The 230,686-nt window shown below is 47.6% G+C and carries 214 protein-coding genes and 3 pseudogenes (2 of these 217 cut by a window edge); 185 read left to right on the top strand and 32 right to left on the bottom strand.

Annotated features, from left to right (window positions below; translation table 11 throughout):
• A protein-coding gene (locus MCG98_RS02485; RefSeq protein WP_240300294.1) for a sulfite exporter TauE/SafE family protein crosses the window boundary here: on the top strand, positions 1-21 show its 3' end. Its footprint begins 744 nt before the window's first position; 21 of the gene's 765 nt are visible here — the last part of the coding sequence; its start codon lies off the left edge, out of view; it ends in the stop codon at positions 19-21.
• 80 nt (positions 22-101) lie between these two features.
• Here the strand turns inward: MCG98_RS02485 and MCG98_RS02480 are convergent, their stop codons facing one another.
• Both MCG98_RS02480 and MCG98_RS02475 read right to left on the bottom strand, forming a co-directional pair.
• Entirely contained in the window at positions 102-1,241 is a 1,140-nt protein-coding gene (locus tag MCG98_RS02480) for a sugar ABC transporter substrate-binding protein (protein WP_240286286.1), read from the bottom strand.
• Positions 1,242-1,264: 23 nt separating this feature from the next.
• The gene (locus MCG98_RS02475; RefSeq protein WP_240286288.1) at positions 1,265-2,605 is read right to left on the bottom strand and encodes a trimethylamine methyltransferase family protein; all 1,341 of its coding nucleotides are present in this window, start codon (positions 2,603-2,605) and stop codon (positions 1,265-1,267) included.
• Between the two features lie 496 nt (positions 2,606-3,101).
• Here MCG98_RS02475 and MCG98_RS02470 point away from each other — a divergent pair, with 496 nt between their 5' ends.
• The 22 genes from MCG98_RS02470 to MCG98_RS02365 all read left to right on the top strand — a co-directional run bounded on the left by MCG98_RS02470 (position 3,102) and on the right by MCG98_RS02365 (position 31,061).
• Positions 3,102-4,217: a sugar ABC transporter substrate-binding protein gene (locus MCG98_RS02470; protein ID WP_240286290.1), complete on the top strand. Its 1,116-nt coding sequence runs from the start codon at positions 3,102-3,104 to the stop codon at positions 4,215-4,217.
• A gap of 52 nt (positions 4,218-4,269) precedes the next feature.
• Positions 4,270-5,388, top strand: coding sequence for a sugar ABC transporter substrate-binding protein (locus tag MCG98_RS02465; RefSeq protein ID WP_240286293.1), 1,119 nt, complete (start codon positions 4,270-4,272; stop codon positions 5,386-5,388).
• A gap of 19 nt (positions 5,389-5,407) precedes the next feature.
• Entirely contained in the window at positions 5,408-6,268 is an 861-nt protein-coding gene (locus MCG98_RS02460; RefSeq protein ID WP_240300292.1) for a sugar phosphate isomerase/epimerase, read from the top strand.
• A gap of 23 nt (positions 6,269-6,291) precedes the next feature.
• Positions 6,292-7,779, top strand: coding sequence for a sugar ABC transporter ATP-binding protein (locus MCG98_RS02455; RefSeq protein WP_240300290.1), 1,488 nt, complete (start codon positions 6,292-6,294; stop codon positions 7,777-7,779).
• Positions 7,776-8,729 carry an ABC transporter permease gene (locus MCG98_RS02450; RefSeq protein WP_240286296.1) on the top strand — a complete coding sequence of 318 codons (954 nt, stop codon included), beginning with the start codon at positions 7,776-7,778 and terminating at the stop codon, positions 8,727-8,729. The genes MCG98_RS02455 and MCG98_RS02450 overlap by 4 nt, the downstream gene beginning before the upstream one ends.
• A 13-nt stretch (positions 8,730-8,742) precedes the next feature.
• Positions 8,743-9,705: an ABC transporter permease gene (locus tag MCG98_RS02445; RefSeq protein ID WP_240286298.1), complete on the top strand. Its 963-nt coding sequence runs from the start codon at positions 8,743-8,745 to the stop codon at positions 9,703-9,705.
• 90 nt (positions 9,706-9,795) lie between these two features.
• The gene (locus MCG98_RS02440; RefSeq protein WP_240300289.1) at positions 9,796-10,434 is read left to right on the top strand and encodes an SGNH/GDSL hydrolase family protein; all 639 of its coding nucleotides are present in this window, start codon (positions 9,796-9,798) and stop codon (positions 10,432-10,434) included.
• 122 nt (positions 10,435-10,556) lie between these two features.
• Positions 10,557-11,648 carry an ROK family protein gene (locus tag MCG98_RS02435; protein WP_240300288.1) on the top strand — a complete coding sequence of 364 codons (1,092 nt, stop codon included), beginning with the start codon at positions 10,557-10,559 and terminating at the stop codon, positions 11,646-11,648.
• A 28-nt stretch (positions 11,649-11,676) separates the two neighbouring features.
• Positions 11,677-14,310, top strand: a complete 2,634-nt coding sequence (ppdK, locus tag MCG98_RS02430; RefSeq protein ID WP_240300286.1) for a pyruvate, phosphate dikinase — start codon at positions 11,677-11,679, stop codon at positions 14,308-14,310.
• A 90-nt stretch (positions 14,311-14,400) separates the two neighbouring features.
• On the top strand, positions 14,401-15,207 hold the full coding sequence (locus tag MCG98_RS02425; RefSeq protein ID WP_240300285.1) for an AraC family transcriptional regulator: 807 nt from the start codon (positions 14,401-14,403) through the stop codon (positions 15,205-15,207).
• Positions 15,208-15,297: 90 nt separating this feature from the next.
• Positions 15,298-16,389 (top strand): ROK family protein, encoded by a 1,092-nt coding sequence (locus tag MCG98_RS02420; protein WP_240300280.1) that lies wholly within the window; start codon positions 15,298-15,300, stop codon positions 16,387-16,389.
• Between the two features lie 333 nt (positions 16,390-16,722).
• On the top strand, positions 16,723-17,982 hold the full coding sequence (locus MCG98_RS02415) for a Glu/Leu/Phe/Val dehydrogenase (protein ID WP_240300278.1): 1,260 nt from the start codon (positions 16,723-16,725) through the stop codon (positions 17,980-17,982).
• Between the two features lie 132 nt (positions 17,983-18,114).
• On the top strand, positions 18,115-19,560 hold the full coding sequence (locus MCG98_RS02410) for an aldehyde dehydrogenase family protein (protein WP_240300277.1): 1,446 nt from the start codon (positions 18,115-18,117) through the stop codon (positions 19,558-19,560).
• Between the two features lie 17 nt (positions 19,561-19,577).
• A complete protein-coding gene (locus tag MCG98_RS02405) occupies positions 19,578-20,456 on the top strand; it encodes a sugar phosphate isomerase/epimerase family protein (RefSeq protein WP_240300276.1) in 879 nt (292 codons plus the stop codon).
• Between the two features lie 27 nt (positions 20,457-20,483).
• Positions 20,484-22,235 (top strand): cobalamin-dependent protein, encoded by a 1,752-nt coding sequence (locus MCG98_RS18925; protein WP_240300275.1) that lies wholly within the window; start codon positions 20,484-20,486, stop codon positions 22,233-22,235.
• 18 nt (positions 22,236-22,253) lie between these two features.
• The gene (locus MCG98_RS02395; protein ID WP_240300273.1) at positions 22,254-23,129 is read left to right on the top strand and encodes a class II fructose-bisphosphate aldolase; all 876 of its coding nucleotides are present in this window, start codon (positions 22,254-22,256) and stop codon (positions 23,127-23,129) included.
• On the top strand, positions 23,126-24,157 hold the full coding sequence (locus tag MCG98_RS02390) for an alcohol dehydrogenase catalytic domain-containing protein (RefSeq protein ID WP_240300272.1): 1,032 nt from the start codon (positions 23,126-23,128) through the stop codon (positions 24,155-24,157). Before MCG98_RS02395 ends, MCG98_RS02390 begins: the two co-directional genes overlap by 4 nt.
• Positions 24,158-24,180: 23 nt before the next feature.
• Positions 24,181-25,671: an FGGY family carbohydrate kinase gene (locus MCG98_RS02385; protein ID WP_240300271.1), complete on the top strand. Its 1,491-nt coding sequence runs from the start codon at positions 24,181-24,183 to the stop codon at positions 25,669-25,671.
• Between the two features lie 12 nt (positions 25,672-25,683).
• Positions 25,684-27,126, top strand: a complete 1,443-nt coding sequence (locus MCG98_RS02380; RefSeq protein ID WP_240300270.1) for an aminotransferase class III-fold pyridoxal phosphate-dependent enzyme — start codon at positions 25,684-25,686, stop codon at positions 27,124-27,126.
• A 142-nt stretch (positions 27,127-27,268) separates the two neighbouring features.
• Positions 27,269-28,057, top strand: a complete 789-nt coding sequence (locus MCG98_RS02375; RefSeq protein WP_240300269.1) for an SDR family NAD(P)-dependent oxidoreductase — start codon at positions 27,269-27,271, stop codon at positions 28,055-28,057.
• Between the two features lie 33 nt (positions 28,058-28,090).
• Positions 28,091-29,704: a hydantoinase/oxoprolinase family protein gene (locus MCG98_RS02370; RefSeq protein ID WP_240300268.1), complete on the top strand. Its 1,614-nt coding sequence runs from the start codon at positions 28,091-28,093 to the stop codon at positions 29,702-29,704.
• Between the two features lie 325 nt (positions 29,705-30,029).
• Entirely contained in the window at positions 30,030-31,061 is a 1,032-nt protein-coding gene (locus MCG98_RS02365) for an alcohol dehydrogenase catalytic domain-containing protein (RefSeq protein ID WP_240300267.1), read from the top strand.
• 760 nt (positions 31,062-31,821) lie between these two features.
• On the opposite strand, the gene MCG98_RS02360 is transcribed toward MCG98_RS02365, so the two are convergent.
• Positions 31,822-32,688, bottom strand: a complete 867-nt coding sequence (locus MCG98_RS02360; protein WP_240300266.1) for an AraC family transcriptional regulator — start codon at positions 32,686-32,688, stop codon at positions 31,822-31,824.
• A 288-nt stretch (positions 32,689-32,976) separates the two neighbouring features.
• Here MCG98_RS02360 and MCG98_RS02355 point away from each other — a divergent pair, with 288 nt between their 5' ends.
• Complete coding sequence (locus MCG98_RS02355; RefSeq protein WP_240300265.1) at positions 32,977-33,780, top strand: epoxyqueuosine reductase; 804 nt, start codon at positions 32,977-32,979, stop codon at positions 33,778-33,780.
• 8 nt (positions 33,781-33,788) lie between these two features.
• On the opposite strand, the gene MCG98_RS02350 is transcribed toward MCG98_RS02355, so the two are convergent.
• Both MCG98_RS02350 and MCG98_RS02345 read right to left on the bottom strand, forming a co-directional pair.
• A complete protein-coding gene (locus MCG98_RS02350) occupies positions 33,789-34,478 on the bottom strand; it encodes a P-II family nitrogen regulator (protein WP_240300264.1) in 690 nt (229 codons plus the stop codon).
• 31 nt (positions 34,479-34,509) lie between these two features.
• Positions 34,510-36,042, bottom strand: coding sequence for a DUF1538 domain-containing protein (locus MCG98_RS02345; protein WP_240300263.1), 1,533 nt, complete (start codon positions 36,040-36,042; stop codon positions 34,510-34,512).
• A 513-nt stretch (positions 36,043-36,555) separates the two neighbouring features.
• On the opposite strand from MCG98_RS02345, the gene MCG98_RS02340 reads away from it, so the two are divergent.
• From MCG98_RS02340 to MCG98_RS02290, 12 genes are all read left to right on the top strand, one after another.
• A complete protein-coding gene (locus MCG98_RS02340) occupies positions 36,556-37,038 on the top strand; it encodes a sigma-70 family RNA polymerase sigma factor (protein WP_240300262.1) in 483 nt (160 codons plus the stop codon).
• On the top strand, positions 37,032-38,141 hold the full coding sequence (locus tag MCG98_RS02335; RefSeq protein WP_240300261.1) for a DUF4179 domain-containing protein: 1,110 nt from the start codon (positions 37,032-37,034) through the stop codon (positions 38,139-38,141). Before MCG98_RS02340 ends, MCG98_RS02335 begins: the two co-directional genes overlap by 7 nt.
• Positions 38,142-38,260: 119 nt before the next feature.
• Positions 38,261-38,458, top strand: coding sequence for a nucleic acid-binding protein (locus tag MCG98_RS02330; protein WP_240300260.1), 198 nt, complete (start codon positions 38,261-38,263; stop codon positions 38,456-38,458).
• 28 nt (positions 38,459-38,486) lie between these two features.
• Positions 38,487-38,597 (top strand): DUF6434 domain-containing protein, encoded by a 111-nt coding sequence (locus MCG98_RS18920; RefSeq protein ID WP_345891611.1) that lies wholly within the window; start codon positions 38,487-38,489, stop codon positions 38,595-38,597.
• 13 nt (positions 38,598-38,610) lie between these two features.
• Entirely contained in the window at positions 38,611-39,165 is a 555-nt protein-coding gene (locus MCG98_RS02325) for a GNAT family N-acetyltransferase (protein WP_240303368.1), read from the top strand.
• A complete protein-coding gene (locus MCG98_RS02320) occupies positions 39,159-39,506 on the top strand; it encodes a transporter (protein ID WP_240300259.1) in 348 nt (115 codons plus the stop codon). Before MCG98_RS02325 ends, MCG98_RS02320 begins: the two co-directional genes overlap by 7 nt.
• Positions 39,507-39,809: 303 nt before the next feature.
• A complete protein-coding gene (locus tag MCG98_RS02315) occupies positions 39,810-40,190 on the top strand; it encodes a DNA alkylation repair protein (RefSeq protein WP_345891705.1) in 381 nt (126 codons plus the stop codon).
• Between the two features lie 143 nt (positions 40,191-40,333).
• Entirely contained in the window at positions 40,334-41,665 is a 1,332-nt protein-coding gene (locus tag MCG98_RS02310; RefSeq protein ID WP_240303366.1) for an MATE family efflux transporter, read from the top strand.
• Positions 41,666-41,733: 68 nt separating this feature from the next.
• Positions 41,734-42,039, top strand: a complete 306-nt coding sequence (locus tag MCG98_RS02305; RefSeq protein WP_240300258.1) for a DUF2089 family protein — start codon at positions 41,734-41,736, stop codon at positions 42,037-42,039.
• Complete coding sequence (locus MCG98_RS02300; RefSeq protein WP_240300257.1) at positions 42,036-42,371, top strand: hypothetical protein; 336 nt, start codon at positions 42,036-42,038, stop codon at positions 42,369-42,371. Before MCG98_RS02305 ends, MCG98_RS02300 begins: the two co-directional genes overlap by 4 nt.
• A 19-nt stretch (positions 42,372-42,390) precedes the next feature.
• Positions 42,391-42,774: a VOC family protein gene (locus MCG98_RS02295; protein ID WP_240300256.1), complete on the top strand. Its 384-nt coding sequence runs from the start codon at positions 42,391-42,393 to the stop codon at positions 42,772-42,774.
• Positions 42,775-42,883: 109 nt separating this feature from the next.
• Positions 42,884-43,651: an MBL fold metallo-hydrolase gene (locus MCG98_RS02290; protein WP_240300255.1), complete on the top strand. Its 768-nt coding sequence runs from the start codon at positions 42,884-42,886 to the stop codon at positions 43,649-43,651.
• Between the two features lie 40 nt (positions 43,652-43,691).
• Here the strand turns inward: MCG98_RS02290 and MCG98_RS02285 are convergent, their stop codons facing one another.
• Positions 43,692-44,411 carry a DUF554 domain-containing protein gene (locus MCG98_RS02285; protein ID WP_240300254.1) on the bottom strand — a complete coding sequence of 240 codons (720 nt, stop codon included), beginning with the start codon at positions 44,409-44,411 and terminating at the stop codon, positions 43,692-43,694.
• Between the two features lie 122 nt (positions 44,412-44,533).
• Positions 44,534-44,746, bottom strand: a complete 213-nt coding sequence (locus MCG98_RS02280; RefSeq protein WP_240300253.1) for a TOBE domain-containing protein — start codon at positions 44,744-44,746, stop codon at positions 44,534-44,536.
• Positions 44,747-44,851: 105 nt separating this feature from the next.
• Here MCG98_RS02280 and MCG98_RS02275 point away from each other — a divergent pair, with 105 nt between their 5' ends.
• Complete coding sequence (locus MCG98_RS02275; protein WP_240300252.1) at positions 44,852-45,562, top strand: response regulator transcription factor; 711 nt, start codon at positions 44,852-44,854, stop codon at positions 45,560-45,562.
• The gene (locus MCG98_RS02270; RefSeq protein WP_240300251.1) at positions 45,549-46,484 is read left to right on the top strand and encodes a HAMP domain-containing sensor histidine kinase; all 936 of its coding nucleotides are present in this window, start codon (positions 45,549-45,551) and stop codon (positions 46,482-46,484) included. The genes MCG98_RS02275 and MCG98_RS02270 overlap by 14 nt, the downstream gene beginning before the upstream one ends.
• Positions 46,485-46,523: 39 nt before the next feature.
• On the opposite strand, the gene ptsP is transcribed toward MCG98_RS02270, so the two are convergent.
• From ptsP to MCG98_RS02250, 4 genes are read right to left on the bottom strand one after another with little or no spacing between them, the layout of a single operon-like run.
• Positions 46,524-48,131 carry a phosphoenolpyruvate--protein phosphotransferase gene (gene ptsP, locus MCG98_RS02265; protein WP_240300250.1) on the bottom strand — a complete coding sequence of 536 codons (1,608 nt, stop codon included), beginning with the start codon at positions 48,129-48,131 and terminating at the stop codon, positions 46,524-46,526.
• A gap of 34 nt (positions 48,132-48,165) precedes the next feature.
• Positions 48,166-48,423 carry an HPr family phosphocarrier protein gene (locus tag MCG98_RS02260; protein WP_240300249.1) on the bottom strand — a complete coding sequence of 86 codons (258 nt, stop codon included), beginning with the start codon at positions 48,421-48,423 and terminating at the stop codon, positions 48,166-48,168.
• 29 nt (positions 48,424-48,452) lie between these two features.
• On the bottom strand, positions 48,453-49,931 hold the full coding sequence (locus tag MCG98_RS02255; protein WP_240300248.1) for a glycoside hydrolase family 32 protein: 1,479 nt from the start codon (positions 49,929-49,931) through the stop codon (positions 48,453-48,455).
• Between the two features lie 31 nt (positions 49,932-49,962).
• A complete protein-coding gene (locus tag MCG98_RS02250) occupies positions 49,963-51,861 on the bottom strand; it encodes a sucrose-specific PTS transporter subunit IIBC (RefSeq protein WP_240300247.1) in 1,899 nt (632 codons plus the stop codon).
• Positions 51,862-52,230: 369 nt separating this feature from the next.
• Here MCG98_RS02250 and MCG98_RS02245 point away from each other — a divergent pair, with 369 nt between their 5' ends.
• The 25 genes from MCG98_RS02245 (at position 52,231) to MCG98_RS02125 (ending at position 86,374) form a co-directional block, all read left to right on the top strand.
• Positions 52,231-53,229, top strand: a complete 999-nt coding sequence (locus MCG98_RS02245) for a LacI family DNA-binding transcriptional regulator (protein ID WP_240300246.1) — start codon at positions 52,231-52,233, stop codon at positions 53,227-53,229.
• Positions 53,230-53,442: 213 nt separating this feature from the next.
• A complete protein-coding gene (locus tag MCG98_RS02240; RefSeq protein WP_240300245.1) occupies positions 53,443-54,276 on the top strand; it encodes an iron dependent repressor, metal binding and dimerization domain protein in 834 nt (277 codons plus the stop codon).
• An 18-nt stretch (positions 54,277-54,294) separates the two neighbouring features.
• Complete coding sequence (locus MCG98_RS02235) at positions 54,295-55,131, top strand: helix-turn-helix domain-containing protein (RefSeq protein ID WP_240300244.1); 837 nt, start codon at positions 54,295-54,297, stop codon at positions 55,129-55,131.
• 350 nt (positions 55,132-55,481) lie between these two features.
• Positions 55,482-55,973 (top strand): hypothetical protein, encoded by a 492-nt coding sequence (locus MCG98_RS02230; RefSeq protein WP_240300243.1) that lies wholly within the window; start codon positions 55,482-55,484, stop codon positions 55,971-55,973.
• A 164-nt stretch (positions 55,974-56,137) separates the two neighbouring features.
• The gene (locus tag MCG98_RS02225) at positions 56,138-61,738 is read left to right on the top strand and encodes an NEAT domain-containing protein (protein WP_240300242.1); all 5,601 of its coding nucleotides are present in this window, start codon (positions 56,138-56,140) and stop codon (positions 61,736-61,738) included.
• 10 nt (positions 61,739-61,748) lie between these two features.
• Positions 61,749-62,771 carry a heme-binding Shp domain-containing protein gene (locus MCG98_RS02220; protein WP_240300241.1) on the top strand — a complete coding sequence of 341 codons (1,023 nt, stop codon included), beginning with the start codon at positions 61,749-61,751 and terminating at the stop codon, positions 62,769-62,771.
• The gene (gene isdE, locus MCG98_RS02215; protein ID WP_240300240.1) at positions 62,764-63,888 is read left to right on the top strand and encodes a heme ABC transporter substrate-binding protein IsdE; all 1,125 of its coding nucleotides are present in this window, start codon (positions 62,764-62,766) and stop codon (positions 63,886-63,888) included. The genes MCG98_RS02220 and isdE overlap by 8 nt, the downstream gene beginning before the upstream one ends.
• Before the next feature lie 12 nt (positions 63,889-63,900).
• Positions 63,901-64,923 carry an iron ABC transporter permease gene (locus tag MCG98_RS02210; protein WP_240300239.1) on the top strand — a complete coding sequence of 341 codons (1,023 nt, stop codon included), beginning with the start codon at positions 63,901-63,903 and terminating at the stop codon, positions 64,921-64,923.
• Positions 64,913-65,716: an ABC transporter ATP-binding protein gene (locus MCG98_RS02205; protein WP_240300238.1), complete on the top strand. Its 804-nt coding sequence runs from the start codon at positions 64,913-64,915 to the stop codon at positions 65,714-65,716. Before MCG98_RS02210 ends, MCG98_RS02205 begins: the two co-directional genes overlap by 11 nt.
• Positions 65,713-66,120, top strand: a complete 408-nt coding sequence (locus MCG98_RS02200; protein WP_240300237.1) for a YbaN family protein — start codon at positions 65,713-65,715, stop codon at positions 66,118-66,120. Before MCG98_RS02205 ends, MCG98_RS02200 begins: the two co-directional genes overlap by 4 nt.
• On the top strand, positions 66,113-67,849 hold the full coding sequence (locus MCG98_RS02195; protein WP_240300236.1) for an ABC transporter ATP-binding protein/permease: 1,737 nt from the start codon (positions 66,113-66,115) through the stop codon (positions 67,847-67,849). Before MCG98_RS02200 ends, MCG98_RS02195 begins: the two co-directional genes overlap by 8 nt.
• Positions 67,846-69,567: an ABC transporter ATP-binding protein gene (locus tag MCG98_RS02190; protein ID WP_240300235.1), complete on the top strand. Its 1,722-nt coding sequence runs from the start codon at positions 67,846-67,848 to the stop codon at positions 69,565-69,567. Before MCG98_RS02195 ends, MCG98_RS02190 begins: the two co-directional genes overlap by 4 nt.
• Positions 69,568-69,706: 139 nt before the next feature.
• The gene (locus MCG98_RS02185) at positions 69,707-70,393 is read left to right on the top strand and encodes an ABC transporter ATP-binding protein (RefSeq protein ID WP_240300234.1); all 687 of its coding nucleotides are present in this window, start codon (positions 69,707-69,709) and stop codon (positions 70,391-70,393) included.
• Positions 70,380-72,971 carry an ABC transporter permease gene (locus MCG98_RS02180; protein ID WP_240300233.1) on the top strand — a complete coding sequence of 864 codons (2,592 nt, stop codon included), beginning with the start codon at positions 70,380-70,382 and terminating at the stop codon, positions 72,969-72,971. The genes MCG98_RS02185 and MCG98_RS02180 overlap by 14 nt, the downstream gene beginning before the upstream one ends.
• An 89-nt stretch (positions 72,972-73,060) precedes the next feature.
• Complete coding sequence (locus MCG98_RS02175) at positions 73,061-74,443, top strand: iron-containing alcohol dehydrogenase (RefSeq protein ID WP_240300232.1); 1,383 nt, start codon at positions 73,061-73,063, stop codon at positions 74,441-74,443.
• Positions 74,444-74,446: 3 nt separating this feature from the next.
• Entirely contained in the window at positions 74,447-75,928 is a 1,482-nt protein-coding gene (locus MCG98_RS02170) for a sulfatase-like hydrolase/transferase (RefSeq protein WP_240300231.1), read from the top strand.
• A complete protein-coding gene (locus MCG98_RS02165) occupies positions 75,925-77,292 on the top strand; it encodes a sulfatase-like hydrolase/transferase (protein ID WP_240300230.1) in 1,368 nt (455 codons plus the stop codon). Before MCG98_RS02170 ends, MCG98_RS02165 begins: the two co-directional genes overlap by 4 nt.
• Positions 77,267-78,793 (top strand): sulfatase, encoded by a 1,527-nt coding sequence (locus tag MCG98_RS02160; protein ID WP_240300229.1) that lies wholly within the window; start codon positions 77,267-77,269, stop codon positions 78,791-78,793. Before MCG98_RS02165 ends, MCG98_RS02160 begins: the two co-directional genes overlap by 26 nt.
• 15 nt (positions 78,794-78,808) lie before the next feature.
• Positions 78,809-79,597: a sulfite exporter TauE/SafE family protein gene (locus MCG98_RS02155; protein ID WP_240300228.1), complete on the top strand. Its 789-nt coding sequence runs from the start codon at positions 78,809-78,811 to the stop codon at positions 79,595-79,597.
• Positions 79,598-79,673: 76 nt separating this feature from the next.
• Complete coding sequence (locus tag MCG98_RS02150) at positions 79,674-80,816, top strand: anaerobic sulfatase maturase (protein ID WP_240300227.1); 1,143 nt, start codon at positions 79,674-79,676, stop codon at positions 80,814-80,816.
• The gene (locus tag MCG98_RS18915; RefSeq protein ID WP_240300226.1) at positions 80,813-82,621 is read left to right on the top strand and encodes a sensor histidine kinase; all 1,809 of its coding nucleotides are present in this window, start codon (positions 80,813-80,815) and stop codon (positions 82,619-82,621) included. Before MCG98_RS02150 ends, MCG98_RS18915 begins: the two co-directional genes overlap by 4 nt.
• Positions 82,618-84,069: a response regulator gene (locus MCG98_RS02140; protein ID WP_240300225.1), complete on the top strand. Its 1,452-nt coding sequence runs from the start codon at positions 82,618-82,620 to the stop codon at positions 84,067-84,069. Before MCG98_RS18915 ends, MCG98_RS02140 begins: the two co-directional genes overlap by 4 nt.
• Positions 84,070-84,325: 256 nt before the next feature.
• Positions 84,326-84,778 (top strand): DUF2975 domain-containing protein, encoded by a 453-nt coding sequence (locus MCG98_RS02135; protein WP_240300224.1) that lies wholly within the window; start codon positions 84,326-84,328, stop codon positions 84,776-84,778.
• A gap of 15 nt (positions 84,779-84,793) precedes the next feature.
• Positions 84,794-85,000, top strand: coding sequence for a helix-turn-helix transcriptional regulator (locus tag MCG98_RS02130; RefSeq protein ID WP_240300223.1), 207 nt, complete (start codon positions 84,794-84,796; stop codon positions 84,998-85,000).
• 81 nt (positions 85,001-85,081) lie between these two features.
• Entirely contained in the window at positions 85,082-86,374 is a 1,293-nt protein-coding gene (locus tag MCG98_RS02125; protein ID WP_240300222.1) for a DUF4173 domain-containing protein, read from the top strand.
• A 104-nt stretch (positions 86,375-86,478) separates the two neighbouring features.
• Here MCG98_RS02125 and MCG98_RS02120 read toward each other — a convergent pair whose 3' ends face one another.
• Entirely contained in the window at positions 86,479-86,940 is a 462-nt protein-coding gene (locus MCG98_RS02120) for a helix-turn-helix transcriptional regulator (protein ID WP_240300221.1), read from the bottom strand.
• Between the two features lie 111 nt (positions 86,941-87,051).
• Entirely contained in the window at positions 87,052-88,614 is a 1,563-nt protein-coding gene (locus MCG98_RS02115) for an amidohydrolase family protein (RefSeq protein ID WP_240300220.1), read from the bottom strand.
• Positions 88,615-88,866: 252 nt separating this feature from the next.
• Here MCG98_RS02115 and MCG98_RS02110 point away from each other — a divergent pair, with 252 nt between their 5' ends.
• The 14 genes from MCG98_RS02110 to MCG98_RS02050 all read left to right on the top strand — a co-directional run bounded on the left by MCG98_RS02110 (position 88,867) and on the right by MCG98_RS02050 (position 103,464).
• The gene (locus tag MCG98_RS02110) at positions 88,867-89,406 is read left to right on the top strand and encodes an NUDIX domain-containing protein (RefSeq protein WP_240300219.1); all 540 of its coding nucleotides are present in this window, start codon (positions 88,867-88,869) and stop codon (positions 89,404-89,406) included.
• A gap of 80 nt (positions 89,407-89,486) precedes the next feature.
• Positions 89,487-90,263: a glucose-1-phosphate cytidylyltransferase gene (rfbF, locus tag MCG98_RS02105; protein WP_240300218.1), complete on the top strand. Its 777-nt coding sequence runs from the start codon at positions 89,487-89,489 to the stop codon at positions 90,261-90,263.
• A complete protein-coding gene (gene rfbG / locus MCG98_RS02100; protein ID WP_240300217.1) occupies positions 90,245-91,321 on the top strand; it encodes a CDP-glucose 4,6-dehydratase in 1,077 nt (358 codons plus the stop codon). The genes rfbF and rfbG overlap by 19 nt, the downstream gene beginning before the upstream one ends.
• 5 nt (positions 91,322-91,326) lie before the next feature.
• Positions 91,327-92,658, top strand: coding sequence for a lipopolysaccharide biosynthesis protein RfbH (gene rfbH, locus MCG98_RS02095; RefSeq protein WP_240300216.1), 1,332 nt, complete (start codon positions 91,327-91,329; stop codon positions 92,656-92,658).
• Between the two features lie 16 nt (positions 92,659-92,674).
• Positions 92,675-94,000: a phenylacetate--CoA ligase family protein gene (locus tag MCG98_RS02090; RefSeq protein ID WP_240300215.1), complete on the top strand. Its 1,326-nt coding sequence runs from the start codon at positions 92,675-92,677 to the stop codon at positions 93,998-94,000.
• A 6-nt stretch (positions 94,001-94,006) separates the two neighbouring features.
• Positions 94,007-95,224 (top strand): hypothetical protein, encoded by a 1,218-nt coding sequence (locus MCG98_RS02085; RefSeq protein ID WP_240300214.1) that lies wholly within the window; start codon positions 94,007-94,009, stop codon positions 95,222-95,224.
• Positions 95,225-95,227: 3 nt separating this feature from the next.
• Positions 95,228-96,550 carry a phenylacetate--CoA ligase family protein gene (locus MCG98_RS02080; protein ID WP_240300213.1) on the top strand — a complete coding sequence of 441 codons (1,323 nt, stop codon included), beginning with the start codon at positions 95,228-95,230 and terminating at the stop codon, positions 96,548-96,550.
• 15 nt (positions 96,551-96,565) lie between these two features.
• Positions 96,566-98,413 (top strand): thiamine pyrophosphate-binding protein, encoded by a 1,848-nt coding sequence (locus MCG98_RS02075; protein WP_240300212.1) that lies wholly within the window; start codon positions 96,566-96,568, stop codon positions 98,411-98,413.
• Positions 98,410-99,351 (top strand): NAD(P)-dependent oxidoreductase, encoded by a 942-nt coding sequence (locus MCG98_RS02070; protein WP_240300211.1) that lies wholly within the window; start codon positions 98,410-98,412, stop codon positions 99,349-99,351. Before MCG98_RS02075 ends, MCG98_RS02070 begins: the two co-directional genes overlap by 4 nt.
• Positions 99,330-100,301: a glycosyltransferase family 2 protein gene (locus MCG98_RS02065; protein WP_240300210.1), complete on the top strand. Its 972-nt coding sequence runs from the start codon at positions 99,330-99,332 to the stop codon at positions 100,299-100,301. Before MCG98_RS02070 ends, MCG98_RS02065 begins: the two co-directional genes overlap by 22 nt.
• Positions 100,285-102,120, top strand: a complete 1,836-nt coding sequence (locus MCG98_RS02060; RefSeq protein ID WP_240300209.1) for a hypothetical protein — start codon at positions 100,285-100,287, stop codon at positions 102,118-102,120. The genes MCG98_RS02065 and MCG98_RS02060 overlap by 17 nt, the downstream gene beginning before the upstream one ends.
• 47 nt (positions 102,121-102,167) lie before the next feature.
• The gene (locus MCG98_RS02055) at positions 102,168-102,671 is read left to right on the top strand and encodes a flavin reductase (RefSeq protein WP_240300208.1); all 504 of its coding nucleotides are present in this window, start codon (positions 102,168-102,170) and stop codon (positions 102,669-102,671) included.
• A 50-nt stretch (positions 102,672-102,721) separates the two neighbouring features.
• A complete protein-coding gene (locus MCG98_RS18800; RefSeq protein WP_275891200.1) occupies positions 102,722-102,847 on the top strand; it encodes a hypothetical protein in 126 nt (41 codons plus the stop codon).
• Between the two features lie 143 nt (positions 102,848-102,990).
• Complete coding sequence (locus MCG98_RS02050; protein ID WP_240300207.1) at positions 102,991-103,464, top strand: hypothetical protein; 474 nt, start codon at positions 102,991-102,993, stop codon at positions 103,462-103,464.
• Positions 103,465-103,577: 113 nt separating this feature from the next.
• Here the strand turns inward: MCG98_RS02050 and MCG98_RS02045 are convergent, their stop codons facing one another.
• Positions 103,578-104,435, bottom strand: a complete 858-nt coding sequence (locus MCG98_RS02045) for a class I SAM-dependent methyltransferase (protein WP_240300206.1) — start codon at positions 104,433-104,435, stop codon at positions 103,578-103,580.
• A gap of 235 nt (positions 104,436-104,670) precedes the next feature.
• Here MCG98_RS02045 and MCG98_RS02040 point away from each other — a divergent pair, with 235 nt between their 5' ends.
• The 3 genes from MCG98_RS02040 to MCG98_RS02030 are packed head-to-tail and all read left to right on the top strand — an operon-like array spanning position 104,671 to position 108,284.
• Entirely contained in the window at positions 104,671-105,618 is a 948-nt protein-coding gene (locus MCG98_RS02040; RefSeq protein WP_240300205.1) for a substrate-binding domain-containing protein, read from the top strand.
• Between the two features lie 25 nt (positions 105,619-105,643).
• Positions 105,644-107,098, top strand: coding sequence for a sensor histidine kinase (locus MCG98_RS02035; protein WP_240300204.1), 1,455 nt, complete (start codon positions 105,644-105,646; stop codon positions 107,096-107,098).
• Positions 107,076-108,284, top strand: coding sequence for a response regulator (locus MCG98_RS02030; RefSeq protein ID WP_240300203.1), 1,209 nt, complete (start codon positions 107,076-107,078; stop codon positions 108,282-108,284). Before MCG98_RS02035 ends, MCG98_RS02030 begins: the two co-directional genes overlap by 23 nt.
• Positions 108,285-108,324: 40 nt before the next feature.
• Here MCG98_RS02030 and MCG98_RS02025 read toward each other — a convergent pair whose 3' ends face one another.
• Positions 108,325-109,041: an MgtC/SapB family protein gene (locus MCG98_RS02025; RefSeq protein ID WP_240300202.1), complete on the bottom strand. Its 717-nt coding sequence runs from the start codon at positions 109,039-109,041 to the stop codon at positions 108,325-108,327.
• 359 nt (positions 109,042-109,400) lie between these two features.
• On the opposite strand from MCG98_RS02025, the gene MCG98_RS02020 reads away from it, so the two are divergent.
• The 9 genes from MCG98_RS02020 (at position 109,401) to murF (ending at position 120,803) form a co-directional block, all read left to right on the top strand.
• Positions 109,401-110,528: an ABC transporter substrate-binding protein gene (locus tag MCG98_RS02020; RefSeq protein WP_240300201.1), complete on the top strand. Its 1,128-nt coding sequence runs from the start codon at positions 109,401-109,403 to the stop codon at positions 110,526-110,528.
• Positions 110,529-110,604: 76 nt separating this feature from the next.
• Positions 110,605-112,305 (top strand): iron ABC transporter permease, encoded by a 1,701-nt coding sequence (locus MCG98_RS02015; RefSeq protein ID WP_240300200.1) that lies wholly within the window; start codon positions 110,605-110,607, stop codon positions 112,303-112,305.
• A 21-nt stretch (positions 112,306-112,326) separates the two neighbouring features.
• The gene (locus MCG98_RS02010; protein WP_240300199.1) at positions 112,327-113,451 is read left to right on the top strand and encodes an ABC transporter ATP-binding protein; all 1,125 of its coding nucleotides are present in this window, start codon (positions 112,327-112,329) and stop codon (positions 113,449-113,451) included.
• A gap of 10 nt (positions 113,452-113,461) precedes the next feature.
• Positions 113,462-114,334 (top strand): sugar phosphate isomerase/epimerase family protein, encoded by an 873-nt coding sequence (locus tag MCG98_RS02005; protein WP_240300198.1) that lies wholly within the window; start codon positions 113,462-113,464, stop codon positions 114,332-114,334.
• A 21-nt stretch (positions 114,335-114,355) separates the two neighbouring features.
• Positions 114,356-115,240, top strand: coding sequence for a PfkB family carbohydrate kinase (locus tag MCG98_RS02000; RefSeq protein ID WP_240300197.1), 885 nt, complete (start codon positions 114,356-114,358; stop codon positions 115,238-115,240).
• Between the two features lie 250 nt (positions 115,241-115,490).
• Positions 115,491-116,783, top strand: a complete 1,293-nt coding sequence (locus MCG98_RS01995; RefSeq protein ID WP_240300196.1) for an aminotransferase — start codon at positions 115,491-115,493, stop codon at positions 116,781-116,783.
• Between the two features lie 153 nt (positions 116,784-116,936).
• Positions 116,937-118,328: a L,D-transpeptidase family protein gene (locus MCG98_RS01990; protein ID WP_240300195.1), complete on the top strand. Its 1,392-nt coding sequence runs from the start codon at positions 116,937-116,939 to the stop codon at positions 118,326-118,328.
• 44 nt (positions 118,329-118,372) lie between these two features.
• Positions 118,373-119,422 (top strand): D-alanine--D-alanine ligase, encoded by a 1,050-nt coding sequence (locus tag MCG98_RS01985; RefSeq protein WP_345891704.1) that lies wholly within the window; start codon positions 118,373-118,375, stop codon positions 119,420-119,422.
• Position 119,423: 1 nt separating this feature from the next.
• Positions 119,424-120,803: a UDP-N-acetylmuramoyl-tripeptide--D-alanyl-D-alanine ligase gene (gene murF / locus MCG98_RS01980; protein WP_240300194.1), complete on the top strand. Its 1,380-nt coding sequence runs from the start codon at positions 119,424-119,426 to the stop codon at positions 120,801-120,803.
• On the opposite strand, the gene MCG98_RS01975 is transcribed toward murF, so the two are convergent.
• Positions 120,792-121,532: a lysophospholipid acyltransferase family protein gene (locus MCG98_RS01975; protein ID WP_240300193.1), complete on the bottom strand. Its 741-nt coding sequence runs from the start codon at positions 121,530-121,532 to the stop codon at positions 120,792-120,794. The genes murF and MCG98_RS01975 overlap by 12 nt on opposite strands.
• Positions 121,533-121,714: 182 nt before the next feature.
• Between MCG98_RS01975 and MCG98_RS01970 the strand changes: the two genes are divergently transcribed.
• From MCG98_RS01970 to MCG98_RS01925, 10 genes are all read left to right on the top strand, one after another.
• Positions 121,715-122,122, top strand: coding sequence for a protease complex subunit PrcB family protein (locus tag MCG98_RS01970; RefSeq protein ID WP_240300192.1), 408 nt, complete (start codon positions 121,715-121,717; stop codon positions 122,120-122,122).
• Between the two features lie 67 nt (positions 122,123-122,189).
• On the top strand, positions 122,190-123,752 hold the full coding sequence (locus MCG98_RS01965) for an SPOCS domain-containing protein (RefSeq protein WP_240300191.1): 1,563 nt from the start codon (positions 122,190-122,192) through the stop codon (positions 123,750-123,752).
• An 82-nt stretch (positions 123,753-123,834) separates the two neighbouring features.
• Positions 123,835-124,707, top strand: a complete 873-nt coding sequence (ispE, locus tag MCG98_RS01960; protein WP_240300190.1) for a 4-(cytidine 5'-diphospho)-2-C-methyl-D-erythritol kinase — start codon at positions 123,835-123,837, stop codon at positions 124,705-124,707.
• Positions 124,704-125,378: a GntR family transcriptional regulator gene (locus tag MCG98_RS01955; RefSeq protein ID WP_240300189.1), complete on the top strand. Its 675-nt coding sequence runs from the start codon at positions 124,704-124,706 to the stop codon at positions 125,376-125,378. The genes ispE and MCG98_RS01955 overlap by 4 nt, the downstream gene beginning before the upstream one ends.
• Before the next feature lie 72 nt (positions 125,379-125,450).
• Positions 125,451-126,959 (top strand): spore germination protein, encoded by a 1,509-nt coding sequence (locus tag MCG98_RS01950; protein ID WP_240300188.1) that lies wholly within the window; start codon positions 125,451-125,453, stop codon positions 126,957-126,959.
• Positions 126,960-128,006: a GerAB/ArcD/ProY family transporter gene (locus MCG98_RS01945; RefSeq protein WP_240300187.1), complete on the top strand. Its 1,047-nt coding sequence runs from the start codon at positions 126,960-126,962 to the stop codon at positions 128,004-128,006.
• Positions 128,003-128,620: a hypothetical protein gene (locus MCG98_RS01940; protein WP_240300186.1), complete on the top strand. Its 618-nt coding sequence runs from the start codon at positions 128,003-128,005 to the stop codon at positions 128,618-128,620. Before MCG98_RS01945 ends, MCG98_RS01940 begins: the two co-directional genes overlap by 4 nt.
• A gap of 59 nt (positions 128,621-128,679) precedes the next feature.
• On the top strand, positions 128,680-129,300 hold the full coding sequence (gene spoIIR / locus MCG98_RS01935; protein ID WP_240300185.1) for a stage II sporulation protein R: 621 nt from the start codon (positions 128,680-128,682) through the stop codon (positions 129,298-129,300).
• A 96-nt stretch (positions 129,301-129,396) separates the two neighbouring features.
• The gene (gene murI, locus MCG98_RS01930) at positions 129,397-130,218 is read left to right on the top strand and encodes a glutamate racemase (protein WP_240300184.1); all 822 of its coding nucleotides are present in this window, start codon (positions 129,397-129,399) and stop codon (positions 130,216-130,218) included.
• A gap of 11 nt (positions 130,219-130,229) precedes the next feature.
• A complete protein-coding gene (locus tag MCG98_RS01925) occupies positions 130,230-130,688 on the top strand; it encodes a DUF1934 domain-containing protein (protein WP_240300183.1) in 459 nt (152 codons plus the stop codon).
• A 30-nt stretch (positions 130,689-130,718) separates the two neighbouring features.
• Here the strand turns inward: MCG98_RS01925 and MCG98_RS01920 are convergent, their stop codons facing one another.
• Complete coding sequence (locus MCG98_RS01920) at positions 130,719-131,168, bottom strand: hypothetical protein (RefSeq protein ID WP_240300182.1); 450 nt, start codon at positions 131,166-131,168, stop codon at positions 130,719-130,721.
• Between the two features lie 157 nt (positions 131,169-131,325).
• Here MCG98_RS01920 and MCG98_RS01915 point away from each other — a divergent pair, with 157 nt between their 5' ends.
• The 4 genes from MCG98_RS01915 (at position 131,326) to MCG98_RS01900 (ending at position 137,246) form a co-directional block, all read left to right on the top strand.
• On the top strand, positions 131,326-132,801 hold the full coding sequence (locus MCG98_RS01915) for a polysaccharide deacetylase (RefSeq protein WP_240300181.1): 1,476 nt from the start codon (positions 131,326-131,328) through the stop codon (positions 132,799-132,801).
• Between the two features lie 23 nt (positions 132,802-132,824).
• On the top strand, positions 132,825-134,537 hold the full coding sequence (locus MCG98_RS01910; RefSeq protein WP_240300180.1) for a polysaccharide deacetylase: 1,713 nt from the start codon (positions 132,825-132,827) through the stop codon (positions 134,535-134,537).
• Positions 134,538-134,576: 39 nt separating this feature from the next.
• Positions 134,577-135,788: a trigger factor gene (tig, locus tag MCG98_RS01905; protein ID WP_240300179.1), complete on the top strand. Its 1,212-nt coding sequence runs from the start codon at positions 134,577-134,579 to the stop codon at positions 135,786-135,788.
• Positions 135,789-136,007: 219 nt separating this feature from the next.
• Positions 136,008-137,246, top strand: coding sequence for a uroporphyrinogen decarboxylase family protein (locus MCG98_RS01900; RefSeq protein ID WP_240300178.1), 1,239 nt, complete (start codon positions 136,008-136,010; stop codon positions 137,244-137,246).
• Between the two features lie 141 nt (positions 137,247-137,387).
• Here MCG98_RS01900 and MCG98_RS01895 read toward each other — a convergent pair whose 3' ends face one another.
• On the bottom strand, positions 137,388-138,089 hold the full coding sequence (locus tag MCG98_RS01895; protein ID WP_240300177.1) for a zinc metallopeptidase: 702 nt from the start codon (positions 138,087-138,089) through the stop codon (positions 137,388-137,390).
• Between the two features lie 94 nt (positions 138,090-138,183).
• Positions 138,184-139,695 carry a helix-turn-helix domain-containing protein gene (locus MCG98_RS01890; RefSeq protein WP_240300176.1) on the bottom strand — a complete coding sequence of 504 codons (1,512 nt, stop codon included), beginning with the start codon at positions 139,693-139,695 and terminating at the stop codon, positions 138,184-138,186.
• 214 nt (positions 139,696-139,909) lie between these two features.
• On the opposite strand from MCG98_RS01890, the gene MCG98_RS01885 reads away from it, so the two are divergent.
• The 17 genes from MCG98_RS01885 (at position 139,910) to MCG98_RS01805 (ending at position 160,346) form a co-directional block, all read left to right on the top strand.
• Positions 139,910-141,265, top strand: coding sequence for an MFS transporter (locus MCG98_RS01885; RefSeq protein ID WP_240300175.1), 1,356 nt, complete (start codon positions 139,910-139,912; stop codon positions 141,263-141,265).
• A gap of 18 nt (positions 141,266-141,283) precedes the next feature.
• Positions 141,284-142,276 carry a uroporphyrinogen decarboxylase family protein gene (locus MCG98_RS01880; RefSeq protein WP_240300174.1) on the top strand — a complete coding sequence of 331 codons (993 nt, stop codon included), beginning with the start codon at positions 141,284-141,286 and terminating at the stop codon, positions 142,274-142,276.
• Positions 142,277-142,553: 277 nt separating this feature from the next.
• Entirely contained in the window at positions 142,554-143,222 is a 669-nt protein-coding gene (locus tag MCG98_RS01875) for a hypothetical protein (protein WP_240300173.1), read from the top strand.
• Positions 143,223-143,234: 12 nt separating this feature from the next.
• The gene (locus MCG98_RS01870) at positions 143,235-143,975 is read left to right on the top strand and encodes a hypothetical protein (RefSeq protein ID WP_240300172.1); all 741 of its coding nucleotides are present in this window, start codon (positions 143,235-143,237) and stop codon (positions 143,973-143,975) included.
• Positions 143,972-145,012, top strand: coding sequence for a hypothetical protein (locus MCG98_RS01865; RefSeq protein WP_240300171.1), 1,041 nt, complete (start codon positions 143,972-143,974; stop codon positions 145,010-145,012). Before MCG98_RS01870 ends, MCG98_RS01865 begins: the two co-directional genes overlap by 4 nt.
• 124 nt (positions 145,013-145,136) lie before the next feature.
• Complete coding sequence (locus tag MCG98_RS01860; protein ID WP_240300170.1) at positions 145,137-146,342, top strand: BTAD domain-containing putative transcriptional regulator; 1,206 nt, start codon at positions 145,137-145,139, stop codon at positions 146,340-146,342.
• Positions 146,343-146,357: 15 nt separating this feature from the next.
• On the top strand, positions 146,358-146,786 hold the full coding sequence (locus MCG98_RS01855; RefSeq protein WP_240300169.1) for a hypothetical protein: 429 nt from the start codon (positions 146,358-146,360) through the stop codon (positions 146,784-146,786).
• Positions 146,787-146,952: 166 nt separating this feature from the next.
• Positions 146,953-153,312: a SpaA isopeptide-forming pilin-related protein gene (locus tag MCG98_RS01850; protein WP_240300168.1), complete on the top strand. Its 6,360-nt coding sequence runs from the start codon at positions 146,953-146,955 to the stop codon at positions 153,310-153,312.
• A 133-nt stretch (positions 153,313-153,445) separates the two neighbouring features.
• The gene (locus MCG98_RS01845; RefSeq protein ID WP_240300167.1) at positions 153,446-153,949 is read left to right on the top strand and encodes a signal peptidase I; all 504 of its coding nucleotides are present in this window, start codon (positions 153,446-153,448) and stop codon (positions 153,947-153,949) included.
• Positions 153,946-154,569, top strand: coding sequence for a hypothetical protein (locus MCG98_RS01840; protein WP_240300166.1), 624 nt, complete (start codon positions 153,946-153,948; stop codon positions 154,567-154,569). Before MCG98_RS01845 ends, MCG98_RS01840 begins: the two co-directional genes overlap by 4 nt.
• 121 nt (positions 154,570-154,690) lie before the next feature.
• Entirely contained in the window at positions 154,691-155,404 is a 714-nt protein-coding gene (locus tag MCG98_RS01835; protein WP_240300165.1) for a SipW-dependent-type signal peptide-containing protein, read from the top strand.
• Positions 155,405-155,507: 103 nt separating this feature from the next.
• Positions 155,508-156,257, top strand: coding sequence for a SipW-dependent-type signal peptide-containing protein (locus MCG98_RS01830; RefSeq protein WP_240300164.1), 750 nt, complete (start codon positions 155,508-155,510; stop codon positions 156,255-156,257).
• Positions 156,258-156,285: 28 nt separating this feature from the next.
• Positions 156,286-157,020 carry a SipW-dependent-type signal peptide-containing protein gene (locus MCG98_RS01825; RefSeq protein ID WP_240300163.1) on the top strand — a complete coding sequence of 245 codons (735 nt, stop codon included), beginning with the start codon at positions 156,286-156,288 and terminating at the stop codon, positions 157,018-157,020.
• A 61-nt stretch (positions 157,021-157,081) separates the two neighbouring features.
• Entirely contained in the window at positions 157,082-157,669 is a 588-nt protein-coding gene (locus MCG98_RS01820; protein ID WP_240300162.1) for a TasA family protein, read from the top strand.
• Between the two features lie 31 nt (positions 157,670-157,700).
• The gene (locus tag MCG98_RS01815; protein ID WP_240300161.1) at positions 157,701-157,892 is read left to right on the top strand and encodes a hypothetical protein; all 192 of its coding nucleotides are present in this window, start codon (positions 157,701-157,703) and stop codon (positions 157,890-157,892) included.
• A 278-nt stretch (positions 157,893-158,170) separates the two neighbouring features.
• Positions 158,171-159,892, top strand: coding sequence for a plasmid pRiA4b ORF-3 family protein (locus MCG98_RS01810; RefSeq protein ID WP_240300160.1), 1,722 nt, complete (start codon positions 158,171-158,173; stop codon positions 159,890-159,892).
• Entirely contained in the window at positions 159,882-160,346 is a 465-nt protein-coding gene (locus tag MCG98_RS01805) for an NUDIX hydrolase (RefSeq protein ID WP_240300159.1), read from the top strand. The genes MCG98_RS01810 and MCG98_RS01805 overlap by 11 nt, the downstream gene beginning before the upstream one ends.
• Before the next feature lie 57 nt (positions 160,347-160,403).
• Here the strand turns inward: MCG98_RS01805 and MCG98_RS01800 are convergent, their stop codons facing one another.
• Genes MCG98_RS01800 through MCG98_RS01785 form a run of 4 tightly spaced genes read right to left on the bottom strand, consistent with a single transcriptional unit; the run spans position 160,404 to position 165,018 of the window.
• Positions 160,404-161,561: a hypothetical protein gene (locus tag MCG98_RS01800; protein WP_240300158.1), complete on the bottom strand. Its 1,158-nt coding sequence runs from the start codon at positions 161,559-161,561 to the stop codon at positions 160,404-160,406.
• A gap of 47 nt (positions 161,562-161,608) precedes the next feature.
• Complete coding sequence (locus MCG98_RS01795) at positions 161,609-163,021, bottom strand: FAD-binding oxidoreductase (protein ID WP_240300157.1); 1,413 nt, start codon at positions 163,019-163,021, stop codon at positions 161,609-161,611.
• Positions 163,022-163,023: 2 nt separating this feature from the next.
• Positions 163,024-164,214 (bottom strand): electron transfer flavoprotein subunit alpha, encoded by a 1,191-nt coding sequence (locus MCG98_RS01790; protein WP_240300156.1) that lies wholly within the window; start codon positions 164,212-164,214, stop codon positions 163,024-163,026.
• A 12-nt stretch (positions 164,215-164,226) separates the two neighbouring features.
• Positions 164,227-165,018, bottom strand: a complete 792-nt coding sequence (locus MCG98_RS01785) for an electron transfer flavoprotein subunit beta/FixA family protein (protein ID WP_240300155.1) — start codon at positions 165,016-165,018, stop codon at positions 164,227-164,229.
• 155 nt (positions 165,019-165,173) lie between these two features.
• On the opposite strand from MCG98_RS01785, the gene MCG98_RS01780 reads away from it, so the two are divergent.
• From MCG98_RS01780 to MCG98_RS01760, 5 genes are all read left to right on the top strand, one after another.
• A complete protein-coding gene (locus MCG98_RS01780) occupies positions 165,174-166,133 on the top strand; it encodes a sugar-binding domain-containing protein (RefSeq protein WP_240300154.1) in 960 nt (319 codons plus the stop codon).
• Between the two features lie 199 nt (positions 166,134-166,332).
• The gene (locus MCG98_RS01775) at positions 166,333-166,953 is read left to right on the top strand and encodes a DAK2 domain-containing protein (RefSeq protein WP_240303364.1); all 621 of its coding nucleotides are present in this window, start codon (positions 166,333-166,335) and stop codon (positions 166,951-166,953) included.
• Positions 166,954-166,989: 36 nt separating this feature from the next.
• Positions 166,990-167,994 carry a dihydroxyacetone kinase subunit DhaK gene (locus MCG98_RS01770; protein ID WP_240300153.1) on the top strand — a complete coding sequence of 335 codons (1,005 nt, stop codon included), beginning with the start codon at positions 166,990-166,992 and terminating at the stop codon, positions 167,992-167,994.
• A 22-nt stretch (positions 167,995-168,016) separates the two neighbouring features.
• Positions 168,017-168,901, top strand: coding sequence for a 3-hydroxy-5-phosphonooxypentane-2,4-dione thiolase (gene lsrF / locus MCG98_RS01765; protein WP_240300152.1), 885 nt, complete (start codon positions 168,017-168,019; stop codon positions 168,899-168,901).
• A 12-nt stretch (positions 168,902-168,913) separates the two neighbouring features.
• On the top strand, positions 168,914-169,234 hold the full coding sequence (locus MCG98_RS01760) for a hypothetical protein (RefSeq protein WP_240300151.1): 321 nt from the start codon (positions 168,914-168,916) through the stop codon (positions 169,232-169,234).
• 72 nt (positions 169,235-169,306) lie between these two features.
• Here MCG98_RS01760 and MCG98_RS01755 read toward each other — a convergent pair whose 3' ends face one another.
• Entirely contained in the window at positions 169,307-170,737 is a 1,431-nt protein-coding gene (locus tag MCG98_RS01755) for a trimethylamine methyltransferase family protein (RefSeq protein WP_240300150.1), read from the bottom strand.
• Between the two features lie 262 nt (positions 170,738-170,999).
• On the opposite strand from MCG98_RS01755, the gene MCG98_RS18910 reads away from it, so the two are divergent.
• From MCG98_RS18910 to MCG98_RS01705, 10 genes and pseudogenes are all read left to right on the top strand, one after another.
• Positions 171,000-171,566: a helix-turn-helix domain-containing protein gene (locus MCG98_RS18910; protein WP_240300149.1), complete on the top strand. Its 567-nt coding sequence runs from the start codon at positions 171,000-171,002 to the stop codon at positions 171,564-171,566.
• Positions 171,567-171,791: 225 nt separating this feature from the next.
• Complete coding sequence (locus MCG98_RS01745) at positions 171,792-172,889, top strand: aminopeptidase P family protein (RefSeq protein WP_240300148.1); 1,098 nt, start codon at positions 171,792-171,794, stop codon at positions 172,887-172,889.
• A 53-nt stretch (positions 172,890-172,942) separates the two neighbouring features.
• Positions 172,943-174,235 carry an MFS transporter gene (locus MCG98_RS01740; protein ID WP_240300147.1) on the top strand — a complete coding sequence of 431 codons (1,293 nt, stop codon included), beginning with the start codon at positions 172,943-172,945 and terminating at the stop codon, positions 174,233-174,235.
• A gap of 6 nt (positions 174,236-174,241) precedes the next feature.
• Positions 174,242-175,027 (top strand): threonine/serine exporter family protein, encoded by a 786-nt coding sequence (locus tag MCG98_RS01735; protein WP_240300146.1) that lies wholly within the window; start codon positions 174,242-174,244, stop codon positions 175,025-175,027.
• Complete coding sequence (locus tag MCG98_RS01730; protein ID WP_240300145.1) at positions 175,024-175,488, top strand: threonine/serine exporter family protein; 465 nt, start codon at positions 175,024-175,026, stop codon at positions 175,486-175,488. Before MCG98_RS01735 ends, MCG98_RS01730 begins: the two co-directional genes overlap by 4 nt.
• A gap of 150 nt (positions 175,489-175,638) precedes the next feature.
• Positions 175,639-176,133: pseudogene (locus MCG98_RS01725) on the top strand (O-acetyl-ADP-ribose deacetylase); the annotation flags it as partial.
• 33 nt (positions 176,134-176,166) lie between these two features.
• Positions 176,167-176,949, top strand: coding sequence for a tyrosine-protein phosphatase (locus tag MCG98_RS01720; RefSeq protein ID WP_240303363.1), 783 nt, complete (start codon positions 176,167-176,169; stop codon positions 176,947-176,949).
• Entirely contained in the window at positions 176,946-177,692 is a 747-nt protein-coding gene (locus MCG98_RS01715) for a metallophosphoesterase family protein (RefSeq protein ID WP_240300144.1), read from the top strand. The genes MCG98_RS01720 and MCG98_RS01715 overlap by 4 nt, the downstream gene beginning before the upstream one ends.
• 104 nt (positions 177,693-177,796) lie before the next feature.
• On the top strand, positions 177,797-178,156 hold the full coding sequence (locus MCG98_RS01710; protein WP_240300143.1) for a BlaI/MecI/CopY family transcriptional regulator: 360 nt from the start codon (positions 177,797-177,799) through the stop codon (positions 178,154-178,156).
• A gap of 1 nt (position 178,157) precedes the next feature.
• Complete coding sequence (locus tag MCG98_RS01705; RefSeq protein WP_240300142.1) at positions 178,158-179,723, top strand: M56 family metallopeptidase; 1,566 nt, start codon at positions 178,158-178,160, stop codon at positions 179,721-179,723.
• A gap of 52 nt (positions 179,724-179,775) precedes the next feature.
• Here the strand turns inward: MCG98_RS01705 and MCG98_RS01700 are convergent, their stop codons facing one another.
• The 3 genes from MCG98_RS01700 to MCG98_RS01690 all read right to left on the bottom strand — a co-directional run bounded on the left by MCG98_RS01700 (position 179,776) and on the right by MCG98_RS01690 (position 181,444).
• Entirely contained in the window at positions 179,776-180,252 is a 477-nt protein-coding gene (locus MCG98_RS01700; protein ID WP_240300141.1) for an SAM-dependent methyltransferase, read from the bottom strand.
• An 81-nt stretch (positions 180,253-180,333) separates the two neighbouring features.
• A complete protein-coding gene (locus tag MCG98_RS01695; protein ID WP_240300140.1) occupies positions 180,334-181,149 on the bottom strand; it encodes an effector binding domain-containing protein in 816 nt (271 codons plus the stop codon).
• Between the two features lie 16 nt (positions 181,150-181,165).
• Positions 181,166-181,444, bottom strand: coding sequence for a type II toxin-antitoxin system HicB family antitoxin (locus MCG98_RS01690; protein WP_240300139.1), 279 nt, complete (start codon positions 181,442-181,444; stop codon positions 181,166-181,168).
• Positions 181,445-181,616: 172 nt separating this feature from the next.
• On the opposite strand from MCG98_RS01690, the gene MCG98_RS01685 reads away from it, so the two are divergent.
• The 25 genes and pseudogenes from MCG98_RS01685 to MCG98_RS01565 all read left to right on the top strand — a co-directional run bounded on the left by MCG98_RS01685 (position 181,617) and on the right by MCG98_RS01565 (position 200,874).
• Positions 181,617-182,465, top strand: coding sequence for a MerR family transcriptional regulator (locus tag MCG98_RS01685; RefSeq protein WP_240300138.1), 849 nt, complete (start codon positions 181,617-181,619; stop codon positions 182,463-182,465).
• A 128-nt stretch (positions 182,466-182,593) separates the two neighbouring features.
• Complete coding sequence (gene spoIIID / locus MCG98_RS01680; RefSeq protein ID WP_240300137.1) at positions 182,594-182,857, top strand: sporulation transcriptional regulator SpoIIID; 264 nt, start codon at positions 182,594-182,596, stop codon at positions 182,855-182,857.
• A gap of 498 nt (positions 182,858-183,355) precedes the next feature.
• Positions 183,356-184,513, top strand: a complete 1,158-nt coding sequence (locus MCG98_RS01675; RefSeq protein ID WP_240300136.1) for a 1-propanol dehydrogenase PduQ — start codon at positions 183,356-183,358, stop codon at positions 184,511-184,513.
• Positions 184,514-184,515: 2 nt separating this feature from the next.
• Entirely contained in the window at positions 184,516-184,863 is a 348-nt protein-coding gene (locus tag MCG98_RS01670) for a BMC domain-containing protein (protein WP_240300135.1), read from the top strand.
• Between the two features lie 11 nt (positions 184,864-184,874).
• Positions 184,875-185,327 (top strand): EutP/PduV family microcompartment system protein, encoded by a 453-nt coding sequence (eutP, locus tag MCG98_RS01665; protein WP_240300134.1) that lies wholly within the window; start codon positions 184,875-184,877, stop codon positions 185,325-185,327.
• Between the two features lie 25 nt (positions 185,328-185,352).
• Complete coding sequence (gene eutA, locus MCG98_RS01660; RefSeq protein WP_240300133.1) at positions 185,353-186,783, top strand: ethanolamine ammonia-lyase reactivating factor EutA; 1,431 nt, start codon at positions 185,353-185,355, stop codon at positions 186,781-186,783.
• An 18-nt stretch (positions 186,784-186,801) separates the two neighbouring features.
• A complete protein-coding gene (locus MCG98_RS01655; RefSeq protein ID WP_240300132.1) occupies positions 186,802-188,172 on the top strand; it encodes an ethanolamine ammonia-lyase subunit EutB in 1,371 nt (456 codons plus the stop codon).
• A gap of 63 nt (positions 188,173-188,235) precedes the next feature.
• A complete protein-coding gene (gene eutC, locus MCG98_RS01650) occupies positions 188,236-189,075 on the top strand; it encodes an ethanolamine ammonia-lyase subunit EutC (protein WP_240303362.1) in 840 nt (279 codons plus the stop codon).
• 21 nt (positions 189,076-189,096) lie between these two features.
• The gene (gene eutL, locus MCG98_RS01645) at positions 189,097-189,747 is read left to right on the top strand and encodes an ethanolamine utilization microcompartment protein EutL (protein WP_240300131.1); all 651 of its coding nucleotides are present in this window, start codon (positions 189,097-189,099) and stop codon (positions 189,745-189,747) included.
• Between the two features lie 35 nt (positions 189,748-189,782).
• Positions 189,783-190,046, top strand: a pseudogene (locus tag MCG98_RS18905) (BMC domain-containing protein); the annotation flags it as partial.
• Positions 190,047-190,373: 327 nt separating this feature from the next.
• Positions 190,374-191,849: an acetaldehyde dehydrogenase (acetylating) gene (locus MCG98_RS01635; protein WP_240300130.1), complete on the top strand. Its 1,476-nt coding sequence runs from the start codon at positions 190,374-190,376 to the stop codon at positions 191,847-191,849.
• Between the two features lie 18 nt (positions 191,850-191,867).
• Positions 191,868-192,149: an ethanolamine utilization microcompartment protein EutM gene (eutM, locus tag MCG98_RS01630; RefSeq protein ID WP_028527580.1), complete on the top strand. Its 282-nt coding sequence runs from the start codon at positions 191,868-191,870 to the stop codon at positions 192,147-192,149.
• Between the two features lie 25 nt (positions 192,150-192,174).
• Positions 192,175-192,459, top strand: a complete 285-nt coding sequence (gene eutM / locus MCG98_RS01625) for an ethanolamine utilization microcompartment protein EutM (protein ID WP_028527579.1) — start codon at positions 192,175-192,177, stop codon at positions 192,457-192,459.
• 74 nt (positions 192,460-192,533) lie between these two features.
• Positions 192,534-193,322: an ATP-binding protein gene (locus MCG98_RS01620; protein WP_240300129.1), complete on the top strand. Its 789-nt coding sequence runs from the start codon at positions 192,534-192,536 to the stop codon at positions 193,320-193,322.
• 11 nt (positions 193,323-193,333) lie between these two features.
• Complete coding sequence (pduL, locus tag MCG98_RS01615; protein ID WP_240300128.1) at positions 193,334-193,960, top strand: phosphate propanoyltransferase; 627 nt, start codon at positions 193,334-193,336, stop codon at positions 193,958-193,960.
• A 12-nt stretch (positions 193,961-193,972) separates the two neighbouring features.
• Positions 193,973-194,788: an ethanolamine utilization protein EutJ gene (gene eutJ / locus MCG98_RS01610; protein ID WP_240300127.1), complete on the top strand. Its 816-nt coding sequence runs from the start codon at positions 193,973-193,975 to the stop codon at positions 194,786-194,788.
• 56 nt (positions 194,789-194,844) lie between these two features.
• Positions 194,845-195,600, top strand: coding sequence for a hypothetical protein (locus tag MCG98_RS01605; protein ID WP_240300126.1), 756 nt, complete (start codon positions 194,845-194,847; stop codon positions 195,598-195,600).
• On the top strand, positions 195,597-195,890 hold the full coding sequence (locus tag MCG98_RS01600; RefSeq protein ID WP_240300125.1) for a EutN/CcmL family microcompartment protein: 294 nt from the start codon (positions 195,597-195,599) through the stop codon (positions 195,888-195,890). Before MCG98_RS01605 ends, MCG98_RS01600 begins: the two co-directional genes overlap by 4 nt.
• A gap of 4 nt (positions 195,891-195,894) precedes the next feature.
• Positions 195,895-197,244 (top strand): 4Fe-4S dicluster domain-containing protein, encoded by a 1,350-nt coding sequence (locus MCG98_RS01595; protein WP_240300124.1) that lies wholly within the window; start codon positions 195,895-195,897, stop codon positions 197,242-197,244.
• 3 nt (positions 197,245-197,247) lie between these two features.
• Positions 197,248-197,787, top strand: coding sequence for a BMC domain-containing protein (locus MCG98_RS01590; protein ID WP_240300123.1), 540 nt, complete (start codon positions 197,248-197,250; stop codon positions 197,785-197,787).
• A gap of 122 nt (positions 197,788-197,909) precedes the next feature.
• Positions 197,910-199,073: an ethanolamine utilization protein EutH gene (locus MCG98_RS01585; protein ID WP_345891703.1), complete on the top strand. Its 1,164-nt coding sequence runs from the start codon at positions 197,910-197,912 to the stop codon at positions 199,071-199,073.
• A gap of 18 nt (positions 199,074-199,091) precedes the next feature.
• Positions 199,092-199,523 carry an ethanolamine utilization protein EutQ gene (locus MCG98_RS01580; protein ID WP_240300121.1) on the top strand — a complete coding sequence of 144 codons (432 nt, stop codon included), beginning with the start codon at positions 199,092-199,094 and terminating at the stop codon, positions 199,521-199,523.
• A gap of 54 nt (positions 199,524-199,577) precedes the next feature.
• On the top strand, positions 199,578-200,141 hold the full coding sequence (locus MCG98_RS01575; RefSeq protein WP_240300120.1) for a DUF2284 domain-containing protein: 564 nt from the start codon (positions 199,578-199,580) through the stop codon (positions 200,139-200,141).
• 123 nt (positions 200,142-200,264) lie between these two features.
• Complete coding sequence (locus MCG98_RS01570) at positions 200,265-200,501, top strand: hypothetical protein (protein WP_240300119.1); 237 nt, start codon at positions 200,265-200,267, stop codon at positions 200,499-200,501.
• Positions 200,491-200,874, top strand: a complete 384-nt coding sequence (locus MCG98_RS01565) for an FIST N-terminal domain-containing protein (protein WP_240303361.1) — start codon at positions 200,491-200,493, stop codon at positions 200,872-200,874. Before MCG98_RS01570 ends, MCG98_RS01565 begins: the two co-directional genes overlap by 11 nt.
• A gap of 379 nt (positions 200,875-201,253) precedes the next feature.
• On the opposite strand, the gene MCG98_RS01560 is transcribed toward MCG98_RS01565, so the two are convergent.
• Entirely contained in the window at positions 201,254-201,724 is a 471-nt protein-coding gene (locus tag MCG98_RS01560; protein ID WP_345891610.1) for a helix-turn-helix domain-containing protein, read from the bottom strand.
• A gap of 309 nt (positions 201,725-202,033) precedes the next feature.
• Here MCG98_RS01560 and guaA (MCG98_RS01555) point away from each other — a divergent pair, with 309 nt between their 5' ends.
• Entirely contained in the window at positions 202,034-203,575 is a 1,542-nt protein-coding gene (gene guaA / locus MCG98_RS01555; protein ID WP_345891609.1) for a glutamine-hydrolyzing GMP synthase, read from the top strand.
• Between the two features lie 165 nt (positions 203,576-203,740).
• Here the strand turns inward: guaA (MCG98_RS01555) and MCG98_RS01550 are convergent, their stop codons facing one another.
• Entirely contained in the window at positions 203,741-204,679 is a 939-nt protein-coding gene (locus MCG98_RS01550) for a hypothetical protein (RefSeq protein ID WP_240300118.1), read from the bottom strand.
• A gap of 15 nt (positions 204,680-204,694) precedes the next feature.
• Positions 204,695-205,144 (bottom strand): helix-turn-helix transcriptional regulator, encoded by a 450-nt coding sequence (locus MCG98_RS01545; protein ID WP_240300117.1) that lies wholly within the window; start codon positions 205,142-205,144, stop codon positions 204,695-204,697.
• A gap of 167 nt (positions 205,145-205,311) precedes the next feature.
• On the opposite strand from MCG98_RS01545, the gene MCG98_RS01540 reads away from it, so the two are divergent.
• The 6 genes from MCG98_RS01540 to MCG98_RS01515 all read left to right on the top strand — a co-directional run bounded on the left by MCG98_RS01540 (position 205,312) and on the right by MCG98_RS01515 (position 210,169).
• Complete coding sequence (locus tag MCG98_RS01540; protein ID WP_028527563.1) at positions 205,312-205,494, top strand: hypothetical protein; 183 nt, start codon at positions 205,312-205,314, stop codon at positions 205,492-205,494.
• 11 nt (positions 205,495-205,505) lie between these two features.
• Positions 205,506-206,609, top strand: coding sequence for a site-specific integrase (locus tag MCG98_RS01535; protein ID WP_240300116.1), 1,104 nt, complete (start codon positions 205,506-205,508; stop codon positions 206,607-206,609).
• The gene (locus MCG98_RS01530; protein ID WP_240300115.1) at positions 206,584-206,934 is read left to right on the top strand and encodes a hypothetical protein; all 351 of its coding nucleotides are present in this window, start codon (positions 206,584-206,586) and stop codon (positions 206,932-206,934) included. Before MCG98_RS01535 ends, MCG98_RS01530 begins: the two co-directional genes overlap by 26 nt.
• A gap of 125 nt (positions 206,935-207,059) precedes the next feature.
• On the top strand, positions 207,060-208,004 hold the full coding sequence (locus tag MCG98_RS01525) for a DUF6017 domain-containing protein (protein WP_240300114.1): 945 nt from the start codon (positions 207,060-207,062) through the stop codon (positions 208,002-208,004).
• Positions 208,005-208,254: 250 nt separating this feature from the next.
• A complete protein-coding gene (locus tag MCG98_RS01520) occupies positions 208,255-209,781 on the top strand; it encodes a MobA/MobL family protein (protein WP_345891702.1) in 1,527 nt (508 codons plus the stop codon).
• Positions 209,782-209,791: 10 nt separating this feature from the next.
• Positions 209,792-210,169, top strand: a complete 378-nt coding sequence (locus tag MCG98_RS01515; protein WP_240300112.1) for a TnpV protein — start codon at positions 209,792-209,794, stop codon at positions 210,167-210,169.
• Positions 210,170-210,250: 81 nt separating this feature from the next.
• On the opposite strand, the gene MCG98_RS01510 is transcribed toward MCG98_RS01515, so the two are convergent.
• The gene (locus tag MCG98_RS01510; RefSeq protein ID WP_240300111.1) at positions 210,251-210,505 is read right to left on the bottom strand and encodes a helix-turn-helix transcriptional regulator; all 255 of its coding nucleotides are present in this window, start codon (positions 210,503-210,505) and stop codon (positions 210,251-210,253) included.
• A 111-nt stretch (positions 210,506-210,616) separates the two neighbouring features.
• Between MCG98_RS01510 and MCG98_RS01505 the strand changes: the two genes are divergently transcribed.
• From MCG98_RS01505 to MCG98_RS01480, 6 genes are all read left to right on the top strand, one after another.
• A complete protein-coding gene (locus MCG98_RS01505; RefSeq protein ID WP_240300110.1) occupies positions 210,617-210,841 on the top strand; it encodes a sporulation initiation factor Spo0A C-terminal domain-containing protein in 225 nt (74 codons plus the stop codon).
• Between the two features lie 144 nt (positions 210,842-210,985).
• The gene (locus tag MCG98_RS01500; RefSeq protein WP_240300109.1) at positions 210,986-211,309 is read left to right on the top strand and encodes a helix-turn-helix transcriptional regulator; all 324 of its coding nucleotides are present in this window, start codon (positions 210,986-210,988) and stop codon (positions 211,307-211,309) included.
• A gap of 133 nt (positions 211,310-211,442) precedes the next feature.
• Entirely contained in the window at positions 211,443-211,730 is a 288-nt protein-coding gene (locus MCG98_RS01495; protein WP_240300108.1) for a hypothetical protein, read from the top strand.
• 159 nt (positions 211,731-211,889) lie between these two features.
• A complete protein-coding gene (locus MCG98_RS01490) occupies positions 211,890-212,771 on the top strand; it encodes an HNH endonuclease signature motif containing protein (RefSeq protein ID WP_240300107.1) in 882 nt (293 codons plus the stop codon).
• A 205-nt stretch (positions 212,772-212,976) separates the two neighbouring features.
• Positions 212,977-214,215 (top strand): AAA family ATPase, encoded by a 1,239-nt coding sequence (locus MCG98_RS01485; protein WP_240300106.1) that lies wholly within the window; start codon positions 212,977-212,979, stop codon positions 214,213-214,215.
• A gap of 224 nt (positions 214,216-214,439) precedes the next feature.
• A complete protein-coding gene (locus MCG98_RS01480; protein WP_240300105.1) occupies positions 214,440-215,021 on the top strand; it encodes a hypothetical protein in 582 nt (193 codons plus the stop codon).
• Positions 215,022-215,440: 419 nt separating this feature from the next.
• Here MCG98_RS01480 and MCG98_RS01475 read toward each other — a convergent pair.
• Positions 215,441-215,740: pseudogene (locus MCG98_RS01475) on the bottom strand (IS3 family transposase); the annotation flags it as partial.
• A gap of 194 nt (positions 215,741-215,934) precedes the next feature.
• Between MCG98_RS01475 and MCG98_RS01470 the strand changes: the two are divergent.
• The 12 genes from MCG98_RS01470 to cas4 all read left to right on the top strand — a co-directional run.
• Positions 215,935-216,603: a TetR/AcrR family transcriptional regulator gene (locus tag MCG98_RS01470; RefSeq protein ID WP_240300103.1), complete on the top strand. Its 669-nt coding sequence runs from the start codon at positions 215,935-215,937 to the stop codon at positions 216,601-216,603.
• Positions 216,604-216,826: 223 nt separating this feature from the next.
• Positions 216,827-217,765: a TIM barrel protein gene (locus tag MCG98_RS01465; RefSeq protein WP_240300102.1), complete on the top strand. Its 939-nt coding sequence runs from the start codon at positions 216,827-216,829 to the stop codon at positions 217,763-217,765.
• Between the two features lie 147 nt (positions 217,766-217,912).
• On the top strand, positions 217,913-219,322 hold the full coding sequence (locus tag MCG98_RS01460) for a trimethylamine methyltransferase family protein (protein WP_240300101.1): 1,410 nt from the start codon (positions 217,913-217,915) through the stop codon (positions 219,320-219,322).
• Positions 219,323-219,691: 369 nt separating this feature from the next.
• Positions 219,692-220,735, top strand: coding sequence for a reverse transcriptase family protein (locus MCG98_RS01455; protein WP_240300100.1), 1,044 nt, complete (start codon positions 219,692-219,694; stop codon positions 220,733-220,735).
• 9 nt (positions 220,736-220,744) lie between these two features.
• On the top strand, positions 220,745-221,752 hold the full coding sequence (locus MCG98_RS01450; RefSeq protein ID WP_240300099.1) for a hypothetical protein: 1,008 nt from the start codon (positions 220,745-220,747) through the stop codon (positions 221,750-221,752).
• A 289-nt stretch (positions 221,753-222,041) separates the two neighbouring features.
• Complete coding sequence (guaA, locus tag MCG98_RS01445) at positions 222,042-223,322, top strand: glutamine-hydrolyzing GMP synthase (protein WP_275891355.1); 1,281 nt, start codon at positions 222,042-222,044, stop codon at positions 223,320-223,322.
• 353 nt (positions 223,323-223,675) lie between these two features.
• On the top strand, positions 223,676-224,380 hold the full coding sequence (gene cas6 / locus MCG98_RS01440; protein ID WP_240300097.1) for a CRISPR-associated endoribonuclease Cas6: 705 nt from the start codon (positions 223,676-223,678) through the stop codon (positions 224,378-224,380).
• Positions 224,381-224,395: 15 nt separating this feature from the next.
• Positions 224,396-226,141 (top strand): type I-B CRISPR-associated protein Cas8b/Csh1, encoded by a 1,746-nt coding sequence (locus tag MCG98_RS01435; RefSeq protein WP_240300096.1) that lies wholly within the window; start codon positions 224,396-224,398, stop codon positions 226,139-226,141.
• 1 nt (position 226,142) lies between these two features.
• Positions 226,143-227,078 (top strand): type I CRISPR-associated protein Cas7, encoded by a 936-nt coding sequence (locus MCG98_RS01430; protein ID WP_240300095.1) that lies wholly within the window; start codon positions 226,143-226,145, stop codon positions 227,076-227,078.
• 4 nt (positions 227,079-227,082) lie between these two features.
• Complete coding sequence (gene cas5b, locus MCG98_RS01425) at positions 227,083-227,835, top strand: type I-B CRISPR-associated protein Cas5b (protein ID WP_240300094.1); 753 nt, start codon at positions 227,083-227,085, stop codon at positions 227,833-227,835.
• 52 nt (positions 227,836-227,887) lie between these two features.
• Positions 227,888-230,440 carry a CRISPR-associated helicase Cas3' gene (gene cas3, locus MCG98_RS01420; protein ID WP_240300093.1) on the top strand — a complete coding sequence of 851 codons (2,553 nt, stop codon included), beginning with the start codon at positions 227,888-227,890 and terminating at the stop codon, positions 230,438-230,440.
• Positions 230,441-230,454: 14 nt separating this feature from the next.
• Positions 230,455-230,686: the start of a CRISPR-associated protein Cas4 gene (gene cas4, locus MCG98_RS01415; protein WP_240300092.1), read on the top strand. The gene runs 263 nt beyond the window's last position; the window shows 232 of its 495 coding nt (coding positions 1-232); its start codon is at positions 230,455-230,457; its stop codon lies beyond the right edge, outside the window.

The raw sequence follows: 230,686 nt of genomic DNA, 5'->3' as shown, positions 1-230,686 counted from the left end.
CTGGCAGTAAATTATCTGTAGGGGGACCCTGATACTTCAGGCATTTTCGGATTCATAATTTATCCGAAAATGCCTTTTATTGTATCGAGGACTTCGTCAATTTACGGAATCGCTGACTTAAAGTTATCTGCGTTTTCCTGTGTAATACAAATATTAGGGGTTGCCATATTTTTATCAAGTTTATCAGAGTCGCCATTCAGATATGCAAGTGTTGCCAGAGTCTGGATGACAGTATTAGTCTCAAAGTCCTGCATGGAAGTTCCTTTGAACGGTCCTCCGGCCGCAATGGCATCCAGAGCGGCCTGCACTCCGTCGACAGATACAAATACAATATCTTCCGCCCGCCCGGCTGTTTCAGCGGCCTGGATGCATGTTGCTGTTCCGATATCCCACTGGCAGAATACGCCGTCTATGTCAGGATATTTTGACAGGTAAGATTCCATCACACTCATAGCTTCCGCGGTGGACCAGCTCAGACAGCCCTGTTCTTCGAGAATTTCAAACTCTGGATATTGAGATAAAACTGCTTTAAATCCGCGGGAACGGTCAATCTGACAAGTCTCACCCGGATTGCCGTTTACCATTACGATTTTACCCCCTTCCGGCATCTGATTGATCAGGATTGAAGCTGCCTGCTGTGCAGCAGTGACATCATTTGGTCCTACAAAGAGATCGTAGCACTCGGCATCCGAAACAGGATTCTGAATATTGACGACAACCAGCCCGGCATCCTTGGCGGCCTTCAGGGCACCGAGCTGTGAAGTTGCGTCAATGGGAGTTACGATCAGTGCGTCACACTTCTGAGTCACGGCGTTGTTAATATCACTGGTCTGTTTCTGCGGGTCGCCCTGCGCGTCGTAAGTGACCAGCTCAAATCCGTATTCTTCGGAAAGTTCCTCCATCTTAGTAGTCATATACGCGAGTGACAGAGTAGAGTTGTTAAGGCTGGACCAGCCGATTTTCCACGGAGTGCCGTCTTCTTTGGTTCCACGCGTATTGGCATTCGCTGGCACGAAATCGGTAACTACCGTAGAACTGTTGAATTCACTGATATCAACAGCATCAAGAACAAGTTCGGACGTGCCGTCATCAGAGTCCGAAGGTGTACCGGCTGCCGGTTCCGCTGTCTGTTTTTCGGGTGTTGATGGTTTTCCAGTACTTTCATTATTTTTGACACAACCCGTGAGAAGTGTGGCAGATAAAGTAAGTGATAATAAAATACTCATTAGTTTATGTTTCATGCGTTTCCCCTCCGCAATCATTATTATTTTACTGTATTGTTTAAAACGTTTCCGATCATTTCCTGAACTTCCTGGCGCATGGTTTTTGCCCCTTTGGCTTCCCAGGCAGCATATGCATCGCGGTCCATGAAGCGAGGTGTCCACAGTTCGTCGTGGAAGTTCTCGAAAGTGTGGTCTTTATCCAGGAAGTTACCGCTGATCCCAACATGGTTAAGAAGGTCGATGGCAAGTGATTCATCATTGACGCGGATACCCTGGCGCATTCGGCGTACATATCCAATAAATTCATCGGCCATTGCACACATTTCTATGGAACTCAATTTACCGGATTCCAGATAACCTGCATCATATACAATGTCAGCGTGTACAAAGTTGGGCATAAAGGTTGACATCATCAGTTCTGCGATAGAGTATTCATCGATTGTTTTTCCCTGCGTACAGCATCCGTTTGTCCATGCCGGGATATGTAATGCTCGTGTGATTTGGACAAAAGCAGCGTTTCCGAGAATATATTCCGGTGTACCCACGGCAAATGTACCTCGCTTCATATCCAGAATTCCGATGCAGGCACCCAGGGCAACCGGACAGCCCGGATTGTTCAGCTGGGCGATCACAAGGGCTGTCAACTCTTCTGCAAGACAGAGAGTCAGTGCACCTGCTGTTGTGACAGGGGCGGTTGCACCAAGTGAGACTGCAGAGTTAAAGCAGAATGGCATATTGTTTTCAGACTCCCACAGAATTTTTTCCAGGGTTTCTTTTGGAAAGACATAAGGGCTGCATGGCTCAAGCAGTGTAAATATAAATGGCTTTTCGCGCAGGTTATCCATACCGCCGATTTCGTCTGCTGCAATTTTATAAACTTCTTTCATATTCTCAAGATTGTGGGCAACAAATGCGATCGGCTTTGTGGTGATCTCCATCAGCGCGCGGAATGACTCGGGAGTAGCCCGGTCATAGTCAAGTTCTGTCGGAGTACCAAACGGGCATACAAAGTCAATATTATCAAGATTGTTGATGACTTTGGCGGCATCGCGTGTGTCCTGAAGAGTAAACGCACGTTTTTTGTTTGTCTTATAATCGAGACAGCTGGTTGCCACATCAGCTGTTCCGTAGTATGTATTGCCCTTGCCGATCTGCATTCGTTCTAACCCGTCTTTGTCAAAGATACTCCATTTGGCCGGTGTCGTTTCGATTGCGCGTTTCGTAACCTGAGCCGGTATCCTGACAACATCACCGTCAACACAACATCCGGCTTTCTCCAGCAAAGTTCTTGCCTCCGGCAGACAGATTTGGATACCAGCGGTTTCCATCAGATGAATACCTTTTTCAATGATACAATTGATTTCATGATTGTTCAGTAACATAAAAAGTCCTCCTTTTGTTCTGATAATAACTTGTAAAACTGATGATAATCAGTAAAAATAAAAAAGTCAATTATTTAAAAAGACTATGCGGAGAATTTACACAAAGGTGCAGAAAAATTATACACTGCAGTATATAATACAAAACGCACAAATTATGCGCCTGGTTTTTGGGAAATATCATGGTTTTGCACAAAGCAAGTGTAAAAATTGTTGACAGGGAAAAACTTTTGTCCTATATTTTAATTATAATTATTAAAGATAAAATAAAAAGTAAAAATAAAATAACGCAAAGAAGTATGCTTTTGCAGACTGACTCAGAGAGACCAGGATGCATTGTATAAAATATGGAGGATCAGGAGGGGCAGAAGACGAAATACGCATCTGTAAAATGTGATCATAGCCGGCTAGCTGTTTTACAGATGATGTTAAGTCCGAAGTGATGTCTGATACTGCCAGGTAACCAAAAAGGGTGAGAAAAGAAAAAGGAGTAATGTATATGAAACAGAGAAAAGTGATCAGTATTCTGTTAACGGCGGCGATGGTTGTAACGATGGCTACCGGCTGTGTAAAACAAGAGACGGTCGAAGGAGAAACGGCAGCTGTTTCGGAGAAAGAAAATGCGGATGCTGATACTGCCACAGATTTCGTACTGGAACCCGTAGACATTAAAGAGTATGGTGCAGCTCCGAATATCACAGATTTCGTGCCGGAAGATGCTGACACAAGTGGAACGAAAGAAGACGGAACGCCATGGAAGATTGCATGGTCCAGTCTTTCAAATGCTGAAGAATCACTGGCGCACATGACAGAGCTGATGGAAGGCATGTCAGAAGAAATGGGCTTTGAACTGGTGACTTTTGATGCCCAGGCTGATCCACAGAAGCAGACCAGTGACATTAACAATGCGATTTCTCAGGGGTGTGATGCACTGATTGTTGCTCCCATAGATTCCAGTTCTCAAAACAGTGTTATGAAGAAGGCAAAAGATGCAGGTATGGTGGTATTGAATGTTCAGAATACGGTTACAGACGAAGAAAGCTATGATCATTATATAGGGCCGGATGATACAGCAGCGGCACAGCAGGCAGCCTCTCTTCTGATGAATGCATTACCGGACGGCGGAAAAATCGTAATGGTTGAGGGAAATCCGGGGGAAACCTGTCAGATCAATAGAACAAAGGGATTTAAAGCCGTGATATCACAATATCCTGAATATGAACTTCTGGAAGAACAGGGATGCCTGAACTGGTCCACGGCGGAGTGTATGAGTGTGATGGAGTCCTATCTGTCAAAATATCCTGAGATTGACGGTGTGTTCTGTCAGTGGGATATCGGCTGTGGTACCTGTATCCAGGCGGCAGAGGGAGCAGGCCGGGCAGATGATATCGTCTTCGTATCAGTGGATGGAACGCAGGCCGGGCTGGATGCGGTTGCAGAAGGTGGATGCTGGAAGGGACTTTCCATGCAGGACTTTAATACGAACTCTCAGATCCAGGTGCTTGCAGCTCTGGCATCGCTGAACGGGGACGGAGATAAAGTTGAGAAAATGCTGTATACGCCAAATATCTGTATCACAGAGGAAAATGCAAAAAACTTTAATGCAGGTTGGTAATCCGATTTACAGGCAGTATGCCGATAAGTATAGACTCGGAGGATATAAGAAGATGATAAGAAAAGTCCTGAATATGTTTATATTGGGAACTATGGTTCTGGGATTGTTTACAGGATGTGCAAAATCTAATGACGCCACAGACAGTGAAATAAAAGGCGTGGATGCCGAGGCGGAAGGGGATTCTGAAATTACGGGAAAATACGAAAACCTAGATCCGCTCGACCTCTCAACTTACATGGAGGAGCCGGTGGTGGCAGATTATGTGCCGGAAGAATGCAATCTAAGCGGTACGAAAGAGGATGGAACACCATGGAAAATTGCATGGTGCTCGGCGGGGCTTGAGGAGGAATCCAACACTTACATGACTACGATTATGGAGGGACTGGCCGAAAAGTATGGTTTTGAGATGCGAACGTTTGATGCCCAATTCGATCCTCAAAAACAAACCGGAGATGTGAACAGTGCCATCACGCAGGGTTTTGATGCGGTGATTGTTCATCCTATCGATACTAACTCTCAAAATGCCGTCATGAAAAAGGCGAGGGACAGCGGACTGTTTGTGATCGTTGCACAGTGCGAAGTGGACGATCCTGAGTGCTACGACATGTATGTGGGTCCCAACGATACGGAAGCTGGCCAGATGGCCGCGTCCCTGCTTCTGGATATGATGCCGGACGGCGGAAAACTCGTATGTGTGGAAGGAAATCCGGGCTCAACACCTCAGATTAACAGGGCCAAAGGATTTATGGGGGTAATGCAGCAGTATTCGGAATTTGAAATTCTGGAAGCACAGGGAGCTCTGAACTGGTCCGCTGGAGAAGCCATGAATATCATGGAATCTTATATGTCCAAGTATCCGGATATTGATGGTGTGTTCTGTCAGTGGGATATCGGAACTGCCGCCTGCATTCAGGCAGCGGATGGCGTAAACCAGACGGAGGATATGATCTTCGTATCCGTCGACGGCGTACAGGCAGCGCTTGATTCCATCGAGACGGGCGGGGCTTTTAAGGGAACCGCCATGCAGGATTTTGCAGTGGTTACTGAAGCACATACGCTGGCAGCTCTTGCGGCGTTGAACGGGGATGCGGATAAAATGGAAAAAGAGTGTTATATACCGTTTGTCTGTGTGACGGAAGAAAACGCATCCAATTTTGAAGTTGGCTGGTAAACAGGTTGGGGAGGGAAACATGAAAATCTGTTTTAATGAAGGCTGCAGTGCTCTCTGCAACTACCACAGCGTCATGAAAGATCTGGAATACTGCGAAAAATACGGATTCGATTATATTGATCTTCAGGAGAGCTGTCTGAACCCCGATCTGGAAGCAGGTGCATGTACGCTGGAGGAACTGGGGGCATGGTTTGCAGAGCACAATCTGAAAATGTACTCTTACAACGCACTGGAAGATTTTAATATGAGACGGACAATTGCCGAACAGGACCGGGTTCTGGCACATCTGAAGGAAATCATCCGCAGGTGCAATATTCTGGGGTGTGATCTGGTTGTTCTCTGTCCGTCCGGGAATCTGAATGTGGATGCCACGATTCCCGAGATACATAAAGATACTGTCGATATGCTTCAAAGAATGCTGGCCATAGCGGAACCTCATAAAATCAGGCTGGCATTGGAATTCTGCGGTTTTCCGGGAATGTCAATTAATCGTTTTCGGGAGGCGTACGCCATCGTGCAGGAGATAGACTCTCCTCTTCTGGGAATTACCATGGACCAGGCTCATTTTCACTCCATGGCGTCTGACTGGGAGTCGCTTAAAGAGGCGGATGGAAGAAAGATATTCACCTGGCATTTGAATGATCTGGAGAATGTACCGTGTGGTGCCGCCTACAATGATGTCACGAAGCGGTTGTTTCCGGGCGATCCGAGAGGATGTATGGACCATGCGCGTTATGCCGGGGTATTGAAAAGAATCGGATATCAGGGAGCCTGCTCCATAGAAGTTTTTCGTCCGGAATATTACAGGCTGGAGCAGGAGGAAAACGTCCGCCTGGCAGCAAAAGCGATAAAAGAGCATATCAGGAAATATGTGAACTGACGAAGTTATCTGGAGGTGAGAATATGGAACAAAAAGTTATGCTTTCCGTACAGCATATAACAAAAAGATTTGGAAATGTTACGGCACTCGATGATGTGTCGTTCGATATCTATGAGGGCCAGGTACATGGCCTTGTGGGTGAAAACGGTGCCGGCAAGTCAACACTGATGAAAATCTTGTCAGGTGTTCATAAGAAAGATGAAGGGACCGTATTTTTTGATGGAAAAGAAATGCAGATCAAGAGACCGCTGGATTCCCTGGAGATGGGACTCTCCATTATCTACCAGGAGTTCAATCTGATTGAGTCCATGTCCGTGGGCGAGAATATTTTTCTCAACCGTTTCCGTGAGGTGGGAGGCATGAAGAAAACCCACAGAGAAGCACGTGCACTGCTGGACAGTATCGGAAGTACGATCGACACCCATACGCCGGTGGAGGATTTGTCCGTATCTGAAAAACAGATGGTCGAGATCTGCAAGGCACTGTCTTTTCATTCAAAACTGATCATTATGGACGAGCCCAGTACCACGCTGACAAATGAAGAGATGAAGCGCCTGATCTCGATCATCAATGATCTTCGATCCAAGGGAATCACGATTATCTATATCAGCCATAAACTGGATGAAATTTTTGAGCTGTGTGACCGTGTGACAATCATGCGTGATGGTCATGTCATTGATACAAAGAGTACAACTGAGATGGGCCGCGCGGAGATGATTGCCAAGATGGTTGGCCGGACAATTGAAAATGAATACCCTCCGCGGGCGCAGAAAGTGGGCGAGACTATTCTTGAAGTCAGAAATCTGAATACCAGGAAGCTTCATGACATCAGCTTTACAGCCAGAAAAGGAGAAATCCTCGGTCTGGTGGGACTGGTGGGAGCAGGAAGAACCGAGACGGTTCGTGCGATATTCGGTGCGGACAGATTACATAGCGGTGAGGTGTGGCTGGAAGGAAAAAAGCTGGATATCAAAAGCCCGCTGGATGCGAAAAATTATGGCCTTGGTTTTGTCCCGGAAGAGAGAAAGGGTCAGGGGCTTCTCCTGAACTTTGACATTGCCACCAATATTTCCATGGCGGCATTCGACCATTTTACGGACAAAGGCGTGCTCAATAAACAGAAGGAAAAGGAGATTGTTGAGAAGCAGATCAAAGCGCTGGGTGTGAAAACACCGGGAGCGGGAGAAAAGATAGGAAACCTGTCCGGAGGAAATCAGCAGAAGTGCCTGATTGCAAGATGGCTGGAACTCAACCCCAAAGTTCTGATCATGGATGAACCAACCCGGGGAATCGATGTGGGGGCCAAATATGAGATATATGTGTTAATGAAACAGATTGCGGAGGCAGGGGGGACGATCATTATGATCTCTTCAGAGCTTCCGGAGGTATTGAATATGAGCAACCGGGTCTATGTACTGTGTGACGGCCGGGTAGCCGGTGAGTTTGATCCGGCTGAGGTAACTGATACACATGTTATGGCAGTGGCACTGGGAGAGGAGGGAACAAAGTGAAGGGAGACAAGAAGCAATTCATAGGAAAACTCATCAACGAGTATCTGTTGTTGGTAGCCATCATTATTTTAACTGTGTACACCATCATCGTACAGCCGGCATTCCTGAATTCAGGAAATCTGTTAAGCCTGGTCCGTTCTTTTGTGCCTCTGGCGTTTGTGTCTATCGGTATGACGCTGATCGTCATCGGCGGGTATATCGATTTGTCGGTTGCCGGTCTTTTTTCCATGATGTCCATCCTGGCAAGCATGCTTTCCAACCGTTTCGGACCGGTTTCTCTGCTGCTGATCCTGTTGGCAGGACTTCTCTGCGGCGCAGTCAGTGCGCTGATTCTGATCATATGCGGAGCAAGAAACAGTTCGGACGCATTATTTATTACGTTCGGTATGCAGACCGTATTTAATGCACTGGCGCTGCTGCTGAACGGCGGACTGGCGGTGACACTTGAGCAGACGCCGTTCACCCGATTTCTCGGAGCAGGCAATTTCCTGGGGATTCCCATGGTTCTGCTCCTGTTTATCATAGCGGTGGTGATTCTGCAGTTTTTAATGAAGAAGATGCCGGTCGGAAGATCCGTTCATCTGGTGGGTGGGAACCCTACAGCAGCAGAACTGTGCGGCATCAAGCCGAGCAAGGTGATCCTGCTGTCTTTCAGCGTGACGGGTGCCATGACGGCTTTGGGAGCATATCTGCTTCTCTGCCGTGTGGGAACAGCCATTCCTACGGTCGGCAAGAACTATGAGACAAATGCAATCCTGGCTGTCTGTATCGGAGGAACCAGTCTCTCAGGCGGTAAGGGAAGTGTTCTGAATACGGTACTTGGTGTTATGCTGGTGACGATCATGTCCAATGCTCTGAATATACTGGGAATTGACGCCAACATGCAGAGTGTGTGGAAGGGTGTTATCCTGATTCTGGCGATCTGGATCGACAGCCGCAGAAAGGTCTGAAGGAGGTGTGATTATGAATTATTCCGTACAATTAAAGAAAACGCTGAAGACGCTTACAAAACAAAAAGCATTTCTCGCAGTCGTCGTTATCTGTGTGCTGATGTCTGCGTTTAACCGGTACTTCCTGACAGCACAAAACCTGTCTTCACTGCTGCTGCAGGTCACCATACTGTGGATCATGGCGTTTGGCGTTACGTTCTGTATTATATCCGGTGAATGTGATTTGTCGCTGGGAGCCAATATGTGCATCAGTGGTATTATCGTCATTAAACTTCTGCCGTATCTTCAGATCTGGGCGATTTTGATCGTGGTACTGCTGGCAGGTGCGGCGGTCGGTGCAGTCAATGCATTTATCAGTGTCAATCAGGGGGCAAACTCATTTATCGTGACTCTCGGTATGATGATGTTGCTGAAAGGCATCTGTCTGGTAATGACCGACGGGGCCCCGATATCCGGAACCAGTAAAGCGTTTGCGGCTTTTGGAACAGGGAGTGTTCTGGGCGTATATAATATCACCTGGGTTGCGGCTTTACTGTTTGTGATTTCCCTTTGGGTTATGAAGCGTACCGAGTTTGGCCGCAACTGTTATGCGGTGGGATACAGCAAGGATGTGGCAGCATATTCCGGAGTCGCTGTAAAACGTCATCTTTGGATTACGTTCATCATCTCGGCCTGCAGTGCGGCGCTGGCGGGATTCTGTCTGTCTGCGGAGCTGAACTCCGGTTCGGCTGCCTATGGTGACAACACTGCGCTTCTGATTAACTGCGGTGTCGTTGTGGGCGGTACGCCGTTTAACGGGGGTTACGGAGGCATGGTGCAGTCACTGATCGGTGTGTTCCTGTTTGGTCTGCTGGAAAATGTTATGAATCTGCTGGCAGTTACGCCGTATATGCAGATGCTGATCCGCGGTATTTTAATTGTTCTGGTTATTGGCATGGACTGCTATGCACGAAAGAAAAAACGTGAAGACGTGTAAAATATACGGATTCTGCTTTGAATGATGTATCTTCAGGGTGGACACCGGGGGCACGGGGGTCCGCCTTTTGAGGTATGAAGAGGTGTTATTATGAAACATATATTGTGTTACGGCGATTCCAATACCTGGGGTTACATCCCGGGCAAAGGGGGCCGGTATTCCAGAGACATCCGCTGGCCCGGCCGTTTGGAAAAATATCTGGGGGCCGGATATCATGTGGTGGAAGAGGGGCTTTGCGGAAGGACAACATCTTATCAGATTCCGCTGGAACCTTTCAGAAATGGATTCGAGGCGTTTCCTATGATTATGGAAAGTGCGGCAGATGCAGATCTTGTTGTTCTTATGCTTGGGACAAATGACCGAAGAACACAGATTTGTGCATCACCGCAGGAGAGCGCCCTGGCGATCGGGCGTTATCTGCAGTTTATCAATGTACCCACGCTCTGGTCCGGTGAAAGTGCGCCGGAGGTCCTGCTGATCTCTCCTCCGGTGATTGATGAGTCCGTTATGGAAAAAGAAGCCGGATTTTACTATGGAAAGAAATCAGTGCTGGATTCCCGGTGTTTGGCTGAGGAATATCAGATCCTGTCCAGGCGGTATCACTGTGCTTTTTTAGATGCTGCAAAAGTATGCAGTGCAAGCCCGGAAGATGGTGTACACCTGGACGAGCAGGGACATCAGAGACTTGCACAGGCGGTGTCCTGGAAAATTCAGAAAATCATTCCATAAGACCTGTTCCGGAATTTTAAGCATATTATTATATAATATATGATATATATAATGATTAATATTGACTTTGCTGAGGGGGAAATGCTACGATACCTGGGAAGATAAAGATAGGGTGATAAATTATGGTAACGATGAGAAATGATATTACAAAAGTAAAAGAGATCAATATAGAGCTGATCAAATCGGCACTTAAAAACCTGGGTACGGCCACAAAAGCACAGATTGCTGAGGCTACAGATATCAGCGTGGCAACATGCGGCAAGATTTTGAATGAATTGTGCCACACAGGTGAAGCACTGGAAGCTGCGGTGGCATCCGGAGGATACGGGCGCCCTGCGAAAAGATATGTGTACAACGGCAATTATGCATTCATTGCATGCATTTATGCGGAAATGGTAAAGGGCAGAACAAAGATCAGTACGGTTGTGAGTAATCTGCTGGGTGAGCTTCAGGGAGAAAGCACGCAGGAGGCAGATGATGTGACATACGAAACTCTGGAAGAACAGATCGCAGTTCTGCTCAGAAAGTATCCAAAACTGCGGGCTGTGGCGATAGGAATTCCAGGATATATCACGAATGATGTCGTTGACCTGTGCAATTTTGTCAGTCTGATGGGGGTACCCCTGCAAAGCAGGCTGCAGGAGAAATTCTCCGAGGTTCGGATACTGGTGGAAAATGATATGAATGCAGCTGCATTTGGATTTTACCGAAGCAAAGACATGGATAAAAATGCGACAATTGCATTTATTTATTCCCCTGTCGAGCCGGTAAAAAAACTGGAAGTCAAAATGAAAGAACGCGAAGATGAAAAGCGAAATAAGCTGCTCAGTTTTGGCATTAATTTTGGATCAGGTTTCGTGTCGGGGGGAAAGATCCTCCGCGGTGCAACAGGATTTGCGGGAGAAGTTGCTTTTCTCCCGATGCCCTGCATAGCGGAGAAAAAGGAGATCGAGGTGACCGTGGAGACAATGGCTTATATCATTGGTTCCATCGTACCCATCTTAAATCCTGAGATTATTGCCCTGACAGGAGTATTTTTTAACGAGGAAAATATAGAAAAGATCCGGGTCAGCTGTCTGAGGCTGATCAGTCCGCAGCATATGCCGCAGATTATGATGCGTGATGACATCCATGATGATTACGTAAATGGTCTGCTGAATCTTGCGCTGGAAGAGCTGGCGTGCAGCGTGGCACTGGTTGAAAGGCATATTTAAACAATTAACAACTAATGGAGGAAATACGATGGCGAAATGGGTTTATATGTTCACGGAAGGAAATGCAGACATGAGGGACCTGCTGGGCGGCAAGGGCGCCAACCTGGCAGAGATGACAAACCTCGGCCTTCCCATCCCGCAGGGGTTCACGGTGACGACGGAAGCGTGCACCAACTACTATGAGAACGGGAAACAGATCTCGGATGAGATCCGGCAGCAGATCTTTGGGGCGCTCGGAAAGCTGGAGAAGCTCCAGGGGAAGACGTTTGGTGATGTCGGCGACCCGCTGCTGGTATCCGTGCGCTCCGGTGCGCGCGCATCCATGCCGGGCATGATGGACACGATCCTGAACCTGGGACTGAACGATGAGGCGGTGGAAGGGTTCGCGAAGAAGACGGGGAACCCCCGTTTTGCCTACGACTCCTACCGCCGGTTCATCCAGATGTATTCGGACGTGGTGATGGAGGTGCCGAAATCCTTCTTCGAGAAGATCATCGATGAGGTCAAAGAGGAAAAAGGCGTCCATTACGATACGGAACTGACGGTTGAGGACCTGAAAGTACTGGTGGGCAGATTCAAAGCCGTGTACAAAGAGGCGATGGGTGGGGAGGAATTCCCCCAGGAGCCGCGTGCGCAGCTGATGGGCGCGGTCCAGGCGGTGTTCCGCTCCTGGGACAACCCGCGTGCGATCGTGTACCGCCGGATGAACGACATCCCGGGGGACTGGGGGACCGCGGTGAACGTGCAGGCGATGGTGTTCGGGAACATGGGGGACACCTCCGGAACGGGAGTTGCCTTTACGAGGAACCCGTCGACGGGGGAAAAGGGGATCTACGGGGAATACCTGATCAACGCACAGGGGGAAGACGTGGTTGCCGGCGTGCGCACGCCGCAGCCGATTACGAAACTGGAACAAGACATGCCGGAGTGCTATGCGGGGTTTATGAAGCTTGCGATGAAGCTGGAGGAGCACTACCGGGACATGCAGGATATGGAATTTACGATCCAGGAAGGGAAGCTGTACTTCCTGCAGACGAGGAACGGGAAGCGGACAGCCCCGGCGGCACTTCGGATCGCCTGTGAACTGGTGGACGAAGGGAAGATCACGGAGGAGGAAGCGGTGCTGCGTATCGAGGCGAAGTCCCTGGACCAGCTGCTGCACCCGACGTTTGACGCGGAGGCGTTAAAAGCCGGGAAGGTGATCGGCAGCGCGCTGCCGGCATCCCCGGGTGCGGCAGCGGGAAAAGTGTATTTCACGGCGGATGAGGCGAAGCTGGCACATGAGCGTGGCGAGCGCGTGGTCCTGGTGCGCCTGGAGACATCCCCGGAGGATATCGAGGGGATGCACGCGGCGGAGGGCATCCTGACGGCGCGTGGGGGCATGACTTCCCATGCGGCGGTGGTCGCAAGGGGCATGGGAACCTGCTGCGTCTCCGGCTGCGGCGAGATCCGGATGAATGAGGAGGAGCGATACTTCGAGCTGGGGGGCGAGATGGTCAAAGAGGGCGATTACATTTCCCTGGACGGGACGACCGGCAGGATCTACCTGGGCGATATCCGGACGAAGGAGGCCGAGATCGGTGGGAACTTCCAGCGGATCATGGACTGGGCGGACAAGTACCGCCAGATGAAGGTGCGCACGAACGCGGACACCCCGTCGGATACCAGGAAAGCCGTGGAACTGGGTGCGGAGGGCATCGGCCTGTGCCGGACGGAGCACATGTTCTTCGAGCCGGAGCGGATCCCGAAGATCCGCAAGATGATCCTGTCCGGCACGGCGGAGGCGAGGGAAGCGGCGCTCTCGGAGCTGATCCCGTTCCAGAAAGGGGACTTCAAGGCGATGTACGAGGCGCTTGCGGGGCGCCCGATGACGGTGCGCTACCTGGACCCGCCGCTGCATGAGTTTGTGCCGACGTCGGAGGAAGATATCCGGGCGCTGGCAGAGGAGATGGGTCTGACGGAGGAAGAGGTGCGTGGGAAATGCGAGGACCTGCATGAGTTCAACCCGATGATGGGGCACCGGGGCTGCCGGCTGCCGGTGACATACCCGGAGATCGCCCGGATGCAGACCCGCGCGGTGATGGAGGCTGCCATCGAGGTGAAGGAGGAACAGGGCTATGACATCGTGCCGGAGATCATGATCCCGCTGGTGGGGGAGAAGAAGGAGCTGAAGTTCGTCAGGGACATCGTGGTGGAGACGGCGGAGAAAGTAAAGGCGGAGAAAGGCTCGGACATCGGGTACCATATCGGGACGATGATCGAGATTCCGCGAGCAGCGCTGCTGGCGGATGAGATCGCGGAGGAAGCGGAGTTCTTCTCGTTCGGTACGAACGACCTGACACAGATGACGTTCGGCTTCTCGAGGGATGACGCCGGGAAGTTCCTGGACGCCTACTATAAGGCAAAAATCTACGAATCCGACCCGTTCGCCCGCCTGGACTTAAACGGGGTAGGGCAGCTGGTGGAGATGGCGGCAGAGAAGGGGCGGAAGAGCCGCCCGGGCATCAAGCTGGGCATCTGCGGGGAGCACGGGGGCGACCCGAGCTCGGTAGAGTTCTGCCAGAAAGTAGGGCTTGACTATGTATCCTGCAGCCCGTACCGTGTGCCGATCGCACGGCTTGCAGCAGGGCAGGCAGCTATCAGGGAACAGGAAAAAAATTAATTATGATAAGCGTATCATTAGAACAATAATGGTACGCTTATTTTTCCTCTTTTCGTGTCAGAGAGAGATTTTCTCTATGAGGTATTCTATATGATTGAAGAGAAATTTTACTATTATACAGGCAACATTGATGAGAATGAACCGTTTATGCTGATATCATCGGGCACGGTGCAGTGTGATAAAACATACGGTTATGAGAGAAACAGCTATCCGAATCATATCTTCGAATACATCGCAGATGGAAAAGGAACTGTGGAGATCGACAGTGTTTTATACAGGCCTCAGAAAAGTGATATTTATTTTATCAGAAAAGGCTGCCGGCATAAGTACTATGCAGATCCTGATGACCCATGGAAGAAGATATGGTTTACTGTATCGGGCAAACTGGCAGATTATCTGCTGCAGGCATATCACATCGAGCATATGTGTTGTCTGCACAGCCCGGGACTTCAAAGTTATTTTCAGGATATGCAGCAGCTGTTAAAAAAGGATACGGCAGATCTTCAGAAACAGGCGGTGCTGATCTTTCATGAACTGATCCTGGAGATGTCCCGCATTAATCTTTTGTCCTCCAGGACTCATTCACAGCTTGCATTGCATATAAAAAATTATCTGGATACCAATCTGGAAAACAGGGTGGCCATGCAGGATCTGTGTCAGGTTGTATATAAATCTTTATCTCAGATAAACAGAGTGTTCAAACACGAGTTTGGCATGACACCGAAGGAATATCTCTCCTGTAAGCGAATCAATGCGGCTAAGCTCTACCTGCTGAATACGGAAATCCCGGTTCAGGAGATTGCAAAGCGGCTGCAGTACAGTGATGAGCACCATCTCGCATCCAGCTTTAAAAAACGTACGGGTGTTACGCCAACCGCATACAGGAGAAGCAGCTGAAAATCTCCATCGGGAATCCGATTGACAGGCAATCATCTCAAATGCTATGATAAATGATATAAAATGCCTTGATGAAACGGGGAAACTACAATGCTGACAATGCGAAACGATATAACAAAAGTAAAAGAAATTAATACAGAATTTATTAAATCGGCGCTAAAAAGTCTGGGAATGGCCACAAAGGCACAGATTGCCGACACTACAGGAATCAGTGTGGCAACCTGTGGTAAGATTTTAAATGAGCTCTGTGCCACAGGGGAAGTGCAGGAAGCCGAAATAACATCGGGCGGATACGGACGTCCCGCAAAATCTTATGTCTACAATGGAGACTATGCGATGGTTGCCTGTCTCTACGTGGAGACGGATTGCGGCAAAATAAAACTTTCTGTGATGGTCAGTAACCTGCTGGGGGAAGTACAGGAAGAAGATGTAAAAGAGATTGAGGAAGTGACCAGCGAGACCATCGAAAATGCACTCGCAGAACTGACTGAAAAATACGACAGACTGAGAGCAGCAGCGGTTGGAATACCGGGTTACATTACCGGGGGCAAGATCGGCCTGTGTAATTTTGCAAATCTGATCGGAGTGCCGCTGCAGGAAATATTGCAGGAAAAATTTCCGGATGTCCGAACTTTGGTGGAAAACGATATGAATGCTGCTGCGTTTGGCTTTTATCAGAACAACAGCCGGGATGAAAATGATGCGATTGCTTTCGTATATTCCCCGTTGGAACCACTGACAGGTGCGGATGGACAGGAAGTGGAATTGCTGAGTAAAGAACAGAAAAGGCTGCTGAATATAGGGGTTGATTTTGGAGCGGGTTTTGTATCGGGTGGGCGGATTCTGCGCGGAGCGACTGGATTTGCAGGTGAAGTGGCATTTCTTCCCGCACCGCATCTGGAGAACCTTAACACGACTGAAAACAGGGTGAAGATGGCAGCGCATATTATCGAATCTGTTGTACCGATTTTGAATCCGGGGACCGTGGCTCTGGCCGGGGGATTCTTTGACGCAGAAAATATTGAGGAAATCCAAAGACAGTGTCTGGAACTGATTCAACCACAGCATATGCCGCGTATCATCCTGCGGAACGATATTCATGACGATTATGTAAATGGCCTGCTGAATCTTGCGTTGGGGGAACTGTCATGCAGCGTGGCGCTGGTTGAGCGCCAGTTTTAGACGGGATTGAGTTGATTGAATAAAATTTCAGAACAATTGCAAACCAGAGGATTCTGGTTTTGCAATTGTTTTTTTGTCACTTTTATACAAAAAATCAAGATGGCTTTGGACTTATTACACAGAAATATCTGGATTGCAGAAAAACAATTGACAAATCAGGTATTCAGAATTATTATGTAGTTAATATATAAAAGATATTTTAAAAAGTAAAATCATAAGTAAATTAAAAATAAGCTTATGGTTGGCAGGATGATATCGGAGGGAGGAAAATCATAGATCCTGTGATCAGATTGATGTGTTAAGTCGAAAGGTGAAAAAGTGAGGTAGAGCAAGATGGAAAAGTATAATCCGTTTGATAATGTGATTGCGGTTGTGGAGAATGCGGCACAGAAACTGGGATATGAGCCGGCAGACTATGAGGCGCTGAAATATCCGGAACGTGAACTCCAGGTTTCAATTCCGGTCAGGATGGATGATGGGTCAATCCATGTATTTGAAGGATACCGTGTTCAGCATTCAACGACACGCGGACCGGCAAAGGGCGGTATCCGTTTCCATCCGGCAGTCAACAAAGATGAGGTGAAAGCGCTGGCAGCCTGGATGACGTTCAAGTGTGCGGTGGTTAATATTCCGTACGGTGGAGCAAAGGGCGGTGTTGTAGTTGACCCCAGGAAGCTGTCAAAATCAGAACTCCGCCATATGACACGGCGTTTTACGGCGATGATCGCACCGATCATCGGTCCGGACCAGGATATTCCGGCGCCGGATGTGAATACGAATCCGGAGATCATGGGCTGGATCATGGATACCTACTCCATGCTGAAGGGTCACAGCATGCCGGGAGTGGTTACCGGAAAGCCTCTGGCGATCAACGGCATTCCGGGACGTATGTCGGCGACGGGACGCGGCGTGATGTTTACGACAAAAAACATCCTGACGAAGATGGGGATTCCATTCCAGGATGCCGAAATCGCAATCCAGGGGTTCGGTAATGTGGGCGGAACCGCGGCACGGCTGCTCTACAAAGAAGGGTTCAAAGTTGTCGCAGTCAGTGATGTGTCAGGAGGCCTGTACTGCAAAGACGGGCTGAATATTTACGAACTTCTGGAATTTACTAAAAATAATCCGGATAAGCTGTTCGAGGATTATGAGGCGGAAGGGGTTGTACATATCACAAATGCAGAGGTCCTGGCGACAAAATGTACTGTATTGATACCGGCGGCTATGGAGAACCAGATTAACGGGGAGACGGCAGATTCACTCAGATGCCAGATTGTGATCGAGGCGGCGAATGGACCCACAAGCCTGGAAGGCGATGAGATTCTTGCCGGGAGAGGGATCACCGTTGTGCCTGACATCCTTTGCAACGCCGGAGGTGTTGTCGTTTCGTATCTGGAATGGGTACAGAACCAGCAGGCGATCTACTGGGAGGAGACGGAGACAAATTCCAAGCTGAAACACGTTATGGACCGTTCTTTTGAAGAAGTATGTGAGATGGCAGAAGATAAAAATGTAAATTACCGTGAAGCGGCTTATATGATCGCTATTCAGCGGGTAGTCGAGGCAAAGAAGATCCGCGGGGTATGGCCGTAACATTTTACCCATTTTTGATTGAATAAATAAAAAGTATAATTATAAATAAAACTTTATGGAGGGTTAAGGTTGTAAGAAAACTTTCACCCATCCCTGATCTAAGCCGCAGCGGATGCGGCAGAGGAGGAAAAAATGTACGTTCAGATTGGTGGAGAACACCTGGGAAGGGGATACGATATGTTACCAGTTTTTAATCCGATGACGGGAATCGTCATTGACCATGTTCCGGCACTGACAGATCAGGACATCGCACGTGCGGTGGATGCGGCAGTGGAAGGGCAGAGGGAGTGGGCAGCAAAGCCTCAGAATGAGAGGAACCGGATACTCAGAAAATTCGCAGAAATCGTGTTGTCACGCAGAGAGGAGATCGGGTCTTTACTCTGTTCGGAAAACGGAAAACGAATCGCGGAGGCTGAGGAGGAGGTTGATACCGTAGCCGCATTGATCGAGAGTTACTGCGACAAGGCAAGCCATATCTACGGAAAATCATTGCCGAACGGGACTGATGCCACGTCCTGCCACAATGACATTATCTTTACCAGATATGAGCCGCTTGGTGTGATCGCGTGTCTGCTGCCGTTTAACTTTCCGGTAGAGCTGTGCGGACACAAGATCGCACCGGCTCTTGCAGCGGGGAATTCCGTAATCATCAAACCGCCCTCGGACTGTCCGCTGGCAATCATTAAGATGGTCGAGTGTCTGCACGAAGCGGGTGTTCCTAAAAAGGCTGCCCAGGTGGTGACCGGCCGGGGTTCTGTTGTCGGGGATGCGCTGATCACGAATCCTAAAATTGCGGCGATCACTATGACAGGCGGCACCGAGACGGGGATACATATTGCCGGGATGGCTGCCCGCAACCTGACCCGATGCTATCTGGAGCTCGGCGGAAACGATGCCTTTGTGATTCTGGAGGATGCAGATATTGATCTGACGATTCATCAGGCGCTGGAGAGCCGTGTCAACAATGCCGGCCAGGTGTGCTGTGCATCCAAACGGTATATCGTACACGAGTCGGTGGCAGAAGAATTTACCGAAAAGCTGGTTGCAGCTCTGAAAAAACTGAAGATCGGAGATCCAACGGACCGGTCAAACGATGTGGGCGGCATGATCTCAGAAAATGCGAGAAATGAAGTAGTCGAACAGATCCGTCACACGGTGAAGCAGGGCGCAGAACTTGTATACGGCGGCGAGGCATGGGGGAAAAACTTTATGTCACCGGCAGTACTGACGGGCGTCACCGGGGATATGGATGTGGCAAAAGATATGGAAATCTTCGGCTCCGTATTTCCGATTATCACATTCAAGACGATTGAAGAGGCAGACGCACTTGTAAATAACTGCCCTTATGGACTGAACAGTGCTGTGTTTTCGAGAGATATGACAAAAGCAATCTCCTTTGCCAAACGTATTCAGGCGGGGAGCGCTGTCATCAACGGCGGCGGCAATTACCGCACGGCAGCAATGCCGTTCGGCGGTTATAAGAAGAGCGGTATTGGAAGAGAGGGATCTTCTGAGACGCTGAAAGAATTTCTTCAGGAGAAATCCTATGTGTTAAAAGACGCACTGGGTCAATTTTAGAACGGGAGGTAACAGTTATGATGAAGATTGGTTTGAATACAAACACATTTCCCGGTGAGACGCTGGATGTGCTGATACCACTGGCAAAAGACTTCGGGATCCGCCATTTGGAACTTTGGGGTTCGAATCTGGAGCCGAACGGGAAAGAACGTGTGAACTTCTATGCCTTCTCAGATAAAAACATGAGAAAGGCAAAAGAACAGATCGAAGCTGCGGGGCTGACCGTGGGTGCTCTCTCCTCTGGTCTCGGGCTGGATACGCAGATGACGAGTGATCCGGAATTATTTTCACGGGAACTGGTAACGACAGTGGAGGCCGCGGCATTTTTTGGGGCTAAAGTGGTGAATCATTATTCTGATAAGATTCAGCCGGGGCTCACACCGGAGATGGAACGGCTCCACCAGTACTTCGATGCGGCGGTGAAACGTGCAGAAGAACTCGGCGTCATCCTGGCGCTGGAAAATGAAGCCGGAGATGCCAGCCGGACACCGGAAAATATGCTGAAGATTGTAGAGGCATTTGATTCTCCGAACTTTAAGACGAATTTCGATGCGACAAACTACTACCATGCATCCTGCGAGGCGTTTCCATATGCATACGAACTGCTGCAGAAGCATATCGCATACGTACATATCAAGAACGGAAGACTTTACCGGCCGGGCGGTTTCTGCCCGGATACGAAATGGTTCGGAGGGGCGATGACGTGTGAACCGGGAACGATCTATTACTGTGAAGCAAGGGACGGCGTTGTGAATATTGACGGTCTGGTACACAGGCTCGCACAGGACGGATATCAGGGAATGTGTACCCTGGAGCCACACACGACGCGGGAAAACGCCATCCGTGCGATCCACGGTGAGGTTCGTTATCTCAGGGCGACTGATTTATTCGAATGATACGAAAAGGGGTGTGAAGGAATGGACGTGGCAACGTTAGAATATATCCGCGGGTTAAAGCCGGCTCCTCACGCGGACGGACGTGAGCTGGTGAAAAAAGGAATCGAGATTGGAAACAGTTTTGAGGCACCGCTCACCTGGTATGAGGGCTATGCGAATCATATGGAGTATAAAAAGGCGTGTCAGCGGGAAGGCAGGATCTACTGGTGTCTGCTGATGGGGCTTGCGACGCTTGCGGACGAGGTGGAAGCGGTTAAGCAGATCTACGAATTCCAGGAGCGGACCGGATTTAAGCTTGGATCCATGCTGCACATCCCAAGCGGAAATGTGGCACTGCCGAAAGAATACAGAGAAAATGCACCCAAGACCACAAGTTTTATGCTGGAGAGCCTGGACGACTGGATGGCACTCAGGAATGCGGCTCCGATCGACATCAGCCTGAATGACCACCATCTGGTCTGCCCGAATTCTATCGAGACGACGGTGAATGCACTGAAAGCAGGTGCGGTCCGGGTCGGTTCCTTCGGACAGTTCCTGTGGGACTATCCGGGATTCACCGATGATGTAAAACGCTACTCAGATATGGTCACTTCCCTGGGGATCATGGCGAGCAAACGGGATGATATGTTTGCGGTGGAGACATATCTGGACGACAGCTTTCCCGGGTATTTCATGGATTGCGCGTCGTATGTGGGATATGCGCTGCTTGAGCACTATATCTGTACGAAACTGTGCGGTGCGAGATACGTGATCTCTTTCGGCGGACTGCTGAGCGAGGGAAACACAAGAATCGCCGTGGCCCTGGCGCTGCACGAGTTGATGGGCACTGAGGAACAGCCGGTGCTCACCTATATCAACGGATCCACCAATATGCAGTGGGATCATGACATTGACGGAAACTATGGATTTGCGGCGCAGGAGATGCTGCTGGAGATCTGTGCCGAGAAAAAATTCCACATGGCGCTTGCTATTAACCCGGTGTCGATCACGGAAAAGATTGCCGTGCCGACGCTGCAGGAGCTGCTGAATATCTACAGCTGCGGCAAGCGCGTGGAGGAGAAGGCGGATGAATGGATGCCGCTGATTGACTGGACACCGATCATCGAAATGAAAGACGTGATGGTAAAAGAAGCAAAGACGTATTTTCACAATGCCATGTCCGCGTTCAAAGAGGCGGGCATTGACACGGAGGACCCGCTGGAAATGCTGCTGATGCTGAAGAAATTTGCACCGCAGAAGCTGGAAAAAGCATTCCATTCCTCAACGGCAGACGGACAGAATGAAGAAGTCATTCCTTTTTACCCCACGGTTCTCGGACGCCAGACAAATGAGATGCGTGATGAGATCATACAGGAGCTGAAAGCGGAAGGACTCGGCAAAAGCCTGGAGGGAAAAAAGATTGTGATTGCATCCGGAGATGCACACGCGTATGGTCTGCAGCTGGTGGACGGTGTGCTGCGCGAGATGGGAGCGGTTACGATCAATATCGGAGTGGATATGGACCCCATCGACCTGCTGGATGCTGCGGATGAAGACGGGACTCCATACGTGGGCGTCAGCTGTCACAACGGCCAGGCGCTGGATTACGGAAAACAGCTGCTGGAGCTCGCCCGTGAACGGGGAAGAGAATACATCTTCTTCATGGGAGGAAAATTGAATACCATTTTGCCGGGAGACGCCGAGCCCACAGAGGTTGGACCGATGCTCTGTGACATGGGAATACAGGCAGACAATGACATAAAAACGACGGTTGTGCTGATCAAAGACCACAGCCGGTAGAGAAGGAGTGTGTTGAAAATGTTGGCTTCACCTAAAGTAATGATGACGGACGCACGGAATAAAGGTTACGCGGTACCGGCATTTAACTATTACAATCTGGATGTACTGTTCGCAGTACTGGAAGCAGCTGAGGAGGAGGACGCGCCTGTGATCGTACAGCCGTACAGTGCATACGTTCCATTCCTGCACAATGAGGTTCTGGCAAAGGCGAGTCTGGAGGCGATCGCACAGAGCAGGACGTGTGCGTACCTGCATCTGGACCATGCGACGGACTATGAGCTGATCATGCGCTGCATTGGCAGTGATTATACTTCCGTGATGGTGGACGGTTCCGCGCTGCCGCTGGATGAGAATATCGCACTGACAAAATCGGTGGTAAAGGTGGCGAAATCAGCCGGAATCTATACAGAGGCGGAACTTGGAAGAATCTTCCGGGTCGGCGTGGATGATGACCAGATGGATGACGGTGATGAAACCGCAAGAGTGGAAGACTGTGTGCGCATGGTGGAGGAGACGAAAGTAAGTTCCCTTGCGCCGGCGGTAGGAACCGCTCACGGTGTCTATACGAAACCGCCAAAGATCAATTTTGAGCGGATCAGGGAGATCAGGGCGGCTGTGGATGTGCCGCTGGTACTGCACGGCGGTTCCGGAACCCCGGATGAGATGATCCGCGAGGCGATTTCCTGCGGCATCAGCAAGATCAATGTGGGAACAGAACTGAAATATGCGTGGTCCGGTGCCATGAAGGAAATGTTTAACAAAGGTGAGAAAGAACCAAGAGTCTGCTCGGCGTATGCCCGCCAACAGGTGAAGGAGGTAGCGAAGAAGAAGCTGCGCCTGTTCGGAACAAGCGGACATCACCGTGATATTGTGGAACAGGGAGGGCTGTTATGATGGAAATGATGCGTGGAACGAAATTTAATAAAAATGGCGTCGGACAGGAGAGATGTCCCATCGTTCAGGTGCCGAAGCCTCAGATCACAAGACCGGATGAGGTGCTGATCCGCATTGAGGCGGTAAGCATCTGCGGTACGGATGTGCGGGCACTGGCAAACCCTCCGGCGTTTGACTTCGTGGACGGAATCGTCGTAGGCCACGAGGGCTGCGGTATTGTCGAGGAAGTGGGCGAGGATGTGACAAATTGCAAGGTCGGGGACAAGGTTGTGGTTCATCCGAATATCTGGTGCGGAAAATGTGAACCGTGCCGTACCGGACATATCAATCTGTGTGAAAACTTCCGTCATATCGGCGACCGTATAGACGGCGCGATGGCTGAGTACCTCTGTATCGAGGAGCGGATGGTCTACGTGATCGACAGCGAGGTGCCTTCTTATATCGGAGCGCTGACAGAGCCGCTGGCGTGTGTGCTGAACGGAACCACGACGGTAAAAGCCAAGCCCGGCGATGAGGTTGTCGTGCTGGGCGGAGGTCCAATCGGTTTGATCTTTGCGATGCTTTACAAAGCGGCAGGTGCGCACGTGACGGTATCCGAGCCGATGGAATACCGCAGGGATCTGGCCCTGAAGCTGGGCTGCGATGTGACCGTTAACCCTAAAGAGGCGGACCTTGAGACCGAACTTCGAACATACGCACCCGAAGGCGCAGACATTGTGGTGGATGCAGTCGGCGTAATGCTCCCGGTCGCACTGCAGATTGCCCGAAAGGGAGGACAGATTGTGGTGTTCGGCGTCAATCAGACAGCGCAGGTGACGATCCCGCAGTATCCGATCACGGAAAAGGAACTCACGATCCGCGGGACCTATATCACGAAGGGAACCTTCCCGCTGGCGATCAGGATTATAGAAAACAAGTTGATTCCAATCGATAAACTGATTACTCACAGACTGCCGCTTGAGCAGCTGCTGGATGGCATCGATCTGATGGTAAAAGGTACGGCGGGAAAAGTTGTGATTGAAATCTAACGTACAGAAAGGCGGATGACATTATGACATACCATCTGACTTATGATTTTGGGTCGGGCAGCGTCAAGGCGGCATTGTCCAGTCAGGAGTTCGAGTTATGCGGCATTGAAAATACTCCTTACCCTACCTGTTTCCCAAAGTTCGGATGGGCGGAGCAAAAGCCGGAAGAACACTGGAATGCAATGTGTCAGGCGACGAAGAAGCTTTTGGAAAAAACAAAGGTGGATCCCTCCGATATTGCGGGCATTGCGATCGCACAGACGGCAACCACCATTATTTTCACAGATGTGGATGGAAGTCCCCTTACAGACTGTGTGATGTGGATGGATGGAAGAGCCGAAGCACAGGCGCAGAAGATTAATGAACGCCTGAAAGAAAAGCGATTCAGCGGAAAAAACGTGATCTCAAAGCTTCTGTGGTTTCTGGAAAACAGGCCGGAAATGGTTACGCGCGCGCATGCGATGCTGGATGTCTCAGCGTTTCTTTTTCACAGGATGACGGGTGAATGGGCGTATGAATTCACCGGTTCCCGTGCCACCTGCCTGGTGGATATCGCAAATCGATGCTGGGATGAGGACATGTTTGAGCTGATTGGATTTCCGCGCAGGCTGGTGCCGGAGAGGATCGCAGGTTCAACGGAACTGATCGGACTGCTGACCCCAAATGCGGCAGAGGCACTGGGACTTGTCCCGGGGATTCCGTTGTTCGGGGGCTGTTCGGACCATGCGACGGCGATGCTGGGGACTGGATGCATCCGGCCGGGTGATGCGCACATTTATATGGGAACGAGCGCATGGCTGGCAACGGCGACATCGGATGCCGATTCCCTGCCGGGGCGGATGCCGTCACCGGTTCCGGGGCTCAGATACCATTTCTATGATACCGATTCCGGGGGAAGCTGCATCGACTATCTGCTGAATACATTTTACACCGGAGAAGTGAAACAGGGAGCGGACGTGTATACGCTGATGAATCAGGATATCCAGGAAGCCATTGAGGAGGAAGAGGAACGTGTGTTATTTCTTCCGTTTCTGGCAGGAGCGTCAGCGCCGATCTCCAATACGACAGTGAGAGCCTCGCTGCTGAACCTGACCAGAAGTACGAAACGCCGCCATATCGCGCTGGCCGTGATGCAGGGGGTATGCTTTAATCTCCGTTGGATGCGTGATATACACCGGGAAAGAAATGGCTGGAACCCAAATTTCCTGCGGGGAATCGGAGGAGGCATGGCGAGTGAAGTCTTTGACCAGATGCTTGCTGATGTACTGGATACACCGTTTACCCCGCTTGAGAATCCGCGGTTCGCCGGAAATCTGGGACTGCAGTCCTGTATCGAGGTGGGGCTGGGCAAAGCAAAGGATTTTACTGTACTGGATGACGTCGTGACATGTGGAAAAACGTACATGCCGCGTCCCGGGTATCAGAAGCGATATGACCGGATGTATGAATGTTACCGGGAAAGTTACCAAAGTCTGGAAGATATGTACCGAAAACTGAACGAAACCAATGGGTAAAGGAGAACGATTATGAAGATGGAATATTTAGATGCGTTTAATTACGATGCTGTACATGAGAGAGCAAAATACGTACTGGAACATACAAAGAGGTTGAAACCGGAGGCGGAAAAAGAGTGTCTGGAGTGGTTCGACACCCACTGTGCAACGTCCAAAAGAACGATCGAGGAAGCAAAAAGCGCGATTCCGGGAGGCGTACAGCACAATCTTGCCAACAACTATCCGTTTGCACTGAACTGCGTGAAAGGTGAAGGGGCTTACCTCTATGACATCGACGGTAACAAATATATCGACTTTATCGGTGCCGGAGGTCCTTCCATTCTTGGGAATAATGATCCGGATGTTCACGATGCCGTGATCGAGACACTCAACACAACGGGTTATCTGACAGGCCTGTACCATGAATATGAATATAAACTGGCACAGAAAGTAAAAGAATTTTTCCCATCCGTCGATAAATTCCGTATGATGGGCTCCGGATCTGAGGCATGTATGGCGGCAATCCGCGCGGCGCGTGCATTTTCCGGAAAGAAGAATATCGTAAAGCTGAAAGGTTGTTACCATGGTATTTCCGATCAGCTGATCTATGATATCCGCTACTGTGATTCCAAGACGTCATTTGCTGCAGGGATACCGGATGAATGTTTCGGCAATATATCAGCTGTTATGGTGAATGACCTGAACGCGCTGGAAGATTGCTTCAAAGAAAATGAGAAGAACGGCGGAACGGCATGCTTTATCATGGAAGCCATGGGTCAGGATTCCGGCGTTCTCCCGACAACCCGCGAATACCACAAAGGCGTCAGAGAATTGTGTGACAAATACGATGTGATCCTGATCTACGATGAGGTCGTAACGGCATTCCGCCTGGCACTGGGCGGTGCTCAGGAGTATTTTGATACCCGTGCGGATATCACAGTGTTTGGTAAAGTCATCGCCGGAGGGTTTGCATCTGCCGGAGGATTCGGCGGGCGTGAGGACATTATGAGCGTGCTGACAGCGGGCGTGGCACATATTGCGGGGAATAAGATTGTTGTCGGTGGTACACTGACAGCCAACCCGATCTCCTGCTGTGCAGGTTACGTGACACTTTGCAAGCTGCAGAAAGAAGACATTCCGAACAGACTGAATCAGGCAGGTCTTGAATTTACAAGAAGACTGACAGATCTGGCAAATAAATACGATATTCCGGCGATTATCTCCAGTACAGGATCTGTGCTTCAGATCGACCTGACTGGCATGAAACACGTTGCCACCTTCCCGGAATATTCCAAAGAAGAACAGGCAGCAAAACGGCAGTTTGCGTCCGCGAGAATGACAGATTTTGCGATGGCGCTGGCAGCAAACGGTATCCTGACGGCAGGAGGAAACAAAACATTCCTGAACTACTGTTCTCTGGATATTCTGGATGACGCATTTGAGATCTACGAAAAAGTTTTCTCAATGTATGCGTGAATAAAGCCCTCTTAAAAACTTCTATATTCCCTTAGCTCAAAAGAAGTCCCGGCTGGCCGCCAACCGGCCGGGGGGAGGGAAACGAAGTGATGATTAAATATAAATGATACAACATCCTATAATAAGACAGGAGAAATAGTATATGAAAAATCAGATAGAATTAGCGGGGCAGGCTGCCGTTGTAACCGGCGGAGGTTCCGGTATCGGACGCGCAATCTGTATTCAGCTGGCAGGCCACGGTGCATCAGTCCTTGTAGCGGACATGGCAGTGGATAAGGCACAGGAAACAGCAGAGATCATCCGCAAAAATGGAGGAACAGCCAGTGCCATGCAGGTAAATGTCACTGATACGAAAGATGCACAGGCGATGATTGATAAAGCAGTGGAACTGTACGGGAAAGTAGATTTGCTGTACAACAATGCAGGTATCTGTACAGTCAGCGAAATTGAAAAGATGCCGGAAGCATGGTGGGACGCCATCTTTGCGGTCAACTGTAAAGGTGTGTTCCTGTGTTCACAGGCCGTGATCCCGCAGATGAAAAAACAGGGTTTTGGACGTATTATCAATACTGCTTCCCAGGCGGGAAAAGGTGCGATCCCGAAACAGGTACACTACTGTGCAACCAAGGCAGCTGTGATTGGGTTTACCCGTGCCCTGGCGATGGAATTAAAAGATACGGGGATCCGGGTCAACTGCTTCTGTCCCGGCTCCGTCATGAGTGAGATGACATTGCGGGAAGCACAGGCGGTCTATGAGCTGGACGGCGTAGAACCGGAAGAGTCCCTGAAGGAATGGCAGGCGGCGATACCGCTGGGCCGCTGGGTGACACCGGAGGATGTGGCAGACATTGCGGTCTTCCTCGCTTCTGACTATGCAGAGTATATGACGGGTCAGGCGATCAATATCTCCGGCGGTCAGACGATGCATTAACCACCATAACATAACAGTCAGACAGGAGCGGCTATGCTGATTTTAGGAATGGATACCGGAGGTACGTATACGGACGGCGTGATCATGGACCGGGATACCGGGACAGTGCTGCATACGGCGAAGGCGCTGACTACGCAGTACGACCTGACGGTTGGGATCAGGAACTGCATGGATGCACTTGGTTTTGAATCCTGGCAGCAGATTAATATGGTAAGCCTTTCCACCACTCTGGCGACCAATGCCATTGTAGAAGGAAAAGGCAGCCGGGTGGGGCTTCTGCTACTCGGCGGAAGACCGGACGGGGAGCTACCTGCAGATATATCCGTGGAGCTTCCCGCCAGAGTGGACATCCGCGGCGGGATCAGCAGGCCGCTGGATGAGGGTGAGCTTAATGCTAAGCTTGCCGGATTCCTTCATACATGTGATGCGGTGGCTATATCGGGGTATGCAAGTGTCCGGAATCCGGAACATGAAAGACAGGCGGCACGGCGTGTTGCGGAGGTATTAGATCTTCCGGTGGTCTGTGCACATGAGCTTTCCGGTTCGCTGGGATTTTATGAGCGGACGGTTACGGCGGTGCTGAATGCCAGGCTGATTCCAATTATCAGAAATCTGATCACAACCGTTTACGATGTGATGAGGGAGCGGGGAATCCGGGCCCCTGTAATGATCGTGCGCGGCAACGGAAGTCTGATGCGGGCAGATTATGCCGTGGAACGTCCGGTGGAGACAGTCCTCTCGGGGCCCGCGGCAAGTGTCATCGGAGCCAGGTTCATAAGCGGTTACCAGGATTGTCTGGTTGTTGATATGGGCGGCACCACGACGGACATTGCCTGTCTGCAGAATGGACAGTGCAAAGTTTCAGAGGAGGGGACCTGCCTTGCGGGATGGAGAACCAGGGTAAAGGCTCTGGAGATCTGTACGTTCGGGCTTGGCGGCGACAGTGAGATCAGGAGAAGACCAAACGGCACGATACAAATCGGACCGCGCCGTTTGGTACCGATGTGCAGGTCCGGGGTGTGCAGTGGAAAATCCGGACTCACACCGACAGATGTATTGCATGTGACCGGTGAATATGTACATTGGGAGTTACCTGAAGCTATTCGTGGCATCATGGAATTTGCACAGAAAGCGGCAGCCAAAGCAGACGTTCCTGTATTGCGGGAAGCACAAAGGCTGCGTGAAAAAATCGTGGAAAAACTAGCCCAATATTGCCGCCAAAGTATGGATGTGTTCGGAAATTCAAATATCCGGATACTGGTCGGTACGGGTGCACCGGCACCCATATGGCTGCGGGCTGCGGCTGCCAGACTGGGCATGCGCTGCAATATACCTGAGCACGCCTGTGTTGCAAATGCAGTTGGCGCTGCGGTCGGACAGATTATCGAGACATCCGGCGTACTGCTTAGAAGAAACAAATGGAATGAATCTTACTTTATATATACAGAAAAAGAACGTCTGCGTGCACTGACTTATGATCAGGCGAAAACGCTCGCCAGTCAGCTGGCCTGCCGGTACGCGGAGGAAAAAGCAAAGTTTGCAGGTGCTGCCGATTATTGTATCGACAGAGAAGAATGGGAAGTCCGGGACCAGGACGGAACATTTGTAGAGTGGCATGTGCAGGCGACAGCGGTCGGATACCCGTGAGGTATTGGACTGTACTGAAATTATGGCATCCTATTTTACTTCCTAATATTTTACTCTTGCTGGTCTGTCGGAGAATTTCCTGGCAGACCAGCTCTTTTTTATTTTCCGGATAAATTGTCATGTGTTACGGGGAGGATAAAGGTCTAAACCGGAATAATGTAGCATTTCCTCTGTAAAAAATCTTTCGTTTTATGCGGATAAGCAATTTCGGAATGGATTTTTGACAATAATTCAAATTGATCTTTCTGATATAACCTCTATAATAGTAAGAAAACAAGGGGTTTTACAAATACGAATGGTGTTTCATACAGAAAGGGGTTTGGAAATGCAGGAAAAAATGAATGCTGTCGTCCTGAAAGATGAGGGTAAATTTGCGATTGAGGAAAAACCGGTTCCGAAGATTAAGAAAGACAATGAGATATTAATCAGGATAGACATTTGCAGTATCTGTGGTTCTGATATGATGATCCTGAGGAACCCTCCGGGATATCCGGCAAAAACAGGCATCACGATCGGACATGAGATGGTGGGGACTGTCCTTGAGGTGGGAGCGGGGGTCACCAGCTTCAGGCCGGGAGACCGCGTAGTATGCGACAATAATATGCCATGCGGGCAATGTTATTTCTGCAGGACAGGTCATGCGAGTATGTGTGAGCACCTGAAATGCCTGGGATTTGACGATGACGGATTCTTTGCACAGTATGCGGTTGTTCCGGATGTACTGGCTGTTCAGATTGATAAGGATATTCCACTGGAGACAGCAATCTTCACGGAACCGCTGAACTGTGTGATGAGCGGAGCCAATAAAGTGCGGCTTATGCCGGGGGAAACGGTGGTTGTCATCGGTGCGGGAGCCATTGGCTTATACTTTATCCAGCTGATGAAATTAAATGGGGCCGGCAAGGTAATCTCTGTAGAACCGACGGAATTCCGCAGAGAGTACGCAGGAAATATGGGAGCCGATGTTGTGGTTTCGCCGCAGGAGGCGGATGAGGCTGTCAAGGAGGCGACGAAAGGGCTTGGTGCAGATGTTGTGATTGATGCCGTTGGGTTCTGTATCAAAGATGCAATCCGCTTTGCGAGAAGTTCGGGAAGGATCCTGCTGTTTGGACTCAATATGGCAGCCACTCAGGAAATCTGCCAGAGCCAGATCACCAGAAAGGATCTGACTGTCTACGGCAGCTATATTGGAACGTATACCTGGCATCATACGATTCAGATGCTTGCAAATATTCCGATGAAACTTGAGGATATGATCACTCATCGGCTGGCGCTTGAGGAGTTCGGCGTTGGATTTGAGGCGATGAAGGACGGAAGCGCTTTGGAAGTGGTAATGTATCCGAATGGAAGACCATGAGATGCGTGTAATGTCTTGTAAACGCACCTAACTTGTGATGTAAACTATAAAAAAGATGAAGACTCTCTGTACTTTCCTAATGTGTGTGATTTTATAAATGGTGATTATCGGGAAACTGAATCTACACTCTGTAAAAAAATCTTGAATAAATTTCTGCAATCTGTTATGATATAAACATAGAAGGAAACAACTGCCCAGAAGTGGTTTGACCTGTGAAAGAAGTAGAAAATACCACCCTGACACCTGCCAAAGTTTCAAGGGTGGTTTTTCTATGCGCTACTAAAGACTAATCAAGTAAATGAATGTCAGTAGTGCAACCAAAAATAATCCGAACTGCATCAAGTCGTTAAAGCTGAATTTGTTCTTCATAAGCACCACCCCCATTCTATGTAGAATGAGGTCAACGCCACCCTAAACACAATTGTTTCCTAAAATGAATATACCATAATTTACCAGGTAGGTCAACAAAAAATATATCTTCCATAACCTTATTGAAGTTTATAATTTCATATGATATAATAAACCTGTCAGGGTAAAACCTGTGGATTGAAATAATAATGTTATGAATAGAGAAGAGATTGCTATATAATAAATATGAGCAAGCTCTTCTTTATTTTTGTTAGCAGTTTGTTTTGGGCTTTGCGACGTCTCATGCAAACTGATCTAACTTCTTCAAATTTTTTCATGGAACGAAGATACATCACACCTGAGTTTACACTGGAAAAGAACGGAAAGCGCATTTATTGTTCGTGTTCATGAGTCATGGAAGAAAATTGTCTGAGGGATTATAATCCCTGAATTCTGTCGGCGAATATCCAAATTCTTTTTTAAAAGCCCGCGCGAAATTGGAGCCGCTGGAGAAGCCGACGATTTCACCGATCTTCTCAACACTCAGATTGCTTGTGAGCAGCAGGCGTTTTGCGCTGTCAAAACGGACACTTGCAAGATACTGGTGTGGGGTGCAGCCGTGGACCTGCTGGAAGGCACGGATAAAATAATAGACGGACAGATTGCAGCCCTTGGCAAGATTCTGTACAGTCAGGTTCTCGCTGTGGAATTTGTCTATGTAGCGGGCGACCTCGATCATGCTCAGATTGGTGTCCTCCTGGGAGAGCGGGTTGAGCAGAGTCAGAGCCGTGAGGATATCATGAAGGTAAAGGGAGCCCAGGAACTCGTTGATCTGGTTGGCTGCGAACATATTCATGATAAAACTGAATTTTTTTGACATGGACAGGATGTCGTCGGTGTAAAATACAGGGCCGTTGTGTTCATTATTTTCATACAGCATATCAAAGAAATTCTGTACCATAATACCGCTGAACTGGATCCACTGCATGGAAAGACGGTCCCTGACGTAATAATGGCAGTCAATTTTACTGTCCAGCACGAAGACTGTTCCCTGCGGCGCGAGATACGTACTGCCGTTCATTTCAATGTACAGTCTTCCTTTCTGAATCAGCATCACATAAAAGCTCTCAGGCATGCCGCCTTTGATGACGGTATAAGCGTCATCACACTGATAATCCCCGCCCGATATCAGATAAAACAGTGTTTTTTTAGCAAACACACTTGCGACATGAAAATATTCCTGGGAAGTCGCGAGCACCCCAACGTCATAATTCCTCATAAACACCTGCCTTGGATTTTAAATCAAACTTACCGCCATCGTTCTTTTTATTCTAATATCCACTCCCGGAAATGTCAAACAGCTTGTTTTGATTATGATTTCAGATCGCGGCAAAAATTTTTCTGGCAGGAAATATCAATAATCTGGCAATGTAGAGATTTGACTTTCTTAATTACTGTTTTTCATTTATCATAGAGACAGACAGCTATACCATGAAGGAATAAGGAGGAAAGAATACTTTCACCAGCCCTTATCAGAGCTGCAGTATGTGTGGCATAGGAGGTAACCATGGATTTACGAACAGATATTGAACAAGAATTGTATGAGTTTGTCCGGACGTATGATGCGTCGGGGCCATTGCAAGATAAATGGGGGAAGCCCCTCGTGGGATTTGCCGATGTGGAACATCCCTATATCAGACAACTTCCAGGCATCGTACATAAGCTCCATCAGATGCCCCGGGAAGTCATGCCGGATGCAACGGTGATCATGGTGTACTTTGTACCGTTTCAGCCTTGGGTGGCAAAAGGAAACAGGCAGGGGGAAATGGCGTCCGCAGACTGGGCACAGATTTACGAAGCAACGAATGCCATGTTTCTCCGATTAAATGAACACATGATTCGTTTTCTGGAATCCAGGGGGTACCGCGGGGCCGTGTCGCCCCAGAGCACGGTCTTTTATCGCGATGAGCTGGTCAGTCACTGGTCGTTTCGTCACTTTGCATATGCAGCAGGTCTTGGGACGTTTGGCCTGAACAATATGCTTATCACGGAATCCGGATGCGCGGGACGGCTGAATGCGCTGGTGACGAATCTGGATGTAACTGCGGGAGAGCCCAGGACGGAGGAAGCATGCCTGTACAGAAGAAATAAAAGCTGCGGCGTCTGTGTCAGCCGCTGTCCGGCAGGCGCTCTGACCACAGAAGGCTATGACAGGCACCGATGCTTTGCACAGTGTCTGAAAAATGCAGCAGTCTACACACAGTTTGGAAACTCCTACGCGTCCACAGAGGGCGAAGAAGCAGCAGATTCAGGCTCTGAAGTCTGCGGAAAATGCCTGTCTGGTCTTCCCTGTACGCAGAGGAGACCATAACGGCGAAATTATTCTGAGGTGTCTTCCTCCATAAGCCTCAGTCCTGCTGTGCTGACTACAGGAAGAGAAAATACGATGGCCCCGGCTTTGCTCTTTGAACCGGCCTGCTCCATGATCGCTTTCATGATCCCGTTTTTCTGGGCAGTCCTCACAACAATAAAAATGATTTCCTTTTCATCGGTGAGCGTGATGCCCAGATATTTTTTAGCCTCCTCCATGCCTGTGCCCTTGGCATGGATAATGGTCCCGCCGGGTGCGTACGCACTTCTGGCAGCTTCCATAATGGTGTCGGAATAGCCGGTATTTGCGATTGTTACCAGCAGTTCATACGTGGTTTCCTTCAATGTGCTCTCCTCCTCTATAATGACATTTTGATTCAGGGTCAGGTATTCCAGGATTTTTTTGCCGCCAATACTGCTCAACGGGATAATAAAGGCGATCCCTCTCCCGGGGATATCAATATTGATCTTATTTTGAAGCTCTTTTTTCAGGGTCTTCCAGGTTTCTCTGGTGACAAAAGAGAAATAAACGGCTTTCTCCGTTGCTTCCATTCCGAGATAATCCAGGACAGAACTGTGTGCAGTACCAGATCCCAGTGTGGCGAATGTGACTGTTATGTTATTCTGTTTGTAAAATGAGATGATTTTTTCACGTATACCGCGGTTGGCGATAACCACCATCAGATAGATTTCGTTCATATTATAGTTCCTTTCCTATTCACAGCAGGTATCACAGGTCAATAATATCATTATCTTCCCATGTGTCAAGATAAGATGCCGGTTCATCCGGAACAGAGGAAAGCCGTCTGGTTTGTATCTGATACACAGCACCGAGGCATTGAATCGTGATAAGCGGTGTCATGGCAACCATGGCTACGATGCCGAATGCATCTGTGACGATATTTCCGCCGACTGCCTGCGATGCTCCCATTGCGAAGGGCAGCAGAAACGTTGCTGTCATAGGACCTGATGCCACACCGCCGGAGTCAAACGCTATCGCCGTAAAAATCTTGGGAACAAAGAAGGACAGTAAAATAGCAATGGCATAACCCGGTACGATAAACCAGAAAATGGATATGCCGGTCAAAACCCGGATCATGGCAAGCCCCAGGGAGATCGAGACACCGATCGAGAGGCTTGTTCCCATTGCCTTTCCCGAAATGGCACCGGAAGTGATCTCTTCCACCTGTTCCATCAGCACGTACACTGCGGGCTCTGCCTTTACGATGAAAAATCCGATAACCATACCGATGGGCAGGATGATTAAGCGGTAGGGCAGTCCTGCGATAATCTGTCCAAGATAGTTGCCCGCGGGCATAAACCCAACGTTCACACCGGTCAAAAATAAAACCAGACCGATATAAGTATAGATGATACCAATTACGATTTTCAGCAGAGACCTCTTTTTCAGCCGGAGTGATACCATCTGAAAAACGCCAAAGAACACAACAATTGGAAGAAGTGAAACTGCTATCTCCTTGATATACACGGGGAACCCGTGTGCAAAATGCCCCCAGAGTTCTATGGAATTCTGGATATCAGGGATTGCATCCGGCACATATTCCGTGTTCTGTGGGTTGTAAAGCAGGCCGAGAGTTAATACAGCCAGGATAGGGCCGATAGAGCACAGAGCGACCAGACCGAAACTGTCATTCTCCGCATGTTTATCACTCCGGACTGCTGAAAAACCAATACCGAGAGCCATGATGAACGGCACAGTCATGGGTCCCGTTGTGACTCCTCCGGAATCAAAGGCGACCGCAAGAAAATCTTTTGGAACGAAGAATGCCAGGATAAATACGACGGTGTAAAATACGATCAACAGATGAGACAGCGGAATAGAAAATAGCATTCGCAGTACAGCGATGACAAGAAATACACCAACGCCAAAGGCTACAGCCAGTATCAGTGTATAATTTGGAATCGATGGAACCTGCTCTGCAAGTACCTGCAGGTCGGGCTCTGATATTGTGATCATGAAACCAAGCAGAAAGCAGAGAGCCGTGATAGCCGTAAGATTTTGTGTTCTGGCCATTTTTGTTCCCATTTTCTCCCCCATGGGGGTCATGGCGATTTCGGCGCCCAGGGTAAAAAACATCATTCCGATGATCAGCAGCACAGCGCCCAGGATAAATGAAAGCAGAATACCCGACGGTATGGGTGCGATGGTAAAGCTCAACAGCAGCACAATACCGATGATCGGCAGGACTGCGTTCAGGCTTTCTTTCAGTTTTTCTAAGAATCTGGTCTGAGACAGCAGCATCCGCAAAACTCCTTTCTTATAGCAATAGATGGGTTCCTGAATAAAAATAAGGCAGTATCGGTGATACGGCCTGCATTGGCTTACATTATTAATAGGAAGTAATTTATTTATATATTATCATAGAAATGTCAAAATTAAAATGCATAATGATAATTTTTTAAGTTCTGTATAGATTTTATGCGAAGACAGATGAAATTTTATTAAAACTGCAACCTTTTTTAGCAAAAATGTATCTTAGTAATATGACGGCGCCGGAAAACGGATGTCATCTCCGTGCTTGTCTGTGATGTGGCAGAATATCTGGATGAACTGAAAGGCTATTACTGGTCTGATGACGATCCTGTTAAAAAAGAGGAAAAGCATTTGCCCGGCATCTGAGTGAACATGTCCTCTATGGAACGGAAATCAGCTTTCAGGAATAATAAATAAAATTCCTGAGAACCAAAAGCAGATCTGCTGTCTCTAATAGTTGTAAGGAAATAACAACCGGCCGGTTGGTGAGGAGGACTTACGATGAAAAAACAGGAATTTATGGATGCGGTGCGTGGTGCAGAGGCGACGATGTATCATGTGGCGATGTCCGTACTGAAAAATGATGCGGATTGTGCAGATGCTGTTCAGGAAGCACTCACGATAGCGTTTGAGAAGCTTCACACTCTGAAGGTGGATGCGTATTTCAAGACGTGGATTATCCGTATTCTGCTTCGTGAATGTTACCGGATACAGAAAAAACGCAGAAATCTGGTTCCCTATGAGGAATACATGCAGGATAGAAAGCTCTGGGAGGAGGACAGGTATACGGACCTGTACCTGGCGATCATGGAGCTGCCGCAGGAGCTGAGAGTGCTTGTCACACTTTATTACCTGGACGGATTTTCTGTGAAGGAAGTGGCTGACATCCTGCAGATGAAGGAGGGGACGGTAAAAAGCCGTCTGTCCAGAGCCAGAGAACAGCTCAGAGTGCAGCTTGGAGACAGGGAGGGCGTATTATGTTAGAGAGAGAAAGATGGGAACATGTGGCACCCGAGGTGCCCGAAGAATTTCATGCGAGGTTTGAGCAGACTTTGGGAGAACTAAGCAGAAGAAAAACCAGAAAAGTGCGGGGCATCGGGTTCAGGGTGATGGTTGCGGCGGCGGCCGTGTGCGTACTGGCCTCGGGAACGGTTCTGGCAGCGGAATGGTTTGGATGGAACCCAACGATCCTTGAGAAGTTCCAGCCAAGTGAGGAACAGCAGGAAACACTCCCGGAGGAAGGCGTCATACAGGATGTCAGCCAGACGGTCACACATGATGGGGTTGGCGTTACTCTGACACAGGTGCTGCATGATGATTACAATCTGTACATGCTCTGCGAAGTGCAGCTGCCGGATGGGGTGCAGGCGACAGACGATCTGGGATTTGCAAATGGTCTGGACGTCCTGATTGACGGAAAACCTGCCGGGGATATCTGCGAAGGAAGCAGCAGCGGCGGGAGCGGTGGATTTATCATACCTGAGAATGCCGGGAGCTCTGACACAGTGACATATGAAATCAGTTACCTGTTCGGCAGCCCGGTTGACTGGAGCGGAAGGACGATCACGCTGACACTTGATGCCCTGATGGATTATCAGGGAGTGAAAGCGCCGATGCCTGATGAGGGAACGCTGCTTGCAGAAGGACCATGGTCTTTCGAATATACGATTGATGGAAGCAGTGATATGGTCCGGACATATGAGATTAACCGGACGTATGATTTCGGAGGATATGATATTCTGATCAACCGCATTGAAATTTCACCGCTGAGCTACAAGATATACGCTGACTATGAGAGCGCCATGAAAGTTGAAGAGGACGAGAGAAATACATTTACGTATGAGGGCGACGACCCGGGCCTTGAAATAGATGCAAGGCTGGCGATCCGTAAAATTGTCTATGATGACGGGACACAGCTGGACTACCAGGCGGAAGATTACTTTACCGGAGGAGGAATTTACGGACCGGATGAGGAAAAGTCAGAGTATCTGGTGATTGAGAACTTTACAAGGATTATTGATGTTGATCATATTGAAAGCATTTATCTGATGCAGGGTGACGTGGAAATACCGCTGCAGAATTCGTAGATCAGAAATGATGAAGACCGCTTTGCAGGGGAAACTCTGCAGAGCGGTCTTTTATATAGGTGTAGGCGATGCAAATATGTGCTATACTGGAACAAACAGACCAATTTCAGGAGAATAATATGAGAGAGTGTATCAGATGCGGAGCAGAGATGAAGGAAGACTGTACCATAAAAGTGGCAGGTACGGGATATGGAATAGTGATGTCCACAGATGAAAATAAGCTGTTCGGTGGGAGGATAGGGAGCCCGAAAGTAGCCATCTGTCCTAAGTGCGGCGAAGTTTCTATTTATGTTGAAGATACCCGGAAAATTGAATAGATATGGGGAAAAGCAGACATTGTGATCAGTGAAGATACAAAAAAGTTTTTCTTTTAATGTGGGTTTTCAGAAATGGCGAAAGGAAAATACCGGGAAAACGTATTGGGAGGCAATTGGAGAAAAAATCGTGCCGCATTGATGAGGTGAAGGATATGAAGATACTGGAAACAGAAAGGTTATATCTGCGTGAAATGGAGCAGTCGGACTATATGGCTTTATGCGGGATACTCCAGGACAAACAGGTGATGTATGCATATGAACATGCGTTTGACGACAGAGAAACACAGGAATGGCTGGACAACCAGATCAGGCGTTATGAAGAGCAGGGATTTGGATTGTGGGCAGTTGTTTTAAAAGAAACTGACGAGATGATCGGACAGTGCGGGATTACAGTGCAGGACTGGAATGAGAAGCAGGTGCTGGAGATCGGATATCTGTTTCAAAAACAGCATTGGCACAAAGGCTATGCTGTGGAAGCTGCGGTCGCATGTAAGAAATATGCGTTTGATGTTTTGGGTGCAGGCGAAGTGTATTCCATCATACGGGACAACAATACTGCATCGCAGAATGTTGCAAAACGAAATGGTATGAGAGTAACAGGGAAACTTGTCAAACATTACTATAATATCGATATGCTCCATTTTGTTTTCTCGGTGAAAAAATGTGATGAAATGTTTATGACTGTGAGGGACAGACAGAGATGGTAACGTTTTATAATATTTGTATTGGGCTTACGATCGGAGTGCTCTTAGGCTTTACGGCAGGGGGTCTGAAATGGGCGTTCGGCAGAAAATCATATTCCGATGAACGCGTGAAAGCCACCAAAAAACTGACAGGGATAGCTGCGAACATCCTGAAATATGTGACGTTTTTGCTGCTCGTCCTGGGTTTGATCTGGTGTGCGTATTTCCTTGTGTTAGGAATCGTTACGCCGGAACGGTCAGATTATGCGAATAATATGGCGGAACTGGTGGTAGCAGTTTTGAGTGTAATATCCATTATATTTGCGTTTGTTGAATTTCTGAGACGGCAGGATGACAAACAGTAATCTGAGTTTATGGGGGTGAAAGCATGACAACGTTTATATGTTTTGTGATTGCCATGGCGATCGTGTATTTGATGCAGTTGCTAGACGGAGGATTTGGTTATCTCATTTCACCCTGTTTCTAGGATAACAGATCCTTCCGGGAGTGAACTGGCGTTTTTGAGTCTTGGATATTTAATTGCTTTTATGGGCTGCATTTTTATCTGGTACAGGGTCCGGAAAGAGATTCATAATTGATAACTGTTTAAGTCGGGCAGGAGGTTTTATGGAAATAATGAAAGATAATGAGAGAAATGCTGTGCGGATATAATCATTAGACTTCAAGGATGTGCTTCGGAAAAATATAAGGCTAACGTCGTGAAAATGGGGATACCGGATGAAAACAGTATCGGGGTACCGACCGCAGATATTCGCAGACTCGCCAAAGAAATTGGAAACTCAAATGAACTTGCCTTTGAATTATGGGAAACGGGATATCATGAAGCCAGGCTTCTGGCGGTACTTCTTTTTGAAAAGAAACAGGTATCTGCTGCAGATGTTGAGAAACTCATGACGGCGGCAACTGGGGGCATAGTGCAGGAAACTTCGCACTCCTGGGAAGTCCCTGCGCAGCGATACGCCTATGATGTTATTATCCTGGATGAATATGGAAAAAGCTGTCGTGGTAAAGGAGATTCGCGGGTGTGAACTTATCACTGCCCAAAGTTTTAAGGATGGCATTTTTCTGCGGTACTAATGACTGATCATGCAAATGAACAATACAGATGTAACGTGTTATGATTAAGGGAATCAATAAGCTTAAGCTAACGGGACACAGAGAGGAACGTCCAATGTACAGGGACCTGACAAAAGGTAATATAACAAAAACTATCATAATATTTGTGCTGCCGATGATGGCGGGAAATCTACTGCAGCAGTTTTATAACATTGCAGATACACTGATTGTAGGCAGATTTCTGGGTCGTGATGCACTTGCGGCGGTAGGATCTGCCTATACACTGATGACATTTTTGACCTCGGTACTTCTCGGTCTTTCGATGGGCGCCGGGGCCTCATTTTCCATCTACTGCGGGAAGGGTGATTTGAAGCGTCTGAGGGTGGCGGTACTGCATGCATTCGGACTGATTTTTGCCATAACCATAGTGCTTAACGTCACCGTGTATCTGTGTATTGATCCGATTATGGGGTTTTTAAATGTACCTGTGGAAGTATATGCTCTGATGCGGGAATACCTGTGGATTATATTTGTCGGTACCGGTGCGATATTCCTCTGCAATTTTTTTTCCTGTCTGCTTCGGGGGATGGGCAATTCAGCCGTACCGCTGATCTTCCTGGGCGTATCCGCGGTTCTGAATATTGTGCTTGATCTGCTGTTTGTGCTGGCATTTCATTGGGGTGTGGGCGGAGCAGCGGCCGCGACGGTCATCGCACAGTATGTCTCAGGTATCGGAATCGCAGTATACACCTTCTGGCGGTGCAGGGAAGTATGTCCCGGGCGTTTTGATCTTGAATGGAATAAAGGTATTCTGGGTGAAATCTGCAGTCTTTCCATACTGACATGTGTTCAACAGTCTGTGATGAATTTTGGTATTCTGATGGTCCAGGGACTGGTCAACAGTTTCGGGCCGGTCATTATGGCGGCTTTTGCTGCGGCAGTAAAGATCGATTCGTTTGCCTACATGCCGGTACAGGATTTTGGAAATGCATTTTCAACATTTGTCGCACAGAATTACGGCGCCGGAAAGGAAGAACGCATTCGCACGGGAATTAAAAAATCAGTGCGGATTACCATTCTGTTCTGTGTTCTGGTTTCAACGGTTGTAGTGGTTTTTGCGAGACCGCTGATGCTTATTTTTGTGCAGCCGCATGAAACGGAGATTCTTGCCGCGGGGGTGCGGTATTTACGGGTGGTCGGTATTTTTTACTCTGGCATAGGCTGTCTGTTTTTGCTGTATGGTCTGTACCGTGCGGTGAAACGCCCGGGAATGTCCGTGGTTCTGACGGTTATCTCACTGGGAACCCGGGTGGCACTAGCTTATCTGCTCTCAAACTATATCGGTGTAATTGGAATCTGGGTATCCATACCTGTCGGATGGATACTGGCAGATCTGACGGGTCTGCTTTACTACTGGAGACGAAAATCTACATTGATAAAAATATAGATGTCATTCAATATTGACTTTAATAAAATTAAAGAGTATAATTAATTTTATTAAAGGAGGGGGATGCTATGGCTATTGAAATTGTTCCTGAGTGGATGGTAAATCTGGATGATGAAGACGTATCTTTTATCAAAAAATTCCTGCTGGCATCCGGCTCACTCAAAGAAATCGCAAAGCAATATGAAGTAACCTATCCCACAGTGAGGCTGAGACTCGATAAACTGATACAGAAAATCAAAATCAGCGATGATGTGGAACGTGACCCGTATGTTGCGTTGGTCAAACGCCTCGCTGTCAATGAGAAACTGGACTTTGAGACTGCAAAAGTTTTGATCCGTGAGTATAAGAAGATCAGTAAGGAGGAAAGCAGATGATAACCGGAACTATTACCATATTGATTGTATTACTATTGATGAGTGCTGTCTGCACTGGCGGGATTATCCTGCAGTTTTTTCTCTCGAAAAAAGAGAACAGGGTCCTGGGACTTATTCTGCCATGTATTACTTTTATGTATTCACTGCTGTGTGTGCTGAATGTGGTGATAATGGATGCGATGTCTTCCTGGGAGGTATTTGGTGTAATCGTCGGGAGGCTTGTTTTGACTAACATCTCTACTGTCATACTGCTGGCGATCTATCTTGTATGCAGAGAAAAACTTAAGAGAAAAAAGCAGCTGGATAAAATGAATATTCAGGATCTGGATTGATTTTTACAGGAGGTATCTTTTGAAAATTGAACACATTGCAATGTACGTAGATGATCTGGAAGGCGTGAGGGCATTTTTTACTGAGTACTTTCATGCGAAATCAAATAATGGGTATCATAATAGGAAGACGGATTTCAAGTCATTTTTCCTGACTTTTGATGACGGTACGAGGCTGGAGCTGATGAACCGGCCCCAAATGTCGGATGATGAAAAACCGCTGGCGCGGACAGGGTTTATCCATATGGCGTTCAGCGTAGGAAGCGAAGAGAAAGTGAATGAACTGACGCGGCGTCTGAAGGATGGGGGCTACCAGGTACTCAGTGGACCACGGACGACAGGAGACGGCTATTATGAGAGCTGTGTGCTGGGGCCTGAGGGGAACCAGATTGAGATCACGGTCTGACATGGGGCCATGCATTTTGACTGGTATCCGGAAATGAGCTGAAACGCAGGGATGGCAGCAAAAAGATCTGTCTGTACGCGGGACAATGCCTGCTGTACAGCAGGGAAATATGATAAATGATTGGAGCGATATGATGGCATTGATAACGTATATCGGACACAGCGGGTTCCTTGCAGAATGGGAACACAGTGTCTGGCTTTTTGATTATTACCGTGGAGACATTCCTGAGTTTTCGCGGGAAAAGAAATTGTTTGTGTTTTGCAGTCATAAGCATGAGGACCATTTTAACCCTGACATTTTCAGCAGGTTTGAGGAGTATCCGGATGTGAGTTATCTGTTATCCAGGGACCTTTCCTACCAGGTTAAAAGACTTTCCCTCAGTGACAGACAGAACGAGCGCATTACGTATCTTAAGGCGTATCAGTCACACCGGGAGACGGACGGAGCCGGCGGTGATATCTGCGTCCGCACCCTCCATTCGACGGACTGTGGTGTGGCGTTTCTGGTGTCTTATGAGACAGAGACATTCAGGAAACAGGTTTACCATGCGGGAGATCTCAACTGGTGGATATGGAAAGGTGAGACAAAGCAGGAGATTGGAAATATGACGGCGCGGTATCAGGCGGAGATAGAGCGGCTCCGGGATTGGACGGATGGTCTGTATGCGGCCTTCGTGCCGCTGGATCCCAGGCAGGAGGAATGGTACCGGCTGGGGATGGACTGGTTTATGGAGCGAGTCGGGGCTGAGCATGTATTTCCCATGCATTTCTGGAATAACTTTGATCTGATCCGGAAATACAGAGAGTCAGAAGAATCAGAGGAATTTGCCGGAAAGATCATGGAGATCGTCCGGGACGGACAGGATTTTTTGATATAATGAGGGGGCCAAAGCACCTTAAAAGTGCGGGGCCTCCTTTTCAGAATGGAAGAAATGCCCAAGCTACAGATAATACGATGGTTGGCAGCATATTGGCAACTTTTATTTTTTTGTCCCATATCAGATTGATACCAACACAGAATATCAGCATCGAGCCCGTAAGCGACAGGTTGGACAGTGCCTGCCCGGTCATGAACGGTTCGATAAAAGTAGAGAGAAGTGTGATGCTTCCCTGAAAAAGGGCAACCGGTATCACGGAAAATATACAGCCCTTTCCCAGCGATGCAGTCATCACCAGGACAATAATCAGGTCCAGGACGGCTTTGGCGGCCAGTATGGAATAGTCACCTGATATGCCATCCTGAATGGAACCCACGACCGCCATGGCACCGATGCAGATTGTGAGGGAAGTTGTTACAAAACCGTCCACAAAAGAAGTATCGCGCTCACTTCTTGTCTTTTGTTTCAGCCATCTTCCAAATTGTTTGATGCGTGATTCGATATTCAGCCATTCTCCGATCAGGGAACCAAAGGCGAAGCTTCCGATAATCATCATTGTTCCACCACCTGTAAGCTTTCCCTGGCTGACTGTCATCATCTTTTCCAGGGCACCGCTGATGCCGATAAACAGCACGCAGACGCCGGTTGCCGTCATCAGCGTATCCTGATATCTTTCCTGCATTGCTTTTCCGATTAAGAGCCCGATAAAACCTCCGGCTAATATACCGGCAATGTTGATAAGTGTTCCGAGTCCTGCCACGTTATGCCCTCTTTCTGTAATAAATATTAAAATGCCGCTTAACTATTGTAAAAATTAATCAGTCTCCTGTCAAACAGAAATTTGACAGGAGACTGCGGATTGCCTACAATGGAAAACAAAGATCAGTGATCAACGCCAACCATGACGGAGGTTGCTTTGATGATCGCATAGGCTTCTTTACCAACTTCCAGTCCCAGTTCTTTGATGGCATTCATGGAAATGGTTGAGGAAATAACATTGCCGCCGCCGATATCGATCTGTACGATTCCGTTAACGGCTCCCTCTGTAATCTGGGTAATGGTTCCTTTTAATTGATTTCGGGCACTGATTTTCATATAAAACGCCTCCTTTTTGAGATGGTCAGATGTTACATACTTATTGTACCATATTTTGATATGGAGCGAGGCTTTTACTGAAAATAATCTGACAGGAGAAATAAAATGACGAGAAATATATTGGTTGTTGAAGATGATGTCTCACTTGGAAAAGGCATCATAATGGCGCTCAAATCAGATGAGCTGGAACTGAGGCAGGCCGTCACAGCAAAAGAAGCGAGACAATATCTTAAAAACGGGACGTATGATCTGGTGATACTGGATCTTAATCTCCCGGATGGAAACGGCATGGAATTGCTGGAAGAGATCAGGGCTTACAGTCGTATGCCGGTGCTCATACTGACGGCGAATGACATGGAGACCGATATTGTAGCGGGCCTGGAATCTGGCGCAGACGATTATATCACGAAACCGTTCAGCCTTATGGTGCTCAGAGCACGTGTACATGCACAGCTTCGGAAGTTGTCCTCCAGCCCGGAGGCGAACGCAGGTATGGGCGGCAGGAGAATAGAAACGTATCATCTGATGCTGGATTTTGAACGAATGGAGTTTAAAAGAGACGGACAGCCGGTGGAGCTTGGCAAAACGGAACAGAAGCTTTTGTATCTGCTGGTATCCAATCCGGGAGTTACTCTGACCCGGGAGCGTCTGGTGGATTATGTATGGACGGACGGCGCACAGTATGTGGACGAAAATGCATTGTCAGTAGCGGTCAAACGACTCCGGGATAAGCTGGAAGATAAAAAGACAGGGAGGTCCTATATCCGGACAGTGTACGGTATCGGATATGTGTGGGCGGTGAATGAGATTGAATAGCGAAGTGATGATATGGCTGTTCTGTGCAGCCGCGGTTGTGACAGCGGCTGCGTTTGTCTGGGCTGCGGTCAGCCACCGAAGGATACAAAAGCTGTATGACCGTCTGGATTCCATGCTGAATAAAGCCATCTCAGGCACTTTTCAGGAAGCGTGTTTTGACGAGACCAGACAGTCCGAGCTGGAAAATAAATTATACCGGTATGTGAAGCTGACCCGAATGTCAGCGAGGCAGCAAAAGGAGGATCAGGAACGGGTGCGGACACTGATCAGTGATATTTCTCACCAGACAAAGACACCGATCGCCAACAGTCTTTTATACTCTGAGCTTTTGCTGGAACAGCCGCTGCCCGAGGAGGGGCGGGATTGCGCGGATGCCCTGCATGTGCAGGTAAAAAAACTGGACTTTTTGATTCAGGCTCTGATCAAAAGCTCGCGGCTGGAGAGCGGAGTCATAGCAGTGTATCCGAGAGAAGAAGAGGTTTCGCCGATGGTCAGGCAGGCTGTGGCTCAGGCGGCATTAAAGGCAGAGCTGAAGGGGGTCGTCATCCACTGTGAGCAAATGGCAGGGCGTGCGTTTTTTGACAGGAAGTGGACGGCGGAAGCACTGTACAACCTGTTGGATAATGCGGTAAAATACAGCCCGCCAAATTGTAGTATCCGAATTTCAGCTACGGAATATCCGATGTTTTACAGAATTGATATTGCAGACGAGGGAAAGGGCATACCGGAGGAAGAACAGACACTTATATTTGCAAGGTTTTACCGCTCTCAGGATGCAGCGCAGGAAGAGGGGATAGGAATCGGTCTGTATCTGACAAGGGAGATCCTGAAGAAGCAGGGCGGATATGTAAAGGTTCGCTCAGAGTATGGAAAAGGGTCTGTGTTTTCTGTATTTCTACTAAGAGAAAAGCCGGGAAAATGATTACTTTGAGGCGGATGAATTTCATCCGCCTCAAAATATTTATGCTTTTAAGATTTCATTGCGCACAGGCAGCACCATGTTTGGCGTCACGGACAGTTCATCAATATCCATTTCAACAAACTTCTTTGTCAGAGTGAGGTCTGCACCGAGTTCGCCGCAGATGCCGACCCAGGCGCCGTGGTCGTGACCATTTTTTACAACCTGCTCGATCAGGCGCAGAAGTGCGGGGTGGTGAGCATCGTAAATTGTGTCGAGCTTCGGGTTCTGACGGTCGATCGCCAGTGTGTACTGTGTCAGGTCATTGGTGCCGATGCTGAAGAAGTCTACCTCCTTGGCAAGCTCGTCGCTCATGATGGCTGCGGCGGGGGTCTCGATCATGATACCGATTTCGACGTCCTGATACGGAATCCCTTCGTTTGAAAGCTCCTGTTTTACTTCGGCAAGGATTCTCTTTGCCTCCATGACTTCACGGCGGGAAATGATCATCGGAAACATGATCGCGAGTGTCCCGTACACGGAGGCTCTCAGGATCGCCCGCAGCTGTGTTTTAAAGATGTCCTGCCGGTCCAGGCAGATTCGGATGGCGCGGTACCCCATGGCGGGATTCTCTTCTTTTTCGAGTTCAAAATAATCCACCTGCTTGTCAGCCCCGATGTCGAGAGTGCGTATGATAACTTTTTTGCCCGCCATAGTTTCAGCTACTGTCTGATAGGCCTGGAACTGTTCCTGCTCGGTGGGATAGTGGTCTGATTCAAGGTACAGGAATTCCGTGCGGAACAGACCGATGCCTTCGGCGTCATTCGCGAGCACATTTGCAAGATCACCGGCGTTTCCTATGTTGGCGTACAGATGAATCTTCTTTCCATTCTTCGCAATGCTTTCTTTGCCTTTGACCTCCTGCAGAAGGGCACGTGCCTGCTCTGCTTCTTCCTGTTTTTTTCGAAGCTGTGCAAGTGTCTCTTCGTCCGGGTCGATATACAGCATGCCGGTGTGGCCGTCAACGGCAGCGGGTCTGCCGTCCCATTCCTCCGGGACAGATATGCCGATCAGTGCCGGTATGTTCATGGAGCGTGCCAGGATTGCTGTGTGGGAGTTGGCGGAGCCAAACTCCGTGACGAACGCCAGCAGCAGATTTTTGTCAAGCTGAATTGTCTCACTGGGTGCCAGGTCCTTCGCTGCCAGAATCACGGGTTCACTGAGGACAGCCTGTGTCACCGCTCCGGTCAATATCGCGATTACACGCTCTGAGATATCCTTCACATCTGCACTTCTCGCCTGAAAGTATTCATCGTCCATCGCCGCAAACATTTCTGAAAAATTATCCCCGGTCTTTGCAACTGCGTACTCTGCATTGATGTACTGTGTCTCAATCATATTGAGTACAGAATCTGTGTAATCATCATCCTCAAGCATCATGGCATGCACTTCAAAAATCTGTGCATGCAATTCACCGACTTCCTGTACAGCTTTTTCATAGATCTGGTGCAGTTCTTCAACCGCACGGTCCCTTGCCTCAAAATAACGTTTCTTTTCAGCCTCCGGTGATTCGATTTTCTCACGCTTGACTGACTGCTTTTCCTTTCCATAGATGGAAAGTTTTCCTATCGCGATTCCGTGAAAGATCGCCTTGCCCTGCCTGCAATCCATATGACCCTCCCCTGGCGTCTGCGCCGTTTGTCTGTCAGAAGTTTTCTTTGAAAAATGTTTCCATCTCCGCCAATACGGTATCTTCCTCTTCGCCCTCAACCGTTACCGTCACTTCGCTGCCTTTTTTTGCCCCGAGTCCCATGATCGCCATGAGCTTTGTGGCATCTGCTTTTTTTGCGCCGCAGCCGATGGTGATGGCAGCCGAAATTGATTTTGCTTTCTTCACGAGCAGACCTGCCGGTCTTGCGTGGATACCTACCTCATCTGTGATCACATACTGAAAACTTTTCATAAAATTCATCCTCCATTTCTATCGTTGTTTTATAGTTTCTGCATATCATATTCTGTTAAAAGATTTCCCATATGGACGTTCATTTTTTGAATCTTCCAGAGATGTAGCCTGCATACGGTACCGGTCAGCGCAAACGGTGTCTGCGTAACGTCCTTCGGATAGTATCTTGTGGTAAATACAAGCTCTCCGTGATTGATATAAAATTCCAGCATGGAAGTGTCTTTTAAAATGCGCAGTTCTTTTATGCCGCGCTGGCCTTTTGGCAGTCTTGCCGTTCGACACGTCCGGCCCGCGCCTGTATCATTTAAAAATGTCAGGGTGACCAGCCCGTCCGTGCAGTCCAGGACCAGGTCATCATCCAGGCGGACGGACTGCCGGTTTCCTGCCAGTGTAAGCTGCATGTCAAATGCGGCGGCCCGAATTACATTTTCCTCCAGAGAGAGTCCCTCACCGTGGAGACTGTCAAGTTCCTGTACCGGATACTGCCGCAGCATGTTACCGTCAAAGGTCAGTTCCCTTGGCACAGTCAGGGCATGCTGCCAGCCCTCATTGATGGTGGGAGCATTCCCGTAACGTTCTTCCTCAGGGATGCCTGCCCATCCGATCAGGATGCGCCGTCCTCCGCTGTCCGTAAAAGTCTGAGGGGCATAGAAATCAAAACCATGGTCAAGCTCCCAAAAAGCCCCGGGATGACATTTGTAATCGGTATCTTCCAGGGTAAAGCCCTCACACTGGAAATATCCGGATTGGTAAAGATTCTGATACCGCTCAGCTTCCGAGGGAAGACCCTGCGGACAGCACAGCAGGAACCATCTGCTGTTCATCTCAAACAGATCCGGGCATTCCCACATATAGCCAAAGGGTTCTACGGAGGTCATTTCTTTCAGCAGTGACCAGTCCTTTTTGTCGGGAGAGGTATAGACCATCACCGCACCGTGTTCATCTTTTTTGCGTCCGCCCAGTACCATGTAATACTGTCCGCCCTGCTTCCAGACCTTCGGATCACGTACATGGCAGGTGTAGGACGACGGATAATCACGGTTGGTGAGCAGCGGCAGCTTCTCATCAAAGACTGTCCCGTCTTTACTTACAGTATATATGATATTAGCCTGTCTGCCATTAAAAATATAGTCAAAATCACCGGTTTCTTTTACATTTCCCGTATAAAACACTTCCAGGTTCCCATCATCCGTAAATGCACAGCCTGAATAGGCGCCGTCACGGTCCCAGACGGTATCCGTCACCAGAGGCGTGCCCTGATATCTCCAGTTTACCAGATCAGCCGATGTGTAATGTCCCCAGACTTTCCGGCCGCTGCCGTCGGGAGCTTCCGGCGAGTACTGGAAAAATACGTGGAACGTATCACGGTAAACACATAATCCATTCGGATCGTTCAGCCAGCCCACAGGCGGCATCAGATGAAAGAAGAGGCGGTATTTTTCATCGGATATATGCAAAGATGCCGTTTCAGCCTCAGTTATCTGTGTTAAAATCTCAGTTTTCTTCATAAATCCCTCCATGTTACCGAACATTTAACCGTTACGATCTGACTTCCAGGATCTGATCCAGAACATCCACTTTCCCGGAGGCCGTCATAAGAACTTCTGCGTAATCATCGGAATTGGTGACGATGACGGGTGTTGTCAGGTTATATCCTGCGGCCTGGATACCTTCGAGATCGACTGTGAGCAGAGGCTGTCCGGCCTTCACCGGGTCGCCTTCTTCTACGTGAGCCGTAAAGTACTGCCCCTTCAGTTCAACAGTGTTGATACCCACGTGGATCAGAATCTCCATTCCATCGTCTGCTGTGATGCCGACGGCATGTCTGGTGTCAAAGATGGTGCTGATGGTGCCGTTTACCGGTGCGACAACTTCTCCCGATTCCGGTACAATAGCCATTCCTTTTCCGAGGATCTCAGCTGCGAAGGTGTCATCCGGGACTTCAGCCAGTAAAATTGCAGTTCCCTGTATCGGGCTGTACACGGTATGTTTGTTGATTTCGATGCTTTTCGGCACTTCTGTTTCCGATGCTTCTGTTCTCTGTGCTTTTGCAGTTTCCACATTCTCTTTCGGCTCTTTATAAAGCAGCCAGGAGATGATAAATGCGACTGCGGATGCCACGAGAATGACCAGTGCATACTGCAGGGTGTAGTTCGTAGTGATTAAAAATCCAAAGATACCGGTGATCCCGTATGCAGTAGCTCCGACACCGAAGAGTCCTGCTGTCAGTCCTCCGCAGGCACCTCCGATACAGCCTGCGATAAATGGCCTCATGTAACGGATGTTGACACCGAAGATCGCAGGCTCTGTGATCCCGAGGAATGCGGAGAGGGAAGCGGGGAGTGCGATGGCTTTTGTCTTTTTATTGCGTGTCTTTAATGCAAGTGCCAGAGCCGCGGCGCCCTGCGCCACATTTGCGGCGGTTGCGATCGGCATCCAGGTATTCAGTCCGATACTGCTCAGAAGACCTGCTTCCAGTGCATTATACATATGATGGACACCGGCGACTACGGTAGGTGCATAGGCGGCTCCGATCAGAGCACCTCCGATCCCGAAAGGTACTGCGATCAGTGCCTGGGCTCCTGCAAGTACATAGTTTTCCAGTGCTGAGAAGACAGGCCCGATCACTGTCAGAGTCAGATAACCCGTTACGAGTACTGTGACAAGAGGTGTGACGAACAGGTCGATCATCTCAGGGACGATCTTATGCAGCTTCTTCTCAATCACGCACATCAGCCAGACGGCGATCACGACCGGGATCACGTGTCCCTGGTAGCCCACAAGATTGATATCATAGAGACCGAACCACGCCGATGCCGATGGAATATCCGCCGCTTCCATGCCTGCAACGCTCCAGGCGTTCAGCAGATCCGGATGAATCATGATCATCCCGATGACCGCTCCGAGAAACAGGTTGCCGCCGAATGTCTTCGCGGCACTGACAGCGATCAGCACCGGCAGGAACACGAATGCCGCGTTGCTGAACAGATGGATGATCGTATAAGTTCCAGAGCCGGTCATCGCCGGCCATACATTGGCAAGCCCCTCTAAGAGGCCCATCAGCAGACCGCTCGCCACGATCGCAGGGATAATTGGTACGAAGATGTCACCGAGCGTCCTGATCGCACGTTTGAAAACATTCTGTTTTTTGGCCGCCGCCTTTTTTACATCCTCTTTACTGGCCTCGGTGATGCCGGCAATTTTTATAAACTCATCGTAAACCTTATTTACGACACCTGTTCCAAAAATGATCTGAAGCTGACCGGCTGCCTCGAATACCCCTTTTACGCCGTCGATGTTTTCCAGTGCCTCTTTGCTGCATTTTTTGTTGTCTCCGATCACGAGACGCAGCCTGGTTGCGCAGTGTGCGGCTGAGACGATATTTTCCCTGCCTCCAATATACTCATATACCGCTTTTGCTACCTTGCCATAATCCATGACTATCCCTCCCATTGTTTAAAGATCACCCTGTTATGTGAAAACGTTCCCATGTTATACATTGCGCTTAGCTGCTATAAAATTGAGTGAGTTAAGAAGCTGGTGTTGGCTGATGTGGAATCGATTCCATAATGTGCTTTTATTGTAATCGATACAGGTCAAATTGTAAATTGACAGAACACACAAATATCACACAGTATTTTTGTGCACTTTCTTGGTTTGCCGGAAAATACTTGAAAAAGCAGTGCATTTTGTTTGACATTACATTTTGGGAATGCTAGAATTTTTAATATGAAATCGTTCTCTCATTTGGTATCACATTGAGTGCAGAACCAGTAACATTTATTTATCAGGAAAGCAGGAAAATTTATGAATATCAATGAAATTGCAAAGCTGGCAGGAGTCTCCCGGGCTACCGTCTCCCGTTATCTGAACAGCGGTTATGTCAGCGTGGAAAAAAAGGAGCGTATCCGGCAGATCATCGAAGAGACGGGTTACCAGCCCTCCAGTTCCGCACAGACGCTGCGCAGCAAGAAAACAAATGTTATCGGTGTGATCATTCCGAAGATCAATTCGGATTCTATCAGCCGCATGGTATCCGGGATCAGCAGCACACTTGCCGGTGCAGGATATCAGATGCTGCTGGCATGTACACATAATCATGAAAAGGAAGAACTCAGGTTTCTGAATCTTTTTAAGGAGAACCACGTGGACGGCGTGATCCTGCTGGGAACTATTTTTACAGCGGAGCACAGGAAGGTGTTGAAAAGCCTGTCTGTCCCCATTGTTATTTTGAGCCAATATCTGAGTGGTTATTCCTGTGTGTATTCGGATGATTACCGGGCGGCGTATGACCTGGCATCCTATCTGACAAGGACAGGTGCCTGCTTCGGCTATCTCGGCGTGACGGAGAAGGATGAGGCGGTTGGGAAGGAGCGTCTGCGCGGTGTGAGAGATGCGCTTAAGAGCAATCATCAGATACTGGAGGATCCGTATATTCGGGAGTGCATGTTCGAGATGGAGTCGGGATCTGCGCAGGCGAAGGTGTTACTGGAGACTGCCCCGGATATCGATACCGTGATCTGCGCCACGGATACGATTGCGGTGGGAGCCCTGCAGTATCTGAAATCTGCCGGGAAAAAAGTACCGGAGGATATACAGATTGCGGGGATTGGCGACAGCTCTCTTTCACGGGTGACGGAGCCGTCTTTAACTACCGTGCATCTGTATTATGAGGAGGCGGGGACGGAGTCCGCGAGACTTTTGTTTGATCTGATCCAGGGCGGTGAGGCTGCGGTTCAGAAAGAAGTGAAACTGGACTGCAGACTGATCGTGCAGGGGTCGACGCGGAAAGGGGATAAGCAGTGAGCCATGCTTTTGTCACCACAGAGGATTCGGAAAAACAGGTGTTTTGCCTGGTACCCGGACTCCTTAATGATGATTATTATCCTTGACATACCGCCGTCTGCATTTTTATAATAAGAGTAATATGACCGCTGATGGAAAGGCGGTCTTTTTTAACACGCGAGTTAGATAAAGCTAACCAAAAGAGCGGTAAAAGGGTATGAAAGGAAAATGCAGATGGAAAAAGAGGAACATTATTTCAATGGGGAGATCGGCCAGAACATCCCTTCCAGCAATGCCAAGAGGGAGGAGGACCTGCTGGAAACGATGTATTTGTGGTGGAAAGGCGGAAGGACGCTGACCGTACCGAAGCTTTGCGTCAGCCTGGATCTGTCCAGACGGGAACTGAATCATCTCGTGAAAAAAATGGTCAGCCATGGGTATCTGCAGGCGACGGAGAAGGATGAGGAACTGAAGCTCACCGCCTTTGGGAAAGCGCAGGGGGCGGAATGCCAGGCGCGGCACCAGTATCTGACCCAGTTCCTTCAGATGGCCTGCGGCCTTGAGGAGGAGGAAGCACAGGAGAATGCCTGCCGGATGGAGCACGTGGTCAGCAAAGAAGTCATACAGGGAATCTGCGAATTCCTGAAATACGGGGACACGCATGACCGTGTGATACACAACCTGGATCTGTGCACCATATATGAGGAGGGCAGCTACGAATTCTGCATGAGCATTTACCGGACGGAACAGCGCTACCCCAGAATTCTGGCTGATGAGTTTTATGCTTTTGATGATTGCATCCTCCTGGAGGTGGGTGCCCGGGATAGCTGGGTATACCTGAAGGAAAAAGCAGATGGTTTCTCACAGATCCTCTGGTACAGGACAAAAGGGGGATGGGCGAGGGCAAAAAAAGCGGCGGAGGGATTCCGGATTCCCACGGATCTCTTTGCGTTTACTGTCAGTTCTGCGGTCCTGATCACGGAGGGCGACGGCATGGTCGCCTTTACAGATGCGGACACGATGCCGGGGGAAGAAGACTGCAGGGAATTAAATATACATATCTGGTGAGAGAAAGAGAGCGGATGAATGGAAAAAGGAGAAAATTTCAAAAGAAAGAATCTGCCCACCATGCAGCAGATCCAGTACCTGCTGGAACTGGAGCGGATGGGGAGGAGAAGGGGCACGGTGGCTATGATCGCGGAAATCTGCGGGGTCAGCCATGGCGCCGTCAGCCGGTACTTCAAGTCGTGTTGTGAGAGCGGTTATCTGACGGGGGCTTATGAGCTCACAGACCGGGGAAAAGCCTGGCTGGACGGATACAAAACGCTGATGGACGGGCTTGACGCCTACCTTCGCAAGATCGGGATACCGAAGAAAGAGATTCCTGAAAATGTAAGGGATATGATCGAACATGTCGACTATTATACCCTGTCCTCCATGCTGCGCAGCCATCAGAAGATGAGAACCCGTTATTCTGCGGAGAAAAAAGAGGTCCTCTCCAGGAACTTTCTGGATGAGGTCCTGGAATACGGCAATTACCAGGTCTATTTCACGGTATACCGGATGGAGGCGCAGAGAAAGTGCAATGTCTCCATGGCAAACAGAGGTTTCGCAAAGCCCGCATACCTGCGCCATAACAGGCGGGTCAGCCGGCTGGAGCTTTTGATCTGTGAGATGACAGCCAGTTCCCGGGTGCACGGGGAACAGATGGCGGGGCATCTGGAGGCTCTCAAGTATGAACAGAACGGCGTGCTGCACCTGGCGGAGGTGAAGGAAGGGAAGATACGGATTCCCCTGGAGGCGTGCCGGTTTCACCGCCGGCGGGGAGGGGAGGTGCAGGGGATCATCCCGGTGACTGCCACCTGCAGTGTGGGAAGGACCCACATGCCGGAGAGTACCGCACTTCTGATTTTCTGGCTGTAGAACTTTGACTGTTTGCCACTGTATTCTTGATAACTGAGATCCATATAAAAATTTGAAATTAATTTTACAGACAGAGAAAACAGAAGAAAAGCAGGTATTCCGACAAGAAACAGAAATTTATGTACGTGACTGCGTTTCACCGAATGGAAAAATATGGTTGACAGTGGTTTTTGGCTGTGTTATATATGGAATCACAAGGTAGTCGCGACTAACCAAGGAGTAGAATGTCGGTGTACAGGACACCGACATTTTAAAAATTCATTGGTTAGAATAAACTAACTTAGAAGCAAATTGCGGGCCTGCAATTAGGAAACCATGTAACGATACAATCAAGAAAGAGGAGAAAAGATATGATTAAAAAATTCATGAAAAAAGTTATGGCGGTGGCACTGGCAGGAGCGTTGACAGTGGGAATGGGCGTTACAGCGATGGCGAGTGCAACTGACCCGGGCTATGATGTTGGGCTGACGCAGTCCAGCGGGGCAGCAATCCCTCATGACAATCCAATGACAGGTGCGGATGTGGAATATGAATACGATGAGGACGGAAACGTAATGTCGACATCGATCACGGTGTACACCGATGAAATCTCTTATATGGGGGCAACCGGATATATTTCTGCATTAAATATCGTGCTGGATGACGGCAGTGAAGTGGAAGGGGTAGCAGTAGACGGAACAGGTGTTACGTATCCGGTGGCATTTGAGTTTGAACTGGATGGCGCTTATGAAACCCTCAGCTTTGACGTTGGCTACACGGTTGCCATTGTGATGGGCTCTACAATCCACAGATCTACGACAGGCATCATGACCCTTACGGCTGCAGCTTCAGCTGCAGCGTAACACAGAGAACGTTTTGACACAGGGAAGGCTGTGCAATGTTCTGCACAGCTTTCCATACACCATAACAGGAATAAGAGTTTCTAACCGGAGAATCCATATCTGTCACACTCGTGCGATGGATATGGATTCTCCGGTTAGAGCGGGAAAAGAGGAGGGAATGAAAATTGAGAAGAGTTATGGCGTTGATGATAGCCATGGTGCTGACGCTTTCCGGGCTGTTAAGCTCCGTGTCTGTCACATCGGCGGATACGGGAAGCACAGGGAAAGAGAGGCTTGCGGACGGAAATTACGCGGTGCCGCTTGTCATCACCAAGGGAGATCCGGCGGTTGCGACGGGGAATATTACGGGAGGGACCACAGACAAGTACCGGACAGCGCTGCTCAGTGTGGCGGACGGGCGGTATACCGTGACGATCCGTGTCGCATCCGTGCTGGATGGCAGCGGCGTGCAGAACAAGGGGATCAAAATACTGAAAGAGGAATACGAGGCATCGGATATCGGTGACCCGGCAACAGGGGGATTAAAAGGCTCGTTTGACAAAGAGGAATACTGGCGCGGGGATGTTGCGATTGAGATAGATGAGCAGTACGGCTGCGCGGATCTGACATTTACGGTGGAGAATACGGAGCAGCCTGTGATCATGGCACTGTCTAATCCGTATTATGGACAAAATTATAATCAAATCACACTGGCCTATGAGTCGGCGGAGCGCCTGCCGGATGAGATCGCCGACGGCTCCTACGAGTGGAGCTACCGGGTTGACAATACCTTTCGCTTTACCAGCAATACACAGCAGTCCCCCGATACCGCCATCGCCGAAAAAATGATGGATCTCATCGATACGGAGGTGACGGTGGACGTGCAGGATGGAGCGGCGACAGCCACCTTCGTGCTGACGGATGCGGGCAGGGAGCTGGGACAGCTCTGGTATGTAAATGGATATAAATACTCCAACAAAAGAGAATATTATTTAATTGCAAGAGATGCTGCCAACTACACACAGGCGGCAGTGGGAGACGACGGCACGTTTCAGATGACGTATGACTTATCCAATTACAAGGATATGGTCTTTGGGAAAGTCATCAAGATGCTCGGAGAGACCGGGAGTAAGACATATTATTACTTCGGCACGCTGCGGCTGTCCACCTCGGAGCCGGTGCGCTCGGTGACGCTCACCGATGAGGGAACGGGCATCGAGTACGTGACCAATACGGTCAACATCTCTGATCCTGACAGCGTGACGCTCAAAGCCACGAAGATCGAGCCGGACAACCAGGAATTCTCCATATTTATCTCCATGTTCGAAGGCGTGGAGCGGAAATACACCATCTGGGATATTGAGGTGGTCAATAAGGACACGGGAACCCCGGTAACACTCACGCAGACCGGGCAGCTGCGCATACCCGTCCCGGAGGGCTATGAGACGGCGCGGCTTCAGGGGTATGTATATCACAGGGGCCAGGGGGCGGTCGAGAAAGGCACCATCGAGGACGGTTACGTAGTGATCGACGGCGCCACAATGAATGCCTATGCCGTAGCGGAGCACTATAACTTCGAGTCTACGGCCGAAGATATGAAGGACGGCAGCTATACGGTGGAGTATGTGATCCAGAAATCCTCATCGGACGTGTCCTCGATGGCGGATAACGCCATGATCAAGCCGGCGAAGCTGGTTGTGAAAGACGGCAGGGTGTATCTCCATCTGGAGCTGCAGTCAATCCTTGTGGGCGGGCTGGAAGGGCGCCTGACCGGGCTGTGGCTGGAAGGGGAGGATAAAGCGCTTTCCCCCGCCATGGTGTATCAGTATCTGCAGGACGGAGACGGCCTGAGAGCCGATAAATGGCAGGCGGGCAGGACTAATTACTGGGTGAATTCCCCCGAAAAATTATACCTGCAGCTTCCCCCCGACCAGTCGGAATTCCTGTTGAAGGTCCGCATCCCTGCGATGGACGGGCTGAACGGTATCAACGGCTACATAGGAAAGGCGGACGCCAACTGCTGGCTGCGTATCGATTACAGCACTGCGGTACCGCTTGCGGATGAGGAGCAGATACCCGGGGCCACTGTCAGGGATGCACTGGCTGCCGCAATTGAAGCAGCGAATTCCATGAAGGAGGAAGAGGCCGCGGGCGGCTGGGATGACGTTCAGACAGCCATTGCCGCTGCGGTAACGGTGTTGGAGAGCGGCACGGAGGACGAGATGCAGGGCGCATATAACGCGCTGCAGACGGCTGTGGGCAATGTCGAATATGTGTCTGCCATCAACATGGATAAAGGCATTCACACGGCAGAGGGCTCCGTGGAGGGTGCCTCGGATGTCAGAGTGACAGATGCCAGAGTGCTGGTGAATTCAGACGCCTCGGCAAATCTCTTCCTGACATTTTCAGGTGCGGATAATCTGCAGTATTATGACATTCACAACCGTGCATATGTGGATATGACGGCTGAGGAGACGGCGGATGGACAGAAGCGGTACCGTGTCGATTTTGATGCCATCACAGCCTATGGCGGGGAGGATGTGGCTGTCTACGATTCTCTCACGATAAGGTACACAGATGGTTCAGGCGCCGAACAGACGCATCGTCTGAACCTGACAGACTTCACCCTGCAGGACGCCGTCAGTAAAGAAGAGCTGACGGCAAGGCTGGCGGAGGCGAACCAGAAGATCGAGGAGGAGACACAGACTCCCGGAACCTATGACGGCGATGCCATGGAGGTACTCAAGTCGGCGGTTGCCGCTGCCATGCTGGTGCAGGCGGACATAGCCGCTCTTCAGACGGAAGTGGATGCCCGGGTGACAGCCCTCAGCGAGGCGATAGACGGCCTGGCGGGGGAAGGCAGCCGGGAGGAGCTTCAGAAGCTGCTGATACAGGCGCAGACAGAATATGCCAAAGAGGATGTCTATACCCTGTCGAGCAGAGAGGAGCTGAAGGGCATCATGGACGAGGCACAGGCGCTGCTGGAGGGAAAGCCCACTGCGGCACAGCTGGGGGCAATGGTCCTGAAGCTTGATACCTTCCTGAGGGAAGGACTGGCGGCACAGGCGGATAAGACAAAGCTGCAGGATCTCTGCGCCAGGGCCGAGGCGATCGAAAATGATAACTATTCGGGCTGGGATAACCTGCAGGAGATCATACAGGAAGCAAAAGAACTGCTGGAAAACAAAGATGCAACCCAGACGCAGGTGGATGATATGGCCGCTTTCCTGACGGCAGCCATCAGCAGCCTGGAGGATTCTGTGGACAAAGATGCCCTGAGCAATCTGGTGTCACAGGCGGAAGAGCTGCTGGCCACAGGGCAGTATCAGAACTGTACCCAGGAGAGCCTGGATTTCCTGAATGCGGCAATCACCGCTGCGAAGGCAGTGCTTAATGATCCCGCCGCATCCCAGAACGATGTAAACAAACACCGCCAGATGCTGCTGGATGCCGACAGTGTCATGGTGAAGAAGCCGGAAGAGGGCAGGCTCTATGACGGAGTGTACCAGGTGCCCCTGACGATATTAAAGGAGACGGCTGAGAGCGACGAGGATACCAGTATGGCAAATGCGGCGGTAAAATCCGCAGAAGTCATTGTGGAGAACGGCGTGCCCGCCAGGATCCGCCTGGGCTTCAAGTCACTGAAAATCAATTCACTGAACGGCTATCTGGGCTGGCTTAAATATTTTCCCGGCTATTTCGGAACGGGGTCTCCCACAGGGCAGACGGCTTCAGATGCTGCGGTGGAGAGCTGGCAGACGAACGAGGATGGCAGTTATGTGACCGATGAGTACACGGATACCTATATGAACGGTGATCCATATCCTGAATATCTGAGCATACCGGTACAGCAAAACGAAAACGGCGGATACTACACGGAATACTGGCTGCAGGTCTATGTGCCGGTAATGGCATACATCAACAAGCCGAGCGGTACCCAATATGCGAGACTGAAGCTGAATATCGAAGACTGGGCTGCTGACATGACGCAGACCAGCGGCACGGAAAATGCTGAAAAAACGGCACTCCAGGAGCAGATCAGGACGCTGACGGACTTAAAATCTTCCCTCAGCACGGAGGATTACCTGCCGGAGGATCTCAGTCTTTTGGATGTGGCAATCGCTGCCGGAAATGCATTTGACAGCAACCTGAACATTGGGCAGGAGCTGGTGGACAAAATGGTGACTGCGCTGCAGACGACAGCAAAGATCTTTGAACAGCAGACGGTGGAGTCCAACAAGACTGAGCTGGAAGCGGCTATCGCAAAGGCTCATGAGGAGCTTGCAAGGGAAGATGTCGTCTACACAGAGATCTCCAGAGAACACCTGCAATGGGTGATCAGCGCAGCGGAGGTGGTCTATGACAATCAGGAGGCGACGCAGGAGCAGGTGAGCCGCTGGACCGCTCTGGTAAATGAGGCGATCGGGTCTCTGACTGTGGATGAAAGCACAGCGGTAAAGGAAGAGCTCGGGAAGGTGCTGGAAAATGCCCGCGAACGGCTTGGGGATACGGGGAATTACACCGGGGCAGCCCTGGATGTTCTAAAGAGTCTGTACGACCGTGCCAGTGAAGTATATGAGAAGAGCGGGGTTTCCCAGGAAGAGGTGGACCGACAGACCGGACTCCTTACCTATTATCTTGCAAATATGGAGAAAGTGACAGCGGTTGCCGTGGAAAAGCAGGGCTTATATGCAATGCTGCTGACCGCCTCCAGCCTGGCGGGGAGGGAGCACCAGTACACGGCAGAGTCCATAGAGGCGCTGAGGACCGCCGTCAGAAATGCGGAGAGTGTCTACAGTGATGAGGATGCCACACAGCAGAAAGTCAATGAACAGGTATCGAAACTTTACAATGCGATGCTGGCGCTGGAGGCAAAGCCTGCCGATACCAATTCGGGCAACAACAATAACAACAATAATAATAACGGCGATAACGATAGTAACAATGACAACAACCAGAACCTGGATATCAACAATCTGAAAGACGGAGTCTATTCACTGAGCGGAAGCATGGTGAAGGTGGACCAGAAGACAGAATCCATGTCAAACCAGGCTGTCAACCACACCGTCAAACTGACAGTGAAGGATGGAAACTATTTTATTACTCTTGATTTCAAAGGACTGGAGTACAGTGGCCAGTACGGGTATCTGCGGGATCTGCAGTACTTTAAAACGGGATACACCTTAAACCAGTACGGTGTTCCCAAAGGGACGCTGGCAGATGTGACCATCGAATCCTATCAGAAGACTTCGGACGGAACCCTCGTGAGTGACAGTTACGGAACAGAGTATCCTGATGTCGTGACCTTCCCTCTGATCCCGGAGGCACTGAAGGATGGATATGTACCGCTGCAGGTATTTGTACCGGTGATGGAGTCCATCGCGGCAGGGACGGGGACGCAGCCGGTGTTCCTGAAACTTGACTGGAGCACTCTCAAATCCACCACAGCCGATGATCCGGATTTCACGGATGACGGCGGCGATGACGGCGATAACGACGGCGGCAATGACGACAACAATTCAGGAAATGGTTCCGGCCTGGGTACCTCCAGCCTGAAGAGCAGCGGATCCTCCAATTTAAGCGGAAGCTCCGGGCTGAAGAGCAGCGGCACTTCCGGTCTCGGCACAACCTCAACCTCTGGGCTGAAGGCTGGAAGTGTCAAGACCGGTGATGATTCACCGGTAGGAGCCCTGTTGTTCCTGATGCTGACCGCGCTGGGCGCGGGAGCCGTGGCGATCGGTGCAAAGCGCGGTGAGAGAAAAGGCCGTAAGGCAGAAAGGAAATAAGATGAAGGCAATGGAGAGAAAAAGAAAATTTCTTGCCGGATTTTTAAGCATGATGCTTGCCCTCCTTGTGGGGGCAGGCATTCCTGCTGTTCCGGTTTTTGCAGCCTCCGGCACGGTTTACACCTGTGCCATTCATCCCTGTTATGCCCACCCGGTAACCGGGACCATCGAAGACTCCGGGGGGGAGGCGAACTATGCCACGGGACAGGGAATGGTCGACGGTGCTCTTTACACCACGGGTATTCTGGAGGTGACAGACGGGGGTGAATATTATCTCACCATCCGTATGAGCCTTATGGACTACACCTCGGGGCACAGCTTCTGGGTGCAGAGCGTGGGGGATTCCGGCTGGTCAGCCCCGGCAATGGGGGCAACGGGAACCGGATCTGATAACAATGGAACTACCAGAGATATCTGCATCCAGGTGCCCAGTGAGAACTGTGTGGTGCGGGGCTCCATGTATGTGGAACCCATGGGAAGAGACGTTATCTTTTATCTCTATCCCAGTGATTTCACAGAGGGCAATAATACCGATATGACAGCCACTATGGTGACGGAGGCATCCGGCGCTGATGCGGCGTCCGCCCAGAGCGATACGGCAGGTTCACAGAGCAGCCAGACGGATCCTTCTGTCTCCGCTTCGGCGTCCGCACTGCAGGATCAGGAAGCAGCGGACAGCACGGAAGAGACGGAACCGGAAACTGAGCAGGAGCCGGCGGAGACGGTGACTGCTGAACCGGAGAACGAGACAAAACTGGAGAATCATATACGGGATGCAGCCACACCCGAGCCGGAGAGTGAAACCCCGTCCACAGATGACAGCACGCTGAACGGTGCCCGGGGATTAAGCCTGTCCACAGAAGGGGAGGCGGCATCGGCGGGTACGCAGACGGCGTCGGCGGGAAGCCAGATCCTGGTGCTCGTGGTGTCTGTCACCGTATCCGGGCTGATTCTTCTGGCAGCAGCTTCGGGCGTGATCTACCTGTTTCGGAAAAACTGGTATCGATGGGGCGGTGGTGATGACGATGAATAACAGGAGAATCAGAACGGGAGGAAAATTAGCGGCTGTATTTGCCGGGGCTGCAATGGCGGCCCTCCTCCTGGGCGGCTGTGTCAATCAGAACCAGACGGAGGAGACTTCGCAGGAATCCGACAAAGCAGCAAAAGACAACAGCGTGGAAACTCTTCTGGAGATTGATGATCCCCAGGAGAAAGCGGCGGTGGAGGCGGCCAAAAAGAAGGTGGCATCCATGGAGGAGGAACCCCGGATCATTGCCACCTCCCCCGCTACAGCGGATATCTGCGACCGATTGAATCTGGATCTGGTTGGAATCTGCAAAAGCACCATCACAGATCTGCCTGAGCGCTATGACGATCTGCCCGCCGTGGGTACCGCCATGAGTCCGGATATGGAACTTGTGTCCTCGCTGAACCCGGACTGGATCCTAAGCCCGTCCAGCCTCCAGTCTGATCTGCAGCCAAAGTATGAGGCAATAGAAACGGATTGGGCATTTTTGAATCTGCGGAGTGTGCCGGGAATGTACCGCTCCATCCAGGAGCTGGGAGAGATCTTTGACAGGGAGGATGAAGCCGCCGCTGAGGTTGCAGAGTTTACAGAGTTCTATGAGGAGTACAGAGAAGTAAACAAAGGAAAGGAATCCCCCGGCGTATTGATTCTCATGGGACTTCCGGGGTCATATATCATAGCGACAGAGAATTCTTATGTTGGAAGCCTGGTGGAGCTGGCTGGCGGTGAGAATGTGTATGCCGGAACAGATCAGGAATTTCTCACAGTCAATACAGAAGATATGAAGACCAGGGAGCCGGATGTGATTCTCCGGGCGGCGCACGCACTGCCGGATCAGGTGGTGGAGATGTTCAGGGAGGATTTCGAGACGGATGATATCTGGAAACATTTTGAGGCAGTACAGGAGGGACGGGTCTATGACCTGACCTATGAGCTGTTCGGCATGAGTGCCACTTTCCGCTACCCGGATGCTCTTCGGGAGCTGCAGCCCATGCTGTATCCGGAGAATGCAAAGGATGAGCAGGAAGCAAAACAGAACAGTGAGAGGGCTGTCAAGGCAGCCGAGGATTCCGATGCCACTGAGAAGACCGATGAGGAAACCTTGAAAGAGGCTGTAAAATAGGAGGGATTTGACATGGAAACATCGGAACAGGACAGAAGCAGGAGAAAGAAGAAAGCTGCCAGAGCTGCCATATCGTTTATTGTCATGGCACTCCTACTGTGCATACTGTTTTTTGCTGCGGTCAATATGGGAAGCTTAAAGGTCAGTTTCCGTGAATTATTACAGGGTCTTTTTGTGGAATACAATGGGGATGTGGCGACCATCTATGATCTGCGGTTTCCGCGTATTATCATATCGATGCTGGCGGGTGCGGCTATTGCCGTATCCGGCGTATTGTTTCAGGCGGTATTAAAGAATCCGCTTGCCGATCCGGGCATCATCGGCATCTCCAGCGGTGCCAGCTTTGCGGCGGTCTTCATTACAGCTTTTGCACCTGCGCTGTTTTTCTTTACACCGCTGTTTGCGTTTATAGGAGGTGTCCTGGCGTTCTTTATGGTGTACAGCCTGTCCTGGAAGGGAGGCTTAAGTCCTCTCAGGATCATTCTGGTGGGCGTGGCGGTGAATGCCATGTTCACAGGACTTTCCAGCGGGATTAACTCCATGAGCGGAGGAAATACGTCGGGGGTGGCTTCTATCGTCAATGGAAACATTACGATGAAGACATGGGATGATGTCAGCACGCTGGCGCCGTATGTGGCGGTGGGTCTGATTCTTGCTGTCGTTTTTTCCTCCAAATGTAATCTGCTGTCCCTGGAGGACAAGACCGCCAGAAGCCTGGGCGTGAATGTGAATACCATGCGGATCGTGATTTCCATCATCGCGGTGCTGCTGGCGAGCATCTCAACTGCAGTCGCCGGAGCCATCAGCTTTCTGGGACTGATTGTTCCTCACATCGGAAGGATTCTGGTAGGCAGCGACCACAGGGCACTGATTCCATTTTCCATGCTGTTTGGTGCGTTTACTTTTCTGCTGGCGGATACCATAGGCAGGACGGTGGCTTCGCCATATGAGATATCGGCGTCGATTATCATGAGTGTGGTGGGCGGACCATTCTTTATCATTCTGTTGAGGAGGTCGAAGAAATATGCAAATTAAGGAAACACCGGCTATGGAGGTCAAAAACCTTTCATTTTCCTATGGTAAAAACAGAGTGCTGCAGGAGGTCTCCTTTGGTATTGAGGAGGGAAAGATTACGACAATCATGGGAGCCAACGGCTGCGGCAAAACCACCCTGTTTTCGCTGATGACTAAGAATCTGGTGCCCAGAAAGGGTAAGATCCTGCTTTGGGGCAGGGGGATTCAGGGTCTGGGACTGAAAGATTTTGCAAAAAAGGTGTCTATTGTGCATCAGTATAACACCTCCAGTGAGGATATCACAGTGGAGCGTCTGGTAGCCTACGGCAGAACACCCCACATGAAGATGATGCACGGCAGGACAGAGGAGGATGACCGCCTGGTGGAGTGGGCCATGGAGGTGACCAATATCGCCAAATACCGGGACAGGGAGGTCGGAAAGCTCTCCGGGGGACAGCGCCAGCGGGTGTGGATTGCCATGGCGCTGGCACAGAATACAAAAATTCTGTTTCTGGATGAGCCGACCACTTACCTGGATATTCGTTACCAGGTGGAGATTCTGGAGCTTATAAAGAAGCTGAACCGGGAGTTTGGGATTACGATCATCATGGTACTCCACGACATCAATCAGGCAATTTATTTTTCGGATCACGTCATAGGGCTGAAAGACGGCGAGGTGGCTGTGGAGGGAATTCCGGATGATGTGATAACCACGGAGAGCATCCGCACCTTATACGGAATTGATTTGGGTGTGGCGACTGTAGAAGGCCAGAAATTCGTGCTGACCCACCATTATAGAGGAGGAGAGAAATGAAGAATCCACTGAAGATCATATGGCTGGTGCTGGGCTTTGTGTGCCTGGCTCTGGGAACCATCGGCGTCATACTGCCCATACTTCCCACCGTGCCGTTTTATATGGCGACAGTATTTTGCTTTGCCAAAAGTTCCAGGCGTCTTCACGCCTGGTTTATGGGTACCCGCCTGTACAGGAAACATCTGGAAAGCTTTGTCAGGAACAAAGAGATGACCATGCGGACAAAGTTTTCTATTGTGGGGACGGTGACTGTGGTGATGGCCATCGGATTTATCCTGATGAAACAGGTTCCCATCGGAAGAATCTGCCTTGCCGTCGTGTGGGTGTGCCATATGCTGTATTTTTTCCTGCGGGTGAAGACGGCAAATTCCGGAAAGGATAAAAGTATCAAAGCCTATGATTAAAAAACGCTTGGTGGGGCTTTTGTCCCATGCAAAAAAATACATCGCATATCAGGTGATCTGGCAGTGGTTTTCCCTGCTGTGCCAGGTGCTGATGATTTATTCTGCTGCCACGCTGCTGGAAATGGCGCTGCAGGGCCCGGTGGGCGCAGGAAAAATCACACCATTTGCAGTCATGGCAGCGGGGGCCATGCTGCTTCGTTTTTTCTGTGACCGGCAGGCATCCCGCGCATCCTATATGGCGAGTGTGGATGTGAAGCGGGTCTTAAGACAAAACATATATGAAAAATTACTGCGGCTGGGCGCGTCTTACCGGGAGCGGGTCAGTACCTCCGAGGTCGTGCAGATGTCAGCGGAGGGCGTGGAACAGCTGGAAACATATTTTGGCAGATATCTGCCGCAGCTGTTTTACAGCATGGCAGCTCCGGTGACACTGTTTGCCATACTCTCATTTGTCGATTTAAAGGCCAGCCTCGTTCTATTGATCTGCGTGCCGCTGATCCCTGTCTCCATCGTCGCCGTCCAGCGGTTTGCAAGAAGACTTCTGACTAAGTACTGGGGAATTTATACAGAGCTGGGAGACAGTTTTCTGGAAAATCTTCAGGGGCTGACTGACCTGAAGATCTACCAGGCTGATGAAAAAAAGGCGGAGGAGATGGATGAGGAATCCCAGAGATTCCGCCGGATTACGATGAAAGTATTGACGATGCAGCTGAATTCTACCAGTGTGATGGATATCATCGCCTACGGGGGAGCTGCGGTCGGCATAATCGTGACAATAAGGGAATTTATGGCGGGGAACGTAGGACTGGGCGGGGCGCTGATGATCATCCTGCTGGCATCGGAATTTTTTATTCCTCTTCGCCTTCTTGGCTCCTTCTTTCACATTGCAATGAATGGCATGGCGGCCAGCGATAAGATATTTGCGCTGCTGGACCTTCCGGAACCGGAGGTACGGGAAGCCCGGATAAAGAAAGACCAGGTGGACATCACAGCGGAACATGTGCGGTTTGCCTATGAGAAGGAACGGGAAATTCTGAAAGGCATTCATATGATGTTTCCACCGGGAAGCTTTACCTCTCTGGTGGGAGTTTCCGGGAGCGGGAAGAGTACAGTGGCAGGTATCCTGATGGGCAAAAACCGCGGATACCAGGGAAAGATCACGGTGGCGGCAGAGGAACTGGCAGAAATCTCTGAGGAGAGTCTGATGGAGACCATAACCGTGATCAGCCACAACAGCTATCTTTTTAAAGGGACAGTGGAAGACAACCTGCGGATGGGGAAACAGGATGCAACCAGGGAAGAGATGGAAGAAGCACTTCGTAAGGTCAACCTGTTGTCATATCTCGCCACACAGCAGGGGCTTGCCACCCCGGTAGCCGAGAGGGGAGACAACTTCTCGGGCGGTCAATGCCAGAGACTGGCTCTTGCCCGTGCGCTTCTCCACGATACGCCGGTATACATCTTTGACGAGGCGACTTCCAACATCGATATGGAGAGTGAAGAACTGATTATGAAAGTCATCCACCGGCTGGCAAGAGGAAAGACGGTCATCCTGATTTCCCACAGGCTTGCCAATGTGGTGAAGTCGGATCGCATCTATATGCTGGAACAGGGAGCGGTGGTTCAGTCCGGCACGCATGATCAGCTGATGAGCCAGGGAGGTGCCTACAGAAAGCTATATCAGTATCAAAAGGAACTGGAAGCGTATGGAACGGGGGGGAGCGTATGAATCATTTAAAGACGGCTGATGAAAAAAGAAGAAGCGGACTTGCCGTTATGGGCGGACTGTTCGGTCTTGTAATGCCCCTCTTTCCCATAATGGGACTGGCTGTGCTGCTGGGTGTGGCCGGATATCTCTGCGCCATTTTTCTCACCATTCTTGCAGGGTATGGGCTGGTCCATGTATTGCTGGAGACCATGGGAACCGGCGGTGTTCTGTCAGGAGCCGGATTTTTCACCGCCATGGATATGCGACAGTTGTTTTTTCTTCTTGTGATACTGGCGGTACTCCGGGGAGTTCTGCACTATGGGGAGCAGTACTGCAATCATTTTATTGCATTTAAACTGCTGGCAATCATCCGCCACAAGGTATTTGCCGTGCTCAGAAGGCTGTGCCCGGCAAAGCTTGAGGGACGTGACAGGGGAAACCTGATCTCCATCATCACATCGGATATTGAGCTGCTGGAGGTGTTTTATGCCCACACCATTTCCCCCATTGTGATCGCGGTGCTGACTTCCCTTGTCATGGTTGTGTTCATTGGAAAAAATTCTGCCGCAGCCGGGTTGCTGGCGCTGACCGGTTACCTCGCAGTTGGAGCTGTGATCCCTCTGCTGGTGGGTAAGAAAGGCTCCCGTGAAGGGCTGAAACTGCGCAATGCGTTTGGCGACTTAAACAGCTTTATTCTGGATTCACTGCGGGGGCTGGATGAGACGATACAGTATGGCTGCGGTAAAAAGAGAATGGAGGAGATGAATGAACGGTCCGAAAATCTGAGCAGTATGCAGAGAGAGCTGAACCGTCTCGAGACAATCCAGCGCTCTGTGACCAATCTGGTGATCCTGTTGTTTTCCTTTGGAATGCTGTTTTTTATGCTTTATTTTTATCAGACGGGCAGCGTTGATTTTCAGCAGATGCTGATCACAGTCATTGCCATGATGGGGTCTTTCGGACCTGTGGTTGCGCTGTCCAACCTGTCCAATAATTTGAATCAGACACTGGCTAGCGGCGAGAGAGTGCTCTCGCTTCTGGAGGAGAACCCCAGGGTGGAAGCGGTGAAAGGCATGGAGCCGGTCACGTTTGAGGGTGCTTCTGTTCAAAATGCTGATTTCTCTTATGATAAAGAGCAGATCTTAAAAAATTATTCCATCCAAATCCCCGGGGGGAAGATCGTGGGTATCCACGGGGCCAGCGGTTCCGGGAAATCCACAATGCTAAAGCTTTTGATGCGGTTCTGGGATGTGCAGGCGGGGCGGGTATGTATTTCGGACAGGGATATCCGCAGGATCAACACCTCCGACCTGAGGGAGACGGAGAGCTATGTGACCCAGGAGACATATCTCTTTCATGATTCCATCGCCAGCAATATCGCCGTGGGGAAACCGGGAGCTTCCAGGGAGGAGATCATGGAGGCGGCAAAAAAGGCTGCCATTCATGATTTTATTCTGTCACTGCCGAAGGGCTATGATACGGAAGTGGGGGAGCTGGGGGATACCCTGTCCGGCGGGGAACGGCAGAGGATCGGGATTGCCAGGGCGTTTCTCCACGATGCGCCGTTTCTGCTCATGGATGAGCCCACAAGCAATCTGGATTCCCTGAATGAGGGTATGATATTGAAGGTGCTGCAGGAATCCTGCCGGGAGAAGACGGTAGTGCTGGTCTCCCACCGGGCGTCCACCATGAATGTGGCGGATGTGGTCTGTGAGATGGACCACGGCAGACTGTCATAGTAAAATCTTTCAGATCTGTTAGATTCCGGAAAGTATATGGAAAGATTCATCTGTTATAATCTGTGTAAAGATAAACATACGCTTTACACAGATTCTTTTTGATGTCCATATTAATAGAAGACAGGAATGGAGGATGAATATGAATATTCTGGAAACGTTGGAACTGAGGAAATATTACGGAAGCGGTGACACGCAGGTGCGGGCGCTTGACGGCGTCAGTATCAATATTGAGGAGGGCTCCTTTACGTCAGTCGTCGGAACATCGGGGAGCGGAAAGTCCACACTTCTTCACATGCTGGGTGGTCTGGACCGGCCGACTGCGGGGAGTGTCACGGTAGATGGAAAAGACATTTTTTCTTTAAAGGATGAGGAACTGACGATCTTCAGGCGGAGAAAGATCGGGTTTGTCTTTCAGAGTTACAATCTGGTTCCGGTGCTGAACGTCTATGAAAATATTGTACTTCCGGTCGAACTGGACGGCGGTGAGACAGACGGTGATTACGTAAACGAAGTCATATCTCTGCTGGGGCTGAAGGAAAAACTTTATAATCTGCCGTCCCAGCTCTCCGGCGGGCAGCAGCAGCGTGTTGCGATTGCGAGGGCTCTTGCCACAAAGCCGGCAATCGTGCTGGCGGATGAGCCAACAGGCAATCTTGACACCAGGACGAGTCAGGATGTTCTGGGACTGATGAAGATCACGGCGGACAGATTTGGCCAGACGATTGTAATGATCACGCACAATGAGGAGATTGCACAGCTGGCGGACCGCATCATCCGGATTGAGGATGGCAGGGTGAAAGGCGGTGGAAAGTATGCCGAATGTTAAGAATAAAAGCGTGATCAGACGACTCTCCGACCGAAGCCTCAAAGCCAACAGGATGAGGAACTGCATAGCGGTGATCGCAATTATTCTCACTACAGTGCTGTTCACATCACTGTTTACGATCGGTATCGGGCTGGGGCAGTCGATGCAGCAGCAGACGATGCGCCAGAGCGGGGGGAATGCACACGGAACATTTAAGGGGATCAGCCGGGAAGCATATGAGAAACTGAGAGCGACAGGAATACCGGAGGAGATGGCGGACAACATGATATGCGCTGACACCATACAAAATCCGGAGTTTCTGAAACGGCACATGGAGTTCTGGTATTATCCGGAGGATAAGCTGGACTGGTATTTTATTAAGATTTCCGGAGGGCATTTTCCATGGGAGGCAGATGAGATTTTGATGGACACCATGTCACTTGAACTTCTGGGTATTCCGTGCCGGGAGGGTGAGAAGGTGACACTGGAGATGAGCATGGGTGACAACCAGGAGGCGTTTAGCAGGACGTTTACGCTGAGCGGCTGGTATGAACCGGACCCAGCGCTGAATGTCGGGTTTGGCCTGGTGTCAAAGGCATATCTGACGGAGCATGCGCAGGAACTGCAGCAGGCGGCTCAGGAACATGAATTCGGGAATGCCGGGAAGATATTTGCGTATGTAAAATTTTCAAATTCCAGGAACATTCAGGAAAAACTGAATCAGACGATAGAAGCAGCCGGCTATTCCACGGATGCCGACAGCCCGGATTATATTGAAAGCAATGCAAACTGGGCGTATCTGTCCGAGGGCACCGGAGAACTTGATGCGATATCCGTGATTGGAATGGGAGCTGTGCTGCTGATCATTCTGACGGCGGGATACCTGATCATCTATAATATTTTTCAGATATCGGTTGTGAAAGATATTCATTTCTACGGATTGCTGAAGACGATCGGGACGACGGGGCGCCAGATCAGGAAAATCATCCGTCGCCAGTCCTGGCGCATGGCGGTGGCAGGTATTCCGGCAGGACTGATTACAGGCTTCTTTATTGGCAAATTGCTGCTTCCGGTAATATTTGACGTGTCAATATACGGCGGAAATTCTGCGGTGGTAACTCCAACCCCCGTGATTTTCATTGGAGCAGCTATTTTTACGCTGTTTACCGTGTGGATCAGCACGATGAAGCCGGCGCGGACAGCGGCGAGGGTGTCACCTGTTGAGGCGGTCGCTTACACCGGCCTGGACGGTGGCAGGAAAAGGAAAAAGCATAAAAAATCGGCAGACGGGGCGAAGCTGTACCGGATGGCGATGTCCAATCTTGGAAGAAATAAAAAACAGACGATCGTGGTATTGCTGTCGCTGTCTCTGTCGGTCATTCTGCTGAACAGTGTTTTCATGATCATCCACTCGTTTGACACGGATAAGTATCTGGAGCGGTTTGTGGATACGGATTACCTGATCGGTCATGCCGATTATTTTAATTATGACTACAGAGGCGGGGACCCGAATCAGGCGGTGAGCGAAAATTTTATCCATAACGTGCAGAATCAGGAAGGATTTGAGGAGGGTGGAAAACTGTACGGAACCGGCGGCATTTCCGTTGACCGGGAATCTTATCAGGCGCCGCCTGAGGTTGCAAGGGCATCAGACGGAACCGTTCTTTATCCGGATTCTCCCCGTCCGGCGAATGCAGATCTGAATGGAAATTATTCCGGATTTCTGTACGGGATGGAAGACCTGCCGCTGTCCAGGCTGAAGATCTGGAAGGGTGAGAAAGACCCGGATGTCATCCGGGAGAAGTTAAACACAGGCAAATACATTCTGGGAACGGTAACTGTGGATGATGACGGCAGTGTACAGGAGTATGCGGCCATGCATCAGGTCGGCGATACGGTTTCACTGAAGGACTGGGAGGGAACTGTGATCGGTACGTATGAGGTTCTTTCCATCGTGAAAGTAAACTATTATCCGCAGACATGCAGAATTGGGTATCCGTTCAGCTACTATACCACGGCGGAGCAGTTTGTAAAAATGGCGTCGGAGGATCTGGTCATGACATACGCCTTCAATGTGGCGGATGACAAGGAAGAGGCGATGAACCAGTTTCTCATGCAGTACACGGAAAACGTGGAACCGACGATGAATTATGAGTCGAAATCCTCGTGGCTGGGAATTTTTAATGATATGATCTCGATGTTTACGACGGTCGGTATGGCGCTTTCCCTGGTAGTGGGACTGATTGGGATCCTGAACTTTGTCAATTCCATTCTGACGGGAATCATCACACGGAGGAAGGAATTTGCGATGCTTGAGAGCATCGGCATGACTTCGGGACAGCTGAAGAAGCTGATGATGCTGGAAGGCTGTTATTATGCGGTGTTCACAATCATAACATCGGCAATGCTCACGCTCATTTTTTCCTTCACGGCTCTGCGGGCGGTCGCCGGTGCGCTGTGGTTTATGAGCTTTCGGTTTACCATGCTGCCGATGCTGACGATCGTTCCGATACTGCTGGCATTAGGGGCATTGGTTCCGCTTGTTGCGCTGAAAGCCGGAGGAAAGCAGCCGGTGGTAGAACGCTTAAGAGAAAATTAAATTTTTTAAATTATGTTCTTTATAAACCGCTCCATATTTGGTATAATAAACCTAGCTAGTTCATCATTTTAATAGAAGGAGTGATATTAATGGCAATGGATTCATTTTCCGCCTCTCTGATGGCGGATAAACGTGAGATTATCTTCGTGCCTACCGTTTACAAGTTTCAAAATTTTGGACAGATGGCGGAAGAATTTTCTTTGAGTGAGAGAGATGTTGTACTGACTAACGAGTACATTTACACCCCTTTCATGAAGGACTTAAACCTGAAATGCAACTTCGTTTTCCAGGAGAAATTCGGTGCTGGAGAACCGAGCGAAGAAATGATTCAGACAATGTATGATGCGATTCCGTATGACAGCTATGATCGTGTGATTGCTGTCGGCGGCGGCGCAATTATGGATCTGTGCAAGCTGCTTGGCTGTAAGCGTCCGTCTTCCGTACATGAATTATACTTCAAGCGTGATCCGATTGTACATGAAAAGGAGGTTATCGCTATTCCGACGACCTGTGGCACCGGATCAGAGTGTACAAACATTTCCGTAGCTATCGTTAAGGACGAAAAAGATGGAGTCCTGACGGGCCGCGAAACAAAACTTGGACTGGTTTCAGATGATATTATCCCGAATAAGGTTTGCCTGATTCCAGAGCTTCTGAAGACTCTTCCTTATAAAGTCTTTGCCTGCAGTGCGATTGATGCGCTGATTCATGCGGTTGAGTCGTTTCTCTCACCGGCAAGAAAGACTATTACCTCTGAGATGTTTTCCGTAAAAGCAATGGAAATCATTCTGGAAGGTTTCCGCCACATTATTAACAATGGACAGGATGCCGTGGTCTCGGAGGTCGTTCTGGAAACTCCGTTTATGTATTACCTGGAGTATCTGGCGGGTATCGCAGAGGGACATATCCTGCTGGCGGATTATGAAGATGAGATAGAGGCGCTGTTTGAAGCCGAAGACCGATGGTGCCAGAAGAGAGTAGAGACAGAGGTGGAACACAGCCCGGCGGATATCCTTTATATAGAAGAGAATACGTCAACAACGACCTTATCGCCGACACAGTTCCGGAAATACTGCATGCCGTATCTGAAAAAATATACGAAGATGATGCAGGATGCGGACAAGCTGGTGGCTTACCATATGTGCGGTCATTTAAAACTGCTGCTCTCTGATCTGAATCAGCTGCCGAACCAGGCGCAGGAGGCATTTACACCACCGCCGTTTGGGGCAGCGACTCTCATCGAGGGACGCGCCGAATGCCCCGCGAAATGCCTGATCGGGGGATGCGGTGCGGGGCAGTGGGTGATGGATGACCCGGATAAGATCATCGCGTACATCGAAGAACAGTTTTCAAAGCTTGAGCATCACAGGGGCATCGTACTCACATCAGCTGGCGTGATGCCGCCGGGATGCAGCCCGGAGACGATCAGACAGGTATTTGACTGGGTGAAACAATACCCAAACAAGAATTAGCCTATGAAACATTCAGAGAAGAAGAATATCATTGTATTTATGACGGATCAGCAGGCAGGGGACACCCTGCTTTCTGACCATCCGGTAAAGACGCCGAATATTGACCGATTCAGGGCACGGTCAGTCCAGTTTACGCAGGCGTACTGTCCGGCACCTCACTGCTGTCCGAGCAGGGCCACTTTTTTCACCGGACTCTACCCCGCAGAACATGGAGTGTGGAACAACGTCGAAACCAGCATGGCAATCTCGAGGGGGCTGTATGACGGCGTGAGAGTCCTGCCGGAGGTTCTCAAAGAGAATGGGTATCGCACCATTTTCTCCGGAAAATGGCATGTCTGCTCATACGATGGACCCGGGAGCAGAGGGTTTGATAAGGTACTGACAGAATATATATCTAATTATGGGAGGGGAACCCGGGATCACGTTCCAAGGTATACGGAGTGGTCGGCAGAATATGGAGATCCGGATAAGATTGACGGATGCGATGAGACATGGGAACCTGGAAGGATCATTCGTCCGGGGTATCCGACGTACCATACATATGGAACGGATGAAAATCCCTTCGGAGATACCGACACTGTGGAGCTTGCGGTTCAGGAGCTGAGAGAATACGATGGAGATGAACCGTTCTTTCTGTACATCGGGACGGTGGGACCCCATGACCCGTACAAGCCTCCACAGGAATTTCTGGATCTGTATGACCGGGAAGAAATGAAACTGCCGCCGTCTTTTTCTGATGACATGCGGGATAAGCCGGCCATATACCGGAGGTCCAGGGAATTGTTTTCACTGACCTCGGATGAGCAGAAAGAAAATCTGCGCCGGTATTATGCATTTTGTTCCTATGAAGATTATCTGTTTGGAAAAGTCCTGGATGCGGTCGAGGAAAAGGGGATGTGGGAAAACACAATCATACTGTATCTGTCTGATCACGGGGACTATATGGGAGCGCACGGGTTATGGGCGAAAGGACTTCCATGCTTTCGTGAAGCTTATCATATCTGTGCCATGATAGGAGGCGCTGGGGTGACGGAGACGGGGACCAGGAACCCTCTGGTGTCACTGGCTGATATGATGCCCACAGTTCTGCAGCTTTGCGGTGTGAACTGTGATATTTCATTCACCGGGCGATCGCTTGCACCGTTTCTCTCAGGCAGTGGGAATCCAGAAGACTGGCGTACAGAACTGTTTACCCAGACTAATGGGAATGAGATGTACGGGGTACAGCGCGCCGTATGGAACGATAAATGGAAATATGTGTTTAACGGTTTCGATTATGATGAGCTTTATGACCTCACGGAGGATCCCCTGGAGATGAAAAACGTCATCTCTGAACCGCAGAATGGACGGATTATAAAAGAGATGTGTATAAAAATGTGGGAGTTCGCAAGCAGGCATCAGGATGTCTGCACCTGCCCGTACATTTTTCTCAGGTTTGCGCCGTATGGACCCGGAATCATACATAAGAAAGGAAAAGAAAGATGAGCAAAAGGCCGAATATTTTACTGTTTTTTACGGATCAGCAGCGGTGGGACACCTGCGGCTGCTACAATCCGAATCTGAATCTGACACCGAATCTCGACAATCTCGCTGCGGATGGTATGGTGTTTGATAAAACATATACCTGTCAGCCTGTCTGCGGACCCGCCAGGGTTGCCATCCAGAGCGGCATGTATCCGACTTCTGTGAATTTTCATCACAACTGCTGCCAGGTGCAGCCGGAGAAAATGACAGGACTTGCGGAGTACCTGAACCGTGCAGGGTACAGGACGGGATATATCGGAAAGAACCACTGGTCGCTGACTATGGACGGGCCTGTGCCCAGGGAGCTGAGGCTGGGATATAAGGACTGCTGGAAGGCGGTCGACGTGCTGGAGTACGCATCTCTGCCGTATGAGGGTCAGCTGTACGATGAAAATAACGAACGTATCGGATATGAACACAGATACCGCCCTGATTTTCTGACAGATCTGTTGCTTGAATTTTTAGACCATCAGAATTCAGACCATCAGAATCAGGAGGAACCGTTTTTTATGATGATGTCTCTGATCGAACCCCACCATCAGAACTGTATGCACCGCTACGTGGCGCCGGACGGGTATGCCGAGCGGTACCGGGATGCCTGGGTGCCGGGAGACTTGAGCTGCCGCAGGGGTCAGGGAGACTGGGAGGAAAACCTTCCGGACTATTATGGAATCATTAAAAGCATCGATGAAAATCTGGGGCGCGTTGTGGAAAACCTGAAAAAAAACAAGCTGTATGAGGATACCATTATTATTTTCACGTCGGATCACGGAAGTCATTTCCGTACACGAAACGGTGAGTATAAACGTTCCTGCCATGAGGCGTGCACGAGAATACCTTTTGTCATTCACGGACCGGGTGTGCAAAAGGGTGTGAAGGAATGGGAGCATCTGTTTAGTCTGCTGGACCTGCCGGCTACGATACTGGACCTTGCCGGTGTGGGGGTTCCGGAGCATTACCATGGGAGATCGCTTGTGCCATTCCTGAGAGGCGAAGAAGTGGAGGAATGGCGCGATGAGGTATTCATCCAGATCAGTGAATCCCAGGTGGGAAGGGCAGTCTGTGACGGGAGGTATAAATATTCTGTGTCGGATCCTGACCTTAACGGGGTGCGGGACAGCCGGTCGGATGGTTATACGGAGGAATTTCTCTACGACCTGTTCAGTGATCCAAACGAGAACTGTAACCTGATCGATGATCCGGATTATGAAGAGGTGCGAGACTGTATGCGCAGTTCAATGATACGAAATATCGAACGGTTTGAACGGTATACACCGGAAATTTACAGGAGGGGATGCCATGAAAGCGATCATGATTTTATGTGACACCGTAAACCGGCGGACACTTGATTTTTACAGTAAAACAGATCCTGCTTTTACGCCGAATCTGAACCGTCTGGCAAAAAGAGGGGTGGTTTTTGACAGCCACTGGTGCGGAAGTGCTCCCTGCATGCCCGCCAGAAAAGATCTGATGACGGGAAGGCTTAATTTTCTGGAAAAACCCTGGGGAGCAATGGAGCCCTATGATCAGACACTTCAGAGGGTTTTGCAGGAGAAAAACGTACACAGCATGATGTTTGCCGATCACGCACATTATCTCATACCGGGAGGTGAGAATTACACCAAAGATTTTACCGCCTGGGATGTCTACCGGGGGCAGGAGGCAGATCCCTGGTGTGTACAGCCGGACAAGACAGGCATCCGTGCAGAACGACGCCCGGAGGGATGGAAAGGTGAATATTTTGAAGGGGAGGAAGCCAACAAGAGAAGGTTCAGGACAGAGTACGATTATCCCAGCGTGAAGACACTTTACAATGCTGCAGGGTGGCTTGAGGAAAATCATGATGCCGACAACTTTTTCCTGTGGGCGGAAGCCTTTGACCCTCATGATCCCTATGATGCGCCAAAGCATTATCTGGATCTGTATGAGACCGAAGAAGACTATGACGGTCCGGACTATACACACCCGGACTATCAGCCAAATATCTTTACGGAGGCGGAGACCAGGCATCTGCGCAACCGGTATAAGGCTCTGCTGACCATGACGGACCGGCATATCGGTGAGATCCTGGATGTGATGGACAAATATGACATGTGGAAGGACACCATGGTAATTTTTACGACAGATCACGGTTACCATATCGGAGAGCACGGGCTGATGGCAAAAAATTATATGGCTCCTTACAATGAGGTGTTTCATATTCCGCTGATCATCTGTCATCCGGAAGTGAAACCTGGCCGGTGTGGTGCGGTGACCCAGAACATTGATGTGATGCCGACCCTGATGGAATATTTTGGAGTCAGCGAAAAAGTGCTTCAGTATCCGCTCCACGGACATAGTCTCATTGATATTTTGAAAGGAAATGCGGACAGAGTGCGAGAAGGGGCCATCTATGGCTACTTTGGAAAGCAGGTGGCATATACGGACGGCAGATATACCTATTTCCGGGCGGCAGCCGATGTGTCCAATCGGCCGCTTTATGTGTATACGGCGGTTCCGAGTCTTCTCCGCCAGTATATGGGTGCGAATGATGCGGTGGATGTGACTGACTATGACAAGATCAGCATGGGACGATACCTGTCCTGGACTGATTATCCGGTATACCGGTTCCCCGCAGACATTATTCATTTTCATAACCCGTCTCAGGAATTCTCACAGAGGTCAGTATTCAATGAGGAAACAGTATTGTTTGATCTGGAAAATGACTATGAACAGGAGCATCCGGTCTGCAATGCCGCACTGGAGGCAGACATGGAGGCAAGGCTGAAAGAATGCATGCGGCTTCACGATGCGCCGGAGGAACAGTTTAAGCGGCTTGGGCTTTAAAGGGAGAGAACAGGCATGGAATATATCATTATCGTATTGGTCAGCTTTTTTTCATCTGTTGTGGGATCGATCTGCGGAATTGGCGGCGGTGTGATCATCAAGCCGGTGCTGGATGCCACGGGAATTATTTCTGTGAACACGATCAGCTTTTTGTCGGGCTGTACCGTGCTGTCTATGTCTGTGATCTCGGTGACAAAAAATCTGAGAGACAGTGCACGCCCTGCATTCGACAAACGTATTGCGACGATGCTGGCTGCCGGAGCCGTGGTGGGAGGACTTCTTGGCAAAAGCCTTTATCAGTGTATCTTAAGCAGGCTGCCCGACAGCCAGAAGGTGGGTGCCGTTCAGGCAGGTGTGCTGCTTGCGGTGACCATTGGGACGCTGGCTTATACCATTTATAAGAAAAGGATCAGCACGCTGAATGTGACAGGTAATGCGCCCTGCGTGATTATCGGGTGCATTCTGGGCATGATGTCGGCATTTCTGGGAATTGGAGGAGGGCCGATTAATCTGGTGGTGCTTTTCTATTTCTTTTCCATGGGAACCAAGCAGGCAGCTGCCTATTCCCTTTACATCATTATGTTCTCACAGACCGCCAGCCTGATCAGCAGTCTGGTGACCCGCCAGGTTCCGGAGTTTCCATTTTTGATGATCGCGCTGATGGTGACCTGCGGTGTTCTGGGAGGACTTGCCGGTTCCAGAGTCAATAAAAAAATTGAAGAGCAGTATGTGGACCGATTGTTTTTGGGATTAATGGTTGTAATTATACTGATAAATATATATAATATCATTAAATACATATAAATAGAGATAAGTTGTTGCAAAATACCAATATTTTACAACAACTTTATCTTCTTTTGTTTTACGAAGGAGTAAGCATATGCCGCCAATTAATATTTTAATCAAACCCGCCTCTTCAAAATGTAATATGCGATGCAGGTATTGTTTCTATTACGCGATCGCCAGCCAGCGCTGCGTTTCGGATATGGGAGTCATGCGGGAGGAGACACTGAAAGAACTGATACGAAGTGGAATAGAATATGCAGATCATGTGGTAAGTTTTGCTTTCCAGGGGGGCGAGCCGACACTTGCCGGTCTTGAATTTTATGAAAAGGTCATCCTGTATCAGAAAAAATATCTGGAGGAGTCTGGAAAGAAAGACCTGTACATTCATAATGCGATACAGACGAACGGATTTCTGATTGATGAAAAGTGGGCTGAATTTTTTCATAAGCACCATTTTCTTGTAGGACTTTCCCTGGATGGACCGGCAAATGTACATGACCGCAACAGGGTGGAAGTCAGAGGGGAAGGCACTTTTGCGAGGATTATGCAGACGGTGGAGCTGTTTAATCGCCTTGGTGTTGAGTACAATGTGTTGAGTGTGGTCACAGGGCAAAATGCGATGGCGATCCGTCGGATATATCGCTTCTTTTCTAAACAGAACTTCCGCTATCTGCAGTTTATACCGTGCCTGGAGCCTCTGGAGGAGGAGAGGGGGACCGAGAGCTATCACCTGTCTGTGCAGGAATACGGAGACTTTTTGATCAATGTCTTTGATCTGTGGTACGCAGACTTTCAGCAGGGGAATTATATCAGTATCCGCCATATTGATAACTGGGTTCATCTCATGATGGGAGAAAAGCCGGAAGCGTGCAATATGAACGGCTGCTGCAGCATCCAGTTTGTGGTGGAGGGTGACGGAAGCATCTATCCGTGTGACTTCTATGTATATGATGACTGGAAGCTGGGTAACGTGGGTGAGCAGACATTTCAGGAGATTGTGGACAGCCCGAAGGCACACAGGTTTATCACGGAATCACTTCCGGTACCGGAGGAGTGCAGGTCCTGCCGCTATGGCAGTCTGTGCAGAAACGGCTGCAAGAGAGACCGGATGCCGACTGAGGTGCCCCAGGTACAGAAGAATTATTACTGCAAAGCGATATACCGCTTTTTTTCTGAACGGGACCAACAACTGAGGGATGTTCTGCAGCTTGTGAGAAACCGGCAGATGCAGAGGTGATACATAAAGGGGTGACGGACAGAGACATGAAGAAGAGACGGATGCGAAGCCTGAAGGAATTGCTGCTGCCCAGAATACTGTTTGGCAATTATCTGGTAATCATCATAGCCCTGCTTGTCACTTCAATAGGAGTGTACAGCTTTCTGAAGAATGAGATCGGGCGCACGCAGGTAAAAGTCCTGCAGCAGATCAGTGATCTGAACCAGCTGAACATGAATGCGGTAAAGAATACGATGACAGATCTTTATTCCAGTATTCAGTCGTTTATAAACCTGAATGCAATTGAAGAGTTTGATAATACAGAGGCAGCTCAGGTAATGAAAGAGACTCAACGGTGCTTTTCAAATATGGGCGTTGATTCTATGGTGGATATTATTCTGAAGGATGTGGGGATCTATACATCAGACGGAGATATGAGCCGTGTTGACGCTTTGAAGAAGACCGTCAGGTATACACATCTGATCAGCGGTTCAAGAACCGAAAGCTGGTATATGAATTTTTCAAACAGGGAAGATTCTGAGAAAGGGATTCTTCTGTCTTTTGGCAGAACAATATTCGATGAGAATGGCGATGCTGCAGGGATTGTTATTATCAGTACGTCACAGAAGACTCTGCTGAGAAGCTATGAAAACACATTAAATGAAAACAATGTTATTTATATTCTGGACGAGAGCGGCATTGTCATCAGCCATTCCAATCCCAGGCTGATTGGATTTTCCTTTTATTATATGCCGACGTTTGAGAAAAAAGTGGGGCCATACAATTCCTATACGGTGAAGACGAAAAATAACAGGCCGGTGCTGCTCTCCAATTACCATAATGAAGAGAGCGGCTGGACCTTTGTCGAAGAACTGAATCTTACCAGCAAGCTGAAAGACTATTCCTGGACGATCATCGTCGTCATTGCGGGAGTTTTGCTCTGTTCATTTTTGATGGTGGGGCTGGATTTCGTGATGATCAATAAAGTCACGAATTCGCTGACCAGATTTTCGAGGCATATCAAGGGGCTTCAGCCGGACATTAACAATGACATTTCTGAGATCCCGGTCCAGGAAGACTATGTGGAAATCAACATTATTACGGAACGCTTCAACAAAATGCTGGTGCGTATTCAGGAGCTGATACAGAATATCAAAATCAATGAACGCAAAAAGAGAAAGGTGGAATTTGATTTTCTGCAGGCGCAGATTGAACCTCACTTCCTCAGAAATACGCTTCTCACGCTGAAAAGCCTGATTGCACTGGGGGAATCCAGGAAAGCCATGTCCATGCTGGATGATTTCAATGCGCTGCTGAGGATACCGATGATGGTGGATAAGCAGTTCGTGCCGGTCTATGAAGAAGTTGAACTTGTGATGCACTATATGGCGATCATGGAGTACCGGTTTGACAAACGGTTTCTTCTGCAGATCCATATGCCGGAGGAGATCAAACATGTGCTGGTGCCGAGGATGATCCTGCAGCCTGTTGCGGCAAACGCATTGTTTCATGGTTTCGCAGAAAAAGAGGACAACGCAATTATAACAATCACAGCGTATGAACAGGAGGAAGACCTTTATATTATAATCACTGATAACGGTGAGGGAATGACAGAAGAGCAGATACAGATGGTACTCGCCGGAAAGAGAAATGTTAATTCACATCATGGTGTCGGGCTTCAGAATGTGAAGAGCAGGCTGCAGCTGATCTATGGTGACAGAGCAAGGCTGGAGATTAAAAGTACTGTCAATGTGGGAACTGAAGTGACACTTGTTTTCTCGGGTTATCAGTCCGTCTATTTTAACGATGAGGAGAACCAGACATGAAGATATTGATTGTAGATGATGAGGTGCCCATCCGTAAATATATTACGCAGATGATAACGGAGTGCGGAGAAGAGTATGAAGTGACAGGAAGTGTGAGTTCCGCGAAAAAGGCGTTGGAAGTGATGAAAAATCAGGTGCCGGATCTTGTATTTGCGGATATTACCATGCCTAAGATGAACGGACTTGAGCTGCTTGAGCAGATTAAGGCAGAGCATCCGGAGGTTACGGTTTTTATGCTGACATGCCACAATGATTTTGAATTTGCGAGGACTGCAATTAAACTTCAGGCGGACAATTATATTTTGAAGGATGAGATCAGTCTTCCGTTTATGGAAAATCTGCTTCGGGCAGTCCAGGAAAAAAGAAAGAAAGCGGCAGAAGAATCACTGCACCATCTGGAGAGTGATTCTTATTTCATTCAGCTGATGGAGGGAGAGGAGACGCTGCTTTTTGACTCTTACGATTTGGAAAAACACAAGATTTTCCTCAAAGACAAAGCGTTTATGGCGATATCTTTCAGCAATTCAAACCAGAATCTGCAGAAGATCATATCCTTTCGCCACTCACTGCTGCAGAACCAGGAAATTTTCCCGTATCATGAGTATGAGATTATACTGATTGCAAATCTGTCAGGAGCGTCCGGAAATCAGCTGCATGAGGTAGTTCAGGAAATCGTGAACGGGTTTAGAAGAGAAGTGAACGGACCGGTGGGTGCCAGCTCCATCTATTACCGTGTCAATATGCTCAGGAAGGCTGTTATGGAGGCATGCGAATCCTACAGTATGGAGTATTATGGGAAGCTACTAAAGTCCGGGTGTCAGACTGTACAGGAAGCTGTGAAAAACCGGAAGGTTGAAATGCAGGCTTTTGCGAACCGGGCACATTATCTGATACAGGAAAAGAACTACAAAAAACTGTTCGAGCTTGTATCGGATATCCTGGCGTATGCGGTGGAGGCGAATGTCAGTATTCATCTCCTGAAACAGACCCTGTACTCTGTACTCAGTGACTATGCGGTGCAAAGCGGCAGCAGACAGGATTTCAGCATGATCAAAACATCCGGGAATATGGAAGAACTGCAAAATTACATATTTGAAGCAATCGAGGAATCCGATCTTCAGTCGGGTGCATATTCTCAGGCTGTCAACGATGCACTCTGGTACATGCAGGGGAATTTTGGCCGGAACCTCACCCTTACGGAGGTAGCAGAGTCTGTTCACCTCAATCAGGATTATTTCAGCAGGCGCTTTAAGAAAGAGACCGGGAAGAAATTTTCGGAATATCTGCTGCAGCTGCGGATGGAAGCCGCACAAAAGCTGATTTTGGAGACGGATCGGTCCATCACGGATGTTGCCCGGGATGTCGGTTTTAACAATGACAGTTATTTTTCCGTTACTTACAAAAAAGTTTATGGGGAAAATCCCAATGAGACGAGGAAGAACAGATAGCAGTACTATATGACTGTTACCTGTTCTTCCCGTTTATGAACAGTAAAAATAAATACAAAAAGTGAAAAAGGCAGATGGTCGATGCTTTATGACGGTCGCCCTTCTTTTTTGAAATACAACATAAAAATATTGATAAACGATAAAAAAATCTTGATAAACAGTGTAGGAAGTGATATAATGTAACTAAAGTTGAAAGTAAAATTCAAAGTAAGGTACAAGGGGATTCAGGAACCATGATTGGCAAAGGAGTGGAAACATGAACTGGAACAAAGATAAGAGTCTTGCATTGTCACAGATATGTGTATGGATTTTTGCCGTATTGCTGGCGGCGGGAGCGGTGGGCGCACCGTGGATGTTTCGGATGTTTATTGGAATACGGGGAGGTGCTCTTGACGGTACACTGCCGTATTTTCTTATCAGTACGTATACCACAGTCATTCCAGTGACAACGGCGCTCATTTTGCTGTACCGTCTGCTGGGGAATATCAAAAGAGGAGATGTGTTTCAGCAGGGGAATGTCAGGTGCCTGAGAGGGCTTTCCTGGTGCTGCCTGGCCGCAGGCCTGATCTGCCTGATCAGCACCGTTTATTATCTGCCGTTTCTGGCACTGGCAGTTATGGCGGTTTTTATGAGTCTGATCCTGCGCGTAATAAAGAATGTATTTGCTGAGGCTCTGGCGTTAAAAGAAGAAAATGACTATACCATATAGAAGGGATGTGCCAATATGTCTATAATTGTGAATATCGACGTGATGATGGCACGTCGGAAAATCAGCGCCGGTGATCTGGCAAAAGAGGTAGGAATCACCCCGGCAAATCTGTCAATTCTAAAAAACGGCAAGGCAAAAGCTGTCCGTTTTTCTACACTTGAGGCACTGTGTAATGTTCTTCAGTGCCAGCCGGGAGATATCCTGGAGTATCGGGAAGATTAACACAAAAAAGGGGAAAGGTTGAAAGAAAACTTTCACCCATCCCTGATCAGAGCCGCAGCAAGTGCGGTATGGGAGGTAAATATGGTAAATCAAAATCTGGTGAGCAGCGAAAGCGGCTTGCCCTGTGAAAGTGCGCCTAAAAATTATTGGATATTCGTGTGGATGTATCTGCTGCTGGGCTATGGGATTGTCTGTGTGTTTACGGATTTCGGTTATGACAGTCGTTTCTGCCAAAATATTCCGCTGATTACCGCAGCATATGCGGCAGTAGTCATGTTCTGGCTGCGAAAGGAGAAGATACGGATGGGGGCGGAGAGCTGGTTCTGGCTGGCGGTGATGGGAGCGATCGCAATCCCGTATGCATTCTGGAGCATTATGCCTGTACTGCAGGTGTTTGTACTGCTGGTTACGGCTGCGTACTGGACGCTTTCGGCATCAGGGGCATTGATTGAGCAGCATGAGACATCGCAGTGGATTCTGGCTGATGTCTGGCATGCGGCGGCGGATGTCCCTTTCAGGCATATCTTCTGTTTCTGGAGGGAGCTGCGCGGAGGTATCCGAAGAACACGTTCCGGGAGGCGGATGGCGGGCATGCTCCTGGGACTTGGCATTGCAGTGCCGGTTCTTGCAGTGGCACTGCCTCTTCTGGGGAGAGCTGATGCTGGATTTGAGGTCCTGGTGAGACAGGGCATGGAGTATTTATGGAGCAACTGTCTGGGATATTTTCTTCGCTTCCTGCTGTCTGTGCCCGTGGCTGCGTATCTGTTCGGTCTGGCTTACGGAGGAATTGTCAGGAAGAGTACCAGTCATTTTCATAAGGACAGTGCCAGCGCCGTGGTTATGAAACTTCACGCGGTTCCGGATGTGGCAGTCAGCACTGCGGTTGTGGCGGTCTGTGCGGCTTATCTGGTGTTTATCGTACTGCAGAGTTCTTATCTGTTCTCGGCATTTGCGGGGCTCAGACCGGAAAATTTCACTTATGCGGAATATGCCAGGCAGGGATTTTTCGAGCTGTGCCAAATCTCATTGCTGAATATCGCGGTATTGCTGGGCGCCAATTCTTTTTCCAAAACGGTGCGCAGGGAAAATAAAGTACTCCGCTGGCTGAATGTACTGATGTCTGTGCTGACACTTCTGCTGATTCTCACTGCCGCCAGTAAGATGCTGCTGTATATTTCGGCATATGGGTTTACCGTAAAACGGATTTTGACCAGCGTGTTTATGCTGTGGATGGCAATCGTATTTGTACTCAATATTGTGCAGCAGCGCCGCCAGCTGCCGCTTGTACAATATGCGGTATTGTCCGGTGCGATACTTTTCTGTGCGCTCTGCGTGGTGCCTGTCGGACATCTGGTAAGTGCAGCCATGCCCTGACATCTGTTTGCACGGAAAATATTGTGGAGCGGGATATACGACATGCACCTGCGCAGCATGATGCCGGGCAGGTACATGAAATCATATATCCGTGACGGACTTCTTCAGTTTCCGGATGATCGCGCAATGATATAAACGCCGGTCAGTGATTCTGCAACAGACAGTCCCAGCAGAATACCTGAAATTAAATCACGGATGGTGGTCCCGCCAAACTGACGTGAAATCAAAAAAAATGTAATACCTGTGCAGATAAGCATAATCCCCAGTATGATACTCCTTTGCTGTTCCAGATTTTGTATCCGTTTTAGCATTTCCAGCATTTTTTGCTCTTCACCAATACGGATACGGTTTTTTTCATTCATTTCACCGTCCATCAATTCTGCAACGGTTATTTCCAGCTCTTCGCACAATGATTCTATAACTCCATAATCAGGCATACTCTTACCCGTTTCCCATTTTGAGATGGTTTTATTTGATAAGTTTAGTTTCCGGGCAAGCTGTTCCTGTGTCAGATTCCTTTCCCTGCGTTTTTTCATAATAAGTTGTCCTGTCATAATCTGGTTCATTTTATAGAGCCTCCGATCTGTTTGCTTTCTATAAGTTTAATGCCCGGATTTCTTTTTGTCTATCCACTGCAGAGAGAATACAGGGGGAATTCATAAAAACTTCTTACCTGACTAGCTGACATTGCGTGAAAAGATACCGGTTAACAAAGCGCCGGCGGCAGACCGGCTCTGCCTGCGATAAGGGGTGCCCTGAAGATACAGGCGTCTGACCTGAAGCTCCAGCAGACGCTCTCTGGGAACCTCATAGGGATTTGCGGAAAGCAGTACCATATCGGCCAGTTTGCCTGCTTCCAGGCTTCCGCGCAGTTTCTCATCGAAGGTGGCCCAGGCCCCATTATAAGTACACATGCGAAGCGCCTGATTTAGCGTAAGCGCCTGACTGGGATTGGAATGATTGCAGGCTTTATGAATCCAGGCGATCGGATTGGGGGCAGTGCAGGGAGCATCGGATCCCGCAGAGAGAATAAGACCCTTGTTCCACATCGTCTGCAGCGGATTCAGCGAGGAACTTCTGCTGCCGAGAATGCTTTCCAGATAAGAATCCGGCTCCTGTTTCCAGTCGATGAATGCCGTCTGTACGGGGAGCTGAATCTGGTATTCCCTGCAGATTTCCAGACCTTCATCTGTCGGCAGGCAGGCGTGGATGATTCCATGCCGATGATCCCTGCGGGGAAAATCATCCAGTGCAGCTTTTATCGACCGGGCAGCCTGGTCGAATGCAGCGTCACCGATCGCATGGAGTTCAATCTGCAGGCCGGCACGGTTAGCGGCCTTACAAAAATCAGCGACCTGAGCGTCACTGTAGTACAAAACACCGTTAGAACTACTGCCCTCATAAGGTTTTAGCAATGCCGCATCCCGGGAACCAAAGCAGCCGTCCAGGGCATTGGAAAAACATCCGCCGATCCGGGGCAGCTTTCGGCGCAGAGCCGTACGAACGTCCATGGACTGTGGAAAAATGCGCAGCTGGAAGCCGCTTAGTGCGCTGGCAGCCATCCATTTTTCGAGTGAAATATCAAGATTTAACGGAAAACCAACGCCACTGACAGAATGTACCATGCCTATTCCGACAGATGCCATATAGTCCATTGCACGCTGCATATTTTTCACGAGCTCCACAATGGAAAGAGAGCTCGTGATGTAGTTGGAGACGGTAAAAAAAGCCTCCTGGTTCATCTCGCCAGTATCAGGATGATAACCGCGCAGCCCTGCAAGTTTCTTCTGAAGCTTTTTCAACAGCAGGGAATTGATGATGCAGGCATGTCCGTCATATTTCACTACCATAATCGGTTGGTCGGGACAGACTTCATCCAGTTCAGCCCTGCTGATAAGGCGTCCCTCCCGGACAGAACAGGGGGATGCACCGAATGCAATCAGCGTCTTATTCTTACAGACTTTTGAAAAAGAGGCAATCATGGCCGCGATTTCCTGATTAGACTCGGCGTCCATGACATTAAGTCCTGCATGGAAGGTGGCGAAACTGGCAAAATGCTGATGGGTATCCACGAATGCGGGCAAAAGTGCCTGGTCTCCAAGCGGGATGCGCCTGCAGGCCTGATACTGTGCCGGAAGGGTGTCACCTACATACAATATTTTTCCGCCATCCTCCACCAGATAGCCGGCTATGGTATTATGTTCATTACAGGTTATGATCGTACCCTCATAACAGATCATGGTATGCCCTCACTTTCATAAAACGTTTATCTGCAACTGCCCGGGACTGCTTCTCTTCCTGCATGATCACAGGTCATACAGGAAGTATCGGAGGTTCCTCCGATGGGAATACAGATATTATACTTTATAAGTTGTGGTGGTACAAGAAGTTGTTATTATCCCCGCATATAAAAGTTGGTTATATACAGTTGTCCTTTACGCCTTTTGATGATAGGATGAAAAAAACGACTGTGCAGGAGGAGTTAAAAGAAGATGGAATATCTGGATATAGTGACGGAGGATGGCATTCCTACAGGTGTTACAAAAGAACGAAATTCCGTTCACAGGGACGGAGATCTGCACCGTACATCACATGTGTGGATTGCAAGAGAGGATCAGGAGCACGGAATGGAAATACTGCTTCAGAAGCGGAGTATGAATAAAGATTCACATCCGGGCTGCTACGATATCTCATCAGCAGGTCATATCCCTGCTGGTATGGGATACCTGGAATCTGCGCTTCGCGAGCTTATGGAGGAACTGGGAGTTCATGCCGAACCCGAAGAGCTTATCGATAAAGGCCTTCGACGTGTGCGGTGGCAGGAAACCTTTCACGGGCGTATATTCCGCGACAATCAGGTCAGCAGAGTCTATCTGCTGTGGAAGGATGTTGATATCAGTAAGTTGTGCCTTCAGACAGAAGAGGTGGAGTCTGTGTGCTGGATGGAATATGCGAAATGTTTCCGGGAGGTACAGGAGAACTCCATGCCAAACTGTATTGCACTGGAGGAACTGAGGATGCTGAAACAATAGCAGAAAATCATTTTCTTGACGCTTATTTTGTAGTATAGTAGGGGTATGAATAATCTTACAAAAGTTGGGATGGAGAACGAATGAAAGTTGTAATTCTGGCAGGTGGATTCGGCACGAGAATCAGCGAAGAAAGCCATCTGAAGCCAAAACCGATGATAGAGATCGGTGAAAAGCCGATTTTATGGCATATTATGAAGCTGTATTCTTATTATGGCTACAATGAATTTATTATCTGCTGCGGGTATAAGCAGCATGTGATCAAAGAGTGGTTTGCGGATTATTATCTGCACAACAGTGATATCACGTTTGACTTTACAAAAGAAAATAAGATGATTGTACATAATAATATATCAGAACCGTGGAAGGTAACACTGATTGATACGGGGCTTATGACAATGACGGGGGGCCGTATCAGGAGAATCCGTGAATATCTGGAAGAAGATACCTTTCTCCTCACCTATGGTGACGGTGTCTCGGATGTCAATATCGCAGAACTGGTAAAATTTCATCATACACACGGAAAAATGGCGACGATCACGTCGGCGCAGCCGGACGGTCGTTTTGGCGTGCTGGATATCCTGGAAGACGGGACGATCACAAATTTCAAGGAGAAGAAAAAAGAGGACGGCGGCTGGATTAATGCAGGCTTCATGGTGCTGGAACCGGAGATCATAGACCTGATCGAGGGTGATGAGACGGTGTTTGAGCGATATCCGCTGGAGGAGGCCGCACGCCGCGGGCAGTTAAACGCATACCGGCACAGCGGTTTCTGGCAGTGCATGGATACGATGCGTGAGAAAGAAAAACTTGAGGAAATGTGGCTGTCCGGGAGGGCGCCATGGAAAGTGTGGCAGTGATGGTGAATTTGGATTTTTACAGAGGGAAAAATGTATTGGTTACGGGGCATACCGGTTTTAAAGGCAGCTGGCTGTGCCGCATGCTGATCGGTGCAGGGGCCCGGGTGACGGGATATTCCCTGGAGCCGCCGACACAGCCGAATCTTTTTTCTGTGTGCGGGATAGAGCAGCAGATGCAATCGGTGACCGGAGACATCCGGGACTTTAAGCATCTGTCAGAGGTGATGAATACGGTGCGGCCAGAGCTTGTGTTTCATCTGGCAGCACAGCCGATCGTGCGGGATTCCTATATGAATCCCGTCTACACGTATGAGACAAATGTTATGGGGACGGTCAATATTCTGGAATGTGTGCGGCAGTGTGGCAGTGTGCGTTCCTTTTTGAATGTTACTACAGATAAAGTATATCAAAATCATGAGTGGGAATGGGGATACCGGGAGACCGATGCACTGGATGGTTTTGACCCTTATTCCAACAGCAAGTCCTGTTCGGAGCTGGTCACGCACAGTTACAGGAATTCATTCTTCGCAGATGGGAAGACTGCTGTTTCCACCGCACGTGCCGGAAATGTCATCGGAGGCGGAGACTTCGCAAACGACCGCATTATTCCGGACTGTATCCGGGCTGCAGCGATGAAAGAACCGATCAGGGTCCGCAATCCGCACTCTACGAGACCATTCCAGCATGTGCTGGAGCCCCTGACGGCATATTTATTGATCGCACAGAGACAGTATGAGGACAATCAGTTTGCGGGATCTTATAATGTGGGACCGGATGATGAGGACTGTGTGACCACCGGACAGCTGGTGGATATGTTCTGTGAAGCGTGGGGAGAAGGACAGACCTGGATCAGCCAGTCGGAGGATGGGCCGCATGAGGCTAATTTCCTGAAGCTGGACTGCTCAAGGATGAAGCAGGTCTTTGGATGGAAACCGCGCTGGCACGTGAGGGAAGCTATTGAACATACAGTAGAATGGTCCAGGGCCTATCTGGAAGGTAAAGATGTCTGTACCTGTATGGAAGATCAGATCAGAAAGTTTGAAGAAACAGGAGAATGAAAAAGATGTTTGAACAAATGACAGAGCAGGAAGCGAAAGAGCAGATTCTGCAGATGGTGGGCGCTTACTGTGATAAATATCATAATAAGATGAAATGTTTTGAGGAGGGAGACCGTATTCCTTATGCCTCCCGTGTTTATGACCGCACAGAGATGACGAACCTGGTGGACAGTGCACTGGAGTTCTGGCTGACATCCGGGCGGTATACGAATGCGTTTGAAGAGAATTTTGCCAGATATCTGGGGATAAGGTTCTGTTCCCTGGTGAACTCGGGTTCTTCCGCCAATCTGCTGGCATTTATGGCGCTGACTTCACCGCTTCTCGGTGATCGTCAGGTAAAACCGGGAGATGAGATCATCACGGTTGCGGCAGGATTCCCGACGACGGTGGCTCCGGTGATTCAGTACGGTGCGGTGCCGGTATTCGTGGATGTGACGATTCCGCAGTACAATATCGATGTGACAAAGCTTGAAGGGGCTGTCTCTGATAAGAGTAAGGCGGTGATGATCGCTCACACGTTGGGTAATCCGTTTGACTTGAAAGCGGTGAGATCTTTCTGTGATACGCATGGACTCTGGCTGATTGAAGATAACTGTGACGCGCTCGGCAGCACTTATACGATCGATGGCGAGACAAAGCTTACCGGGACGATCGGTGATATCGGAACGTCCAGCTTCTATCCGCCGCATCATATGACGATGGGTGAGGGCGGCGCGGTGTACACAGATAATCCGCTGCTGCACAAGATTGTTCGTTCTTTCCGGGACTGGGGACGCGACTGTGTCTGTCCGTCGGGCTGTGATAACCTCTGCGGACACCGGTTTGACAGGCAGTACGGGGAACTGCCCCTGGGATATGACCACAAATATGTGTACTCACATTTTGGATATAATATGAAGGCGACCGACATGCAGGCGGCTGTGGGCTGTGCTCAGCTGGAAAAATTCCCATCCTTTGTGGCGCGCAGAAAGGAAAATTTTGCACGCCTGAGGGCGGGGCTTGCCGATGCGCAGGAGAAGTTCATCCTTCCGGAGGCGTGTGAGAATTCCGACCCGAGCTGGTTTGGCTTTCTGATCACCTGCAGGGAAGGTGTGGACCGCAATGCAGTCGTACAGTATGCGGAAAAGAAAGGCGTTCAGACGAGAATGTTGTTTTCCGGCAATCTGATCAGGCATCCGTGCTTTGATCAGATGCGTGCCGAGGGCCGCGGCTACCGGGTGCCGGGAGAACTGACCGTGACGGACCGCATTATGACGGATACATTCTGGATCGGTGTCTATCCGGGGATGACGGATGAGATGATTGATTATATGATAAAAGTGTTGAAAGAAGCATGATTTGGGAGGATGACGAATGTCATTTGATGAAAAATTAAGATGGTTTGGATTCTGGACGCTTGATAAGCTTCGTGGTGCGCCTGTGCGCAGATACTATGACCAGATACGCAGCGGTTTTTATGGAGGGACATCTCTGGCAGAGACGGAAGAGAAGATTCGTAAACTGATCAGGCACGCCGTGCAGACGACGGAATTCTATAAGGACTATGATCCGGAGGGCGGGCTTTCCGAACTGCCGGTGGTAAATAAAGATACCTTCCGTGATCAGTACGATGCGTTTCTATCTTCGGTACATAAAGGTGCGCCGGACAACCGTATCATGTGCACCAGCGGTTCCACCGGGACCCCTCTGTCCATGGTTCAGAATAGAGATAAGATCTGCCACAACACGGCAGGCGGCATCTTTCTGGGTGCGGTGGGCGGATATTATATCGGCATGAAGGAAGCGTTTATCCGCGTGTGGGTCAACAATGTTAAGAAAAGCCGGCTGTCGCTTCTGATGGAAAATATGATTATGATGGACAGCTCCAACATGGATGACGAGGGGCTGGCGAGGATGCTTAATACCATTCGCGGGAAGCGTGTGAAATGTCTGGTGGGCTATTCCTCGGCGCTTCAGGAGATCAGCCGTTACATTTCTGATCATCAGGTGGACACTTCGAAATTCAGAGTGAAATCCATCATCCCGATCTCGGAGGCCATGGCGCCTGATTTCCGAAAAAAGCTGCAGAAGCAGTTCGGCTGTCCGGTGAGGGCCTGGTACTCCAATGAAGAAAACGGTATTATGGGTATTCAGAACAAAGAAGATGAGGGGTATCAGATCGATACAGAGAGCTACTACTATGAGATTTTGAAGATGGACAGTGATGAGCCTGCGGCACCCGGCGAGCTTGGGCGTATCGTGATCACGGATCTGTACAATTACGCGTTCCCGATCCTGCGGTATGATAACGGGGATACTGCGGTGGCGTCCAGGAAAGTAAAAAATGGAAAGTATAAGCTCTATCTGACGGAGCTTTACGGCAGGCGAAGCGATCTGATTTATGACTGCGACGGTAAGGCACTGACTCCGTATATTATCACGAACAACATGTGGGATGTGCGCGGGGTGAAGCAGTTCCGTTTTATCCAGGAGGATTTGATGAAATATACACTGTGGCTGAACGGCGACAGAGAGCAGATGAATTTAGAAGACATCACACAGCGGATTTCGCCGTATCTGGGCGAGCGGGCAGAGCTTTCGATTGAATTTGTGGATGAGATTCCGGTGCTGCAGTCCGGAAAGAGAAAATATATTGAAAACCGGTGCGAAGAATATCAGGACCGGAAGGGAAGCAGGTAACAGGGCGTGGGAGAGACGCAGAAGAAACAGATTTTGGGAAATACGGTATATACGATGGGCGGCATGCTGCTGATGAACGGCGTGCTGCAGCTGCTGATCTATCCGCTGCTGAACCGCCATATGGGGGCGGATCAGATGGGCGGCCTTTTGTATATCATGGGGCTTGTCAGCATACTCTGCCCGTCGATCGGGCAGTCACTCAACACGAGCCGGCTCGTGGTCCGCAGGACGTTTGCGGTGACGAACGGGGATTATGACCGCTCACTGCTGCTGTTCGGATGTATCGGCAGTGTGATTGCGGTTCTCGCCTCCATCCGTTTTATGACCGGTGGCGGAACAATTATACTGACGCTGCTCTTGCTGATGCTGACGACTTTCCGGTATTATGGTGATGTGGAATACCGTCTGAATTTGAATTATCGCAGATTCTTTGTCTATTACCTGGTGATGAGCATTGGGTATATCGCCGGATTCGGTCTGTACTGGCTGACGGATGTCTGGTTCTTGATTTTCCTGACGGGTGAGGCGGCCAGTCTGATCTACGTATCGGTTACCGGCTCGGTGTTCCGGCAGTTTTTTGTGAAGAGTGATTCCTTTAAAGTGGCATGTTCGCGCGGATTTTTCCTGATGCTGTCCTATCTGATCACAAATGTGACACTGAATATGGACCGCGTGGCGCTGAAATATATGATCGGAAATGTCGCGGTCACTCAGTATTATGTCGTATCCCTGATCGGAAAGACGATGGTGCTGCTGATCGCGCCTGTCAACACGATTGTGATCTCGTATCTGACCAGGAGGGAGCACACGCTGTGCAGAAAGGAATTTGCCAGGGCAGTGCTGGCTGGCTGCAGTGTCAGTCTCGTGTTCTTTTTCTTCTGCCAGATCGCAACGCCAGTATTTGTAAAACTGCTGTATCCGGATCTGTATGAGGCAATACAGGGACTGGTGACGGTCGTAAACCTGACGCAGGTGCTGGGAATGTTCTCGGCATTCCTGTTCATTCTTGTACTGACATTTACCGATGAGAAATGGCAGCTGATCCTTCAGGCAGGGCATCTGATCCTGATGACGGTGCTGGTACTCTGGCTGACAGCACAGTATGGAATAATGGGATTTTCCTGTGCAGTGCTGGCGGCAAATGTTGTGCGGGTGCTTGCCGTGACAGCTTTGGGACTTGCAAAATTGAGGAAACGACAAACGAAAAAGATAGAAGAGGTGTAGGGAATGCAGGCTGGTGAACGATTGCGGAGGACCGCATTCAATCTGCTCGACGCCGTAAAGGGCAGAAAGCTTGAGAAACTGAAAACAGTCAATAAACGGGAGATCGTGGATGGCATCACAGAGGAGTATGAGAAAAGACGGCTGCATACGCTGCTCGAATACGCGAAAGACAGCTCGGCGTATTACCGGGCACACTGTGCGGATGCCAAAAACCTCAGTGAATTTCCGGTGATGAATAAAGCGGATTACAACGCGCATTTTTCTGAGATTCTCTGTGATTCCTATCAGGGGGAGGAGAAGAAGACATATCGCCTGTCCACGAGCGGATCGACCGGAGCGCCGTTTACGGTGCTCTGCGACGGGGACAAGATGAACCGCATCAACATGAATTTTATTTCCTGCATGGAGCTGAACGGGTTCCGGATGGGGATGAAACGCGGGGAGTTCCGTGTGTGGATTGAGGGAAAGAACACCATCAGCAAATGGAAATCTTTCAAAAATAACCTGATTATGATCGACATATCCAACATGGGGGATGACGCGCTTGCAGATATCTGCGGGACCATCAGAAAACAGAGGATTCAGGTGCTGGTCAGCTATTCCAGTGCACTGACTGCGCTCGCCGCTTATATCAGACGGAAACATATCGATGTATCGAAGTGGGATGTGGAAATGGTATTCTCAATGGGCGAGGCGCTGCCGGATGCAACTTTTGACGATCTGACCGATATCTTTGGTTTCCGTCCCGTGCGTTCCTATGGAAATAATGAAAACGGATTTATCGCGATCGCACTTCCGGGACGGAATGATTACACCATAGACCTCTACAATTTCTATATTGAGATCCTGAAGCTCGACAGTGATAAGCCGGCAGCGCCCGGGGAGCCGGGGAGGATCGTGGTGACGGACTATTATAACCGGGCGTTTCCGATGATCCGTTATGATACAGGCGATACCGGGATCATGGAGGTAAGTGTTGATGAAGAGGGAAGAAAACATGGGATTTTCAAAGAAATCTACGGACGCCGGGGGTCCCTGATGTACAATTGTAAGGGAGAACCGCTGTCGATTCACGTATTTATGAATGTGCTGATCAATCTGGAAGGGATTGTCCACCAGGCAAAATGTATTCAGTGGGAGAAAAAGCGGTATGAGCTGCTCTTAAATGCCGACCGGGATAAGATTGATGAAAATGCCGTGGTAGATTCTTACCGCCGCTATCTGGGCGAGGAAGCGGTCATCGACGTGACGTATGTGGATGAGATTCCGGTACAGGCCTCCGGCAAGCGGATGGTCTGTGAGAACAGGTGTCCGGATTATCAGTAGAGGGATGGGAATATTATGAAAAAGAAAGTTTCTGATTATATAGCGGATACGATCGCTGACAGCGGAGTTTGTGATGTATTTACGGTGACGGGCGGAGGTGCGATGCATCTGAACGATTCGTTTGGACATCATGGCAGGCTTCGCTGCACGTATCATCACCATGAGCAGGCTTCGGCGATGGCGGCGGAGGCGTACGCCCGGGTCGATAACCGTATGGCAGCTGTGTGTGTGACTTCCGGACCGGGGGCCACCAACGCTATCACCGGGGTGCTGTGTGCCTGGACAGATTCAATACCGATGCTGGTATTTTCGGGTCAGGTGCGGTATGCGACTACGGTGAGAAGCACAGGGCTTGCGCTGCGCACCATGGGCGTGCAGGAGTATGACATTGTGCAGTCGGTTGCTCCCATGACGAAGTATGCGGTGATGGTCACAGATGCAAAGGATATCCGGTATCACCTGGAACGGGCAATGTACCTGGCAGTAAGCGGGCGGCCCGGTCCGGTATGGCTTGACCTGCCGCTGGATGTGCAGGGCGCCGTGGTGCAGACAGACGAGCTGCGGGGATACGATCCTTCCGAGGATGCCGGGCAGCAGTGCGGGAAAGTGAGCCGCCGGACGGCCAAAAAGATTCTGGATAAAATCAGGCAGTCATCCCGTCCGGTGCTGTTCGTCGGAAATGGCGTCCGTCTGGCGGGCGCCATGGATAGTTTTCATGAACTGGCAGGGCGGCTGGGCGTGCCGGTGGTGACCGGAATGAGCAGTGTGGATGCGATGGAGACTGCTGATCCGCTGTATGTCGGAAGAAACGGCGGAACAGGTGACCGCGCAGGCAATTTTGCAGTACAGAACAGTGACCTGCTGCTGTCCATCGGCAGCAGGCAGAGCCTTCTGCAGACCGGTTTCCAGTACCAGAGCTGGGCTCGGGAAGCGTATACGATCTTAAACGATATCGACGGGGAGGAGCTGAAGAAACCGAACCTCCATGTGAATCTTCCTGTCGTGGCTGATGCGGCTGATCTGATTCAGATGCTCCTTCAATGTCTGCGAGAAGCAAAATGTACGCCGGAGGTACCACTGTTTCAGGGTACGGACTGGAAGGCGCAGTGCCGCAGGTGGAAGGAGCGCTATCCGGTTGTGACGGAAGAACACTACCGGAAACTGGAGGATGGGCGCACCAATATCTACGCATTCTGCCATGAGATGACGAGTCTTTTGAAAGAAGGGGCCAATCTGGTGGTCAGTGTCGGGACTGCACGGGTTGCCGCAAGTCAGAGTGCGGTGATCAAAAAGGGACAGCGATTTATCACAAATCCCAATACGGCGTCTATGGGCTACTGTCTGCCCGCCGCAATCGGCGTGGCACGGGCATCCGGCGGCGAGGTGGTCTGTGTGACCGGCGAGGGAAGCCTGCAGATGAATCTGCAGGAACTGCAGACAATCCGGCATAACAGATTTCCAGTGAAATTGTTTGTAATCAACAATGAGGGCTATCATTCGATTCGCCAGACACAGATGAGTTTCTTCGGTGAACCGCTGGTCGGAGTGGGTGAGGAGAGCGGTGACCTGAGCTTTCCCAGACTGGAGAAGCTTGCTGCGGCATATGGATTTCCCTACAGAAGTCTGAAGAGCAGTGAGAGCCTGAAACAGGATCTCACAGAAGTTCTCGGTCAGGAAGGTGCTGTTATCTGCGAGGTATTTGTCACGAAGAAGCAGTATACACAGCCGAAGACGGCATCCAGGCGGCTTCCAGGCGGCAGTATGTTCTCTGCCCCTCTTGAAGATATGTACCCTTTTCTGGAACGGGAAGAGCTGAGGGAAAATATGTGGATTCCGCTTGTGGATGAAGGAGTACAGCTATGAAACGAATTGTAGTGACGGGAGCGACCAGTATGATCGGCGCTGCGCTGATTGAAGTGTGTCTGGCACATGGAATCGAAGTCTATGCGGTTGTGCGGGTGGGAAGCGGGAAGCTCTGGCGCCTGCCATGTCATGAAAAGCTGCATGTTGTGCCGTGTGAACTTGCAGATATGGAATGTCTGCCGGGATTGATCGGGCAGGAGTGCGATACTTTTTATCACATCGCATGGGGACATACCGGTGCGGCGAGAAATCAAAGTGTCCGGCTGCAGAGTGACAACATCGGGTATACGCTTGATGCAGCAGAAGCTGCAAAAGAGCTGGGATGCCGCCGTTTTATCGGCGCCGGTTCTCAGGCGGAGTATGGAGTGCTTGATCTTACGGCGATCGGACCGGACGCGCCGGAGAACCCCCGGACACCATACGGAATCAGCAAACTGGCTGCCGGGAAACTTGCGTTTGCCTGTGCGAAAGAGCTGGGGCTTGAGTGCATTTGGCCCAGGATTTTCAGCGTTTACGGCATCTATGACAAGGAGTCGTCGATGATCTCAGAGGGTCTCCGCAAAATGCTGAACGGGGAAGCGACAGAATTTACGAAGGCAGAACAGCGCTGGGATTATCTGTACAGCAGGGACGCCGGAAATGCGTTTTATTTAATAGGGGAGAAGGGCAGAGATCAGGCTGTCTACTGTGTCGGAAGCGGAAGGGCAAGACGGCTTTCTGAATATATCTATGCTATGCGGGATGCCGTGGATCCGGGAATCATACCGGGGATCGGCAGACGCAAATACCCGGAGGGCGCGGTCATGAACCTGTGTGCGGATATCCGCACGCTGACCGAAGATACCGGATTCATGCCGGAATATTCCTTTGAGAAGGGGATCAGGGAGACGGCAGAGTGGTTAAGGAGAATATCATCATGCAAAAGAAAATATCAGTAGTAATTCCCACGTATAATGAAGAGGAGAATGTCGCGCCGCTTACAAAGGCGATCACGGATATTCTGGAACAGCAGCTTTCCGAATATGACTACGAAATTATTTTTATCGATAATCATTCCAAAGACACGACGCGGATAAAACTCAGGAAGATCTGTGAGGAACATAAAAAGGTCAAGGCGATCTTTAACGCCCGCAATTTCGGGCAGATGCGTTCGCCGGTGCACGGGCTGAAGCAGGCCACAGGAGACTGTGTGATCCGTATGTGTGCGGATTTTCAGGATCCGGTGAGTATGATCGTGGATTTCGTGCGTGCCTGGGAAAAAGGACACAGGATCGTGATCGGGGTTAAGAAGTCGAGTAAGGAGAAGAAGCTGATGTACTGGATACGGTCCTGCTACTATAAGCTGATCCGGAAGATTACGGATATTGATCATATCGAGCACTTTACCGGATTTGGGCTGTATGACAAGGCATTTGTGGATGTGGTACGGGATCTGCATGACCCGATGCCTTACCTTCGCGGCATCATTGCAGAGCTTGGCTTTGACTACGAAGCGTTACCCTATACACAGCAGAAGCGGAGAGCCGGGAAAAGTAAGAATAACTTTTACAGCCTGTATGATTATGCGATGGTTGGTATTACCTCTTACTCCAAGGTTGTGATGCGGCTGGCTACCTTCCTGGGATTCTTTGTATCCGGAATCAGCTTTCTTGCGGGGATTTTTTATCTGGTCCTGAAGATCATGTACTGGGACCGTTTTTCCGCGGGGGTTGCGCCGATGCTGATCGGTATCTTTTTTCTGGGAGCACTGCAGCTGTTTTTTATCGGTTTTCTGGGAGAATATGTGCTGAGCATCAATACACGGGTATTGGATCGTCCGCTCGTGGTAGAGGAAGAGCGGTTGAATTTTGATGATGAGTGTGGGGATGGAAATGAAAGAGAAGATTAAGAAGATCAATTGGATGAGAGACCTGCCGGTGGTCAGTATGCAGAAGCTTAGCAGGCTGGACTGGATCATTTCACTGTTGATTCTGGCGTTTTTGTTTGTCACCTTTTTTGAAGGCGATATTATCGTGACGGGGAATCGTTCCTTTTTGTATTACAGGGGATTCTTCCAGGATTTTTATAAGGCGAGTTATGAGCAGTCACAGGGATTCTACGCCAATTACCTGCCCAGCACGTTCCTGGCATTCGCCATCTGGAATCTCCCGCTGTATCTGCTGGGGCGCGTGCCCGGATTCATCCTCCAGGATGCGCTGCTGAACCTGATGTGGTATAAGCTGCTGCCGGTTATTTTATACTTTGTGACGGCACATCTGATCTATAAGATCGGAATGCTGATCGGTTTTGGCGAGGAAAAGTCTAAAATATGTAAGTTTGCGTTTCTGATCTGTCCGATCGCGGTGTACAGTCAGTTTATTTTCAGCCAGTATGATATTTTTATGGTATTTTTTATGGTGCTCGGGCTGTATTATTATGTTAAGGGCGGTCTTTTCAGGTTTGCGTTGTTCCTGGGAATCGCGGCAACCTTTAAATACCAGGCACTGGCATATTTCGCTGTACTGCTGGTGCTGAAGGAAAAGAAATTCCGGAAACTGGCCCTGTATGCCCTGGTCGGCATAGCCCCCGTGCTGCTCGAGATCATACCTAATATGGGTTCGCCGTATTTCTATCGGTGTGTGCTTGGCTTTCACGCGCTCAGCTTCGTGGATAACGGCTTTGAGTTCGGTTATATTTCCGGAATCAGCCTGATACTGGGAATGGGAGCATTTTTGATGGTGTGGGCATATATTAAAAAGCCCGTGCTTCTCGATGAGTTGGTCGCCTGGGCACTGTATTTTGCGACGGGGGTCAGCTTTACGATCTTTGCATTTTCCAGATGGAATCCGCAGTGGTTTCTGGTCATGATTCCGTTCCTGGTACTCAGCATCTTCCGAAACAGAAACGGCAAGATGTTTGTGCTGGTCACAAATATATTTGTCGTTGCACTCTATATATTCAGCGTGAATCAGTGGAGCGGCATCGCAGACCAGACGATGATGAAAAGCGGGATTTTCAAATTCCTGATCGGAGAGCGGTCATTTGCCACATCCATGGCAGACGTGTATGGCTACAGCAATCTGGTAAATCTGGGAACCTGTATTTTTGTGATACTGCTGGTGTTTTTTGTGTTTAACCATCCGAAATATCAGACCGTGCGAAAGACGGAGGTCCCGGATCATATGATGAATTATCTCAGGGTCACGTTTCTGGCAGGAGCCGCCGCTTTCCTGATCCCGGCGGGAATCTGTCTGGCATCTGCCGTAAAAGGAGAGGTGATCTTTGCAGACAATACACAGGTGGAAGCGGCTGAGTGCGAGACCGTCAATATCACGGATACCGCAAGTGTCCGGCAGGTGTTCACCGCGGACGGCGATGCCATAGAGAGCATAAAGGTGCGGTTCGGCATGCACAACCGGATCAATGATGCGACGATGAGTATCCGGATTCTGGATCATGAGACACAGGAGGTGGTCTATGAGAGAGAGATGCCGACACGCGGACTCGTGAAGGAAGAGAGTATGTACCGGGTGATTGATGAAGACATCCCGGTGACAAAAGAAAGAGAGTATGTGCTGGAACTTCAGGGTTCAGACGGCGCGGACAACTGTGTGGCAACGTATTATTTTGAAACGGAAGATGAGACGGTGGAGCTTGCGCAGATTGACGGGGTGAAAAAACCGGTGCAGATTGTGATGGAAATCCGGGGTGTTGATTCGCAGGGGTAAAGCAGGAAGAACTAATGAAACATTATCATAAGAAAGGTGGAGTTATTATGGCATTTCAGAAAACAGATGTAAAAGATATCGCAAAAAATCCATTTCAGATGATCGGGGACGAGTGGATGCTCGTGACTGCCGGGAAAGACGGGGTGGTCAACACCATGACAGCATCCTGGGGCGGAGTCGGCGTGCTCTGGGGCAAAAATGTTGCGACAATCTATATTCGTCCGCAGCGGTACACGAAGGAATTCATTGATGCCGGGGAGATGTTTACACTGTCATTCTTTGGAGGCGGGTATAAAAAAGAAATGGGTCATATCGGCAGCGTGTCCGGACGGGATGAGGATAAGATAAAGGCGGTCGGTTTCCATGTGCAGACGGTGGAGGGGCAGCCCACGTTTGAGGAGAGCAGTCTGGTGTTCGTGTGCAAAAAGCTGTATGAAGACAACATCAGGCCGGAGCTTTTCAGGGAAGCATGGATCGATGAGAAGTGGTATCCGGATAAGGATTATCATGTGATGTATATTGCGGAGATCGTGGCGGCTTATAAAAAGTAGTTGAGCTGTAATTTTACTGTCTTATTTGGATGATTGGGGGGGAATTACGTATGAAGAGAAGAAATCTATGGAAACGATGGCTGGCCGGGATGTTAAGCGGAATAATGGTGCTGGGAAGCACCGGAAGTGTTTTTGCTGCGGAAGATAGGATATTGACGGAAAGGCAAGAAGTATAGGAAGGGGAAAAGCCGGAGCCGGAGATACCGGAAGTGCCGGAGGAGAATCAGGAGACGGAACCGGAAGAGAATGCAGAAGAAGAGTAAATTCCGGAAGAAGGCCAGCCCGAACCGGAGGAACAGCCGATGGAGTATACGGCCGTATGCTGACGGGCTGGCAGGAGGTTAGCGGGCAAACCTATTATTTCGGACAAGATGGAAAAAAGAAAAAAACGATAGAATTGAAGGGATATCTTTTTCAGCATCCGGATAAGCTTGCAAATGCATTGGGGAATATAGAAAAGAATTCGAACTCAATGGGAGGATATTATTATGGTCCCGATTATTATGGAATCGATGATGGGTATATATTTTTTTCTGTAAACAAAGGGTATAATTGCATTAATACTTTGTCGAATCAAGGAAGGATTAATGTTACACTTTACGGCGTATATCTGGGTGAAAGCTATAATCAGGCGAACGCAAAACTCACAAATGACGGATGGAAACTAAATTATATATTCGATCTGAACGCAAGATTAAAGAGTGTTAATTATGAGAAGGAATATGGAAGCATTAGTCTTGCTGTAACGAAGTCCGGAAACAAAATAGATGAGTTTATCTATTATTACAATTAGATAGAGTGTGTAAATAAGAAATGATAAAACCGCTGTAAAACAGTCAGAATATATTGCTGTTTCGCAGCGGTTTTTAAAATGTTTGTTTCCTGTGATAAATATAACTGGCCTATCTACCGTTCCCACCGTCCGGACGCCCCGCACGGCAGCACCAGTCCGCTGTCAGTTACCGGCAGTCCCACTTCCTGTGAGTCAACAGTGCCGCCGAATCGTTTTAATTCCGTAGCGATCATATAAGTCAGCACGGCGGGCGCCAGTCCCGTGGTATAAGAATTCACCAGGAAAAACAGCGGTTTATCGCTCAAAAGGCGTGCGCACAGCTTGATCAGCGGGTGAATTGCCTCCTCGATCTTCCAGATCTCGCCCTTTGGACCGCGTCCGTAGGAGGGGGGGTCCATGATGATGGCATCATAGTGATTTCCGCGCCGGATTTCACGTTCTACAAATTTGACACAGTCATCGACGATCCAGCGGATCGGGGCTTCTGCAAGACCTGATGAGACGGCATTTTCCTTCGCCCAACTGACCATCCCCTTGGAGGCATCGACGTGTGTGACACTTGCCCCTGCTGCTGCTGCGGCCAGCGTTGCACCTCCGGTATAGGCGAACAGGTTCAGAACCTTGACCGGACGTCCTGATTTTTTGATTTTATCACCGAACCAGTCCCAGTTGGCGGCCTGCTCAGGAAAAAGACCGGTATGTTTAAAGCTGAACGGCTTCAGATTAAAAGTAAGATCTTTGTACTGAATGGTCCACTGTTTCGGCAGATGAAAAAATTCCCATTCACCGCCGCCCTTCTTACTGCGATGATAGTGGCCGTTCTTTTTTTTCCATCCAGGATTGTTCTGCGGTGTATCCCAGATAACCTGTGGATCCGGCCGCACAAGGATATACTTTCCCCAGCGCTCCAGTTTCTCTCCTTTTGAGGTGTCAAGCACCTCATAGTCTTTCCAGCCATCCGCAATCCACATAGTCTCGTTCCCTCCGTGTGACATCTATCATCCTTTAATTTCTTATTACTTGTTTGACTAGGTTTGATTATAGCAGAAGATGGAAAAATTGTCATCAGGTAAAGGCATTCCGTACAAAATGCTTAAAAAAGCAGTTGAGGAGTGTGAAAAACAGTAGAATATTTACAAAAAGTATGAAATAATATATGCAGAAATAAATCTATAAATGGATAAAATGCGAATTTAGAGGATACCTATGAGAAAGCGTCTTGTTTTATTTATTATGATAGCGGTATTGCTGGCAATCACGATCACAGAATATTTCATATGTTTTAAGCCAGGTGCTGCTGATGCAGATAAGAAGGCGGCATTTATTGTCGGCCTCGTGTCAACCACGACAGATGATGACTGGGGAGATCAGCTTCAATATGTGATAAGGGATTCCATCGTTAAGGTGGGAGGTGAGATCATTTCAATCCCCACCCTGAGGACACAGGAGGCACAGGTAACATCACTGCGCTCACTGATCGTATACCAGGTGGATGTCATTATATTTTCGCCGATCATAGAGACAGGATGGGATTCTGTGTATGCGGAGGCGGATACTGCAGGGATACCTGTCATTTCGCTCGAAAAGTCAGTCAAACTGTCTTCGAGAGACCTGAATGTTAATTACATAGGTTATGATTATTATCAGGCAGCCGTAGAGATGACCCGGCAGATGTTCGAACAATGTGGGAAAAAGCCTGTGATCATGGAGTTATTCGGTACACTGCAGGCGGATTCCTCAAAACGTATTTCCCGTGGATTCAGGGATACACTGAACGATATGGAATATTTTGAAAGTCCCTACACGGTGTGCTGTGATTTTATGCGATCCAGGGCGTTTCAGGCTGTGGACGCCTTTTTCAGTGCTCAGAGAAGCATGGATGTGATCGTTTCTCAGGGGGATGCTATGACCCTGGGAGCAATCGCAGCGCTGGAGGAGCAGGGAGTCCGGCCTGGAAAGGATGTCCGAATATTTGCTGTCGGCGGTTCGCAGGAGAGCGTCCGGCTGGTCGAGGAAGGCAAAATTAATTGTCTGATGCTGTGCGACCTGGAAAAAATAGGGGATCTTACGGTGCAGGCGATACAACTGTTGCTGGATGATGATCAACATGAACCAGTCACTTTTTTGGCGAATACGGTTCTGATCAGGAGATGAGTAAAAAAGGAATGAGACCATAAGAATGAGAAAGCACGTCATAAAGAAGGAAGACAAAAGGATCGGGATCAAAGCTTTTTTTGAAAAATCACACAGAGTCTATCTGGTCATCACGGTGGTACCGGTCATCATTTTAGTCGCTCTTATCTTCTATATAGCGATGAAATATAATCAGCTGAGCGTGGAGATTGAAAATGCTGTGGAACAGCATGACCGTATCAAAGAAGATTTAATGAGTGAGCTGTGGGATCTTATTTCCAATAAAATCACACTGGAGGAAAGTACTCATGAGTTCATCATCAGCGATGTCAGCAGAAACCTGGAGAAGCTGGATGAAAATACACACATTATTGCTGCCCAGCGTGCACTTGATACGTTAAAAATATATGTGGCGCAGCTGGAACAACAGATTATGGAAGGAGATGCCGTGTCTTATAATGAGCATACCTATGACGAGATCGTGAATGTATCAGACCTGGTATGCAATATGCTGGAGGAGTATATCATCACCAGTGAGACTTCTACGATATCGCTGCTCAACAGCAGGATGAAATATATCGCTCTCGTCGTGACCATGTGGATGTGTTCTGTGCTTGCTTATTTTATTGTTTTTGTCACAAAAGATTTCCGGTCTACGCAGAACAGTATCGACAAGTCTATTTTGGCACTCAATGAGATGACGTCGCAGATTGCCAGGGGGAATCTGAAAGTACGGCTGAGGGACAGTGGAATCGTTGAATTTGAATCTTTGACGGACAGCTTAAATTCTATGGCGGATCAGCTTGACAAGCTGATTGACTACCGTATCCAGGTACGGGGGGAAATACAGAAAGCAGAGATGAGGGCTCTGCAGGCGCAGATCACTCCACATTTTATTTACAATACGCTGGAGACAGCTGTGTGGCTGGCTGAGGAGGAGCGAAATGAGGAGGTTGTGAAAGTCATCATGGCGTTTACAACCTTTTTGCGGATTTCTTTAATTGAAGGTGATTATATTCCTGTGCGCAAGGAAATCGAACATATTGAGAATTATCTGGAGATACAGAATATCAGGTATTATGATATTCTGACATACGAGATTCAGGTCGATCCTGGATTGAATCAGTATCGTATTTTAAAACAGCTATTACAGCCCCTGGTAGAAAACAGCCTTTACCACGGAATAAAAGAAAAGCGTTCTACGGGGAAAGGTCTGATACGGATTTCAGGTGCTGATAACCATAATGGTACGATGACATTTACGGTCGAGGACAATGGAGGGGGAATGCAGCCGGAAAGACTGGAGGCGCTTCGGCAGAAACTGGAAAAATCGCATCGTGATAAAGAAGACAGTATCGGACTTTTAAATGTAAATAAACGAATACAGCTATATTACAACAGTGACGGTCTGAAAGTGGAAAGTATATTGGGGAGTGGTACCAGAGTTTATTTCACGATACCCTGTGAGGAGAACGAGTATGAAACGTATATTTATCATTGACGATGAGGCGATCATGAGAAGCGGTCTGTGCAAGGCAATTGAAAAGAAACCGGATCTTTACACGGTGTGCGGGGAGGCGTCGGATGGAGAGATGGCGCTGGCGCAGCTGCTGGAGCTGCGGCCGGATATTATCATCTCTGATATCTGTATGCCGTTCATGGATGGGATCGATTTATCCACACACATTAAGAAGATACTGCCGTTTGTGCACATTGTGATCATCAGCGGATATGATCAGTTCGAATATGCCCAGCGGTGTATTTCCATAGGTGTGGACTGCTATCTGCTAAAGCCTCTTGACTCGGCGAGACTGCTGGAAGTTTTGTCTGAGGTCAGCAGAAGGATAGACGAGGAGAAACACAAGTTCCAGGACTTGAAGCAGATGAAAGAGCAGATTGATTTTGAGTCGGATATGCTGCGTGAGAGTTTTCTGAACCATTTGCTGATAGGCGACCTGCCGCTCAACAGTATTCTGGAACTGGCACAGAAATATGAAATCGATATTATTGCCCGGAAATACATTGTGCTCTACCTGAAGCTTGCGGATACAGTGAATGAGGAGCTGCTGCAGATCAGGTTTTTGATTGCCAACACACTATGCAACAGAAATGATATCATATGGTTTCTCAGCGGCACCAATCAGTTTATTGCGATCGTCAAAGGTTCCTCGGAGGAAGAAGTACTGGAGAACGCATACGGAACATCACAGACGTTGCAGCATGAACTGTATAAAAAGCTCAACAAGAAGTACGCGGTACAGATCGGAACAATAGTCGGCCGTCTCGGCAGCCTGTCCCAGTCCTACAACGACGCATATCACAACACGACACAGCAGAATACGGCAGCCTCCTATTCCGAAGAGGTACAGCATGCGATGCAATACATCAATGACCATTATATGGATTCTTCCCTGACACTGTTTCGGGTTGCATCGGAGGTTGGATTTTCGCCGAGTCATTTCAGTACCATTTTTTCCCGGGAGGTTGGAAAAACATTGATCGATTATCTGACGGGTTTTCGGATAGAGCGGGCAAAAGAACTGCTGGAAAACAACTCATCCATTCTGGATGTAGCAGAAAAAGCCGGGTACAGCGATGCAAAATATTTTGGATATGTGTTTAAAAGAACAGTGGGCTTAAGCCCGCGTGAATTTAGAAATAAATATGCAGGCAGCCAACAGCAGTAAAAAGCAGCCTCCCCCGGGTTAACCCGGGGGAGGCTGCTTTTTACTGCCTGGAGATCGACCGAATCCATTCTTCAGAATCGAGCAATTCCAACGTCTGGTCCAGAGACAACGGATCAGAGGACTTTATTAAAAGCTGCAGGTTCATGGTACCGTCTTCGTTCTTTGAGATCTTGCAGACTGTAACCTTCCTGTGTTCTTCTTTAAGACGCTGCATCAATCCATTGCGTAAGTCGATGGAATTCTGCATGACAATACCGATTTCGTAAGCTGACGCATCCCCTGCAATATGTACTCTGTGCAAAATGATCTGCAGTATAATCACAAGCACTGTTGTAAAGAGGCCAACATAATACATGCCGGATCCTATCGCCAGACCGATGGCGGAGGTGACCCAGAAGCCTGCTGCAGTTGTCAGACCTTTAATGGAATCTCCTTTTTTCAATAATACTCCCGCCCCAAGAAAACTGATCCCGCTTACGACCTGTGCGGCGATACGTGCAGGGTCAGCACCGCGGGTTCCGGAAAAAAATCCGCCGGATGCGTCGCCAAGATCTGCAAAGGAATATTTGGAGACGATCATCATCACGGCGGCAGTGCAGGCGATGATACAGTGTGTGCGGACTCCCGCCTGCTTAAAACGGGAAGTGCGCTCGAATCCGATCGCCGCACCGCAGAGACATGCAACAAAAATGCGGGCGAAAAAGGCGACTTCCTGTGAAATAGAAATGACTTCATTCAGGTGTTGAGCGTAAAACATTCTTTCCACATCCTTTCTGGTGAAATGTTGTACAGCTAAACACAGGATCGCAGGGGGCACAATGATAATGTAATATTAGAACTACTTGTCATTATACCTTAAACCACAGGAAAATCAATCAGATAAAATACGGAATTATTTCGAAATAAAACGGTAAAATACTACAGACATGGAAAAAATCAGAATGTTTTTTGGTTTTATTAAAAATGACGATATGATATATTTTGTGCAAGCTAAAACACAGCCATTTTAGACAAAAGAACACAGATAGAATGGGAGGAATGGGGAAAAAGTACCAATGATAATGAGAGGAATCTGTTAAACATTCTACGAAAAAAGAAAAAATGGAGGAAAACCGTATGAAGAAAGCAGAGTGGAAATCAATTCTGGCAGGCGTATTGTGTGTAATGTTACTTTCTATGACAGCCTGTTCATCAGGAAAGGAGGATACGACTGAAAAGCAGGGCAGTTCCGAAGCAGCAGAAGAGAACAAAGATACCGCATCCAAAGATGCAAAAAAAGTAAACAGCTCTACATCATTGACAATGTATACATCCTATAATGAGGAACAGGCTTCTGTTATTTTTGATGCATTTGAGGCTGATACCGGAATCCATGTGGATTATGTGCAGCTGGCATCCAGTGAGACATTTACCAGACTTCTGGCGGAGAAGGACAATCCGCAGGTGTCCATGGTCTTCTGCAGCGACGCGGAACTCTTTTTGTCTGTTAAGGATGACGATCTGTTTATTCAGTACGAGACGCCAAATCTGGAGTATATGGATGAAGCTTACTACAAAAAAGCGGAAGGCTATTATACCCCGTATTTTGTAGGTGTCACCGCATTTGCAGTAAATACGGAATGGTTTGAGGCAAACAATCTGGACTACCCGGAAACCTGGGAAGATCTGCTTAAGCCGGAATTCAAAGACCAGATCGTCTTTGCACATCCGTCGTCATCGGGCACTGCTTATATGTACCTTTCCACCCTGTGTCAGATGTGGGGAGAGGACAAGGCGTTTGATTATCTGAAAAAGCTGGATGGAAATATCCGCCATTACACAAAATCCGGTACAGCCGGACCGACGGAGGTTGCGCTCGGTGAGGCGGCAATCGCTCTGACTATGACACATGATGGTTTGAAACCTACTGCACAGGGATATCCTGTGGAAGTTATTGCACCGGAGGATGGTGCGGGACTGAACATCGGCTCCATGGGCATCGTCAAAGGAGGGCCGGAAGAAGAAGTGGAAAATGCCAAAGTGTTTGTTGACTGGATGACTTCTGTCCGGGGACAGGAGACCCTGATTGACGCAGGTACTTTTTGTATCCCGGTTAATTCAAAGGCAGCTGTGACGGAAGGTCTGACTCCTCTGAGTGAATTAAATGTGATTGATTATGATCAGATCTGGAGCGGTGAAAATAAAACCAGACTGATCGAACGTTTCATGGATGAGGTTGATAACGCAGACAATATGGTTTCATAACACTATGAAATGGAGCCGATCCTAAAAGGTTGGCTCCATATTTAAAGAATCAGCCAATTTACAAAGGGGTAACTGTATGAAAAAAAATAAATCTTCTAATTTTAAAATGCTCCTTCGACAACCTGCACTTTTGCTGACTATTATTCTTATCTTTGTTTTTCTTGGATTATTTGTGGTATTTCCACTTTATAACATATTCAAGATGAGCATTGTGAATGAGGACGGGGTGTTCAGCCTTGCCTATTTTTGGAAAATGTTATCGACAAGTGCTTACATCGAAGCGTTTAAGAATTCCATGGTCCTGGGATTGATCGTGGCTTTGATCTCTTCAGTCGTTGGATACATATTTGCCTTTGCCATGATACGGACGGAGATGCCGGGTAAACGGTTCTTTAAGATGATCGGCACCATTCCGATTATCGCTCCGCCCTTCGTGCTTTCGCTTGCGATGATCTTTTTATTTGGGCGTCAGGGTATTATTTCAAAGGGGTTATTTGGAATTCTGGATTCAGAGATTTTCGGTTTAAAAAGTCTGATCATTGTACAGGCGCTGTCCTTCTTTCCGGTTGCCTATATGACAATGCAGGGGATTCTGGAATCTCTCGATGCATCGGTGGAAGATGCCGCGTGCAATATGGGTGCAGGCAGAGGACGCACTTTCTGGACAGTGACACTGCCGCTTACCGCACCCGGTATTATAAGTTCTTTTCTTTTAGTGTTCATTCAGTCACTGGAAGATTTTGCAAACCCGGCAGTTCTGGGCGGAAAATTTACGACGCTCGCCATCGCTGTCTACAATCAGGTATCAGGCATGTACGATTTTCACAGCGGTGCAGTGCTGTCGGTGATGCTCCTGGTCCCGACCATACTTGCGTTCTTCATACAGAGCGTCTGGATCAGCAAGAAGTCTTTTGTCACAGTGACGGGAAAACCGACCCAGGTGCGCAGAAAAATCAGTGAGAAACACATTGTATGGCCGTTGTTTGTCTTTTGCGCTTTGCTGACGGCTCTGATCATACTGATGTATGGAACGGTGCTCCTGGGAGGATTTGTAAAGACATGGGGCGTGGACTTTAATCTGACAGTTGAACATTTCCAGTATATTATCAAGACCAGCTGGGATTCTGTAAAGAATTCAGTTGTCCTGGCGACTTACGCGGCGCCCATTGCGGGTGTGCTTGGGATTGCCATTGCATTTCTGGTTGTCACGAAGAAATTTCCGGGCAGGAGGCTTATGGAATTCATCTCCATGCTGACTTTTGCGCTGCCTGGTACGGTACTCGGCATCAGCTATATTATGTCATTTAACAATGAACCATTCTTGCTGACCGGAACAGGCCTGATCCTGGTTGTTGTGTTTGTGCTCAGGAATATGCCGGTGAGTATCGAGGCGGGAAAAACGACGCTGCTGCAGATCGATCCATGTATCGAGGAGGCGTCCACCATACTGGGGGCGGATTCCGGTTACACCTTTCGGAGAGTGACACTGCCGCTGCTCAGTCAGCCGTTCCGTTCCGGCCTGGTATATGCATTTGTGCGCTCTGTGACAGCGATCAGTTCGGTTATGTTCCTGATTTCACCAAAATGGAATCTGATCACGGCGAGGGTCTACAACGCGTTCAGCAACAGTCAGTACAGCAGGGCTGCGGCGATGGTCACAGTCATGATCGTGTTTATACTTGCAGCCATAGGGGTGATCAACGTGATCGTAAATATCATATTCAAGCCGAGATACCTGCGTGGACAGCGGAAAGTAAAAATGACGAAGACGATGTGAGAGGCGAAGGAGGTTAAAATAATGAGTGTTAATCCGGCAAAAGATTTCAGCAAAAATTCAAATGGTGTTATCTTGAAGAACATTACCAAAAAGTTTGTTTCTCATGATAATAATCAGGAGTTTTTTACGGCAGTAGACAATGTGGACCTGGAGATCAAAGACGGTGAGATGGTGACGCTTCTCGGACCGTCCGGATGCGGCAAAACAACGACGCTGCGCATGATCTCCGGTTTTGAGATACCGACTTCGGGCGAAATTTTTATCGGTGACCGCCCGGTTGCCAATGTTCCTCCGAATAAACGGGATATTTCCATGGTATTTCAGTCATATGCGCTGTTTCCGCATATGAAGGTGTACAACAATATCTGCTATGGGCTTAAGGTAAAGAAAGTGCCCAAAACAGAGATCGCCAGAAGAATGGAAAAAATTCTGGATCTGATGCAGATAAAGGAGCTGGCAGACCGCTATCCGAATCAGCTGTCCGGTGGCCAGCAGCAGCGTGTGGCGCTGGCGCGTGCAGTCGTTATTGAGCCGAGTGTTCTGCTGTTTGATGAGCCGCTGTCGAATCTCGACGCGAAACTCAGAGAGACAATGCGAGATGAGCTCAGAGCCATTCAGAAACGGCTTGGGATAACCAGTCTGTACGTAACGCATGACCAGGCGGAGGCGATGGCGATCTCCGATAAAGTTGTGATTATGAAGGATGGCGTGATCTCTCAGGTTGGGACGCCGCAGGAGATCTATGAATATCCGCAGGATTCTTTCGTGGCAAACTTTATCGGCAAGGCAAACTATATCCCATGTATCTTAAAAAGCCGGGATGCAGACGGGTCTGCCCATGTGAAGATCGGTGAGATTCCCTGTACAATACCGAATCCCGGGGCGATGAAAAACGTGGAAGATGGCAAAGAATGTTTGTTGTCGGTACGTCCTGAGTCGGTCCGCCTGGTTGACGGGGGCAGGGGCCCCATCACGGGGAACATCATAAGGATAACGTATTTTGGATATAAGGTTGAGTATGTGGTCGATATCTCCGGAAATACGGTTACGGTTGAACTGTACAACCCGCAGCTGGCAAAGAGCTTTGATGACGGACAGGAAGTCACACTGGATTTGGATCTGGAATGTATTCGTATAGTAAAGTGAGGGAATGAGAATGAGAGAATACTGTGTGGGAGTCAATCTGCCGCCGTCGGTCCGTCTGGAGAATCTGGACGGATACCTGCGGACGATTGAAGAAAATGGGTTTAATGCCTGTGAATTGAATTTATCAACGTACCCCTTTATGATGGGCGGCAACTTGATTCCGTGTGTGGCAGAGTATGTCAGGGAGATATTTGCAGGGCATCCTCTGACTTATACGGCGCATGGGGCGTACGGACTGGACCTGCGGAACCCGGATAAGTGGGAACTGCGGAAAAAGGTGTTGTTTGCGTCGATCGATCTGTGCAGCAGTCTTGGATGTACGCTGCTGAATATCCATAATGAGGAGGACAGCAAAAAGAGCAGTGTGGAAAGACTGTTCAGAACCGTGGTTAAGGATGCGGCAGAATATGCGAAAGAACGCGGGGTATCGCTGGTACTGGAGAATATTGAGATTGAAAATGTTTACCGTACGATTGACATGGTGGAATCGATCGATCATGACAATCTCGGCATGAATCTGGATCTGGGACATTTGTTTTTATCATCGCAGTACTATGGATATGATTATCTGAAAGCGGTAACAGACAGTCTTCCACGTCTCAGGCACCTGCATATCCATGACAATATGGGTGAATTTGAAGCGATGCGGCTTACAGATTTCAATATGTATAAAACACTGGATAAAAAAGAACGGATGGTTTTTTCAAGCGGTGATATGCATACGGCACCGTTCTGGGGGAAGGCGCCGCTTCAGGAGGCCATAAAGGCGATCAAACATTCCGGTTATCAGGGAGTATGGCTGTGCGAGTATTACAGCGACCTGTTTGCACCGTTTAACACACAGATATGCCAAAGCGTAAGAAATTGTATAGAACAGGCATAACGATTTAGAGAGGTGAGGATAATGAAAAAATACGATAACTATGTAATCGGGCAAATACAGGTGGATTATGACGAATATCCGGACGGAACGGTGAAGACATTGATCGGCGGCCCGTTTATGTTTACGGCATACGCCGCCATATCGAGCGGAAGACATGTGAGTGGTGTGTGTAAGATTGCAGAGAAGGATGCGTATCTGGCTCAGGCGGTTTACATCCACGATCTGACAGTTTTGCCAAGCAAAGAGACGACGTCACTTCATGTTATCTATCACAGTGAGGACCGGGAGCGCAGGTCAACGGTATTGAAAGGAATCGCAGACCCGGTCACGACAGATGATATTCCAGATGACATTGAGTCGGATGTGTATCAACTTGCAGGTGTGATGAGGGGGCAGGTGGACAATGATTTGTTTGAATATCTGTCAAAGCGCGGAAAGCTGGCATGTGATCTGCAGGGATTTCTCAGGTGTCCCGAAGGCGAGACTCTGGCTTACCGGGACTGGGAGGAAAAGAAAAAATATCTCCCCTATGTTACGTACCTGAAACTCGATGCGATGGAAGCCGAAATCACAACGGGACTGACGGACAGAAGAGAGGCGGCAAAATTAATTCACTCATGGGGAGCGAAAGAGGTTCTGATCACCCATAATTCGGAGGCACTGGTCTATGACGGGCAGAAATTTTACGCCTGCCCGCTGAGACCCAGAAACTTATCGGGCAGATCGGGTCGTGGCGACAGCACCTTTGGAAGTTACATAACGGAGCGCAGCCAGAGGACGATAGAGGAATCTCTGGTGTATGCGAGTGCCCTGGTATCCCTGAAGATGGAGACTTACGGGGCGTTCAGGCAGACAAGACATGATGTGGAGGAGTATATAAAACAGTTTTATGCAGAATACTGCTGACAGGAGCGCTGGTTTTTTGCATCTCATATAGAGGAAGATTGCAGGATTACCCTGCATACAGGCCTGGAACAAGAAGGAAATCCAGCGAAAATGAAGGAAACAGGACAATAAATTGCATAATAGATGGTAAAAAGCCATGATATTTCAGGCGTTTTTAATAAAAATGAAGGATGTGCTTGACATTACGTCAATTGCCTCATAAAATAACATTTAATGAGCTAAAGAGCAAAGGATAAGCGAGGAGGCGCGTATGAAAGCATATAATCAGATGAGCAGAGAAGAACTGCTTGCATTAAAAAAGGAACTGGAACTGAAATATGAGGACGTGAAAGGAAAAGGGCTGAAGCTGGATATGTCCCGGGGAAAACCGGCAAAGGCGCAGCTTGATATCAGCAATGGTATGATGGATGTCCTCTCAAGTGATTCTGATATGGTCTGTGAAGCAGGCGTTGACTGCCGTAATTACGGCGTACTGGAGGGTATTCCGGAAGCAAGAAAACTGCTGGCGGATATGTCTGAAGTACCGGAAAAAAACATTTTGATTTATGGAAACTCCAGCCTGAGTATTATGTTTGATACGGTTGCACGTTCCATGACAAAAGGTGTGATGGGCTGTACGCCGTGGGCGAAACTGGATAACGTAAAATTTCTGTGTCCGGTTCCCGGGTATGACAGACATTTTGCAGTGACGGAATATTTTGGAATTGAAATGGTAAATGTACCGATGCTGCCGACGGGACCGGATATGGATATCGTGGAAAAACTGGTGGCTGAGGATGAATCCGTCAAAGGTATCTGGTGTGTACCGAAATATCAGAACCCGATGGGTATTTCCTTCTCCGATGAGACGGTAAAGAGATTTGCCAATCTGAAACCGGCAGCAAAAGATTTCAGAATTTTCTGGGACAATGCGTACTCCATCCATCATCTTTATGATGAGCCTGAAAATCAGGATGTCATTCTGGAGCTTCTGACAGAATGTGAAAAAGCAGGAAACCCGGATATGGTATACAAATTTATTTCCACATCGAAAGTAAGCTTTCCCGGTTCCGGTATCGCAGCGCTTGCCGCATCCGAGGCAAACCTGGAGGAGGCAAAAAATTACATGTTCTATCAGACGATCGGACATGATAAACTAAATCAGCTGCGTCACGTCAGATTCTTCAAAGATATTGACGGAATGCGTCAGCATATGAAGAAACATGCAGCGATCATGCGCCCCAAATTCGAAGCGGTGATTGAAGTTCTGGAGCGTGAGCTTTCCGGTCTTCAGATCGGCTCATGGATCAAACCAAAAGGCGGATACTTTATCTCGTTTGATGCGTTGGAAGGATGTGCTAAAGCTATCGTTGCCAAAGCAAAAGAGGCAGGCCTCGTGATGACCGGTGCAGGTGCGACCTATCCATACCGCAACGATCCGAAAGACAGTAATATCCGGATTGCCCCGTCTTTCCCGACACCGGAGGAGCTTTCCGTTGCTGCTGATATCTTTGTACTGAGTGTAAAACTGGTGAGCATTGATAAAATACTAAATGAGAAATAATTGAAGATTTGAAAAAGTAAGGAGTTTTTGTGAATTCAAAAACTCCTTTTTTTAACCCTTTACCATCCATGAATTCGGTGTTACAATGATAGGGAAATTGTGACAGTTTGTCATCTGACAAGCGCAAAAAAACAGGGAAGTAAGGGAATTTAGATGAAAAATAAAAAGAGAGCCAGGAAAATCATTCTGGGTGTTTTAATCGGGTATATAGCGATCATGCTGATTGGCTATCTGGGAATCGCTTTTTATTATTCGAGTCATTTTTTTGAAGGGTCAACGATCAACGGAATTGACTGCAGCAACAAAACGGTTGATGAGGTCAAGGAAAGCATTATTGAAAAAATCAACGAGTATACGCTGAAAATAGAAGAGCGAGGAGGAAAGACCGAGACTATCATGGCACCGCAGGTGAAACTGAGTTATGTGGATGACAACCGTGTGGATGAACTGATGGACGAGCAGGAACAATATAAATGGCCGCTGTCTTTTTCCAGCAGCAAATCGTATGAGATGGCTGCCAACACAACGTTTGATGAGGAACTGGTAGATTCCGTAATGGATGACATGAGCTGTTTTCAGGAAGAAAACATCGAAAAACCTAAGAATGCATATATGCAGGAAAATGAAACGGGTTATGAGATCGTTCCGGAGGTGATGGGAAATGAGCTTGACCGCGATAAGGTAAGACAGGCGATAATCGATGCCATCAAAGCCGGAAAAACAACCATTTCACTGGAAGAACTGGACTGCTATACAGATCCTACGATTTACAGTGATAATGAAGCTCTTAATAAAGAAGTGGACAGCCTGAATAAAATGACGGCTGCCTCCATTACATATACCTTTGGATCGCGGACGGAAGTGGTAGACCGCACGCTGATCAAGGGCTGGCTGGTCAAGGGAGAAGACGGAACATATTCTCTGGACACAGACCAGGTTGCAGCTTATGTCAAAGAACTTGCATTGAAATATGATACATTCGGTCTGTCGCACCAGTTTACAAAACATGATGGCTCCACGATCACGCTGAAGGCAGGCGGTGATTATGGATGGTGCATCAACAAGACGGCGACGTCGGATGCGCTGGTGCAGGCGATCAACGACGGCGTCGTGGAAAGCCGTGAGCCAGTCTATCTGTATACTGCCAAGAGCCGTGAGGAAAATGACATCGGAGACACCTATGTTGAGATCAGCATTCAGGAACAGAGAATGTGGTGTTTCAAAGACGGGTCCCTGATCGTCGATACGCCGGTTGTAACAGGGAATGTATCCAAGGGATACGATACCCCTGCAGGCTGTGTCTGGGCGATCGATGCCAAGAAGCAGGATGCGATCCTGAAAGGAGAGGGATATGCGTCCCCGGTTACTTTCTGGCTGCCGTTCAACGGAAATGTAGGGATTCACGATGCGGACAGATGGCGCAGTGAATACGGCGGAGATATTTATCAGACAGGCGGTTCACACGGATGTGTAAATACGCCGTATGAAAATGCGGAAAAAATCTTTAATGCGGTGGAAATAGGGACACCTGTTATCGTATATTAAAGAAAGACATATTCTTATACATAAAGGAGCTAAGTTTGAAAAATATGATGAAAGTAGTTGTGTTGGCAGGGGGAATCAGCACGGAACGGGATGTATCCATAGTTTCGGGAACCATGGTCTGCAAAGCGTTGCGGGAAAGGGGCCACCGTGCAGTTTTACTGGATGTATATATCGGAAAAGAGCTGGATGAATCAGTGGATGCATTTCCGGATGATTACGATCTGGATGCAGATATCGCATACATTAAATCTTATAATAGTCGGATTGAAAAACTGAAAAGAGAAGAAAGAGATTTCTTCGGTCCTAATGTCCTGAAGCTGTGCCGGGAGGCGGATATTGTCTTTCTGGCGCTACACGGGGAAAACGGGGAAAATGGAAAGTTACAGGCGGCGTTTGACCTGTTCCATATCCGATATACCGGAAGCGGGTGTCTGAGCAGCGCACTTTCCATGGATAAGGGTCTGGCGAAAACCATTTTGCAGGATGGAGGAGTCCCGGTACCGGGTGGAATCGTGCTGAAAAAAGGAGAGTGCAGTACATTGCTCTCCGATTACGATATGGAATTTCCGGTTGTGGTGAAACCATGCTGCGGCGGTTCCAGTGTTGGCGTCTTTATCGTACATGACCAGGAATCCTACGAGAATGCGGTTGCCAGTGCGTTTGTATATGAAGATGAAATTGTGGTTGAAGATTATATCTGCGGAAGGGAATTTTCCGTAGGAGTGATAGAAGGCAGGGCGTATCCGGTCATTGAGATCGCGCCGGTCGAAGGATTTTATGATTATAAAAACAAGTACTCCGCAGGAGCAGCGGTGGAGACATGTCCTGCCGACCTGACAGAAGAACAGACAAGGCGGATGCAGGCGTACGCCAAAGAGGGAAGCCGCCTGCTGATGAACGAGGGTTACTCGAGACTGGATTTCCTGATGGATGAGGCGGGGGATATCTTCTGCCTTGAGGCTAATACCCTGCCGGGAATGACTCCGACCAGTCTGTTGCCACAGGAAGCGAAAGCAGTTGGAATTGACTTCCCTGAACTGTGTGAGCTTCTGATACAGTGTTCGCTGAAAAAATATGAAAAGAGTGTTGAATAATATGAAAAATCTCACATTGAAAAATATAGCGGCGGCATGCGGCGGTGTATTTCACGGAGATGCCGCGCTGCTGGGACAGTGCGCAGAAAGTATTACGACAGACAGCCGGCAGGCAGAGCCCGGCTGTCTGTTTGTCCCAATAGCAGGAGCACGGGCAGACGGACATCATTATATCGGGCAGGTTATGGAAAAGGGCGCATTGTGCACTCTTTCTGAAAAAGAACTGCCGGATGCAGATTTTCCTTATATCCATGTGGAATCATCCCTGCAGTCGGTTAAAGACATTGCAGAATTTTATCTCAGACAGCTTGACATTCCAGTTGTCGGAATTTCAGGAAGTGTTGGGAAAACGAGCACGAAAGAAATGATCTCCTCGGTTCTTTCGCAGAAATATCATGTTTTAAAAACACAGGGGAATTTCAACAACGAGCTGGGTCTGCCGCTGACTGTTTTCAGAATCCGCGAGGAAGACCAGATTGCAGTTCTTGAGATGGGAATCAGTGATTTCGGGGAGATGAGCAGACTGGCGAAGATTGCAAGGCCGGATACCTGCGTACTCACGAATATTGGCTGGTGCCATCTGGAGAACCTGAAGACGAGAGACGGTATCATGAAGGCAAAGACGGAAATGTTTGAATTTATGCAGCCTGACGGTCACGTTGTCCTGAACGGTGATGATGATAAACTGGCACAGATTCAGGATGTGCGGGGGCATGCCCCGGTTTTCTTCGGGGTAGAAAAACAGGACGGTGTATATGCCGATGAGATTGAAAACTGCGGACTGAAAGGGATCAGCTGCAGGATTCATGTGGATGAAAAGCTCTCATTTCCGGTGAAGGTTCCCACGCCGGGTATCCATATGGTATATAATGCACTGGCAGCTGCCTGCGTCGGCAGGATCTATGGACTGACAGCAGAAGAGATCAAAACAGGGATTGAGAGTATGGAGACTTTAAGCGGTCGTTTCCACATCATAGAGTCCGATGACTATACCATTATCGATGACTGTTACAATGCGAACCCGGTATCGATGATGGCGTCTCTCGAGGTGCTGCAGCAGGGACTGGGGAGAAAAGTAGCCGTCCTCGGGGATATGGGAGAACTCGGTGACGATGAGGCAGCACTTCATGAACAGGTCGGGACCTTTGCAGGACAGTGCGATATCCAGCTGCTGATCTGCGCCGGCCCACTCTGTGAACATCTGGCGAAAGCCGCCAGGGAGCAGAACAAAGAGCTTAAAGTATTGCACTTTGCAGACCGAAAGATGCTTCAGGATGCATTGCCGGGACTTATAAAAAAGGGGGATACCCTGTTGATCAAGGCATCCCATTTCATGCAGTTCGATAAGATTGTAAAACAGTTCTCATCATCAGACGGCTGATTCATTTTTCCTGAGCGTATCCAGGATGATGTTTCGGGTATACTCCCCGATATGACGTGCATCCTCTTTGGAAAGCTCAGATGGTATAACAGGCTTTCCGTATTCAATGACAACGTGACACGGCCGGATCTTTGGAAAATGTGCTTCCATGATTTCGGCCGTGTTGTTCATTGCGACCGGAATGATCGGACAGTTGGTCTTTGTTGCCAGCTTGAAGCTTCCCTCATGAAACGGCAGCATATCAAGACAGCAGTCACCCCTGCTTCTCGTTCCCTCCGGGAAAATGAAGATGGAAATCCCATTTTTGATCTTTTCAATTCCCTTCAGAATCGTCTTTAATCCTTCTTTTAAATTCTCACGATCTAAAAACAGACAATGCAGATACATCATCCAGAAATTCAGAAGAGGGGCCTTCTTCATTTCTTTTTTTGCGACGAATCCGGTCAGATTGGGACAGCGCGAGTACGTCAGCAAAATGTCGAAATAACTGCGGTGATTACCGATGTAAAGCACCGGCCGATCCTTTGGTACATTCTCTTCTCCGATCACGGTGGTCTTTACACCGGCGACAAAAAGCATCAGGCGAAAAATGGCCTGAACGATTCGCAGTGAGCTGATATCCTTCGCGCGGGTATTAAATTTACCGATGATCCATTCGATGAGAAGAAGCGGAATGGAGAGAATCAGATAACAGACCAGGATGATGACGATTAGTATAAATCTCAGCATAAAAAGCCTCTTTCCAGGGATTTCTCTTTTGTATCCCATGTTATGTGGTTATTCAGGCAGGCTCATCTTCTCGTATGACCCGCCGTCCTGAACGGTTACGTAATATTATACAAAAAATAGAATGAACACGCAAGCTGTTTAATACACTATATGGAACTTAAAAATAGGACAGCTGACAGTATATGAAACGATTGAAACAGGTGCTTTGGGTACTGACTTTGTCTCTGGTCATCGCAGGATGCGGGATCCGGAATATGGATTCTGAGGAGGAGACGGAGCTTTCTTATACCGTAGTGAAAACAGATGAGATACCGGCGGAAGTTCTGGAGATCATAGAAAAGCAGAAGGCACAGGAATTTCAGATGACATACCAGAGTGAGGATTACCTTTATATCATGAAAGGGTATGGCCTGCAGAATTCCGGAGGGTACAGCATTAAAGTGTTGAGTCTCGTGCAGAAAGGAGAGGGGATTGTCTGTGAGACGCAGCTGGTTGGTCCATCCACCCGGGAGGAGATGAGTAAAGAGGTGTCATATCCGTATATTGTTCTGAAAACCGAATACCGTGACCTGCCTGTCCTTTTCCGTTGACGGGCCGTCATAAAACAGTCTCTGCACGCATAGAATAAAAGAAAACTGTGTAAAGTGAGGGAGCGTATTGGAACTGATAAAAAAGAATCTGCACATGCTTCGCCAGAAAAGTGAAGCCGTCAACCAGGTTACGTTTGATGAAGACTATAATGTACCGGATGCCAAGCCCGATGTGGGACGCATGATCCAGAAAAAAGGGGAGATCCAGATTGAAGAGGTTGTCGTCAGCGACGGCCAGGCCAAGATTCGGGGAAACCTGAGATTTTATCTTCTGTATGTATCGGATTCCGAAAAGAAGAGAATATACAGTCTGAGCGGAGATCTTCCGATCGATGAGACTCTGCATCTGCAGGGAATTGAAAGCGGAGATAAAATATGCCTGAAATGGGAGATCGAAGACTTAAGTCTTCATGTGATCAACAGCAGGAAATTGAATGTCAAAGCGCTGGTGACTTTCAGGGCATCGGTTGATGAACTTGCGCAGATCGGCCTGCCGACAGAATTAAAAGAACCTCAGGATGTATCGGTCAAGGAAAAGGGCATACAGGTGCTAGGGCTTGGTGTACATAAAAAAGATACCATGCGGTTGAAAAAGGAGATAGCGCTTGCCTCAAACAAACCGAATATCCATGAAATTCTGTGGAATGATATAGAAGTAAGAGGGCTTGATATCCGGGCGGGCCAGGATCAGGTATTTGTTAAGGGAGAGCTGTTTGTCTTTGCGCTGTATGGCGGCGATGACGACAATGATCCGCTGCAGTGGGTGGAACAGGCTATTCCGTTTTCCAAAGAAGTGGAATGCTCAGGATGCCGCGAGGATATGATACCGAATATTGAGATCTCCATGCAGCAGACAGATGCGCAGGTGAAGCCGGATGTGGATGGCGAAGAGCGCATCTTACAGGTAGAAGCAGTGCTCGAACTGGAGATAAAGATTTATAAAGAAGAAGAGCACACGCTGCTGCAGGATGTATATACACCTCACATCGACTGTGTCCCAAAACGGATCGAGGAGGTTCTTGAAAGTCTTCTCGTAAAAAATTATTCGAAATGCAGAGTATCTGACCGCGTGGCAGCAGCGTCAACACAGGGTAAAATCCTGCAGATCTGTCACAGCGACGGTATCATCCGGCTGGATGAGATGAAAATCGTGGAAGACGGCATTCAGGTGGACGGTGTGATACAGGTCAGAATACTGTATATCGTGAGTGATGATGATATGCCGTTCTATTCTATGGAATCCGTGATTCCCTTTTCTCATGTGGTGGAGGCGCGTAATATTGATGAAAACTGTATATACTACCTCCGAACGGACCTGGAGCAGCTTTCTACCAGCATGGCCGACAGCAATGAGATTGAGATCAAGGTGGTGCTGAACCTGAATGCACTGGTGCTCAGCTGCCAGAAAGAATCTCTGATCACTGACATCGAGGAACGGGAGATCGATTATACAAAGCGGAACAATATGCCGGGAATCACATGTTATCTGGTGCAGAGCGGAGATACGCTGTGGGATATCGCCAAGAACTTTTTTACAACAATTGATGAGATTAAAAATTTGAATCAGCTGGAAACCGACGAAATCATGCCTCAGGATACGTTGATATTGGTAAAAAAAGTCGAAGATTAAGATACTGGTTGACGAAAGCAAGGGGTATAGCCTATACTGTATACAAAATACAAGAGAAAAACACAGGATATTGGGAGAAACTATGCGGTTAAGAGCTTTGGCAAAGATTAATCTGGGACTTGACGTAGTCCGCAGGCGGGAGGACGGGTATCACGAAGTCCGGATGATCATGCAGACAATTAAAATGTATGATCAGCTGGACATGCAGAAAGTAAAACAGCCGGGGATACGGCTGCAGACAAATCTGCCATACCTTCCGGTCAATGAAAATAATCTGGTGTATAAGGCATCAAAGATTTTGATGGATGAGTTCGGTATCCGGGAAGGGCTTGCCATTGATCTGAAGAAAGTGATACCCGTTGCTGCCGGAATGGCCGGGGGGAGTTCGGACGCAGCAGCGGCGATGATGGGTGTTAACAAAATGTTTGGCCTTGGGCTGACCAGGCAGGAGCTGATGCTAAGGGCAACGGCGATCGGAGCGGATGTGCCTTACTGTATATTGAGGGGAACGGCGCTTGCCGAGGGAATTGGGGAAAAGCTGACGGAACTTTCACCAATGCCGCAGGGCTATGTGTTGATCGGAAAACCGGGGATCAATGTCTCCACCAAATTTGTCTATGGGAATCTGAATGCGGCAGGTCTTACCCGGCATCCGGATATCGACGGGATGATCGCCGCGCTTGCGGCACAGGATTTTTACGGTGTTGCCAGCCGTCTGGAAAACGTGCTGGAGACCGTGACGATACCGGCATATCCTGTGATAGCAGACATCAAACAGAAGATGAATGACTGGGGTGCTGTTAATTCTCTTATGAGCGGCAGCGGACCAACGGTATTCGGACTGTTTGACGACAGGGAAAAAGCGGAATATGCACACACGCGTCTGAAGAAGAGCAGACTGGTCCGGCAGTGCTTTTTGACGACGTTTTATAACAACGGAGGAAGACACGAATGACAAGTGATTTTCATGTGAGCATGAATGAATATCTGCCCCTTCGTGACGTCGTATTCAATACACTGAGGGATGCGATACTGCACGGGGAACTGCTGCCAGGGGAACGGCTGATGGAAATCACACTGGCAAACCGTCTCGGAGTCAGCAGGACACCGGTCAGAGAGGCGATCAGGAAACTGGAGCTGGAGGGGCTTGTCATCATGGTGCCTCGCAAAGGGGCGCAGGTGGCGCAGATTACAGAAAAAGACTTAAATGATGTGCTGGAAGTCCGGCTGGGGCTTGAAGAACTGGCAATGCAGTTTGCATGTGAACGGATTGATGAGGCGCAGCTGGAGCAGATCCGGGAAGCAGCGCTGGAGTTTGAGCAGGTGATGGAAAGTGACGACATCACTGCGCTGGCGCAGGCGGATGTGAAATTTCATGAATTGATCTATGCGGCGACAAAAAACAGGCGCCTGATACAGATTATTAATAATCTCAGGGAGCAGATGTACCGTTACCGCATCGAATATCTGAAAGACAGCACCGCCCGCCGGACACTTGTGAAGGAACACAGGGAAATCTATGAAGCCCTGAAAGAGAGGGACCATAAGAAAGCCAATGACTGTATGCGGGATCATATAGAGAACCAGCAGAAAGCGATCATAAAAAGTCTGCATCAAAGTGAATAAAATAAGCAGTAACGTATATCCTAAAAGAGGTGCCAGAGGGCATCTCTTTTCTGATTTCAAAGGAGGAGTGTTATGCAGAAGACAGCGACAGAAGCAACAACCCCGGTATCTTTGAACATCAAGGATAATCAGGAATATGTGCAGGAAAAATGCCAGGGATGCGACGATATTATTCAGAGACCGATGAAACTTGGAGAAGGAAAGAAAATCTCCTGCCTGGTTGTTTATATTGAAGTTGCAGTCAGCAATATGGCGCTTGAGGAATCTGTGATCGGTAAACTGATCAATAAACTGTGGACCGTTCCGGATCAGGAGATGTATGATTTTTTAAAAGACAACAGCCTGGGAATTTCTGATGTCAAGCAGCTTGACACTATGGAAGAAGCGATGAAAGCTATGCTCGCCGGAAATGCGGTGATGTTTGTGGATGGCTACGAAAAGGCGATTAAGATTGGGAGCAAAGGTTATCCGGGCATGGGCGTGATGAAAGCCGAGTCTGAAAAGGTTCTGCGCGGTTCCAATGAGGGTTTTTCCGATTCCGTAAAAATCAACACCTCACTGATTCGCAAGCGTGTGCGCAGCACCGGATTAAAGGTAAAAGAAATGCAGGTCGGTCTGCGTTCCGATACGATGACGGCGCTTGTATATATTGAGGACCTGATATATCCGCATCTGCTGGAAGAAATTGAGGAGCGGATAAGGCAGTATGAAATTGATGGAATACTGGAGAGCGGTATGCTGGAGCAGCTGACAGAAGAAAGATGGCTGTCATTATTTCCTCAGTTCCAGACGACTGAACGGCCGGACCGCGCGGCCATGGAGGTATTGAATGGAAGAATCATTCTTATCTGCGATAATTCCCCGGTTGCACTGATTCTGCCTACAACGCTGAACAGTTTTTTACAGGTCAGTGAGGACCGCTACAATCGTTTTGAAATCGTTTCATTTCAGCGTCTGATACGGTACGGAGCAGTGCTGCTGGCGATGCTGCTGTCCGGCATTTACCTTGCAGTCATCCGGTTTCACACGCAGGTGCTGCCGACCAATCTGCTTCTCTCTTTTGCGGAGGCCAGACATGGGGTTCCCTTTTCAAGTCTGGTGGAGGTCGTATTTATGGAACTGGCTTTCGAATTGATCCGGGAAGCAGGTGTGCGGATGCCTGGTCCGCTGGGCGGTACGATCGGTATCGTGGGAGGGCTTATCATAGGTGATGCGGCCGTCAGCGCTAATCTGGTCAGCCCGATGTCGGTTGTGATCGTCGCTTTGAGTGCACTCAGTTCTTTTGCGATTCCCAATGAGGAATTTTCGGCTCCGTTTCGTCTGCTGAAGTTTGGCTTTATTGTTCTGGGCGGTTACTTTGGAATATTTGGCATCGTCATGGGACTGTATATACTGACAGGGCACCTGGCAGGTCTTGTGAGCTTTGGAATACCTTATCTGATGCCATTTGTCGGATCTGACCTGACAGGGTATCATGACGAGAGGGACGCGCTGGTACGTGCGCCGTTTCGTATGCTGAAGCGGCGGCCGATCTTTTCGCGCAGAGACCAGAGAGTGCGGATGAAAAAGGAGGAGTCATAAGTGTTTTCGGATAATCATCGAATTTCAAGACGTCAGCTGGGACGTCAGCTGGCGCTTGGGCTTTCGGGTACATTTCTGCTTGTCATACCGAGGCTGCCGCAGCTGTATGGAGTATCTGGAATCATAAGCTGTGTGATAGGGCTTTTAGCACTCTGGGTCTATCTGTTCTTTATGGTACGCAATACTGCAACATCGAAAAGCCTGAGACAGAGGATGAGCCGGCCGGCATATATGGTTGTGTCTGTCTTCTTTCTGAGCTATCTGGTACTGAGCGGAGGATACCTCGTGCGCACAGTTGCAGGGATGATCAAGGCTTCGCTGGTAACGGAATACAGTGTCTGGGTGATTGCAGGGCTCTTGATATTGACGGCTGTGATCGGGACGGGCAGTGATATCCAGAGGCGTGCAAGGATCGGCGAGGTCAGTGCGCTACCTGTCATCGGCGGACTTTTTCTGCTTCTTGTGCTGGCTGCATTTCAGGGTGACGGCATTCCTTCTGAAATGATACAGAGAACAGATGCAGGTACGGTGCTGCGCGGAGCCTATGATTTTTTCTGTGCCTTTTCGATCACAGGAGTTATCCCTTTTTTGATGAGCAATGTAGAACGTCCGCAGGGGAGCGTAAAAGCGCTGTATATAGGCAGCGGAACAGCAGCAGTCCTGGCGGTGGGAGGTTTGTGTGTGATGCAGGCGGTATTCGGTGTCTATGGCATGCAGGAGAAAGAATTTCCTGTGACGGCTTTAATGTCCGCGGTATCTTTTCCGGGAAATTTTCTGGACCGTTTTGATATTATCTGGATGATATTTCTGCTGTTTGCACTTTTTTACGCGGTGGGCACCATATTGTTTTACAGTCATCACCTGGTGAATGACAGGGATAACCTTACGGTCCGTCTGATATTTGCAGTACTTGTTTTTGCGGCAGCATTTGTGGAGTGGAACGGCGGAAGTATTGATGATCTGTATCCGATGGCAGTCAGGTATTTATATATGCCGCTGTTTGTAATATTCGGACTTTTTGTTTGCAGGATCAGGAGGAAAGCATGAGACGTATTCGTTGTTTTGCGGTATTGCTGGTTATGCTGTGGACCATGTGGGGATGCGGCGGTGTTGAACCGGAAAAACGCGCATACCCGCTGGTCGTGAGTGTTGATATTCAGGACGGACAGTATCAGGTTATCTACGGGATGGCCAATCTTTCATTTTCCACAGGGCAGGATAAAAGCGGCGGAGATTCGGGTGAGAACGGCAATACAACACTTTTATTTACCGGAGAGGATATGCAGGAAATCCTCCGGATGTATAATCGGACGCAGGAAAGTTACCTTGATCTGGGACATGTACAGGTGTTTATTTTCGGAAAGAATCTGGTCGGTCAGCCGCGGGAGTTGGATCAGATTCTTCAATACCTCGAGAAACAGCCAATCCTGGGGGACGGAGCCAATGTATTTGTCAGCGAAGATCCGGAGCAGATTATGGAGTTAAACGGCAGCCGGGTAGAATCTCTTGGCACTTATCTGACGGGTATCTATGAAAACCGTCCGGATGACCGTAAAGATGAGATGGTGACCTTACAGGATATATACCGGGAATGGCACAGAGGAGGAAGTCTGACTCTGCCGGATCTGGATGTAAAAGAAGACTTTCCTGAGATTGTATAAGTATGAAACATGGAAAATATGACCATACTTCTCTTAAGAGGTGACAGGAGGTATTTTTCATGCAGAATATATGTTTAAAAAAAAGAAATGTGATAATGTCAGTGCTTGCGGTTTTACTGTTGTGTGCAGTATGTGCCGCTGGTATTTTGATAATAAATGCGGGAGCCGTCCAGCAGGGCATCGCCCGTTCGGTAATCAGGTTCCATGTGCTCGCAAACAGCAATTCCCAGGAAGACCAGGATTTGAAGATGCAGGTGAAAGCCGATGTAGTTGAGGAAATGCAGGGGATGCTGAAGGATGCCGGGTCAGTTGAGGAGAGCCGGTCAGTGATCGAAGAAAATCTCCCCAGGATTCAGAGCTATGCAAATGAACGGGTGAAAGAGTATGGTTATGATTATCCGGTCAGTGCCGGACTTGTAACGACCTGGTTTCCGGTAAAAGAATACGGAGACTGTACATTCCCGGCAGGAAAATATGAGGCGCTGCAGATCAGAATCGGAGAGGCGCAGGGCAGAAACTGGTGGTGTGTGCTCTATCCCGGTCTGTGCTTTACCGATGCCGTCCACGCTGTTGTACCGGAGGACAAAAAGGAAGAACTCTCACATGTTTTGACAGATGATGAATACGAAACGATCATGAACGGTGGTCAGGTGAAGGTTCGTTTCCGCTGGTTTTCCTGATGTTTTTCTTGAATTATTCCCGCAATAAGGGTAGAATGGGTCTAGGGTCCCACTGCAGTGGTACCCTGTGGGAATATGAAAAGATGGAGAACTGATATGAGTATAGACAGACTGGCTCCGATAGGGGTCTTTGATTCCGGCGTGGGCGGTTTGACGGTTGCGCGTGAGATTATGCGGAATCTGCCTGCCGAACGGATCGTTTATTTTGGAGATACAGCTCGTGTGCCGTATGGCAGCAAATCAAAAGAGACAGTCATCCGCTACTCCCGGCAGATTATCCGTTTTCTGCGCACACAGGGTGTGAAGGCGATTGTCGTTGCCTGTAATACGGCCAGCGCGCTTGCCCTGGAAGAGATAGAGAAAGAGCTCGAGATACCGATTATCGGAGTGGTAAAACCGGGTGCACGTGTGGCAGCATCGGTTACTAAAAACAAGCGGATCGGAGTCATAGGGACAGAAAGTACAATCCACAGCCATATGTACCGAAGTTTTATCTGCGATATCGATCCGGAAATTACGGTGATCGGGAAAGCATGCCCGCTTTTTGTTCCGCTTGTTGAAGAGGGGTGGCTGAAAGACCCAGTGACAGATGAGGTCGCCGGGCGTTATCTGAAAGAGCTTAAAAACGAGAATATAGATTCTCTGATTCTGGGATGTACACATTATCCGCTGCTTCGCAGCACTGTGAAAAAGATCATGGGAGATGCGGTGGAACTGGTAAATCCGGCGTATGAGACTGCCCGGGAACTGGGTAGCCTGCTGAAAAAACTGAATATGGATAATCCAGGGGTGAAAGAGGAAGAATTCCCTTACCGTTTCTATGTGAGTGACGCAGCAGAAAAATTTAAACAATTTGCAAATTCTATCCTGCCGTATGATGTGCGTGCGACACAGCAGGTAAATATTGAGGAGTATTAGAAAGGTACAGTATGACAAAACAAGTATTGATCAGCATCAAAGGACTTCAGTTTATGAGCCAGGACGGCTATGATGATGATACGGATCCGGTGGAAGTGATTACGGTCGGAGAGTACTACCAGCGAAATGGACATCATTATGTCCGGTATGATGAGGCGTTTGAAGGTTTCGCGGAGGATGCAAAAAACCTGCTGAAAATCTCAGGGGATGTTCTGGAGGTCAGAAAGAAAGGCGTGATCAATGTACATATGGTGTTTGAGGAGAATAAAAAAAATATCTCTTATTACACGACACCGTTCGGCACAATGCAGATGGGCATTGCAGCCACTCATGTGAAGATTGCAGAAGCGGAAGACAACATTGATGTAAAGATTGAATATGCACTGGAAGTAAATGAGGAACACGTTGCGGACTGTTCCCTTGAGATGAATATCAAATCAAAAGAAGCCAAAGATTTCGCATTAAGCTGAATCTCTGGCTTCTTTGTACGTTCGGTATTATCACTTGCCTGCTGCTTTGCTGCGCAGACGTTTGAAAAATCCTTTTTTCTGTTCAGGCACTTCCAGCGGACCACGCATACCGCGTACCTCTACGATGTAGATGCCGCTTACCATCGCCTTGACCTCTTTCTTTATGGGAATCAGATCATAGATTTTTTCGTCCGCGACGAGAGTTGTAATCTTTGGACCTACTTTTGCCTTCACGATCGGCAGCTTGGTACGCCGCATCAATTTTGGCGTCTGGTCAATGACCATCTGTGGAAGTCCGGACTCTTTTATGGGCAGTCGCTTTTTATCTATAATAAGCATAGATACCTGTTGTTTGGATGCGTCGATTTGTTCCTTCTGTGCTTCCTGTTTTTTCTGTGCTTTTTTTCCAAGGAAATACAGTACGATCAGTACTACAATAAGTATAATTAAAATAATCAGCAAAATATGCCAGACTTTCATGAGTAACCTCCTTCGCCCTCTCTTTATCATAGCACATTGTATCATTCTTTGTTTTAAAAGGCAAATATAAATTTTTGCTGAATTGTTGAAAAAATGATAGAAAACAGGTAAGGATGTGCTATAATGAAACAGAATATGTAGGATAGGGGATTCAGCAATGGGAAACGACCAAAGACGAAATTTGGAACAGTTAGATCCAAAACAGCGCAGAAGAATTGAGAAAAGGCGCAGGGAACGCAGAAAACAGCGCAGGAGACGTGCTATGATGCTGCGTGCGGCAACGCTTGGCGTGCTGATTCTGATTCTGATAGGCTGCATTGCGGGAGTTGCTTTTGGCGTAAAAAAAGGAATGACGAAAAAGCAGGAGGCCAAAGCAGAGAAAGAACAGCAGATACAGGCCGAGGAAGCGGAAAATGATAAACGTCAGAAGCTCATAAAGGATGCGGAGCTTGCAACCGTCGGCTATGATTATGACAAGGCGGTGGAGCTGTTAAAGTCTATTGAAAATTATGATAAAGACGCGGATATCATTGCTAAAATAGCTGCTTACGAAGCCGCCAAATCAACGCTGAAATCGGTGAATATCGATCAGGTGACTCATGTTTTCTATCATTCGCTTGTGGTTGAACCGGAGAAGGCATTTACAGGAAACGACAGCGCAACAGCAGGATTCTGCCAGTGGATGACAACGGTGGATGAGTTCAATGCAATCACACAGCAGATGTATGACAACGGCTACGTCCTGGTCAGGCTGCACGATCTGGTGAACCAGACGACTGATGACGATGGAACGGTCCACTTTACGAAAGCCAAGATACTGCTTCCGGAAGGGAAAAAACCATTTGTACTGTCACTGGATGACCTGAGTTATTATCACAGCTATGATGGAAGAGGAATCGCATCAAAGATGGTGATCGGTGAAGACGGCAAACCTACATGTGAATATATTCAGGATGATGGAACGGTTGTAACAGGAGCGTACGACTGCATTCCTCTGATGAATGAATTTCTGGAAGAGCATCCAGACGGTGCCTACCGCGGTGCACGTGGGACGGTCGCACTGACCGGTTACAATGGCATTCTGGGATACCGGACAGATATTGCTTATAAGACAAAAGAAAATCTGGCTGAGGATCAGCAGAAATGGATGGCAGAAAACCCGGACTTTGACTGGGACAAAGAGGTTGCCGAGGCGACAAAGGTGGCAGATGCCATCAAGGAAACAGGATGGGATTTTGCCAGTCATACCTGGGGGCATATAAGGATCGGTGATTCCAGCCTTGAGACGATTAAGGCGGATACGGAAAAATGGCAGTCCTATGTGGCGCCGCTCGTGGGGGGATCTGATACAGTTATCTTTGCCCATGGACAGGACCTTGCCGACTGGCATGATTATACCATGGAGAATGAAAAGTTCGCATATTTTAAAAGCCAGGGATTTAATTTTTACTGTAATGTGGACTCTTCACAGTATTTCCTGCAGATTCGGGACAATTATCTGCGCCAGGGGAGAAGAAATCTGGATGGTTACCGTTTGTGGAACGATGTTCATGGTGAGAAGAACCGTACGAGCGATCTGTTTGATGCCGCTACGGTCCTCGATAAGAAAAGGACTGATGTTCCAAGTCTTTAAGCAGAACAGGCAGAAAAGTACGTATGGAAAAAGAGAATAAAGCAAAAGATAGGAAAGAAAACAAAAGCAAAATGGATGGGCTGAAGGATAGATTTCTGAATCAGAAGAAGTCCCGAAAGCCGGCGGACGGAAAAAAGAGCACGTCTGCCCGAAAGCCGGCGGCCAAAGAAGAATCTGCGGTACCGAAAAAGGCAGCGGTATCAGGGAAAGCGACGGGGCCCGGCACGAAAGTATCCGGATCGGCTGTGAACAGGACAGCTGCACAGAGCAGAGACGTTACCAGTATGTCGGATGAGGAGAGAAGAAGACGTGAGCGGATCCGCAGGGAGCGCCAGCGGCAGCGAAGACGCAAGGCGATGATCATGCGCCTGACGGTTGTGGGCGTGCTTGCACTTGTACTGATCCTTTGTATCGGCGGTGTCGTCTGGGGAGTAAAACGAAGCAATCAGAAAAAAGAACAGGCAAAGGTCCAGCAGGAACAGGCAAAAAAAGATGCCGACGAAAAGCAGAAGAAGCTGGAAAGCACGGTTGCACAGGCAGAGCGTCTGGCAATGGGCTACGATTACGACGGGGCGATTCAGCTGCTGCAGACTGAGGCCAGGGAAGACAGTGACGCCCAGGCTAAGATCAGGGAATATGAAACTGCCAAAACAAAGCTGGTAGAAGCTGATGTGGAGACTATTCCGCATGTATTTTTTCACATTCTGGTTGCAGACCCTTCGATCACCTGGAATCTGTCGGGGGCTGACGAATATAAGATCGGTGATTATAACCAGGTCATGACGACGATCGACGAGTTCAAAGGAATTCTGCAGCAGATGTATGACCGTGGGTATGTTCTCGTCAGAATTCATGATATGGTGGAGGAGACAACAGGGGAGAACGGTGAGACCCAATTTACAAAAGGGAAGATCATGCTTCCGGAAGGGAAGAAACCGTTCGTAATGTCGCAGGACGACGTCTGCTATTATTTCTATATGATAGGAGACGGCTACGCATCCCGCATGGTGGTGGGTGAGGACGGACGTCCTACAACGGAGTACATCCAGGCGGATGGTACGACTGTGACGGGGGCTTATGACCTTGTTCCTGTGCTGAATGAATTTATCGATGAACATCCAGATTTTTCCTATAAGGGAGCAAAGGCGATCCTGGCATTTACGGGATACAATGGCGTGCTGGGATATCGTACAGATCCGGATCTTGCAAAGACGGCGGAAGAAGGCAATAAAAATGCTGATGAATACGGAGTATTCAATTATCAGGAAGAAATTGAGGCTGCAAAGCCGGTAGTGCAGGCACTTATTGATGACGGCTGGGAACTTGCCAGCCACAGCTATGGTCATATCAGCTATGGAAGCAGCTTTGAGAAGGTTAAGGAAGACGCTGATAAATGGCAGGAACGCGTTGCAAATGTAATTGGGCCTACGGATATTATTTTGTATCCGTTCGGAACAGATATTGCGAGCTGGACGGATTATACGGATGATAATCAGACGTATAATTATCTCAGGGATCAGGGATTCCGGTTCTTCTGCAATGTGGATTCCAATGAGTACTGGGTACAGATACGAGAAAATTATGTGCGCCAGGGAAGAAGAAACCTGGATGGATACCGCATGTATCAGGATCTTTACAACGGTGCGGATAAACTCTCGGATTTATTTGATGTATCAGCGGTGTTTGATACAAACCGCCCGAAGACAGGCCTTGAGGTCTGGGATGGGGCTGAATAATACACGATTTACGTGACAGAAAGGATTATGAGGATTATTATGAAAAAAAGAATATTGAGCGGGCTGCTGTGTGTCTTTGTAGCAGCGACAATGATTTCAGGATGCGCCAAGTCTGATAAGGAGAAAGAGAAAGAATCACAGACGGAGGCGTCCGACGAAGAGGTAAGCGGTCCCAGGATGCCGTCTCTGGATGGTATTGACCTGGAAAAAAGTATCACGCTCGGAGAATATAATGGAATCACTGTGGAGAAGAAGGTAACACAGGTTACTGACGAGAATATTGACTCTGAGATAACCTATGCGTTGTCCACCTCGCCCATCGAACTGACAGACGAAAATGCAAAGGTGGAAGAGGGCGATACTGTCAACATCGATTATGTTGGAAAGGTGGACGGTAAAGAATTTGACGGCGGAAGTGCGGAGGGATCCGATCTGACTATTGGGTCGGGACAGTTTATCGAGGGCTTTGAGGATGGGCTGGTAGGAACAACAAAGGGGCAGACTGTGGAACTGGACCTGACATTCCCTGAGGACTATTCGGAGGAACTTGGCGGTAAAGATGTTGTGTTTACAGTTACAATTAATGCAATCAAACGTCCGGCAACGGAGATCAGTGATGAATGGGTTGCCGCAAATTCTGAATTCAAAACGGTAGACGAATACCGTGCGGGAATACGCAAGGATCTGGAAGATTATTATGAAAGCCAGGCCACAGAAAGTCTTTCGACAACGGCATGGCAGCAGGTGGTCAGTGCGTCCACGATCAATGAATATCCGGAAGAACTGCTGGATTATGGGAAAGAAGTATTCGAGAGCCAAATTAAGACATACGCAGACTATTCCAGCCAGACGATCGACGAATACATCGAGGCGCAGGGAGTAAGCAAGGAAGACTACGAGGCTCAGAAAGAGACATACGGACAAAATGTTGCCGCTCAGATGCTGGTGATGAAGGCGATCGCTGACAAGGAAGGCTTCAGCACTGATGATAAAGAGTATAAAGAGGCGCTGGACGGATATCTGGAGCAGTACAGCATGACGGAGGATGAACTCTACAAGCAGTATGGCGAAGAGAGCGTATATCAGTCAATTATGCTTCAGAGAGTAACCAACTTTATTGTAGACAATGCTGAGATTAAAGAAGTAGCTGCAGATGCAGATACAGGATCGGATGCAGAACAGGCAGATGACAGTGCGGCAGATAAGAGCGCTGAGGAAACGCCGGAAGCTACGGAAGAAGCAGCTGAATAAGATTGACAGACAACCGTGTTATGGAGAGAATCCATAATGCGGTTTTTCTTTTGCTGTTCATTATAAGTGCAGGAGCAGCATAATATAGTAATAGTGCACAAGTAATTGTAAAAAATAATGATGATTTTAATATTATTGACCGGGCAATTAGCGTGTGCTAAGATATAGTTACAGAATTATTGCGGAGGAACTTATTGAGTATCTGAAAGGAGGAGGCATATGGCTAAACCGAGCGACAGTTTGGAGAAGAGGAGTAAACGGATCAGGGATGTAATTGAGCTGAGAGAGCCTGACCGTGTACCGTTTGCGCCAAAGATCGGAAATTACTATGCCAGAGGCTACGGAATTTCCATGTATGATGCGATGAAAGATATCAGAAATGTTGCGCCAGGCGTCATGGGATTTCTGGATGATTACGCACCCGATCTTGCATGGGCGCCTGTTATGTATCCTACAGACCCGCCTGAACTGATGGGCAGCACGTATCTGAAATGCCCGGGACCGGAGAGCGGGCTGAAGCTGGATGCGTCATTCCAGATTCACGACAAGTGCTATCTGATGGATGATGAATATCCGGAATTCCTGCATGACCCTAGCCATTTTTTCATGACGAAAGTGTATCCAAGAAAATTTGCGGGACTGGCGGGGTTGTCAAAGATCAGCTTTAATAATCCGGTAGAATATGCGCTGTATATCGGACTGGCATCATTTGCAGACCCGGAAGTGCAGTCGGCGCTGCAGACTTTAATGCGGGGGGGCGAGGCGGCAGCCAAATGGTTCAGCGGCCTGAATCAGATCGTGGGAGCGATAGCGGAAAAAGGATTCCCACTGGGAGCAGCAGGAGCACAGACATGTCCGTTTGATATGTTCGGCGACAATATCCGTGGTTTTATGAATACGGTCAATGATATCTACGATAATCCGGATGAGCTGCTGGCGGCACTTGAATATATGACACCACTCTGCGTGGAAGGTGCTGTGGCTTCTGCAAAGGCTGCAAATCTTGATTTTATGTTTATACCGCTGCATGCCGGAATCGACGCCTTCATGAGCCCGGACAATTACCGGAAGTTTTACTGGCCTGGATTAAAAGCACTGATCATGGCGCTCATCGATATCGGCGTGACGCCGTATGTATTCTGCGAGGGTGCGTACAACCATCGTCTGGACATCATAGCGGATGTTCCAAAGGGAAAAGTGATCTATATGTTCGAGGATGTAGACCTGGCAGAGGCGAAGCGGATTGTAGGACAGACTTCCTGTATCTGCGGAAATGTTTCTACGCCGCTGCTGGCTTACGGCAGCAGAGAACGCGTGATAGAGGAGACCAAGAAGGTTATGGACATCGGAGCTCCCGGAGGAGGGTTCATTATGGACTGCTCAATCGTGCTGGATGAGGCAAAGAAGGAGAACATGGATGCCTGGGCGGAGACGACCTGGGAGCTTGGAACATATTAAGAAATAACAGTTGTGCCTTAAAACGATGGCATGATGCCGCGTTTTAAGGCACTTTTTTATTGTATGGAAAACTTTGTTTCCTGTACAGCAGAGACGTTCGGCGGGATCACACAGCAGCGAAGACTGCGTTTTATCTGCTGATCAGTCATTCCTTCGGTTACTTAACAGCACCAGACGCAGCAGCTGCAGAATTGCGGAGGCGGCACTCGCCACATAGGTGAGCGCTGCAGCGGAGAGTACTTTCCTTGTCATGGACAATTCTTCGGTCTGGAGCATACCGGTCTCACCCAGAACAGCCAGCGCCCTGCTGGATGCATTGAATTCCACGGGTAAAGTCACGATCTGGAATAATACAGCCAGCGAAAAGGCTACGATGCCAATCGTGATCAGCAGACTGGAAGTCTGGTTGTTAAATAAAAAACCAATGATGATCAGCGGCCAGGCGATTGTTGAACCGAAATTCGCAACAGGAACCAGTGCACTCCTCAGGCTCAATGGTGCATATCCTTTCGCGTGCTGTACTGCATGCCCGCACTCGTGCGCTGCAACGCCGATCGCTGCCACAGACGGGGAATTGTATGTGGAATCGGACAGGCGCAGTACTTTGGAGCGGGGGTCATAATGATCGGTCAGGTTTCCCGGAACATGTTCAACACGTACATCGTTAATTCCTGAATAATGCAGGATCCGCTGTGCTGCCTCGCATCCGGTGAGACCGGATGCGCTGCGGACCTGCTGATATCGGGAGTAGGTGGAGCGCACCTTTGCGGAGGCAAGCAGACACAGGACAGCTCCGATGATCACTAAAAAATACGTAGGGTCAAAATAAAATGGATAAAACATTTTTTATCATCCTTCTTCCTTTTAGCATTATAGACATTATACTTACTTTCTGTGATTTCGATTATATACTATCTGTTACCAAAATCCCAGCACTTCATTCTTTTTTCACATTTTCCAGTGTGTACAGTGAGAACAGGATCCGTTGCCGTACCATCGGGTGCTCCAGCGGTACTTTTATGATGTCCAGAATCTTCTCCATTCGGTATTTTAAAGTGTTGCGGTGTAAAAAGAGCGTCTGTGCCGTTCTGACGGCATTTTGCTCACACATCAGATAGGTATACAGCGTATGGCAGTAGTCAGAATGGTTGAGAGCATCGTAGGACCGCAGATCGGACACGGGCTTATATTCTGCCAGACAGTCATTTGCCAGATGGATGAGATGTGCCATAAAATAATCCTCATATAAAAAAAGGCGGCATTCAGATATAGCATCATCACGGTGCTGGAGTGTGAATAATATCTGCTGATAATAGAGTGACATATCTGTAAAATTTGAAAATGATTCGCTGAGCGAAGCATACCGGTTCAATAGTTTGAGAAAATGATGAATGTGTTCGAGCAGCGCATCATATTTTCGGGCGGGTTCATTGTAGACCACGATCATGTAATCGTCGTACAAAAAAGCCTGTGCGTTCCAGCCGTCGGTCAGCAGCGTAATGGCATTTCGCTTCAGCGCATCTTCATCCTCCGGCATGTATACGCCCAGCAGACGGTAGTCACCTTTCAGTTCCCAGCCGAGCGGCTTCAGCTGGTTCTTGGTCAACTCCGCATCGCGCAGTGTATTCTCCAGGATATCAATCATGAAATGTTCATGATAAAGGCTGCTCCTCGTCAGATAATTATTGTCTTCGTATATAGCGGCAGAGACCAGATTGCCAAGATAATCAGCGATTTCAAGGTCACACTGGTTCAGATGCCGGTATGTCTGAATGATAAAAAAATGACCGTGCACTTTCCCTTTGTAACGGATGGCTTTGCTGATGAATTTGCTGGTAAAACTTTTGGTATCCGCGTAAATGGCGGGGATAGCGCTGTGAAGCATCTCAAGCTCCCCTGTCTCCGCAAGATCCATCATGACGTTGAAGGGCAGATAACCGTAACGCAGCTGATAACGCCAGATAACACTGAATTCTTCCATATCCTGGCTGACCTGAGCCAACATTTTGAAGCTTGGATCTGCAAAATACATTGGGTTTTCTTCCACTGTCTGTGTAATATGCAGGATTTCCTGCAGAGTCTGATTTTTGAGAATTGCCTCCGTCACCTGCTGGCTCCAACGGTCATAACGGTAAAAAACAGCAAGAACGTCATTGAGAACCTGACTCCGGGAATAACTGTGTGGGAATATCAGACACGGGTAAGCTCCATTCTCGGGAGGATCATCGTCAAATATGATGAGACGCGTTGTGAGCGGCAGAGCGCTTTTCCTGAGCTCGTCCCAGGAGCAGTCCATGACATACAGGGTATCCCGGGCGGGGATCCAGGTGGATTCCGGCTTCAGCCGGACGGAAGAGCAGAGCAGGTTGTCATTGTCCGGGAGATTGAGACTGACAACATCGTAATGCTTTTTCAGCTGGAGATATAAAAATTTCATTGACAGGTCCATCGGTGTATTCCTCCTGTGTGGTCATTGTGCATTAAGCATAAAAATAAAACTAAAATTATGATAGTTTGCGCCGTTGAAAAATAGCAGAAATCCATATATCCTTGTAAAAGAGAGAACTTTTGGACATGTAACTTAATTGTACAGTTGCGACAATATGTTATGTAGAAGTTTAACATAAAGGGGCATCTGTATGCAAGAAACAGGGGGTGTAAACTTGAAAAAAATCAATACGAGTATCAAACGGTTCTGGGGAACCAGTGAACTTGGTTTCTCTTTCATGGCGACGATGGAGACATCCTTTTTCATCTTGTTCCTGACGGATGTGGCGAGGCTTCCGCTTGCAATGGTAGCGGTGATCACTGGATTTTCAGGAATTGCAGATGCGGTGACGGCTGTACTTGCCGGGGCGATCATTGACAAAACCACATTTAAAAATGGAAAATACAGACCGTGGCTGATTTACTGTCCGCCAGTGGTGGTTATTTTCTTCATTTTAATGTTTACCAAGATCGGAACGAATTTATCGGCGGCTATTATCTGCAGTATCGGCTATATTGTGAGTCACGGTGTATGGAATATTGCTTGGACGGCGAACCGTGCAATGATCGGGAGTCTTTCTGACGATGCAAAGGAACGCGCATTCCTTTCCGGGAGAATTGCAGCCGGGTCGAGCGGCGGAAAGATCATTGCCTCTTATCTGGTGCCGGTACTGACAACAGCATTTCTCGGACTGTTCATGGGAGCAGGTGAGAGCTGGGGTTATACCATTACTGCAGCCATTGCGTCACTGGTATTCCTGGTTACATATTTTGTACACTATCAGATCACGAAAGGATATGACCGCCCGGAAGAATATGCAGGAATCAGCAAAAAAAGTGTTACGCTGATGGATATGCTCAAAGCGATTGTCACCAACCCACAGCTTCTGATCCTGCTGGTGGCAGATGCACTGCGCCTGATCGGCTTTTATATGATCGCTGCGTGTGCGGCTTATTATACGAAGATTGTACTTGAGAATCCGTCGGCGACCTCGATTATTCTGGTGATATTCAATGCGGGTACACTGGTGGGATCGCTGATGTCGAAACAGATTGTAGCAAAACTCGGCACAAAAAAAGCATCGATCCTTGGAACCGGGGGTCTGGCAGTATTTTTGATTCTGCTTTATTTCCTGCCAAGTTCCCAGGCGCTCGTCTTTATCATTCTGTTCGTTGCACAGACCATTTTTGGTGTGGCATACGGTCTCACGACAAGTATGTACTCCATGTGCGGAACAGACAGCGAGTACCGTACGGGCAAAGACACGAAAGGTATTATCATGGCATGTTCGTCGCTTGCAATAAAAATTGCAATTGCACTGCGCGGTATCGTTATATCGGCTGCGCTGGCAGCTATTGCCTATGACCCGGATGCTTCTGTGACGGCTGCGGCTCAGGGAGGGATCAAACTGGTATTCCTGATCATACCGGCAGTATTTTCTATAGTATCCGTCGTGATGTTCCTGCTTTACAGGATCAAGGACAGCGATATCGAAAAAATGGAACAGGAGATTGCAAAACGCAGAGCGTAAATTTAGGAGGCGTTGTTTATGTATACACCAAAAGAAAATTTTATCCGTACCGTCAATAAAGACAACCCGGACCGCCTGGTCAATGACTATGAGGCGTTTGCAGTTATCCGAAGTGACCCGGTCACGGACCTGGACCGCGGTATCCGCATCCAGGGGCAGGAGATAAAAGATATTTACGGCACTACCATTATCTGGCCGGAAAACCAGCCGGGCGGGATGCCGCATGTGACAGAAGAAAACAAAGTCATCAGGGATATCACGAACTGGAGAAACGAGTTAAAACTGCCTGATTATGCCGCAATGGATCTGGACTGGAGCAAAAATGCGGAGCTGGTGGCACAGGTTGACCGGAATGAAAAACTGGTGACCAGCATTATGGCAACGGGGCTTTTTGAGAGGCTTCATTTCCTGATGGGGTTTGAGGAGACATTGATGAATTTCCTGGAAGAACCCGAAGCGATGCATGATCTTCTGGATGCACTTCTGGAAGTTCGTATGACATATGTAAAGCTTCTGATTGACAACATGAAGCCGGAAGTCATCATTCATCATGACGACTGGGGAACGAAACACAGCCTGTTTGTCAGCCATGATACGTGGTGTGAATTCTTTAAAGAACGTTACCGGAAGCTTTACGGATATATGCGGGAACGGGGAGTTACGGTGATCCATCATGCTGACTGCTACTGTGCAAACATCGTAAAAGATATGGCTGAAATCGGCGTACAGATCTGGCAGGGGGTTATTCCGGACAATGATCTGTGCACCCTTCAGAAAGAACTTGATGGTTCCATGATTCTCATGGGCGGTATCAATGCTGAGATTGACCGTTCGGACTGGACGGAACAAAGTGTGCGCAGTGAAGTGCGCCGCGCCTGTGACACATATGCACCCGGTGGTTCCTTTATCCCGTGTCTGACATACGGCGGGCCGGGGAGTATCTATCCGGGAGTGATAGAAACAATACGCGATGAGATCACGCAATATAATAAGGAACATTTCCATATTTAAGGCTGGCCATGCAGCATGCATTTTTGCACGGGAAAATACCTGTGCAGTTCCGGAAGTGCAATATCTTGCTTATCCGGAACATACCCTCCAGACCCCGAAGCGAATGCTTCGGGGTCTAATTATTATCCGCAGTATATAGGAGTCACACAATCTTTTGGTAAAAAACGCGTTTGTGTGACTAATTTGTGACGTCGTATGACTATAATTCAATTATATAGTAAACTTAGTGTACAGTGACCCTGGCCGAATCTGAATAAGGAGAGAGGAATATAGATATATGAAGAAAAAATTGAATCCGAAAAAATTTGCAGTAGTCGGAGCTGCAGTCCTCATCGCAGGAATGGCGACAGCAGGGATCGTAGCGGCCCCGAGATATTCGACAACAGCGATTACCAGGATGAATACGAACGATATGGGCATCGAGCTGAATGCAGAAGAGCATGTGGAGAAAGCTATGCCCGGCGACGAATTCAAATATCCTGCCTCTGTTACAAACACGGGAGATTATATTTCTTATCTGAGAGTACGGTTAAATAAAAGCTGGTATGACGAAGAAGGAAAGATGGCTGACGGCGATGTTTCGTATATTACATTGATGAAGGATGGGGAAGAGATCAAATCGGGAACAGGCAGTGACTGGATCGTACAGGTGGATGATAACGGGGAGGACGTTTACTTCTACTATCGGACTCCGGTAGAGGCAAAGGAAACGACAACTGAGTTCATGGATGCCTATAAGATTGCGGACATTTCTAACAGTGAACAGGATACTTACGCCGGGAAGAAAGTACATATTGATGTGGACACAGAGGAAGTCCAGGTTCCCAAGACGGAAAGCGGAGCAGTTGATACAGTGAAAGCTGCTGACGCGATTATGTCAGAGTGGGGGCTTGAAGTCAATATAGAGGCATCAAGCGGAGTAATGGTATCGATAGAAGAGGAGTAGAGGGAGGTTACTATGAGGAAAAAAATAATAGCAATTCTTATGATGCTGACCTTGCTGCTGTCTATGAGTACAATTGTTTTTGCTGAGGACTTTAATGTAAGCTATGAGGGAGATGCGGAGAAATTTATATTTGTTGATGGTAACAGCAGCATTTTTCAAAATTTTAAGGACATTGCACCGGGGGAAATCAGAACCCAGAAAATCACACTGACGAATAATGACAGTGAGCGTATGCGGTTCTTCATGAAGACAACAGCGACCGAAGAACTCGGAGATGCTGGTGCGGTATTTATCATTACCATTTCACGCGATGGTACGGAGCTTTACAATGGTACCATACAAGGGTTGAAGGAACTGAGCAGCGGTGCGATGGAAGATAGTTTGATGCTGGCTGATCTTTCCAAAGGAGAATCAGCAAACGTAGAGATGACGCTTGAGGTTGATGAGACACTTCCAAGCGATGTGGGATATGAAAACCAGGAAACAGATATACGGTTTATCTTCGCAGTAGATAATCCGCCAGAAAATGAAGGTACAACAACAACCGTAACAAAAAAAGGGGAAGACAAAACAGTTTACAAACAGGGAGCAACCACTGTTCAGCGTGTAGTTTCCAACATTGCATCAAAGGTTAAAACAGGAGACACGACAACACTTGGGCTCTATGCCGGCATCCTGGTGCTGGGAGCAGCAGTGATCATCGGACTGGTCGCCTATCGGAAACGGAAAGGCAGTAAGGAGGAACAGAGATGAAAAAAATGAAAAAAATCATTGCCGCGTCGATCAGCCTCTGCCTGACGTGTATGATGTGCCTGGCGAGTGTGGAAGCCGCTGACTCTTATGAGGTGGTGTTCAGGGCAGGAACAAAGGGAAGCTTCGATACATCTAAATTAGTACAGGATGGATTGAAATCTGTTGATACTGATGAAGAAGGCAATGTTGACAAAATTGTTTATGAATTACCTATCAATACAGAAGCGTGGGAAATTGAAGTCCGGACGCCGGATGTAGTGCCGGCTGATGGATATACATTTCAGCCTGGTTGGGAGATTGACCCAAATCAATTAACGGAAAAGACAACATATGTAGCGAAATACAGGAGAATTGCAGACGGAATTGAATATACGGTTCGCTATATGGATGATGAGGGTAACGATATCTCTTCTCCAATTGTTGGAGTTACTAACCGGGGTGCAGAAATTCGTCTTCAGGCAAGACTTGTAGAGGGATATGCATTACAGAGTGCGCCAGATGCAAGAGTGACTGTGACAGAAGACGGACAGGAAATTATCTTCCTCTACACCTCTACGGCAGAAGACATAACAAATACCGTTACGACTCCGGGAACAACGACAACCGTGACAGTACCGGGTGGTACAACAACTGTAACGGTACCGGGAACGACGACAACAACGGGAACTACGGGTACCACAGGCACAACCGGTACCACTGGCACAACTGGTACCACCGGAACTGATACTACCGATACCACCGGAACTGGAACTACCGATACCACTGGAACGACGGATACAGCTGGAACAGCGGGCGAAGGAACAACGACGATTCCGGAAGAAGATGTGCCGTTAGCGGAAAACCCACAGGGAACTGACGAAGGTGGCAGCGATGACACGACGACGATAGACGATGAAGAGGTGCCTCTTGCAGAGAAACCTTCTGAAGAAGGAAGTAAGGTTTCTCCAATAGTGTATGGAGTGGGGGGAGCCGGAATCGTATGTCTGATCGGTGCAGCGGCACTGTTATATCTGAAGAAAAAGAATAAGTTGTTTTAGGGATTTATGACAAAATTGTGCCATGACCTGCATAGAATTACTGCTTGCATCCTTGCGCTGATTATTATATATTATTATAGACAGAGTATGTTGATGAAGCAGTGAATAAGGGGCCTTACGGAAAATGGGGAAAACAATGATACAGGTTATGATGTTTGGCGGATTCCAGATGACTGGGCCGGATGGGATCCTGAACGACGATGTTATACGTTCGGACCAGATAACAAAATTACTAACGTACATATTGCTGAATCATAAAAAGAACATAACGATACAGGAACTGGGTGATGCGCTCTGGGACGACGATGAGAGTGATAACCGCGCCGGTGCATTGAAAAATTTAATGTACCGGCTGCGCAACACCCTGAAGAAGAATCTCGGTGAGGAGGATTACATCCTCACAGGAAGGGGAACATACTATTGGAACCCGGAGATAGCGATCAGGCTGGATTGTGAAGAATTTGACTCCTGGTATACAAAAGGAAAGATGACATCCGGTGAGGACCAGATGGAATCTTATCAAAATGCAATACAGCTATATAAAGGAACACTTCTACCCAAAATGTCTTTAGAACACTGGACAATATCGTTATCGACATATTATCATTCCCATTATTTGAGCCTTGTAAAAACTGTCTCTGAGATTTATTATAAAAGCGGGCAATATGAAGAAATGGAAGCTGCCTGTAAAAGGGCGATTTCTCTGGATTCGCTTGACGAAGAGCTTCATTATCTGATGATTCAGTCACTGGAAGCACAAGGCAAGAACAAACTTGCTCTGGAACATTACTCCAAGGCTGTAGATATCCTGTATGAAAATCTGGGTGTCAGGCCATCCAAAAAATTACAGGAGGCCCATGAAAGACTTCTTAAGGAAACAAATGAACAGGAGCTTGACCTTGGAACTATTCAACAGGATCTTTTGGAGGCAGCCAGACCGGAGGGCGTTTTTGTCTGCGAGTACGGAATTTTTCGCGAAATCTACCGGCTTCAGGCACGTCAGGCACAGCGGCTTGGTATGTCTGTTTATGTGGCACTTGTTACATTGGATCCGCCGGGGAGACTGGAACCGGGAAGTGAAGAGTATCTGCTATCTTTGAAAAAAGGCATGGAACATCTTGGAGATACACTGAGGTGTCTTCGGGCAGGGGATGTTGCATCGAAATACAGCGGGGCACAGTATGTGATTCTGCTTCCGACCTGTACCTATGAGACTGGAAAAATGGTGATAGAACGACTGATGACCAGGTTTTTCGATACGCCAAAGTGGAGCCGTTACAGTGTTCACTACAGCTTGAGTGAAATTGGAATGGCAGGTATGACGGTTTAGAGAGGAGAATGACGAGTGGAGCCGAGGCAGGACTATATGTTGAATTCTCTGCGCGTGTGCATTGACCGATACGATGATGTAAAAATGGGAGGGCGAGCATATTCCCCGCTTCAGAGTGAAGTGATAGAGTTTGAGGACTTTATGGAGATGATTGCACAGGCGGATAAGCTTTTTGATGAGAAGGGGTATCCGCAGTCTTACCAGAACAAAAGAGTGTTTGACGGGGAAAGCCAACGTTCATCTTTTGTACTGAAACCGCTGGTCTTAAGAGAAGCAGAAGATATTGTGGGACAGCAGGGAAAAATTGGAACGTTTGATATCCTGATCGTCAGCAGAAGGCATGCGACGTGGCAGGGAATCTTAAAAGACAAAAATGGAAATGTAATTGGGGATTTTGAAGACATCCTTCAGATTATTTCCTGCATTGAGAAATATAGACATTAAGGAAACAGGAGCTTTTTTATGAGTTTCTGTTTTTTTATTTGTGAATTCAGGATATTGTGACCGCTCTGTGACTTAAGCTTGCTATAGTATAAACATAAACTGAGTGTATAGGATGCTTATGTCGTCCTGAAGATCATATATAGCAGAAGTTGAAGGAGGATTACCAATGAAATGGAGAACAAGTAAGAGATGGATGGCCTTAATCTTAAGTTTGTTGATGGTACTTTCCGCTATACCGCTAGACGTATTCGGAAGTGCAGAAGAGGCAGCGGGCGTTGAGACTATCCCCGAAGAAGTTACGGAGGAAGCTTTGGAAGACCCGGCAGAGGAGCCATCTACTGAAGAAGAAACGGTAATTACGGAAGAGGATACAGAGGCAACAGATACTGACGAGTCCTCCTATTCTGCAGAGGAACCACAGATTCTGGAAAATGTAGAAGAGACAGAGGAACCGGTTACGGGTCAGACGAATTACACATTTGAAAATGATACAATGACTGTGCAGCTGCAGCTGGCACAGGAAGAGGCTCTTCCGGAAGGTACACAGCTTCAGGTGACACCGATCGATGATTACGCGATTGATGAAAACACTTCTGAAGAAGTTAAAACATTGAAAGCAAAATATGATGATATTGTCAATCTTTTGAAAGATGTAAAAGATGCAGATGGTAATCCTGTGGATGGATTTCTTGCATACCATGCGGAACTGATCAGTGACGGGGAAGTTTATCAGCCACAGGGCGAAGTCAATATGCTGATGACTTACAAAGAGGCTGCTCTTCCGGATGCCCTCAAAGGTGAATCCAGGTTAAGAACAGTGAATGTGAAAATGTTCCAGTACACAACGGCACAGGATGAGGCTGGAAACATGATTACCGTACTGGATGACAGGGAAGAACATCTTACAGCATTTAACTTTGCAGATGATGCAATTGGTTCAGTGAGTGAATATGGTTTTAATGCCTATAATCTTTCTGACTTCGTGATTGCATGGACCGGGCAGGACCAGACAACAGAATTTACCTGCATGGATGATCATCAGGAAGTTACAGTAACGGCTACATTATCACAGCCTGGAATTTTGCCAAGAGGCGCAGAGCTGAAAGCTACAAAAGTAGCAGATGCTGACGAGCTTGCCACCGTTGAGAGCATGATGGCAGACCAGACGGAGGCGGACAAAGAACTGGCAGGTTTTGTTACATATGACATTCGTTTTGAAAAAGACGGTGTGGAAGTAGAGCCGACTGGAGAAGTCAATGTTTCCCTTCAGTTTAATGAGACAGCGAAACCGGAAACCACAGATGGTGAGGTGACAGAGCTTCCAGACGATGCTTCAGCAGATGATATCGAGGTTTACCACCTGAAGGAAAGTGCTGACACGAATGAAATTGAAGTGCAGAAGCTGGACAATGCAGTTGTTGAAACAGTCGGTAATGCAGAGGTTAGCAAAACGGAATTCGCAACAGACAGTTTCTCGTACTTCGTGATTAAATGGAGCAGCAATACAAAATATGTATACTGTGTGGATGAAGAGGGCAATACGATAGGCGAAAACATTTCTCTTGGAAGCCTTTCGGTAACGAACGATTCTGATGATGGTACTAACATAAGCTCCCTGGCAAATGAAATTGACGGATACACTTTCCTAAGGGCTTACAAAGCATCCAGCCCTTCCAGTTCAAGTAAATCGGAAGTAGTAAAGCTGTATTATAAGAGCAGCGGCAAAAACAAAGGATTTTATTATAAGACCAGCAATTATAGCAGCTGGACTCGTTTCGGCAGCAGTGATAATCTGTATTTCGAATATCGGGCAGAAGGGCCGGTTAAGGAATACTGCTCAGAAGAGATTATTAAATTTTCTGAAAGCAGTCAGAGGGTTCAGGTGTTTGCTTCTGAAGACGATGTCAGTTCCGGAGGAACAGAGATCAGGTTTTATGTTTTTATCGATGGTGCCGAAAAGGGGTATTATACCAGGCGGTTTAAAGAGTCGGATGTTGCATTTTATGTAAATCCTTCAGCCGGATACTCTCTGGAAAGCATTCAGTTAAACAGTAAAAAGGATCTGAGTGGAGTGGGTCGTGGAACATACGCCAATCAGAATCCTAACAATACAATCAACCTTTCTGATGTTCGGGGAATTCAGATAAACCTCAAATCGAAGGAGGCAGATGTATCTAAAATTGATACAGTAGACGGAAGAGCAGACGGAATCAGCATGGGCCTGTATAACTACAGCAGTGCTATCAACAGCAAATCGGTTGCTGCTGACGGGTTTTATTTCCATAACAATGCTGGCGGTGTAGATGGATCTAATAATGCAGGGACTGCCGCCTATACACATACCAGCAACCAACGTGTGCATCAGGAATATTTGAAGAATAATTTGAGTGAGAACGGATATCCGCTGCTGACGAGTGGAGATTCCCTGGAGTATTTGTTTGAATCAGGCACGGCGGTTACGGCTTATAATGGTTTAAGCGGTCTGTTCCAAAAGGATGAGAATGGCTATTATTACTACGACAGCAGCAACCACCATGCACAGCTGAATCAGGAAAATAACTGGCTTGATGTCTACAATGCAAGACTGTCACCACTTCAGAGCTCATTTAATTACGGGAACTTTTTACCGTTTAATAGTCTGCCGGCTACCGCACGCGACAATACATTATCGTCAGTGGATGGAGGCAGGGCGGCGACTGACTACTGGTTCGGAATGAACATCGGTATGAACTTCTATCAGCCTAAGAATGGTCAAATCAATGGCGAAGACATGGTATTTGATTTCAGGGGTGATGATGATGTATGGGTATTTATTGACGGCATCAAGGTGCTTGATCTCGGTGGTATCCATGACAAAAAAGAAGGAAGCATCAACTTTAAGACGGGTGTTGTTAAAGCGGAAGGTATTGACGATACGACAATTGCAGCGCGTTATGAAGCTGCCTACAGGGAAGCAAATCCAGGAGCAAATCAAGCCAAAGTGACGGAATATCTGGATGGCATCTTTAACAAGGGCAGAGACGGAAGCTATACTTCTTTTAAGAACTTCAGTTCTCACAGTATGGAATTTTTCTATCTGGAACGAGGAGGCGGAGCTGCAAACTGTAAGATCAGTTTCAATATGAGACCGCTTCCCACAGATTCGGTTACTGTCAGCAAAGAGATATCTAACTATGACGATGGTGCCTACAGTGATGTGGAATTTGCATTTAAACTGTATGCAGAGACAGAAGCCGGAAACGGAAATTTTGAGGCAGTAATGCCGGGAACCGAGTATACTCTGCGAAAAGCTGATGACACAACAGAAATAAAAACAGTTGACAGCGACGGAACATTTAAACTGAGACATGGTGAACAGGCCCAGTTTAGTGGAATGACGCAAGGCCAGAAGTATTATGTGGAAGAAGTCGGTCTCAGCAGCGAAGCTTATGATGAAGTTGTGATTGAATCTGCCGGAATTGTAAACCAGGATGGCGACAGTGTAGTCGGAGAGGATCAGACTACAATTAGAAGTGAAGAGCTTACAATCGGAACAGACACAATCGTAAACTTCAAGAACAGATGCGCAGCCACGAATATGAAACATCTTTTAATTCAAAAGACAGTGGCCGGCGGTGCTACAGATGATACTTATACGATGCGGGTTACTCTTGGCGGTGAGCTGTATAGAGGAACTTACAAAGTAGGTGCGACCTATGATGCGGCGCTTGCCGGGGAGTCACTCACCACAAGCAACGGAAGAATCAGTCTGAAGTCCGGACAGATTGCGGTAATTATTGGTAATGCAGCGGTCAGTGCCGGAGGCGAAACCACGCGTGGAATTCCATCTGGAACTTCATTCAGGGTGGAGGAGATCAACCTGGATACGGATACTTATCTGGCACCGGAATTTACAGTGGTTGACAGTGCCTCTTATACGGCAGATTCAATTTCCAGTCAAAATGGATATGAAGGATATGCATCAGGCGTAATTAATATTAATAAAAATGCAAAAGCAGTGGTAACCAATAAAACTTCCTCCGTTGATCTTTCTTTTGTAAAAACGGACAGTGGGGATAAGATTCTCCCGGGAGCGACCTTTACACTGACGAACAGCAGCAATACTGTGATCGGGACAGAAACTTCAGGTAGAAATGGTATGGTGACGTTCTCAGGCGTTTCTACCGGGACATATACGTTGACTGAAACGCAGTCTCCGAATGGCTATGTTACGCCAGGCAGTGTATGGACAGTAACGGTTACGGTTGAAGATGATGGAACAGGCAGTGTTTATCTGGAAGATGCCGAAGGCAATGAAGTTGGAAAGCTGGATGTATCGGGAGAGGAGTTTTATCAAATCCATAACTTTACAGAAGATGAATATCTGGAAAAGAATCTGGATTATGACAAACAGGTAGAACTTCTGGACTGGAATGAAAGGACGTATGGAATTACATTATCCGCAACTTCGAAGATAACAGAACAGGTGAAAGCGACACCGTACGATATCGTGTTGGTTCTGGATGCATCAGGAAGTATGGACAATAACTTCTATACATTTACCCCATATTCGGGAAGCAGTACTCCTGCCAGTGGAAGCTATTATGTGAAAACAACCAGTGGTATCTATCAGCAGGCAACCCGGGACAGAGACAGGAACCAGTATTATTATTATGATACTGCATCTAACCAGTATATTTATGTGACAAATGCACAGCTGTATAGCCGCAGCTATGGCGGAGATAACAAAAATAATGCATTAGAGAACGCAGCAACACTGTTCCTCGATATGGTCAGGGAAAGCAGCCCGGACAGCCGGATGGGAGTGGTATATTTTGCAGGAAGTGCGACAACAAAGAGAAGCGGCGGAAATGAGCTGCTCAGAGTTGGCAACGATTCTTCGTATACCACATTAAACAGCTGGGTGAACAATGTGCCTAAGAGTGGAGCCACCAATGCGTCCGCAGGAATGGGAAATGCAAAGGCCATTTATGATGGTACGGGAAACCGGGAGACGGTTGACCAGGTAGAGGGAAGAAAGAATCTTGTGATTTTCCTGACAGATGGTGTTCCTACTACGGGCAATACTTTTAATACCGACGTGGCAAGCGGTGCTGTTACAAATGCTCGCGCGATCAAGACAACTCATAATGCTACAATTTATTCACTGGGAATATTTGATTCGGCCAGTACATCCGGCCAAATCAGCAGCGGTACTATAAAGCAGATTGATGATTACATGACAGGTGTTGCATCAGGGTCCGACTATTATATGACAGCGGACAGTGTGGAGTCTCTGGAAGCCCTGTTTGAAAGCATTGGTTCCAGCCTTGGCAAGACGATAACGGCGGATATCGTGGATACCATCGACAAACGTTTTGAACTCGCTGAGGGAGAAGAAGCAAGGCTCACAGCAGCAGGAGTGACAGTGACGCATAATGGGGACGGATCAACAACGCTTACCTGGCCGGATGCGGCAATTCAGGCGTCCAAGGGAGAAGAACCAGGCTGGAAGAGCGGGGAGACTCCGATCGTTATCCGGGCCAAGGATGCGTATATCGGCGGGAATGATGTGACTACGAATGGTTCTGATTCCAGGATTGACAGCGAAATTGGTACGGTATATTTTGAACAGCCAACAGTAAATGTAAAAGCTGAACTCAAAATAAACAATGCAGAAACAACGATCTTCCTGGGTGACACAGTTCCGACAGATGATGCGGTAATTAACAGACTGTTTGAAAGCGGATATACAATGGGAAGAGACGGCAGTGCCCTGAAAGCGGCAGATTTCACCAAAACATGGTATAAAGATGAAGCATGCAGCCAGCCGGTTACGCTGGAAGAAATGGCTCGGATTGCTCCGACGGACACGCAGAAATTCTATCTGAAAGTTACCTACGATGCCGGAGCACCGACGGATGACAGTACAGGACGTACGGAGGGCAACATTGCCGGAGGTGAAGACCATATTGTTACAGCGGTGAACAGTGATACGAAAAATTATAAAGATAAAGAGTATGGCGTTTACACTGTCTATGTGGTTGATGGACAGCTGACAATTACCAAAAAGATTGATGATCAATATACACATATTGAGCCGATCAACGCAAATCAGAGTTTTGTATTTAAAATTCAGAAATATGCGGTGAAGGCAGATGGCAGCAAGGGAGATCTGGTAAATACTTTCTATGAAGTGATCAATTTCAATGCAAATGAAAGGGATACTGAAAAGACAAAAACCATTTCCGGATTGTCCAGAGGATACTATACAGTAACGGAAGAGACCGAGTGGTCAGCTAAATATGATCTGGTTTCTAAAAAGGATAATTTTGATGGGAACGCAGAAGAATGTGCCGACCTCTATATCGGGAAAAAGTTAGAGTCTTCCAATGATAAGCTGAGTTTTTATGGAGTAGGCAACACAGAAAAGAATGCAAAGCATGCAAATGTGCTTGTGGCAACAACGGAGTTTACGAACAACGTTGACAGGGAATGGAAATGGCTCAGTGACGCTGCCGCAGCAGTAAACAAATTTAATCAGTGATTTTCAGAAAAGATGCAGTGAAAACTGCATCTTTTCTTATATAATTTAAAACATTGTGACCGGAGTGTGACTTGCGATTGATATAGTATCAATATAAGATAAAAAGTTTGCACGGGAATGGAAGGGCAGAGTGATGAGAAAGGTATATAAAGCAGTTACAACCATTTTACTTGTGGCATTGATTGCGTTAGTGGCGGCGTTGTTTCTGCCAAGGGTATTTGGCCTTCAGCCGTTGGCGGTACTGAGCGGCAGTATGGAGCCGACGTACCATGTGGGGAGTCTGATCTATGTACAGGACGTGGAACCTGCAGATATTGAAGTGGGTGATCCAATGACATATACGATTGGTGAGGGAACAATGGTCACTCACCGTGTGGTAGAAAAAGATGAAGAAAATCAGACATTTCAAACCAAAGGCGATGCCAATGACAATGTAGACGGCGGGACGATCGCATACGCGGCAGTAGTTGGAAAACCGGCTTTTAGTATTCCGCTTTTAGGATATGTTGCTGTGTATGCTGCTACAAGAACCGGAATGATCCTTATGATAACGGCAATTTTGGTAGTGCTGATCCTGACCTTCCTGCCGGATATGCTGATGGGCAAGGATGAAAAAAAAGACGGAGGTGCAAAATGAGGCAAATGAGTAAGAAAGGAAAGATAACAGTTGTGGGAATTCTGGCACTTCTGGTGATTGCTGTTGTGGGAACAACAATTGCAATGCTGCAGAAGAAAACGGATCCGGTACAAAATGATTTTGCGGGTGCGGCTGTCAATATCGGAGTTGTAGAAAATGGCAAAGATGTGCCTTTGGAAGATGGCGACAATACGAATACCTATGATCAGATTGTTGAGAATCAACCGGTTACAAAAGAAGTCAGCATTAAAAATATTGACAGTGAAGAATATCCGACAACTGATACGTATGTAAGGGTAAGACTGGTTCCGATTTTCAGAAATGAGGCGGGTGAGACAGTTCCCGCGGATATGAGTAAAGTTTCATACACATATGGTGATGACAGCAACTGGAGAAAAGAAGAAACTGCAGGTGGAGAAACCTACTATTACTATACCAGGGCTCTGGCTCCGGATGATGTGTCCGGTATGCTCATTACCGCAGTGACTTATGCCGGAGAAGTACCGGAAGGCACTACATTTGAACTGCAGGTCCTTACAGAAGGTATTGCAGCAAATCAAAAAGATTCTTTAAGTGCATGGGGATTATCTGATTTTGATGATTTAGAGGCATTAGCATAGCTGAGAAAATAAATTAGAAAAAATTGAGAATACCTGTTGATGTGACTGCGTTGTGACTTACATCATTCATAATGTACTTATAGCATTGATAGTTCGGAAAACATGGAAAGGAAGGGGAACTATGATTAATAAAAATAAAAAAGCAAAAGTTATCACAGCACTTGCTGTTGTTACTGCTTTAGGAATCGGCGGAACACTTGCTTACCTGCATCAGGTTACGGAAACGGCAACAAATGTATTTGCTTCTGATAAAAGTATTGATCTGGAACTGAGAGAACCTGACTGGGATGGATATGAATTTGGGGAAGACGGTTTCCAGTATGGCGCAGGAGTGGATGAGGCTGATAAGGATAACATGGAATTAGGCTTTAACCTGGCTCAAAGATATACGCCGGGAACGGATATTCCAAAGGATCCACAGGTTAAGAATACAAGTAAAGATGAACCAATTTACACAGCTCTTAAAGTTCAGTATTTTAAGGTAGATGGAAGCACCGAAACACAGGTAACATATGATGATTTCAAAACTGCTTATCTGAAGGAAACAGGGATTGAATTTCATACAGATGCCTGGGTACAGATTGATGGCGGTACAGGAAAGGACCAGATTTATATGTATGGCAGCGGTGAAGGAGCCACTGAACTGGCTGTTAACGGAATTACAACTCCGGCATTGTTTGGGGAGGTTCCATTAAGCCTGGACCTGGAAGCAGGCGAGAAGGGGCTGTTACCAAAATTCAATATCAAAGTTACGGCTTATGCAATTCAGTCTACAAATGTAGATGCAGCAGACGCAAAAGACCTGATGTTAAACTTTATCAACGGTCAGAACTAAAAATGAATTAAAAAAGGAAGCTTTTTTAAGATACATGCGAAACGGACAGAAAATATAAAACGTAATGACTTTTAAATTTATAATCAAGTGGAGGAGAGATACTATGGCAAACAAAAAGAGAATCGCAACAACAATCGGTGCAATGGCACTTACGGCTGTTCTGGCAGTTGGGGGAACACTGGCTTATCTGTCAAGCGTGACGGAGACGGAAAAGAACGTATTTACAAGTTCGAAATCCATTACGACGGAGTTGACTGAGGAGTTTGATCCTGAAGTGGCTGGCAGCTATACGCCGGGTCAGGTAATCACAAAAGCACCGACAATGTCAAACACCAGTGACTCTAATGAATCCATCTGGGTTGCAGTTTCGCTGGACTATACAAATGGTGCAGACAGTATAACTTATGAAGAGTTTAAACAGTATGCAGAGGTTCAGGGACTGGATACAACAGGTTGGGAAAAAATCGGTACAGCAGCTGATGGTCAGGAATTATATGCATTTAAAACTGTATTAGCGCCAGGCGCTGATACCAGTGCAATCTTCTCATCTGTAAAAGTAAATGCAGGTATTCAGAAAGTATGGAAATACGGTACAGAAGGCGAAATTGTTTATACAATGGATGAAGATGGTAACTTGATTGACGTAAAGGATAATACGGAATTAGTTGACGAGGTTACTTATTATAATGCAAAGGGTGAAGAGATTAATCCTGAAGAGGCTGAAGCAGGACTTCCGACTTACACGATCGAAGTAAAAGGTTACGCTGTTCAGGCATCCGATGTGAATTATGATCTTGCCAAGACGGAACTCACCAAGCTCGCTAACAGCGCGTTGGGCGTTGTCTTTCAGTAATTAACGATCAGTGAAGGAGAATAAAATTATGGCAAACAAAAAATTTAGAAATACCCTGATTGCTCTGTCCCTGGTAGCGGTTGTGGGAATTGGCGGAACGCTTGCATATCTGACGCACATTACAAATACAGAGACAAACACCTTTACAATGGGCAAGGGTATCACCGGTGAGACAGACGAACCGAATTGGGATGAAGAAGAAGCTCAGAATTTCACACCGGGTAAAGTGATTGCAAAGGACCCGTTGATCAGAAACCTTTCTGATGAAAGCACAGACCCGGTATTTGCAGCGGCGACGATTCAGTATCAGGTGAAGAATGAAGCGGATGAGTGGGTTGATACTACATACGCTGAGTTAGATAAATTTATCAATATTAAATCCGGTGCTCCATTGGCAGATGGTTTCAATACAGCAGACTGGAAAATGGCAAAAGATAATACGATTGCTTACTACACAAAGGAAAAAGTAGCACCGGACGGCGGTGAGACTACCAGAATCTTTGATGCGGTGGAAATCGATCAGCTGGCACTGACACCGGACCAGATTGCAAGTGCAGCATTGACAGACGGCAGCCCGATACAGTTTGATGTTACCAAATACGAAGTAAAAGATGCTGAAGGAAATGTAACAAGCTACACATACACAGATTATAAAATGCAGGATTTCCAGATCATCATCACAGGCTATCTCGTACAGGGATCCGATGAATTTGCTGATTGCGAGACGGCAATGAAGACAGCATTCCCAAGCATTTTTAACTAAAATATGATAGCTCTCAGGCACCTCACAAAGGTGCCTGTCAGAAGAAAAGGAGGCTGAAAATATGAGTAAGAAGAAAAAAATAGCGCTGCTGGTAACCTCTCTTGCACTGGTTGCTACATTACTGATCGGCGGAACGCTGGCATACTTCACAGATTCTGATGAAGCGGCGAATGTTATCACACTTGGCAAAGTAGACGGTACACTGACTGAGACAGGTGAAGAAGACAGAGAAGACGGTACTACCGGTAAAGACTATGAAAATGTGAAACCGGGCCAGGAACTGGAAAAAGATCCTACCCTGACATTAGCAGGCGATTCTGAAGATGCCTATGCACGATTCCATGTGACATTTACAGGCCTTACAGATACACAGGTCAGTGAACTGAAATTCTACAAAGGTACTGAGGAAGTGAAGTTTGACGGAAACGGTTATTTCTATGTACAGGATATCATGAAAGCAAACGATACATTTGTCCTGTTTGATAAAGTCGTAATTCCGACTTCCTGGGGCAATGAAATGGCAGAAAAGACATTCAACATTAACGTGGTTGTAGAGCTCATTCAGGCTGACAACTTTACACCAGGCACAGATGCCAACGGCAATATCGATAGCTGGGGAACTGTTACGATTGAGAAGTTTAATGGCTGATCATCAGTAATTCTATAGGAGTCCAAAAACTATGAGCGAAAAAGTACACATGACCGAATTTAAGGGCCAGTCTTTTCTGATAAAGATCAAGAGCGCGCAAAATCATACGTGGCAGGGAACGGTGCAGTGGATTGAAGAGAATAAAACAATACCGTTTCGAAGTGCACTTGAGCTGCTGCGGCTGTTGGATTCCGCTGTGGGTACAGATAAAGAGGACGAATAGTTTTATAAAAGAGAACCGGAAGTCGAAAAACTTTCGGTTCTTTTTCTAATGTTCTTTATTCTTATACGCGGATAGCTTATAATAAAAGGTAACAGCTCAGGACGGCGGGGAAATTGGTGCATCAAGCTTGCTTGTAAGTCGCTTTCTGCACCAATTTCCACATCGGATGAACATCCGATGCTTCTTGACCGGTTTTTCGGTCAAGAAGATGCGCCGTCCTGAACAGTTACAATAAAAAATAGAAACCGCCGTTCCGGAAGAAGAGGGGGGAGATGCCCATGAAAGCTTATCAGTTAAAGGTTGGAATCAAGAATGCTAAGCCGCCTGTCTGGCGGAGAGTCGTTGTGCCGGCGGGAATTACATTCTCTCAGCTCAGCATTATATTGAACCAGACGATGGGATGGTCGGGGTATCATCTGTTTCGTTTTGAAATGAGAAACTCTTTTGCCATGATTCAGGAGGATGACGAAGATTTTACAGAATCAATGCTGTCGAATGATGAGTATTGCCTGGATGCGTCGGAGACGTTTATAGATACATTGGTTGAGCAGGAGGACTGGTTTACCTATTATTATGATTTTGGGGACGACTGGAGGCATAAGATTACAGTGGAGGCTGTACTTCCTGACTATGAAAAAAGTGCTCCGTGTGTACTGAAATACAAAGGCAATTGCCCGATCGAGGACAGCGGCGGTCTGTACGGCTATTACGAATGCCTTGATATTATGAATGATCCCCAGCATCCGCAGCATGATGAAATGCAGGAATGGGCACGGGAGCAGGGATATGAATCGTATGATATGGACGCTGTGAACAAAGAGTTTAAAGCTAATTTCCATGTGATTTATGGCGAGGGAGAAAACAGATTTCAGGAAGAAATATATGAGGCCATGGCAGAAGGAGAAACAGGCCTGCTGGTCACCCGTAATCCGAAGGATACAAAACGCCCCAAACCAGACTGGAATCATCAGGAAGAGTCTCTGGCGGAGGTATTTGAGTGTTATCAGCTGCATGATATTCTGGATATCGCTCGAATGCATGGATTAAAGGTGGAACTGCCGAAGGGGCGGGATGATCTGATAGCCTGTACGGTTTCTCATATTCTCAGGCCTGAGATTATGTGCCGGTTTTTCCTTTGCCTCCGTGATGATGAGATATCTGCATATGAGGCTGCGATTCAGGTGAAGGGTCCGTATGAGGCAGATGATCCGGATGTTTTTGAACGTCTGCAGTGTGCGGGATACTGCGGCGTCCTGGATGGTGATTACATTATGGTGCCGGATGATGCGGCGGGGGCTTACGGGATGCTGAAAGCAGAGGGTATTTTAAAAGAGCGCGTTCGCAGAAGCTTCCTGCTGGACTGTCTGCAAGCTGCCGGCTATCTGTACGGTGTAGCCGAGTTAAAAGCCATTGCGAGCATCTATAACCAGAACTGTGATGACCGGATTTCTGAACAGGATATTACAGATACTTATGAACAACTGCCGGATGGATACAAAGATTTTATACTTTCTGACGCCCTTTATATCCAGAAGCCGCTGTATGCCGATGCTACATATAAGAGGCTGTGGGAGATTCAGGATGGCAAAGAATACTATATTCCAACCAGAAGAGAGATATGCGATATCGTGGTACATGGCTATCTGCCGCATGGGGAGGGGATCTGTAAATTTGTAGAATACCTGATGACTGAAAAAGAACTCCCGGGCATCGATGCTGAGTTTATTGGGGCAAGGGTGCAGTGGGAGATTTGTTCAGGCTGCAGTGTGCGGGAGATTTTTGATTTTATTGAGGAACATGCAGTTCAGATAGAGAGTAATGAAGAACTGCAGGAACTTGCGGATGTTCTGATGCTGTTATGGAATGATACCAGGATGATCGTAAACAGAGGGGCAAAGCCGGGTGAACTGCTAAAAGGTCAGAGCAGAGAAAGGAAGAGTTCATCCGGAAGCAAGATCGTTGATTTTAAGGACTGGAAAGGAGATCGGCATGACTACTGATAATTGTCTTGGCAGTATGCAGGGGTACAACTGTATTATGATTTTCAATAAGGAGCGCACAAGGCTCCTGATGTGTAAAAGGACAGGTGATCCATATGAAGGGCTTTATAACCTTGTAGGAGGCAAGATAGAGGATGGAGAGGATGGCTTTTGTGCAGCGTACCGCGAATTGCGGGAGGAGACCGGTATTGATCGCGAACAGACAGAGCTGTTTCATATGATGGATTTCACTTATTATAATCAGCTGAATTATGTAGAGGTATATGTGGGAATCCTGAAAGAAAATGTGGACATCTGCAGTGAAAAGCATCCTCTCGTGTGGATGGGACTGGACGAGAACTTTTTTGACGGTAATAGATTCGCCGGCGAGGGAAATATTGGGCATATGCTGGAACAGGTAAAGCAGTTTGGCGTAGGGATGGAAGACAGGAATGCAGTCGTGTACAGCGACTGATATTAAGATAAGACATGGCGGAAGGAAATGCCTGCAATCCTTCCGCCATGTCTTTTGTCAGGCTCTTTTTCTGATCAGATGTAAAATGAAGTGTACGATAAACGGTATTCCCACGGCAATCAGAGTCGCATATCCGAGATAGGAATAGCCGACCTTTACGAGCGGCAGCAGGCCGAACTGTGCGATCGCGAATGCGAGCAGGGTGAACAGAAGAGATGCAAGGGTGCTGCGCTTCATGCGTTTTGTGCGCGCCGCGTCCTTAGACTCTTTTTTCTCGAGCTGCCTGACCACACGTGTCACGATGCCGGCAATCATATTGACACCAGTGGATACGGAGCCCAGTATGATCAGGATGGAAATGATCGGAGTCAGTACTTTGGCACCGACGCCGCTGTTCACAAAAAGAAGCATCGGTACGGAAGCTTCCGCCAGTCCGTCATTAAATGCGACTGCGAGCATTCCGATGATCGAGAGCATGATAGTTGCTGTATTGACCACGAACATATAGATCATGGAACGCGTCACCTGCTTCTCTTCCGAGAGCGGTTCCACGTGCTGGTACATCAGACCGATGGAAGCCAGCTGGAACAGTGCATACACGATTGCGCTCCACAGGGCGCTGCCAAGGCTGCCGCTTTCTTTGGATGCGACGGGAACAAGCCCCGAGGCCAGCTGACCGAAAGAGCTACAGATGCTGTCCCACTGCGCGATGATATTCGGTACAAGCACGACGAGAAGCCCGATAATGATGATGACAGAAAGTGTGGATGCACATTTTCTGACGATGGCGGTACCGAACATGGCAACGAGAAAAATGAAGATTCCTATGATCAGTGTACAGAGCCAGTAGGGGATGCCGGTCAGCGTGTTGAGCGTTGCCCCCCCTGTTGCAAAGGCTACGGCTGGTGCCAGAAAGATCAGCATCAGGTAGACGATTTCATACAGGTTGGAGAATACCGGGCTTAATTTTCCATAGAAATGATTGGAAAAGCTTCGGTAGTCGTAGGTATGGTTACGGAATGCATAGCGGAGCCCGTACCAGAAAAACAGTGACAGCAAAAGCTGTGCGACGATCGGCATGAAAATGCCCCAGAGACCGTAGTTGATAAAATACTGGTAGAGCTGTGCACCGGAGGCGAAACCGCCGCCGAATTGTGTAGTAAATGCTACGAATGCGATGCCGACCGCAAGCGGCATCCTGTCTTTGCTTATCATATAGTGTCCTCCCTCTTGGAGAGCTGCGCCGGGCAGCTCCTTGTCTTTTATTTGTATTCGATGATCTTACCCGGATTCAGGATCAGTTTATCGTCAAATGCCAGTTTGACAGACTGGTACAGCTGATACATCCGGCTGCCGATAAAATCTTCAAGAAATTCCAGGCGTCCGTTGCCGATCCCGTGTTCTCCAGACAGCTGTCCGCCTAGCTCTTTGCTTTTGGCGTACAGTTCCTTCAGACATGACAGGGTATTTGACTTCCATTCCTCATCTGACAGATTATTGCGCAGCATTTCGGTGTGAATGTTTCCATCCCCGGCGTGACCGCAGACGATGACACGGATCTTGTATTTCCTGCCGATCTCCTGTGCCGCCTTTACGAAGTCTGCGATGCGTGCGCGCGGTACGACGACGTCGCACTCTTCCTGTGCGTCGCTGTCGGCCTTCATGCCTTCAAGGATAGCGGCACGGGCTGACCATACGGAACCGATGCGTTCCGGTGAATCGCAGATCTTGACGTCGATGGCATCCATGTCCATTGCTATCTCGCATGCCATCTCACAGGCTGTGTCAACTTCATCAGTGGAAGAGCCGTCGTACATGACGATCAGAAAATCAGAACCTTCCTGAACAGGAAATGGTTTGTTCAGGCGCCTGTCCACGATATCCGTCAGTTCCCGCTCCAGAAATTCGATGGCGGTGGGAACATAGGGGGTCTGCAGGAGTTTTGGCACGGTTTCGATACACGGTTCGATGGATGAAAATGTCATGACCAGTGTGCGTGTGCAGTTTGGCGCGGGGATCAGGCGAAGCGTTACCTTTGTCACAATGCACAGTGTCCCTTCGGAGCCTATTATTAAATCTTTGATGTCATATCCGGTTGTGTTCTTGGCGACATTCGACGAAAACTCCACAATGGAGCCGTCCGGAAGGACTGCCTCCACACAGCGCACATAGTCGCGGGTGACTCCGTAACGCACAGCCCTCATGCCGCCGGCATTTGTAATGACGGTTCCCCCGATGGAAGCTGTGCGCTCTCCGGGGTCCGGCGGGTAGAAAAGACCTGCCTCAGCAGCCTTTTCTGCAACGTCGGTGAGCAGGGCGCCGGATTCGGCGGTTATCGTCAGGTTCTGTGTATCTACATTTTCAATGTGGTTCATGCGCATCAGCGAGAGCATGATGCCCCCGTATTTGCAGGTTGCACCTCCCGCCAGACCGGTTCCGGCACCTCTGGCGGTTACCGGAATGTTGTGTTCATGTGCGTATGCCATGACGGCGGACACCTCTTCCTTTGAGAGGACCTCAATATAGATGTCCGGCTGATGCCAGCCGTATTCCGGCATCTCGTCGTGGTAATATTCTTTGGGGATTTCATCTCCGATACAGACGCGGTCGCGTGACACCGTTCGGATCAGATGAGCCATGTCTTCTTCTGTTATTTTGTGATAGGGGTACGGCATGGTCAGAACTCCTTTCCTGCGCGAATCTGCGCGATCAGTGACGGGATGACTTCGTACAGGTCATCGACGATACAATAGCTGGCGACGCTGAAGATCAGTGCTTCGGGGTCGTTGTTAATGGCAATGATACATTCAGAACCATTCATACAGGAGGTGAACTGGATCGCTCCCGACACGCCGCAGGTGATCATCAGTTTCGGTTTGACGGTCCGCCCGGAAAGTCCGATCTGGTGCGCGCTGTCACCGTATCCCGCCTCTACCATTGGACGGGTAAAGCAGAGCTGTCCGCCGAGCAGGCAGGCCAGTTCCCGGAGCATTCCGAGGTCTTTTTCATTTTTTACACCGCGCCCGGCAACGATGAGGACTTCCTCCTCCTCGATAGATTTTGTTCTTCTGATTGTGCTGCGTTCTGTGACGTCGATGCGTGAGCGGACCATGTCATCTGTTACCTCGCAGTGTATGATGTTTCCTGTGGGATGCGGCGTTTTTTCTGCGCGGTCCATGACTTTGTAGCGCACCGTGGCAAACTGCGGACGGGACTGGCTGATCAGGATCTGAGCCATGATATTTCCGCCGAATGCGGGGCGGATCTGAACCAGGTCGGAATTGTCCCGCATCTCAAGCTGCGTACAGTCCGCAGTCAGTCCGGTGTGGAACCGCGTGGAAAGACGCGGCGCCAGGGAGCGTCCGAGTGCTGTGGCCCCAATCAGCACGACGGATGGCTTAGTGGATGCGATACAGTCCGCAAATGCATCCGTATAGCAGTCTGTCTTGAATGAGGATAGCCCTTCGTGTTCGTATACGTAGATGTTATGTACACCGCAGGATATTAGCTTTTTTGCATTTTCTGCGGTACCCGGGCCTCCCAGCAGGATACAGTTCACATGGTAGCCAACTTGTCCGGCAAGCTTTCTCGCTTCTCCGATCAGCTCATAGGCGACAGGGTGAATGTCGTGTTCCTCCTGTTCAGCGTAGATTAAAATATCCCGCCATTCCTTTTTATCCACGGTACCGGCTTTCTGCTCAAAACGGATTGCCTGCTGCGGACAGCATTTGATGCAGACACCGCACATTCTGCAGGACTCACCCACCTGAATGCCGGAGGACTCCATGGTGAGCGCCTGGAAGGGACAGTTCCTGATGCATTCCTCGCACAGGTCGCATCGCGCGGCATTAAAATTTAAAAAATCCATATGCGCTCCTTTCTAGGGCAAAAATTTTTTCTTTCTCAATAAATCAAACAGCTGTCCGGATTTCTGTGCGGTGCTCCCGGTAATATAAACCTGTTTTTCCGCCTTTGGAGGTGCAAATATCCGTTCTACAGTTGTAGGAGAGCCTACAAGGCCATAACGTGTCAAATCCCTGTCGGGCATATCATCGAAGGAAAGGTACCGGACCGGACGATCTGCGGTGGCTTTTTTCAGACGATAGGATGGAAGGCGGGGCACGAAAATATCTTTATCCACGGTGATCAGACATGGATAATCCATGGAAGAGACTTGTGTAACGCTGAACAGGTCCTGACGGACTGCAATGGACTTTCCGGAAACAGAGCAGATTTCACTGACCCAGGCTGTGTGCGGGATTCCAAGATGCTCCGCGACTGCGGGCCCGATCTGAGAGGTGTCTCCGTCTGTCGTCTGCTTACCGCAGATGATCAGGTCATAATCTCCGATTGCGTGGATTCCCTGAGCCAGGGTATAGGAAGTGGCGAGTACGTCAGAACCCGCAAACTTCTTGTCTGACAGGATAACGGCGTCGTCAGCGCCCATGGAATAGGCATCTTTCATCATCTGCTCCGCCTGAGGGGGTCCCATGGTCACGGCGGTCACGGTTCCGCCTGTCTGTTCTTTCAGACGGAGTGCAGTCTCCAGAGCAAACAGATCATAAGGGTTCGTCTTGGTCTGCGAACCAAGCCTTTTCAGAGTACCGTTTTCAGGATCGATCTCTACCTGGCTGGTGGCGGGCACCTGTTTGATACATACAATTATTTTCATTCTGTGTCCTCTCTTCTTTGCTTTAAAGCTTTAATGCATTGAATAACAAGATTATAGCATAAGTACATTGAGATGTCACTTGGTTTTGTTTGACACATTTGTGAATGCGTGATAAGTTAATTATGTAACATAAAATAACCGAAGAGAGAGTGACAATGAACAGCAGAGAGCGTGAAAAGATAGATAAACTGATACAGATTTCCAGGATGTACTATGAGCAGGATATGAAGCAGAGTGAGATTGCAAAAGCATTCAGTATTTCCCGCCCGCTGATTAGCCGAATGCTCAGGGAGGCGAGGGATATGGGAATCGTCAGAATCGAGATCGGATCACCGGAAGAGGGAAATCAGGTGCTGATGAATCAGGTCTGCAGCCATTTTTCCATTGCCGGAGGCATTCTGGTCCCGAACGGAATGAATGATGTGGACACCAATGACCGGATCGCGGGCATGACGCTGGAGTTTCTCCAGGGGTTAAAGCAGGAGAACTTTGGGTTGGGATGGGGGCATATCATCGGTACTCTGATCTCGGAGATGGAGAGGCGTGAGGCTATGAAAGGCATGGCCAGAAGCGTATGCCCACTGATGGGAAACAGCGAGGTCTCTACGAGAAATTATCATTCTAATGAGCTGGTGCGCATTTTCGCCAGCCGAACGGATGCAAGGCCGGAATATATCTATGCGCCGGCGTTTGTGACCATGGAGCAGGAACTGAAGCAGTTTCAGACACTGGAAAATTATCATACACTGGAGGCGGCGTGGAGACAGCTGGACGTAGCGATCGTGAATATCGGAAACTATCCGTCCACACCGGATTTTGCATCTGAGGCCAGATACGGGGATGCGCTGCGCAGGCAGCGTGCCGTGGGGCGTGTTCTTAATTACTTTTATAATGTAAAAGGAGAGATTATCCAGTCGGATATGGATTATGCGATACGGATTCCTCTGGAGATCCTGAAGGATACGCGATTTGTGATTGGGCTTTGCTCTTCACATATCAGCGAGAAAGCAGTACTTGGCGCATTACGTACGGGCTACCTGACACATCTGATCGCGCCGGAGATCCAGGTCCGCAAGGCACTGCAGATGTCTGAGGAGAGCCGGGAACAGGTATAATTGAATATGATAAAAGTAACATATGTAACACTTTTAGGCTTTTGCGAAGTTTAAAAGTGTTACTTTTTGGCTAAAATGCACAGAATTACGGCAGAAAATGTATCATGAGTTACGCAAAAATAAAAATGAATTGATAAATGTAACAAATAATGGTAACATGAAGTTACAAATGATACTAATAAAGGGAAAGGAGAAAAAGATGGTGCTGGACCGGAAGATATTTTCTGATATGATGCTGGCTGTGGCCAGGCTGTGGAAAGAAAACAGTGATTATCTGAGCAATATTGACTCAAAATTCGGTGATGGTGATCATGGAATTACAATAGCAAAGATTGCGGCTGTTCTGGAGAAGGACGTGGCTGGGTGGGGTGATAAGAGCATACAGGAGTTTTTCAGCGATCTGGGTGATGACATTATGGCAGTCAGCGGAGGAAGTGCGGGACCGCTATACGGAACCATGATAGGCGGCCTTGGGGCAGAACTGAAAGACGAAACAGAGGTCACTCCGCATCTGCTGAAGGCAATGCTTCGTGCAAGCCTGAGCGAAATGCAGGACATCTCAACAGCGAAGGTTGGTGATAAGACAATGATGGACAGTCTGATCCCCGCAGTGCTGGCAGCAGAAGCAGCCGGGGACAGTATTGCGGAGATCCTCGAACGGGCTAAAGAGGCGGCAGCACAGGGCGCCAAAGACAGCGAACAATACGTAGCCAGATTCGGCAGGGCGAAAAGCTATAAAGAACAGACGATCGGGACACCGGACGCGGGGGCGGTGAGCACGGCAATCTTTTTCGAAGGGTTGGCAGAAGGCATCAAATAGTACAGGGGAATACGAATGAATCAGGAGGATATGGGTATGGCAATGAAAAAATTTATAAATGACCAGGCAAATCTGACACCGGAACTGCTGGAAGGCTTTGCAGCCGCGAACAAAGACCTCGTTACACTTGGTCCGGACAGAATGATTATCAACAACAAACTGGAAACTGCCGACCGTGTTACGATTGTAACGCAGGGCGGGTCCGGACATGAACCCGCGATCAGTGGTTTTGTGGGAGAAGGTATGGTGGATATTTCTGTAGTCGGCGACGTGTTCGCAGCGCCAGGACCGCAGGCTTGCATTGACGCTGTCAGGATGGCTGATAAAGGAAAAGGTGTGCTCTACATAGTGCTGAACCATGCGGGCGACATGCTGACCGGGAACCTGACGATGAAAGGGTGCAAAAAGGAAGGTCTCCATGTTGTTAAAGTGGTGACGCAGGAAGATATCTCCAATGCACCGCGTGAAAACAGTGAGGACAGAAGAGGTCTTGTGGGATGTATCCCTACGTATAAAATAGCCGGTGCAGCGGCAGCAGAAGGCAAGAGTCTCGAAGAAGTGGCGGCTGTCGCACAGCGCTTCGCAGACAATATGGCAACTCTTGCAGTGGCAGTCAAAGGTGCGACACACCCGGCAACCGGAAGTGTACTGGCAGATCTCGGTGAAGATGAGATGGAAATCGGTATGGGCCAGCACGGTGAAGGTGGCGGGGGACGCCAGAAGATGAAGACCGCGGATGAGACAGCAGAGATCATGATCAATGGTCTGATCAGTGATCTCGATATCAGGGATGGCGAGAAAATCATGCTGATCCTGAATGGAACGGGTGCCACCACTTTGATGGAGCTGTTTATTATTTACAGAAAATGCGAGCAGCTGCTGAAAGAAAAAAATATCGAGATCGTGGCAAATTATGTAGGAGAGCTGCTTACTGTCCAGGAGCAGGCCGGATTCCAGATGTTTATGGCGAGAATGGATGATGAACTTCTCCGCTACTGGAATGCACCGTGCAGCACACCTTACCTTAAGAAATCATTATAATAATAGGAAGAGGTAGCTTATTATGGCAGAGAAAGAAGGCAATAGACTGGCGAAAAATTTTCATCTGGATACCCCGCATGTGAATCACGCCTTTCATGTAAAAGGGGCTGACCATGCGGAATGGGGAATGAAAGACAGGCTTTCGCGTATTTTCAGCCCCAAGACAGGCAGAACGGTAATGCTGGCGTTTGACCATGGATATATCATGGGACCGACAGCGGGGCTGGAGCGGCTGGATCTTGTAATTCCGGCGCTCGCTCCCGGGATTGATGTGTTTATGGCTACGCGGGGTGCACTCAGGACCTGTGTGCCCCCGACATTTAACAAAGGAATAGCCCTGCGGTGCACGGCGGGAAGCAGTGTGCTGGATGACGATATGAGTCATGAGGTCATTGGTGTGGATGTGGAAGATGCGATCCGCATGAACGCGGCGTGTATGGCGGTACAGATATTTATCGGATCTTCCGGCGAAAAGACATCGATTCAGAATCTGTGCAATACGATAGACGCCGGCAACCGATACGGAATCCCGACTCTTGGCGTTGTGGCTGTGGGGAAAGATATGGAGAGAACTACGAAGTTCTTCCTTCTGGCGACCAGGATGCTGGCAGAATTCGGAGCACATATCGTGAAGACCTATTACTGTGAGAACTTTGAACAGGTTGTGGCTGCATGCCCCGTTCCTATTGTAGTTGCGGGAGGAAAGAAGCTTCCGGAGGAGGAGGCACTTACGATGACGTACCGTGCGATAGCTGAGGGAGCTGCCGGAGTGGATATGGGACGCAACATTTTCCAGGCAGAGGATCCTCTGGCGATGACACAGGCGGTTGCCAGGATTGTTCATGAGAACTATACGGATAAAGAGGCATATGAGTTTTATCGGGATACGGCAAAACAGTCAAGATAAGGAGGATAGTTTATGGCAGCAGAATTCTTGCATATTGGGATACCGGTTACCACGAAAAAACCGGGGATGGATTATAACGAAGAACTGAAGATCTGGACAAGCAATCCGGATGATTATGAATTCAGGATTGAGTATCTGAAGTTCGAGGAAGGGACTTGTTTCCCCGAGATCATGCACAAGAATCCGCATGTGGCCTATCAGGTGGATGATATGAAGCCGTATCTGGATTCGGCACAGAGCGTGATCTTTCCGCCCAGGGAGATAGGACCGGGCGTGAGTATCGCATTTATTACGGTGGATGATACCATTATTGAATTGTTTGTGGAGAAGTGATATCAAGAGCTTTGACTTATAAATTTAAAAATATTCCGCTCAACTGTGTGAGCGGAATATTTTTTTACCATTTTATAACAATTCTTTTTCTGCCGCAGCCAGTATTTTCTCAACTTCAGCTGTGATCTCAGGTTTCGTTTCCGGAACTTCATCATTCTGGATCAGTTCGAGTGCGCGTTCAGCGGCGCGTTTGGCCAGCGAGACTTCTCCGCACTTGATCCAGTCAGCCCATACACTGTCAAAGCCAATAGACGGCTGGAAGACTTCCTCGTGGAGGTGATCGATGGTGTGTTCCTGCTCAAGGAAGGTTTCCTCATCATGGATCACATACTCCAGGGCCTCAAAGCCCATTTCATCCTCGGTGATCGCAAATGGTTTCTTGGCTTTACGGATCATGGCAATGATCTCATTGTCCAGCACGAGCTGGCTTAAGGAACAGCACATTACGCTTGCAGTGCTTCCAAAACCTGTGATCAGGGTTGCGCCTGCAAGTCCAGGCAACATTGCATTGATCATCTTTTCATATCCCGCCTGTTCGTCCATTGCACAGCTTGTACAGGAAAGTCCATAGACGTCTGACAGAAAACCGCAGTGGTTTGCGAGCTGTACCGCCAATGCGCTTGAGATGCCGGTCTCAGGCAGTCCGAGTATACTCTGGCTGTTCTTCATATTTGCAAAGAATGTTCTGGAACCGTAGAACAGCACGCAGTCCGGATTCATAAGATAAGAGACACAGGCAAAAGCCAGGATTTCCGCGTGAGCCTGTGCGACTGTTCCGGCTACGGACAACGGGGAAGTCAGTCCACCCATCGGTGCCGCCAGGATGCTCACGGGAATACCAGCGCGTACGATGTAGCTCATGGTGTCTGTGATTTCTTTTGGCAGAAACAGGGGGGATTCCGGTGAAATGCCCACCATACCGATCGGATTGTCTGCCAGGGCACTGCCGCCGTAAACTTTAAAAAGTTCTGCGATATATTTTGCATTGCTGGCGAGTGAGATTCCCGGTCCGTAAATCGGTTTATGGGAATATTTCAGCATGGTAGCTGTCTGTCTCAGCTGTGTGACTGCGGACGGAATTTCACTCGGGTAAACCAGAGCACACGGAAGATCCAGTTCAGGAAGCTGATTCATAACGCGGATGGTGTCGATCAGGTCTGTGAGCATTCCATTACGGCGTTTTCCCGTCTTCATATCCGCGATCCAGGGCGCTCCTCCTGTACTGTGCACGAACGTCTTGCCGATTTCCATTTCTTTTTTCATGCCGGTCACGGCCGAAGTCATGGTTACACGGCCCTTCTGCGCTTTCAGCATGTCTCCGATTAATGTATCTGTAAAGCAGATGCGATCGCCTTTCTCGGTACAGCCATGCTCGCAGAGCAATTTCCGAATATCGGGATCCTCAATGCGCATACCAAGGTTTTTCAGTATTTTCATACCATACTGATGCAGTTTTTCAATCTGTTCTTCACTAACATAATTTAACTGTGGTACAAAATTCATAAATAGCCCTCCAGAAATTTGTGTGTTTTTACATGAATCGTGTGCGAAATGAAAATGATATTGTGCATAATCACGTCTTTCATTTGACTTCATGATATCCCGTTAAAAACAATTTGTCAACGGAATTGTGAAAAAATGTAAAATATTTTCATTTATATAAAAAAGTAAATAATTTATTGAGAATGCATTTATTTTTATACGGTTATGGTGTATAATAGACAAAAAGGTAACATGATCACAAATACAGAAAGGGGGGGAAACAGTGGGCAATCTTGACAGGATTGGAAGCAGTATCCGTAGCCTGCGCAAGTCCAGGAAAATGACCCTGCAGAAGCTGGCGAAAGAGACCGGATTGTCTACCGGTTATCTGAGCAATATTGAAAGAAATATAACCAGCCCGACACTGATGAATATACAGAAAATATGCGAGGTATTTAACAGTTCACTGGGAGATCTGCTGGAACGCAACGCCGAAGAGAAAATCATAATCCGCAGGGAAGACCGTGATATAACGATCGATGAAGAGCACAGCATGCGCATCGAGACGATTGATTTCGGCATTGAGAATGCGAGTTTTCTGGTGTCAGAACTGCCGCCAATGTCAGAGACCAGCAAAGAGTGGTGGACCCATGAGTTCGGCGAGGTCGGGACTGTGATAGACGGGGAACTTACGATGGATATTGACGGAGAAGTGTTTGAGCTGAAAACCGGCGACAGCGTATACGTGAAAGCGCATACAAGGCATTGTTACTACAATAAAAGTGAAACAAACGCAAGTGTGTCCTATTGGTCCAGGATATGGGATGTTAAGGAAGAAGATTCAGAATGAAATGCTTCGTGGCTGTGAGAGAAATCTCACAGCTTTTTTTGTGCAGTTTTTATAAGAATACAGTTTCTTTTAAAACAAATTGACTTTTCATATTATGTATGATGATTTTTTGAAAAATCATAAAATTGATATAAAAATGGTTGCTGAAAACTAAAAAACATGATAAAGTAATTATAAGAATCATGTGCGTGAAAAAAATTAATAGAATTTAACAAGGAGAAAAATATGGATGTATTAAGAGTAAGACAGTTGAAAGCCTGTGAAATTCTGAAAAAGTCCGGATACGATAAAGCTATTATCGGAGACCCCATGTCGATCAACTATCTGACGGGGATACATATCATTCCTTACGAGAGATATTATGGTCTGGTGCTGGATGCCAGGACGCAGAAGCTTACCATGGTTAATCCGACTGTGGATACAGGATGTATGAAAGGCGTCGTTCCGGAAAAAACTTATCTGGATGAAGACGGTCCTGCGGATATGATACGTGAGGCTGTGGGAGACTGCACGAAACTTGCGGTGGATAAAAAGTATTTTTCCATGCAGATCGGGGAAATCTTTCATTCACTGGATTGTCAGATTGAAGATCTGGGAGAATGCATCGCACAGCTCCGGATGTATAAAGACGAAACAGAAATAGAAACGATGCAGTTTGCAGCGAAGATCGTCGATGAAGCTGTCGGTTATGTATCTGATAAGATCAGGCCGGGGATGACAGAGAAAGAACTGAATATGATGCTGTATGCATATATGGCTTCTTATCCCGGGTTTATTACAGATGAGTTCATCATCCTGGTACTGGCTGCGGCAAACTCGGCAAATCCACACGGTGTCAGCGGTGATTATGCATTTCAGGAGGGTGACATTGTATTGATGGACTTCTGTGCATATTACAATTATTACTGGTCAGATATTACACGCTGTCTCTTTGTCGGGAAGGTTGGAAACCCGAAGCTCGCGGAAATCTATGACATTGTACTCCGGGCGAATCTGACCGCTATCGCGGCAGTGAGGCCGGGTGTAAAGGCATCAGACGTTGACAGGGCGGCAAGAGATGTGATCACGAAGGCCGGATACGGTGAACTGTTCCTGCACAGGACGGGACATGGACTGGGACTTGACGTCCATGAAGAACCGTACATTACATCTGTCAGTGATCTGGTGCTGGAGGAAGGAATGACGTTTACGATCGAACCGGGTATCTACATTGAAGGCGTAGGCGGTGTGAGGATCGAGGATGACATTCTGGTGACGAAGGATGGCTGCCGGACGCTGACTTCAAGAACGAAGAAGCTGGAAGACCAGATTGTGCGGTACTGACACATGACTTGGAGGGAACAAAGGGAAAAAGCAAATGTGACTGGGAGGAAGCTATGGGAGAAGTAACTACGGGAAGTAAACTGAAAAAGAATATGCCGACACTGATAATTCTTATCATATCGGGGGCACTGATTTATGCACTGCCTTATTTCAGAAGTTATTATTATGATGCGTTTGTGGAATGCTTTGGCATTACAAATACACAGATGGGTGCGCTGGGAAGTGCATTCGGCGGGTTCAGTGTGTTTGCATATTTTCTCGGCGGGTTCTGTGCAGACCGCTGGCCGGCAAGACATCTGATGACGATCTCACTGGTGACGACGGGTATCTGTGGGTTCGTGCTGCTACTATTTCCACCGTATCCGGTAGTGTTTGCAATTCACTGTATCTGGGGAATTACATCTATTTTGACATTCTGGAGTGCGCTTGTAAAGGCAATCCGTTCTCTGGCAAATTCAGATGAGCAGGGAAAGGCATTCGGATTTTTTGAAGGCGGACGTGGAATTGTTAACATGGTACAGTCTGCCATTGTACTGGCACTTTTTGGATACCTGGCGAAAATAAGTACGGATAAGACGGCTCTTTCAGCAGTCATCATTATCTATTCGGTAATCTGTGTTCTCCTTGGTATTCTGGTCTTCTTTATGTATAAAGAGCCGGCGCGATCGGAGGGTGAAGAAGGACCAAAGAAACTTTTTGATATGAAAATCCTGAAACGTGTGGCAAAAATGCCGACGACATGGCTGCAGATATTAATTATCTTCTGTTCTTATGCCATGATCATCAGTTATTTTTATATCACACCGTATGCGACTTCCGTATTTGGAACATCGGCAGTCATTGCTGCTGCGCTTGGATATTTTTCACAGTATTGCCGTCCGGTAGGGTGTTTTGCATCAGGAATTTTTGCGGATAAATTTGGTTCTTCCAAAATCCTGTCAATTTCTTATGTGATTATGATCATCGGCATTTTTGGAATTATCTTTACACCGGGGCAGCCGTCCATGATCTGGATGCTGCTGGTATTTATCGCGGCGATTTATGCATCGATGTATGCGATCCAGTCCATGCATTTTGCGATCATGGAAGAGGGAAATTACCCGCTGGAGATCACCGGCACCGCAACAGCTATTATCACACCGATCGGTTACAGCGCGGAGTTCTTCATGCCGGTTATCGGCGGCATGTGCCTGGACCGCTGGGCAGGAGCGATGGGTTACAAAGTATTCTTTGGAATTCTGGCAGGGCTTGCTGTTATAGGTCTGATTGCAAGTATCGCATGGATGGGACTTACGAAAGAAAAGAGAATGAAGATTCAGGCGGAGAAAAAAGGCAGAAAAGCTTAATGAATTATGGATCAGTATGATAAATTTGTATTGGATACTGCGGTAAAAGCGGGGAGGATCCTGCTGGCATGCGGCGCGGAGATCTATCGTGTGGAGGAAACCATAAAAAGAATCTCCCGGTACTATGGAATGGATGCCAGCAGCTCCTTTGTACTCAGCAGCGGGATTTTTCTTACTGCTGAAAATCAACAGAATGAAATTTATGCCCAGGTGAAACATATTCCACTGGCCAGTGTGCAGCTGTGCAAGGTCGCAGAAGTTAACAAATTGTCCAGAGAGATTGAGGAGGGGCGATGGACGGTGGAGGAAGCCTGGGTGCACCTGGAAGAGATTGAGCATATGGCAGGGAAGCGTGCGCATACCAGGGTGGCGGCCTCCGGTCTGGGAGCCGCCTGTTTCTGTTATGTAGCCGGCGGGAATATCTGGGACAGTCTGGCGGCATTTACGGCAGGACTTCTGCTGTATGTCTTTATTCTCTGGGCAGAAAAGCGGGAGCGCCCCATGTCGAAGATCGTACTGAACATTGCAGGAGGCTTTCTGGCAACATTTTTTTCGGTAGTTTTGTACAGGGTGGGACTGGGCAGCAATCTTAGTTCAATTGTAATAGGAGCTATTATGCCGCTGCTTCCTGGGGTATCTTTTGTCACGTCTATCAGAGAGCTGGCAGACTCCAATTATATCGCCGGGGCTGTCAGGATGCTGGATACTCTGATCGTGACATGTGGTATTGCAATAGGGGTGGGACTCGTTTACATTCTGTATCACAGGCTGACAGGAGGGATCATGTTATGATCATGACTGTGTTGTTCCAGTTTATTGCCGCCTGTTTTGGGACGGTCGCTTTCTCTATCATGTTTTATGTGCCGAGAGAGTATTATCTGTACTGCGGGCTGATTGGCGGGGGCGGCTGGGTCATCTGCTGGTGTATCGTACATTATCTGAATTTTTCGAATATTACCGGAACCTTTATAGCGACTGCGTGTGTAGTGTTTTTGTCGAGAGTCTGCGGAACCGCACTGAAATGCCCGGCGACACTGTTTATGCTGTCGGGGATTTTTCCTCTGGTACCGGGCGTGGGGATTTACTGGACCGTCTATTCGATGATAATGGGCGATATGCAGGAGTGCTCCCGGTACGGACGTCAGACGTTATGCCTGGCGGCAGCGATCGTTCTTGGCATTATCTTTGTATTTGAAATTCCGCAAAAGGCAATCGCCAGAATTGCGGGTGTATTTAAAAGGAAGAAGAGCTGAATGAACAGGGCTGCTGCGGTTTGTAAGGACCGCAGCGGTCCTTTTGTTTTTTATCAGCTTAGAATCGGGTGGAGAAAAAAACCGGAGGATGATAGAATATAGATAGTCGATAACAGTCAGAACAGGAGACGGAAAGGAAGTGCCGGAGTTATGAAACTGAAGATCATTCTGGGGGATATAACAAAGACAGAGAGTGATGCAATTGTAAATGCCGCAAATACATCGCTTCTTGGAGGGGGCGGTGTGGATGGAGCCATCCACCGTGCGGCAGGTCCTGAGCTTTTAAAAGAATGCAGGGCGCAGAACGGGTGTGAGACGGGAAGGGCAAAACTTACCGGGGGTTATCGCCTCCCGGCAAAGTATATCATACATACGCCGGGACCGGTATGGAGAGGCGGGAATCACCGGGAGAGGGAGCTTTTGGAGAGCTGCTATAAGAGCTGTCTCTCACTGGCGTCAGAGTACGGATGCAGAAGCATTGCATTCCCATCGATCAGTACAGGGATTTACGGGTTCCCACTGAAGGAAGCCGCCAAAATCGCTGTACGTGTGATTCTGGAATATTGTGCGGTACATCCCAGGCCGGAGCAGGTGACGATGGTCTGCTTTGATGAGGGGACAAAACAGTGGTATGATGCCGCATTAAGTGAGTGGGAGAAAGAGATTGGTTTATCGGGGGTGGAAAATGCCAGGCAGCTGGGAGGCTATCGGTGTGCTGACGGAAGACGCATCAAAGACGGCGTGCTGTTGAGAAGCGGGAAACTTTCAGGAGCGACGGAGGAAGATATTCAGCTGCTCACCGGGAGATATCATCTGAAAAAGGTAATCGACCTGCGAATGTCGGACGAATGCAGGGAGGCGCCGGACCCTGATATCCCGGGCGTAAAGTATTTCCCCATTGGCCTTATGCAGGAAAACAGAAATGATCATGAGGTGCATGAAATGACCGGCATGTATACAAAAGACCCTGCCAGAGCAGTGCTGCAGATGGCGCTTTCCGGGCTGATGAATGGAAATATGTATCTGGGACTTGCCTTTGACACGTACTCACAGGCGGGATTTAAAAAGTTTTTTCAGATACTTCTGGATTATGAGGACGGTGCAGTTCTGTTTCACTGTACCGGAGGGAAAGACCGCGCTGGAACTGCGGCAGTGCTGCTGCTGTCAGCATTGGGGGCGGACCGCGAAGTGATACTCAGGGATTTTGCGCTGACAAATATTGTGGAAAGCGGCAGAATTGCGGACATTATGAAGGAGGCACGAAAACATACAGATGATCTGGAGGTACTCGGTATGGTTCGTTCCCTGGCGGGAGTGAATCCTGAATATATGGAGCGTATGCTGGATGCAGTTCTGGAACGGTATGGTTCGATGGAACAGTATCTGCTGGAGGCATTTGCACTGGGGCCGCAAGAACTGCAGCTGCTCAGAAACCGTTATCTGGAGGGGAGACAGATATGATATTTGTAACAGGAGACTGTCACGGAGATTACCGCCGCTTTCGGGAAGCGCTGTTTCCGCAGCAGAGCGGGATGACAAAAGACGACTATGTGATCGTCTGCGGAGATTTCGGCTTCTGGGATACATCGGAGGAGGGACAGTACTGGTTTTTGAAGTGGCTGGAGGCAAGGCCGTTTACCACGCTTTGGCTGGATGGAAATCATGAAAACTTTGATCTGCTGAAAACGTATGAGACATGTCAGTGGAACGGAGGAATGGTCCAGTTTATCAATCCGTCACTCATCCATCTGATGCGGGGGCAGGTGTATGAACTGCAGGGAAAAAGGGTCTTTACGTTCGGAGGTGCCCGGAGCCACGATATCTCAGGGGGAATACTGGAAAGGGATGATCCACAGCTTGAGGAAAAGAAACATCAGCTGGAGAAGGAGAACAAACTCTACCGGGTTAATCATCTCACATGGTGGAAAGAGGAAATACCTACGGAGGAGGAGATGGAAGAGGGACTGAAGAATCTGAAGCAGTGCGGATGGCAGGTGGATGTGATCCTCACGCACTGCTGTCCGGACAGCCTGCACCGGGAGATTGACGGCGGGTGGTATGAGTCGGACCCGTTAACGTGGTATTTAGAACAAATCAGGAGTAAATGTGATTTTAAACGCTGGGTATTTGGGCATTATCACAGAAACTGGATCGCTGACGAGCGGTCGGCGGGGTTGTATGAGGAGATCGTACGGATGGTCTGATGAGGAAGTTTATTATGTCAAAGTCTTCTGTTGACAAAAGAAGACTATTGTGATAGTCTGAAATAAAGATAAGACTATTACGATAGTCTGGAAGGGAGACTTTTATGGATATAAAGCTTTTTGACTCCGAATTGAAGGTCATGGAGGTCCTGTGGGAGCGGGGGAGAATACCTGCCCGGGATGTTGTTTCCGTATTGTCAGAGCGCATAGGGTGGAACAAAAACACAACGTATACCGTCATCAAAAAATGCATTGAAAAAGGTGCGGTTCTGCGGGAGGAACCTGGGTTTATTTGCAGTCCGCTGGTCACGAGGGATGAGGTTCAGCAAAGCGAGACGGAGCAGCTGATCGATAAGATGTTCGGTGGTTCCAGTGAACTGTTTTTCTCTGCATTTTTAAAAAACCAGGGGCTCTCGGAAGATGAAGCTGCGAGGCTGGCCCGTATGATAAAGGAGGCGAAATAGAATGCTGCATTTTAGAATGGATATGCCTCTGTATTTGATGGCATTTTATGGAAGTATCATGATCCTGGCGGTTTTTCTTATTCGGGCTCTGCTAAAAAAGCGGCTGCCTCAGTTTGTGTTTCCTGTTCTCTGGGGACTCGTGCTGGTTCGGCTTTTGATCCCGTTTTCCCTGTCCAGTCCGATCAGTGCGCCTGTTCCAGAGCTGCAGATGCCAAACACGGAAAGTAAAGCGATTACAGTAGAAGATAACGTGGGGACCTCAGCGGATACTGCAGATGCAACAGAATACAGTGTGGCTGAAGGAACTGGATCCGGCTCTTTTAGTTTTTCCGGGATTCTGACGATTCTTTTTTGGACGGGGGCAGCGGCAGCAGCGGGAGCTCTGATTTATCAGAAGAGAAGTTATTCCAAAAAGTTGAAGAACAGCCTGTTGGTGGAAAACAATGAGACAATCAATGCAATACTCCGCGAGATGGAGATGGGTGATGTGCTTGTGTTTACCAATGATGAGATAGCATCTCCGCTGGTATGCGGTATTTTAAACAGGCGCATCTATCTGCCCACAGGGATGGACTTTGGCAATACTGTTCTGCTGCGGCATATTCTTGCACATGAGACTATGCACATCAGGCGGAGAGACAATTGGATAAAGACCACTATGCTGGCAGCTGTCTGCCTGAACTGGTATAATCCGCTGGTGTGGCTCATGGCGAGATACCTTTCATCTGATCTGGAAGCTGCCTGTGATGCGGCAGTGCTTGGGCAAATGGACACCGAAGAACGGCAGGGGTATGCATACAGTCTGCTTGCCATGGCAATAACAGGGAATCGCACAACACTTCTCTACAGTGCGTTTTCCAAAACAGAGGTAGAACGGCGGATTAAAAGTATTCTGCGTTATAAAAAGACCACGGTTTTTACGCTTGCAGCTGCTGTCTGCCTGCTGTTTTGCACCACCGCAGTCTTTGCGACCGGAGGACAGGCGCCATTTTCCTCAGATCTGAGCAGTTACTGTGCGGGTTCCGACTGCCGGTGGGGGGTGAAGGCAGATATTTCAAGGGATATTGTGCTGGGAGAAAATGCCCGGACACGTGCAGACCGCGTGATTTTAGATGTTTTAAAGGCGGACGGTTCGAACGACCCGGATATCATCGAAGGCCAGGTCAAGGAGGGACTGTCCAAAGAGTTTGGCGTGGAAAAAGGTGCGTTCAGGCTTAGCATTAACCTGTTTCTGGATGACAAAGAGCTTGCGAAAGAATATAAAGACCACGGGATTACGGAAGATGATTCCGGGATGTATCTCTACAATGGGGAAACTGTGAGGGTCTATACCGATGAGATGCTTGGGTCTGTACAGAGCAGGGATGAGGGAACTGTGGATATTGATGTGATACGGGACCGTATGGGTCAGATTACCTCGGTCACAGTTCTTCACAGGGGAGACAGCGAATTTGACCGGCGTACGAAAGAACGTGAGGAGGCAAGCTATTACAGAGGGGGAAGTATGGCAGCGGAGGGCACAGCTGTGGTACAGGAGAACGCTGTAGATACAGAATTTACTGATTAAATAAAACGGACAGGGGTTCTCAACAGAAGAACACCTGTCCATTTTATTTGCTTTAGAAGTTAAATTCGTCCTCCCAGTTAAAATCTGCGGAGTCCTCGACACAGTGGGGCCAGTGGCTGCACCAGTCGGGGAGTCCCGGATTATCTATTCGGTCAAGACTCGGGGTATACGGCTTGATATCGAGCACCGGACTGCCGTCTTCCGCATCGATGTAAGCAATCTGAATACGTCCCCGATGTGCATCAATATGAATGACTTCCACAGCAGTCAATGCAATGGGATTCGGGCGTACGGGTGACCTTGTGGCAAAGACACCCATCACATCAGGCGACTGCCTGTATGGCTTTGGTGCTTCCAGTGTACAGCGCAGTTCCTCCATATCACAATGACTGAACCACCAGAGCACATTGATGTGGCTGAAGCCATTAAGAGCCTGTAGAGCAGGGACGTAAGCGGGATCAAGATCAATAAAGAATTCATCCTCATCAATGTGGACCTCTCCGATTGGGTATACCTTATATTCTACCATGTGTTTTTTCCTCCCATGTGTTATTTGTGTATTCAGTGTATACCCTGACACAATGTGAGAGTCAATAACCTTCATATGGTTTTAGTTATTTTTCAGCGGAATCTGTAATTCGACCAGATAATGCTCCGGGTTTTCCTCGTTCCACGGACCGCGGTGGACAATCTGCCTGCTCGTGTCAAGCATCTGAAACTGACTGTTTTCCTGAAGCCACCGGGCAAATGCCAGATATGCACCAGAGATATTCTCGAATGGCCCATATACCATGGTACTCGCCATGCATGGGAAAGCTTCGGTATTCCGAAAGATAAATCCGTCTCTGGAGTCTTCCATGCGGGATACGGGGGCACACAACTCAACATCCACATTCGTTTCCTTATACTCTGCGTCGTGATAGATGGAAAATGTATTCCCGGTCACCTGAATATGCCGGCTGCCGGCAAAACCCGCCATTTCTTTCCAGAGCTGGCCCTCCGCATAATAATCCGGGATCATCTTTCGGAGGGAAAGTACTTGATAGCTTGGAATGGATTTAATCGAGATGTTACAGGGCATATCGCTTTTTTCGTGTTTGAGATCTGCCTTGGCAAGTTCGATTCTGGAAATTTTCTGCTTCTGGTCCTGAATGTTTTTCTCGAGCTCGATGCGTTTGTTTTCGAGCAGCTGTATGACCGTGTCATCATCCCAGTTGTTCAGGGCCTCTGTGATTTCAGCGACGTTAAAACCACTGTCTCTGAGGAAAATTATGCGATTGAGCAGGGGCATCTGATCAACGGAATACAGCCGGTATCCTGTAAACGGATCAACCTGTGCAGGCTTTAAAAGATTATTTTCATCGTAATACCGCAGCATTCTTACGGATACCTGTGTCAGTTTTGAAAATTCACCGATTTTGAACATAGGGACCTCCGCTAAATTATTCGTCCCACCCGTCTGTGAGCCTTACATGAACGGAAATGTTCCGTACGATATCGCCGTCATTCAGTTCCAGATCAGTGATATCGGAGACCGCCGGAAGCTGTCCTTCAAACTCAGACAGCTCCACATAGATCCAGTCGTGAGCGGCGCTGTTTGCGTTTTCAATACAGTCCTCCAGCGTATCGCCTTCGGCGCAGCACATCTCCAGATCAGGGAAAACAGCTGTAAAACGCCCCGTCTCTGTCTTGTGAAAAACAGCAGGATATATAAAATTCATGTGAAATCTCCTTTGAAAAGTTATAGTTATTATATGGTGATGTCTGAGAGAAGTATACAATGTCAGGGGTGATGTTGTAAAGAAAGGGCGGGAAGAAAAAGATGAAAAACCTATTGACCCTCACGTTGCGTCATAGGTTATGATGGACTTATCAGGAACAGGAGGATCAGTGATGAAGACAGTAAAAGAAGTATCAAAACTGACGGGTATCAGCGTGCGCACGCTGCACTATTATGATGAGATCGGTTTATTGAAACCGACGGAAATGAGTGAGGCGGGATACCGGCTTTATGACGATAAGGCGCTGGAAGTTTTGCAGCAGATACTGTTTTTCAGGGAGTTTGATATGCCGCTGCGGGAAATCAAATCCATGATAGAAGATCCTGAACTTGATAAAGATCAGTTATTAAACAGTCAGAAAAAAATGCTGGTATTAAAAAAGGAAAGACTGGAGCGAATCATTGCCAGCATAGACAGGATTTTGAGAGGAGATAACAAGATGGATTTTGAGGTTTTCAGTAAAACAGATATAGAAGAAATGTATGATACAATGGTTAAGAATATGTCAGAAGAACAAAAAGATATCTTTATCAGACAATATGGCAGCATGGAAGGATTTGAAAAACATTTTGTAGAACATGCATCGGATGAGCAGGCGCAGAGAAATTTTGCAAAGGTCGTTGAGTGGTACGGTGATAAGAAAAGTGCGCTGGAAGCTGCAGAAAATTCCGGAAATTCTAAAATTATAGAGGCGTATGGCCAGAGACTGGAAAATATTACAAGAAAACTGGCAGCAAAATCAGGAACCGATGTAAATTCTTTTGAAGTCAGGGAGATTGTTGGAGAGATGGATTTTGTTTCCAGACAGCTGTACCAGATGAAGGATGTTTCGGCATTTATGCTGGATATGGCTCGGCAGTATCAAGGAGACAGGGAGTTTCAGATAAGAATGGATAAGATATACGGGGCAGGGACCACGGAGTATATCGGTCGTGCACTGGAGGCATTTTATAATCGCTGATCGGGGAATCTGTAACCGGGAAATGATTTGATGTGGGCCATCAACAATGAAAGATTGTTGAAGTAAACCGACATAACCGTCTGAGCCCCCGCATACACTGTAAAAACAGCGTCTTCGGGGGCTTATCCTTGAAAGATTATATAGAAGAACGGGCAGTGGAAATTGCCAATTATATTATTGAAACAAAAGCAACTGTGAGGCAGACAGCAAAGAAATTTGGAATCAGCAAGAGTACGGTACATAAAGATGTTACGGATCGGCTGCTGCAGATTAACCCGGGACTTGCGCAGGAAGCAAGAAAAGTGTTGGATATCAATAAACAGGAGAGACATATCCGCGGCGGACTTGCCACGAAGGAAAAGTATCTCCACAAGACTCAGGCGCCCATTTAGGGCGCCTTTCTTATTGTATCAGAAAACTTGCCCCCTGCACAATAAAAACACGCCCCAGGATTACACTTTGACACAATTTTTCTTACGGACACAGATCGATGCGGGGTGAAATTTCTTGAAATAAAGGATTAATAGCGAAAGAAGTTTATAAAACAATAAAAATAGATAAAAAATCTTAATATAAAGGATTAAAAATAGACAAAGTTGACAAAATATGAAAAATATGGTATTGTTAGATAAATTAGAAATAAAAACTCCATATTGAGCGCCAATTACGTGCAAAAAAATGAAGTGTCTTGGTTTTTCTGGCTGATGTGAAAAACTAAGCACTTTTTTAATTTACTGGAAATTACAGAGAAATCCTCTGGAATATAAAAGCGCTCAGCGGGATCATACAGTGGTGGAGAAAAAGAGCCCGCCTGCGCGATCTGCCGCAGGTAAAGACTGCTCTTTCGCGCAATCTTTCATGAATTGTAAAAAAGTGTAAAGGAGGGTACTGTGAATAATTTTTATGTAAAACCAAGGATTTACACGGATAAGTCGGGATTAAGAGAGGTATTAAAAGGAAAAGAACGGGCTTTTATCGTCACAGACCGCTTTTTGTATGACAGCGGAAAGGTCAGTTATCTGACAGAGCCGCTTGAGGCGATGGGGATAGCATATCAGATTTTCCAGGAGGTGAAGCCGGATCCGGATATAGCGACCGTCACAAAGGGGATATCGATCATGCTGGATTTTAATCCCCAGATACTGCTTGCGTTGGGCGGAGGATCGGCGATCGATACGGCTAAGGCAATGAATTATCTGTCGGTCCGCCAGGGACTCACAGAAAAATGCCTGCTCGCGGTGATACCGACGACAAGCGGGACGGGCTCTGAGGTAAGTAAATTTTCTGTGATCAGCGATCCGGAAAAATCGGCGAAGTATCCGCTGGTGGAAGATGAAATGCTGCCGGATGCAGCCATACTGGATGCGGAGCTTGTAAAGTCTGTTCCCCCGGCTGTGACTGCGGATACGGGTATTGATGTACTGACCCATGCGATTGAAGCGTTTGTGTCAACGGAGGCCAGTGATTTTACTGACGCAGCGGCTGAGAAAGCGATCAAGCTGGTCAGAAGCAATCTGCTCAGAGTCTGCCATGAGCCGGACAACCTGGAGGCCCGGCAGAAGATGCACCATGCATCGTGCCTTGCGGGTATGGCTTTCAGCAACGCAGGGCTGGGCCTGAACCACAGCATGGCACATACACTGGGAGCTCATTTTCACATTCCGCATGGACGGGCGAACGGTATACTGTTGCCCTATGTGATGTCATTTAACGCAGGATGCCATGATAAGCTGACAGACACCGCGAAACGGTATGCCATTATCGCCAGGCTAGTGAAAATTGACGGTTCGAGTATCAGGCAGAGCGCGTTCAGCGTAGTGCGGTCCACAAAACAGATGATTCGTCAGCTGGGGATTCCGGAAAGCATCAAAGCTGCTGGAATTGAAAAAGACGATTTTGAACGGGTGCTGGACGACATGGCAGAGGCGGCGTATAAAGACACCTGCACAAAGACAAATCCAAGAGCATGCCAGGTAGAAGAGATCCGGGAACTGTTCATGAGGGCCTATACGGGAAAACTGAACTTAGATAACAGAAAGAGGCGATAGTTATGTTTGAAGGTAAGAAAGAACGTATCATACAGGAATTTGTACCGGGCAAGCAGGTCACACTGGCTCATGTGATTCCGCATCCGGTGAAAGAGCTGTATGCGAAAATGGGACTGATTGATGCCAGCGGTGCCATCGGGATCTTTACAATCACACCGAGCGAGGCAGCCATTATTGCCGCTGACGTGGCGAGCAAGGCGGCGGGAATAAAGATCGGATTTGTGGACAGGTTTAACGGTTCTTTGATTATTACGGGGGAGGTTTCGGAGGTAGAAGCGGCGCTTCAGGATGTGATGAAAGTGCTCTGCGATGTGATGGGCTTTGCTCCGGCACCTGTGACTCGTTCATAGGGGAAAAGAAAATGACGGCAAAAAAAAGGATTATCCTGATCGGACGGTCGATGGCCGGCAAGACGACACTGTGTCAGTACATTAATCAGGAAGATTTGAAATATCACAAAACACAGACCATAGAGATTATCAACGACAACATCATCGACACACCGGGGGAGTATCTTGAGAGAACCCACCTCAGGGGAGCGCTGATCGTGACAGCAGCCGATGCCGATCTTATTGTCCTGGTCCAGCAGGCAGATGAAGAGGGGACAATGTTTCCGCCGGGATATTCCAGCACATTTGCCAAGCCCTGCATCGGCGTTGTCACAAAGAATGACCTGGCGACTCCGGATCAGGTGGAGGCTGCAAAACAGTATCTCCGGATGGCGGGAGCAAGGGACATCTTTGTGACCAGCAGCTATGACGGGACGGGGTTTGAGGAACTGATACAGTTTTTTAAGGGGGAAGAAAAAGAGTAGAGGATACATAAGGGAGGCGATTCCCATGCGGGAGACAATTTTAAGTGTTGGAATAGATATCGGAACTTCGACCACGCAGCTGATCTTCAGCAGGCTGATCATCGAGAACAGGGCGAGCAGTTATATGGTGCCCCGCATCAGCATTGTGGAAAAGGAAGTGACTTACCGCAGCCGGATATATTTTACGCCGCTTTTGTCCCAGACGGAGATCGATGCCGCCAGAGTAAAAGAGATCATTCAGATGGAATACCAGAATGCCGGCATGAAGCCGGAGGATCTGCAGACAGGGGCGGTCATCATCACCGGTGAGACTGCCAGGAAGCAGAACGCCAACAGTGTTTTAAACTCTCTGAGTGATATGGCGGGGGACTTTGTGGTTGCCACCGCGGGGCCGGACCTGGAGGCTGTACTTTCTGCCAGGGGCGCCGGTACAGATAAGTTGTCAGAGGAACATCGGGAGGTGATAGCCAATGTGGATATTGGAGGAGGGACCAGCAACATAGCGCTGTTCCAGAAGGGAAAGTTAAAAGGCACCTGCTGTCTGGATATCGGGGGACGGCTGATCAAGATTGAAAATGGAAAGATCCGTTATATTTATCCGGGGATATCCAGGCTGGCTGAGGAATATAAGATTCCTCTCCGGGAAGGGGATACGGCGGATGAGCGGGTTCTGTACCGCATCTGTGAGCGCATGGCGGAACAGCTCGCCATGGCGCTGCACTTAAGTCCGTCTGACCGCGTACACCGGGGACTGTATACCAACAAGGGAAGCATGCTGCCGGATACACCGGGAATCATGGCGCTTACATATTCCGGCGGAGTCGCCAGCTGCATTTATGAGGATGAACCGAAGGATGTATTCCAGTACGGAGATATCGGCGTACTGCTGGCAAGGGCGGTAAAACAAAACCGGGCACTGCAGACAGTCAGGCGGTATCCGGCTGCCGAGACGATCCGGGCGACAGTGGTCGGCGCAGGCACACACACAACAAATGTTAGCGGCAGCACCATCAGCTATACAAGGGGAAAGCTGCCGATGAAAAACATTCCGGTTCTGAAGGTTCCGGCGGAGGAGGAACAGGAGCCGGCAGGGTTTCAGGATACCATTCGAAAAAAACTGCCTCTTTATGGGACGGATGGTGTGCTGGGACAGGTTGCCATCGTATTTTCCGGCGATTATCATACCAGTTTTGCACAGATTCAGGAACTCGCCCGCTGCATAGTGCAGGGGGCAGAGGAGATCATCGAAGGTCCCCATCCGCTGATTCTGGTAATAGAGAATGATATCGCCAAGGTACTCGGAAATGCGCTGAACGTACTTCTTGAAAACAGGAAGGATCTCATCTGCATTGACGGGATATACGCGAATGACGGCGACTACATTGACATCGGGGAACCTGTAGCCATGGGGCGCGTGGTTCCGGTCGTGACCAAAACCTTAATATTTAACTCATGAAAAAGGAGGGTGAAAGGATTGATATTAAAGACAAAATTATTTGGCAGGGTATATGAATTTAAATCTCTTCGCGAAGTCATGGCAAAAGCCAATGAAGAAAAGTCCGGCGATAAGCTGGCAGGAATTGCCGCAGAATCTGCGGAAGAAAGAGTAGCTGCAAAAGTTGTGCTTTCACATATCACATTGGAAGACCTCCGCAACAATCCGGCAGTTCCCTATGAAGAGGATGAAGTGACCAGGATCATCCAGGATTCCGTCAACGAAACCATTTACGGGGAGATCAAGAACAAGACGGTAGCCGAGTTCCGTGAATGGATCCTGGATACAGAGACTACAGGCGATATGGTCCGCAGGGCGTCCAGGGGTATTACCAGTGAGATGGTGGCGGCTGTCTGCAAATTGATGAGCAATCTGGATCTGATCTATGCAGCGAAAAAGATCAGGGTATCGGCGCACTGCAATACGACAATCGGCCTGCCGGGGACGTTTTCCTCACGTCTGCAGCCCAACCATACGACAGATGATCCGAAAGGCATCATGGCTTCGGTGATGGAAGGCCTAAGTCTTGGTTGTGGGGACGCGGTGATCGGACTGAATCCGGTGGATGATTCGGTGGAGAGCGTTGCAAGAATTCTGAGGAGTTTTGACGAGTTTAAGAACGAGTGGAACGTGCCGACGCAGATCTGTGTGCTTGCACATGTCACCACACAGATGGAGGCCGCCGACACGCTGGGAGCCCCGATCGATCTGATGTTCCAGTCCATTGCAGGTTCCCAGATGGGGAATGAGGCATTCGGACTGACTGCATCCATGCTGGATGAGGGCCGCGATATGATGCTTCACAAAGGTACCAGTACAGGACCGAATGTGATGTACTTTGAGACGGGGCAGGGATCCGAGCTGTCATCGGAGGCACACAACGGCTGGGACCAGGTGACCATGGAAGCCAGGTGTTATGGATTCGCCAGACGGTACCAGCCATTCCTGGTAAACACCGTCGTGGGATTTATCGGACCGGAGTATCTGTATGATTCCAAACAGGTGATCCGTGCAGGTCTGGAAGATCATTTCATGGGTAAGCTGACAGGTATCCCGATGGGCTGTGACGCGTGCTACACGAATCATATGAAGGCTGACCAGAACGACATCGAGAATCTGGCGACTCTGCTGGTGGCAGCGGGCTGCAACTACGTCATGGGTGTGCCGCAGGGCGACGACTGCATGCTGATGTACCAGTGTACCGGCTATCATGAAGCGGCAGGACTTCGGGAAGTGTTCGGACTGCGCCCGATTAAAGAATTCGATGCGTGGCTGGAAAAGATGGGATTCTCTGAAAATGGAAAACTGACGCCGCTTGCAGGCGATGCATCCGTATTTTTGAGCAAATAGGAGGTGGAAAGTTTGGTTAATGAAAAAGATTTGAGAAGTATTATAGAACAGGTTTTGGTGGAAATGAATCTGAATCAAACGGACGGTCCCTCTGCAGCTGCCGCAAAGTCTTCCGATGCCGGCACGCCTGTGATCGAAAAAGGCTGTATTCCGGACGTGACGGAAGTAGATATCAAAACACAGTACCTCGTTGAACATCCGGTAAATGGGGAAGCATACTATGACCTGAAACAGTACGCTCCCTGCCGTCTGGGAATCGGAAAAGCCGGCGCCCGCTATAAGACAGATCCGGTCCTTCAGTTTAAGGCAGCCCATTCAGCGGCACAGGATGCGGTGTTCTCAGATGTTGACCAGGATTTCATCGACAATATGGGGCTGTTCACGGTGCAGACATGCTGTGACAACAAAGATACATATCTGACGAGGCCCGACCTCGGAAGAAGGTTAGATGACGAAGCGGTGCAGACCATCAAAGAAAAATGCACAAAGAACCCGAAGGTCCAGATCTATGTGTCAGACGGACTGAGTTCGGCGGCTGTCGCGGCAAATGTCGGGGATGTACTTCCGGCGATCCAGCAGGGGCTTAAAAGTGCGGGTATCGAGTGCGGAACGCCATTTTTTGTAAAATATGGGCGTGTGGGAGCGATGGATCAGATATCGGAGATCACAGGTGCGGAAGTGACCTGTGTGCTGATCGGAGAACGGCCCGGACTGATCACAGCGAAGTCCATGTCGGCATATATCGCTTACAAGGCAACGGTCGGAATGCCGGAGGCCAGGAGGACGGTAGTTTCCAATATTCACAGGGATGGTACGATTCCGGCTGAGGCAGGGGCACATATCGCTGATATCATTAAGAAGATTTTGGAGATGAAAGCCAGCGGAACTGATCTAAAACTCTAAGTACTGATAGGAGGGAATCAAATGAAACGAGATCCAATCAAAGCGGATGTACTTGCAACCAAAATCATATCGAATGTCAGCCCGGATATGGCAAAAGAACTGAATCTGGCGCCGGACCAGAAATCCGTGGCTCTGATCACCTCGAACTGTGATGATGTTACGTATACGGCTCTTGATGAGGCAACCAAGAAGGCGGACGTAAAAGTTGTCTACGCAAAAAGTTTTTACGGAGGCGCCGACAATGCCAACACCAGGCTGGCGGGTGAGATCATCGGCATTCTGGCAGGACCGAATCCCGCGGAAGTGAGAAGCGGACTGGAAGCCTGTGTGGATGTGATTGAAAATGAGGCTCATTTTGTCTCTGCTAACGAAGACGACACCATCGTTTATTATGCACACTGTATCTCCCGCACCGGTTCCTATCTGTCTGACGGAGCAGGAATTGCGGAAGGCGAAGCGCTGGCGTACCTGATCGCACCTCCCCTTGAGGCCATGTATGGGGTGGATGCGGCTCTGAAAGCGGCTGACGTAAGAATGTGCGTACTGTACGCACCTCCGTCAGAGACAAACTTCGGCGGCGCGCTGCTCACGGGCAGTCAGTCTGCATGCAAAGCGGCCTGTGATGCATTTGCCCAGGCAGTGGAATTCGTGGCGGAAAATCCAAAAGAGTAGAGCAGGCGGTATCGAGATAGCAGCGGAGGTACTATATGAAAGCATTGGGAATGATCGAAGTATATGGCTACCTTGCAGCAGTGGAGGCTTTGGATAGTGCGTTAAAGGCGGCAAACGTTTCTCTTACGGATGTCGTAAAGGTGAGAGGCGGACTGGTGACGGTCATGGTCGGGGGCGATGTAGGTGCAGTGAAAGCGGCTGTCGATGCATCGGCTGCTGCGGCAGGCCGTGTGGGGACTGTCGTATCGGTACACGTAATTCCGCGCCCCGCAGCGGATGTAGGCAGGATGATTTCAAAAAAGAACAGTTCAGGTGAAGTTTCGGCAGAGACCGGACAGGTTCCTGCAGAGGAGGCAGAAGTCATCCATGAGCCTGAAATTGTCGGGGGGCCAAAAGCCGTCAATACACCGGAAGCCGGGCCACAGGAGGAGCAACAGCCTGCCGGCGTGGAAGATGACGGACAGGATTATAGCTTCGAGAAGCTGCAGAAGATGACGGTTGATGCTCTTCGCAGGCTGGCCAGAGAGCTGGAGGTTACCAATATGACATCACCGGAGATCCGTTTTGCCAAGAAACAGGAACTGATTCAAAAGATATTGGAATTTGTGGGACAGGAGAATTAAAATATGCAGTTATACGATAAAGATCTTTTGTCAGTGCAGGAAGTACGCGAGCTTGTGGAAAAAGCCAAGGCTGCCCAGAATGAACTGTGTACTAAGAATCAGAGAGAGGTGGACGCGATCGTAAAATCAATCGCGTATGCCGGCGTGCGGAATGCAAAGCGCCTGGCCAGGATGGCCCACGAAGAGACGGGATTCGGCGTGGAAGCTGATAAAATAATTAAAAATGTGTTCGCCAGCAACGGCGTATATGAACATATCAAAGACATGAAAACCATAGGAGAAATCGGCAGGGATGAAGAACGAAAGGTACGTACGCTTGCAGTTCCGGTCGGTGTGATCGCCGGACTGATCCCGTCGACCAATCCGACATCGACGGCACTTTACAAGGCTGAGATTGCCATCAAGGCGGGAAATGCCATTGTATTTTCCCCTCATCCAAACGCCAGGAACTGTATCCTGGAGACGGTGAAGGTGATCCGTCAGGCGATTGCAGAGATGGGCGGCAATGAGGACCTCGTATCCTGCATTACCATTCCTACCGTGCAGGCTACCGACAATCTGATGCGCCACCCGGACATTGCGATGATTCTGGCGACAGGGGGATCGGCCATGGTGCGCGCGGCATATTCATCGGGCACGCCTGCGATCGGAGTAGGTCCCGGTAACGGGCCTGCCTACATAGAGAAGACGGCTGACCTGCCGCTGGCAGTCAAACGTATCATGGACTCCAAGACGTTTGACAACGGCACGATCTGCGCATCAGAGCAGTCTGTTGTCTGTGATGAGAGCATGGAGGAAGCCGTCCGAAACGAGATGGAACGGCAGGGAGCGTATTTTCTGGATGATGAACAGATCAGGAAGCTGGGAACCTTTATTCTCAGGGCTAACGGGACCATGAATCCGATGATCGTGGGGAAAAGCGCGGCAGTGATCGCAGAGATGGCAGATATCAAGATCCCCGGGGGGACCAGGGTTCTGGTAGCAAGAGAAGACGGCATCGGCAGAGGACACCCTTATTCTAATGAAAAACTGGCACCGATCCTGGCATTTTACACGGCGCCGTCTTATGTGGAGATCTGTGAGCTTTGTCAGGAAATCCTTCATTACGAGGGGGCGGGGCATACCTTCTCCATCCACACGAAGGATGACAGCATGGTCGAGTATTTTGCCAGAAGAATTCCGGCGTCCAGGATCGTCGTGAATACACCGAGTGCGCTGGGAGGCATCGGCGGTACCACAGGTCTGATGCCGGCGCTGACATTGGGCTGCGGAGCCGTCGGCGGAAGTGCCACATCGGAAAATGTAGGTCCCGAAAATCTGCTGAACCTGCGCTATGTGGCGGAGGGGATTCAGGAGATTGAAGATGTACAGGCGAGCCTGCCTGACTGCTCGGAAGGGGTCTGCCGGACACAGAGTTATGAAGATATTGATATTGATGCAGTAGTGGGTGAGATTATCAAGCGGCTTCGCTTGGCTTAACAGAAGGAGGAATTGATTATGGCAGCAATGCAGGCATTAGGAATGATAGAGACTAAGGGACTTGTAGCGTCCATCGAGGCGGCGGATGCGATGGTAAAGGCGGCCAACGTGACATTGATCGGAAAAGAGCACGTGGGAGGCGGTTTGGTTACGGTCATGGTACGCGGTGATGTGGGAGCGGTAAAGGCGGCTACTGACGCGGGAGCGGCAGCGGCAGAGCGCGTGGGCGAACTGATTTCTGTCCATGTGATCCCAAGACCGCATGATGAAGTGGAGTCCATCCTTCCGCATTTAGAATAACGACTTTGAAAAGGAGGTAAGCGATATGGCAGTTATGCAGGCATTAGGAATGATAGAGACCAGGGGTCTTGTGGCATCCATTGAGGCAGCGGATGCGATGGTAAAAGCGGCCAACGTGACGCTGATCGGAAAAGAGCACGTGGGAGGCGGTCTGGTTACAGTCATGGTGCGCGGTGATGTGGGAGCTGTTAAGGCGGCTACCGATGCAGGAGCGGCGGCAGCGGAGCGTGTGGGGGAACTGATATCCATCCATGTAATTCCGAGACCGCATGATGAAGTGGAAGCAATTCTGCCATCTCTGTCCAGATAGCCGCGGGCTGACCGCCGGACAGGGACAGACCGGTGGCAGGCGGTGTGGAATGATAAGGAGGTGGCTTCGCAGACATGAAAGTCATAACGGAAGCAATACTGAGGGACGAACTGAGGGCATCACGGCCGGAGATCTATACGGTTCCGGAAGGAAAGATCCTCTCACCGGCGGCCAGGGAATACCTGCAGCAGTGCAGGATCAGGATTGACAGCAAAACCGGGAAAAAAACGCAGAAAGAAAAGGTGGAGATTAGGGCTACAGAAGTGCCGCCAATACCTGAGATAAATGTGCAGTCACAGGAAAAGCCGAAGTACGTGGATGATGCCACAGGGGCATTTTATTATGAGAAGCCGGAACATATGACGCACCTGCACAAAAATGTGCTGGTGCCTAAGGATGACAAACGGATTGTATTCCGGGGAAAACTGGACAGCCTGGAGGCGGTGTTCGTGCTGAATCAGACACTGATCAGGGAGGCAGGCGGGGACCAGGAAGTGATCGATGATCTGGAAGATATTCTGAACGGGCTTCGGGAGATGATGCGCTGTGATGTGATGAATGAGCCGTTTACCAGGGACAGCATCATCGGTCTGACCCATAAGGAGCTGAGGGAGCGTTCGCATAACCCTGCAAAATTTTATGGTATCAGGCAGATGATACTGCCCAGCTGTACACTGGGGAAGACGTATGCACTGCTGAATCAGCTCCGCACGGCAGTCAGAGAAACGGAGGTCGCCGCAGTATCGGCGTTTTACAACGGCAAGACGTATGAGCACAGGGACATTATCCAGGAACTGAACCGTATGTCCAGTGCAGTGCATATTATCATATGCAAATATCTCGCCGCACACAACAGAGAATAGGGGGGCGACGGATGGAACAGCTTGTTGACAAAGTTGTGGATACCATCATCAGAGCCGGACTGGTGGAGGTTGAGGTCTCGGCCCGGCACGTCCACCTGACGGAACAGGACATGGAAGTCCTGTTCGGAAAAGGAGCGGTACTCCATGAAAAGAGACCGCTGTCCCAGAAGGGACAGTTTCTGTGTGAGGAACGTGTGAATCTTGTAGGGCCCAGAGGAAGAAAAGAGCGTGTGGCCGTGCTGGGACCAGAGAGAAAAGAGACCCAGGTGGAATTGTCGGTGAGTGACTGTGTGGCGCTGGGAATCAAGGCTCCCGTCAGAGAGTCGGGGAATCTGGACGGCGCCGCCCCGGTCATCATCGAAGGACCGAAAGGAGTGCTGCATGCGGAACATGCAGTGATCGTAGCCCATAACCATATTCATGTGCCGGAGGATGTGGCGCGAAAGCTGAAGCTACAGGACAGGGGACGGGTCAGTGTCCGGATCCTGAGCCAGAGACCGGTCACGTTTGACAATGTGGTCATCCGCGTCAGCAGCCAGTTCCGGTTTAAGATGCACATCGATTTTGATGAGGCAAATGCGGCTACGATCAGCGGGTTTACGCTGGGGAAGATATTGCCCAGTGAAAAAGTCAGGTAAGGAGCAGAGAAGATGGACATAAAACGTGTGGAGGAACTGATGAAACGGGTGGAAGAATCCGAACGGAAAACATTCCAGCCGGTGGGAAAAAAACTGAAAGTCGGAGTGGACCTGGGGACAGCCTACATTGTTATCGTAGTGCTGGACGAGGAGAACAATCCCGTCGCCTGTGAAAAGCAGGCGGCAGATGTCCTGCGGGACGGTGTGGTGATAGATTATGCGGGTGCACTGCAGACGGTGAAGCAGCTGAAGGAAAAGCTGGAGAAGCGTCTGGGAACAGAACTGCAAAACTGTGCCATCGCGATGCCGGCTGGCACTGAGAGCAGCATCAGGACGCATCAGTATGTGGCTGAGGGCGCCGGTTTTGAGGTGACTGCAGTGCTGGATGAGCCGTCCGCCGCAAATGCCGTATATCAGATAGAAGACGGTGTGATCGTGGATATCGGCGGTGGGACCACGGGACTTGCCATACTGCAGGGAGGGGAAGTCGTCCAGATCGAGGACGAGCCTACCGGAGGGACTCATCTGACGCTGGTGCTTGCAGGAAATTACCATATTCCGTTCCCCGAAGCCGAGGCCATCAAGCAGGATTACAGGAGACATCGCGAAATTCTGCCCATCCTCAAAGCGGTGGTGGAAAAGATAGCGACCATAATCAAACGTTATGTAAATACAGATACGATTGATACGATTTATCTCTGCGGCGGTACGTGCTGCCTGACAGGAATTGAAGATATTATTGAGAAAGAGACCAGAATCAAGACAATGAAACCGGAAAATCCGTTTCTGGTGACTCCGACAGGGATCGCCATGAACTGTAAAGTGTGACTGCAAAACAATTTTGGGTATCATAAATCTAAATTTCAGAGAAAGGAGGAGAGTACGTGGATATCGATGCTTTAATTAATGCAATATATGACAAAGTGCAGGAGCGGATCTCCGTTCAGGAAAGCAGCGGTGCCTGTGAGACGAACGGATGTGATCAGGATAAACCAAGGTTTTTAATTCTGGCAGACGCTCACGGGGATATTTGCCATCAGGCGCTGGAATGCCCGGTGCTTGGCAGATATTATCAGATGGAATGTGCACTGCTGATGGACTGCCGCTGTGAGATCACAGATTATGAAGCGGTCCTGGCATATACGATGACCAATGAAAATCTGGGAAAGATCGCATGCGGAATCATCGACAGTGATTATACCAGGCTGTTTTCACAGGCATTGCTGGCGGGCAGAAAGATCTTTGTCCCGGAGGAGGAAATCGAGCTGTTTGGCTACAGGGAAACGGCGCCGGCAGCCTACTATGCAAAAATGGAAGCCAATATAAGACTGCTGCAGGACAGCGGCGTCATCATCGCTCCGAACCGTGAACTGCAGGCATGTATCCTGGACGGAAAAACTCCATCTTCGGAACCGTTATATTCGCCTCAGGGGCCCAGACAGGAAGGCAGGGAGTTCGTGATTTCCAAGAGGGTAATTACAGAACGTGACCTGATCGCAGCAAAAGAACAGAAAGTCTGCTGTGTCGTGGTGGATCAGAGGGCAATCCTGACTGATCTTGCCAGGGAATATGCCGGCAAACAGAAAATTACAATCCAGAGAGGCTGTCTTGGTTCATCTAAGGGGAGGCAGGACGTATGAAGACAGGAAAGGTGATTGGAAACATATGGGCGACAAGAAAGGAAGAGCGTCTGGCAGGTCTGAAGCTGCTGGTTATACAGCCGATCGACCTGCTGGATGACAGCCCGATCGAACATCCCATCGTGGCCGCCGATATCATCGGAGCCGGCGTTGGGGAAAAGGTAATCTATGTAGGAGGAAGCTCTGCCAGGGGCGCCGCAGGAGCCGTGGATATTCCTGTGGATGCCACAGTAGTCGGGATTGTGGACGGGCAGGAAATCGAGGAAAACCTGGTCGAAAGAAGGCGGTGATCACATGCAGATGACAGAGGCTGTAAAAAATGCAGGTGTGGTGGGAGCGGGTGGTGCCGGTTTTCCCACACATGTAAAACTGAATACAAAGGCGGAATATTTTCTGGTAAATGCTGCGGAGTGTGAACCGCTGATTGAGACGGATAAATATTTATGCCGGACGTATGCGCGGCAGATCGTACGCACCGCAGTCAGGATAGCCGGTCATCTGGAGGCAAAACATGCGGTGATCGCGTTAAAGGAGAAATATTCCAGAGAGATCGGCGCTCTCTCGGAGGCAATTGCAGAAGAGCGGGCGGATCTTAAAATCTTCAGGCTGCGTCCTTTTTATCCTGCGGGTGATGAGCAGGTGCTGGTGCACCAGGTGACAGAGAGGAGCGTACCCGAACGGGGGCTTCCGCTGGACGTGGGCTGTGTGGTGGAAAACGTCGGGACGGTGCTCGCTGTCTCGGACGCCCTGGAGGGAATGCCGGTGACAGAGAAATTTCTTTCTGTCACCGGAGCGGTAAAGACTCCGGTCATGTTCCGCGTACCAATCGGCACTCCGGTCAGGGAGGTGCTGCAGAAAACAGGAGGTCTGCCCGGACAGTATGCGGTAATACTGGGCGGGCCCATGATGGGGAAGATGCTGACCGAAGAGCGGGATATCGGTCAGGCTGTTGTGACTAAGACCACAGGCAACCTTCTGGTGCTGCCGAAAGACCACGATCTGGTAAGGCGCACTCTGATGCCCCGGGAGAAAATGATTCGCAGGGCAACAGCAGCCTGTATTCAGTGCCGGATGTGCACGGATCTATGTCCGAGGTATCTGATCGGACATGAGGTGTATCCGCACCGGATCATGCGGAACCTGTGGAGACAGCCGGACGTCACGGACGAAAAAGAATTCGAGCGGTGTTTTGGAAGCGCCGCCAACTGCTGCAACTGTGGAGTATGTGAGATGTTTGCCTGCCCGATGGGACTTTCACCGAGGAAGATGAATGAATATGTGAAAGAACTCCTGAGGGAGAGAGGGATCAATCCCGTGCGGAGCCTTAATCCCGGGGCAAGAAGAGCGGTTGATTACCACAGGATACCGACAGAGCGGCTGATCGCCAGATTGGGCCTTACACAGTATGTATCGCACAGTTTGCCGGATCTGGTCCGGCTGGACCCGGAGGAAGTCATGGTTCCGCTGTCGCAGCATATCGGGAAACCGGCTGTGCCGGTCGTGTCCGCGGGGGACAGGGTAAAGAAAGGCGATCTGATTGCGGAAGCCGCAGAAGGACTTTCTGCAAATATCCATGCCGGAGTGGACGGCGTGGTGGAGGGAGTCACTGCAGACAGTATCAGAATCAGCAGGAGGGAGGAGTAAAGAATGGGAAAAGCAATCGGCATGGTGGAGCTGTCCAGCATCGCACGGGGTATTGAGACAAGCGATTATATGGTAAAAGCCGCCCGGGTGGACCTGATCCGTTCTTCTACTGTCTGTCCTGGAAAATATATTGTGATCGTCAGCGGGGACACAGGGGATGTGAAAGCATCCATGGAGTCCGGACTGGCAAGAGGAGAGGGATTCGTGGTGGATTCCCTGCTGATCTCCAATGTGCATGAGCAGCTGTTTCCTGCGCTTGCAGGGACAGTGGAGATAAAACAGCCCCAGGCGGTAGGGGTGGTCGAATTTTATTCTGTAGCGTCAGCCATCCTTGCGGCGGACAGAGCCGCAAAGGCAGCACAAATTACATTGATAGAAGTGCGTATCGGATATGCAATCGGGGGGAAAGGGTTTGTCACTCTTACGGGAGATGTAGGAGCTGTACGGGCAGCGGTGGAAGCTGCCAAAGGGCAGGACGAACTGTATGTGGAAAGTACGGTCATTCCGCGTCCTTCACCTCAGGTGTTTCAGGCACTTTTGTAACCGAATCAAAAAAACTTGGACCGTGATCTGAGAGAGGAGGCGTGTGTATGTTTAATGAGTTAATTGAGAATATTACGAACGTGGAAGTTTTTACAGAAAGTATTAAGGAATGGATAAGCGGCATATCGATCAATTCTGTTATTATCTTTATCATGATGATCTTCATGATCGTAGGAGCCATTGATAAAATACGTGGAAATAAAAAAGGATACGGCGAGCAGTTTGACGAGGGCTTCAATGCGATGGGACCGCTGGCGATCGCCATGGCGGGCGTCGTTGCGGCAGCTCCGGTACTTGCAATTATCCTGAAGCCGATCGTTGTTCCGATCTATACGCTGCTGGGCGCAGACCCTTCAATGTTTGCGACGACCCTGCTGGCGTGTGATATGGGAGGATACCCGTTGGCAATGCAGCTGGCAGAGACAGAAGCAGTCGGCAATTTCTCCGGTCTGATCCTGGGAACCATGATGGGCCCGACGCTCGTATTTACTATCCCTGTTGCGCTGTCCATCATCAAAAAGAAAGACCGTCCATTTCTGGGGGCAGGTATTCTGGCAGGTATGATCACCATACCGATCGGCTGTATCGCCGGTGGGCTGGTCATGAATCTGACGCAGTACAAAATGGATTTTCTGGGGATTTTAGTCAACCTGATTCCGGTTATCATTATCGCCGCCCTGATCGTACTTGGTCTGTGGTTCATTCCGGATAAGATGATCAGAGGATTTAACAAATTCGGTACAGGTGTTACGATCGTCATAACATTCTTCACCGCAGTTGCGGTCTTTGAGTATCAGACAGGAATCAAATTCCCGCTCATGAATATCATGGTGGAGGCTGATGCAGACGGAGTGATTCCTCTGGAATCCGGTCTTCTGGTCTGTGGACAGATCGCCATCGTATTGATCGGTGCATTCCCGATGGTACTCTGGATCACACGTACATTCGGCAAGGCGCTGAATGCGATCGGCAGGAAGTTTGGCATGGATGAAAATGGTTCCGCCGGTCTCGTTGCAACACTTGCAAATAATATCGCGATGTTCAACATTATGGATCAGATGAACGCAAAAGGCAAACTGTTAAACGTTGCGTTTGCGGTAAGTGCAGCATTCGTATTCGGTGATCATCTGGGCTTTACGGCCGGCGTGAATTCTGATATGATCTTCCCGGTTATTGTCGGCAAACTGGTAGCCGGTATCACAGCACTCATCCTGGCAAATATCCTGGCTCCAAAACTGTTGTCCAAGGTACAGGATTCTGTTGATAAAGTGAAAAATGAAGATTAAAGAAAGGAAAAACGGCCTATGAATGTCAGTGAAGAGTTAATCCGGGAGATCGTCATGAAAGTACTGCAGGAGTCCTCAAAGCCAGCCACTCAGGAAGATTTCGTGAAAGAAAAAGATCCGAGCGGCATTATCAAAATTCAGACGGACACCGTCAGATGCGAACCGTTCAAACAGGAAGGTGTGGCACTGAAAGATGTTGTGACGCTTGAGGAGGCGCCCAGAATGGGCTGCGGCATCATGGAGCTTGACCACACCAGTTTTGAATGGACGCTGACGTATGACGAGTATGATATGGTCATCGACGGCATTCTGGAGATTGAGATCGACGGCAGGGTGGTGTCCGCGGGACCAGGAGAGATCATCTATATCCCGAAGAACAGCCACATTCATTTTCAGACGCCGTCAAAGGCGAGATATGCATATTTTGTATATCCGGCAGACTGGCAGTAGTACATCTTCGGCATTACATAAACGCTGAGTCAGTGAAAGGACAGGTGAGAAGTGATGAGATACACTGCGGAGACAACGGTAAAGCGAATTTCCAGAAAACTTCTCCTGTCATGCTACAGCAATCCCGGACAGGTGCAGCAGTCCTGCTGCGCCTGCCCGCACTATGGAAAGGTATGGTCATGCCCGCCCGGGATACCGGATGCAGCCTGTTACCTGGAGCATTATGATGAAGCATTTCTGATTGCGGTGAAAGTCACTTATCCGCAGGAGCTGAGAGATGCGGCAGTGACCGCAGCGCAGACTGAATGGATCCGTCAGGAGACTTATGAGAAAGTGAAAAAAGAATTACTGCTTACCCTGCTGGAACTGGAGAAAAAGCTGCCCGGTAGCAAATGTATGGGGGCGGGGCGCTGTATCCTCTGCGGGAAGTGTGCAAGGGAAACGGGAGGTACCTGCCGCCATCCGCAGGACAGACGGTACTCTGTCACCGCCTTTGGATTTGATTTTGGGAAAATGCTCGGAGAGCTGATGAATATCCGGCTGTTGTGGAGCTCTGACGGGCTGCCGGAGTATGATGTGGCTGTCGCAGCATTGTTTGTGAGGACGGCAGGGGTCTGATTCTGTTAAAAGTATATAAATGGAAAAAAATTACGGGTGTTCCGCTGTGCGGAACGCCCGTTTCGAGTGGCGGAATCCGACAATTGTATTGGTGATTTTTCAAAACAGGAGGAAGCAGTTACGATGAAAGCGACAACGGGTTCAAGTACAAATGCATGTGTAAAAACGGCAGGCGCCGAGGCGGCGAAAAAAGTAAAGAGCGGGTTGGAACAAATGAAAATGGCATTCGTCTATGCGAGCTGTGATTATGACCTGGACGACATGCTGGCAGGCATCGCGGATGAACTTCCGGTTATCGGAAACACTTCGTTTACCGGCGTTATCACCCCGGAGGGATTTATCGGCGGTGATGACGGATGAGGACCTGTGCGTCGGAGTGGCGGCGGTCGAAAAAAAAGACGGTCCGGAGGCGGCGGGCGAGAGGGCGGCGATTCTCGCGATGGAGCGCGCGGGAAAGACGGTGGCTCCGGATTATGTTTACATGATGGCACCTACCGGAGAGGAGGAGTTTTATCTGAAAGGAATTACGAGAGTGATCGGCAGAGTTCTGTTCTTCGGTGGGAGTGCGGCGGACAACACGATCTCCGGAAACTGGAAATTATTTACCGACAGGGGCGTATTTGCAGATGCCGTTCGGAGGCTACAAATATTCTGGTATCGGCACGGAAGGCGTGATGTCGACGTTCGACGAGGTGACGAGTACCAGGGCCATCGCGCTAAAAACATTATCTAAAGTCTTTTATATCATACGTTTTTATGAGAAAAGTGCTTTCACGCAGAGAAATGCCTGCGTGGAAAGCACTTTTGTCTTATCATGATACACAGGTTACTGGACATACCCCATCCGGCGGGAGATATTGGCGGCTGCCTGTTTGACCTGAGAGATCACCATTTCAGCTTGTCATCGGACAGGCTTTTGATGAAACCGCTCGCACTGATCGCGGCGACGGGCGCTCCTCGGTAATCAAAGATCGGAGCTCCGACACAACGGTGCCCATCTGATACTCCTCGTTATCCATGGCCCAGCCCTGCTTGCGCACGATCTTCAGATACCGTTTGAATTCACGGACATCCGTGATCGTATTCCGGGTATACTGTTTAAAATCACACAGCTAGAGGGCATCATCCAGTTCATCTCCGGCCAGACAGGCGAGCAGGCATTTTCCCATGGAAGAACAGAATGCCGGCGACCGGTATCCAACCTGGGTGTAGAGGCGTGTGCTGGGGTAGATATCCATACGCTCCAGATATACGACATCGCAGCTGTCCAAAATTCCAAGGTGTGAGGTCAGCCCCAGGTCCCGCAACATGTCATTTAAAAATGGCTTCGCCTTGGTCAGAAGCTCCAGACTGTTGATGTGATAGCTGACAGTTTCTATCATTTTATAGCCGATCGAGTACGTATTGTCCGGGTGCTTCTCCACATATTGCCGCGCACACAGGGAGGAGAGTATCCGGTGCACCGTACTCTTGCTCATCCCTGTAGCCCTGCAGATGGCGGAGAGACTCATCGGCGTACTCGAACACGCCAGCTCCTCAACGATATCGAACACCCTGTCCACAACTCTTACATTATCGTTCAACAGCAACATCCCCGTTTTGCGTACCGCCTGTCAATCTGTTGCTTCTATATGTAAAAGCATGCAATTTTCGTGTCAATAAAAAGCGTAAATTCTCCTTGTCAGGATATCGGCTTTCCTCTATAATGTAATATGTTCAACCAAAGGCAAAAGATTATGAACAGGAAACGAAGCGGACACCATACCCGGCAGGGCGATGAAGTCTGTTTTGTCAGATAAAACGGCGGACAGATCTGCCTGCCAAACTTGAAACATTCAGTGAGTTCGGGGTGCCCGGAGCATTCCAATGAAAAAAATTCAGGAGGAACACACGTGGAAAAAGAGATGATCATCGTCCTGGACTTCGGCGGTCAGTACAATCAGCTTATCGCAAGGAGAGTCAGAGAGTGTCACGTGTATGCGGAAGTTCATCCGTATACCATGAGTATTGATAAGATAAAAGAGATGAATCCGAAAGGGATCATTTTCACGGGGGGGCCCAACAGCGTCTATGCTGAGGATTCGCCCAGATACAGCAGAGAAATCTTTGATCTGGGGATTCCGATCCTTGGAATCTGCTATGGTTCACAGCTGATGTCATATCTGCTGGACGGCAGAGTCGAGACTGCGCCAGTCAGTGAATACGGCAAAACGGAAGTCGATGTAGATAAAAATTCTGTGCTTTTTAAAGATGTATCCCCGCGGACAATCTGCTGGATGAGCCACACCGATTATATTTCCGCGGCTCCCGAGGGATTTCGGGTGACGGCCCATACGCCCGTCTGTCCGGTGGCGGCGATGGAAAACCCGGAGCGCAGATTATACGCGACGCAGTTTCACCCGGAAGTCATGCACACGCAGGAAGGCATAAAGATGCTTTCAGGTTTTGTGTATGATGTCTGCGGCTGCGAGGGTACCTGGAAAATGGATTCTTTTGTGGAGGATTCCATCAGAAGCATCCGTGAAAAAGTGGGTACCGGAAAGGTACTGTGTGCGCTGTCCGGCGGCGTCGACTCTTCGGTGGCGGCTGTCATGCTGTCAAAAGCCATCGGCAGGCAGCTCACCTGTGTCTTCGTGGACCACGGTCTGCTCCGCAAAAATGAGGGCGACGAGGTGGAGGCCGTCTTCGGGCCGGAAGGCGACTATGATCTGAATTTCATCCGCGTCAATGTACAGGATCGCTTCTATGAAAAACTCGCCGGTGTAACCGAACCGGAGAAGAAGCGGAAAATCATCGGCGAAGAGTTTATCCGCGTGTTTGAGGAAGAGGCAAAAAAGATCGGCTCCGTGGATTTTCTGGTGCAGGGCACGATTTATCCGGATGTGATCGAGTCCGGCCTCGGAAAATCGGCGGTCATCAAGAGTCATCACAACGTCGGCGGTCTTCCGGATTACGTGGATTTTAAGGAGATCATCGAGCCGCTGCGCCTGCTCTTTAAAGATGAGGTGCGCAAGGCAGGTTTAGAGCTTGGCATTCCGGAATACCTGGTATTCCGCCAGCCTTTCCCGGGACCGGGACTCGGCGTACGCATCGTGGGCGAAGTCACGGCGGAGAAGGTCAGAATCGTGCAGGACGCCGATGCCATCTACCGCGAGGAAGTGGCAAAGGCAGGCATCGATAAGGATCTGGGCCAGTATTTTGCAGGACTGACCAATATGCGCTCTGTCGGCGTCATGGGCGATGAGCGGACGTACGATCACGCAGTAGCTCTGCGTGCCGTTATGACGAGTGACTTTATGACGGCTGAGGCTGCGGAGCTCCCTTATGAGGTACTGTTTAAAGTGACGAGTAGGATTATCAATGAGGTGAAGGGTGTGAATCGGGTATTTTATGATTTGACGAGTAAGCCGCCTGGGACGATAGAGTTTGAATAGAGGGTTAAAACCCCGCAAGCCAGTAATTACAAGGCTTGCGGGGTTTTCTTCTGCCCGAAAAGTAAGATTTTAGTAAGACTTTCTGTAACGTGCTTATTTAGTGTGTTCGCCAATGAGGATATTACAAAATTTAAATCTCAAAGTTAATTATTTGACCTTAATTATCTATTTGGAAATTTTTGAGATGAATTTATCTGAAACATCTGCCCATTCATCCAATTCTGTAACACATTTTATCAGGTTATCTATATAATCCAATTCATTGATATTTAAAACTTCAAAAATTATTCGTCGGTATAACAAACTCATTTTTAACGTATATAAAACAGATTCATTTCTATTAAAATATAGACCCTTTTGTTCTCGTTTAATGTGCATTATTCTAACCCTGCTATTAACCATCGCTGACAAAAATTGTTCATAATTATTTGATAATTCTTTTCTGAAAATATCCACACCATATTTCGTAATCAACGCATCTAAACAATTTTTAAGAGATGCACCACGAGGGCCTGGAGTTAATGAGGAGAAAAAATTAGTATGTTTTTTTACGATTTCTATAAGAGGTTCAGCTAGTTCAATCAAAAATGCACACTTAACATCAACAGTTATTCCACTATCACTTAATGAATAGAGATATATTTGATGCACCATATCTAATTCTTCAAGTAATTGCTCCCATTTACAGAATAATTCTGTCGTAAGAACAGAATCAAAAGCAAGTAATTTGTTCACTTTATAGCTACAAAAGTCAGCAGATGAAAAGTAAGATAGTCTCCCTTTCATAAAATGCTCTTTACATGAATGCAATTCATTATCTTCTGATGTGCTAGATTCAGATAATTGTAGTTCTGTCAAAGGAATAAAAGTACCATCGAACAGCATTAGCAGCCTTTCAATACGTGAAAATACTGTGTGCAAGTCAAAAATAGAAACGTCTTCATCCGATGTTATTGTAATTTTCCTGATTCCACATTGTTCTACATTAATATGAAATGGCTTATTATCGCCTGTTTCAAAGCCAACTGCATGCGGTCCGTCTAATAATAATTTGTTATCTTGGAAAATAGCAATTAAAGATTTACATTTCACTATTTGTTCCATAATTATCTCCCTAAATTATTTCCGTCTGTTTATTGCGATGCTTTCTGGAAAAGTATTTTTCCAGTGGGCATATTCTTCTTTGGTCATTTCTCCAGCTTTATACTTTTTATTCGCTTCTCCCCACTCAATGATAAGGTCTGATATGCTGGCTTGCCCTCTCTTTTTGGGAGCAGCCTGTAAGTAATAAATCCCATTTTCTTCTATCACTTTCAGATTATAGTTTTCTTCTAGTTCAAATAAAGCGTGCATGACACCGAGTTCACTATTTAAGTTTGGTTCAGAAATAGCGAAAACACTGACACCAAGAGCTGAAGCAATGACTTCAAGATGTTTGGGGCTGGGGGTGCGGTTGCCTAATTCGTAGTTTCTTATGGCGGATTCACTCATGCGGCATTTTTGCGCTAAATCCTTTTGTAGTAGATTCTGTTCCGTTCTGAATTTTCTGATTTTCTCACCAACAGTCATCGCTATCATCCTTTCAAGATATGTATATTTCCTAATTATAACCAGTATACCACAGACATTTCAGAATTGAAATAAAAACTATTGACATTTCAGAAACGAAATCTTATAATACAGATATACATTTCAATAATGAAATGTTAGCGAATAAAATGAAAGGTGGATAATGTATGGACAAAAACTTATTTATTAATGCAAGCGAAGTGGTGGATATGCTGGATGTGTCAAAACCTTATGCCTATAAGTTAATCCAGCAATTCAACAAAGAACTTGCCGAAAAAGGCTATCAAATTATTCCCGGCAGAGTCAGTAGGAAATATTTCAAGGAAAGGATGTACGGATTAAATGAGTAGGGGGTGTGGAAATGTCGGTTCACAAAAATAAAGTGACGGGTAAGTGGGATGCATATAGCTATTACTACGACTACACCGGGAAACGAAAACAGAAGCACAAAAGCGGTTTTGAGAAGAAGAGAGATGCACAGGAATGGGAGCGGCAGTTTGATTTAAAAAAAGACCGCAATCTGGATATGAGTTTTGGCGTGTTCGTAGAAATGTATATGGCAAATGAAGAAAAAAGAGTGAAGAAAAGTACTTTCCTGACAAAACAGCATATTGTCGAGAAAAAGATTCTCCCCTATTTCAAGGATAGAAAGCTGAAAGAGATTACGGCGGCAGACGTTATAGAATGGCAGAATGAAAGGATTTCTTTCAAAAATGGAAAGGGAAAAGGTCACTCACAGGATTATCTTCGCACCATTCATGCACAGTTAAGCGCAATTTTTAATCATGCAGTGAACCTTTACGGGCTTTCCGCTAATCCAGCCAGACAGGCGGGGACAATGGGAAAACAGTTCGACAAAGAAATGAAATTCTGGACAAAGGAAGAGTTTCAGCGTTTTATTGAAGCAGTAGCAAATAAACCGAGGTCATATTATGCCTTTGAAATGCTTTACTGGTGCGGAATAAGAGAGGGGGAACTGCTGGCTCTAACAAGAGAGGATCTCGATTTTGCAAAACAGACAGTACGTATTAACAAGACATTCCAGAAGTTAGAGGGAAAAGACCACATAGGAACACCCAAAACGCAAAAGAGTAACCGAACAATTATCATGCCAGATTTTCTATCAGAGGAAATGGAGATGTATATAGACAGTTTGTATGGGTATCGCCCCACAGACAGAATATTCCAGATTAGCAAGAGCTTTCTCCACCATGAGATGGACAGGGGAGCAAAAGCGGCAGGTGTGCCGGAAATTCGTATCCACGACTTGCGGCACTCCCACGTTTCTCTGCTGATTAACATGGGATATTCAGCATTGGCAATCGGAGAGCGGTTAGGGCATGAGAGCATAAAAGTCACATACCGCTATGCACACCTTTTCCCAACAGTACAGACAGAGATGGCAAAAAAATTAGGAGCAGAAAGAGAGGAAATATTAGATGTCCCAAAAGAAGAAAGACGATAAAAATAGGTGGAGAAATCTTACCGTTGCTTTCCGGGTATCGCCCGAAGAAAATGAAGAATTAAATATGAGAGTGAAGCTATCCGGCGCAGAGACTAAGCGGGAATATATCATTCAATGTGTCCTTCACCAACAAGTGATTGCAAAGGGGAATCCGCTCATGCTTGTGACGTTCCGAAAAGAACTGCAGCATATTGAAAGGGAGCTGGAACGGCTGACATGCATTGATGATATGGATTCTGAACTTTTGACACCAATCAGGAGTATGCTAGAAATATTAGAGGGTTTTCGTAAAAATAGCACAGGGGAAAAGAATGATGAGCATTAAAAAAGCCCTTGCATCCGTAAATACAAGAGCCTTAGAAATGCACAATGCATCTCTGGACAAGAGTATTGTAGCACGAAGAACAGGCAGATACAATCAAAAGTTCAATGCAGAAAGGGGGCGGTGACTTGGCAATTTGTTCATCTCAAAATACTATCGTAGACCAGATGGCAGGCATTGTAATTACAGGAAATGTGATTCCACAAAATTGGTATAGGGCAATTGTCAAGCCAACTGGGAAACCATATGTAGAAGCAATTATGATATTAGCAGATATTGTCTATTGGTATCGCCCCACAGAGGTGAGAGATGAAATTACCGGGCAGACAACAAGGTTGCAGAAGAAGTTTCATGGAGATTTACTGCAAAGAAGCTATCAGCAAATATCTGACCAGTTTGGAATCTCAAAGAGACAGGCAGCAAGAGCAATCGTTGCATTAGAAGAATTGGGAGTGATACGCAGAGAATTTCGTGATCTAAAAATCAACGGGCGAAATGTGAATAATGTAATGTATTTGGAACTGATACCGGGGAGAGTGCAGGAATTAACAAATCTGCTGCAAGATGAAAGTAAGTCCATATCACCAATTTTGGAGACACCTAATGCCAAAAATAAAGATAGAACCATAGGGAAAATGGAGACAGGTCATGCCGGGGAGTGTGACACAAATACAAAGATTTATCCAGAGATTAACAACAAAGAGTATTCCATCCTATCGTATCAAGAAGAACTGGAACAATTTAAAAAGCAGATTGATTACGATGCGATACGATTGGATATGCCATATCAGGCAGAGCAGTTAGATGAAATTGTCGCACTGGCAGTAGAGGTTTTGACAACATCAAAGGAAACCATACGGGTAAACAAAGAGGAACGGGAGACTTATCTGGTTCAAGCACAGTTTCGGAAACTGAATATGGGGCATATACGCTATGTATTGGACTGTCTGGCTCATAATACAACCGAGGTAAGGAATATTAAGGCGATGCTGATAACGAGCCTATATAACGCTGTATCGACTATGGGCAGCTATTATATGGCGAGGGTACAGCATGACATGTATGGTGATTGAATTTTGCCCGGTAACGGGCATATAAAAGCAGGCGGACACGCCGAAAAAAATGGGTTGTGGTATCTCCGCAACTAGAAATTACTTTCTCTAAGCCCTCGGCGTTTGAGAGCGAAATACACCCTACGCACAAAACTTCGTTTTGTACTTCGAGTATTTCGCCCTGCCGGGAGCATAAGCCCGATACCGGGCATAAGTTCGTAAACGGGTGCCTATGCACCCACTCACAAAAGCAAGGGAGGAGGAAACGCCTATTACAAGACACTCATTTATCCAGATGTCGAAATTAACAAATCTGAAAGGCAGAATCAATTATATATCCAGCCATGCAAGACAGGAGAATCTGTATGCAGCATATGATACAATAGAACGAAAATTTTGGAGTGAGCTGGCAAAGTGTAATCAAGAAGAATTTGAGAAAAGCGGAACAGGCGGCAAATGTATTGAAGCAAGAGAATTAATTATCGCCCTGCCAGAGAGTTTTGTGGACTATGAGCCGGATATGCTGCTGAAATTATTTGTGGAGCATTTTAAGCGGAATTATGAGGTTGAGTGTGCTGGGGCATTGCACCACAATAAGCGAAAAACGAATTATCATATCCATCTTATTTTTTCAGAGCGTAGATTGTTGGAAGAACCGATTGAAAAAGTAGCATCCAGAAATATGTTCTACGATGAGAATGGAAAGCGTGTACGCACAAAAAAAGAGATTATGGATGAAATAGGACAGGTAAGAAAAGGCTGTCGGATCATTCCTAAAGGCTCTGTATATGAACGGAAAATCTTCACTACAAAGGATTCAAAGTTTAAGAATGAGGCATTTCTGAATAAAATAAAATGCTCTTATACAGAATTGATGAATATCTATGTGAAAGATAAAAAAGAGAAACTGCAAGTGTTTGATAAGAGCAGTCCATATTTGGCGATGAAAAAGATTGGTAAAAATAATCCAAAGGCAGAGCAGATAGAATCAGATAATGGAGTGCGGGAAAGATGGAATCAGACAGTGGACAGAGCGTTAGTAGGCGGGATAGCAGAAGAAAAAATTATGGGCATTAAGCAGACGGAAATTGTGGATAAGGCAAAGAGTTCTATTCAAAAACAAGGCAGACAGCCACAGCTTTTTATGGCAATCGTCCAGTTAGCAATCGTTGCTCTGCAGATTTTGATTTCTCAAATATTTAAGCAGATTAATTGGGAATGTGATGATATAAAGAGAACATTGCCGCCCATTATTGAAAATGGAGAAGCAGAAAATATGCAGATTATAGACAATAAAAAAGCCAGTGAAACGGAACAGCCGTTGCCAGCCCCGCCAGTAAAGCCAGCGTTAGCTGAACAATATCCAAACTTAAATGCTATTTACCGCAAATTGGACAATCAAAATCATGCAATCTATCTAAAAGAACAAGAACTTGCCGAGGTAAAAAAGAAGTTGGAAAATACAAAAGGTTTATTCAAGGGAAAACGGCGTAAGGAATTGCAGAATAACATTAATGAATTAGTTCCCTTGGTTAATACTATGAGACAGCAGTTATCAGGAATTGTGCAGGATTATGGGTATAAGAATGTAAAAGAATTTCTAGCCAAATATGCAGCGGCTCAGACAGCGTATGGAGAGTATCAAAGGGCAGTTAAGGATTGGAAAAACAGTGTTGAGTGTAGAGAAAACCCTGTCAGTGTACTAGCTAAATTGGAAAGGAACAAGCAGAAAATCAAAGAGCGTGATATTAAGTCAAAACGCACACATTCCCGTTTCAGAGATCGGGATGCGAGATAAGGAGAAGCATATGAAAAAACATATATATGATAAGAAAAACGGATTATCTTATACTTTAATAGGAGATTATTATTTGCCGGATTTACTTCCACCGCAAGGGGAAACACCAAACTATGGGAAATATGGTTCTTTAAGGCTTAGATATTTGAAAGAGTATAAAAAGGGGATGTATGTTTCCATACTGACACAAGGAAAATTGGTGAAACATTTGAATGCTGTGGATAAAAAAGCAAGCGAGAGAATGGAATATTTAATTAAATCAATGAAACAGCAGCATGGGATAACGGAACAGCTAAAAGCGCAGGATCAAATGAAATGGGTGGGACTAATGAATAATATAAAGAATGCTGCTGAGGAAATTGTATTAAAAGAATTGGTGTATGTTTAAACAGCTTACATGATATTGACTTAATATAGCCGGAGATGTATACAAAAATGACCTTAGACTGCAGAAATCCTGTAATCAGGGTCATTTTTTATAGGTTAGACCGTCAAATATAGTATTGTAGTCTGTATGAAAAATTTCAGCCAATGCAATTAACTCACTTATGCGAATATTGTATGTGCCGGCTTCTATTTGAGAGTAGGCACTTCTGGATATGGAGAAGTTGCGAAGCTGTAATTGTGCAATTACCTGCTCTTGTGTTAGGTTTGTTTTATTTCTTAGATTTCTAAGATTATTTCCCAGAGAAATATCCTGTGCTTGCTTTAGTTTTTGCGGCATAATTGACTACCACCCTTTCACTCGACATATCTTACGTTTATATTGATTCTAGTATAAAAAGCCTGTATAATTGCAATTAATAGATTGCAAAAAGAGGAGGAATACAAAGCTATGAGAAAAAGAAAATTTAATAAAGTGATGAATACTATCGGAAAAGGAGAGGGGATAAGTTCAAAAGAAGTAGAAAAGGAAATTCAAATTGCCATTGATTCGGGATTTGACAACCCTGATGCGGAGATAAGAGCAGAGTGGGCAAAAGTACCTTTTAAGGGGGAACGTCCCACACCGCAGGAAGTGATTGAGTATCTGTGCAAGGAAATGAAGAAGAACCAATAAAAGAGTATTAGGCAATACGCTTATTTTTTTAATTTGATACTACTCAACTATAAAGCAACATGCTTCTCGACTTAAAATCTAATAATATCGGGTCATACCGGGTAAAATAAAAGTAGCATATATCGGAAGTGAGGTGTAGGTTGCTTGTTAGATGAGAAGTATATTGCGAATCGCATTAAGGAAATCTGTGATAAAAAGCAGATGACCATGTATGCGCTATCTAAAAAGACGGGTATCAGCCAGTCATCTTTATCGAACCTGATGAAAAGGGGAAGCACACCTACTTTTTATACATTGGACAGGATTTGTGACGGATTGGGGATTACACTGCCACAATTTTTCTCTGATGATATAGGGAAATTGGAATTATCTTCAGAACAAAAGAAAGTGTTAAGAATGTGGGAATCCTTGACAGATAAAGAAAAAGAAGCGGTAGAAATCTATGTGAGGGGTATGAAATTGAAGTAAAGCAGTCTGACTAGGGCTGCTTTTTGCGTATTTGCCGGAAAGGCAAATGATGAAGAAGATAATATTTTTAGTTATAGTGTTGATGTTTATAGGATGTGCCTCGGCAAAAGAGAGGGAAGAGGGACATTCATCTATGATTGTTACATCGGAGGGTGAGGTTGTATCAGCTTATCGTGATGGAGAGGATGTGACGGACGAGAGGAAGGCGTTGGAAGAGCAGACAGAAGAAGCGATTAGTCGATTTTTGAATCGTGACAGGGATGTGTTGGAGTTTGATATGTTCTGTGTGCTGGAAGAGGACGGTATGACGGTAGAGGTTATGGTGGATGAAGTGTCATATACGTTTACTTGCAGTATGCAGGGGGATATAATTGGCGTGGGGAGGACGGATGGGAATAGGTTTGATTTGAGGGGGAAATAGGGAGGATGCCCCTTGAAATTAGTAGCAGATATAGAGGCTATTTCCATTATGAGATAATTGATAATATTATAATAGAACTAAAACAAACTGAAAAGAAGAGTTTTGGTAAAAAAATTGGAGAGGTGAAGTGTAGTGACTAGGGTTGCAGTGCCGTCTAAAATGGCACGAAAATTGTTTGAATTGAATGCAAATTCCTGTTGTGTATGTAAGAGAACAGGTGTGGGTTTAAATTTGCATCATATTGATGGGGATAGTAGCAATACAACTGTGGAAAATTTAGCGGTACTTTGTGTAAATGAACATGATGCACATCATAGACCGAACAAATACCCATCTCTGAATCATATGGATTTATCATCTCAAAGATTGCTTATATATAAAAAAGAGTGGGAAAGATTTGTGCAAGAGTGTAAAAAGGACAATCCACAAATATTGGCAACGATAAATGCGTTTGGAACATATGATAATATTGTGGGCATGAAAATAATTTTTCAGTGGTTGGGTGGAAGAATTGTATTTGAACGGAGTTATCAGCAATTAGATGGTAATTTAGATTATTGGACGGACAAAGCAATTGAGGAAGTTTCAAGATTTGGGGAAAAAATAAAGATAGTTATGATAGATAAGCCATTGAAAATAGAATTCTGCAATAATGATAAAGTGTCGTTATCAAGAACATTAGATGAACCAGCAGCAAGAAAAGTTATAGCTGATGATTGGAGAGAAAAATCAATCGCTACGGTATATGTTAACCCCGAGCGAGCATCTCTCTCAATACTTATATTTTACAAGAATGAAGAAATAATGTATATGGGTATACATAGATGTGGAAACAGGATAAAATATATTGATTATAAAGGAGTTAAAAGTGCAAAAGTAAAAAGATTAAATGTTAGAAAACAGGTAAATGCATATATCCAGCAACTTTTAGACAGATGGTCGGTGGGAATGATTTTTTATGGAACGGGTAATCCAGATAATCCGAGACTGACAGAAAAATGTGAATTGCCCGTTTGTTGGGAAGTGGATAATACTTTATGATTTTATATAATGTAAAATTTTAAGCTTTGCGTGAAAGAAGAGAGTGGTAATGCACTGGAAAGGGAATAAAGAGGGGTGCCTCGGAACAACTTGGATAGTATAGAGGTACTTGTACTAAAACTGTTAGACACAATTTGCCTGTATCTTTAGTTAGAGGCATGATATAATAAAAACATCTTAGTAGAAATAAATGTGGGGATGTGCCATGAAGGATAGCAAATTATTGGATAAAGTTATTAGATACTATTTGGATTCGAGTAGCTTTAATGGTTTACCTATTTATGAAATAGAAAATTATGATGTAAATGAAATGGTAGAATTAATTAAAGATGGATTTGTAGAAGCAATTTCCGAAGTTGATGTGTTGAATCCTCACATCAAAGGATTTGATTTGGGATTATCTAAGGAACATCAAATAGTAAATGCAAGGAATGCCGATGGACATACATGTTTTTATCCAACAGATCGGGCATTAGAGGGTATCCAAATTGATTATCAGAAACCATATACCGTCCTTTTGCAAAGAGGCAAGGAACAGTTTGAAGTCATTTTTTTTGATATAGAAATACTAGAAAGATATATTAATAATCCAAAATTTTTAGTTATGGATAATGGGTATAGAGGTACCATATGCATTAAAGATGAATTTTATGAAGAAAGTTCTTCAAATGAATATATTAAGGATTATGGTATGGCGTATATAGAAGGCGAAAAACTAAATAGGGCAATAGGAGTTTTTGTAATAGATTTGGCTAAATTATCCCCCAAAATTCAAATGCTTTGGAAAGGATTTGAGTTAGAAAATCAAAATAATTGTAAAGTTAGTGAGGGGTTTATTAAAAATTTGCTTATGGGAGAATTGGTCACCCAATACTGGATATTTCATGCTCTTTTAGAGGAAATGAGAGTGATTAATAATCTTTGTGAAGCAATGAGTATTCCTAAATTATTTTCACATACATATGGAACATTTTATACAGATATGCCAGAGGGATATAGGAATATACTATTGCCAACAATGAAAAATTATTATGATTTTGTATTAGTGTTAGAAAAATTGGTAGTACATAATATTTCGATAAAAGCATTTCAAAAAGATTCTGTACTTATAAGAGGAATTGAACGAAAAGATGAGGAAGGGAAGGATAAGGGCAGTATAGTAATGTTCAAAGAGTGGCTTCTTAAAAATGTTCAAGCTAATTTTGACATAGATGAAGTTATAATTAAACCTATCAAGCAGGTAAGAAAGATTAGGCAGGTTCCTGCACATGAATTAACTAATAATAGTTACAATGTAGATGTATATGAAAAGCAGAAAGAATTGATGGTAGATATATATGGTTCCGTCAGGGCAATAAGAATTTTACTTAGGGGACATCCGCTTACAAAAGATGTGAAGATTCCAGATTATTTAGAAGATGGAAAGGACATTGTGTTTTACTAACACATGTACAAAAGCGTTTATAAATCGTAGCAACACTTTCGCAACGAAAAATCAGTAAGACAGAATAAATGGTGTAATTGAAGTAAAAACAGGTGTGTACTTGCAAAAAACTTAAATAAATATATTTAATAGCAACAAAGGACACGCTAAGTTTGAGTGGGGGCTAAAAACCTGCAAGCCAGTAATGGTTGATTTATATTTTAATTTAACAAAGGAAAAACTATATGCACAGAAGAGATTTACATAAGTATAGTAAAATTGGCATGGTTGCCATATCTATCATATTGATTTTAGATGCCATTAATATTTCTAGTATATTATCTATACCATTTAACAATCTTAATTTGGATTTGTGGAATATTTTGGTGGTTATAATTTTGTATGTTTTAACATACGAGATAATACAGAAAAGAGATAATTGTAGAAAAAAGAATCAAGAGGAATTTGCAAGGATTCTATTGGAGAATACATATCGGGAATGTTACTCATATAAAAATATAATAGCTGATGAGGCTTTCAAGAAAATATGCCCTAAGCGGTTTCCGGGAGATCAAACAATGGAGAATAATGCAGCATATCATAATATGAGAAGTGCACCTTTCGACCATGATTCAGTTATTTTTTCTTTAGGGGAAGCAGGTGTTATTTCGGCATCTAATATATCAAATTATTTAATGGTAAAAAACAAGTACAGTATATATTTTTCAAATGTTACAATTTTTCCTGATGTGGATGAAATAACAAATCCTTTGAAAAGGGACTTAGAACATGCTTTAGATAAAGCAAATAATGAACTGAAGAAATAAAAAAAAATTTAATAGACAAAATCCAGAGACAGTAAATGTTGATGTAGCCATTAAGTAAGGTAAGATTTTAGTAATACAAAGTCTCAGAAATATATAGACTACATATAAAACCGTTCGATATTGAAATGGAATCACACGAAACATCAATGAAAATACTAAACAACAAGTTGAAAATTAGGAGTTTGAATGATGAAACGACTTTGAAAAGTCCAGTGTTTATGCGGGCTGGAAGCATATTTGCTTAGTGACTGGCAACGATTTGGCAACATTTGGCTCTATATTCAAAGAATAATACTTCAATAAAACATGGAAAAACCTTACTGATTTCAGATGAATGAAAGTGAACTGCTTCCCGTCAAGTAGACAATTAAAAAAATAAAACTTTATTTCTGCCACCAGATGAAAACTGGTGGCAGTTTTTATGCCGCCAACATATACTGTTCATGTTTTTCCATCGGAGTTAAAACTCCAAGATGTCTTTGTAATCGTTTATTATTGTAATACTCCATATAACGTTCGATCATGTTTACAAGTGATGTACGACTTGTAAATCTTTTGCCATAATAACGTTCTCTTTTTATGATTCCCCAGAACCCTTCCAGTGGTCCGTTGTCAATACATTTTGCAACTCTGGACATACTTTGAGTCATGCCTGACGCCTCCAGTTTATTGTGGAAAGTTCGATTTGTATACTGAAATCCTCTGTTCTCAAAAGTATGGGTGAAATCTATTGACAAATAATGTAAACGCGTTTATAATCTGAGAAAAGTAAACATGTTTGCAAATTGAACGTAAGACTTAGTACATAACATCGGGAGGATCTTCTTGACGGGTGTAATAAAATAAGATAGTATTTTGTTAGTTAATGTGTTCACAAATTTAAAATGTATCTGCGATTATCGAATAAGATGATATGGCTGTTTATGAAAAAGGTTATGAGACAAAACGACGTTTGATTATGTCGATGTACAATAAATTAAAGGTGCAGGATGCATCGGAGATCACGGTACGGGAGCTGGCGAAGGAAAATAACTGTTCACCGGCAGCGCTGTACCGGCATTTTGAAAGTCTGGAATATCTGATCATCCTCGGCTCAATCAGATTTTTTATTGATTATATGGTTGAATACGGCCGGCTGATGGATTCCGGCAACAATCTGATGAAATCCTATATCAAAGGATGGCAATTATTCAACAAGTATGCATTTGAAAGACCAGATCTGTATTACCGGCTCTTCTGGGGCCAGTATCATACGATGTTTTCAGACGCACTCGAAGAATATTTTGAACTGTTTCCTGTTACGGGATCGGAACTGTATCCGGCATACTTTTATACGCTGCTGTTTACGGATGACGTCATAAAAAGGGATTTCCTGATCCTGAGGAGGGCTGTAAACTACAACATGTTATCTGATGAAGATGCCGCCTATTTCAGCAAATCCAACACGTTTATCGTTAAGGGAATGCTTGAAATGTATATGGGGTGTGATTTGGAAGAAAGAAGACAGGGAGAGCAGGAGTGTAACGAACTGCTGCTGAAGAATGTTGAAAAAGTTTATGTTCCGGCTGAATGTGAGATTTGAATGCGGGGAGGGGTAAAGGTATTTGATTCAATTTGCAGAACGTGGGCACATTGACTGATTTTTTTTGCAATAAAAAGTGAACAAGTTTACTAATTGAAATTTTGAAGCAGACACATGAGAAGAAAAGTAACATCTGCAATTATGATAGCAGTACTTGCTACTCTGATTCCGGGTTTCAGGATCAGGGTTGGAAATAAAACAAGATGAAAAAGGAGCGAAAACTATGAATGACAAAAACAGACCTCTCAGACTCGGAATGCACACATATACGCTGCATTTCTTTGGCCTCGGTGAAAGCTGGGGCTTCGGCAAGGATTACTATTTCGAGCAGACGATGTCACTGTATGAACTGATGGGCATTGCAAAAAAGTGGGAGCTTGACGGTCTCCAGATCACAAAGGTGGACCTCCTGACAACTGCAGAAGAAGATCCGTTCGGAACAGAAAATCTGAAAAAGGTTGCACAGGCAGCTAAAGAGCACGGCCTATTCCTGGAATTCAATTCATCCTTCCAGGCAGGCAGCGACTCCCGGGTAAACTGTACGGCAAAAGAGGCACTGCAGATCGGCCACGACCTGGACGCTGAACTCGTGAAGTTCAGTCTCGATATCAAGCGCCCGAGAGAACTCTACGGTTCCTGTATGCACCCGGAGGTCATGCGTCAGATGGCTGACAGGTACGATGAATTCAAGGCAGCCATCCCCATGATCGAAGAGTTCGGCATGCAGATCGCGATCGAGAATCACACTGATACCTTAGCCGATGAGATCCTGTGGATCGTGGATAAGCTGAATCATCCGCTGATTGGTACGTGTGTGGATACCATGAATCCACTGCAGGTAATCGAAAATCCCTATGATGTTATGGAGCGCATGCTTCCGAAGGCGTACTGCTGTCACTTCAGCGATGATATAATCGTCGTGGATCCTCTTGGCGTGCATGATATCGGCGCTCCCCATGGACAGGGGTCCATGGACTGCCTGAAGATGGTGGCACAGATCCGTGAGAAATCCCCGATGGATAAGATTATTTTTGAAAATGAAATCGCCTTTAAGAGTCTGGACGAGCCGATCGAGGAAGCCAGAGCCAGAGAACTTCAGGCGTGTGAAGAGAGTGTGCGTTACCTGCGTGACGTATTGAAACTGGGCGTTAGAAACCGATAATTTTATGGCAGCAGTTCAGGACGATGGGGAAATTGATACGAAAAAGCAGCATGAAGCTTGCTTTTAAACCGCTTTTTCGGTCAAGAAGATGAGCCGTCCTGAACAGTTACAATTTTTTAAATATTTAAATCCAGGAGGGAACGCATTATGTCAAGAGAACAGATGATTCATAACGCAGCAATGGAGATCATGCGGGACGTGGGTGTCAATATCCACAATGAGAAAGCAATCGAAATATACAGGGCAAACGGTATTAAGGTAGAAGGCAATACGGCTTACTTTACGGAAGAGCAGGTGATGCATTGGGTGAAGATGGCGCCTGAGTCCTTCACACTTCATGCAAGAAATCCAAAATACGATATGGTGATCGGAGGAAATCATACGAATCCTGCTCCTACTTACGGATGTGCGTTTATCGATGACTGGGAAGGAAAGCGCCGCCGCGGAACTATGGAAGATTTTATCAAATGCTTAAAGCTTGTTCATGCAGAGGACAGTTATTCAATCAACGGCGGTATCATGATTCAGCCCGGCGACATCCCGGAAGAGGCAGGCGCCATTCAGATGTTCTATGCCACACTGCTGCACTCTGACAAAGCGATCATGCTGCCAACCGGTTTCAAAGACGAGATGGCGCTGATGCTGGAAGCCGGCTGTGAGCTCTTCGGCGGAAAAGAAGGAATGATCGAAAAGCCGAGAATGATCGCACTGATCAACACGGTTTCTCCGCTGTCACTGGATGAGAGAATGTTGGACTGTCTGATGCTGCTTGCCGAGTATGGACAGGCTGCGATCCTCTGCCCGGCTGCGATGCTCGGTGCAACGGGCTCGCTCTCCATGGCGGGAACACTTGCCAGCGGCGCAGCAGAAAGCCTTGCGGGTATTGTGTTGGCACAGATGATTCGTCCGGGAGCGCCGGTTGTCTTCGGCGTCCAGTCAACTGCGGCGGATATGAGAGGGGGTATCACCTTCGCATGTGCTGCTCCTGAGGGGACACTGATGCAGGGATTCGGAGCAAATCTTGCCAGATTTTACGGACTGCCGTCCAGAGGTGGCGGATGTCAGACCGATGCGCCGGTCATCAACTGCCAGGCTGGCTACGAGTCCATGCTGACCTTTTCATCCGCGTACCGTCACGGCATCAACTTTGTGATGGAAGCCGGCGGTGTCATGGACAGTGTCAATGCTACCTCATTTGAGAAAATGATCATTGATTTTGAAATCATCCGCCAGGTGAAAGCTGCCTTCACACCGATCGAGGTGACGGAGGAGACACTGAATCTGGAAGAAATTAAGGAGATCGGACACGACGGCAGCTTTGTGACATCTGATTATACACTGGACAACTTTGAGGATCTGTATTCTCCTCATATCGGCGAGCGTAACGCCAAGGGCAGCGATTACTTTAAAAACAGCATCGAACGGGAGATGCACAGACTCCTGAAAACGTACGATGAAAACCGTCCGGAACTGGATGTTGATATGAGGGATAAGGTAAAAGCGGTGCTCTCGAAATCAGGACTTGAAATGAAATATCTTGAAAATATCGAGCAATAAAAAATGCGGTCAGCAGGAATATTTGATATAGGGTAGAGTGGTCTGAACGGTGGTTCGGGCTGCTTTTCCTTTTGCTTTTCTCAGACAATGCGGATTTGCAAATTTCTTCTACCATAACCTGCCGCACCTGTGCTATGCTAAGAATGCAGGGACAATAGCATATCCGGATCGATACAGGAATGTAGAGACCGGCCGGGCGGCGAGTCGCCGTCTGGTGAGGAAAATCAGGCCATCAGACTTCCAGATGCTGCGAGGTACTTCTGCACACCAGCGGTGTGCATACGGGCGCTGCCCTGGTACGTCTTCACATCTTACAGAATCATCTTATTGTATTGTCCCTGTATGTAAAAGAGAAATGAAGGAGAAACGATGTCCGGCAATGATTTGTGGAAATACTGCACGGCAGAACAGGAAAAAGAAATGCAGATATCTTTCCGGCTCCTGGATGGGATCCAGGTGAAAGAGGAGAAGTATCTGCCATGCCTTTATGCCCTCAGCAACCATGCAGACGAGCATTACCATGCAGCCGCCGTAAAAAAGAGGGGCGGCAGTGTGAGAAAACTGATGGTGCCGGATGCACTGCTTGGCACTGTTCAGAGGAACATTTTGCATCATATACTGGACGGCATTACACCAGCGGATGCGTCGAAAGCATACCGGCGGGGCGCCACCATCGTGGACAATGCGCTGCCGCATGTGGGTGCAAAACAGATCGTGAAGCTGGATATCAGGGACTTCTTTGAAAATATTACGTATCTGCTGGTCTATCAGTATGCCTTTCCGGCTGTTTACTTTCCTCCTGCAGTGAGAACGATGCTCACGGCGCTCTGCTGCTGCCGGGAATGTCTTCCACAGGGAGCACCGACATCGCCCGCCGTCTCCAATCTGGTCATGAAATCCTTTGACCAGTATATGGAATCCTGGTGCTGCAGGCGTGGGATCCGGTATACGCGGTATTGCGACGATATGACATTTTCCGGGAGTTTTGATGCGAAAGAGCTTAAAAATAAAGTGCGAAGTTATCTTCAGGTGATGGGATTCCAGCTGAACGAGAAGAAGACCAGGGTTTTGAAAAGACACTGCCGGCAGACGGTGACGGGGATCGTCGTCAATGAAAAGCCGCAGGTGAGCCGTGATTACAGAAGAAACCTGCGCTTAGAGATCTATTACTGCCTGCGCTATGGGGCGAAAGAACACCTGAGGCGTCTCGGAAACTTAAAATGGATGACGGAGGAGGAACCCGATACGGGGCGATATCTCCGGCACTTGCTCGGGAAGATCAATCATATTCTGCAGGTGAATCCGGAGGATGAGTATTTTCAGCGGGTGCGAAAGAAAGTGCGGGAAATAAGCAGCCGGACAGATGAGATCAGGTCCGGTAAAGATGGATTTGACGAAAAAGCAGAAATATAGGTAAAAAGTATGGATAAATTAGAGAAGGTTGTGAACATCTGTGAAAATATACTGGAAGGAATCGAGACGGAAACATTGCCTGCGTCGTCAGCACTGCTGAAATGCCTGCAGATCGCCCGTCTGCTAAATGACGCAGAGGCAGTCATCTGGCTGCAGTATGAATACGGAGGATATCCCAGAGATAAAAACGGGGAAATTGCAAAGAGTGCACGGGAGGTCGGTTACACCAACGGGCGCGGATATATAAGAAATGGAGAAAGAAAAATATTCCTGACGCTGGCGGCAGAACTGGAGAAAAGAGTAATCGCCAGGCAGCATGCAGCCGGTAACTTTTCCACGCAGGGAGTCTCTGTTTCCGGAGAACGCGCGGACTCTGCGATGCGTCAGCTGATGGATTCAGTCAACCATTATACGAAGGATCTGATAGATAATATTGCGCTGGATGAAAAGAAATTATCCATTTTAAAGGCGCGGTATTATGATTACGCACTCCGAAAATATAGCGAGCTCGCATTCGGCAACGCCGCTGCCGATGTATTTGCGGTATACAGAGAGCGCGTCGATCATCATTTTTCGAAATTATCACACAGCACGGTACTGCAGCTGAAGGCAATCGAGGATAAAATCACCTCCGACAATCCGGAAGTATTTTCACAGGCAGTGACGACCTGCCGCAGGCTGTTCCAAAACACTGCCGAAGAATTATTTAACAGATATTTCCCTGACTACTCGGACAGTACCTATGAGACGAAGTCGGGAAGATTCATCGATATCAGCGGGGATCACTACATCAATAAGTTATCCGCTGTAATCGAAAAAATCCAGAATAAATCTGCGGCAAAAAGCGCAGCGGGAAGCAGCATTTTATATACTCTGGACTGGATTAACAATCTGAATCGCTTACAGTGTGAGGGTGTACACGCCAAGATAACGAGACGGGATGCCATGCAGTGCATTATACACACGTATATCTGTCTGGGCGATATCCTGAATCTGCAGGATGATTATAAAGGATGAGTCTCAGGTGATGCTGTAAATTTTCATGGAAAAACTTATGTAATTAGGGTATAATAACTGCACAGAGTGCAGTCCACAGCAACGGTGTTGCTGTGCCGCTGCTGCACAGCGGATGATACCCGGCAAGCCACGGCTGGAAAAACAAATATCCCATTGGGCTGCTTGTTTTTCTGCGTGCGAGGTATAATAACTGCAGGAGAGTCAACATGTTTACATATTGACAAACGGCGAATGTGAAATATTCGCCGCCACATTTTACAAAAAGGGAGAAGATAAAGTGAAACAGGACATGATTGTAATTTTAGACCTTGGAAGTACGGAAAACACGGTTGTCGCGAGAGCGGTCCGTGACATGGGGGTATACAGTGAGATTCATCCTCACGACATTACTGTGGCTGAACTGCAGGCACTTCAGAATGTAAAAGGGATCATTCTGAACGGCGGGGAAAACAGGATCGTCGACGGTGCGGCTGTGGATGTTGCACCGGAACTGTATGACTGCGGCTATCCGATCATCGCTATCGACCATCCGACCGCAAAATGCCCCCAGAAGTATGACGCGATCCCAGAAGAAGCTGTGCTGAAAAACTTTGTATTTGACGAATGCAAAGCAGAAGCAAACTGGAATATGAAGAATTTTGTTGCGGATCAGGTGGAACTTGTGAAACAGCAGGTCGGTGACCGCAAGGTATTGCTGGCGCTCTCAGGGGGTGTGGATTCTTCTGTTGTAGCTGCACTTCTTCTGAAGGCCATCGGACAGCAGTTGGTATGTGTTCATGTAAACCATGGTTTAATGAGGAAGAATGAATCGGAAAATGTTGTTGAAGTCTTCCGCGACCAGCTCAGTGCAAATCTGATCTATGTTGATGCGACAGAACGTTTCCTGGGCAAGCTGGAAAATGTGTCTGATCCGGAACAGAAACGTAAGATCATTGGCGGAGAGTTTATCGAGGTGTTCCAGGAAGAGGCTAGAAAGCTGGAAGGAATTGATTTCCTGGGGCAGGGAACCATCTATCCGGATATCATTGAGAGTGGAACGAAAACGGCAAAGATGGTGAAATCCCACCATAATGTAGGCGGACTTCCGGAGGATATGAAGTTTGAACTGGTGGAACCCCTCAAACAGCTCTTCAAGGATGAAGTGCGCGCATGCGGTATCGAGCTGGGACTTCCGGATTATATGGTATATCGCCAGCCGTTCCCGGGACCGGGACTTGGCGTCCGCTGCCTCGGTGCGATCACACGCGACCGTCTGAAGGCAGTCCGCGAGTCCGATGCTATTCTCAGAGAGGAATTCGAGAAAGCCGGCCTGGACAAGAAGGTCTGGCAGTACTTTACCGTGGTACCGGATTTTAAATCTGTCGGGATGAGGAATCATGCGAGATGTTTCGAGTATATGGTGATCATCCGCGCCATCAACACCATTGATGCCATGACGGCCAGCATTGAGAAAGTGGATTGGGATGTGCTTGAGGTGATCACGAACCGGATTCTAAATGAGGTTGCGAATGTGAACAGAGTTTGTTATGATATGTCGCCGAAGCCTCCGGCTACGATAGAATTCGAGTAAGAAAGCTTAACGAAGGCTTGCGGGATGGAATACTACAAATAAATAAGACGAGATAAGGGACCTTGACCAATGAGAGAAATCTTATTTGTTAGGGTCCTTTTCTAAAATATAGAACTTGAGAATAACGGCACATCTTATGTTGTGGTTTATGAAATATCACATAACAATAAACATGTTTCAAAACATCGAGATGTTATGGTTTGTATAAAATATATTTTATAACAGCTAGGGTTAATATGCAAACGGAAAAATTTTGTTAGTACTTGACAGAGAACAGATACAAGCGTAATATACAATTATAGTTGAAATATATAACTCATAATAATTAACATTGAGAAAGGGGGTAAAGAAAAATGAAGAATAATATTAACGTATATGAAATCAGAGTCAAAGTTTTTCTGCTGCAAGAGATTCCTTTGAACTTTCTGCAAAGTAGTATAACAGATTTTATTGATTCCGCGATGGGGGAGGAAGAAGCATTCTTAAACCTCCATGAGGCAAACTGCTTTAAAGGTTATAGTCTGAGTCTCTTTTATCCGGTAGAAAAAGACAAGCTGTATAAGAAAGAGGGAATTTACACAATCACAATCAGAACAGTAGATATAAAACTCGCCCGTTTCTTTTCGGAAACTCTTTACAATCATAACACACCATACATGAAGGGCCTGACGGCGGAAAACCGTGTGCTTCCTAAAAAAACTATAGGAGAAATATATTCTTTGACTTCAACGATTGTGAAGACAGAAAACGGGTACTGGAAGAACGTGATGTCCTTAAAAGAGTATGAACGGCGTCTTTTTGAAAATGCGGTTAAAAAATACAATCAGTTTACGGAGAGCAAAATTGACGAGGATTTTCAACTGTATACAAATATAGAATTTTTAAACAAAAAGCCTGTCTGTGTGCAATATAAGGGGATTAAACTTTTGGGGGACAAAATCAATCTTAAGGTTGCAGACAATCCGAGGGCTCAGGAACTGGCGTATTTTCTTCTTGGGGCAGGCTTATGTGAGATGAACAGCCGTGGTTTTGGATTCTGTAACTATCGATGGATATAGAAGGCAGGTGATTTGGTGTTAAAAGATTGTCTGGAAATCTTTAAAAAAGAGATGGAACGAGCGGCAGGGGACAGTGGGAATCTGGACAGGCTTATTCTGGACAGCTATGTTCCGGCGGAAGGGATTTATCTGATTGTGAAGGAGGATGGCAGCATAGGTTATCCTGAGGAAATCAAGATGGATAAGAAAACGCGGGAATTGGAATACATTCCATCTACATATGAACGAATTTGTTTTTATGATTACCACAGTCGTTTAGTCAGCATGGATAAACCCCAGGATCCCAAAAAGGTCATTCATTCTAACAACTATCTGTCGTTTTGGGTAAAGCAGGAGAGTTTGCAAAATGGTAAATTAAACGAAGAAGCGATTGACCGCTATTTTGATGTGCTTTGCAATCCCAGAGAAAAGTACAGCAAGCCAAAGGACAGGGAAATGTATGACTACATTGCTGAGCAGCTGGGAGAAATTAATCAGGAAAAATTAGAACGAAACCGCAAGTGGATCAAAGAACATATATTTGCTCTTGAGGATTTGGGAGTTACACTGACTGGTAAGAATTATTTAAAAATCTTTTTTGAGGATGAGGATGATGTATATCTGCGGGAGGAGCAGCGTTATCTGATAACAAAAATTTTTAATAAGAATGATTATAATATCAAGATTGGCGGAGAGATACTGGGACTTCCCAATGATAATCTGGGGTTGAATCAGAAAAAACCATATATGGAAAACCGAACGCGGAAAATTACCGTTCCCTACCTGGTGACGTCTGAGGAGGCTGTGCTACAGAGAAAGTTCTTTGATTATCTGATGAACCAGGCAGTAAAGGGTGAAGTCAATCTCTTTTTTGATATGGAAGGGAAAAAGATTCTTTCCAGAAAAAAAGGGGAAATGGTCGAGCGGGATTTTTCTGGTTTTTATCTCCAGGTGCGGAAAGGAAAAGAGGTTGAAATCTGGCACCAGGATGTAATTGTGGATTATCGGTATTATTTAAAGCAAAAATTTTCCTACCAAAATGTACTTCAACTGCCGGATAAGGATGAGATCTATAAGAACTATGGAGTGAAAAAGGAACTGCAGGCTGTGCTCGATGATGTGGTATTTTCTAAATGGCTGATTCCAAATTATTTTACACCGGCAGATGAGCTGCAGGCTGACGGAGAACTGAAGAGGAGTCTTCTATGGGCCAGAGACGCCATCTTTGCATGGTTATATAAAGGACAGGAAAAGAATATCGGGAGAATTATGGAACAGGTATGTATGAATATGACGAAAAGTTCCATTCAAAACGGGTTTATTCCGAAATCAGGAAAGCAGTTTAATCTAATGTGTTCATTAAAAGACTATTTTTCAGGAGGGAAACAGATGGCTGACAGGTATAAAAATATAGAAGATGTGCTAAGAAATAAAATCAATCAGAAGGAGACGGACCAGATAAAGAGCGACGAGGAATACTTTTATGCGGTAGGACAGCTTGTGTACTATTTTATTTCCCTCAATAAATCAAGAGAGAAGGTACATTCTCTGGCTAACCCATTTTTCAATGCGAAAAATGATGAAATTATTAAAGAAAAATTGAAACAGTATTTTATGAAATATAATTATCAGCTTAATTTTAACGGCAGTAGATTTAAGAATCTGTTTGGGATGGTATGCAGGTATGTTCTGGAGGGAAAGATGAACCAGACAGCAATTATTGCTGGATATTTAAGCAGTAACCTGATTTATGAATCAAAAAAGGAAGAGGAGGAACAGTAATATGAATAAACGGGTGTATGGAGTGCTTGGGATTTCTTCTATTATGGCAAACTGGAATGCGGATTTTACAGGATATCCGAAAACGATCTCAGATGGAACGGTGTTTGGCAGTGATAAGGCGTTGAAATATCCCATGAAAAAAATGTGGGATAATGAAGGGAAAAAGGTTCTGTACATAAAATCTATGAAATTTTCAGAGAAAGACAATGCGCTGGTTCCGAAAAGTTTAAAAGAGCGGTATGAACATATTTTCAATGTAAAAAATTTGAAGGATTGTAAGGATACGAAAGAGGTGTTGACCAACCTTATGACTGCGGTAGATGTAAAAAATTTCGGGGCTACATTTGCAGAAGAGGGAAACAATATTTCCATTACCGGAGCGGTCCAGTTTGGACAAGGATTTAACAAGTATGAGGGGACAACCGCAGAAGAGCAGCAAATACTTTCCCCGTTCCGTGACGGCAGTAAGGACGATAAAAAGGATGAAGCAAAAAATTCTACATTGGGGACAAAAATCACCAGCAACGAAGCGCACTATTTTTATCCGTTTGTGGTAAACCCGTCGGCGTATAAGGAACTGGTAGAGCTTGGAGTTACAGAGGGATACACGGAAGAGGATTATCAGAATTTTAAGAGGACTGCGCTGGTATCTGCCACTTCATTTGCGACAAATGCAAAGGAAGGATGTGAAAATGAGTTTGCTCTTTTCGTGGAAACGGAACCGGATTTATATCTGCCTAACTTGTCAGAGTATATCAACTTTGAAAAGAGTGAGGTGAAAAATCAAATTGATTTGGTGATGTGCGGTGAATTTTTAAATCAGTTAAGCGATAAGATCAAAAAGGTTGAAATTTATTATAACCCGTACACGACGGAATTGACAAACAATATCAGTAACGCAGAGGTGTTTAACATTATTACACAAAAAGAGGTGTAGTATTATGAAGGCTCTGAAATTTACACTAAGCGGTAAAACGGCGTTTTTAAAAAAACCCGAGGTAAATGCATATTGCTATTTTACCTTTGGACAGATTCATAAAGCAGCACTTTTGGGAATGTTTGGCGCAATCTTAGGCTATCAGGGCTATGGGCAGAAGGAGTGGGAGAGCAAGAAGAAAAAAGCGCAGCTCATCGAGGAATATCCGGAATTTTATGAACGGCTGAAAGACATCAGGGTGTCCATTGTTCCTAAGAATGAAAAGGGATATATTCCGAAAAAAGTCCAATTTTTTAATAATTCCATTGGGTATGCGTCCAAGGAACAGGGTGGAAATCTGATCGTTAAGGAGCAGTGGCTGGAGGAACCGATCTGGGAAATCTTTGTGTTGTTAGATTGCCAGGAGGCGAAAAAACTGGCAGAGTTTATTGTGAATGGGAAGTGCGTCTATATGCCTTATCTGGGAAAGAACGACCATCCTGCAGATATCAGGAATGCACAGATTGTGGAATTAGACCAGGAACCGGAGAAGGAGGTGCAATTTGCCTGTCTGTTTCCCAAAGAGACGGGAGAGTTACTTTTGCCGGATGAGGAGGATGAGATACAGGAATTTAAGTATGAGGAAAAGTTGCCGATAGGCTTAGACGCTTATACAAATTTATATGTTTATGATACCTTCTGCTATACAAACCTTCCGGTGAGAATGGAAAAAGGGTTTGCGGCCAGAACAGAGAAAAAAATGCTGATATTTTATTAATTCAGAAGCCCCCGCTTTAAAAGGCGGGGGTTTTGTGTAATGGAGGAACGAGATGTTAAGAAAAGACATGTACATAGCTTTGGAAGAATTTGAGCCGAACATATCTGAGTGTTATGCCCATCTGCCGTTGGACGGCGGAAAAAAGGAAACGGTAATTGAGCATACAAAACTGTGTCAGAAATATTTTTTGAATATTATTCAGCAGAAGAAATTGGATAAAGTTTTTATAAGATTTCGAGAAAAATATCTGGGCAGTATGAGTTCTGATACCGAAATATTGTTTGACAGTATTCTGATGAATGTAGTTACGTTTCATGATATGGGGAAGATCAATCCATTGTTTCAGATCAAAAAAATGAAACATAAATGGCATCCGGAAATTGCCCCGGAGGGGAATCTGGGCAGCAAGCATTCTATTTTATCTGCGGCATTTTACCTGGATTATTTTTTGTGCCGTGTAGGTGAGGTAGAGAATAAGGAGGAAAAGAGAAGGCTTAAAGATTTGGTATTTATCCATTCCTTTTTGATTGCCAGACATCATGGGGTGATGAAAGAATTTAAGGAATACGTGTACAGCTTTGATGAAGATAGCGAAAGTAATCTTGGGTGGTATGCTAAAAAGTGGCTGGATAGCTGGAAAGAAAAAGTAGAAGACGGTGCGGGTAGTATATTTACGATAAAAGACAGAGAAAAAAAGAATTCTCTACAGCGGATAGGAGCGGGAGATACAAAGAGGCAGGTTTGGCTGTACGGATATTCCAGGCTTTTGTATTCACTTCTTGTGGCATCGGACTATTATGCGACCACGGAGTTTATGAGTGGCGTAGAAATAAAAACGTTTGGAAATATTGAAAATCTTCAGGATATCATAGAGCAATATGAGAAAACCGAGGTGATGAAAAGTATCAGGACTTATGAATCATCATCTTATCCCATGGATTCAAAGGAACTTGAGAGGCAGAGTAAGATTAATATATTGCGGACAGAGTTGTTTCTGGATGCGGAACGAGAATTAAAGGAACACAGCAGCCAATCACTGTTTTATCTGGAAGCGCCAACGGGAAGCGGAAAGAGTAATACGTCGATCAATTTAAGCTTTCAGCTGCTGAGTATGGGAGAAGGACTGCAGAAAATATTTTATATTTATCCATTTAATACGCTGGTAGAACAAAATATGGAGACGCTTAGGAAGGTATTTGGAGATTACGAGAAGACAATGGCTCAGATTGCAGTGGTCAACTCTCTGGTTCCCATAAAGGGAAGTGAGGAACTTTACGATACGGAAAGTCAGAAAAAGTTCCAGGAACTATTGCTGGATCGGCAGTTTTTAAATTATCCGCTTGTTTTGTCCACGCATGTCTCACTGTTTCGGACACTGTTCGGAAATGGCAGGGAGGATTTGTTTGGATTTCACCAGCTCTGTAATTCGGTAATTGTATTGGATGAAATTCAGAGCTATAAAAATGAATTATGGAGTGAAATCATTACATTTCTAAAGGGTTTTGCTCAGCTTTTAAATATTAAGGTCATCATTATGTCTGCAACGCTGCCTAATTTGGAGATTTTAACAGATAACCGGTTGGGGGCGGTAAACTTAATAAATGACAGAGAAAAGTATTTTAACCATCCGGTATTTGCAAAAAGAGTGGTTCCGAATTATGAATTATTACAGGAGAAGATTACGCTGGAACTTCTTGCAGAACATATGATTGAGCATGTCCAGGAAGGGAAAAAGATATTGATTGAGTTCATCAATAAAAGCAGAGCAGACGGATTTTATAGGCTCATAAAAGAAAAGACAGATTTTGAAGTACTTCTTATGACGGGCGACAGCAGTATCCTTGACAGAAAGCGGATGATTCATATGACAGAAGAACTGGAGACAATCATATTGGTGGCAACGCAGGTAGTGGAAGCCGGCGTGGACATAGACTTTGATATTGGATATAAAGATAGCTCCAGGTTGGACAGCGAGGAGCAGTTTATGGGGCGCATTAACCGTTCCTGTAAGAGAAGCGGCGTTGTCTATTTTTTTGATTTAGATGATGCAAAGGGTATTTACCGGAGGGATATCCGCATTAATCCGGAATTTACATTGAAAAATGAAACCATGCGGGAAATTCTTGCTACGAAAAACTATCAGAATTATTATGAGCAAATATTACGCATCTTAAAAATGAGAAAAGAAAAAGCTGATTCCCAGAATCTAGAGCAGTTTTTCAGCGAGTGTGTGGGAAGTTTAGACTTCGTAAAGGTCCACGAGAGAATGAAGCTGATTGACGATAATAGACAGATGGTTTCGGTGTATTTGGCAAGAAATATTAAAGAGGAAGGAGCAGGAGAAATCGATGGCAGGACTGTCTGGGAGGAGTATAAGGAACTACTGTTAAATGAGGAAATGGAATTTGCAGAAAAGAAGGTGCGATTATATAAGGTGAGAAGCAGTATGAATGTCTTTCTTTATCAGTTAAGTAAGAATGCCGTGTTTGATTGGAATGAACAGATTGGTGATATTTATTATATTGAAGATGGAGAAGCATTTTTTGATGAGAATGGGATTCTTGACCGCAAAAAATTTGAAAATGGAGAAATGCTGTTTCTTTAGGAGGTGAGTGGATTATGAAAGTAAATGGGACGTTGATTAATTATTATTTTCATTGTAAACGTCAGTGCTATTTACATGGAAACAGGTTGAATCTGGAGGATAACAGTGAACAGGTGAAAATTGGAAAGGCAATACATGAGGAAAAAGCGGAGGAAAAAAAGGATACGGAAATTACAGTTGATAACATACGTCTGGACAGGTTGACAAAGGAATATCTGACGGAAATCAAAAAATCAGATGCCGATG

This window comes from Ruminococcus sp. OA3 (genome assembly GCF_022440845.1).
In the GTDB taxonomy this organism is placed as follows: domain Bacteria; phylum Bacillota; class Clostridia; order Lachnospirales; family Lachnospiraceae; genus Ruminococcus_G.
The sequence above is the reverse complement of the archived record's forward strand: the minus strand, read 5'-3'. Positions and strand labels throughout refer to the sequence as shown.

Bases quoted from the DNA above. Each gene is read 5' to 3' on its own strand.
- MCG98_RS02480 (WP_240286286.1), bottom strand. From the start codon at position 1,241: ATGAAACATAAACTAATGAGTATTTTATTATCACTTACTTTATCTGCC.
- MCG98_RS02475 (WP_240286288.1), bottom strand. From the start codon at position 2,605: ATGTTACTGAACAATCATGAAATCAATTGTATCATTGAAAAAGGTATT.
- MCG98_RS02470 (WP_240286290.1), top strand. From the start codon at position 3,102: ATGAAACAGAGAAAAGTGATCAGTATTCTGTTAACGGCGGCGATGGTT.
- MCG98_RS02465 (WP_240286293.1), top strand. From the start codon at position 4,270: ATGATAAGAAAAGTCCTGAATATGTTTATATTGGGAACTATGGTTCTG.
- MCG98_RS02460 (WP_240300292.1), top strand. From the start codon at position 5,408: ATGAAAATCTGTTTTAATGAAGGCTGCAGTGCTCTCTGCAACTACCAC.
- MCG98_RS02455 (WP_240300290.1), top strand. From the start codon at position 6,292: ATGGAACAAAAAGTTATGCTTTCCGTACAGCATATAACAAAAAGATTT.
- MCG98_RS02445 (WP_240286298.1), top strand. From the start codon at position 8,743: ATGAATTATTCCGTACAATTAAAGAAAACGCTGAAGACGCTTACAAAA.
- MCG98_RS02440 (WP_240300289.1), top strand. From the start codon at position 9,796: ATGAAACATATATTGTGTTACGGCGATTCCAATACCTGGGGTTACATC.
- MCG98_RS02435 (WP_240300288.1), top strand. From the start codon at position 10,557: ATGGTAACGATGAGAAATGATATTACAAAAGTAAAAGAGATCAATATA.
- ppdK (WP_240300286.1), top strand. From the start codon at position 11,677: ATGGCGAAATGGGTTTATATGTTCACGGAAGGAAATGCAGACATGAGG.
- MCG98_RS02425 (WP_240300285.1), top strand. From the start codon at position 14,401: ATGATTGAAGAGAAATTTTACTATTATACAGGCAACATTGATGAGAAT.
- MCG98_RS02420 (WP_240300280.1), top strand. From the start codon at position 15,298: ATGCTGACAATGCGAAACGATATAACAAAAGTAAAAGAAATTAATACA.
- MCG98_RS02415 (WP_240300278.1), top strand. From the start codon at position 16,723: ATGGAAAAGTATAATCCGTTTGATAATGTGATTGCGGTTGTGGAGAAT.
- MCG98_RS02410 (WP_240300277.1), top strand. From the start codon at position 18,115: ATGTACGTTCAGATTGGTGGAGAACACCTGGGAAGGGGATACGATATG.
- MCG98_RS02405 (WP_240300276.1), top strand. From the start codon at position 19,578: ATGATGAAGATTGGTTTGAATACAAACACATTTCCCGGTGAGACGCTG.
- MCG98_RS02395 (WP_240300273.1), top strand. From the start codon at position 22,254: ATGTTGGCTTCACCTAAAGTAATGATGACGGACGCACGGAATAAAGGT.
- MCG98_RS02390 (WP_240300272.1), top strand. From the start codon at position 23,126: ATGATGGAAATGATGCGTGGAACGAAATTTAATAAAAATGGCGTCGGA.
- MCG98_RS02385 (WP_240300271.1), top strand. From the start codon at position 24,181: ATGACATACCATCTGACTTATGATTTTGGGTCGGGCAGCGTCAAGGCG.
- MCG98_RS02380 (WP_240300270.1), top strand. From the start codon at position 25,684: ATGAAGATGGAATATTTAGATGCGTTTAATTACGATGCTGTACATGAG.
- MCG98_RS02375 (WP_240300269.1), top strand. From the start codon at position 27,269: ATGAAAAATCAGATAGAATTAGCGGGGCAGGCTGCCGTTGTAACCGGC.
- MCG98_RS02370 (WP_240300268.1), top strand. From the start codon at position 28,091: ATGCTGATTTTAGGAATGGATACCGGAGGTACGTATACGGACGGCGTG.
- MCG98_RS02365 (WP_240300267.1), top strand. From the start codon at position 30,030: ATGCAGGAAAAAATGAATGCTGTCGTCCTGAAAGATGAGGGTAAATTT.
- MCG98_RS02360 (WP_240300266.1), bottom strand. From the start codon at position 32,688: ATGAGGAATTATGACGTTGGGGTGCTCGCGACTTCCCAGGAATATTTT.
- MCG98_RS02355 (WP_240300265.1), top strand. From the start codon at position 32,977: ATGGATTTACGAACAGATATTGAACAAGAATTGTATGAGTTTGTCCGG.
- MCG98_RS02350 (WP_240300264.1), bottom strand. From the start codon at position 34,478: ATGAACGAAATCTATCTGATGGTGGTTATCGCCAACCGCGGTATACGT.
- MCG98_RS02345 (WP_240300263.1), bottom strand. From the start codon at position 36,042: ATGCTGCTGTCTCAGACCAGATTCTTAGAAAAACTGAAAGAAAGCCTG.
- MCG98_RS02340 (WP_240300262.1), top strand. From the start codon at position 36,556: ATGAAAAAACAGGAATTTATGGATGCGGTGCGTGGTGCAGAGGCGACG.
- MCG98_RS02335 (WP_240300261.1), top strand. From the start codon at position 37,032: ATGTTAGAGAGAGAAAGATGGGAACATGTGGCACCCGAGGTGCCCGAA.
- MCG98_RS02330 (WP_240300260.1), top strand. From the start codon at position 38,261: ATGAGAGAGTGTATCAGATGCGGAGCAGAGATGAAGGAAGACTGTACC.
- MCG98_RS02325 (WP_240303368.1), top strand. From the start codon at position 38,611: ATGAAGATACTGGAAACAGAAAGGTTATATCTGCGTGAAATGGAGCAG.
- MCG98_RS02320 (WP_240300259.1), top strand. From the start codon at position 39,159: ATGGTAACGTTTTATAATATTTGTATTGGGCTTACGATCGGAGTGCTC.
- MCG98_RS02310 (WP_240303366.1), top strand. From the start codon at position 40,334: ATGTACAGGGACCTGACAAAAGGTAATATAACAAAAACTATCATAATA.
- MCG98_RS02305 (WP_240300258.1), top strand. From the start codon at position 41,734: ATGGCTATTGAAATTGTTCCTGAGTGGATGGTAAATCTGGATGATGAA.
- MCG98_RS02300 (WP_240300257.1), top strand. From the start codon at position 42,036: ATGATAACCGGAACTATTACCATATTGATTGTATTACTATTGATGAGT.
- MCG98_RS02290 (WP_240300255.1), top strand. From the start codon at position 42,884: ATGATAAATGATTGGAGCGATATGATGGCATTGATAACGTATATCGGA.
- MCG98_RS02280 (WP_240300253.1), bottom strand. From the start codon at position 44,746: ATGAAAATCAGTGCCCGAAATCAATTAAAAGGAACCATTACCCAGATT.
- MCG98_RS02275 (WP_240300252.1), top strand. From the start codon at position 44,852: ATGACGAGAAATATATTGGTTGTTGAAGATGATGTCTCACTTGGAAAA.
- MCG98_RS02270 (WP_240300251.1), top strand. From the start codon at position 45,549: ATGAGATTGAATAGCGAAGTGATGATATGGCTGTTCTGTGCAGCCGCG.
- ptsP (WP_240300250.1), bottom strand. From the start codon at position 48,131: ATGGATTGCAGGCAGGGCAAGGCGATCTTTCACGGAATCGCGATAGGA.
- MCG98_RS02260 (WP_240300249.1), bottom strand. From the start codon at position 48,423: ATGAAAAGTTTTCAGTATGTGATCACAGATGAGGTAGGTATCCACGCA.
- MCG98_RS02255 (WP_240300248.1), bottom strand. From the start codon at position 49,931: ATGAAGAAAACTGAGATTTTAACACAGATAACTGAGGCTGAAACGGCA.
- MCG98_RS02250 (WP_240300247.1), bottom strand. From the start codon at position 51,861: ATGGATTATGGCAAGGTAGCAAAAGCGGTATATGAGTATATTGGAGGC.
- MCG98_RS02245 (WP_240300246.1), top strand. From the start codon at position 52,231: ATGAATATCAATGAAATTGCAAAGCTGGCAGGAGTCTCCCGGGCTACC.
- MCG98_RS02240 (WP_240300245.1), top strand. From the start codon at position 53,443: ATGGAAAAAGAGGAACATTATTTCAATGGGGAGATCGGCCAGAACATC.
- MCG98_RS02235 (WP_240300244.1), top strand. From the start codon at position 54,295: ATGGAAAAAGGAGAAAATTTCAAAAGAAAGAATCTGCCCACCATGCAG.
- MCG98_RS02230 (WP_240300243.1), top strand. From the start codon at position 55,482: ATGATTAAAAAATTCATGAAAAAAGTTATGGCGGTGGCACTGGCAGGA.
- MCG98_RS02220 (WP_240300241.1), top strand. From the start codon at position 61,749: ATGGAGAGAAAAAGAAAATTTCTTGCCGGATTTTTAAGCATGATGCTT.
- isdE (WP_240300240.1), top strand. From the start codon at position 62,764: ATGAATAACAGGAGAATCAGAACGGGAGGAAAATTAGCGGCTGTATTT.
- MCG98_RS02210 (WP_240300239.1), top strand. From the start codon at position 63,901: ATGGAAACATCGGAACAGGACAGAAGCAGGAGAAAGAAGAAAGCTGCC.
- MCG98_RS02205 (WP_240300238.1), top strand. From the start codon at position 64,913: ATGCAAATTAAGGAAACACCGGCTATGGAGGTCAAAAACCTTTCATTT.
- MCG98_RS02200 (WP_240300237.1), top strand. From the start codon at position 65,713: ATGAAGAATCCACTGAAGATCATATGGCTGGTGCTGGGCTTTGTGTGC.
- MCG98_RS02195 (WP_240300236.1), top strand. From the start codon at position 66,113: ATGATTAAAAAACGCTTGGTGGGGCTTTTGTCCCATGCAAAAAAATAC.
- MCG98_RS02190 (WP_240300235.1), top strand. From the start codon at position 67,846: ATGAATCATTTAAAGACGGCTGATGAAAAAAGAAGAAGCGGACTTGCC.
- MCG98_RS02185 (WP_240300234.1), top strand. From the start codon at position 69,707: ATGAATATTCTGGAAACGTTGGAACTGAGGAAATATTACGGAAGCGGT.
- MCG98_RS02180 (WP_240300233.1), top strand. From the start codon at position 70,380: ATGCCGAATGTTAAGAATAAAAGCGTGATCAGACGACTCTCCGACCGA.
- MCG98_RS02175 (WP_240300232.1), top strand. From the start codon at position 73,061: ATGGCAATGGATTCATTTTCCGCCTCTCTGATGGCGGATAAACGTGAG.
- MCG98_RS02170 (WP_240300231.1), top strand. From the start codon at position 74,447: ATGAAACATTCAGAGAAGAAGAATATCATTGTATTTATGACGGATCAG.
- MCG98_RS02165 (WP_240300230.1), top strand. From the start codon at position 75,925: ATGAGCAAAAGGCCGAATATTTTACTGTTTTTTACGGATCAGCAGCGG.
- MCG98_RS02160 (WP_240300229.1), top strand. From the start codon at position 77,267: ATGAAAGCGATCATGATTTTATGTGACACCGTAAACCGGCGGACACTT.
- MCG98_RS02155 (WP_240300228.1), top strand. From the start codon at position 78,809: ATGGAATATATCATTATCGTATTGGTCAGCTTTTTTTCATCTGTTGTG.
- MCG98_RS02150 (WP_240300227.1), top strand. From the start codon at position 79,674: ATGCCGCCAATTAATATTTTAATCAAACCCGCCTCTTCAAAATGTAAT.
- MCG98_RS02140 (WP_240300225.1), top strand. From the start codon at position 82,618: ATGAAGATATTGATTGTAGATGATGAGGTGCCCATCCGTAAATATATT.
- MCG98_RS02135 (WP_240300224.1), top strand. From the start codon at position 84,326: ATGAACTGGAACAAAGATAAGAGTCTTGCATTGTCACAGATATGTGTA.
- MCG98_RS02130 (WP_240300223.1), top strand. From the start codon at position 84,794: ATGTCTATAATTGTGAATATCGACGTGATGATGGCACGTCGGAAAATC.
- MCG98_RS02125 (WP_240300222.1), top strand. From the start codon at position 85,082: ATGGTAAATCAAAATCTGGTGAGCAGCGAAAGCGGCTTGCCCTGTGAA.
- MCG98_RS02120 (WP_240300221.1), bottom strand. From the start codon at position 86,940: ATGAACCAGATTATGACAGGACAACTTATTATGAAAAAACGCAGGGAA.
- MCG98_RS02115 (WP_240300220.1), bottom strand. From the start codon at position 88,614: ATGATCTGTTATGAGGGTACGATCATAACCTGTAATGAACATAATACC.
- MCG98_RS02110 (WP_240300219.1), top strand. From the start codon at position 88,867: ATGGAATATCTGGATATAGTGACGGAGGATGGCATTCCTACAGGTGTT.
- rfbF (WP_240300218.1), top strand. From the start codon at position 89,487: ATGAAAGTTGTAATTCTGGCAGGTGGATTCGGCACGAGAATCAGCGAA.
- rfbG (WP_240300217.1), top strand. From the start codon at position 90,245: ATGGAAAGTGTGGCAGTGATGGTGAATTTGGATTTTTACAGAGGGAAA.
- rfbH (WP_240300216.1), top strand. From the start codon at position 91,327: ATGTTTGAACAAATGACAGAGCAGGAAGCGAAAGAGCAGATTCTGCAG.
- MCG98_RS02090 (WP_240300215.1), top strand. From the start codon at position 92,675: ATGTCATTTGATGAAAAATTAAGATGGTTTGGATTCTGGACGCTTGAT.
- MCG98_RS02080 (WP_240300213.1), top strand. From the start codon at position 95,228: ATGCAGGCTGGTGAACGATTGCGGAGGACCGCATTCAATCTGCTCGAC.
- MCG98_RS02075 (WP_240300212.1), top strand. From the start codon at position 96,566: ATGAAAAAGAAAGTTTCTGATTATATAGCGGATACGATCGCTGACAGC.
- MCG98_RS02070 (WP_240300211.1), top strand. From the start codon at position 98,410: ATGAAACGAATTGTAGTGACGGGAGCGACCAGTATGATCGGCGCTGCG.
- MCG98_RS02065 (WP_240300210.1), top strand. From the start codon at position 99,330: ATGCAAAAGAAAATATCAGTAGTAATTCCCACGTATAATGAAGAGGAG.
- MCG98_RS02060 (WP_240300209.1), top strand. From the start codon at position 100,285: ATGAAAGAGAAGATTAAGAAGATCAATTGGATGAGAGACCTGCCGGTG.
- MCG98_RS02055 (WP_240300208.1), top strand. From the start codon at position 102,168: ATGGCATTTCAGAAAACAGATGTAAAAGATATCGCAAAAAATCCATTT.
- MCG98_RS18800 (WP_275891200.1), top strand. From the start codon at position 102,722: ATGAAGAGAAGAAATCTATGGAAACGATGGCTGGCCGGGATGTTAAGC.
- MCG98_RS02050 (WP_240300207.1), top strand. From the start codon at position 102,991: ATGCTGACGGGCTGGCAGGAGGTTAGCGGGCAAACCTATTATTTCGGA.
- MCG98_RS02045 (WP_240300206.1), bottom strand. From the start codon at position 104,435: ATGTGGATTGCGGATGGCTGGAAAGACTATGAGGTGCTTGACACCTCA.
- MCG98_RS02040 (WP_240300205.1), top strand. From the start codon at position 104,671: ATGAGAAAGCGTCTTGTTTTATTTATTATGATAGCGGTATTGCTGGCA.
- MCG98_RS02035 (WP_240300204.1), top strand. From the start codon at position 105,644: ATGAGAAAGCACGTCATAAAGAAGGAAGACAAAAGGATCGGGATCAAA.
- MCG98_RS02030 (WP_240300203.1), top strand. From the start codon at position 107,076: ATGAAACGTATATTTATCATTGACGATGAGGCGATCATGAGAAGCGGT.
- MCG98_RS02025 (WP_240300202.1), bottom strand. From the start codon at position 109,041: ATGTTTTACGCTCAACACCTGAATGAAGTCATTTCTATTTCACAGGAA.
- MCG98_RS02020 (WP_240300201.1), top strand. From the start codon at position 109,401: ATGAAGAAAGCAGAGTGGAAATCAATTCTGGCAGGCGTATTGTGTGTA.
- MCG98_RS02015 (WP_240300200.1), top strand. From the start codon at position 110,605: ATGAAAAAAAATAAATCTTCTAATTTTAAAATGCTCCTTCGACAACCT.
- MCG98_RS02010 (WP_240300199.1), top strand. From the start codon at position 112,327: ATGAGTGTTAATCCGGCAAAAGATTTCAGCAAAAATTCAAATGGTGTT.
- MCG98_RS02005 (WP_240300198.1), top strand. From the start codon at position 113,462: ATGAGAGAATACTGTGTGGGAGTCAATCTGCCGCCGTCGGTCCGTCTG.
- MCG98_RS02000 (WP_240300197.1), top strand. From the start codon at position 114,356: ATGAAAAAATACGATAACTATGTAATCGGGCAAATACAGGTGGATTAT.
- MCG98_RS01995 (WP_240300196.1), top strand. From the start codon at position 115,491: ATGAAAGCATATAATCAGATGAGCAGAGAAGAACTGCTTGCATTAAAA.
- MCG98_RS01990 (WP_240300195.1), top strand. From the start codon at position 116,937: ATGAAAAATAAAAAGAGAGCCAGGAAAATCATTCTGGGTGTTTTAATC.
- MCG98_RS01985 (WP_345891704.1), top strand. From the start codon at position 118,373: ATGATGAAAGTAGTTGTGTTGGCAGGGGGAATCAGCACGGAACGGGAT.
- murF (WP_240300194.1), top strand. From the start codon at position 119,424: ATGAAAAATCTCACATTGAAAAATATAGCGGCGGCATGCGGCGGTGTA.
- MCG98_RS01975 (WP_240300193.1), bottom strand. From the start codon at position 121,532: ATGCTGAGATTTATACTAATCGTCATCATCCTGGTCTGTTATCTGATT.
- MCG98_RS01970 (WP_240300192.1), top strand. From the start codon at position 121,715: ATGAAACGATTGAAACAGGTGCTTTGGGTACTGACTTTGTCTCTGGTC.
- ispE (WP_240300190.1), top strand. From the start codon at position 123,835: ATGCGGTTAAGAGCTTTGGCAAAGATTAATCTGGGACTTGACGTAGTC.
- MCG98_RS01955 (WP_240300189.1), top strand. From the start codon at position 124,704: ATGACAAGTGATTTTCATGTGAGCATGAATGAATATCTGCCCCTTCGT.
- MCG98_RS01950 (WP_240300188.1), top strand. From the start codon at position 125,451: ATGCAGAAGACAGCGACAGAAGCAACAACCCCGGTATCTTTGAACATC.
- MCG98_RS01940 (WP_240300186.1), top strand. From the start codon at position 128,003: ATGAGACGTATTCGTTGTTTTGCGGTATTGCTGGTTATGCTGTGGACC.
- spoIIR (WP_240300185.1), top strand. From the start codon at position 128,680: ATGCAGAATATATGTTTAAAAAAAAGAAATGTGATAATGTCAGTGCTT.
- murI (WP_240300184.1), top strand. From the start codon at position 129,397: ATGAGTATAGACAGACTGGCTCCGATAGGGGTCTTTGATTCCGGCGTG.
- MCG98_RS01925 (WP_240300183.1), top strand. From the start codon at position 130,230: ATGACAAAACAAGTATTGATCAGCATCAAAGGACTTCAGTTTATGAGC.
- MCG98_RS01920 (WP_240300182.1), bottom strand. From the start codon at position 131,168: ATGAAAGTCTGGCATATTTTGCTGATTATTTTAATTATACTTATTGTA.
- MCG98_RS01915 (WP_240300181.1), top strand. From the start codon at position 131,326: ATGGGAAACGACCAAAGACGAAATTTGGAACAGTTAGATCCAAAACAG.
- MCG98_RS01910 (WP_240300180.1), top strand. From the start codon at position 132,825: ATGGAAAAAGAGAATAAAGCAAAAGATAGGAAAGAAAACAAAAGCAAA.
- tig (WP_240300179.1), top strand. From the start codon at position 134,577: ATGAAAAAAAGAATATTGAGCGGGCTGCTGTGTGTCTTTGTAGCAGCG.
- MCG98_RS01900 (WP_240300178.1), top strand. From the start codon at position 136,008: ATGGCTAAACCGAGCGACAGTTTGGAGAAGAGGAGTAAACGGATCAGG.
- MCG98_RS01895 (WP_240300177.1), bottom strand. From the start codon at position 138,089: ATGTTTTATCCATTTTATTTTGACCCTACGTATTTTTTAGTGATCATC.
- MCG98_RS01890 (WP_240300176.1), bottom strand. From the start codon at position 139,695: ATGGACCTGTCAATGAAATTTTTATATCTCCAGCTGAAAAAGCATTAC.
- MCG98_RS01880 (WP_240300174.1), top strand. From the start codon at position 141,284: ATGTATACACCAAAAGAAAATTTTATCCGTACCGTCAATAAAGACAAC.
- MCG98_RS01875 (WP_240300173.1), top strand. From the start codon at position 142,554: ATGAAGAAAAAATTGAATCCGAAAAAATTTGCAGTAGTCGGAGCTGCA.
- MCG98_RS01870 (WP_240300172.1), top strand. From the start codon at position 143,235: ATGAGGAAAAAAATAATAGCAATTCTTATGATGCTGACCTTGCTGCTG.
- MCG98_RS01865 (WP_240300171.1), top strand. From the start codon at position 143,972: ATGAAAAAAATGAAAAAAATCATTGCCGCGTCGATCAGCCTCTGCCTG.
- MCG98_RS01860 (WP_240300170.1), top strand. From the start codon at position 145,137: ATGGGGAAAACAATGATACAGGTTATGATGTTTGGCGGATTCCAGATG.
- MCG98_RS01850 (WP_240300168.1), top strand. From the start codon at position 146,953: ATGAAATGGAGAACAAGTAAGAGATGGATGGCCTTAATCTTAAGTTTG.
- MCG98_RS01845 (WP_240300167.1), top strand. From the start codon at position 153,446: ATGAGAAAGGTATATAAAGCAGTTACAACCATTTTACTTGTGGCATTG.
- MCG98_RS01840 (WP_240300166.1), top strand. From the start codon at position 153,946: ATGAGGCAAATGAGTAAGAAAGGAAAGATAACAGTTGTGGGAATTCTG.
- MCG98_RS01835 (WP_240300165.1), top strand. From the start codon at position 154,691: ATGATTAATAAAAATAAAAAAGCAAAAGTTATCACAGCACTTGCTGTT.
- MCG98_RS01830 (WP_240300164.1), top strand. From the start codon at position 155,508: ATGGCAAACAAAAAGAGAATCGCAACAACAATCGGTGCAATGGCACTT.
- MCG98_RS01825 (WP_240300163.1), top strand. From the start codon at position 156,286: ATGGCAAACAAAAAATTTAGAAATACCCTGATTGCTCTGTCCCTGGTA.
- MCG98_RS01820 (WP_240300162.1), top strand. From the start codon at position 157,082: ATGAGTAAGAAGAAAAAAATAGCGCTGCTGGTAACCTCTCTTGCACTG.
- MCG98_RS01815 (WP_240300161.1), top strand. From the start codon at position 157,701: ATGAGCGAAAAAGTACACATGACCGAATTTAAGGGCCAGTCTTTTCTG.
- MCG98_RS01810 (WP_240300160.1), top strand. From the start codon at position 158,171: ATGAAAGCTTATCAGTTAAAGGTTGGAATCAAGAATGCTAAGCCGCCT.
- MCG98_RS01805 (WP_240300159.1), top strand. From the start codon at position 159,882: ATGACTACTGATAATTGTCTTGGCAGTATGCAGGGGTACAACTGTATT.
- MCG98_RS01800 (WP_240300158.1), bottom strand. From the start codon at position 161,561: ATGATAAGCAAAGACAGGATGCCGCTTGCGGTCGGCATCGCATTCGTA.
- MCG98_RS01795 (WP_240300157.1), bottom strand. From the start codon at position 163,021: ATGCCGTACCCCTATCACAAAATAACAGAAGAAGACATGGCTCATCTG.
- MCG98_RS01790 (WP_240300156.1), bottom strand. From the start codon at position 164,214: ATGGATTTTTTAAATTTTAATGCCGCGCGATGCGACCTGTGCGAGGAA.
- MCG98_RS01785 (WP_240300155.1), bottom strand. From the start codon at position 165,018: ATGAAAATAATTGTATGTATCAAACAGGTGCCCGCCACCAGCCAGGTA.
- MCG98_RS01780 (WP_240300154.1), top strand. From the start codon at position 165,174: ATGAACAGCAGAGAGCGTGAAAAGATAGATAAACTGATACAGATTTCC.
- MCG98_RS01775 (WP_240303364.1), top strand. From the start codon at position 166,333: ATGGTGCTGGACCGGAAGATATTTTCTGATATGATGCTGGCTGTGGCC.
- MCG98_RS01770 (WP_240300153.1), top strand. From the start codon at position 166,990: ATGGCAATGAAAAAATTTATAAATGACCAGGCAAATCTGACACCGGAA.
- lsrF (WP_240300152.1), top strand. From the start codon at position 168,017: ATGGCAGAGAAAGAAGGCAATAGACTGGCGAAAAATTTTCATCTGGAT.
- MCG98_RS01760 (WP_240300151.1), top strand. From the start codon at position 168,914: ATGGCAGCAGAATTCTTGCATATTGGGATACCGGTTACCACGAAAAAA.
- MCG98_RS01755 (WP_240300150.1), bottom strand. From the start codon at position 170,737: ATGAATTTTGTACCACAGTTAAATTATGTTAGTGAAGAACAGATTGAA.
- MCG98_RS01745 (WP_240300148.1), top strand. From the start codon at position 171,792: ATGGATGTATTAAGAGTAAGACAGTTGAAAGCCTGTGAAATTCTGAAA.
- MCG98_RS01740 (WP_240300147.1), top strand. From the start codon at position 172,943: ATGGGAGAAGTAACTACGGGAAGTAAACTGAAAAAGAATATGCCGACA.
- MCG98_RS01735 (WP_240300146.1), top strand. From the start codon at position 174,242: ATGGATCAGTATGATAAATTTGTATTGGATACTGCGGTAAAAGCGGGG.
- MCG98_RS01730 (WP_240300145.1), top strand. From the start codon at position 175,024: ATGATCATGACTGTGTTGTTCCAGTTTATTGCCGCCTGTTTTGGGACG.
- MCG98_RS01715 (WP_240300144.1), top strand. From the start codon at position 176,946: ATGATATTTGTAACAGGAGACTGTCACGGAGATTACCGCCGCTTTCGG.
- MCG98_RS01710 (WP_240300143.1), top strand. From the start codon at position 177,797: ATGGATATAAAGCTTTTTGACTCCGAATTGAAGGTCATGGAGGTCCTG.
- MCG98_RS01705 (WP_240300142.1), top strand. From the start codon at position 178,158: ATGCTGCATTTTAGAATGGATATGCCTCTGTATTTGATGGCATTTTAT.
- MCG98_RS01700 (WP_240300141.1), bottom strand. From the start codon at position 180,252: ATGGTAGAATATAAGGTATACCCAATCGGAGAGGTCCACATTGATGAG.
- MCG98_RS01695 (WP_240300140.1), bottom strand. From the start codon at position 181,149: ATGTTCAAAATCGGTGAATTTTCAAAACTGACACAGGTATCCGTAAGA.
- MCG98_RS01690 (WP_240300139.1), bottom strand. From the start codon at position 181,444: ATGAATTTTATATATCCTGCTGTTTTTCACAAGACAGAGACGGGGCGT.
- MCG98_RS01685 (WP_240300138.1), top strand. From the start codon at position 181,617: ATGAAGACAGTAAAAGAAGTATCAAAACTGACGGGTATCAGCGTGCGC.
- MCG98_RS01670 (WP_240300135.1), top strand. From the start codon at position 184,516: ATGTTTGAAGGTAAGAAAGAACGTATCATACAGGAATTTGTACCGGGC.
- eutP (WP_240300134.1), top strand. From the start codon at position 184,875: ATGACGGCAAAAAAAAGGATTATCCTGATCGGACGGTCGATGGCCGGC.
- eutA (WP_240300133.1), top strand. From the start codon at position 185,353: ATGCGGGAGACAATTTTAAGTGTTGGAATAGATATCGGAACTTCGACC.
- eutC (WP_240303362.1), top strand. From the start codon at position 188,236: ATGAATCTGAATCAAACGGACGGTCCCTCTGCAGCTGCCGCAAAGTCT.
- eutL (WP_240300131.1), top strand. From the start codon at position 189,097: ATGAAACGAGATCCAATCAAAGCGGATGTACTTGCAACCAAAATCATA.
- MCG98_RS01635 (WP_240300130.1), top strand. From the start codon at position 190,374: ATGCAGTTATACGATAAAGATCTTTTGTCAGTGCAGGAAGTACGCGAG.
- eutM (WP_028527580.1), top strand. From the start codon at position 191,868: ATGGCAGCAATGCAGGCATTAGGAATGATAGAGACTAAGGGACTTGTA.
- eutM (WP_028527579.1), top strand. From the start codon at position 192,175: ATGGCAGTTATGCAGGCATTAGGAATGATAGAGACCAGGGGTCTTGTG.
- MCG98_RS01620 (WP_240300129.1), top strand. From the start codon at position 192,534: ATGAAAGTCATAACGGAAGCAATACTGAGGGACGAACTGAGGGCATCA.
- pduL (WP_240300128.1), top strand. From the start codon at position 193,334: ATGGAACAGCTTGTTGACAAAGTTGTGGATACCATCATCAGAGCCGGA.
- eutJ (WP_240300127.1), top strand. From the start codon at position 193,973: ATGGACATAAAACGTGTGGAGGAACTGATGAAACGGGTGGAAGAATCC.
- MCG98_RS01600 (WP_240300125.1), top strand. From the start codon at position 195,597: ATGAAGACAGGAAAGGTGATTGGAAACATATGGGCGACAAGAAAGGAA.
- MCG98_RS01595 (WP_240300124.1), top strand. From the start codon at position 195,895: ATGCAGATGACAGAGGCTGTAAAAAATGCAGGTGTGGTGGGAGCGGGT.
- MCG98_RS01590 (WP_240300123.1), top strand. From the start codon at position 197,248: ATGGGAAAAGCAATCGGCATGGTGGAGCTGTCCAGCATCGCACGGGGT.
- MCG98_RS01580 (WP_240300121.1), top strand. From the start codon at position 199,092: ATGAATGTCAGTGAAGAGTTAATCCGGGAGATCGTCATGAAAGTACTG.
- MCG98_RS01575 (WP_240300120.1), top strand. From the start codon at position 199,578: ATGAGATACACTGCGGAGACAACGGTAAAGCGAATTTCCAGAAAACTT.
- MCG98_RS01570 (WP_240300119.1), top strand. From the start codon at position 200,265: ATGAAAGCGACAACGGGTTCAAGTACAAATGCATGTGTAAAAACGGCA.
- MCG98_RS01565 (WP_240303361.1), top strand. From the start codon at position 200,491: ATGACGGATGAGGACCTGTGCGTCGGAGTGGCGGCGGTCGAAAAAAAA.
- MCG98_RS01550 (WP_240300118.1), bottom strand. From the start codon at position 204,679: ATGGAACAAATAGTGAAATGTAAATCTTTAATTGCTATTTTCCAAGAT.
- MCG98_RS01545 (WP_240300117.1), bottom strand. From the start codon at position 205,144: ATGACTGTTGGTGAGAAAATCAGAAAATTCAGAACGGAACAGAATCTA.
- MCG98_RS01540 (WP_028527563.1), top strand. From the start codon at position 205,312: ATGGACAAAAACTTATTTATTAATGCAAGCGAAGTGGTGGATATGCTG.
- MCG98_RS01535 (WP_240300116.1), top strand. From the start codon at position 205,506: ATGTCGGTTCACAAAAATAAAGTGACGGGTAAGTGGGATGCATATAGC.
- MCG98_RS01530 (WP_240300115.1), top strand. From the start codon at position 206,584: ATGTCCCAAAAGAAGAAAGACGATAAAAATAGGTGGAGAAATCTTACC.
- MCG98_RS01515 (WP_240300112.1), top strand. From the start codon at position 209,792: ATGAAAAAACATATATATGATAAGAAAAACGGATTATCTTATACTTTA.
- MCG98_RS01510 (WP_240300111.1), bottom strand. From the start codon at position 210,505: ATGCCGCAAAAACTAAAGCAAGCACAGGATATTTCTCTGGGAAATAAT.
- MCG98_RS01505 (WP_240300110.1), top strand. From the start codon at position 210,617: ATGAGAAAAAGAAAATTTAATAAAGTGATGAATACTATCGGAAAAGGA.
- MCG98_RS01495 (WP_240300108.1), top strand. From the start codon at position 211,443: ATGATTGTTACATCGGAGGGTGAGGTTGTATCAGCTTATCGTGATGGA.
- MCG98_RS01490 (WP_240300107.1), top strand. From the start codon at position 211,890: ATGGCACGAAAATTGTTTGAATTGAATGCAAATTCCTGTTGTGTATGT.
- MCG98_RS01485 (WP_240300106.1), top strand. From the start codon at position 212,977: ATGAAGGATAGCAAATTATTGGATAAAGTTATTAGATACTATTTGGAT.
- MCG98_RS01480 (WP_240300105.1), top strand. From the start codon at position 214,440: ATGCACAGAAGAGATTTACATAAGTATAGTAAAATTGGCATGGTTGCC.
- MCG98_RS01470 (WP_240300103.1), top strand. From the start codon at position 215,935: ATGGCTGTTTATGAAAAAGGTTATGAGACAAAACGACGTTTGATTATG.
- MCG98_RS01465 (WP_240300102.1), top strand. From the start codon at position 216,827: ATGAATGACAAAAACAGACCTCTCAGACTCGGAATGCACACATATACG.
- MCG98_RS01460 (WP_240300101.1), top strand. From the start codon at position 217,913: ATGTCAAGAGAACAGATGATTCATAACGCAGCAATGGAGATCATGCGG.
- MCG98_RS01455 (WP_240300100.1), top strand. From the start codon at position 219,692: ATGTCCGGCAATGATTTGTGGAAATACTGCACGGCAGAACAGGAAAAA.
- MCG98_RS01450 (WP_240300099.1), top strand. From the start codon at position 220,745: ATGGATAAATTAGAGAAGGTTGTGAACATCTGTGAAAATATACTGGAA.
- guaA (WP_275891355.1), top strand. From the start codon at position 222,042: ATGATTGTAATTTTAGACCTTGGAAGTACGGAAAACACGGTTGTCGCG.
- cas6 (WP_240300097.1), top strand. From the start codon at position 223,676: ATGAAGAATAATATTAACGTATATGAAATCAGAGTCAAAGTTTTTCTG.
- MCG98_RS01430 (WP_240300095.1), top strand. From the start codon at position 226,143: ATGAATAAACGGGTGTATGGAGTGCTTGGGATTTCTTCTATTATGGCA.
- cas5b (WP_240300094.1), top strand. From the start codon at position 227,083: ATGAAGGCTCTGAAATTTACACTAAGCGGTAAAACGGCGTTTTTAAAA.
- cas3 (WP_240300093.1), top strand. From the start codon at position 227,888: ATGTTAAGAAAAGACATGTACATAGCTTTGGAAGAATTTGAGCCGAAC.